The 176,642-nt window shown below is 64.3% G+C and carries 166 protein-coding genes and 2 tRNA genes; 91 read left to right on the forward strand and 77 right to left on the reverse strand.

Translation table 11 applies throughout. From position 1 onward, the window contains the following. Window positions 1-159: 159 nt before the first annotated feature. The 4 genes from ACEN8I_RS09720 to ACEN8I_RS09735 all read right to left on the reverse strand — a co-directional run bounded on the left by ACEN8I_RS09720 (window position 160) and on the right by ACEN8I_RS09735 (window position 4,771). Window positions 160-942: a transporter substrate-binding domain-containing protein gene (locus ACEN8I_RS09720; protein ID WP_413328193.1), complete on the reverse strand. Its 783-nt coding sequence runs from the start codon at window positions 940-942 to the stop codon at window positions 160-162. Window positions 943-1,066: 124 nt separating this feature from the next. Further along, a complete protein-coding gene (locus ACEN8I_RS09725) occupies window positions 1,067-2,749 on the reverse strand; it encodes a phosphoethanolamine transferase (protein WP_413328194.1) in 1,683 nt (560 codons plus the stop codon). A 37-nt stretch (window positions 2,750-2,786) separates the two neighbouring features. Next, a complete protein-coding gene (fghA, locus tag ACEN8I_RS09730; RefSeq protein WP_413328195.1) occupies window positions 2,787-3,659 on the reverse strand; it encodes an S-formylglutathione hydrolase in 873 nt (290 codons plus the stop codon). 5 nt (window positions 3,660-3,664) lie between these two features. Continuing rightward, window positions 3,665-4,771 carry an S-(hydroxymethyl)glutathione dehydrogenase/class III alcohol dehydrogenase gene (locus ACEN8I_RS09735; RefSeq protein WP_413328197.1) on the reverse strand — a complete coding sequence of 369 codons (1,107 nt, stop codon included), beginning with the start codon at window positions 4,769-4,771 and terminating at the stop codon, window positions 3,665-3,667. A 263-nt stretch (window positions 4,772-5,034) separates the two neighbouring features. On the opposite strand from ACEN8I_RS09735, the gene ACEN8I_RS09740 reads away from it, so the two are divergent. Further along, the gene (locus tag ACEN8I_RS09740) at window positions 5,035-6,261 is read left to right on the forward strand and encodes a M48 family metalloprotease (protein ID WP_413328198.1); all 1,227 of its coding nucleotides are present in this window, start codon (window positions 5,035-5,037) and stop codon (window positions 6,259-6,261) included. After that, complete coding sequence (locus ACEN8I_RS09745) at window positions 6,251-11,773, forward strand: AAA domain-containing protein (protein ID WP_413328199.1); 5,523 nt, start codon at window positions 6,251-6,253, stop codon at window positions 11,771-11,773. Before ACEN8I_RS09740 ends, ACEN8I_RS09745 begins: the two co-directional genes overlap by 11 nt. Window positions 11,774-11,891: 118 nt before the next feature. Here the strand turns inward: ACEN8I_RS09745 and ACEN8I_RS09750 are convergent, their stop codons facing one another. The 5 genes from ACEN8I_RS09750 to ACEN8I_RS09770 all read right to left on the reverse strand — a co-directional run bounded on the left by ACEN8I_RS09750 (window position 11,892) and on the right by ACEN8I_RS09770 (window position 18,262). Next, on the reverse strand, window positions 11,892-13,085 hold the full coding sequence (locus ACEN8I_RS09750; RefSeq protein ID WP_413328363.1) for a glycerophosphodiester phosphodiesterase: 1,194 nt from the start codon (window positions 13,083-13,085) through the stop codon (window positions 11,892-11,894). Between the two features lie 193 nt (window positions 13,086-13,278). After that, complete coding sequence (gene dnaJ, locus ACEN8I_RS09755) at window positions 13,279-14,418, reverse strand: molecular chaperone DnaJ (protein ID WP_413328200.1); 1,140 nt, start codon at window positions 14,416-14,418, stop codon at window positions 13,279-13,281. 200 nt (window positions 14,419-14,618) lie between these two features. After that, window positions 14,619-16,562, reverse strand: a complete 1,944-nt coding sequence (gene dnaK, locus ACEN8I_RS09760; RefSeq protein ID WP_413328201.1) for a molecular chaperone DnaK — start codon at window positions 16,560-16,562, stop codon at window positions 14,619-14,621. A 151-nt stretch (window positions 16,563-16,713) separates the two neighbouring features. Continuing rightward, entirely contained in the window at window positions 16,714-17,274 is a 561-nt protein-coding gene (gene grpE, locus ACEN8I_RS09765) for a nucleotide exchange factor GrpE (RefSeq protein WP_413328202.1), read from the reverse strand. A gap of 286 nt (window positions 17,275-17,560) precedes the next feature. After that, a complete protein-coding gene (locus ACEN8I_RS09770) occupies window positions 17,561-18,262 on the reverse strand; it encodes a GntR family transcriptional regulator (RefSeq protein ID WP_413328203.1) in 702 nt (233 codons plus the stop codon). Between the two features lie 158 nt (window positions 18,263-18,420). On the opposite strand from ACEN8I_RS09770, the gene ACEN8I_RS09775 reads away from it, so the two are divergent. Continuing rightward, window positions 18,421-19,455 (forward strand): Bug family tripartite tricarboxylate transporter substrate binding protein, encoded by a 1,035-nt coding sequence (locus tag ACEN8I_RS09775; RefSeq protein ID WP_413328204.1) that lies wholly within the window; start codon window positions 18,421-18,423, stop codon window positions 19,453-19,455. 66 nt (window positions 19,456-19,521) lie between these two features. On the opposite strand, the gene ACEN8I_RS09780 is transcribed toward ACEN8I_RS09775, so the two are convergent. From ACEN8I_RS09780 to ACEN8I_RS09805, 6 genes are all read right to left on the reverse strand, one after another. Further along, window positions 19,522-19,836: a winged helix-turn-helix transcriptional regulator gene (locus tag ACEN8I_RS09780; protein ID WP_413328205.1), complete on the reverse strand. Its 315-nt coding sequence runs from the start codon at window positions 19,834-19,836 to the stop codon at window positions 19,522-19,524. Between the two features lie 146 nt (window positions 19,837-19,982). Continuing rightward, a complete protein-coding gene (locus ACEN8I_RS09785; protein ID WP_413328208.1) occupies window positions 19,983-21,044 on the reverse strand; it encodes a Gfo/Idh/MocA family protein in 1,062 nt (353 codons plus the stop codon). 27 nt (window positions 21,045-21,071) lie between these two features. Then, window positions 21,072-22,064, reverse strand: coding sequence for a Bug family tripartite tricarboxylate transporter substrate binding protein (locus ACEN8I_RS09790; protein WP_413328209.1), 993 nt, complete (start codon window positions 22,062-22,064; stop codon window positions 21,072-21,074). Between the two features lie 80 nt (window positions 22,065-22,144). Next, window positions 22,145-23,134 carry a sialic acid TRAP transporter substrate-binding protein SiaP gene (locus ACEN8I_RS09795; RefSeq protein ID WP_007868596.1) on the reverse strand — a complete coding sequence of 330 codons (990 nt, stop codon included), beginning with the start codon at window positions 23,132-23,134 and terminating at the stop codon, window positions 22,145-22,147. A gap of 163 nt (window positions 23,135-23,297) precedes the next feature. Next, entirely contained in the window at window positions 23,298-24,674 is a 1,377-nt protein-coding gene (gene gudD / locus ACEN8I_RS09800) for a glucarate dehydratase (protein WP_413328210.1), read from the reverse strand. 64 nt (window positions 24,675-24,738) lie between these two features. Continuing rightward, on the reverse strand, window positions 24,739-25,584 hold the full coding sequence (locus ACEN8I_RS09805) for a FadR/GntR family transcriptional regulator (RefSeq protein ID WP_413328211.1): 846 nt from the start codon (window positions 25,582-25,584) through the stop codon (window positions 24,739-24,741). Window positions 25,585-25,738: 154 nt separating this feature from the next. Here ACEN8I_RS09805 and ACEN8I_RS09810 point away from each other — a divergent pair, with 154 nt between their 5' ends. The 14 genes from ACEN8I_RS09810 to ACEN8I_RS09875 all read left to right on the forward strand — a co-directional run bounded on the left by ACEN8I_RS09810 (window position 25,739) and on the right by ACEN8I_RS09875 (window position 40,231). Beyond that, window positions 25,739-26,548: an NAD-dependent epimerase/dehydratase family protein gene (locus ACEN8I_RS09810; RefSeq protein ID WP_413328212.1), complete on the forward strand. Its 810-nt coding sequence runs from the start codon at window positions 25,739-25,741 to the stop codon at window positions 26,546-26,548. A gap of 15 nt (window positions 26,549-26,563) precedes the next feature. After that, window positions 26,564-27,457 (forward strand): SMP-30/gluconolactonase/LRE family protein, encoded by an 894-nt coding sequence (locus tag ACEN8I_RS09815; RefSeq protein ID WP_413328214.1) that lies wholly within the window; start codon window positions 26,564-26,566, stop codon window positions 27,455-27,457. Between the two features lie 63 nt (window positions 27,458-27,520). Further along, on the forward strand, window positions 27,521-28,492 hold the full coding sequence (locus tag ACEN8I_RS09820) for a TRAP transporter substrate-binding protein (RefSeq protein ID WP_413328215.1): 972 nt from the start codon (window positions 27,521-27,523) through the stop codon (window positions 28,490-28,492). A gap of 103 nt (window positions 28,493-28,595) precedes the next feature. Beyond that, window positions 28,596-29,084 carry a TRAP transporter small permease gene (locus ACEN8I_RS09825; protein ID WP_413328364.1) on the forward strand — a complete coding sequence of 163 codons (489 nt, stop codon included), beginning with the start codon at window positions 28,596-28,598 and terminating at the stop codon, window positions 29,082-29,084. Window positions 29,085-29,091: 7 nt separating this feature from the next. Continuing rightward, window positions 29,092-30,390, forward strand: a complete 1,299-nt coding sequence (locus ACEN8I_RS09830; RefSeq protein ID WP_413328216.1) for a TRAP transporter large permease — start codon at window positions 29,092-29,094, stop codon at window positions 30,388-30,390. Between the two features lie 14 nt (window positions 30,391-30,404). Continuing rightward, on the forward strand, window positions 30,405-31,979 hold the full coding sequence (garD, locus tag ACEN8I_RS09835; protein WP_413328217.1) for a galactarate dehydratase: 1,575 nt from the start codon (window positions 30,405-30,407) through the stop codon (window positions 31,977-31,979). A 47-nt stretch (window positions 31,980-32,026) separates the two neighbouring features. Next, window positions 32,027-33,130, forward strand: coding sequence for a lactonase family protein (locus ACEN8I_RS09840; RefSeq protein WP_413328218.1), 1,104 nt, complete (start codon window positions 32,027-32,029; stop codon window positions 33,128-33,130). Between the two features lie 53 nt (window positions 33,131-33,183). Further along, on the forward strand, window positions 33,184-34,176 hold the full coding sequence (locus ACEN8I_RS09845) for a Bug family tripartite tricarboxylate transporter substrate binding protein (RefSeq protein ID WP_413328365.1): 993 nt from the start codon (window positions 33,184-33,186) through the stop codon (window positions 34,174-34,176). Window positions 34,177-34,245: 69 nt separating this feature from the next. Then, complete coding sequence (garL, locus tag ACEN8I_RS09850; protein WP_413328219.1) at window positions 34,246-35,028, forward strand: 2-dehydro-3-deoxyglucarate aldolase; 783 nt, start codon at window positions 34,246-34,248, stop codon at window positions 35,026-35,028. Window positions 35,029-35,082: 54 nt separating this feature from the next. Then, a complete protein-coding gene (gene glxR / locus ACEN8I_RS09855) occupies window positions 35,083-35,973 on the forward strand; it encodes a 2-hydroxy-3-oxopropionate reductase (RefSeq protein WP_413328220.1) in 891 nt (296 codons plus the stop codon). A gap of 105 nt (window positions 35,974-36,078) precedes the next feature. Next, window positions 36,079-37,077: a Bug family tripartite tricarboxylate transporter substrate binding protein gene (locus tag ACEN8I_RS09860; RefSeq protein WP_413328221.1), complete on the forward strand. Its 999-nt coding sequence runs from the start codon at window positions 36,079-36,081 to the stop codon at window positions 37,075-37,077. Between the two features lie 153 nt (window positions 37,078-37,230). After that, the gene (locus ACEN8I_RS09865; RefSeq protein ID WP_413328222.1) at window positions 37,231-38,199 is read left to right on the forward strand and encodes a TRAP transporter substrate-binding protein; all 969 of its coding nucleotides are present in this window, start codon (window positions 37,231-37,233) and stop codon (window positions 38,197-38,199) included. Window positions 38,200-38,219: 20 nt separating this feature from the next. Beyond that, a complete protein-coding gene (locus tag ACEN8I_RS09870; RefSeq protein ID WP_413328223.1) occupies window positions 38,220-39,284 on the forward strand; it encodes an aldose epimerase family protein in 1,065 nt (354 codons plus the stop codon). Window positions 39,285-39,331: 47 nt separating this feature from the next. Next, entirely contained in the window at window positions 39,332-40,231 is a 900-nt protein-coding gene (locus ACEN8I_RS09875) for a dienelactone hydrolase family protein (protein WP_413328224.1), read from the forward strand. Window positions 40,232-40,294: 63 nt separating this feature from the next. Here ACEN8I_RS09875 and rpoD read toward each other — a convergent pair whose 3' ends face one another. Further along, the gene (gene rpoD / locus ACEN8I_RS09880) at window positions 40,295-42,760 is read right to left on the reverse strand and encodes an RNA polymerase sigma factor RpoD (RefSeq protein ID WP_413328225.1); all 2,466 of its coding nucleotides are present in this window, start codon (window positions 42,758-42,760) and stop codon (window positions 40,295-40,297) included. A 391-nt stretch (window positions 42,761-43,151) separates the two neighbouring features. Continuing rightward, entirely contained in the window at window positions 43,152-45,146 is a 1,995-nt protein-coding gene (dnaG, locus tag ACEN8I_RS09885; protein WP_413328226.1) for a DNA primase, read from the reverse strand. A 178-nt stretch (window positions 45,147-45,324) separates the two neighbouring features. Here dnaG and ACEN8I_RS09890 point away from each other — a divergent pair, with 178 nt between their 5' ends. Then, complete coding sequence (locus ACEN8I_RS09890) at window positions 45,325-46,221, forward strand: YihY/virulence factor BrkB family protein (protein WP_413328227.1); 897 nt, start codon at window positions 45,325-45,327, stop codon at window positions 46,219-46,221. An 18-nt stretch (window positions 46,222-46,239) separates the two neighbouring features. Here ACEN8I_RS09890 and ACEN8I_RS09895 read toward each other — a convergent pair whose 3' ends face one another. Then, complete coding sequence (locus ACEN8I_RS09895) at window positions 46,240-48,108, reverse strand: gamma-glutamyltransferase family protein (RefSeq protein WP_413328229.1); 1,869 nt, start codon at window positions 48,106-48,108, stop codon at window positions 46,240-46,242. 106 nt (window positions 48,109-48,214) lie between these two features. On the opposite strand from ACEN8I_RS09895, the gene ACEN8I_RS09900 reads away from it, so the two are divergent. Next, window positions 48,215-49,147, forward strand: a complete 933-nt coding sequence (locus tag ACEN8I_RS09900) for a LysR family transcriptional regulator (RefSeq protein WP_413328230.1) — start codon at window positions 48,215-48,217, stop codon at window positions 49,145-49,147. A gap of 6 nt (window positions 49,148-49,153) precedes the next feature. On the opposite strand, the gene ACEN8I_RS09905 is transcribed toward ACEN8I_RS09900, so the two are convergent. Next, window positions 49,154-49,921, reverse strand: coding sequence for a 3-hydroxyacyl-CoA dehydrogenase (locus ACEN8I_RS09905; RefSeq protein WP_074575022.1), 768 nt, complete (start codon window positions 49,919-49,921; stop codon window positions 49,154-49,156). Between the two features lie 180 nt (window positions 49,922-50,101). After that, the gene (locus ACEN8I_RS09910; RefSeq protein WP_413328231.1) at window positions 50,102-51,145 is read right to left on the reverse strand and encodes an extracellular solute-binding protein; all 1,044 of its coding nucleotides are present in this window, start codon (window positions 51,143-51,145) and stop codon (window positions 50,102-50,104) included. 132 nt (window positions 51,146-51,277) lie between these two features. Here ACEN8I_RS09910 and ACEN8I_RS09915 point away from each other — a divergent pair, with 132 nt between their 5' ends. Continuing rightward, window positions 51,278-52,156, forward strand: coding sequence for a patatin-like phospholipase family protein (locus tag ACEN8I_RS09915; protein ID WP_413328366.1), 879 nt, complete (start codon window positions 51,278-51,280; stop codon window positions 52,154-52,156). Between the two features lie 162 nt (window positions 52,157-52,318). On the opposite strand, the gene ACEN8I_RS09920 is transcribed toward ACEN8I_RS09915, so the two are convergent. After that, complete coding sequence (locus tag ACEN8I_RS09920) at window positions 52,319-52,867, reverse strand: phasin family protein (protein WP_074575166.1); 549 nt, start codon at window positions 52,865-52,867, stop codon at window positions 52,319-52,321. 278 nt (window positions 52,868-53,145) lie between these two features. Between ACEN8I_RS09920 and ACEN8I_RS09925 the strand changes: the two genes are divergently transcribed. From ACEN8I_RS09925 to ACEN8I_RS09985, 13 genes are all read left to right on the forward strand, one after another. Continuing rightward, the gene (locus ACEN8I_RS09925; protein ID WP_413328232.1) at window positions 53,146-54,093 is read left to right on the forward strand and encodes a histone deacetylase; all 948 of its coding nucleotides are present in this window, start codon (window positions 53,146-53,148) and stop codon (window positions 54,091-54,093) included. 61 nt (window positions 54,094-54,154) lie between these two features. Continuing rightward, entirely contained in the window at window positions 54,155-55,114 is a 960-nt protein-coding gene (locus ACEN8I_RS09930) for an NAD(P)H-binding protein (protein WP_413328233.1), read from the forward strand. 6 nt (window positions 55,115-55,120) lie between these two features. Next, window positions 55,121-55,564 carry an acyl-CoA thioesterase gene (locus ACEN8I_RS09935; RefSeq protein ID WP_413328234.1) on the forward strand — a complete coding sequence of 148 codons (444 nt, stop codon included), beginning with the start codon at window positions 55,121-55,123 and terminating at the stop codon, window positions 55,562-55,564. Beyond that, on the forward strand, window positions 55,561-56,307 hold the full coding sequence (locus ACEN8I_RS09940; RefSeq protein WP_413328235.1) for a nitroreductase: 747 nt from the start codon (window positions 55,561-55,563) through the stop codon (window positions 56,305-56,307). Before ACEN8I_RS09935 ends, ACEN8I_RS09940 begins: the two co-directional genes overlap by 4 nt. A gap of 13 nt (window positions 56,308-56,320) precedes the next feature. Then, a complete protein-coding gene (locus tag ACEN8I_RS09945) occupies window positions 56,321-58,201 on the forward strand; it encodes an ABC transporter permease (protein ID WP_413328236.1) in 1,881 nt (626 codons plus the stop codon). Beyond that, window positions 58,201-58,971: an ABC transporter ATP-binding protein gene (locus ACEN8I_RS09950; RefSeq protein WP_413328237.1), complete on the forward strand. Its 771-nt coding sequence runs from the start codon at window positions 58,201-58,203 to the stop codon at window positions 58,969-58,971. The genes ACEN8I_RS09945 and ACEN8I_RS09950 overlap by 1 nt, the downstream gene beginning before the upstream one ends. Then, window positions 58,964-59,620 carry an ABC transporter ATP-binding protein gene (locus tag ACEN8I_RS09955; protein WP_413328238.1) on the forward strand — a complete coding sequence of 219 codons (657 nt, stop codon included), beginning with the start codon at window positions 58,964-58,966 and terminating at the stop codon, window positions 59,618-59,620. Before ACEN8I_RS09950 ends, ACEN8I_RS09955 begins: the two co-directional genes overlap by 8 nt. Window positions 59,621-59,694: 74 nt before the next feature. Then, window positions 59,695-60,051: an FKBP-type peptidyl-prolyl cis-trans isomerase gene (locus ACEN8I_RS09960; RefSeq protein ID WP_007868513.1), complete on the forward strand. Its 357-nt coding sequence runs from the start codon at window positions 59,695-59,697 to the stop codon at window positions 60,049-60,051. Between the two features lie 98 nt (window positions 60,052-60,149). Then, window positions 60,150-61,346 carry a nicotinate phosphoribosyltransferase gene (gene pncB, locus ACEN8I_RS09965; protein WP_413328239.1) on the forward strand — a complete coding sequence of 399 codons (1,197 nt, stop codon included), beginning with the start codon at window positions 60,150-60,152 and terminating at the stop codon, window positions 61,344-61,346. Between the two features lie 36 nt (window positions 61,347-61,382). Continuing rightward, on the forward strand, window positions 61,383-62,675 hold the full coding sequence (locus ACEN8I_RS09970) for a citrate transporter (protein WP_413328240.1): 1,293 nt from the start codon (window positions 61,383-61,385) through the stop codon (window positions 62,673-62,675). A 7-nt stretch (window positions 62,676-62,682) separates the two neighbouring features. Then, window positions 62,683-63,669, forward strand: a complete 987-nt coding sequence (locus ACEN8I_RS09975) for a 2-hydroxyacid dehydrogenase (RefSeq protein ID WP_413328241.1) — start codon at window positions 62,683-62,685, stop codon at window positions 63,667-63,669. Window positions 63,670-63,705: 36 nt separating this feature from the next. Further along, on the forward strand, window positions 63,706-65,061 hold the full coding sequence (rmuC, locus tag ACEN8I_RS09980) for a DNA recombination protein RmuC (RefSeq protein WP_413328367.1): 1,356 nt from the start codon (window positions 63,706-63,708) through the stop codon (window positions 65,059-65,061). 24 nt (window positions 65,062-65,085) lie between these two features. After that, window positions 65,086-66,297, forward strand: coding sequence for an MFS transporter (locus ACEN8I_RS09985; RefSeq protein WP_413328242.1), 1,212 nt, complete (start codon window positions 65,086-65,088; stop codon window positions 66,295-66,297). Here ACEN8I_RS09985 and ACEN8I_RS09990 read toward each other — a convergent pair. The 3 genes from ACEN8I_RS09990 to earP all read right to left on the reverse strand — a co-directional run bounded on the left by ACEN8I_RS09990 (window position 66,275) and on the right by earP (window position 69,052). Further along, entirely contained in the window at window positions 66,275-67,138 is an 864-nt protein-coding gene (locus ACEN8I_RS09990) for a TIGR00730 family Rossman fold protein (RefSeq protein WP_074574999.1), read from the reverse strand. The two genes, ACEN8I_RS09985 and ACEN8I_RS09990, sit on opposite strands and share 23 nt — an antisense overlap. A gap of 108 nt (window positions 67,139-67,246) precedes the next feature. Then, the gene (efp, locus tag ACEN8I_RS09995) at window positions 67,247-67,801 is read right to left on the reverse strand and encodes an elongation factor P (RefSeq protein ID WP_007868500.1); all 555 of its coding nucleotides are present in this window, start codon (window positions 67,799-67,801) and stop codon (window positions 67,247-67,249) included. 117 nt (window positions 67,802-67,918) lie between these two features. Then, on the reverse strand, window positions 67,919-69,052 hold the full coding sequence (gene earP / locus ACEN8I_RS10000) for an elongation factor P maturation arginine rhamnosyltransferase EarP (protein ID WP_413328243.1): 1,134 nt from the start codon (window positions 69,050-69,052) through the stop codon (window positions 67,919-67,921). Between the two features lie 64 nt (window positions 69,053-69,116). On the opposite strand from earP, the gene uvrC reads away from it, so the two are divergent. The 3 genes from uvrC to ACEN8I_RS10015 all read left to right on the forward strand — a co-directional run bounded on the left by uvrC (window position 69,117) and on the right by ACEN8I_RS10015 (window position 72,719). After that, window positions 69,117-71,096: an excinuclease ABC subunit UvrC gene (uvrC, locus tag ACEN8I_RS10005; protein WP_413328244.1), complete on the forward strand. Its 1,980-nt coding sequence runs from the start codon at window positions 69,117-69,119 to the stop codon at window positions 71,094-71,096. Window positions 71,097-71,201: 105 nt separating this feature from the next. Then, entirely contained in the window at window positions 71,202-71,768 is a 567-nt protein-coding gene (gene pgsA / locus ACEN8I_RS10010) for a CDP-diacylglycerol--glycerol-3-phosphate 3-phosphatidyltransferase (RefSeq protein WP_413328245.1), read from the forward strand. Window positions 71,769-71,837: 69 nt separating this feature from the next. Next, window positions 71,838-72,719, forward strand: a complete 882-nt coding sequence (locus ACEN8I_RS10015; RefSeq protein WP_413328246.1) for a DMT family transporter — start codon at window positions 71,838-71,840, stop codon at window positions 72,717-72,719. On the opposite strand, the gene ACEN8I_RS10020 is transcribed toward ACEN8I_RS10015, so the two are convergent. Then, on the reverse strand, window positions 72,661-73,641 hold the full coding sequence (locus ACEN8I_RS10020; RefSeq protein WP_413328247.1) for a LysR family transcriptional regulator: 981 nt from the start codon (window positions 73,639-73,641) through the stop codon (window positions 72,661-72,663). The genes ACEN8I_RS10015 and ACEN8I_RS10020 overlap by 59 nt on opposite strands. 95 nt (window positions 73,642-73,736) lie before the next feature. Here ACEN8I_RS10020 and ACEN8I_RS10025 point away from each other — a divergent pair, with 95 nt between their 5' ends. From ACEN8I_RS10025 to ACEN8I_RS10060, 8 genes are all read left to right on the forward strand, one after another. After that, complete coding sequence (locus ACEN8I_RS10025) at window positions 73,737-74,732, forward strand: Bug family tripartite tricarboxylate transporter substrate binding protein (protein WP_413328248.1); 996 nt, start codon at window positions 73,737-73,739, stop codon at window positions 74,730-74,732. Beyond that, window positions 74,732-75,610: an alpha/beta fold hydrolase gene (locus ACEN8I_RS10030; protein WP_413328249.1), complete on the forward strand. Its 879-nt coding sequence runs from the start codon at window positions 74,732-74,734 to the stop codon at window positions 75,608-75,610. Before ACEN8I_RS10025 ends, ACEN8I_RS10030 begins: the two co-directional genes overlap by 1 nt. 41 nt (window positions 75,611-75,651) lie before the next feature. Then, entirely contained in the window at window positions 75,652-76,758 is a 1,107-nt protein-coding gene (locus ACEN8I_RS10035) for a tartrate dehydrogenase (protein WP_413328250.1), read from the forward strand. 266 nt (window positions 76,759-77,024) lie between these two features. Then, the gene (locus ACEN8I_RS10040) at window positions 77,025-77,297 is read left to right on the forward strand and encodes an HU family DNA-binding protein (protein ID WP_007874140.1); all 273 of its coding nucleotides are present in this window, start codon (window positions 77,025-77,027) and stop codon (window positions 77,295-77,297) included. Window positions 77,298-77,314: 17 nt separating this feature from the next. Further along, window positions 77,315-77,390 (forward strand) — tRNA-Val (locus ACEN8I_RS10045). Window positions 77,391-77,474: 84 nt separating this feature from the next. Beyond that, on the forward strand, window positions 77,475-79,400 hold the full coding sequence (locus ACEN8I_RS10050) for a SurA N-terminal domain-containing protein (protein WP_413328251.1): 1,926 nt from the start codon (window positions 77,475-77,477) through the stop codon (window positions 79,398-79,400). 37 nt (window positions 79,401-79,437) lie between these two features. After that, window positions 79,438-79,513, forward strand: a tRNA-His gene (locus ACEN8I_RS10055). A 254-nt stretch (window positions 79,514-79,767) separates the two neighbouring features. After that, window positions 79,768-80,205, forward strand: a complete 438-nt coding sequence (locus tag ACEN8I_RS10060; RefSeq protein WP_413328252.1) for a surface-adhesin E family protein — start codon at window positions 79,768-79,770, stop codon at window positions 80,203-80,205. 43 nt (window positions 80,206-80,248) lie between these two features. Here ACEN8I_RS10060 and ACEN8I_RS10065 read toward each other — a convergent pair whose 3' ends face one another. After that, window positions 80,249-81,223 carry an NADPH:quinone oxidoreductase family protein gene (locus ACEN8I_RS10065; protein WP_413328253.1) on the reverse strand — a complete coding sequence of 325 codons (975 nt, stop codon included), beginning with the start codon at window positions 81,221-81,223 and terminating at the stop codon, window positions 80,249-80,251. A 159-nt stretch (window positions 81,224-81,382) separates the two neighbouring features. Between ACEN8I_RS10065 and surE the strand changes: the two genes are divergently transcribed. From surE to ACEN8I_RS10080, 3 genes are all read left to right on the forward strand, one after another. Next, entirely contained in the window at window positions 81,383-82,168 is a 786-nt protein-coding gene (surE, locus tag ACEN8I_RS10070; RefSeq protein WP_413328255.1) for a 5'/3'-nucleotidase SurE, read from the forward strand. Window positions 82,169-82,179: 11 nt separating this feature from the next. Then, complete coding sequence (locus ACEN8I_RS10075) at window positions 82,180-83,061, forward strand: protein-L-isoaspartate(D-aspartate) O-methyltransferase (RefSeq protein ID WP_413328256.1); 882 nt, start codon at window positions 82,180-82,182, stop codon at window positions 83,059-83,061. A gap of 201 nt (window positions 83,062-83,262) precedes the next feature. After that, window positions 83,263-84,078: a peptidoglycan DD-metalloendopeptidase family protein gene (locus ACEN8I_RS10080; protein ID WP_413328257.1), complete on the forward strand. Its 816-nt coding sequence runs from the start codon at window positions 83,263-83,265 to the stop codon at window positions 84,076-84,078. A 72-nt stretch (window positions 84,079-84,150) separates the two neighbouring features. On the opposite strand, the gene ACEN8I_RS10085 is transcribed toward ACEN8I_RS10080, so the two are convergent. After that, window positions 84,151-84,561: a VOC family protein gene (locus ACEN8I_RS10085; RefSeq protein ID WP_413328258.1), complete on the reverse strand. Its 411-nt coding sequence runs from the start codon at window positions 84,559-84,561 to the stop codon at window positions 84,151-84,153. 56 nt (window positions 84,562-84,617) lie between these two features. Between ACEN8I_RS10085 and rlmD the strand changes: the two genes are divergently transcribed. Further along, window positions 84,618-86,078: a 23S rRNA (uracil(1939)-C(5))-methyltransferase RlmD gene (gene rlmD, locus ACEN8I_RS10090; RefSeq protein ID WP_413328259.1), complete on the forward strand. Its 1,461-nt coding sequence runs from the start codon at window positions 84,618-84,620 to the stop codon at window positions 86,076-86,078. Window positions 86,079-86,120: 42 nt separating this feature from the next. On the opposite strand, the gene ACEN8I_RS10095 is transcribed toward rlmD, so the two are convergent. Continuing rightward, window positions 86,121-86,810, reverse strand: coding sequence for a Bax inhibitor-1/YccA family protein (locus ACEN8I_RS10095; RefSeq protein WP_413328260.1), 690 nt, complete (start codon window positions 86,808-86,810; stop codon window positions 86,121-86,123). A gap of 189 nt (window positions 86,811-86,999) precedes the next feature. Between ACEN8I_RS10095 and ACEN8I_RS10100 the strand changes: the two genes are divergently transcribed. After that, on the forward strand, window positions 87,000-87,407 hold the full coding sequence (locus ACEN8I_RS10100; RefSeq protein ID WP_413328261.1) for a GlcG/HbpS family heme-binding protein: 408 nt from the start codon (window positions 87,000-87,002) through the stop codon (window positions 87,405-87,407). Between the two features lie 206 nt (window positions 87,408-87,613). On the opposite strand, the gene ACEN8I_RS10105 is transcribed toward ACEN8I_RS10100, so the two are convergent. From ACEN8I_RS10105 to ahpC, 14 genes are all read right to left on the reverse strand, one after another. Next, window positions 87,614-87,826, reverse strand: a complete 213-nt coding sequence (locus ACEN8I_RS10105; RefSeq protein ID WP_413328263.1) for a hemin uptake protein HemP — start codon at window positions 87,824-87,826, stop codon at window positions 87,614-87,616. Window positions 87,827-87,974: 148 nt separating this feature from the next. After that, complete coding sequence (locus ACEN8I_RS10110; RefSeq protein ID WP_413328264.1) at window positions 87,975-88,385, reverse strand: ExbD/TolR family protein; 411 nt, start codon at window positions 88,383-88,385, stop codon at window positions 87,975-87,977. A gap of 64 nt (window positions 88,386-88,449) precedes the next feature. Further along, window positions 88,450-89,163, reverse strand: a complete 714-nt coding sequence (locus ACEN8I_RS10115; RefSeq protein ID WP_413328265.1) for a MotA/TolQ/ExbB proton channel family protein — start codon at window positions 89,161-89,163, stop codon at window positions 88,450-88,452. A gap of 33 nt (window positions 89,164-89,196) precedes the next feature. After that, entirely contained in the window at window positions 89,197-89,889 is a 693-nt protein-coding gene (locus tag ACEN8I_RS10120) for an energy transducer TonB (protein WP_413328266.1), read from the reverse strand. Between the two features lie 134 nt (window positions 89,890-90,023). Then, on the reverse strand, window positions 90,024-90,269 hold the full coding sequence (locus ACEN8I_RS10125) for a bacterioferritin-associated ferredoxin (RefSeq protein WP_413328267.1): 246 nt from the start codon (window positions 90,267-90,269) through the stop codon (window positions 90,024-90,026). Between the two features lie 266 nt (window positions 90,270-90,535). Next, window positions 90,536-91,243: a Fe2+-dependent dioxygenase gene (locus ACEN8I_RS10130; RefSeq protein ID WP_413328268.1), complete on the reverse strand. Its 708-nt coding sequence runs from the start codon at window positions 91,241-91,243 to the stop codon at window positions 90,536-90,538. A 91-nt stretch (window positions 91,244-91,334) separates the two neighbouring features. After that, the gene (locus tag ACEN8I_RS10135) at window positions 91,335-93,509 is read right to left on the reverse strand and encodes a TonB-dependent receptor (RefSeq protein WP_413328269.1); all 2,175 of its coding nucleotides are present in this window, start codon (window positions 93,507-93,509) and stop codon (window positions 91,335-91,337) included. 491 nt (window positions 93,510-94,000) lie between these two features. Continuing rightward, window positions 94,001-94,477 (reverse strand): bacterioferritin, encoded by a 477-nt coding sequence (gene bfr / locus ACEN8I_RS10140; RefSeq protein WP_413328270.1) that lies wholly within the window; start codon window positions 94,475-94,477, stop codon window positions 94,001-94,003. Between the two features lie 133 nt (window positions 94,478-94,610). After that, the gene (locus ACEN8I_RS10145) at window positions 94,611-95,384 is read right to left on the reverse strand and encodes a ferredoxin--NADP reductase (RefSeq protein ID WP_413328271.1); all 774 of its coding nucleotides are present in this window, start codon (window positions 95,382-95,384) and stop codon (window positions 94,611-94,613) included. Between the two features lie 185 nt (window positions 95,385-95,569). Then, window positions 95,570-95,767 (reverse strand): hypothetical protein, encoded by a 198-nt coding sequence (locus ACEN8I_RS10150; RefSeq protein ID WP_413328272.1) that lies wholly within the window; start codon window positions 95,765-95,767, stop codon window positions 95,570-95,572. After that, window positions 95,764-96,936, reverse strand: a complete 1,173-nt coding sequence (locus ACEN8I_RS10155; RefSeq protein ID WP_413328274.1) for a PepSY-associated TM helix domain-containing protein — start codon at window positions 96,934-96,936, stop codon at window positions 95,764-95,766. Before ACEN8I_RS10155 ends, ACEN8I_RS10150 begins: the two co-directional genes overlap by 4 nt. A gap of 18 nt (window positions 96,937-96,954) precedes the next feature. After that, on the reverse strand, window positions 96,955-99,060 hold the full coding sequence (locus ACEN8I_RS10160) for a TonB-dependent siderophore receptor (RefSeq protein ID WP_413328275.1): 2,106 nt from the start codon (window positions 99,058-99,060) through the stop codon (window positions 96,955-96,957). A 332-nt stretch (window positions 99,061-99,392) separates the two neighbouring features. Beyond that, window positions 99,393-100,961 carry an alkyl hydroperoxide reductase subunit F gene (gene ahpF, locus ACEN8I_RS10165; protein ID WP_413328278.1) on the reverse strand — a complete coding sequence of 523 codons (1,569 nt, stop codon included), beginning with the start codon at window positions 100,959-100,961 and terminating at the stop codon, window positions 99,393-99,395. A gap of 118 nt (window positions 100,962-101,079) precedes the next feature. Continuing rightward, window positions 101,080-101,643 carry an alkyl hydroperoxide reductase subunit C gene (ahpC, locus tag ACEN8I_RS10170; RefSeq protein WP_007874200.1) on the reverse strand — a complete coding sequence of 188 codons (564 nt, stop codon included), beginning with the start codon at window positions 101,641-101,643 and terminating at the stop codon, window positions 101,080-101,082. Window positions 101,644-101,994: 351 nt separating this feature from the next. Between ahpC and ACEN8I_RS10175 the strand changes: the two genes are divergently transcribed. Genes ACEN8I_RS10175 through ACEN8I_RS10200 form a run of 6 tightly spaced genes read left to right on the forward strand, consistent with a single transcriptional unit; the run spans window position 101,995 to window position 108,669 of the window. Further along, window positions 101,995-104,253, forward strand: a complete 2,259-nt coding sequence (locus tag ACEN8I_RS10175; protein WP_413328279.1) for a TonB-dependent hemoglobin/transferrin/lactoferrin family receptor — start codon at window positions 101,995-101,997, stop codon at window positions 104,251-104,253. Between the two features lie 38 nt (window positions 104,254-104,291). Continuing rightward, window positions 104,292-104,651: a hypothetical protein gene (locus ACEN8I_RS10180; RefSeq protein ID WP_413328280.1), complete on the forward strand. Its 360-nt coding sequence runs from the start codon at window positions 104,292-104,294 to the stop codon at window positions 104,649-104,651. Continuing rightward, window positions 104,648-105,787: a hemin-degrading factor gene (locus ACEN8I_RS10185; RefSeq protein ID WP_413328282.1), complete on the forward strand. Its 1,140-nt coding sequence runs from the start codon at window positions 104,648-104,650 to the stop codon at window positions 105,785-105,787. Before ACEN8I_RS10180 ends, ACEN8I_RS10185 begins: the two co-directional genes overlap by 4 nt. A gap of 50 nt (window positions 105,788-105,837) precedes the next feature. After that, window positions 105,838-106,764: a heme/hemin ABC transporter substrate-binding protein gene (locus tag ACEN8I_RS10190; RefSeq protein ID WP_413328284.1), complete on the forward strand. Its 927-nt coding sequence runs from the start codon at window positions 105,838-105,840 to the stop codon at window positions 106,762-106,764. Further along, entirely contained in the window at window positions 106,761-107,819 is a 1,059-nt protein-coding gene (locus ACEN8I_RS10195) for a FecCD family ABC transporter permease (protein ID WP_413328285.1), read from the forward strand. The genes ACEN8I_RS10190 and ACEN8I_RS10195 overlap by 4 nt, the downstream gene beginning before the upstream one ends. Before the next feature lie 10 nt (window positions 107,820-107,829). Further along, a complete protein-coding gene (locus ACEN8I_RS10200) occupies window positions 107,830-108,669 on the forward strand; it encodes a heme ABC transporter ATP-binding protein (RefSeq protein ID WP_413328286.1) in 840 nt (279 codons plus the stop codon). An 11-nt stretch (window positions 108,670-108,680) separates the two neighbouring features. Here the strand turns inward: ACEN8I_RS10200 and ACEN8I_RS10205 are convergent, their stop codons facing one another. Beyond that, window positions 108,681-109,466, reverse strand: coding sequence for a TOBE domain-containing protein (locus ACEN8I_RS10205; protein WP_413328287.1), 786 nt, complete (start codon window positions 109,464-109,466; stop codon window positions 108,681-108,683). 118 nt (window positions 109,467-109,584) lie between these two features. On the opposite strand from ACEN8I_RS10205, the gene modA reads away from it, so the two are divergent. The 3 genes from modA to modC are packed head-to-tail and all read left to right on the forward strand — an operon-like array spanning window position 109,585 to window position 112,131. Continuing rightward, window positions 109,585-110,340, forward strand: coding sequence for a molybdate ABC transporter substrate-binding protein (gene modA / locus ACEN8I_RS10210; RefSeq protein WP_413328290.1), 756 nt, complete (start codon window positions 109,585-109,587; stop codon window positions 110,338-110,340). A gap of 13 nt (window positions 110,341-110,353) precedes the next feature. Then, complete coding sequence (gene modB / locus ACEN8I_RS10215; protein WP_413328291.1) at window positions 110,354-111,046, forward strand: molybdate ABC transporter permease subunit; 693 nt, start codon at window positions 110,354-110,356, stop codon at window positions 111,044-111,046. Continuing rightward, window positions 111,043-112,131 (forward strand): molybdenum ABC transporter ATP-binding protein, encoded by a 1,089-nt coding sequence (gene modC / locus ACEN8I_RS10220; RefSeq protein WP_413328292.1) that lies wholly within the window; start codon window positions 111,043-111,045, stop codon window positions 112,129-112,131. The genes modB and modC overlap by 4 nt, the downstream gene beginning before the upstream one ends. On the opposite strand, the gene ACEN8I_RS10225 is transcribed toward modC, so the two are convergent. Continuing rightward, window positions 112,106-112,924: a dienelactone hydrolase family protein gene (locus ACEN8I_RS10225; RefSeq protein ID WP_413328369.1), complete on the reverse strand. Its 819-nt coding sequence runs from the start codon at window positions 112,922-112,924 to the stop codon at window positions 112,106-112,108. The genes modC and ACEN8I_RS10225 overlap by 26 nt on opposite strands. 126 nt (window positions 112,925-113,050) lie before the next feature. On the opposite strand from ACEN8I_RS10225, the gene ACEN8I_RS10230 reads away from it, so the two are divergent. Next, window positions 113,051-114,034, forward strand: a complete 984-nt coding sequence (locus ACEN8I_RS10230) for a GlxA family transcriptional regulator (protein ID WP_413328293.1) — start codon at window positions 113,051-113,053, stop codon at window positions 114,032-114,034. Window positions 114,035-114,142: 108 nt separating this feature from the next. Here ACEN8I_RS10230 and ACEN8I_RS10235 read toward each other — a convergent pair whose 3' ends face one another. After that, on the reverse strand, window positions 114,143-114,964 hold the full coding sequence (locus ACEN8I_RS10235) for a pyruvate, water dikinase regulatory protein (RefSeq protein WP_074574924.1): 822 nt from the start codon (window positions 114,962-114,964) through the stop codon (window positions 114,143-114,145). A gap of 187 nt (window positions 114,965-115,151) precedes the next feature. Between ACEN8I_RS10235 and ppsA the strand changes: the two genes are divergently transcribed. From ppsA to dnaB, 10 genes are all read left to right on the forward strand, one after another. Further along, window positions 115,152-117,551: a phosphoenolpyruvate synthase gene (gene ppsA, locus ACEN8I_RS10240; protein WP_413328295.1), complete on the forward strand. Its 2,400-nt coding sequence runs from the start codon at window positions 115,152-115,154 to the stop codon at window positions 117,549-117,551. 118 nt (window positions 117,552-117,669) lie between these two features. Then, complete coding sequence (locus tag ACEN8I_RS10245) at window positions 117,670-117,966, forward strand: hypothetical protein (RefSeq protein WP_413328296.1); 297 nt, start codon at window positions 117,670-117,672, stop codon at window positions 117,964-117,966. A 2-nt stretch (window positions 117,967-117,968) separates the two neighbouring features. Then, on the forward strand, window positions 117,969-118,592 hold the full coding sequence (locus tag ACEN8I_RS10250) for a tetratricopeptide repeat protein (RefSeq protein WP_413328297.1): 624 nt from the start codon (window positions 117,969-117,971) through the stop codon (window positions 118,590-118,592). Next, window positions 118,579-118,836, forward strand: coding sequence for a DUF4212 domain-containing protein (locus ACEN8I_RS10255; protein ID WP_413328298.1), 258 nt, complete (start codon window positions 118,579-118,581; stop codon window positions 118,834-118,836). Before ACEN8I_RS10250 ends, ACEN8I_RS10255 begins: the two co-directional genes overlap by 14 nt. Continuing rightward, window positions 118,837-120,945, forward strand: a complete 2,109-nt coding sequence (locus ACEN8I_RS10260) for a sodium:solute symporter family protein (RefSeq protein ID WP_413328299.1) — start codon at window positions 118,837-118,839, stop codon at window positions 120,943-120,945. A gap of 274 nt (window positions 120,946-121,219) precedes the next feature. Then, entirely contained in the window at window positions 121,220-121,585 is a 366-nt protein-coding gene (gene rpsF, locus ACEN8I_RS10265) for a 30S ribosomal protein S6 (protein ID WP_007871089.1), read from the forward strand. A 60-nt stretch (window positions 121,586-121,645) separates the two neighbouring features. Further along, the gene (gene priB, locus ACEN8I_RS10270; protein WP_074574910.1) at window positions 121,646-121,954 is read left to right on the forward strand and encodes a primosomal replication protein N; all 309 of its coding nucleotides are present in this window, start codon (window positions 121,646-121,648) and stop codon (window positions 121,952-121,954) included. Window positions 121,955-121,964: 10 nt separating this feature from the next. Beyond that, the gene (gene rpsR / locus ACEN8I_RS10275) at window positions 121,965-122,249 is read left to right on the forward strand and encodes a 30S ribosomal protein S18 (protein ID WP_007871078.1); all 285 of its coding nucleotides are present in this window, start codon (window positions 121,965-121,967) and stop codon (window positions 122,247-122,249) included. A gap of 11 nt (window positions 122,250-122,260) precedes the next feature. After that, window positions 122,261-122,713, forward strand: a complete 453-nt coding sequence (gene rplI, locus ACEN8I_RS10280) for a 50S ribosomal protein L9 (protein ID WP_413328300.1) — start codon at window positions 122,261-122,263, stop codon at window positions 122,711-122,713. A 181-nt stretch (window positions 122,714-122,894) separates the two neighbouring features. After that, a complete protein-coding gene (gene dnaB / locus ACEN8I_RS10285; protein ID WP_074574908.1) occupies window positions 122,895-124,307 on the forward strand; it encodes a replicative DNA helicase in 1,413 nt (470 codons plus the stop codon). Window positions 124,308-124,322: 15 nt separating this feature from the next. Here dnaB and ACEN8I_RS10290 read toward each other — a convergent pair whose 3' ends face one another. Then, window positions 124,323-124,652 carry a hypothetical protein gene (locus ACEN8I_RS10290; RefSeq protein ID WP_413328301.1) on the reverse strand — a complete coding sequence of 110 codons (330 nt, stop codon included), beginning with the start codon at window positions 124,650-124,652 and terminating at the stop codon, window positions 124,323-124,325. A 425-nt stretch (window positions 124,653-125,077) separates the two neighbouring features. On the opposite strand from ACEN8I_RS10290, the gene ACEN8I_RS10295 reads away from it, so the two are divergent. The 3 genes from ACEN8I_RS10295 to ACEN8I_RS10305 all read left to right on the forward strand — a co-directional run bounded on the left by ACEN8I_RS10295 (window position 125,078) and on the right by ACEN8I_RS10305 (window position 127,774). Continuing rightward, complete coding sequence (locus tag ACEN8I_RS10295; protein ID WP_413328302.1) at window positions 125,078-125,272, forward strand: hypothetical protein; 195 nt, start codon at window positions 125,078-125,080, stop codon at window positions 125,270-125,272. 80 nt (window positions 125,273-125,352) lie between these two features. Next, complete coding sequence (locus ACEN8I_RS10300) at window positions 125,353-126,549, forward strand: radical SAM protein (protein ID WP_413328303.1); 1,197 nt, start codon at window positions 125,353-125,355, stop codon at window positions 126,547-126,549. Next, the gene (locus ACEN8I_RS10305) at window positions 126,500-127,774 is read left to right on the forward strand and encodes an aKG-HExxH-type peptide beta-hydroxylase (RefSeq protein ID WP_413328305.1); all 1,275 of its coding nucleotides are present in this window, start codon (window positions 126,500-126,502) and stop codon (window positions 127,772-127,774) included. Before ACEN8I_RS10300 ends, ACEN8I_RS10305 begins: the two co-directional genes overlap by 50 nt. A 51-nt stretch (window positions 127,775-127,825) precedes the next feature. Here ACEN8I_RS10305 and ACEN8I_RS10310 read toward each other — a convergent pair whose 3' ends face one another. Both ACEN8I_RS10310 and ACEN8I_RS10315 read right to left on the reverse strand, forming a co-directional pair. Then, window positions 127,826-128,059, reverse strand: coding sequence for a hypothetical protein (locus ACEN8I_RS10310; protein ID WP_413328306.1), 234 nt, complete (start codon window positions 128,057-128,059; stop codon window positions 127,826-127,828). 75 nt (window positions 128,060-128,134) lie between these two features. Next, window positions 128,135-128,731, reverse strand: a complete 597-nt coding sequence (locus ACEN8I_RS10315) for a 3'-5' exonuclease (RefSeq protein ID WP_413328307.1) — start codon at window positions 128,729-128,731, stop codon at window positions 128,135-128,137. Between the two features lie 104 nt (window positions 128,732-128,835). On the opposite strand from ACEN8I_RS10315, the gene ACEN8I_RS10320 reads away from it, so the two are divergent. Further along, window positions 128,836-129,090 (forward strand): hypothetical protein, encoded by a 255-nt coding sequence (locus tag ACEN8I_RS10320; RefSeq protein ID WP_413328308.1) that lies wholly within the window; start codon window positions 128,836-128,838, stop codon window positions 129,088-129,090. An 18-nt stretch (window positions 129,091-129,108) separates the two neighbouring features. Here the strand turns inward: ACEN8I_RS10320 and ACEN8I_RS10325 are convergent, their stop codons facing one another. The 4 genes from ACEN8I_RS10325 to ACEN8I_RS10340 form a co-directional block, all read right to left on the reverse strand. After that, window positions 129,109-129,834: a site-2 protease family protein gene (locus tag ACEN8I_RS10325; RefSeq protein ID WP_413328310.1), complete on the reverse strand. Its 726-nt coding sequence runs from the start codon at window positions 129,832-129,834 to the stop codon at window positions 129,109-129,111. A 13-nt stretch (window positions 129,835-129,847) separates the two neighbouring features. Beyond that, on the reverse strand, window positions 129,848-130,834 hold the full coding sequence (locus ACEN8I_RS10330) for a DUF2167 domain-containing protein (RefSeq protein WP_413328311.1): 987 nt from the start codon (window positions 130,832-130,834) through the stop codon (window positions 129,848-129,850). Between the two features lie 101 nt (window positions 130,835-130,935). Continuing rightward, window positions 130,936-134,052, reverse strand: a complete 3,117-nt coding sequence (locus ACEN8I_RS10335) for an FAD-binding and (Fe-S)-binding domain-containing protein (RefSeq protein WP_413328313.1) — start codon at window positions 134,050-134,052, stop codon at window positions 130,936-130,938. A gap of 52 nt (window positions 134,053-134,104) precedes the next feature. Further along, window positions 134,105-134,803 (reverse strand): GntR family transcriptional regulator, encoded by a 699-nt coding sequence (locus ACEN8I_RS10340; protein ID WP_413328314.1) that lies wholly within the window; start codon window positions 134,801-134,803, stop codon window positions 134,105-134,107. A gap of 115 nt (window positions 134,804-134,918) precedes the next feature. Between ACEN8I_RS10340 and ACEN8I_RS10345 the strand changes: the two genes are divergently transcribed. From ACEN8I_RS10345 to ACEN8I_RS10355, 3 genes are all read left to right on the forward strand, one after another. Further along, window positions 134,919-136,139 (forward strand): pyridoxal-phosphate-dependent aminotransferase family protein, encoded by a 1,221-nt coding sequence (locus ACEN8I_RS10345; protein WP_413328316.1) that lies wholly within the window; start codon window positions 134,919-134,921, stop codon window positions 136,137-136,139. Window positions 136,140-136,223: 84 nt separating this feature from the next. Next, window positions 136,224-137,201, forward strand: coding sequence for a Bug family tripartite tricarboxylate transporter substrate binding protein (locus ACEN8I_RS10350; protein WP_413328317.1), 978 nt, complete (start codon window positions 136,224-136,226; stop codon window positions 137,199-137,201). 94 nt (window positions 137,202-137,295) lie between these two features. Beyond that, the gene (locus ACEN8I_RS10355; protein ID WP_413328318.1) at window positions 137,296-138,417 is read left to right on the forward strand and encodes an ABC transporter substrate-binding protein; all 1,122 of its coding nucleotides are present in this window, start codon (window positions 137,296-137,298) and stop codon (window positions 138,415-138,417) included. A 12-nt stretch (window positions 138,418-138,429) separates the two neighbouring features. Here ACEN8I_RS10355 and nth read toward each other — a convergent pair whose 3' ends face one another. Then, window positions 138,430-139,074 carry an endonuclease III gene (gene nth, locus ACEN8I_RS10360; RefSeq protein ID WP_413328319.1) on the reverse strand — a complete coding sequence of 215 codons (645 nt, stop codon included), beginning with the start codon at window positions 139,072-139,074 and terminating at the stop codon, window positions 138,430-138,432. A gap of 47 nt (window positions 139,075-139,121) precedes the next feature. Continuing rightward, window positions 139,122-140,141 carry a BLUF domain-containing protein gene (locus tag ACEN8I_RS10365; RefSeq protein WP_413328320.1) on the reverse strand — a complete coding sequence of 340 codons (1,020 nt, stop codon included), beginning with the start codon at window positions 140,139-140,141 and terminating at the stop codon, window positions 139,122-139,124. A gap of 234 nt (window positions 140,142-140,375) precedes the next feature. Between ACEN8I_RS10365 and ACEN8I_RS10370 the strand changes: the two genes are divergently transcribed. Then, window positions 140,376-142,031 carry an alkaline phosphatase family protein gene (locus tag ACEN8I_RS10370; RefSeq protein ID WP_413328321.1) on the forward strand — a complete coding sequence of 552 codons (1,656 nt, stop codon included), beginning with the start codon at window positions 140,376-140,378 and terminating at the stop codon, window positions 142,029-142,031. 26 nt (window positions 142,032-142,057) lie between these two features. Here the strand turns inward: ACEN8I_RS10370 and ACEN8I_RS10375 are convergent, their stop codons facing one another. Then, on the reverse strand, window positions 142,058-143,008 hold the full coding sequence (locus tag ACEN8I_RS10375; RefSeq protein ID WP_413328322.1) for a LysR family transcriptional regulator: 951 nt from the start codon (window positions 143,006-143,008) through the stop codon (window positions 142,058-142,060). A 193-nt stretch (window positions 143,009-143,201) separates the two neighbouring features. On the opposite strand from ACEN8I_RS10375, the gene ACEN8I_RS10380 reads away from it, so the two are divergent. Continuing rightward, complete coding sequence (locus ACEN8I_RS10380; RefSeq protein ID WP_413328323.1) at window positions 143,202-144,611, forward strand: M20 family metallopeptidase; 1,410 nt, start codon at window positions 143,202-143,204, stop codon at window positions 144,609-144,611. 47 nt (window positions 144,612-144,658) lie between these two features. Continuing rightward, entirely contained in the window at window positions 144,659-145,669 is a 1,011-nt protein-coding gene (locus ACEN8I_RS10385) for a Bug family tripartite tricarboxylate transporter substrate binding protein (protein ID WP_413328324.1), read from the forward strand. A gap of 5 nt (window positions 145,670-145,674) precedes the next feature. Here ACEN8I_RS10385 and ACEN8I_RS10390 read toward each other — a convergent pair whose 3' ends face one another. The 6 genes from ACEN8I_RS10390 to ACEN8I_RS10415 all read right to left on the reverse strand — a co-directional run bounded on the left by ACEN8I_RS10390 (window position 145,675) and on the right by ACEN8I_RS10415 (window position 150,055). Further along, on the reverse strand, window positions 145,675-146,655 hold the full coding sequence (locus ACEN8I_RS10390; protein WP_413328325.1) for an AraC family transcriptional regulator: 981 nt from the start codon (window positions 146,653-146,655) through the stop codon (window positions 145,675-145,677). After that, window positions 146,652-147,971 carry a type II toxin-antitoxin system HipA family toxin gene (locus tag ACEN8I_RS10395; RefSeq protein WP_413328327.1) on the reverse strand — a complete coding sequence of 440 codons (1,320 nt, stop codon included), beginning with the start codon at window positions 147,969-147,971 and terminating at the stop codon, window positions 146,652-146,654. Before ACEN8I_RS10395 ends, ACEN8I_RS10390 begins: the two co-directional genes overlap by 4 nt. Before the next feature lie 53 nt (window positions 147,972-148,024). After that, a complete protein-coding gene (locus ACEN8I_RS10400; RefSeq protein WP_007873948.1) occupies window positions 148,025-148,315 on the reverse strand; it encodes a helix-turn-helix domain-containing protein in 291 nt (96 codons plus the stop codon). A gap of 142 nt (window positions 148,316-148,457) precedes the next feature. Next, on the reverse strand, window positions 148,458-148,880 hold the full coding sequence (locus ACEN8I_RS10405; protein WP_413328328.1) for a PaaI family thioesterase: 423 nt from the start codon (window positions 148,878-148,880) through the stop codon (window positions 148,458-148,460). Further along, entirely contained in the window at window positions 148,870-149,400 is a 531-nt protein-coding gene (locus tag ACEN8I_RS10410; protein WP_413328329.1) for an SRPBCC family protein, read from the reverse strand. The genes ACEN8I_RS10405 and ACEN8I_RS10410 overlap by 11 nt, the downstream gene beginning before the upstream one ends. Window positions 149,401-149,458: 58 nt before the next feature. Continuing rightward, complete coding sequence (locus ACEN8I_RS10415) at window positions 149,459-150,055, reverse strand: TetR/AcrR family transcriptional regulator (protein ID WP_413328330.1); 597 nt, start codon at window positions 150,053-150,055, stop codon at window positions 149,459-149,461. A 120-nt stretch (window positions 150,056-150,175) separates the two neighbouring features. Here ACEN8I_RS10415 and ACEN8I_RS10420 point away from each other — a divergent pair, with 120 nt between their 5' ends. The 3 genes from ACEN8I_RS10420 to ACEN8I_RS10430 all read left to right on the forward strand — a co-directional run bounded on the left by ACEN8I_RS10420 (window position 150,176) and on the right by ACEN8I_RS10430 (window position 153,001). Continuing rightward, entirely contained in the window at window positions 150,176-151,366 is a 1,191-nt protein-coding gene (locus ACEN8I_RS10420) for a PLP-dependent aminotransferase family protein (protein ID WP_413328370.1), read from the forward strand. Between the two features lie 484 nt (window positions 151,367-151,850). Next, entirely contained in the window at window positions 151,851-152,423 is a 573-nt protein-coding gene (locus ACEN8I_RS10425) for a hypothetical protein (protein ID WP_413328331.1), read from the forward strand. After that, window positions 152,411-153,001, forward strand: coding sequence for a matrixin family metalloprotease (locus ACEN8I_RS10430; protein ID WP_413328332.1), 591 nt, complete (start codon window positions 152,411-152,413; stop codon window positions 152,999-153,001). Before ACEN8I_RS10425 ends, ACEN8I_RS10430 begins: the two co-directional genes overlap by 13 nt. Before the next feature lie 47 nt (window positions 153,002-153,048). Here the strand turns inward: ACEN8I_RS10430 and ACEN8I_RS10435 are convergent, their stop codons facing one another. After that, a complete protein-coding gene (locus ACEN8I_RS10435; protein ID WP_413328334.1) occupies window positions 153,049-153,495 on the reverse strand; it encodes an SRPBCC family protein in 447 nt (148 codons plus the stop codon). Window positions 153,496-153,616: 121 nt separating this feature from the next. Beyond that, entirely contained in the window at window positions 153,617-154,171 is a 555-nt protein-coding gene (locus tag ACEN8I_RS10440; protein ID WP_413328335.1) for a GNAT family N-acetyltransferase, read from the reverse strand. Window positions 154,172-154,327: 156 nt separating this feature from the next. On the opposite strand from ACEN8I_RS10440, the gene ACEN8I_RS10445 reads away from it, so the two are divergent. Beyond that, window positions 154,328-155,608: an MFS transporter gene (locus ACEN8I_RS10445; protein ID WP_413328336.1), complete on the forward strand. Its 1,281-nt coding sequence runs from the start codon at window positions 154,328-154,330 to the stop codon at window positions 155,606-155,608. Between the two features lie 189 nt (window positions 155,609-155,797). Here ACEN8I_RS10445 and ACEN8I_RS10450 read toward each other — a convergent pair whose 3' ends face one another. The 8 genes from ACEN8I_RS10450 to ACEN8I_RS10485 all read right to left on the reverse strand — a co-directional run bounded on the left by ACEN8I_RS10450 (window position 155,798) and on the right by ACEN8I_RS10485 (window position 162,937). Continuing rightward, window positions 155,798-156,628 carry a DUF4435 domain-containing protein gene (locus ACEN8I_RS10450; protein WP_413328337.1) on the reverse strand — a complete coding sequence of 277 codons (831 nt, stop codon included), beginning with the start codon at window positions 156,626-156,628 and terminating at the stop codon, window positions 155,798-155,800. A 25-nt stretch (window positions 156,629-156,653) separates the two neighbouring features. Then, on the reverse strand, window positions 156,654-158,069 hold the full coding sequence (locus tag ACEN8I_RS10455; RefSeq protein ID WP_413328338.1) for an AAA family ATPase: 1,416 nt from the start codon (window positions 158,067-158,069) through the stop codon (window positions 156,654-156,656). A 168-nt stretch (window positions 158,070-158,237) separates the two neighbouring features. Next, entirely contained in the window at window positions 158,238-159,284 is a 1,047-nt protein-coding gene (locus ACEN8I_RS10460) for a hypothetical protein (RefSeq protein WP_413328339.1), read from the reverse strand. Window positions 159,285-159,570: 286 nt separating this feature from the next. Next, window positions 159,571-160,005 carry a hypothetical protein gene (locus ACEN8I_RS10465; protein WP_413328340.1) on the reverse strand — a complete coding sequence of 145 codons (435 nt, stop codon included), beginning with the start codon at window positions 160,003-160,005 and terminating at the stop codon, window positions 159,571-159,573. Window positions 160,006-160,039: 34 nt separating this feature from the next. Continuing rightward, the gene (locus ACEN8I_RS10470; RefSeq protein WP_413328341.1) at window positions 160,040-161,020 is read right to left on the reverse strand and encodes an OmpA family protein; all 981 of its coding nucleotides are present in this window, start codon (window positions 161,018-161,020) and stop codon (window positions 160,040-160,042) included. After that, window positions 161,017-161,766, reverse strand: coding sequence for a hypothetical protein (locus tag ACEN8I_RS10475; RefSeq protein WP_413328342.1), 750 nt, complete (start codon window positions 161,764-161,766; stop codon window positions 161,017-161,019). The genes ACEN8I_RS10470 and ACEN8I_RS10475 overlap by 4 nt, the downstream gene beginning before the upstream one ends. Before the next feature lie 164 nt (window positions 161,767-161,930). After that, window positions 161,931-162,080, reverse strand: coding sequence for a hypothetical protein (locus ACEN8I_RS10480; protein ID WP_413328343.1), 150 nt, complete (start codon window positions 162,078-162,080; stop codon window positions 161,931-161,933). 92 nt (window positions 162,081-162,172) lie between these two features. Beyond that, entirely contained in the window at window positions 162,173-162,937 is a 765-nt protein-coding gene (locus ACEN8I_RS10485; protein WP_413328344.1) for an SDR family NAD(P)-dependent oxidoreductase, read from the reverse strand. Between the two features lie 156 nt (window positions 162,938-163,093). Between ACEN8I_RS10485 and ACEN8I_RS10490 the strand changes: the two genes are divergently transcribed. Then, a complete protein-coding gene (locus tag ACEN8I_RS10490; RefSeq protein WP_413328345.1) occupies window positions 163,094-163,993 on the forward strand; it encodes an AraC family transcriptional regulator N-terminal domain-containing protein in 900 nt (299 codons plus the stop codon). A gap of 78 nt (window positions 163,994-164,071) precedes the next feature. Here ACEN8I_RS10490 and ACEN8I_RS10495 read toward each other — a convergent pair whose 3' ends face one another. Together ACEN8I_RS10495 and ACEN8I_RS10500 are read right to left on the reverse strand one after the other, a co-directional pair. Beyond that, on the reverse strand, window positions 164,072-165,124 hold the full coding sequence (locus ACEN8I_RS10495) for a lyase (protein ID WP_413328346.1): 1,053 nt from the start codon (window positions 165,122-165,124) through the stop codon (window positions 164,072-164,074). Between the two features lie 118 nt (window positions 165,125-165,242). Beyond that, complete coding sequence (locus ACEN8I_RS10500; protein ID WP_413328347.1) at window positions 165,243-165,452, reverse strand: DUF3606 domain-containing protein; 210 nt, start codon at window positions 165,450-165,452, stop codon at window positions 165,243-165,245. 304 nt (window positions 165,453-165,756) lie between these two features. On the opposite strand from ACEN8I_RS10500, the gene ACEN8I_RS10505 reads away from it, so the two are divergent. Further along, window positions 165,757-168,213 (forward strand): transglycosylase domain-containing protein, encoded by a 2,457-nt coding sequence (locus ACEN8I_RS10505; RefSeq protein WP_413328348.1) that lies wholly within the window; start codon window positions 165,757-165,759, stop codon window positions 168,211-168,213. Between the two features lie 11 nt (window positions 168,214-168,224). On the opposite strand, the gene ACEN8I_RS10510 is transcribed toward ACEN8I_RS10505, so the two are convergent. Together ACEN8I_RS10510 and ACEN8I_RS10515 are read right to left on the reverse strand one after the other, a co-directional pair. Then, on the reverse strand, window positions 168,225-169,352 hold the full coding sequence (locus ACEN8I_RS10510) for an ROK family protein (RefSeq protein WP_413328349.1): 1,128 nt from the start codon (window positions 169,350-169,352) through the stop codon (window positions 168,225-168,227). 231 nt (window positions 169,353-169,583) lie between these two features. After that, a complete protein-coding gene (locus tag ACEN8I_RS10515; protein WP_413328351.1) occupies window positions 169,584-169,802 on the reverse strand; it encodes a CsbD family protein in 219 nt (72 codons plus the stop codon). Between the two features lie 279 nt (window positions 169,803-170,081). Between ACEN8I_RS10515 and ACEN8I_RS10520 the strand changes: the two genes are divergently transcribed. The 3 genes from ACEN8I_RS10520 (at window position 170,082) to ACEN8I_RS10530 (ending at window position 172,511) form a co-directional block, all read left to right on the forward strand. After that, window positions 170,082-170,513, forward strand: coding sequence for a surface-adhesin E family protein (locus tag ACEN8I_RS10520; RefSeq protein ID WP_413328352.1), 432 nt, complete (start codon window positions 170,082-170,084; stop codon window positions 170,511-170,513). A gap of 109 nt (window positions 170,514-170,622) precedes the next feature. Then, window positions 170,623-171,258, forward strand: a complete 636-nt coding sequence (locus ACEN8I_RS10525) for an FHA domain-containing protein (RefSeq protein ID WP_413328353.1) — start codon at window positions 170,623-170,625, stop codon at window positions 171,256-171,258. 107 nt (window positions 171,259-171,365) lie between these two features. Beyond that, window positions 171,366-172,511 (forward strand): hypothetical protein, encoded by a 1,146-nt coding sequence (locus tag ACEN8I_RS10530; protein ID WP_413328355.1) that lies wholly within the window; start codon window positions 171,366-171,368, stop codon window positions 172,509-172,511. On the opposite strand, the gene ACEN8I_RS10535 is transcribed toward ACEN8I_RS10530, so the two are convergent. Further along, window positions 172,504-173,253 carry a DUF2726 domain-containing protein gene (locus ACEN8I_RS10535; protein ID WP_413328356.1) on the reverse strand — a complete coding sequence of 250 codons (750 nt, stop codon included), beginning with the start codon at window positions 173,251-173,253 and terminating at the stop codon, window positions 172,504-172,506. The genes ACEN8I_RS10530 and ACEN8I_RS10535 overlap by 8 nt on opposite strands. A gap of 189 nt (window positions 173,254-173,442) precedes the next feature. On the opposite strand from ACEN8I_RS10535, the gene ACEN8I_RS10540 reads away from it, so the two are divergent. The 3 genes from ACEN8I_RS10540 (at window position 173,443) to ACEN8I_RS10550 (ending at window position 174,589) form a co-directional block, all read left to right on the forward strand. Next, window positions 173,443-173,799 (forward strand): translation initiation factor Sui1, encoded by a 357-nt coding sequence (locus ACEN8I_RS10540; protein ID WP_413328357.1) that lies wholly within the window; start codon window positions 173,443-173,445, stop codon window positions 173,797-173,799. Window positions 173,800-173,817: 18 nt separating this feature from the next. After that, window positions 173,818-174,030 (forward strand): DUF3820 family protein, encoded by a 213-nt coding sequence (locus ACEN8I_RS10545; RefSeq protein WP_413328359.1) that lies wholly within the window; start codon window positions 173,818-173,820, stop codon window positions 174,028-174,030. Between the two features lie 145 nt (window positions 174,031-174,175). Beyond that, the gene (locus ACEN8I_RS10550; protein WP_413328360.1) at window positions 174,176-174,589 is read left to right on the forward strand and encodes a hypothetical protein; all 414 of its coding nucleotides are present in this window, start codon (window positions 174,176-174,178) and stop codon (window positions 174,587-174,589) included. Here ACEN8I_RS10550 and ACEN8I_RS10555 read toward each other — a convergent pair. Continuing rightward, on the reverse strand, window positions 174,586-176,642 hold a 2,057-nt coding region (locus ACEN8I_RS10555; RefSeq protein WP_413328361.1), incomplete at its 5' end, for an FAD-dependent oxidoreductase. The genes ACEN8I_RS10550 and ACEN8I_RS10555 overlap by 4 nt on opposite strands.

Genomic DNA, 176,642 nt, shown 5'->3' on the forward strand with positions numbered 1-176,642 from the left:
GTTGCGGCGCTAGCCCATAGCCGTGCTATGGGCGTCGCACCGCGCCTTGCATCCCATCCCGAGAAGGGGCTTGCGCGGCCCCGTTTAGGCCGTGAACAGGTTCTAAGAGCCGGGGTGTTTCAGGCGCCTGCCAAAGGGCGGCGCGCGGCTGATGGGATGTTACTTCGCGACAGGCGGCTTGCTCACGTCGCGGTCAAACCACTTGGTGGAGATTTTCGCGAAGCTCCCGTCGGCCTGCAGGTCGGCCAGTGCCTTGTCGATGGCGGCCTTGAACTTGGGGTTGTTCTTGACGAAGGGGATGCCGGATTTTTCGAGATCGCCCACGGGCGCACCGGGCTTGAGCGGCAGCTTGGTCTGCTTGACGATGTAGGGGATCAAGAGGCTGTCGTTAAGCGCCGCGTCGATGCGGCCCAGTGCCAGGTCCTGCAAATACTCTTGCGCGCCGGGATAGGTCTTGACGTCTATACCGCCCACCTTCTTGGCGATGTCGGCGTAGTTGGTGCCCTGGCCCAGGCCCAGCTTTTTGCCCTTGAGATCGGCCAGCGATTTGAACTCGCGCTTTTCATCCTTGCGGATGATGAGCTGCGGGGCCGAGATGGTGTAGGGCTCGGAGAAGTCAAAGGTCTCCTTGCGCTTGTCGGTGATGCCGACCTGGTTGATCACCACGTCGTACTTGCCGGCCTGCAGGCCGGCCAGGATGGCGCTCCATTCGCTGGTCGAGAACTCGGCCTTCACGCCCAGCTTTTGCGCCAGGGCATTGGCCAGCTCGACTTCAAAGCCGGCAAGCTGGCCGCCTTCCTTGTAGTTGAACGGAGGATAGGTGCCTTCGAGGGCCACCTTGAGCGTGCCGCGCTGCTTGACGGTGTCGAGCAGGTCGGCGGCGCTGGCGCCGAAAGCGAGTGTCAAAAGGAGTGCGGAGGCGACGGCCTTGCGAATATTCATATTCAACCCTTGCATAAGAGAATTGTTATTGAGATGAAATGTGAATATTAGGCGCATCGCCAGGCGGATGCATGGCGGGCTGTTAAAGCCCTACGTGGCATCCGGTGATGGATTCACCGGGTGCTCAGGGCTTGGCGCAGTGTGCGTAGATGTCGAGCGCGGGCTTGTAGACCGCGGTCTGCACATTCATCAGGCCCAGTACCGAATGGAAGTAGTTGTCGTGGCTGACGGGCACATCGAGTTGCTGCTTGAGGCAGGCCGTCGTCAGCTTGCTGCGCTGCTCGAAGCCGGGCGACAGCCAGGTGATCCAGGGCACGCGCTTTTGCACATCGGGCGCGATGCCGTAGGGCATGCCGTGCAGGTAGAGGTTGTTCTCGCCCAGCGATTCGCCATGGTCGGCCAGGTAGAGCAGGGCGGGCGCGCTGCGCGCTTCCTGTGCCTTGAGCCACTGGATGGAGGAGGCCAGCAGCTTGTCGGTGTAGACGATGCTGTTGTCGTAGGCATTGACGAGGCCTTCCTTGCTGCAGCTTTGCAGCGCGTTGTCGGTGCACTCGGGCAGGAATTTTTTGACGGCCTGCGGCGAGCGTTTGAAATAGGCCGGGCCGTGGCCGCCCATCTGGTGCATCACCACCACTACGCCTTTGGCGCGCCGCTCGGGGGGCAGCGCGGCGATGCGTTCGTCGATGCCGTGCAGCATCACCTCGTCAAAACATTCGCCGCTGTCGCACAGGCCGGGCACCTGGAGCTGCACCGTGTTGACATTAGGCACCCGGTCGCACACGCCCTTGCAGCCCGACTGGTTGTCTATCCAGAGCACGGCCAGGCCCGCGCGCTGCAGCACGTCGAGCAGGCCTTCGTAATTGGCCGGCCGCGAGTCATAGGCCTCGCGCCCGAAGTGGGAGAACATGCAGGGCACGGAGGCGGCCGTGCTGGTGCCGCAGGACCAGGCGTTGCGCTGGCTCGCGACGTTCTCTTTGGCCAGCAGCGGGTTGGTCGGGCGGCCGTAACCGTTGAGCGAGAAGTTGCCGCTGCGCGCCGTCTCGCCCAGTACCAGCAGCAGCAACGGTGGCTTGTTTTGCGCGCTGTAGCTGGCGCCCAGTTTGGCGTCTTCGCCCAGCGGCAACACCACGGACTCATCGCGCTGGAAAGGCTTGGCCGCGATGGAGCCCAGCGCGTAGAAAGAATTGAGCGGGTTGATCAGGTAGCGCACATGGGTGTAGTTGCGCATGACCGAGGCAATGCTCTGGAAAAACAGGAACACCACCAGCACCAGCAGCACGGAGGCGCCGGCCAGCGTGGCAAAGTTGCCCAGCAGCTGCCGTGCGGCACTGGCCCGCCTGACTTTTTGCCGCCACAGCAGCACCAGCGGCAGCACCGCCAGCACCAGCACCGTGGCCAGCAAACGCCAGTTCAGCAGGTCGCGGGTTTCGCGCACGTCGGTCTGCAGGGTGTTGACCATCATGGTCTTGTCGATGACCACGCCGTAGGCCATCATGAAGTAGGCGCCAAAGGCCGCCGAGAGCAGGAACAGGGTAATGGCCGGCTTGAGCGTCCAGCGCCAGGCCAGCAGGCTCAGCAGGGCCGTGGTGGCCAGCGTGATCACCAGCACCAGCGCGATGCTGATGACGGCGGCCTGGCCGCCGCTCAGGCCCGGCAGGCGGGACAGCTCGCGCCACAGCGCGACGTTGCACACGGTGGCGATCCAGATGCTGGCCAGCACCACCAGCCACAGCGGGCGCATGCCGCGAGTGGGTTGATCAGGTGGGCGGGGAAGGGTTCCGGCGTCGGACGGGGCTTGCAGCGGCATAGCGCTGCATTGTATGGGCCGTGGGCTTATGCGGTCCTTAAGCCTGGGCCGTCAAACCCAGTTGCCGCGCATGGTGGTGCAGGTGTTCGGCCATGAAGCTCGCGATGAAGTAATAGCCGTGGTCGTAGCCCGCATGGCGGTGCAGTGCCAGCGGCTGGCCGGCCTTGGCACAGGCGGCTTCAAACAGCTCGGGGTGCAGCTGCTCGGCGAGGAATTTGTCGGCCAGGCCTTGGTCTACGCGAATGCCGCCGGGGTAGGGCGCCGCGGGCATGAGATTCATCAAGGCCGTGGCGTCGTGCTCGGCCCAGGTGGACTCATCGCTGCCGAGATAGCCGGTGAAGGCCTTGCGCCCCCAGGGGCACCGGCTGGGCGCGCAGATGGGCGCAAAGGCCGAGACCGACTTGAACAGGTCCGGATGCCTGAGCGCGAGTGTCAGCGCACCATGGCCGCCCATGGAATGGCCGAAGAGGCCGATGCGCTCCGCGTCCAGCGGCAGGGCGCCGGCCAGCAGCGGCAGCAGCTCCGCCGTGATGTAGCTCTCCATGCGGTAGTGCTGGGACCATGGGGCTTGCGTGGCGTCGAGGTAGAAGCCGGCGCCCACGCCGAAGTCCCAGTTGTCGGTTTCGCCTGGGACCTTGGCGCCGCGCGGGCTGGTGTCGGGCGCGACCAGGGCCAGGCCCAGCTCGGCGGCCAGGCGCTGGGCACCCGCTTTGATCATGAAGGTTTCTTCGTTGCAGGTCAGGCCCGCGAGGTAGACCAGGAAGGGCACCTTGTTGCCGTCCACGGCCTGCGGCGGCAGAAAGACCGAAAAGCGCATGGGCAGGCCGATCTCGCGCGAGCCGTGCTGGTAAAAGCGCTGCAGGCCGCCGAAGCAGCCGTGTTCGCTGAGGAGTTCGAGCTGGCTTGCCATGCCGTTCAGTAAAGAACCACGCTGCGAATGGACTCGCCGCTCTTCATAAGATCAAAGCCCTTGTTGATGTCCTCCAGCGGCATGGTGTGCGTGATCAGGTCGTCGATGTTGATCTTGCCTTCCATATACCAGTCGACGATTTTGGGCACGTCGGTGCGGCCGCGCGCGCCGCCGAAGGCCGAGCCTTCCCATTTGCGGCCGGTCACGAGCTGGAAGGGGCGGGTGCTGATCTCGGCGCCGGCTTCGGCCACGCCGATGATGATGCTGCGGCCCCAGCCCTTGTGGGTGCATTCCAGCGCCTGGCGCATCACCTTGGTGTTGCCTATGCATTCAAAGCTGTAGTCGGCGCCGCCATCGGTCAGCTGCACGATGGCGTCGACGACATTTTCCGTTTCCTTGGGGTTGATGAAGTGCGTCATGCCGAACTTGCGCGCCATCTCCTGCCGCGCGGGGTTGATGTCCACGCCGATGATCTTGTCGGCGCCCACCATCTTCGCGCCCTGGATCACATTGAGGCCTATGCCGCCCAGGCCGAACACCACGACGTTGGCGCCGGCTTCGACCTTGGCGGTGAACAGCACCGCGCCTATGCCGGTGGTCACGCCGCAGCCTATGTAGCAGACCTTGTCGAAGGGCGCATCCTCACGGATCTTGGCCAGCGAGATTTCGGGCGCGACCGTGTAGTTGCTGAAGGTCGAGGTGCCCATGTAGTGGAAGATGGGCTTGCCGTCCAGGCTGAAGCGGCTGGTCGCGTCGGGCATCAGGCCCTTGCCCTGGGTGCCGCGTATCAGCTGACACAAATTGGTCTTGCGCGAGAGGCAGAATTTGCACTGCCGGCATTCCGGTGTGTAGAGCGGGATGACGTGGTCGCCTTTTTTAAGTGTGGTTACGCCGGGGCCGACGTCGACCACGACGCCCGCGCCTTCATGGCCCAGGATGGCCGGGAAGATGCCTTCGGGGTCGGCGCCCGAGAGCGTGTAGTAGTCGGTGTGGCAGATGCCGGTGGCCTTGATCTCGACGAGCACCTCGCCGAACTTCGGGCCTTGCAGGTCCACGGTTTCAATCGTCAGGGGCTGGCCTGATTTCCAGGCGACGGCGGCTTTGGTTTTCATGGGGTGGCCTCTTCTGCTGATGGGGGCGGCGGCGGCTTGCCGCGGACAGGCCACTATAAGCGACGACTCCGGCCGCATCGCCCGTGATCGCCGCGCGTGCTGTGCCATTTTGAGAAAAAAAGCGCGGCCCGGGGGAAATACCGGCTCGCCGGGCCGGGTTTCGATCCGCGCCCGCTGCTTGCCGCGGGATGCCGTCGGTGCCGCAACTCCTGCTGCCACTTCTGCCACACCTTCTGCTGCAATAATAGCCACGGAGGTCAGGGATGCAGCAAGAGAGTTCAATCAATATCTCCCCGGGAGCCGGCGTACTTCTGCCTCTTCCTTATCATGAGGCGGTGGTCGGTTACCTCAAAGAGCGCGAGCAGGAAGTCTGGGCGTGGGCCTGTTCCGCCAGGTCGCGCGAAGAGCATGCCGAAGCGGTCCGCGAAGCATTGCTCAAGCAGGCCTATCGCCTCGACGCCGCCACCTACCCCGACCTGCACCGGGCCGCCAACGCAGCAGCGGCCCGCCTCGGGCTCGACGTGCCGATCACGCTCTACCAGGGCAATGACGGCCAGATCAATGCCAGTCTCTACTTTCTGGTCGGCGAAGCGCACGTGGTGTTCTCCGGACCCTTGCTCGACCGTCTCACGGGCCCCGAGATCGAGGCGGTGCTCGGCCATGAGCTGGCCCACTACAAGCTGTGGACCGAGGCCGGCGGTATTTATCACGCGGCGGACCGCGTTCTCGAGGCAACCGCGGCCCACCCCGGCGCCACGCCCGCGCAACTGCAGACCAACCGCCTGTTCCGGCTATTCACCGAGGCCTATGCCGACCGCGGCTCGGTGGTCGCGAGCGGTTCGGTCGAAGCGTCCGTCGCCGCGCTCGTGAAGTCGGCGACGGGCCTCAGCAATGTGAGCGGTGCGAGCTATCTCGCGCAAGCGGCCGAGGTGGTCGCCAGGGAGCCGGCCGGGTCGTCGCAGGCCAGCCATCCTGAATCCTTCCTGCGCGCCCATGCGCTTGGCCTCTGGGCCAGCGGCGACGCGCAGGCCGAGTCCTGGCTCGACGCCGCGCTGCGCGGCCCGCTGAACCTGGATCAGGCCGACTGGCTGGCCCAGTTGCAGCTCGAGTCGCTCACTCGCCGCGCGCTCGCGGAGATGCTGCGACCGGCCTGGATGCGGAGCGACGCTAACTTGGCCCACGCGCGCAGGTTCTTTCCCGACTTCGAGGCCGGCGGTAAGTCGGATGACACTCTGACGCACGATCTGGCTGCGGCCCCTCGGTGCGCCGACTACCTAAGCGCCTTGCTGATCGACATCGCCGCCAGCGACCGTGCAATGGAGGATGTCGCGCTTGCCTGGGCGCTCGAATTGGGCGACGCCTGGAACGTCGGCGATCAGCTGCAGGCGCGCATGTTGAAAGACCTCAAAATGACCAAGCGGCAATTCAGCAAACTCAAGCAGGGTGCGCGTGCCCTGCTGGACAAGACCGAAAAAAACCATGTCGGATGATCTTTCATTTATCCAGTTGCTCGAGGCGGGGGCCTCGCGCGGCGGACTGCAGACCGAGGACGTTCTCGCGCTCGCGCTGCCGTTGTTTCGAGAGGTCGCCGGCCTTCATGCCAGCGAAAAAACCGCCGATTTAGACGGTCCGCGCGATGTGGTGGTGGATGTTGGCGGCACGCTCGCCCTGCGTGACCCGCATGGCCACGCCGCGCGGGACCACCGCGATGCCGTGGAGAAGGTGCTGGCGCCGGTGTCGTCCGTGCTGCAAGTGGTCGGGGAAAGCCGCGTAACGCAAGATCCGCTTGATTACACCTCCGAGGACCTCCGCGTCGCAGGTGCGCCAACGGCCGAAACGCTGACGCGCCCAGTGTACATGCCAGGTTACCGATGCTGGGAGCAGGTGGTCGGCCATCACGACGCCGTCACCGACATCTTCTGCCTCGGCCAGGTGCTCGCGAGCCTTTCCTGCGACCTCGACTTCACTGACGAGGACGATGTGCGCTCGTTCGCGCGCCACCGGAACAACCTGTTCGAGCTTCAGACCCGGCTGCACCCCGTGGTCGCGAGCATCATTGTCGAGATGACCGAGCTCGACCGGCGGCGGCGGGCCAAGGACCTGGCCTCGCTGATCACCCGTCTGGAGACCTATCGCGAGCAGCCGCAGGATCTGGCGATCGATAGGGTGCTGGCGGGCCAGACCGGAGAGGCGCGCCAGCAGCGCGCCATGCAGGCGCATCTGCGCGACCGTCTGTTCGATCTCTCGCGACGTAACCGCCTGCTGCATTTCCGGCCGACGCAGTCTTCGGTGAACCTCACCGTCGCGAGCGTGCCGCTCGTGGTCGACATGAAGAATATCCGGTTGGACCAACTCTGTGTCTGGACCGGGAAGTTCGCCGCGGCCGTCGGCGGTGGCGACAAGGTGTTGCTGGCCAACTGGCTGCGCTTCGAGGACCAGCCCTATCTGCCGAGCGCGCTCGACCGCATCATGCAGGAAGACCGCCGGGACCGCGCCGAGTACGGTCTTTCGCAGCTTTCGCTGGTGCTCGCTTTCTTTCGCTGGCACAACCTCAAGGAGGCGAAGGACGAGCGCATCGTGTCGCCTCTCCTGCTGTTGCCGGTGGAGCTGACGCGCAAGAAGGGCGTGCGCGATCAGTACGTGCTACAGGCGCAGGCGCCGGGGGCGGAGGTCAACCCGGTGCTGCGCCACCAGCTGCGCACAGTCTATGGGATAGAGTTGCCCGAGACCGTGGATTTGACCGACGAGGCCCTCGCGGCGTTTCATCGTTCGCTGCAGGCCGGTATCGCGGCCAGTGAGCCGGGCGTGCGGCTCAACCTGGTCGACAAGCCGGAGATTGAGCTGATCCACCAGCGCGCGCGCCAGCGGCTCGAGCAGTTCCGCCGCCGGCGCCGCAATGAGCCCGCGCGCGCCGCGACACCGGCCACGCTCGACACGGACTACAGCTATGCCGAGGACGACTTTCGCCCGCTTGGACTCAAACTGTTCCACGAGCGCGTGCGGCCCGCCGCGTTGCCTCTGCGCGATGCGCTGGGCGCCGCGCCGGCCCCGCGCCACCCGAACGTGGCACCCGCAGCGGCCGCGGAGGACGAGCGGACGACCTTTTTGCAGCGCGAGCGCACAGGCAACCCCTACGAATGGGATCTCGACCTCACTTCGGTGACGCTTGGAAACTTCAACTACCGAAAGATGTCGCTGGTGCGCGACTACAACGCACTGGTCGAGGGCGATATCGCCAACGAGGCATTCAAGCGCGTGTTCTCGCTCAAGCCGCGCGCGCTGGAAGACCGGCCCGCCGACCTGATCCCTCTGCCCGACCGATGGACGGTGGTGCCCGCCGACGCGACGCAGATGGCCGCCGTCGCCCTGGCCCGCTCGGGCGAGAGTTACATCATCCAGGGCCCGCCCGGCACCGGTAAATCGCAGACCATCACCAACCTCATCGCCGATCAAGTGGGGCGCGGCAAGCGTGTGCTGTTCGTCTGCGAGAAGCGAGCCGCCATCGACGTGGTGTTCCACCGGCTGCGGCAGCAACGGCTCGACGAGCTGTGCTGCATGATCCACGACTCGCAGACAGACAAAAAGGGCTTCGTGCTCGACCTCAAGCAGACCTACGAGCAGTGGCTCGCCAACGCCGACGCCTCCGAGGAACTGGTGCGGCAGCGTGCGCAGGTCGCGGAACTGGTGCAGGAGGACCTTGCGGCGCTCGAGCGTTTCGACGCCGCGATGCGCTCGGGTGGCGAGCCGGTGGGCCTCTCGGCGCATGGGCTGCTGCGGCGTCTGGTGGCGCTCGCGCCGCACGCGGCGGAACTGCCCGCCGCAGCCGCCGAGGCCTTGCCGGAGTACGCGGCTTGGCAGGTCCACGGCGGACTGGCCTTGCGCATCGGGCAGGTGCTGCAGGAGGTGTTCGGCGTGTCCGCACTGGCAGAGCATGTGTTCGCGCGCCTGAGCGACGAGCTGGTGCGCGCGGAGCAGCCTTTGGGCGCGGTGCTGCGGCTGGTCGACACGGCCGAGCCGATGATCGATGCAGCGTTCGATGCGCTGGCTTCGCTATGGCCCGAGGCGGGAAACCTCGAGTGGACGGAATTAAAGCGGCTGGTGGATTTCGCACGCCGGCTGGCGGCGCTCGGCGACAGCGCGTTTCACGGCCTGCTGGATGCGCGAAGCGATGCGGCAAAGGCCTTCGACGACGAGCGCGCCGGCATTGACGGGTGCGCCCGGCAGCTTGTCCAGGCACAGGCGCTCACGACCCATTGGCGGCGAAAGCTCGCGCCCGCCGACACGGCGCAGGCGCTGGCACAGGCGCGCATGCAGGAAGGATCAGCGATGCGCTGGCTCTCGCCCTCGTGGTGGCGTTTGCGCGGCGTGCTGAACGCGCACTACGACTTCAGCGCACATGCGGTAAAGCCGAAGCTCGCAGGGCTGTTGACGGAGCTCTCGCGGGAGCACGAGGCGGCGGAGCAACTGAACGCCGCGCGTGCCCGCTTCGCCGGGAGCTACGGCACACCCGAAGCCGACATTTATGCCAACGAGCTGCAGGCGCTGCGCGCGGACGTGCAAGCGCATGCGTCGCTGCACAGTTTTTCACAAGCGCTGGCGGCCGCGGGCTCGCGCGTTTCGTCCGAAGGCCTTAGCGACCTGATCGCGAAGATCGACGGACTCGCCTCGGTGCTGGCTTCGTTCCTGCGCGAAATCGACACCGTCCCGCTCGAAGGGCTGGGGGAGCTGGTGCGCGACCTGCGCGAGTGCGCTGACAGCCTGCCGGAAGTCTTGCCGCTGCTGCGCGAATTGACCGATGCTGACCCGGCGTTCGCCGCCGCCTTGCACCTCGTCGCGTTACCGCCTTCGGGCATTGAGTACGTCATCGCGCGTGAAAGCCTCGAGCGGATTTACCGTAAGGAGCGCTGGCTGCCGCGCTTCGACGCCGCCGCGCTCGCGCGCCATGCCGAGCGCATCGGGCTGGGTGAGAAACAGTTGCTGGAACTTAACGCCGACGTGGCCCGGGCGCTTGTGCGCCAGCGATTCCGGGAGAATGTGCGGCGCTCCATGCTCGCGGCCTCGCAGCTCGATGAGAGCGGCAAGCAGTTCAAGAAGTCATACGCCGCGGGCCGTCGCGAACTGGAGCACGAGTTCGGCAAGACGATGCGCTACAAGTCCATTCGCGAGCTGGCGAGCGGCGATACCGGCCGCGTCGTGCGCGACATGAAGCCGATCTGGCTCATGAGCCCCCTGTCGGTGTCCGACACGCTGCCCATGTCAGGTAAGGATTTTGACGTCGTGATCTTCGATGAGGCGAGCCAGATTCCGGTGGAGGAGGCGGTGCCGGCGCTCTACCGGGCACCGCAGGTCGTTATTGTCGGCGACGAGATGCAACTGCCGCCGACGAGTTTCTTCTCTTCGAATCGGAACGAGGAGGACGAGAGTGTGTCGGTGGATGGGGACGAAGGCGAGCGGCTTTCGGTCGTGCTCGACGCGGACAGTCTGCTCAATCAGGGCGCGCGCAACCTGCCCGCGACGCTGCTGGCCTGGCACTACCGCAGCCGTTCGGAGTCACTGATCGGTTTTTCAAATGCGGCGTTTTACGGGGGTAACCTGTACACCATTCCCGACCGGGCCTACGCCGCAGCGGATGAATCGGATGTGGTCGTGCGCGATGCCTCGTCGGCGGAAGCGGCGCAGGCCGGCGCCACCGCGCTGCTTTCGCGGCCGGTCAGCTTTCACCATCTTCCTGATGCCGTGTATGCCGAGCGCTCCAACCTCGACGAAGCCGGCTACATCGCGCGCATGGCGCGCGAGCTGCTCACGCGCGAGGGGCACCCGAGCATCGGAATCGTCGCGTTCTCGGAGGCGCAACAAAGCGAGATCGAGTCCGCGCTCGAAGCCTTGGCAGCCACCGACGCGGAGTTCGCCGCGCGACTCGAAGCGGAGTATGTCCGCGAGGAGGACGACCAGTTCTGCGGCCTTTTCGTGAAGAACCTCGAAAATGTGCAAGGCGACGAGCGCGACATCATCATCCTGAGCATCTGCTATGGGCCGGGCCCGGCACCCGCGCGCAAGATGCTGATGAACTTCGGCCCGATCAATCAACGCGGCGGCGAAAAACGCCTGAACGTGATCTTCAGCCGGGCGCGGCATCACATGGCGGTCGTGACATCGATCCGGCACGAGTCGATCACCAACGACTACAACGACGGCGCCGCCGCACTCAAGCAGTTTCTCCGGTATGCGGAGCATTTGTCCCACGGGCAGGCGCAGCTCGCGCAGAGCGTGCTCGAGGCGATGAACCCGTCGACACGCAGCGCGCTCGGCGGGCGGCACAAGCCGGAGGATGTCGTCGAGCAGCTCGCGCGGGCGCTGCGCGAGCGCGGGCACGTGGTGGATGCGCAGGTGGGGCAATCGCGGTTTCGCTGCGAACTCGCGCTGCGCGACGGGGAGAGCGGGCTGTATCGCCTGGGCGTGCTCGTCGACACAGAGGCGCAATACGGTAGCGGCGACGTTCATGAACGGTATGTCTCGCGGCCCAGGATTCTCCGGTCGTTCAACTGGCACACCGTGCAAATCCTCTCGAAGGACTGGTTCCACCAACCCGAAGCCGTGATCGAACAGATTCAGCGGGCGCTGCGCGACGGGCCGCCCAGTGCGCATTCGGAGCCGGATCTACTGCAACTCACGATGCCGCCGCAGGAGCACACCGAGGGGCTGGCTTCCCTGGCCGAGGCGTCTGTGCTTGCTGAACCGGCGCGAGCTGCCTCGCCGCCACCTTCGATTCCTTCCGGTGGACCGGTGATGCGGCGGTTCGAGCACACGGAAGGCGGCTCGCGCAAGTTCTGGTCGATAGGCCGAAAGGAAATGGAAGTGGTGGTCTGTTATGGCCGCATCGATACCCGGGGCCAGACGCAGATCAAATGCTTCGACACTGAGTCGCGCGCAGAGCGCGAGGTGGAGAAGCTGGTCGCGGAGAAACTGCGCAAGGGCTATACGGATGTGACGGGAACGTCGTGAGGTGTGCCGCCGGCATTTCAGGAGTCCCGGTGTCTGCGGCCCCAGCGGCCCCAAAGAAAAAGCCGCCTGGCCCCCAAAGGGAGCGCAGACGGCTCGTATCGTATGAAAGTGCGCGGGCTTAGCGGCCGGCTTCCTTCAGGTATTGCGTGCGCGCGGCAATCGCGGTGTCGGTGAAGTCGGTGAACACGCCGTCCACGCCGGCGCGGTAGAAGGCCAGGTACTCGGCCTTGGGGTCGCCCTGGTAGTCGGCGGCCAGACGGCGACGCTCATTGCGGAAGGTGAAGGGGTGGACAAACAGGCCCGCCTTGTGCGCATCGGCCACCAGGCTGGTGGCGGGTTGCGAGGTCGAGTCGGCGTCGTTGAGCTTGCCGTCGCCATTGATGTCGACCTGCTTGCCGTCGGCGCCTATGGTGCCCTTGGTGCTGATGATGTAGCGCTTCCAGGGGCCTATGCCGTCGGCGTAGGTCTTGATCTCGGCCAGGCCCGCGGGCGTGACCATGGCGTCGAAGAAGCGCTTGTCGCCGGCCAGGGTCCAGTCATAAGGGCGGTCGCTGGGCAGGGCAAAGGTCACGTTGCCGGTCTTGGGGTCTATGCCGTCGCCGTCTATGAGCTGGATCAGGCGCGTGTTCAAGCCCTTGCTCTTCATGTACTTGAGGCTGCCCGGTTCAAAAGACTGCACGTAGATGGGCGCGGTCTTGCTGTTCCAGCCGGCGGCGTTGATGATGGCGATCAGCTTGTCTTCCATCGGCAGGCCGCGCTCGCGGAAGTAGGTCGGGTTCTTGGTTTCAGGGTAGATCGCGATGGTGCGGCCGGTCTTGATGGACTGGGCCTTGGCCAGGTCCACGACTTCCTGGAAGGTCGGCACCTTGTATTGGCCGTTGAACTGCTGGGGGCGCTCGGCATCGGTCGAGACCGCGCCCAGGGTGCGGATTTCGGCCAGCGTGAAGTCGTCGCTGAACCAGCCGGTCTGGGTCTCGCCGTCGACCTTGATGGTCTTCTTGCGCGCGGCGAATTCGGGGTGTTTGGCCACGTCGGTGCTGATGGCCAGGTTGGGGTCGTGGCGCATCATCAGCACGCCGTCCTTGGTCACGATCAGGTCCATCTCGATCACGTCGGCGCCGAGCTCGATGGCGCGCACATAGGCTTCCAGCGTTTCTTCAGGGATGTAGCCGGAAGCGCCGCGGTGGGCGATGACCAGCGGTGCCTTGCCGTCCAGGGTGGAGAGGCCGGCTTGCGAGGGCGTGCCCGAAGAGGAGCAGGCGGCCAGCAGCACGCTGCTGCAAACGATGGCGAGCAAGCCGCCATGCTTCATGGTCAAGGCCTTGCGGGTCGATACGGTCATTTTATTTTCCTGAGTTAAAAAGGCTGATCCTAGGTGCCCGATGACGACAACCCTGTGACAGGGTGTGCGGCTACATCCAAAAAACAACATCTGTCGCCTTCGCTTCGCGTCCAAAAAAAATGCCGGAACAGGTCCGGCATTCTGGGTCTGAGCATCAAAACGTTCAGGCGCTGAAGAAGCTCTTGAGCTTGTCGGCCCAGCCTTCTTCGCTGGGCGAATGTTTGGCGCCGCCTTTTTTCAGCGACTCGTCGAGCTCCTTGAGCAGCTTGCGCTGGTGCTCGGTGAGCTTGACCGGCGTTTCCACGGTGATGTGGCAGTACAGGTCGCCGGGGTAGCTGGAGCGCACGCCCTTGATGCCCTTGCCGCGCAGGCGGAACTGCTTGGAGGCCTGGGTGCCTTCGGGGATGTCGATGGCGGCCTTGCCCGCCAGGGTCGGCACCTCGATCTCGCCACCCAGTGCGGCCGTGGTGAAGCTGATGGGCACGGCGCAGTGCAGGTCGTCGCCGTCGCGCTCGAAGATGTCGTGCTTCTTCAGGCGGATCTCGATGTAGAGGTCGCCGGGCGGGCCGCCGTTGGTACCGGGCTCACCGTTGCCGGTGGAGCGTATGCGCATGCCGTCGTCGATGCCCGCGGGAATCTTGACTTCCAGCGTCTTGTTGTTCTTGGTCTTGCCCACGCCGTGGCAGGTCACGCAGGGTTCGGGGATCAGCTTGCCGGTGCCCTTGCACTGCGGGCAGGTCTGCTGCACGCTGAAAAAGCCCTGGCGCATCTGCACCACGCCGTGGCCGTGGCAGGTGGTGCAGGTCACCACCTTGGTGCCGGGCTTGGCGCCGCTGCCGTGGCAGGTGTTGCAGTCGTCCCAGCTCGGGATGCGGATCTGCGCTTCCTTGCCGTGAGCCGCTTCCTCAAGCGTGATTTCCATGGCGTAGCTGAGGTCGCCGCCGCGGTAGACCTGGCGCCCGCCGCGTTGCTGGCCGCGCTGGCCGCCGAACACGTCGCCGAAGATGTCGCCGAAGGCTTCGGCAAAACCGCCGAAGCCTTCCGCCCCGGGGCCGCCGCGCATATTCGGGTCCACGCCCGCGTGGCCGTACTGGTCGTAGGCCGCGCGTTTGTTCTCGTCGGAGAGCATCTCGTAGGCCTCTTTGGCCTCCTTGAATTTTTCCTCGGCGACCTTGGATGCATCCCCCTGGTTGCGGTCGGGGTGGTGCTTCATCGCGAGCTTGCGATACGCTTTCTTGATGTCCTCGTCACTGGCGTTCTTGGGAACGCCCAGTACGTCGTAATAGTCTTTTTTGGTGGCCATGGCAGCTCAGGGTCTTCGTTGATCGGGTCGTCGGGTCAGCCGGAAAGCGGGCGGTCAAACTGGGCATTCGCGGGTGGCGGCAGATGCGCAAAAGCGGAAAGCCGGGATTGCTCCTGGTTTCCGCCCTTGTGCGTCCGCCTGTGCCGCCTGCCTTTGCATGCAGTTATCGCGCCAATGCGGGGCTTGTTGCCTTACGGCGCTCAGCCTTTTTTGACTTCCTTGACTTCAGCGTCCACGACATTGTCGTCGGCCGGCTTGGCTTCCGCCTGCGCTGCGCCTGCCGCGCCCGCATCGCCACCGGCTGCCGCCTGCGAAGCCTGCATGTCGGCGTACATCTTTTCGCCGAGCTTCTGGCTGGCTTCCATCAGGGCCGTGTTCTTGGCGTCGATGGCGGCCTTGTCGTCGCCCTTGAGCGCTTCTTCCATGTCCTTGATGGCGGCCTCGATCTTTTCCTTCTCGCCGGCTTCGAGCTTGTCGCCGTATTCGCCCAGCGATTTTTTCACGCTGTGCACCAGGGCTTCAGCGTTGTTTTTCGCGGTCACGAACTCGACCTTCTTCTTGTCTTCTTCGGCGTTCAGTTCGGCGTCTTTCACCATCTGCTGGATTTCAGCTTCGGACAAACCGGAGTTGGCCTTGATGGTGATCTTGTTTTCCTTGCCGGTGCCCTTGTCCTTGGCGCCCACGTGCAGGATGCCGTTGGCGTCGATGTCGAAGGACACTTCGATCTGCGGCGTGCCGCGCGCTGCCGGCGGAATGCCCTCGAGGTTGAACTCGCCCAGCGCCTTGTTGCCCGAGGCGATTTCGCGTTCGCCCTGGAACACCTTGATGGTCACGGCCGGCTGGTTGTCCTCGGCGGTCGAGAAGGTCTGCGCGAACTTGGTCGGGATGGTCGTGTTCTTCTTGATCATCTTGGTCATCACGCCGCCCATGGTTTCAATGCCCAGGGACAGCGGGGTGACGTCGAGCAGCAGCACGTCGGTGCGGTCGCCGGACAGCACCTGGCCTTGAATGGCGGCGCCCACAGCCACGGCTTCGTCGGGGTTCACGTCCTTGCGCGGCTCCTTGCCGAACAGTTCCTTGACCTTTTCCTGCACCTTGGGCATGCGGGTCTGGCCGCCGACCAGGATCACGTCATGGATGTCGGAGGCGCTGACGCCGGCGTCCTTCATGGCCACGCGGCAGGGCGCGATGGTGCGCTCGATCAGCTCGTCGACCAGGCTTTCGAGCTTGGCGCGGGTCAGCTTGACCAGCAGGTGCTTGGGGCCGGTCGCGGGGTCGTGCGCGATGTAGGGAATGTTGACTTCGGTCTGCGGGCTGTTGGACAGCTCGATCTTGGCTTTTTCAGCGGAGTCCTTCAGGCGTTGCAGGGCGACCACGTCCTTGGACAGGTCGATGCCGCTGTCTTTTTTGAACTCGGCCACGATGTAGTCGATGACGCGCTGGTCGAAGTCTTCGCCGCCCAGGAAGGTGTCGCCGTTGGTGGACAGCACTTCGAACTGCTTTTCACCATCGACGTCGGCGATCTCGATGATGGAGATGTCGAAGGTGCCGCCGCCCAGGTCGTACACGGCGATCTTGCGGTCGCCCTTTTCCTGCTTGTCCAGGCCGAAGGCGAGAGCTGCCGCGGTGGGCTCGTTGATGATGCGCTTGACGTCCAGGCCGGCGATGCGGCCGGCGTCCTTGGTGGCCTGGCGCTGCGCGTCGTTGAAGTAGGCGGGCACGGTGATCACGGCGTCGGTGACCGGTTCGCCGAGGTAGTCTTCGGCGGTCTTTTTCATCTTGCGCAGGATGTCGGCGCTGACCTGTTGCGCGGAAATCTTCTTGCCGCGCACTTCCACCCAGGCGTCGCCATTGTCGGCGGCCACGATGGAGTAAGGCATGAGGGAGATGTCCTTCTGGACTTCTTTTTCGGTGAACTTGCGACCGATCAGGCGCTTGACGGCGTACAGCGTGTTCTTGGGGTTGGTCACGGCCTGGCGCTTGGCGGACGCGCCGACCAGCACTTCGCCGTCTTCCTGGTAAGCCACGATGGAAGGGGTGGTGCGCACGCCTTCCGAGTTCTCGATCACGCGGGGCGTGTTGCCCTCCATGATGGACACGCAGCTGTTGGTGGTGCCCAGGTCAATGCCGATGATTCTTCCCATGATATTTACTCCTGCTTTTTTGATTCGTGAAGATTAAAAGTGGTGTGGCCGGGGTTTGTCCCTGGCCGCTGTGAATGACTATGTTGATAACTTGTGGGTAAGTTGATGGGCTTCAAGGGCCTCAACATGTTTTTGCATTCTTGTCGGGTGTTTATTTGGGGGCTGCCACCGTTACCAGCGCGGGGCGCAGTACGCGCTCGGCGATCAGATAGCCTTTTTGCAGCACGCTGACCACGGTGTTGGCTTCCTGGTCGGCCGGCACCATGCTGATGGCCTGGTGCTGGGCGGGGTCGAATTTGGTGCCGGCGGCGGGGTCGATGGCCACGACCTTGTTGCGCTCCAGCGCGCTCTTGAGCTGCTTGAGCGTGGCTTCGGCGCCTTCGCGGATCTGCTCGGGCGTGGCTTCCTTGATGGCCAGGCCGGCTTCCAGGCTGTCGGCCACCGGCAGCAGGCTTTCGGCAAAGCTTTCCAGCGCGAACTTGCGGGCCTTGGCCACGTCCTCATCGGCGCGGCGGCGGGCGTTTTCGGTCTCGGCCTTGGCGCGCAGGTAGCTGTCGGCCAGCTCGGTGTTTTTGGCCTGCAGCGTGGCGACTTCGGCCTGGGCCACGGTCAGCGCGTCAAACTCGTTGGCGGCCTGCGCCGCTTCCAGTTCTTCTGGGCTGGGTTCACCGCTAAGGTTTTGATTTTGTTCGGGTTGTGTGTTTTCAGACATGCGAGGCAACAGGGTTGGTGTTGGTAAGGTTCCCAACTGGGGATGGCAAAGCCCTTTTCAAGACAAGGGCTTCAGTTTTGGCTACGAAATTTTTGGCGGCTTGGGGCAGGGCGGCCGGATTGGCTTATGCGTCCTGGGCGAGAGGCAACTCCCACAGCTGGCGCGGTGTGCCGTGCCGGCCCGGCAGGGCGATCACGGCCGGGCCCACGGCGCAGCCATGGTCAGGATTGTAGAGGCTGCGGCTGCCCTGCCGGCGCCGGGAGGCGGGCGTTGGCGTCAAAAGCGCTCAGGCCGCCGCACGTTTTTGCAGGCGCGCCATGAGTTCGCGCTTGTTGTCCCGGCTGCGGTGGGCGTGCTCGCGCATCAGTGCCTCGGCGCGGGCGCCTTCGCCGGCCAGCAGGGCGGCCAGCACGTCCTCGTGGTCGCTCTGGGCGCGCTGGATGAAGCCGAACTCCAGCAGCGGCAGCGAGCCGTTCAGGCTCAGCGCGCCGGCGCCGGCCATCGGGGTTTTGCTGACGTGCGCGAGGGCCGAAACCAGCGTGCTGTTACCGGCGGCGTCCACCAGCGCGGCGTGAAAGCGTGCATTCATGGGTACCCAGCGTGCCGCGTCAATCACATGGCCGGCGGCTGCGGCCTTCTCCAGCAGCAGCCGGCCCTCGGCTATGCAGGCCTGTAGCTCCGCCTGGGTGTCGGGACTGATGCCGCGCTCGGCCGCCTGCCGCGCCGCCATGCCTTCGAGCACGCCGCGCACATCGACAGCGTTGGCGATTTCGTCCACACTGAACTGGCGCACGCGAAAGCCGCGCGTCGGCAGGCGTTCCAGCAGGCCTTCTTTTTCGAGCTCGCCGAGCGCGATGCGTATGGGCGTGCGCGACACGGCCAGCTGGGCGGAAAGCTCCAGCTCCACCATGCGTTCGCCGGGCGCTGCCTGGCCGCTGAGGATTCTTCGCCTCAATTCGTTGGTGGTGTAGTCGATCTGCGAGGACATGCGGGGATTTTGGTGGAAAAGTTCTTTAGATTATTGCATGCAAAAATACCGGAACTTAGGGTTAACTAGCTATTTGATGACAATATTGCGTGCAATAAAATAAGATCACTAAGAATTTTATGCGCCGTCCCGGTGCCTGCCTATCCCCTGGAGACACGATGAATTTGCCTCTCTGCCGTTTTCCCCATCGCCTGCCGCCGTCGGCTTTTTGGCTTCGCCACCTGCTGCTGACCTATACCGCCGCGATGGCCACGCTGGCCCTGCTGGCGCCTGCCGCCCATGCCCAGTCTGCTACGGCCTATCCCAATAAACCCATCAAGCTGATCGTGCCCTTTCCGGCCGGCGGCGGCGGCGATACGCTGGCGCGTCTGGTGATGCTGCGTGCCGCCAAGGAACTGGGCCAGCCCATCGTGGTGGAAAACCTGGGCGGCGCCGGCGGCAACGTGGGCAGCGCGGCCGCGGCCAAGGCGCCGGCCGACGGCTACACGCTGCTCTACGGCACCAACGGCACGCATGCCATCAACCACGCGATCTACAAGTCGCCGGGTTTCAGCGTGCGCGACTTCGAGCCGGTGAGCCAGCTCACCCGCATCGCGGCCATGGTGGTGGTGCGGCCCACGCTGCAGGTCAACTCCATGGCCGAGCTCACCAAACTGCTCAAGGCCAATCCGGGCAAATACACCTTCGGCTCGGCCGGCAATGGCACGACCTCGCACCTGGCCGGCGAAATCTACAAGTCGCGCGCGGGCCTGGCGGTGGTGCACATTCCCTACCGCGGCGGCGCGCAGGCCATGACCGACCTGATGGGCGGGCAGGTCGACATGATGATCGAGGTGATGCCCAATGCCGCGCCCCAGGCCAAGGGCGGCCGCGTCAAACCGCTGGCGGTGACCACGGCCACGCGCGTCGCGGGCTGGCCCGAGCTGCCCACCATCGCGGAGTCGGGCCTGGCCGGCTTCGACGTGAGCGCATGGGACGCGATTTTTGTGCCCGCCGGAACGCCGCGCCCCATCGTCAACAGGTTGAACGATGCGATCCACAAGGCGCTGGCTGATCCCGAGTTGCGCGCGCAATTGCAGTCGCGTGGCGCCGAGGTCGCGCCCGGCACGCCGGAAGAATTGGCCAAACACATCGCGAGCAGCATGACGCTGTGGGGTGATGCGGTGAAGCGTTCGGGCGCGGCAGTGGACTAGGGTTCGCGCAGCCATCCATAAAAAAAGCGACCTGACGGTCGCTTTTGTTTGTGGAACCGGCGAGGTTCAGGGTTTGGGTTTTTTGGCCTGGCTGAGCACCCATTTGCCGGCGAAGGCCTGCAGGTCGTTCAGGCGCTTGAGCAGGTCGGCGCCCAACGTGGTGACGATGTAGCCGTCGCTGCCATGGCTGATCAGGCCGGCCGCGCGCAATTCCTTGATGCGGGTGTTGAGGGTGTTGGGCGTGATGTTGCCGACGCTGTCCTGCAGCAGGCGAAAGGTCTGGGGATGGCCGTCTTTGAGCGCCCACAACACGCGCAATGCATAGCGTGCTTCCAGCAATTCAAGTAGCTGGCCTACCGCTGCATTTTCTTTGGCGCTCATCAGCTCATCTCCTCGGTCACAATCCGGTCACAGGTGGTCGTTAAGCAAAAAGCTTCTATTGTCGGGGCCAAATATAACGCAATTTCCTGACTGCTACGAGTTTTATAGCTGCACATGCCCGCCACGTCTGGACGACGGCCCCGCAGCTACATCATGGGAAGAATCGCTTGCGAATGCAAGGCCACCGCGACGCCGGATCGTGATGATTCCATGACGGCTTCTATCACTTGTTGCACACCCAGTGCGGAGCGTCCGGTGACGGCGGGCGCCGTGCCGGTTTTCACCGCGCGTATGAAATCCTGCAGCACGGTTTTGTGCGCGGCGTGGTCGAAGGCCATGGGGTCCGCGCCGCCGCCCGAGGCCTGGCGACCGCCCGCGCCCAGCGTCCTGCCGTCCTGGAAAGCGGCCCGCATCTCGCCGCCTTCGAGTGTCGCCGTGCCGCGCGTGAAGTTGAGTTCGATGCGCTCGGGAAAGCCGGGGTAGGCGGCCGTCGTGGCCTGCAGCACCGCCACCGCGCCGCTGTCGTAGTGCAGCAGCGCGGCGGCCGTGTCCTCGCCTTCCATGCGGTGCACGGCACTGGTGCCCGCCATGCCGGTCACGCGTGCCGGCATGCCGATGAAGTCCAGCAGCAGGTCCAGCGTGTGTATGGCCTGCGTGATCAGCACGCCGCCGCCGTCACGCGCCAGCGTGCCGCGCCCAGGCTCGTCGTAGTAACTCTGCGGCCGCCACCAGCGCACGGCTGCGCTGGCGCTTACCAGCTGCCCCAGCTCGCCCGACCTTATCAAGGCGCGCAGCGCCACCGCCGCTTCGCGCAGGCGGTGCTGCAGCATCACGGCCAGTGTGACGCCGGCCTGCTCGCAGCACTCGACCAGCGCGCTGGCGCGGTTCAGGTCTATCTCCAGCGGCTTTTCGACCAGCACGTGTTTGCCCGCGCGCGCGACGCGTTGCACGACCTCGAGGTGCGTGTTGGGCGGCGTCAGCACCAGCACGGCTTCAAGGTCGGCATCTTCGAGGATGTCCTCCAGCCGTGTGGTCTTGCGCGTGCCGGTAGGCACTTGCACACCCGCCAGCCGTTCGGCGCTGCGGCCATAGACGTAAACCAGCTCGGCTTCGCCGGCCAGGTCCTGTAGGCTGTGGAAATGCGGCGCGGACCCCAGGCCCGCGCCTATGACGGCGACGCGCAGCCGCCGGGAGGAAAGTGAGGGCATGGTTTTGTGGGGGCTGGGCCCGGCGCCTCAATCGGCGGTGATGCGGCGAGTCTCTATCAAGGTCTTCCAGCGCGCCCATTCGCGCAGCTGGAAAGCGGTGAACTCTTCGGGCGTGCTGGCGACGACCTCCAGCCCCTGGTCCAGCATGCGTTTTTTGAGTTCAGGGTCCTGCATGGCGGCGACCACCGCATCGCTGAGAGCCTTCTTGGTGGGGGCAGGCAAGCCTTTGGGCGCGGCCATGCCTTGCCACGAATAGACCTCGGCACCCTTCACGCCGGCCTCGGCCAGCGTGGGCACTTCGGGCAGCACGGGCGAGCGCTTGTCGCCTGTGACGGCAATGGCGCGCAGTTTGCCCGCGCGTATATGCGGCAACACGGCATTGACGTTCTGGAACGAGAAGTCGACCTGGTTGCCCAGCAGGTCGTTGACCGCCGGGGCGCCGCCCTTGTAGGGCACGTGCACGCCTTCAGTCTTGGTCTGCTGCCAGAAAAGTTCGGCCGAGAGATGGTCGGACGAACCATTGCCCGAACTTGCGAACGAGACCTTGCCCGGCGTCTTGCGCAGCAGCGCCAGCACATCGTCCAGGCTGCGTTCGGGCCGCGCGGCATTGGCGACCAGCACATTGGGCGCCTGCACCGGCACGCTGATGTAGTCGAAATCCTTGGTGGCGTCATAGGGCACGCCCTTGAGCAGGTGCGGCGCGACCACAAAAGCACCCAGCGAGGACACCAGCAGCGTATAGCCGTCGGCGGGCGCGCGCTTGACCTGGCCGGCGCCTATGGTGCCGGTGGCGCCCGGCCGGTTGTCGACCACAAAGCTGCCGCCCAGCCTGGCCTGCAGCTGCAGCGCGAGTGCGCGCGCCACCATGTCGGTGGAGCCGCCCGCGGGAAAGGGCACGACGATGACCACGGGCTTGGCCGAAGGCCATGCGCCTTGGGCCCAGGCGGGCAGTGCTGAAATTGCCAGCAGGGGCAAAGCGGCACCGGCAAGCGTGGACTGGATAAGGGAACGGCGTTTCATGCTGTCTCCTGAATGCGGGGCGGAAATGAATGCTGGGCGAGTGGGGGAGGGCCGCTTGCACGGCCCTCCCGCCGGCTTGCCTATTTGATGGCCTGGATGCGCTCGTACAGGCTCTTGGGCCAGGGCGCGTCGGCGGCGGTCAGCGAAGGCAGGACGGCGGCCGCGAAAGGCGCGCGGTCCACCTTGTTGACGGTCTTGCCCTTTTTCTCGAACTCGGCGACCAGGCGGTTTTCCGCATCGACGATGTCCTGGCTGGCGCGGCTGGAGGCTTCCCACAGCACCTGGTCGAAGATTTTCTTGTCGGCGTCGCTGAGCTTGGACCAGACCGAGCCCGAGACGGCGGTCACCAGCGATTCTGTGATGTGGCCCGTCAGCGTGATGTACTTCTGCACTTCATAAAACTTCTTGGCCTCTATCGTGGGCAGCGGGTTTTCCTGCGCATCGACGGTGCCGTTCTGCAGCGCCAGGTAGACCTCGGCAAAGGCGATGGGCGTGGGGTTGGCGCCCACTGCCTTGGGGAACATCACGAACAGCGGCGCATCGGGCACACGCAGCTTGAGGCCCTTCATGTCCTCGGGCTTGAAGATGACCTTGTTCGAGGTCATGTGGCGCAGGCCGTAATAGGTGTAGCCCGCGATGTGCTGGCCGCCGGTCTTGCTCGCATAACCCTGGGCCAGTTCCTGGAAGATGGGGCCGTTGCGGAAAGCCTGGAAGTGGTTGTAGTCACGGAACACAAAAGGCGCGGCGGCAATCGACAGCGGCGGGTAGGCGCGGCCGGCAAAGGCGGCACCGGTATAGATGATGTCCACGGTGCCCAGGGTCAGGCCCTGGTTGATCTCGGTTTCCTTGCCCAGCGACGAGGCCGGGAAGACCTCGACCACATAGCGGCCGTTGGTCTTCTTCTTGATTTCATCGGCGGCCCAGACGGCCTGCTTGTGAAAGGACTCGGACGTCTCGTAGACGTGCGCCCATTTGAGTTTGGTCTGGGCGGCCGCGCTGCCCGCGCCCAGCGTGCCGGCCAGGGCCAGCAAGGTCGCGCCCGCTAGGCTGCAGAGGGTTCTGCGTTTCATGTCTTGTCTCCTGATCGTTGTGTGTTGTGAGTGGGGTATCGCTGATGGAAAAAGGCGCCGGGGTATACCGCCCCCTGGCGCCCGACTGGGCTATGTCCACGCCCAATGACAAAAACAAAAAAAGACCTGCGGGAGCCTCTAACTTCCCGCAAGCCTGCCGTCCTTAGCGGACCATGCAGGGCATCTTGTTGTTGAAGGCCCAGCCCGGGATCAGGTATTGCATGGCCACGGCATCGTCGCGCGCGCCCAGGCCGTGCTTGAGGTAGAGCTGGTGGGCTTTTTCCACTTCAACCATGTCCAGTTCCACGCCCAGGCCGGGCTGCTTGGGCACCGCGACTTCGCCATTGACGATTTGCAGCGGCGCCTTGGTCAGGCGCTGGCCGTCCTGCCAGATCCAGTGCGTGTCGATCGCGGTGACCTTGCCCGGCGCGGCGGCGGCCACGTGCGTGAACATGGCCAGCGAAATGTCGAAGTGGTTGTTGGAGTGCGAGCCCCAGGTCAGCCCCCAGGTCTGGCAGACCTGCGCCACACGCACCGAACCCTGCATGGTCCAGAAGTGCGGGTCGGCCAGCGGGATGTCCACCGACTGCAGGTGAATGGTGTGCGAGAGCTCGCGCCAGTCGGTGGCAATCATGTTGGTGGCGGTGGGCAGGCCCGTGGCGCGACGGAACTCCGCCATCACTTCACGGCCCGAGAACACGCCTTCGGCGCCGCAGGGGTCTTCGGCGTAGGCCAGTTCCTTGTGGCGGTCCTTGCAGATGCGGATGGCGTCCTTGAGCAACCAGCCGCCATTCGGGTCCAGCGTGATGCGCGCGTCGGGGAAACGCTCGGACAGCGCGACGATGGCTTCCATCTCTTCCTCGCCGCGCAGCACGCCGCCCTTGAGCTTGAAGTCCTTGAAGCCGTAGCGTTTGTAGGCGGCTTCGGCCAGCGCGACGATGCCCTTGGCATCCATCGCGGCCTCATGGCGCAGGCGCAGCCAGTCGTCCTGCGCATCGGGTGCCGACGCGTAGGCCAGGTCGGTCTTCTTGCGGTCGGCGACGTAAAACAGGTAACCCAGCATGGCCACCGAGTCGCGCTGCTGGCCTTCGCCCAGCAGGGCCGCGACCGGCACACCCAGGAACTGGCCCAGCAGGTCGAGCAGGGCGCTTTCCACGGCGGTCACGGCGTGGATGGCCACGCGCAGGTCAAAGGTCTGGTTACCGCGGCCGCCGCTGTCGCGGTCGGCGAAGGCGGTGCGCAGCGTGTTGAGGATGCGGTTCCAGTCGCCTATCGACTGGCCTTCAATGAGCGGGGCTGCGTCGTTCAGGGTGTTACGTATCTTCTCGCCGCCCGGAACCTCGCCCACGCCGGTGCGGCCGGAGCTGTCGGTCAGGATCAGGATGTTGCGGGTGAAGAAGGGGCCGTGCGCGCCGCTCAGGTTCAGCAGCATGCTGTCCTGGCCGGCCACGGGAATCACCTGCACGCGGGTGATGCGGGGTGTTTGTGAGGCGGCGGGTGGGGAAACGGGAGAGGCTTGGGGGGCTTGGGAAGCGGGCATACCGGGCGTGTTGTAGTGGGTTGATAAAGCTGATTTATCAGTTATCGTACAACTCGCTGATTTTTTATGCAACCAGGTTTGTACCCAGGGGCTGGGTGGCCGGTGTGTCCGCGGGCTCCCCGGGCGGCTGCATGGTGTGCGCATTGTTGCCCCGGCGCAGCCGCTCGCGGCTGTTGGACAGGTGGGTGCGCATGGCGGCGCGCGCCGCCTCGGCGTCCTGGTTGCGGATGGCGTTGTAAATGCTTTCGTGCTCGCTGTTGACGCGTTGCAGGTAGTTGAAGCGGCCCTCGGGCGCGCTGTGCGCCGTGTTCACGCGGGTGCGCGGGATGATCATGGTGCCCAGGTAGGTCATCAGGTCGGCAAAGTGCCGGTTGCCGGTCGAGCGGGCCACTTCCATGTGGAACTGGAAGTCGGGCGGCACCGCGTCGGAGTCCAGGCTGATGGAGTCGTGGAAGGCGCGCAGGGCGGCCTCCATGGCCTTGAGGTTTTCCGGCGTTCGCCTCTGGGCGGCCAGGCCCGCGGCCTCGGTTTCCAGGCTGATGCGCAGCTCCAGCACCGAGATCACGTCGGCCACGGTGGCGAAGTCTTCGGCCGTGATTTTGAAGTTGCCGGCGTTCTGCGGCTGCAGCACAAAAGTGCCTATGCCGTGCCGGGTCTCCACCAGGCCAGAGGCCTGCAGCTTGGACAGCGACTCGCGCACCACGGTGCGGCTGACGTCGAAGCGGGCCATGATTTCGGCTTCGGTGGGCAGTTTCTCGCCGGGCTGAAGGCGGCCCTCGCGGATGCTGCTGGCCAGGCTTTCAACGATCTCGCCCACCAGCCCGCGAGGCCTGCGCACGCGCGGCAGCTCCTCGTGAAAGGCAGGCGTAAGGCCTGCTTCCGGGCGACTAGGGGTTTTCCTTGAGTCCATTAAAAAACCATTGACAAGCTAGGGGGCGAAACCGAGAATTCTTAGTCATCAGACAACCTATGACTGATGCACTTGTAGCTTGACTTTAACAAACTCCGAAAAAAAGTCCAGTGTTTGTCGGCGTTTATCGCGACACCGGACCCGGACGTAAAAAATGACCACCAAAGTTCATGAAAAGCTGTTGTTGACCGGCGCGGCCGGCGGTTTGGGCAAGGCCTTGCGCGAGCGCCTGAAGGCCAATTGCTCGGTGCTGCGCCTGTCGGACGTCCAGCCTTTCGGCGCCGCCGCAGCCGGCGAAGAAGTCGTCCTGGCCGATCTGGCCGATTCCGCCGCGGTGCACACCATGGTCCAGGGCGTGGATGCCATTGTCCATCTGGGCGGCGTGTCGGTGGAGGGGCCTTTCGGTCCCATCCTGCAGGCCAATATCCTGGGCGCCTATAACTTATATGAAGCGGCGCGCAAGAACGGCGTCAAGCGCATCGTCTTTGCCAGCTCCAACCACGTCACCGGCTTTTACCGCCAGGACCAGACCATCAACGCCGATCACCCGCCGCGCCCCGACGGCCTGTACGGCCTGAGCAAGGCCTTCGGCGAAGACCTGTCGCGCCTGTATTTCGACCGCTACGGCATTGAAACCGCCTGCGTGCGCATAGGTTCATCCTTCGCCGAACCCAAGGACCGCCGCATGCTGGCCACCTGGCTGAGCTTTGACGACCTGCACCGCCTGATCACCGCCTGCCTCACCACGCCGGTGCTGGGCCACAGCATCGTGTTCGGCATGTCCGACAACGCCGTGACCTGGTGGGACAACAGCCGCGCCCGCCACATCGGCTATGTGCCCAAGGACAGCTCCGACATCTTCCGCGAGGCTATTTACGCCCGCACGCCCGCGCCCGACCTGAAGGATCCGGTGGCCCAGTACCAGGGCGGCGGCTTTGTCGTGGCAGGCCCTTTCGGCGACTGAGCGGCAGGCACGGGCATGAGCGAATTGCAAGTTGAACTGGTTCTGGACGCGCGCAACGGCGTGGGCGAAAGCCCGGTCTGGGACGCTGCCGAACAGGCGCTGTACTGGGTCGACATCCCGGCGCGCCGGCTGTGCCGCTGGAGCGTGGCCGATGCCGCGCTGACCGAGTGGCTGGCCCCTGAAATGCCTGCCTGCATCGCCCGCCTGGGCAACACGCGGGACTGGATCGCCGGTGCCGAGAGCGGCGTGTTCCGCCTGAGCCCCGGCGCCGGCGGCCAGCTGGGTTTTCAGCGGCTTGCCGGCGTGACCCATGCGCAGGCCGGCATGCGTTTTAACGACGGCCGCTGCGACCGGCAGGGGCGCTTCCTGGCCGGCACCATGCAGATGAACATGGCCGCCGGCGCGCGCGTCGGCAGCATTTACAGCTACCAGGGCGACGGCCTCAAAGTGCTGCTGGAGGGTTTCATCACGCCCAACGGCATGGCCTTCAGCCCCGACGGCCGCACCATGTACTTGTCCGATTCGCATCCGTCGGTGCAGTCGGTCTGGGCCTTCGACTACGACACCGCAACCGGCATGCCGTCGAACCGCCGCCTTTTCATCGACATGAACCCGCTGCCCGGGCGGCCCGACGGCGCGGCCGTCGACGCCGACGGCTGCTACTGGATCTGCGGCAACGACGCGGGCCTGGTTCATCGCTTCACGCCCGCCGGCAAGCTGGACCGCTCGCTGGCCGTTCCCGTGAAGAAGCCCGCCATGTGCGCCTTCGGCGGCGCCGGGCTTGACACCCTGTTCGTGACATCGATACGCCCCGAAGGTGTCGATCTCTCTGACCAGCCGCTGGCCGGTGGTGTGTTCGCGTTGCGCCCCGGCGTGCGCGGGCTGCCCGAAACCGCGTGCCTGTATTAAAAAAAATTCCCGCGACCCTTTTCCCGCTACCTGCTTTCCACCACCAACCTTAGAGGATGAGACATGAAGATTAAAAAAACACTGTTCGCCGTCGCCGCCGCGCTGGCCATGGCGCCGCTGGCCGGCTTCGCCACGGAATTCCGTTCTTCGGATATTCACCCTGACGGCTACCCCACGGTGGAAGCCGTGAAATTCATGGGCGAGCGGCTCAAAGTGCTGACCAACGGCAAGCACAGCATCAAGGTGTTCAACAACAGCGCGCTGGGCAGCGAGAAGGACACGATCGAGCAGACCAAGATCGGCGCCCTGGCGATGACGCGCGTGAACATCGCGCCGATGAACAACATCTGCCCTGAAACGCAGGTGCCGACCATGCCTTTCCTGTTCCGTTCCAAGGAACACATGCGCCACGTGCTTGACGGCCCTATCGGCGAGCAGATCCTGGCTTCGTGCGCACCCCAGGGCTTTATCGGCCTGGCGTACTACGACAGCGGCGCGCGCAATCTGTACACGGTCAAAAAGCCCGTTCGCTCGCTTGCCGACGCGAAAGGCCTGAAAGTGCGCGTCCAGCAGTCGGACCTCTGGGTCTCCTTGCTCGAAGCCATGGGCGCCAACGCGACACCCATGCCCTTTGGCGAGGTCTACACCGCGCTGAAGACGGGCCTGGTTGACGCCGCCGAAAACAACTACCCCTCGTATGAAAGCTCGCGCCATTTTGAAGTGGCCAAGTTTTACTCCATCACCGAGCATTCGATGGCGCCCGAGATGCTGCTGTTCTCCAAGCGCACCTGGGACGGCCTGAGCGCGGATGACCAGAAGGCCATCCGCCAGGCGGCCAAGGAATCGGTGCCCTACATGCGCAAACTGTGGGACGAGCGCGAAGAAAAATCGCTGGCCACCGTCAAGGCTGGTGGCGCCGAGATCATCCAGGTCGACAAGGTGTCTTTCCAGAACGCCATGAAGCCTGTTTATGACAAGTTCATCACCGACGCGGCGCTCAAGGGCCTCGTCAAACGGATCCAGGACACCAAGTAAGCCCTGATCCCGCGCCGGCCCGTTTGCGGCCGGCGCGTTTTACGGCAATTCCTGCCGCTTGGAAAAATTTCACTGGGGCGGCCTTTACCTCCGCACTTTATTTATGTACACAAAAATTTGTCGCCGGCTCGCCCGGACTTGCATGTGGCTGGGCATTTTCGGCCTTGTGGCGGTGATTTGCGCCGTCAGCTGGCAGGTCTTCGGCCGTTATGTCCTGAACAACACCCCCACCTGGGCGGAGAGCCTGGCCTTGCTGCTGGTGCTGTATGTCACGATGCTCGGCACGGCTGTGGGCGTTCGTGATGCCGGCCACATCGGGCTGGAATCTTTTCTGGTTCTCGCACCGGAAAACATTCGCCTGAAGATGGAATACCTGATCCACGCGCTGGTGTTGCTGTTCGGCGCGGCCATGGCCTACAACTGCGCCTCGCTGGCCCAGTCCGTATGGAGCTATCGCTTGCCCACCCTGTGGATTTCCGAGGGATGGCGCTATGTTCCCGCAACCATTGCGGGCGTTCTCATTGTGATGTTCTCCATCGAGCACATCATCGCGCTCGCCAAGGGCGAAGAAGTCGAACCAGCCTGGGGCTAAAAAAATCATGACTATCCCATTGTTGATACTTTGTATTTCCTTCACGCTCTTTCTTTTGCTGGGCGTGCCGGTAGCGTTTTCCATCGGCCTGTCCGCGCTGGCCACGCTGCTGTACGAAGGCCTGCCGCTGGCGGTTGGCTTCCAGCAGATGACCTCGGGCATGGGCATCTTTTCCTTTCTCGCGATTCCGTTTTTCATCTTCGCCGGTGAGCTGATGTTGTACGGCGGCATCGCCGACCGCATCGTCAACCTGGCGCGCAACCTGGTGGGCCATGTGCGCGGCGGCCTGGGCATGTCCAACGTCGTGGCCTGCACGCTGTTCGGCGGCGTTTCCGGCTCCCCTGTTGCGGACGTGTCCGCCATGGGCGCCGTGATGATCCCGATGATGAAAAAAGAGGGCTACCACGCGGACTACGCGGTCAACGTGACCACGCATGCCGCACTGGTGGGCGCCCTGATGCCGACCAGCCACAACCTGATCATTTATTCGCTGGCTGCCGGCGGCAAGGTTTCCATTGCCGCGCTGATCCTGGCAGCCCTGCTGCCCGCTGCCATCCTGACCATCTGCAACCTGGCGGCGGCCTATCTGGTCGCCGTGAAACGCGGTTATCCGGCCGGCAGTTTCCCGGGATGGGAGATTGTCTGGCGTTCGCTCGCCGCGGCACTGCCGGGCCTGATGATCGTCGTGCTGATTCTCGGCGGCATTTTGTCGGGTATCTTCACCGCCACCGAATCGGCCGCCGTTGCGGTGCTGTATGCGCTGGCGCTGACCATCTTCGTCTACCGCACGCTCAAGTGGGAACACTTCATCAAGGCCGCCTCCAAGGCCGTCAAGACCACCGGTGTCATCCTGCTGCTGATCGGTATTTCCAGCACCTTCGGTTACCTCATCAGCCTGTACGGTGTGGCCGAGCTGACGGGCCAGATGCTGTCCCAAATCAGCAGCACGCCCTGGGTGATCTTCCTGTTGATCAACATCATCCTGTTCGTGTTGGGCACCTTCCTGGACATGGCCGCCACCATCCTGCTGTGCACGCCGATTTTCCTGCCGATTGCCCAGCACTACGGTATGAGCTCGGTGCAGTTCGGCATCGTGATGCTGATCAACTGCGCGCTGGGCCTGAACACGCCGCCAGTGGGCACCACCCAGTTCGTGGGTTGCGCCATAGGCGGGGTGTCCGTGGGCACGGTGATGCGCACCATCTGGCCTTTCTACGGCGCGCTGATTTTTGCGCTGGCACTGGTCACGTTTGTTCCGGCCTTCTCCATGTGGCTGCCCAGCCTCTACATGACGGTCGGTCAGTAAGGAAATCGCACGCCATGGCCGCACCGCTTCACATCCGCATGCATCCTCGCGACAACGTCGCGATCGTCGCCAACGACGGCGGCCTGCCCGAGGGCAGCGTTTTTGAGGGCGGCCTGCGGCTGGTGGAGCGTGTGCCCCAGGGCCACAAGGTCGCGCTGGTGGACCTGCCCAAGGGCACGGCGGTGCTACGCTACAACGTGCCCATAGGCTACGCGCTCAAAGACATCCCGGCAGGCAGCTGGGTGCATGAGCGACTGCTGCAGATGCCCGACGCGCGCACGCTGGACAATCTGCCCAAAGCCACGGTGCGGCCCGAGCCGCTGCCGGCGCTGGAAGGCTATACCTTCGAGGGCTTTCGCAACCCGGACGGCTCGGTCGGCAGCCGCAACATCCTGGCCGTCACCACCACGGTGCAGTGCGTGGCCGGCGTGGTGGACTTCGCCGTCCAGCGCATCAAGGCCGAGCTGCTGCCGCGTTTCCCCAATGTCGACGACGTGGTGGGGCTGGAGCACACCTACGGCTGCGGCGTGGCGATTGATGCGCCCGACGCCATCATCCCCATCCGCACCCTGCGCAACATCAGCCTGAACCCGAACTTCGGCGGCGAGGTCATGGTGGTGAGCCTGGGCTGCGAGAAGCTGCAGCCCGAGCGCCTGCTGCCGCCGGGCAGCATACAGATCGTCGACGAGCGTAATGTGGCCGACGTGGGCACCAGCGCCGAAGCCAAGCTGGACGTGGTCTGCCTGCAGTCCGAGAACCATATCGGCTTTATGTCCATGATTGATTCGATCATGGAAACCGCCTTGCTGCACCTGGAGCGGCTCAATGCGCGCAGGCGCGAGACGGTGCCCGCCAGCGAGCTGGTGGTCGGCGTGCAGTGCGGCGGCAGCGACGCGTTTTCCGGCGTAACCGCGAACCCTGCAGTGGGCTTTGCCACCGACCTGCTGGTGCGGGCCGGCGCGACGGTGATGTTCTCCGAGACCACTGAAGTGCGCGACGGCATAGACCAGCTGACCTCGCGGGCCAGCACACCGGAAGTGGCCGAGGCCATGATCCGTGAAATGGCCTGGTACGACGCCTACCTCAAAAAAGGGCAGGTGGATCGCAGCGCCAACACCACGCCGGGCAACAAAAAAGGCGGACTTTCCAACATTGTTGAAAAAGCCATGGGTTCCATTGTGAAATCGGGCAGTGCGCCCATCAGCGGCGTGCTCTCGCCCGGCGAGAAGGTCAAACAAAAAGGCCTGATCTACGCCGCAACGCCCGCCAGCGACTTTATCTGCGGCACGCTGCAGTTGGCCGCGGGCATCAACATCCATGTGTTCACCACAGGCCGCGGCACGCCTTACGGCCTGGCAGAAGTGCCGGTCATCAAGGTGGCCACGCGCAGCGACCTGGCGCGGCGCTGGCACGACCTGATGGACATCAATGCCGGGCGCATCGCCGACGGTGACGCCACGATTGAAGAGGTCGGCTGGGAGCTGTTCCGCTTCATGCTGGACGTGGCCAGCGGGCGCAAAAAAACCTGGGCCGAGCACTGGAAGCTGCACAACGCGCTGGTGCTGTTCAACCCGGCGCCCATCACCTGAGCTTGAACCTGAACCGCATCCACAACACAAACAGAAGGAGACAGACCATGGTCATCATTCCATCCGGCTTGCGCGTGCTGGGCCCGGCCTTTCGGCCGCTGGTAGCGGCATGTTTTGCGCTAGCGGCCGGCGCGGCTTCGGCCGCTACCTGGGTCTATGTGTCAAACGCCGACAGCCAGGAGATCTCGGTGCTCGAGCTGGACCGCGCCCAGGGCACGCTCAAGCCGGTGGAAACCGTGAACGTGGGCGGCACTGTGATGCCCATGGCCGTGAGCCCGGACAAGCGTTTTCTGTATGCGGCACTGCGCTCGCAGCCTTTCCGTGCCGTCAGCTTCGCCATCGACGGCGCCAGCGGCAAGCTTCGCAAGCTGGGCGAGGCGCCCCTGGCCGACAGCATGGCCAACATCGATACCGACCTGACGGGCCGTTGGCTTTTCGCGGCGTCCTATCCCGGCCACAAGATCACCGTCAACGCCATCGACAAAGAGGGGAAGGTAGGCGCCATCCAGCAGCTGATTCCCGGGATCGCCAATGCGCACGCCATCCACGCGGACTCGGCCAACCGCTTTGTGCTGGCCACCAGCCTGGGCAACGACAACGTCTCGAGCTGGCGCTTTGATGCCGCTACCGGCGTGCTCTCCTCCAACGACCCGGCGCTGACCACCAGCGCTGCAAAATCCGGCCCGCGCCATTTTGTCTGGGACAAGACACAACGTTTCGTTTACCTGCTGGACGAACTGGACGCGCAACTCCATGTGTTCGCCTGGGACGGCGCGCGCGGCACGCTCAAGCTGCTGCAGACCCGTACAACGCTGCCGGCCGGCTTCACCGATAAGCCCTGGGCCGCCGACCTGCACCTTACGCCCGACGGCCGCTACCTTTATGCATCGGAGCGCACCTCCAGCACGCTGTCGGCATTTCGTGTCGACGCCGCCACCGGCCTGCTGGAGCCTCTAGGCCAGACGCCCACCGAAAAGACTCCGCGCGGTTTCGCCATCGATGCGCAGGGACGCTACCTGATCGCGGCGGGCCAGGACTCGCACAGCGTGTCGGTGTACGCCATTGATGGCGCGACCGGCGCGCTGGGCGCGCCCAAGCGCCTGCCCGTCGGCAAGAACCCGAACTGGATTGAAATTGTCGAGATGCCCTGAGCGCGTGAATCGCCCGGCAACTTTTATCTGACACACACAAAGGACTCATCATGATGCAACGCCGCACCCTGCTCAATACCGCGCTGGCCGCCATGGCCGGCGGCTTTTCAACGCTTCCCGCATTCGCGCAGGGCAACTGGCCGACCGGCAAGCCCATCACCTACCTCGTGCCCTTCGCCGCGGGCGGCACCACTGACGTGCTGGGCCGGCTGATCGGGCAGAAGCTCGGCACCGCGCTGGGCACCACCATCATCGTCGACAACAAGCCCGGGGCCGGCGGCAGCGTCGGTTCGGAAGTCGGCTCGCGCGCCGCGCCGGACGGCTACACGCTGGTGGGCGGCACGGTCAGCTCGCATGCGATCAATGTGAGCCTCTATCCCAAGATCGGCTACGACCCGATCAAGTCCTTTGTGCCCGTCACGCTGATAGGCACCAACCCGCTGGTGCTGGTGGTCAACCAGGCCAGCCCCTACAAGACCTTGAAGGACGTGATCGAGGCCAGCAAAGGGAAAAGCGGCGGCCTGTCGTCCGCCTCGGCCGGGACCGGCACCTCGCAACACCTTTCGCTGGAGTTGCTGGCCTTTCGCTCCGGCGTGAAGTTCACGCACGTGCCTTACAAGGGCAGCGGCCCCGCCATCCAGGACGTGATAGGCGGGCAGGTCGATATGATGTTCGACACCAGCGTCGTGGCGGCGCCGCATGTGCAAAGCGGCAAGCTGCGCGCGATCGCGGTGACTTCCGCCAGCCGGCTGGCTTCCATGCCGGATGTGCCGACGGTGGCCGAATCCGGCCTGCCGGGCCTGGCCAATTTTGAAGTGCTGTCCTGGCAGGCGATTTTTGCGCCGGCGGGAACGCCCGCTCCCATGGTCGATCGCCTGCACAAGGAAATCGGCCGCATCCTGGCGGAACCCGAGATGCAGGGAAAACTCAAAGGCTTCGGCATGGAGCCGGCCAACATGACGACGGCCCAGATCGCCGCCTTCCAGCGCGCGGAAGTGGCCAAGTGGGCACAGGTCATCAAGGCCGCGAACATCAAGGCCGAATAGAGCTTGCCCGGCGCCCGCTTGCAAACCGCCCGCAAACCGAACCAACAGACATCGTAGAAGCAAACCACCATGACACAAGCAACTCCCTACCAATCCTTTCCCAACAGCTTCAAGCGAGACCTGCTGGCCGGCAAAAAACTGATCGGCTGCTGGTCATCCCTGGCCAACGCCATCACCACCGAGGTGCTGGGCGTGGCCGGTTTCGACTGGATCCTGCTGGACGGCGAGCATTCGCCCAACGACGTGGGCACTTTCATTCCCCAGCTGATGGCGCTCAAGGACAGCCCAAGCGCGCCCTTTGTGCGCCCCACCAGCAACAACGAGGTCGAGATCAAGCGCCTGCTCGATGCCGGCTTCTACAACTTCCTGGTGCCCTTTGTCGAAAGCGCCGATGAAGCGCGGCGCGCGGTGGCCGCCACACGCTACCCGCCGCAGGGCGTGCGCGGCGTGTCGGTTTCGCAGCGCAGCAACCGCTACGGCACTGTGCCCGACTACTTCAAGGGCATCAACGACCAGATTTGCGTCGCGGTGCAGATTGAAAGCAGCGCCGGTGTCGCGGCCGCGCGCGCGATTGCCGAAACAGAGGGTGTGGACTGCATTTTTGTCGGCCCCTCGGACCTGGCCGCCGGCCTGGGCCACCTGGGCAACGCGAGCCATCCCGATGTACAGAAAGCCATCGCCGGCGTGTTCGCCGACGCCAAGGCCTGCGGCAAGCCTACGGGCATCCTCGCGCCGGTGGAAGCCGACGCGCGGCGCTACATGGAGATGGGCGCCACCTTTGTCGCCGTGGGCAGCGACCTCGGCGTGTTCCGCTCCGCCACGCAAGCGCTGCACGACCGTTATCGCACTTAACGCGCCTGAGGGGCGCAGTGTTTTTTTGACTGAATTTTTGACTGGAGTATTTCAATGAGCAAGCTTGGATTTATCGGCCTGGGCATCATGGGCAGCCCTATGGCGGCGCACCTGATCGCGGCGGGGCACGAAGTTTTCATGAACACGCGGGGCAAGGTGCCAGCGGAACTTCTGACCGGTAAGGGCAAGGCCTGCGATTCCATCACCGATGTCGTCAAGCAGGCGGACATCATCTTCCTGATGCTGCCCGATACCCCCGACGTGGCCAAGGTGCTGTTCGGCGAAGGCGGCGTGGCCGGCGCGCTGACCAAGGGCAAGACGGTGGTGGACATGAGTTCCATCTCGCCCATGGACACCAAGGAGTTCGCCCAAAAAATCAACGCCCTGGGCTGCGACTACCTGGACGCACCGGTGTCGGGCGGCGAGGTCGGCGCCAAGGCGGCCAGCCTCACCATCATGGTGGGCGGCTCGCAGGCGGCCTTCGACCTCGTCAAGCCGCTGTTCGAGTTGATGGGCAAAAACATCACGCTGGTGGGCGGCAACGGCGACGGCCAGACCTGCAAGGTGGCCAACCAGATCATCGTGGCGCTGAACATCGCGGCCGTCGGCGAAGCCCTGCTGTTCGCCAGCAAGGCTGGCGCCGACCCGGCCAAGGTGCGCCAGGCGCTGATGGGTGGCTTTGCCTCCTCGCGCATCCTGGAAGTGCATGGCGAGCGCATGATCAAGCGCACCTTCGCGCCGGGTTTCCGCATCGGCCTGCACCAGAAGGATTTGAACCTCGCGCTCAGCGGCGCGCGCACCCTGGGCCTGGCCCTGCCGCAAACGGCGGGCGCCGCCCAGCTGATGCAGGCCTGCGCCGCCAACGGCATGCAGGACCTGGACCATTCCGCACTGGTGCGGGCGCTGGAATTGCTGGGCAACCACGAAGTCGCCAAATCGGCATAAACCGGATAAACCGGATAAACAGGACAGGCGCGTTCGAGGGGCCCGAAAGAGGCTCCCGGCGCGGCGGAGGGCTAACCCCGTTTTGAGAACATTCAGGAGACAGACATGGCGATCAATCGACGAGAACTTATCGCGGCCTCATTGGCCGTGGGGGGGGGGGGGGGGGGGGCGGGGCCCCCCCGCCCCCCCCCCCCCCCCCCCCCCCAGGCCGGATGGCCATCCAAACCGATACGGCTGGTGGTGCCTTATCCACCGGGCGGCTCTTCGGACATCATCGCGCGCGCCATTTCGCAGCCGCTCGCCGAGGCGCTCAAGCAGTCGGTCATCGTGGACAACAAGGCCGGCGCCAACGGCAACCTGGGCGCCGACATCGTGGCCAAGTCAGCGCCCGACGGCTACACGCTGCTGCTCTGCGACACCGGCGCGCTGGCCATCAGCCCCTCGGTCTACCCCAAGCTGGGGTTCGATCCGTCCAAGGACCTGCGCGGCGTCACCATGCTGGCGTATTCACCGCACCTGCTGGTGGTCCATCCCTCGGTGCCCGTGAGCAACCTCAAGGAACTGGTGGCGCTGTCGCACAAGACCGACCTGAACTTCGCGGTGACGGCCATGGGTAGCGCGCCGCACCTGGCCGGCGTGGCGGTCGAGCGTGCCAGCAAGGCCAAGTGGCAGTACATCCCCTACAAGGGCGGCTCCCAGGCCGTCAGCGACACCATCGCGGGGCAAACGCAGATTCTGATGAATGGCATGCTGGCCACCTTGCCGCACGTGCAAAGCGGCAAACTCAAAATCCTGGGCGTTTCCAAGAGCACGCGCATGCCGCTGATCGGCAATGTGCCTACGCTGGCCGAGCAAGGACTGGCCAATTTCGAATCCGGCACCTGGCAAGGCCTGCTGGTGGCCAACGGCACGCCGGCAGCCATCGTCAACCGCCTGAACACCGAACTCATCAAGATCATCCGCAGCCCCGACATACGCGCCAAACTCGCGGGGCAGGGCGCGGAAGTCGTGACCATGACACCGGCGCAGCAGGATGGCTTCTTCAACCAGGAGCGCAGCCGCTGGGCCAAGGTGGTGGTGGAAGGCAACATCAAGCTGGATTGAAAACGGCTTGCGTGAATTAATGGTGATATCGCGCCATATCTTTTGATGAGTGCGAGTCATCCGTGCGAACATCCCCTCAGGGATTGACCACCGAAAAAACACGAGACTGTCCGCCAGAGGCAGCCGTATAGCCTCACATCCAGGAGACAAAAAATGCGTATATCTTTCAAGGGGCTTTTATGCCTCTCCTTCGCGCTGTGCGCGAGCACCGCGATGGCCCAGGCCAAGCTGAGGGCCTGGAACATCCACCCCGACGGCTACCCGGTCTCGGAAGCCATGAAGAGTTTTGTGGAGCAGGTCTCCAAGAGTACCGGCGGCCGCTACAACATTGAGCTTTTTAACAGCGGCACGCTCGGCGACCAGCCCAAGGCGGTGCAAATGCTCAAGAGCGGCGAGATCGACGTGGCCGAGTTCAGCTCGGGCCCCTTGTCGGACGCGGTGCCGGGCATCAAGGTGCTGAACCTGCCTTTCCTCTTCACCGACTCGGCCCATATGTTCCGCCACCTGGACGGCAAGCTGGGCGAGCGCTTTTCCGCCAACCTCAAAGCCGCCGGCTTTGTGGTGCTGGGCTGGTACGACGGCGGCGGCCGTTCGTTTTACTGCGTCAAGCCCGTCAACAACCTGCGCGACCTGGCCGGCATGAACATCCGCGTGCAGCAGTCCGAGGTCTACATCGAGATGGTCAAGCTCATGGACGCCAAGCCGGTGGCCTTGCCCTTCAAGGACGTGCTCGGTGCGCTGGAGCAGGGCAAAGTCGATTGCGCCGAGAACAACCTGCCTTCCTATGAGTCCACGGGGCATTACAAGGTGGCCAAAAACGTCTATGTGACCAACCACGTGATCTCGCCCGAGGCACTGGTGGTGTCGACCAAACTCTGGGACAAGCTCAGCAAGGAAGACAAGGCCGCCTTCGCCGAAGCCGGCGCGAAATCCGCGATCCTGATGCGCGAGCTGTGGAACAAGCGCGTCGCCGCGGCCCTGGAAGCCACGACCAAGCAGGGCTCCCAGTTCGTCAAGGTCAAGGACGTGTCGCCCATGGTCAGGCGCATGGGGCCGCTGTACGGCAAATACATGGCCGACCCGACCACGCGCGAAGAACTGCTGACGATTATTGCCAAGTGAGCAGCCCGGACCCTACTCTTTTGCTCGATCCCGCCCGCTTCGCGCGCGAGATCGACGGCAAGCCCGTCAGGCTGTTCACGCTGCGCAACCAGCGCGGCATGACGGTCTGCGTGACCAACTACGGCGCCAAGATAGAGCAGGTGCTGGTGTCCGACCGCGCGGGACATTTTGACGACGTGGTGCTGGGTTACGACAGCATTGAGGGAGTGGTGGGCGGCGCCCCCTCCGTGGGCGCTTTTGTGGGGCGCTATGCGGGGCGCGTAGAAAACGCGCGTTTCACGCTGGGCGGCATAGAGCACCAGCTGGCGGCCAACAACGGCCCGCACTGCCTGCACGGCGGGCTGCGGGGTTCGCGCTTTCAGGTCTTCGACGCGGTGCAGCATGACGCTTCCAGCGTGGAGATGCGTTATGTGTTTGCCGGCGGCGAAGAAGGCTTTCCCGGCACGCTGGCCTTGCGCGTGCTGTACAGCGTGACGGACACTAACGAACTGGTGCTGAACTACGAAGCCGAGGCGCTGGATGCGCCCACGGTGGCCAACTTCACCACCCATGCTTTCTTCAACCTCGAAGGCGCGCACAGCGAGAGCGCGCTGGGACATGAAGTGATGATCCGCGCGAGCCGCTATTTCGAGATGACTTCCGAACTGATTGCCACGGGCAGGCTGCTGCCTGTGGAGGGCACGCCGTTTGACCTGCGCCAGCCCGTGGCGCTCGATACACGTGTGGGCAAATCGCCAGCCGAGGGCGGGGTCGCCGGCTATGACGACTGCTTCGCGATAGACCGCGACGCGGCCGAGGACGGTGAACTGGCGCTCTGCGCGCGCGTGAGTGCGCCTGCCAGCGGCCGCGTGATGGAGGTCTGGTCGAGCGAGCCCACCATGCAGTTTTACACCGGCATGCTGGCCGGCGAGCCCCTGGCCGGCGGGCCGGGCAAGGGCGGCAGGCGCTATGTGCAGCAGCAAAGCCTGTGCTTTGAGCCGCAGGGTTACCCGAACGCGCCCAACATAGCGGCCTTTCCTTCGGCCCTGCACCTGCCGGGGCAGGCGCGCCAGGGCCGAACGCTGTACCGCTTCAGTACGGCATAAACACGTCGCACGTGTCAGAATGTTCCGGCAACAACAGGGAGCCGGGCATGCGCTGGTTGAAACAGGGATGGGTGATTGGTTTGGTGTGGGCGGCGCAGATCGCCGCCGGGCCTGCCTGGGCGCAGCAGCCGCCCGAGCGTGTGCCGCCGCAGATCGTCAAGCTTCCGCTGCTCATCGACAACAAGCAGGTGGAAGTCGTCACCCACGTCTACAAGCCCGAGGGCGAAGGCCCGTTTCCGCTGGTGATTTTTTCCCATGGGCGGGCCCCTTCGCGTGTCGACAGAGCCAGGCTGGAATACCCGGTGCTGGTGGGGCACGCGAACTATTGGCTGCTCAAGGGGGTGGCCGTGGTGGCCCCGGTGAGGCCCGGTTACGGCGACACCGGCGGGCTGGACCGCGAAGACTCCGGGGCCCGCTGGAGCGGCAAGGTCTGCAGCGGCGATCCCGACTTTGCGCGCCTGGCCAGCCAGGCCGGCAAGACGGTGGTGGCGGTGCACCAGTGGGCGTTGCAGCAACCCTGGGTGCGCAGGGACAGGCTGTTGCTGGAAGGCCAGTCGGTGGGCGGCATGACCACGGTGTCGGTCGCCGCGCTCAACCTGCCGGGCGTGATAGGCGCCGTCAATTTTGCGGGCGGCTCAGGCGGCAACCCTGCAGACTCGCCCGCCAAAAGCTGCGCGCCCGAAAACCTGCGCAGGACTTACGGTGAATTCGGCAAGCTGGTCAAGGTGCCCAGCCTGTGGCTGTACGCCGAGAACGACCAGTACTGGGGGGCAGAAGCGCCCCGCGAGTGGCACGAGGCCTTCAAGGCGGGCGGCAGCGACACGCAGTTCATCCAGACCGGGCCGCTGGCCGGGCACGACGGGCATTCGCTGCTGACCTACGGCGGCAAGATGTGGTCGGTTCCGCTGGACGCCTTTGTGCGCAAGATAGGGCTGACAGCGCCCTGAGATCCTCGCAGGCATAAAAAAGCCCGGCGCCTTGCGGGGCCGGGCTTTTGGGAGAAAGCGCGTTTACAGCGTGTCGATAAAGCTGCGCAGCTTGTCCGAACGCGAAGGGTGCTTGAGCTTGCGCAGCGCCTTGGCTTCGATCTGGCGGATGCGTTCGCGCGTCACGTCGAACTGCTTGCCGACTTCCTCGAGCGTGTGGTCGGTGGACATCTCGATACCGAAGCGCATGCGCAGCACCTTGGCTTCGCGTGGCGTCAGGCTGTCGAGGATGTCTTTCACCACATCGCGCAGGCCGGCCTGCATCGCGGCTTCCAGCGGCGCGGTGTTGGCGCTGTCCTCGATGAAGTCGCCCAGGTGCGAATCGTCGTCGTCGCCGATCGGCGTTTCCATGGAGATGGGCTCCTTGGCGATCTTCATGATCTTGCGGATCTTGTCTTCCGGGATCTCCATCTTGGCGGCCAGGATGCTGGCGTCCGGCTCGAAGCCGAATTCCTGCAAGTGCTGGCGCGACAGGCGGTTCATCTTGTTGATGGTCTCGATCATGTGCACCGGGATGCGGATGGTCCGCGCCTGGTCGGCGATGGAGCGCGTGATCGCCTGGCGAATCCACCAGGTGGCGTAGGTCGAGAACTTGTAGCCGCGGCGGTATTCGAACTTGTCGACGGCCTTCATCAGGCCGATGTTGCCTTCCTGGATCAAATCGAGGAACTGCAGGCCGCGGTTGGTGTACTTCTTGGCGATCGAGATCACCAGGCGCAGGTTGGCCTCGATCATCTCTTTCTTGGCGTCGCGCGAGTTGGACTCGCCTTCGTTCATGCGCTTGTTGATGTCCTTGAGCTGGGCCAGCGGCACCACCACGCGGGCCTGCAGTTCGGCCAGCTTGGTCTGCAGTTCCTGGATGGGCGGCACGTTGCGGGCCATCACCACCGACCAGGGCTTGCCGGCGGCGACTTGTTTTTCAACCCATTTCAGGTTCAGCAGGTTGGGCGGGAAGTCCTTGATGAAGACTTCCTGGGGCATGCCGCACTTCTCGACGATGATGCGGCGCAGCTCGCGCTCCTTCTTGCGCACGTCCAGCACCTGGCCGCGCAGCATGTCGCAGAGCTTTTCAATGGTCTTGGCGGTGAAGCGCACGGTCATCAGCTCGTCGCTCAGGGCTTTTTGCGCCTTCACATAGGTGGGCGTGCCGTAGCCTTCCTTGTCGTAGGTCTTGTGGACCTTCTCGAACAGGGCGGCGATCTTGTCGAAGCGGCTGAGGGCCTCCTTCTTGAGTTCCTCGAGCTTTTTGGTCAGGGCCTTGGAGCCGCCCTTGCCGTCGTCGTCGTCTTCCTCATCGAACTCGTCGAAGTCTTCCTCGGCCACGTAGTCGTCGGCCTCGTTGGGGTTGGAAAAACCGTCGACCACGGTGGAGATGACGATCTTGCCTTCGCGGATTTCCTCGCCCAGGCGCATGATTTCAGCGATGGTGGCGGGGCTTTCCGAGATGGCTTCCATCATCTTCATGAGGCCGCCCTCGATGCGCTTGGCGATCTCGATTTCGCCTTCGCGCGTGAGCAGCTCGACCGTGCCCATTTCACGCATGTACATGCGGACCGGGTCGGTGGTGCGGCCGAATTCGCTGTCGACGGTGGACAGCGCCGCTTCGGCTTCTTCCTCGGCTTCCTCTTCGGTCGCGACGGTTGGGCCGGTGTTGTTCAGCAGCAGGGTCTCGGCGTCGGGGGCCTGCTCGTACACGGCCACACCCATGTCGTTGAGCATGTTGACCACGACTTCCAGCGTTTCGGCGTCGACCAGCTTGTCGGGAAGGTGGTCGGAGATTTCGCCGTGCGTGAGGTAGCCGCGCGTCTTGCCGAGCTTGATCAGGGTCTTCAGGCGCAGGCGGCGCTTGAGCATGTCTTCTTCGGACAGGACGGTTTCGTCCAGGCCGAATTCCTTCATCAAGGCGCGTTCCTTCGCCTTGCTGATCTTCATGCGCAGTGGTTTGACCTTCTCGGTCGTTTCCGCGACGGGTTCGCCGACCAGGTCGTCTTCAATGTCGGAGAGGTCCAGGTCTTCGCCGTCCTTGGGCGCGGCCGTGGCGCTCTTGGGCTTGCGGCCGCGCTTGGCGCCGGTGGTGGCGGCAGGCGCGCTACCGTCGGCCGCCGGGTTCTTGGGCGGGCGGCCGGGTTTCTTTTTCACGGGCACATCGGCGGGGGCGGCGAGAGGCTTGGATTCGGGGCTGGACTTGGTCGGCACGGCAGGAGCTTTCTTCAGGGGCAAATCGGAAATCGCGGATTTCGCGGTTTTCAGGGGGGCTTTGCTCACCAGGGCATTGGGTTTGCTGGGTTTGACAGATATGGTGGTTTTTCCCGGCTTTTCAACCTTGCCGCTCTTGGCGGCAGGCTTGGCTGCTGCTTTGACTGGAGGCTTGCCTGCGGGCCGGGCAGCGGCTTTGGGCGCTGTCTTGGCTTTGGGCTTGGCGGCGGCTTTGGGCTGCGCGCTTTGCGGCTTCTTGGACGTGCTCGGCTTCTTCGGCTTGGCAGTAGGCATGGGACCTCCAGTTGTCGGAAAAATTGTTCTAAATATCTATCGGCTACCAGTAAACAAAAATGCGCCTTGGCGCCTGCGCAAAGCACAGGCACGGTGGCAAGGATTCAGAGTCAGGAACAAGAGAACGGAAAAACAGGCCGGGCAGCGCCAGGAGCGCGTTGCGGTTTATTTTTCCGGGCAAGCTGTTTGGGCGAACATTTGGTGTGCAGTCCTTGCGGAATTCCCTGAGGGAAGTGGCCGTCTCATCTGTGAGTTCCCCGAAGTTTCGGGGTGGCCGGGCCGGAGGTGCTGCTGTCGCGCTTGCCGTCGAAAATCGGATTATACCCTGTTGCCTGTTTTTTGGGCGGTTTTTCACCCGCCAAAACAGCTGTTTTTCGGGCGCCGGGCCGCTCTAGCGGGCCGTGTCGGCCGGGGTTTTGAGGCTGGCCAGCAGTTCCAGGTAGCGCTGGCGGGCGTCCGGGTCGGTGGCGACGCGGGCGGCCAGCTCGCTCATCTCCTGCTGGCGGCGCAGGCGCAGCAGTTGGTCCAGGATGTTTCTAACCTCGGTCCAGTCGCTTTCTATGCCTTCGGGAATCTGAGCGATCTGGGCGGTGGCATGCCTTTCGTAGGCATGACCGCGCAGGCCCTCGCGCAGGGCCGCCCAGGGCTGGGGGCCGTGTTCGTGCAGCTGGCTCTCCAGCCAGACAAACAGCGGGCCGTGGGGCTCGGGCAGTTCGACCAGCAAATGGTGTTCCTCGGTGCTGAGCCTGTCCCAGGTCTGGGCTTCGGTCAGCAGCAGCCTGAGCACCCGGTCTTCACGGCTGGCCGGCAGGATGCGCCCGGCCACGCGGCGCGGCGTGCGGGCGCCGCTGCTGCGCCCGCCAAAGCTGTGCCCTGCCGAGGGCGGCGAAAAATACCCGGAAGGCTCGGAAGCGCTGTAATCGCGCTCTTCGGGGTAGTCCGGCGGGTAGCCGCCGGGGTCGGGCATGTCCGCATGGTGAACCGGGGCCGGCACGGCATCCTGCCTGTGGCCCTTGCCTTGGCCGCGCGGGCCGCCGCTGTTTTTGTTGCCGGACTTGTAGCCGCTGGAGGCCGGCTGCCACAGCTGCAGCAGCTCGCGGCTGTCGATCAGCACCTTGTCGGCGATCTCGGCCAGCAACTGGCGTTTAAGCGCGCCGTCGGGCATCAGGCTCCACAGCGGACGGGCATTGCTGGCCATGTGGGCGCGGCCCTCGGCGGTGTCCAGGTCGCAGCCCTCGGCGGCCGCTTCGAGCAGGAAGCGGCTCAGCGGCACGGCCTTGCTGACGTAGGCGGCAAAGCCTTCCTTGCCGTGCTCGCGGATGTAGCTGTCGGGGTCGTGCTCGGCCGGCAGGAAGAGGAACTTGACGGTGCGCACGTCGGTGGCAAAAGGCAGGGCGGCATCCAGCGCCTTGCGCGCGGCGCGGCGGCCGGCGCTGTCGCCGTCAAAGCTGAAAACCACCGAATCGGTGAAGCGAAACAGCTTTTGCACATGGTCGGCGGTGCAGGCGGTGCCCAGGGTGGCCACCGCGTTAGCAAAGCCCATTTGGGCCAGCGCCACCACGTCCATATAGCCTTCGGTGACCAGGGCGTAGCCGTGCTCGCGCAGGGCGGTACGCGCTTCGAACAGGCCGTAAAGCTCGCGCCCCTTGCTGAAGACCGGGGTTTCGGGTGAATTGAGGTATTTGGGCTTGTCGTCCCCCAGCACGCGGCCGCCAAAGCCTATGCATTCGCCTTTGACGTTACGAATGGGGAACATGACCCGGTCGCGAAAGCGGTCATAACGCTTGGCCTCGCCGGCGGCGTTTTCGTCGCCGGGCTCGCCGGTAATGACCAGGCCGCTTTCGACCAGCAGCGGGTCGTTGTAGTCGGGAAAGACGCTGGCCAGGCTGCGCCAGCCTTCGGGCGCATAGCCCAGGCCGAAGGTCTTGGCGACTTCGCCCGAGACGCCGCGGCCCTTGAAGTAGTCGATGGCGCGCTCGGAGTTGCGCAGGGCCTTGATGTAGGCGATGCCGGCTTTTTCGAGCACGCTGGTGAGCGTGGCCTGCTGTTCGCGCATCTGCGCGGCGCGGGCGCGGTCCTGCGGCGAGACGTCGTCTTCGGGCACCTGCAGGCCGTATTGCTGGGCCAGGTCCTTGACGGCCTCAATGAAGGTCATGCCGGCGTGCTCCATCAGGAAGCTGATGGCATTGCCATTCTTGCCGCAGCCGAAGCAGTGGTAGAACTGCTTGGAGGGGCTGACACTGAAGGAGGGCGATTTTTCGCCATGGAAAGGGCACAGCCCCATGAAATTGGCGCCGCCCTTTTTGAGCTGTACATGGCGGCCCACGATATCCACCACGTCGGCGCGCGCGAGCAGTTCCTGGATGAATGTTTGAGGGATGGCCATGGGGGAGAGGGGAGTCAATTTAGCACACGCGCCCCGGCCGGGGGCCCGCCGGCGCCCATAGCCCTGGAGGGGAATGGGCACTGGGCTGACATGCGTTGGCGGCATCCGGCGGCAGCGGGGCGCCCCGGCGCTTCCCACAATGGACTTTTCCCTGCCGCCCCGGGACCGGGGCCTTCCCATGACGCTTGCCCCCAATCTCGCCTATGTTTTCAGCCATCCCGGCGCCTTCGCGCTTCGGGTGCTCAAGGGTTTTCGCGCCAACCAGGGCTTGCTGCTGGCCGGCGCGGTGGCCTATTACGCGCTGCTGTCGATTGTTCCGCTCCTGATCCTTGTCGCGATCGCGCTGTCGCATGTGATTGACCAGGAGGCCCTGCTGCGGGCGCTGGGCCGCTACATCGGCTGGCTCGCGCCCGGCCAGGGCGGCTTCATCACGGCCGAGCTGGCCAATTTCCTGGCGCACCGGGAGGTACTGGGCTGGGTCCTGCTGGCCACCATGCTGTTTTTCAGTTCGCTGGCTTTCACGGTGCTGGAAAACGCGATGTCGGTGATCTTTCTGCACCGCGTGGCGATTCGCCGCCGCCATCCGCTGGTCTCGGCCATCCTGCCTTATTGCTACATCGTGTTCGTGGGACTGGGCTTGCTGCTGGTGACGCTGGTGTCGGGCGGCCTGCAGGCGCTCGGTGAAAAAAGCCTGGATTTCCTCGGCTGGGAATGGTCGCTCAGCGGGTTTTCCGGCGTGCTGCTGTATCTGCTGGGCCTGGTGGGCGAGGTACTGCTGTTGACCTCGCTGTATATGGTGATGCCGGTGGGCCGCCTGCAATGGCGGCACGCGCTGCTGGGCGGCATCACCGCCGCGCTGCTCTGGGAGCTGACGCGCCACCTGCTCGTGTGGTACTTCTCCACGCTGTCGCAGGTTGGTCTGGTGTACGGCTCCCTCACCACCGCCATCGTGGTGCTGCTGAGCCTGGAAATCGCGGCCGCCTTGCTGCTGCTCGGCGCGCAGGTGATTTCGGAGTACGAACGCCTGGGCTCGGCCCGGCAGGACCAGCCCGCCAAGCCCATGCGGCTGGGTTAGCCGCATGGGCCCAGTTGCTTAGTCGCCCAGGACCAACCCCTCGCGCCGCGGGTCGGCGCCGCCGAAGAAGCCTTCGGGCGTTTTCTGGATGGCCTGCAGGCCGCTGGTCATGGTTTGCTCGCGCACCTCGGCGCCGCGGCTGCGCAGCGCCTCGACGGTGGCCGGCGAGAAGCGCTTTTCTTCCAGGATGCTGGGGCCGTTGAGCGAGCCGAAGTTGGGCAGGTCGATGGCCTGCTGGGCGTTCAAGCCCCAGTTCAGCGTGCCGTAGAGCGTCTTGGCCGTGAAGTGGATGATGAGCGCGCCGCCGGGGCTGCCGCCGCTCATGACGAGCTGGCCCGAGTTCTTGTCGAACACCAGCGTGGGCGCCATGGACGAGCGCGGGCGCTTGCCGGGCTGCACGCGGTTGGCCACGGGTTTGCCTTCGGCGTCCGTTGGGGCGAAGCTGAAGTCGGTGAGCTCGTTGTTGAGCAAAAAGCCGCCGGCCTTGCCAGTGCCGCCGTCGGTCATCAGGCGCGAGCCGAACTGGTCTTCAATCGTCGTGGTCATGGCGATCGCGTTGCCGTAGCCGTCGATGATGCTGATGTGCGAGGTGCCGTACTCGGGCTGGTCTGGCATGGGCGCATGAGCTGTCTTCACCGCACCGGGCACGCCGGGTTTGGCGGTCTTCATGCTGGGGCCTGCGGGCTGTATCAGTTTGGCGCGCTCGCTCAGGTAGGCGGGGGCCAGCAGGCTCATCCAGCTGCCGCCCGGGGGCTGCACGAAATCCGGGTCGCCCAGGTACTGGCCGCGGTCGGCAAAAGCCAGGCGGGACGCCTCGGTGTAGAGGTGCAGCCAGTCGGCCGAAGGCGTGGGCGCAACCGTGCCGGGAACCCCGCCGCTGCCGGTGACCAGGCCCAGGGTGGCGGCCGGCGTGTTGTTCAAGATGCCGAGGATTTGCCCAACGGCGATCGCGCCCGAGCTGGGCGGCGGCATGCCGCACAGGCGGTAGGCCTTGCCGGCGGCGCTGTAATCGGTGCAGATCGGGTCGCGCTTTTTGGGCTGGTAGCCGGCCAGGTCGGCCAGGGCCAGTTTGCCGGGGTTGCTCGCGTGGCCCTGCACCTTGGCGACGATGGCCTGGGCCACCTGGCCTTCGAGCAGCGCGCTCGATCCTTTGGCCGCGATCTGGCGCAGCACCTCGGCCAGGGCCGGGTTGCGCAGGGTCTGGCCCACGTCCACCGGGCTGCCGTCGGGCTTGTAGAAGTAGGCGGCTGCCGTGGCGTCCTTCTTCAGGTGCTGCTCGCCTTTGAGCAGGGTGTTCAGGCGCGGGCTGACCTTGAAGCCGCCTTCGGCTAGCTGGATGGCCGGCGCGAAGAGCTGGGCCCAGGGAAGCCGGCCGTACTGCTTGTGGGCCATCTCCAGCATGCGCACGGTGCCGGGCGTGCCGACGGATCGGCCGCCGACCACGCCGTCGTAAAAGGCCATGGGCTTGCCGTCAGCGCCGATAAAGAGCTTTTCATCGGCCGCCGCGGGCGCGGTTTCACGGCCGTCAAAGGCCTCGACCTTGCCGCCGCTGGCATGCAGCAGGAAGGCGCCGCCGCCTATGCCGCTGGATTGCGGCTCCACCAGCGTGAGCACCATTTGCACGGCAATCGCCGCGTCTACGGCCGAGCCGCCGGCCTTGAGCACCTGGTAACCGGCGTCGGTGGCCAGCGGGTTGGCGGCGGCCACGGCGAACTTCTTCGTGGCCCAGCCCGGCTTGGGCGTGAAGCCCGAAGAACCTTCGGGCTGCATGTACTTGGCGCCGCGCGCGACTTCGTCGGCCGGGACCTGGTAGGTGAAGGAGGAGGGGCTGCTGGCGCAGGCGGCCAGCAGCGCGGTGGCCGCCAGTGCTGGGAAGGCGTGTCTCATGGGATATCCTTGACTGTAGTTTTTGCTTGGGGGGCTGTAGGCCCGCCGGCAAATATAGCCAGCGGCCCCGCGCCCCACAATGGCGTTTCGGAGAAATCACTCTTCCATGGAATTTGACAATCTCGATGCCCTGCGTGTGCTGCTGGCCACCGCGGAAACCGGCAGCCTCACGGGCGCGGGCAAGCGCTGCCGGCTTTCCACGGCCGCCGTCAGCGCGGCGATCAAGCGGCTGGAAACCTCATTGGGCGTGCGCCTGTTCGAGCGCACCACGCGCGCCGTGCGGCCCACGGCTGAGGGCGCGGTCATGGTCGAGCACGCGCGCCGCGCGCTTGAGCTGGTGGCCGAAGGCCAGGCCAAGGTGCGCGCCGGAACCTTCGGCCTCACGGGCAGCATACGCATCACCGCCACGGCCATGCTGGCGCGTGAGATGCTGGCCTACTGGCTGGCGGAATTCGCCGCGCTGCACCCCGGCATTGAGATCGACCTGCAGATCAGCGACGCGCGCGTGGACCTGGTGCGCGAAGGCATAGACGTGGCACTGCGCAACGGGCCGCTGATGGACTCCACCCATTCGGCGCGCCTGCTGGCGCCGGCCCGCCGCATCGCCTGCGCCAGCCCCGATTACCTGGCGCGCCGCGGAACGCCCGTGCAGCCCTGCGAACTCGCGCAGCACGACTGCCTGGTCTGCCATGTGCGCGAGCGGCGGCAGGACCAGTGGCAGTTCGAATTGCAGGGGGAGGCCAGCGCGCCTTTCCAGGTGCGCGTGGCCGGGCCGCTGGCCTGCAACGATGCGTCGATCGCGCTGCAGTGGGCGCTGGAAGGGCGGGGCATCGTCTACCAGTCCGAGATCGACCTCATGGCCTCGCTGGCCGGTGGCAAGCTGGTGCGCCTGTTTGAGGGCCACCTGGGCGAGCCGGCGCCGCTCTATGCGGTGGTGCCGAGCCGGCGCTATGTGCCGGCCCGCGTCAACGAGGTGATAGACAGGCTGTCGGCGCTGCTGACCGAAAGGCTGGCCGCGCTGCATCCGCCCGCGGCCTGAGCCCGCTCAGCGCGGTGCGAGGCGGATCGCGCCGTCCAGGCGAATCACTTCGCCGTTGAGCATGTCGTTTTCAATGATGTGTTTGGCCAGGCGCGCATAGTCCTGCGGCGTGCCCAGGCGCGAGGGGAAGGGAACGCCGGCGGCCAGCGAGTCTTGCACTTCCTGCGGCATGCCGAAGAGCATGGGCGTGCCGAAGATGCCGGGGGCAATCGTCATGTTGCGGATGCCGTTGCGTGCCAGGTCGCGCGCAATCGGCAGGGTCATGCCGACGATGCCGCCCTTGGAAGCGCTGTAGGCGGCCTGGCCGATCTGGCCGTCGTAGGCCGCCACCGAGGCGGTGGAAATCAGCACGCCGCGCTCGCCGGTGGCTTCGGGCTCGTTCTTGCACATGGCGTCGGCTGCCAGGCGGATCATGTTGAAGCTGCCGATGAGGTTGACGGTGATGGTCTTGCTGAACAGGGCCAGGCCGTGCGCGCCGTTCTTGCCCACGGTCTTTTCGGCGGGCGCGATGCCGGCGCAGTTCACCAGGCCCATCAGCTTGCCCATGGCGAGCGCCTTGGCCACCACGGCCTGGCCGTCGGCTTCCTGGCTCACGTCGCACTTGACGAAGGCGGCCTTGTCGGCGCCCAGTTCCTTGGCGATGGCTTCGCCCTTGTCGGCCTGCATGTCGGCAATGACGACCTTGGCGCCATTGGCCACCAGCATGCGTGCCGTGCCTTCACCCAGGCCCGATGCGCCGCCGGTGACGATAAATACTTTGCCTGCGATTTCCATGGTGATTCCTTGAATGAAAGAATGAAGAGTGAGGGTTGTTAAAGCTTTGTGTGAACGCTCGGCCCTGCATAAGCCAGGACGATATGACGTTAACGTAAACGTCAATTATGGCGCATGAAAAAAGCCCGGCGCCTTTTGGCGGCCGGGCTTTCGCAAAAACAAGGCGCTGGGTTTGTGTTTTTACTTGTAGCCGACGCGGTCCAGCATCTGCTGAACCTTGAGTTGGTTGTTGCCCACGGCGCTGATGGGGATGGTTTCGGACTTGAAGCTGCCGTTGCCCGAGGGGCTCATGGCCTTGAGCGCCGGGTTGCTGACGCCCAGGCCCGGCACGGCGGGCCATTCGTTGTTGCCGTTGGCGAAGTATTCCTGTGCGCTCGGGCTGGCCAGGTATTCCATGAATTTGACGGCGTTGGCCGTGTTCTTGGCATTTTTGGCGACCGCCGCGCCGGCGATGTTCACGTGGGTGCCCCAGCTGGACTGGTTGGGAAAGACCACACCGACGCGGTCGGCCACGACTTTATCTTCAGCCGCGTTGGAGCGCATGATGCGCGCCAGGTAATAGGTGTTGGTCAATGCGATGCCGCATTCGCCGCTGGCAACGGCCTTGATCTGGTCGCTGTCGCCGCCCTTGGGGTCGCGCGCCATATTGGCCACCAGGCCCTTGAGCCACTCCTCCGCCTTGGCCTCGCCGAGGTGTTCGGTCACTGCGCCGAACAGCGAGAGGTTGTAGGGATGGGCGCCCGAGCGGGTGCACAGCAGTCCCTTGTTCTTCGGGTCGGCCAGCTTTTCATAGGTATCGACGTCGGCCTTTTTGACCTTGAGCTTGTCGAACACCACCACGCGGGCGCGGGTCGAAAAGCCGAACCAGGTCGTGCCTTCCGCCGTTTCCTTGGCGCGCAGCTTGGCAGGAATGGCGGCCTCGAGGGCCGGCGATTTGATGGGCTTGAACAGGCCGTCCGCATCGCCCTTCCAGAGGCGGGCCGCGTCGACCAGCAAAATCACGTCGGCGGGAGAGGCCGCGCCTTCCGCCTTCAGCCGGGCCAGGATGCCGGCGTCGTCGGCGTCCACACGGTTGACCTTGATGCCGGTCGCCTTGGTGAAATCGCTGTAGAGCTTCTCGTCGGTCTGGTAATGGCGGGCAGAATACAGGTTGACCACCTGCTCCTGGGCTGATGCCAGGCCTGCCAGCAAGAGCAGCGACGAGAGAAGCACTTTTTTGAACATAACTTTCCACTTCCTTACAGGTATTTTTAAAGCCCGGCCATGATAAAGCAAATAAGAATCATTCTTGGCAGAGCCCCTACGCCGGGCAAGCTTTCGCGCGGGCCAGGCAGGCGTGCAGGCGCGTGCATGGCCATGGCCATGCTGCTGCTGGCCGGTTGCGCCGTCATGCCGTCCGGCCCGGGTGCGCCAGTGCCGCCGCCGGCCGAGGCCGCCAGAAAGCCGGTGCGCATAGGGCTGGCGCTGGGCGGCGGGGCCGCGCGCGGTTTTGCCCATGTGGGCGTCATCGCCGTGCTGGAGGAAGCCGGGCTCAAGCCGCAGTTGGTGGTCGGCACCTCGGCCGGCAGCCTGGTGGCGGCGCTCTATGCCAGCGGCAAGACCAGCGCGCAGCTGCAGCAGACCGCGCTGAATATGGAGGAGGTCGCCATCACCGACTGGATGCTGCCCATCTTCGGCCGCGGCATGTTCCGCGGCGACGCGCTGGCCCGTTATGTCAACGACCTGGTCGCCAACCGCACCATGGAGAACATGGCGATTCCGCTGGGCATCGTCGCCACCGACCTCAACAGCGGCCAGGCCGTGCTGTTCCAGCGCGGCGACACCGGCACGGCGGTGCGTGCGTCGAGCGCGGTGCCCGCGGTGTTCCTGCCGGTCAAGATCAACGGCCGCGAGTATGTGGACGGCGGCCTGGTGTCGCCGGTGCCCGTGCGTTTTGCGCGGCAGATGGGCGCCGACATCGTGGTGGCCGTCGACATCTCGAGCCCGCCGGAAGCCAATCCCGCGGGCGACACCCTGCAAATCCTGCTGCAGACCTTTGCCATCATGGGCAAAAGCATCAACCAGTACGAGCTCAAGGATGCCGACGTCGTCGTGCGCCCCTCGCTCACGGGCCTCAAGAGCGCCGACTTCTCGGCGCGGCAGCGCGCCATCGATGCGGGCCGGGCGGCCATGCTGGCGGCGCTGCCGCAGCTCAAGGCCAAACTCGAGGCCGCGGCGGTCACGGCGCAGAAATAGATAGCGCAGGCAAAAAAAGCCCAATCTTGCGATCGGGCTTTAAGGGGTCCGTGAAAATGAATTTCGGAAGGGACCCGAGGAGACAACTGGCTTGAAACCCTGTTCAGTCAAACAGGATTCGCGAAACAGGCTCCATGAACGGTAGCGCGCGAGGCGCTTCGATCAACGCTTTTTGGCGGTGGTCGTCTTGGTGGCGTTCACGGCGGAAGCGGCCACCGTGTTGAAGTTGGCTTCGGCGATGTCGGTGGCTTGCTTGACGGCCTTCTGGACCGACTCGAAAGCGTTGTTGGCTGCGGCGACGGCGCTCTTCAGGACAGCCACGGCGGTTTCGGAACCGGCCGGTGCGTTCTTGGCGGCGTTGTCGACCAGGCCGACAAACTTCTTCTGTGCATCGGCAGCCTGGGTTTCAAAGGTCTTGCCCAGTTCAGCGCCGGCGGCCGAAGCGATGTCATAGAGGTGGCGGCTGTAGGCGGCGGTCTTTTCAGCCAGGGGCTGGACCAGGCCGGCTTGCAGGGCCAGCAGTTCTTGTGCGTCTTTCACGCCCAGCACGGCTTGCGTGTGGTTGGCGCTTTCAGCCAGGGCGGCCTTGGTGGCTTGCACGTTCAGTTCGACCAGTTTCTCAACGCCTTCAAAGGCTTTGTGAGTCAGGCCAAACATGGTTTCGATGTTGGCTTTGTGGGAAGCGAGGACTTGTTCAGCGGTCAGCATAATGAATCTCCAAAATAGGTTTAGGTGAGGGCAATGGTGTTGCTTTGCGCTGAATTGCTGCACTGCAACATAAGTCCAAGTATAGGGACTGTGTGCACCATTGCAAGTATTTTATGTTGCGGTGCACCAATTTAGAGGCCAAGCCCTAGGTAACGCTCTGAAACAGCGCTGAAAAGTACCCAAAAAGGACTACTCGAGATATCTGCATGCACCCATTTTTCTAAGTGTCTGGCTCAAGGCCACAATGGCCTCAGCCCCGAAATCGCAACACGTTCACTATCTTGCAAGCCTTTTACGCCGACAACTTTGTTTTGCCGCTGCCGCCCGGCCATCGCTTTCCCATGGCGAAATACCGCTTGCTGCGTGACCGCCTGGTGAACGAGCGTCCGCGTATCCGCATGACGCAGGCGCCGGCCGCAACAGACGGCGAGCTCGCGCTGGTGCACACGCCGGACTACATAGACGCTATCAGCCATGGAACGCTGCCGGCCGCGGCCCAGCGTGAGATCGGCTTTCCCTGGAGCCCGGGCATGGCCGAACGCGCGCGCCGCTCGGCTGGTGCCACCGTCGCGGCGGCCCGCGTGGCCATGGGCTCTGCGGGCCGGCCAGGGGAGGGCATCGCGGCCAACCTCGCGGGAGGAACGCACCATTCCTATGCGCACAAGGGCGGCGGGTTTTGTGTGTTCAACGATGCGGCTGTGGCCGCCAGGCTGATGCAGGCGGAATGGGCGCGGCAGCACAGGCACGGGCGCAAGCCCCTGCAGGTCGCCATCATCGACCTCGACGTACACCAGGGCAACGGCACGGCCAGCATCTTTGCCAATGACCCTAGCGTCTTCACGCTGTCGCTGCACGGTCAGAAGAACTTTCCCTTCCGCAAGGAAGCCAGCGACCTTGACGTGGACCTGCCCGACGGCTGCGGCGACGCGGCTTACCTGCAGGCGCTTGAGCATGCGCTCGACGAACTCGAACGGCGCTTCGAGCCAGGCCTGGTCCTGTACCTGGCCGGCGCCGACCCTTACGAGGGCGACCGCCTGGGCCGCCTGGCGCTGAGCTTCGACGGTCTGGAGGCGCGCGACCGACGTGTCTTCGACTGGGCCTGGCAGCGCCGCATCCCGCTGGCATTTGCCATGGCGGGCGGCTACGGCGTCAATATCGACGAGACCGTGCAGGTGCAGATGAACACTTACACGCTGGCACTCGAATACTGGGCGCGCTGGAATCCCTAGCATTGCTGCTACATTGCCTCAGATTCGCTTCGGCGACCCCTGGACATAAAAAAGCAAAAACATGCCGCCGAACACCACCGATATTCCCGACCCTGCTGAAAAACCTTCCCTTGCACGCGTCCTCGTCCTCGGCGGCACCGGCTTTATCGGCCGCCATGCCGTGGCGGCACTGCATGCGTCGGGTGGGCAGCTCGCGATAGGCAGCCGCCACCCCGAGCGCCACCGGGCCGCTTATTCTTTTGCCGACATGCGGCTTGCGCGCTTCGAGCGGTTGCTGCAGCCCGATGCCTGGGCCGCGCTGCTCAAGGACGTCGATGTGGTTGTTAATTGCGTGGGCATTCTGCGCCAGCGGCCCGATGAGTCTTACGACCATGTGCACCACCGCGCGCCCGCGGCACTGGCTATCGCCTGTGCCAAGGCGGGCATACGCTTCATACATACCTCGGCCCTGGGTTTGCACGAAGGCGCCAAAAGCCGCTTCCTGTCGAGCAAGCTGCTGGGCGAGCGCGCCATCGCGGCCTCGGGCAGCGACTATGCCATCGTGCGCCCCTCGCTGCTCGATGGCGAGGGAGGCTTTGGCGCGCGCTGGCTGCGCGGCCTGTCGCGCTCACCCGTGCATGGCATTCCGCGCGGCGCGCGCGGCGGCATCGCGGCCATGACGGCCACCGACCTCGGCCTGGCCTTCGCCGCCCTGGCGGCCATGCCGTCCCTGGCCGCCCACCGCGAGGTCGAACTGGGCGGCACCCGCCACTACGGCTATGCGCAATACCTGCGCGAACTGCGCGCCGACTACACCGCCACCCGCGCACTGCAACTGCCACTGCCCAACTGGGCGGCACGGCTGGGCGCGCATGCCTGTGATGTGCTGCATTTCTCGCCGTTTTCTTACGGGCACTGGATCTTGCTGCAGCGGGACAACATCCCTGTGCCGAATCGGTTGCCCGAATTGCTGGGACGCGAGCCCCACGCCATCGGGTTAAAGATGCCCGCGAGCCCGGCGCGGCCCGCGCTGGCAAAATAAGGCCTCATGAGTTCCCCGACACGACCGCAAGCCGAAGCCCGTAGCGCCTACAAAGCTTTCCGCGGCATCGGCACCCGCTGGTCCGATAACGACATCTACGGCCACGTCAACAACGTCGTTTACTACAGCTGGTTCGACACCGCCGTCAACGGTCTGCTCATCGAACGCGGCGCCATCGACATCCACAACGGCGGCGTGATCGGCCTGGTGATAGAGACCCAGTGCAACTACTTCGCACCGCTGGCCTTTCCCGAGCCCGTGGTGGCCGGAATCCGCGTGGCGCATGTGGGCTCGTCCAGCGTGCGCTACGAAGTGGCGCTGTTTCCCGGTGATGAGCGCCAGCTCTGCGCGGCCAGGGGCCATTTCATCCACGTTTACGTCGACCGCGCCACGCGCCGGCCGGCGCCGCTTCCGCCCGAACTGCTTTCCGTCTTGGAGACCCTCAGATGACCCAGGCATTGCCCGTGCTTCCCTATATCACCCCGCGCCAGGCCGGCGATGCGCGCAATGCGGTCGATGAAGCCATCGTGAGCCGCCAGTCGATACGCCAGTTTTTACCCAAGCCGGTGCCGCGCGAAACCCTCTCCCACCTGCTGGAGGTCGCCAGCCGCGCGCCCTCGGGCACCAACACCCAGCCGTGGAAAGCCTATGTGCTGCAGGGCGCGAGCCGCGACGCGCTGGTCGAAAAGGTCTGCCAGGCGCATGACGCGCTGCATGCCAACCCGGCGCTGGCGGCCGAGTACAAAGAGGAATACGACTACTACCCCGAGAAATGGGTGTCGCCCTATATCGACCGGCGCCGTGCAAACGGCTGGGGCCTTTACGGCCTGCTGGGCATCACCAAGGGCGACAAGGACAGGATGCATGCGCAGCACCACCGCAATTTCAAATTCTTCGACGCACCCGTGGGCCTGATGTTCACGCTGGACCGCGTCATGGGCCGCGGCTCGCTGGTGGATTACGGCATGTTCATGCAAAACCTCATGGTGGCCGCGCGCGGCCTGGGCCTGCACACCTGCCCGCAGGCCGCCTGGAACGGTTTCGGAAAAATCATCCTGCCGCACATAGGCGCGGGTCCTGACGAGATGCTGGTGTGCGGCATGTCGCTCGGCTATGCCGATGAGTCGGCGCTGGTTAATACCTTCAGAACGCCGCGCGTGCCGGCCACCGAGTTCACCACCTGGCTGGATTGACTGGGCTGACTGGATGACGTTTTCCCTGGTCCAGCTGTTAGGTGGACTGTCTTACGCCACCACACTGTTCCTGATGGCGGCGGGCCTCACGCTGATCTTCGGCGTGACCCGCATCGTGAATTTCGCACATGGCAGTTTTTTCATGCTGGGCGCGCTGTTCACGGCGCACTGGGTCGCCCATTGGTTTCCGGCCTGGGGCGAAAGCGCGCCGCTGTACTTGCTGGCCATTCTGATGGGAGCGGCCTGCGCGGGCCTGGCTGGCGCCGCGGCCGAGTTTTTGCTGCTCAGGCGCATGAGCAGCGCGCCCGAGTTGTACCAGCTGGTCGCCACCTTCGGCCTGACGCTGGCGATGCACGACGCGATGCAATGGGGCTTCGGCCCTGACGAGGTGTTCGCGCCGCGCTTTCCGGGCCTCAAAGGCTCGGTGCAAATCGGCGATGAATTTTTTCCGGTCTATCAGCTTGCGATGATCGCGCTGGGCCCGCTGGTCTGGCTGGGCCTGCATTTGCTGCTGCGGCGCTCGCGTTTTGGCCAGCGTCTGCGCGCGGCCACGCAGGACCGCTCCATGCTCGCGGCGCTGGGCGTCAACCCGCGCCCGCTGATGCTGGGCGCCGTGGTGCTGGGCTGCGCGCTGGCGGGATTGGCCGGGGCGCTGCAGCTGCCGCGCGAGCCCGCCCACCTGCAGATGGACATGAACGTGATCGTGGAGACCTTTGTGGTGGTGGTCACCGGCGGGCTGGGCAGCATAGGCGGCGCTTTTGTGGCGGCGCTGCTGATAGGGCTGGTCCACGCCTTCGGCATCAACGTGTTTCCGCAGGCTACGCTGGTCATCGTGTTCCTGACCATGGCCGTGGTGCTGGTGTTCCGGCCCCAGGGGCTCAACGGCAAGGCGGTCTCGGCGCTGGAGGCCGGCAGCGGCGTGCGCGAGGCGGCCCAGAAGTTCCGCGGCCTGGGCGTGGGCGCGGCCGGGTCTTCGGCCGTCGCTGTATCTTTTGTGCTGATGGCCGGCTTGGCCTGGGCGGGCGGGCCTTACTGGCAGGCGCTGGCGGGCGATGCGCTGATTCTCATGATTTTCGGCATCAGTTTGCAATCGATGATGGCGCTGGGCGGCCTGGTCAGCTTCGGCCATGCCGCTTTTTTTGCGCTGGGCGCTTATGGCGCGGCGCTCTCGCACAGCCTCTGGGGCGCCTCGCTCCCGCTGGCGCTGGCGGCCGGTTGTGGCACGGCCCTGGCGGTGGCCGCGGTGTTCGGCGCGGCGGTGGTGCGCAGCAGCGGCGTGTACCTGGCCATGCTGTCGCTGGCGCTCGCGCAGGTCATCTGGGCCGGCGCCACGCAGTGGGTGGAACTCACCGGCGGCGACAATGGCCTGATAGGCCTCACGCTGGTCGGCGAGGAAGGCCGGCCGGTGTTTTACGCGCTGCTGGTGGGGCTGGCGCTGGTGGCCGTGGCGGCGCTGCGCTTTCTGGCGCGCTCAGTCCTGGGGGCGGCGCTGCAGGCCTTGCGCGACGCGCCTTTGCGCGCCTCGGCCTCGGGGCTGGCGGTGAACTGGCTTAAATACCGGATTTTTGTGGAGAGTGCCGTGCTCGCGGGCCTGGCCGGCGGCCTGTTTGCCGCGCACAAGGGTGCGGTGTTTCCTTCGCTCGCGTCCGTGTCCACCTCCGTCGATGCCTTGCTGGTGGTTTTGCTCGGCGGTGTGCACCAGCTCTGGGGCGCGGTCACGGGCAGCATTGTTCTGAGCTATGCCGGGGCTGAGTTGGGCCGCGAGGTCACTTACTGGCGCGGCCTGCTGGGTGTCTTCATCATGCTGATCATGGTGGCTTCGCCCTCGGGGCTGCTGGGCTTGCTGCCGCGCCTAGTTGGCGCCTGGCGGCGCAGCCTTGGAGGGAGCGCCTGATGCTGCAGGTCCGGCAACTCGTCAAACATTTCGGCGGCCTGCGTGCCGTGGACGGCGTGAGTTTTGAGGTGGGGCTGGGCCAGTGTGTCGCCCTGATAGGCCCCAACGGCGCCGGCAAGTCCACCACCTTTGCCTGTATCGCGGGCCAGTACCCGCTCACGGGCGGTGACATCGCCTGGAACGGCCAGGCGCTGCAGGGGCTCAGCCCGCAGGCGCGGCTGCGGCTGGGGGTGGCGCGCAGCTTCCAGGTGGCCCAGGTGTTTGAAGCGCTCACGGTGCTGCAAAACGTGCAACTGGCAATTCAGGCGCGCCTGGGCTTGCGGGCGATCTCCGCCTTCAGGAGCCTGGACGGCCAGGCGCGCGAGCCGGCCCTGGCGCTGCTGGAACAAACCGGCCTGCAGGCCTTGGCCGGGCAGGATGCGCTGAGCCTGCCCTATGGCGCGAAGAAGCGGCTTGAACTGGCCGTGGCGCTGGCGGCGCGGCCGCAGCTATTGCTGCTGGACGAGCCGGCCGCCGGCCTGGCCGGGCCCGAGCGCGCCGAACTGATGCAGCTCGTCAAGCGCCTGGCGGGGCAGGGCATGGCCGTGCTTTACACCGAACACAATATGGACGCCGTGGCCGGTGTGGCCGACCGTGTGCTGGTGCTGATTGAAGGCCGGTTGGCCGCGCAGGGTTCGTTTGACGAGATTTCGCGCGACGCCGTGGTGCGCAGCCGCTACCTGGGCCAGGCCGGCGGCGAGGCCGGCAGCGGAGGAGGGGGCCATGCTTGAGGTCGACAAACTCAATGCCTTCTACGGCCCGGCCCAGGCCTTGTTCGAGGTGTCGCTGAAAGTGGCGCCTGGTGAGCTGGTGGTGCTGCAGGGGTTGAACGGCGCCGGCAAGTCCACGCTGCTCAAGTCCGTGATGGGCCTGGAAGTGCGCACCGAAGGCCACGTCCGCTACCGCGATCCGGCGGGCCCTGAGGGCACGGGCCTGGCGGCGATTGAGCACTGGGCCACCCACCGCCGGGCCCAGGCCGGTCTGGGTTATGTCGCCGAAGACCGCCGGCTGTTCACCGAACTCACGGTGCGCGAGAACCTGCGCATCGCGGCGGGCCGCGACCTGCAGGCTCAGGAGGCCAGGGCGCTAGATCTTTTCCCCGCGCTCAAGGCCATGCTGGGGCGCCGCGCCGACCAGATGAGCGGCGGCGAGCAGCAGATGCTGGCGATTGCCCGCACGCTGATGACCGGCCCGCGCATCCTGCTGCTTGACGAGCCTTGCGAGGGCATTGCCCCCGTGCTGGTGGAAGCGATTCGCGACGCGCTGCTGGCGCTGCGCGGACAAGGCCTGGGCTTGCTGGTGGCCGAGCAGAACCAGCTGCTGGCCGCCCGCGCTGACAGGCTGGTTTTGCTGGTTGCGGGTAAAGTCAGGGGTTCGTGAAGAAAGACCCGCTTCTTTCCCGTTTTTCTCTTTTCCCTCCTCTTTTTAATCCTCCCTTCCTTCAAAGGACCCCCATGAGCAACATCACCACCACCGCCTCCGGCCTGCAGTACGAAGACACCGTGCTGGGCACCGGCGCTATCGCCAAGGCCGGCCAGAACGTCAAGGTCCACTACACCGGCTGGCTTTACAACGACGGTGTGCAGGGTGCCAAGTTCGACTCCAGCAAGGACCGCGGCCAGCCTTTCGAGTTCTCGCTGGGCGCTGGCCAGGTCATCCGCGGCTGGGACGAGGGCGTGCAGGGCATGTCGGTGGGCGGCACGCGCCGCCTGATCATTCCGGCCGCGCTGGGCTACGGCGCGCGCGGCGCCGGCGGCGTGATTCCGCCGAATGCGACCCTGCTGTTCGAAGTGGATTTCCTCGGTACCTGAGCCGGTGCGTTGGATGCCCGCCGGCATGGTTTGCTGCGGGTTTGTTCACCTGATTAACCGCCAAGGCGCCCCGGCGCCGCGGCCCTCAAGCGTTCTCCATGATCATCACCAGTTTGCTCGACACTGACTTGTACAAGTTCACCATGATGCAGGTGGTCTTGCACCAGTTTCCGGGCGCCGAGGTGGAGTACCGCTTCAAGTGCCGCAATGCCGGCGCGCCGGGCATAGGCGACCTTGCGCCCTATGTGACCGAGATACGCGAGGAAATCCGCGGCCTGTGCAACCTGCGGTTCCAGGATGCCGAGCTGGCCTACCTCAAGGCCATGCGCTTCATCAAGAGCGACTTTGTCGACTTCCTCGGCATCTTCCGGCTCAATGAAAAATACGTGAGCGTAACGGCGCTGCCCTCGGGCGAGATCGAGGTGTCCATCAAGGGCCCCTGGCTGCACACCATCCTGTTCGAGATTCCGGTGCTGGCCATCATCAACGAGGTCTACTTCCGCAACACGCAGAAAAAAGCCGACTTCGCCGAAGGCCGCAGGCGGCTGGATACCAAGATTGGAGAGTTGCAGGCCGAAGGCCTGGGCGCGCTCAAGATCGCCGATTACGGCACACGCCGCCGCTTCGGCAAGGCCTGGCACGAGGAAGTGCTGCGCACGCTGGCCGGGCGCCTTGGCACGGGGATGCAGGGGCAGTTCGCCGGCACCAGCAACGTGCTGTTCGCGATGAAGCTGGGCCTGACGCCGCTGGGCACCATGGCGCACGAATACCTGCAGGCCTGCCAGGCGCTGGGGCCGCGGCTGCGCGACAGCCAGGTGTTCGCTTTTGAATCGTGGGCCAAGGAATACCGCGGCGACCTCGGTATCGCGCTGTCCGATGTCTACGGCATGAGCGCCTTTCTGCGCGACTTCGACATGTACTTCTGCAAGCTGTTCGACGGCGCGCGCCATGACAGCGGAGACCCCTTCCAGTGGGGCGAGCGCATGCTCGCGCATTACACGAAGAACCGCGTCGACCCCAAAACCAAGACGCTGATCTTCAGCGACGGCCTCACGGTGCCGCGCACCATAGAGCTGTACCACCAGTTCAAGGGCCGCTGCCAGCTGGCCTTCGGCATAGGCACCAACCTGACCAACGACCTCGGTTACGAGCCGCTGCAGATCGTCATCAAGATGATCCGCTGCAACGGCCAGCCGGTGGCCAAACTGTCGGACACTCCTTCCAAGAACATGTGCGATGACGAAAAATACCTGGCCTACCTGCGCCAGGTGTTTGAAATCGCCTCACCGGCATAATCGACCGCTTACTTATCTTTTATCCGAAACCAGCGCGTGGCTATTGCAGGTATCCCCCTTGATTTTGTATTGTTCGGCCTGACGCTGCTCGGTGTGGCGCTGTTGCACCGGCACACGCTCAAGGTGGCGCTGACGGGCCTGGCGGTGATCACGCTCTACAAGCTTGCGCTGGGCGATTTTTCCGGTACGCCCGGCCTGGGTGGCCTGCTGCAATTGCTGGCCCACGAGTGGGTGACGCTGGCCAACCTGCTGGGCCTGCTGCTGGGTTTCGCGCTGCTGTCCGACCACTTCGAAAAAAGCGGTATTCCGGCGCTGTTGCCGCGCTACCTGCCCGACGACTGGAAGGGCGGCTTCGTGATGCTGCTGCTGGTTTTTGTGCTCTCCAGCTTTCTCGACAACATCGCGGCGGCCATGATAGGCGGCACCATGGCGTCCGTGCTCTACCGCAAGCGCGTGCACATCGGCTTCCTGGCCGCCATCGTGGCCGCCAGCAACGCGGGCGGCTCGGGCAGCGTGGTGGGCGACACCACCACCACCATGATGTGGATTGCCGGCGTCTCGCCGGGCCAGGTGTTCGAATCCTATGCGGGCGCTGTGGTGGCGCTGGCCATCTTCGGCGTGGTCGCCGCGCGCCAGCAGCATGCGTTCCAGCCCATCATGAAGGACGCCGCGCCTGGCGCGCAACTGCACTGGGCGCGCCTGGGCATCGTCGCCATCATCCTGCTGTCGGCGGTGGCCGCCAATGTGTACTTCAACCTGCGCGACCCCGGGGTGCTGGAGCGGCTTCCGGTAATAGGCATCGCCGTCTGGGTGGCGATCGCGCTGACCACGCCCTGGCGGCGTTCCAACTGGGCCCTGCTGCCCGAGGCCGCGCGCGGCAGCGTCTTCCTGCTGTCGCTGGTGCTGTGCGCCTCCATGATGCCGGTGCAGCACCTGCCGGGCGCCAGTTGGCAAACCGCTTTCGGCCTGGGCTTCGTGAGCGCGGTGTTCGACAACATCCCGCTCACGGCGCTGGCCCTGCACCAGGGCGGCTACGACTGGGGTTTTCTGGCCTATGCCGTCGGCTTTGGCGGCAGCATGCTGTGGTTCGGCTCCTCGGCCGGCGTGGCGCTGGCCAATATGTACCCCGAGGCCAGGTCCGTCGTCGCCTGGCTCAAGGGCGGCTGGCATGTGGCGCTGGGCTATGTGGTCGGTTTCTTCGTGCTGCTGGCCGTGCTGGGCTGGCACCCCGATGCGCCCCGGGTCCGGCAAGCTGCGGGCAATTCACCTGTTACATCGGCTGCTTATTCTTCTGCCGAATCGCTAGCATCGACTTTCACCTCACCCTGAAACCATCATGAGCAAACCCAAAATCTTGGTCGCGCGCGCCGTGTTCCCCGAGGTCATCGCCCGCCTGGAGCAGCATTTCGAAGTCGAGTCCAACCAGGTCGACGAGACCTGGTCCAAGGCCCAGCTGACCGAGCGCCTCAAGGGCAAGGACGGCGCCTTCACCACCGGAAGCGACAAAATTGATGCGGAGGTGCTGGCCGCCTGCCCGGGACTGAAAATCTGCGCCAACATGGCCGTGGGCTACAACAACTTCGACATCGACGCGATGACGGCGGCCGGTGTGCTGGCCACCAACGCACCCGACGTGCTGACCGAAACCACGGCCGACTTCGGCTTTGCGCTGCTGATGGCCACCGCCCGCCGCGTCACCGAGAGCGAGCATTACCTGCGTGCCGGCAAATGGACCAAATGGAGCTACGACATGTTCGCCGGCTCCGACATCCACGGCGCCACGCTGGGCATCCTGGGCATGGGCCGCATAGGGCAGGGCATTGCCAAACGCGGCGCCCATGGCTTCGGCATGAAGGTGATTTACCACAACCGTTCGCGTCTGGACGCGGCGCTGGAAGCCGAATGCAAGGCCAGCTACGTCGGCAAGGAAGAGCTGCTCAGGACAGCCGACCACCTGGTGTTGGTCCTGCCTTACTCTCCAGCCTCTCATCACACCATAGGCGCCGCGGAGCTGGCCTTGATGAAGCCAACCGCTAACCTGATCAACATCGCACGCGGCGGCATCGTGGACGATGCCGCGCTGGCCGCGGCCCTGCGTGACAAGCGCATCGCGGCCGCCGGGCTGGACGTATTCGAAGGCGAGCCCAAGGTACACCCGGACTTGCTGACCGTGCCCAATGTGGTGTTGACTCCCCATATCGCCAGCGCCACCATTCCCACGCGCATGGCCATGGCGAGCCTCGCCGCCGACAACCTGATCGCGTTTTTCAGCGGCAAGAAGCCGCTGACCCCGCTCAATCCTGCGGTACTGGCCGGCCAATAAGCAGGAAGAAGACGGTAAGCGGACAATGAACTCATGATGGAAACCTGGCTGATCATCGCCTTGGCTGTGGCCAACCTGCTCTTGCTGGTGTGGCTGCTGTTGCGCAAGCCGGCGGAACCTTCGGATACGGGCCGCGCAGAGTTGCTCACAAACATCGCGGCCGGCCACGACAAGCTGGAGCGCGAGTTGCGCCGAGAGATCGGCGACAACGCGCGCAGCGGCCGCGAGGAACTGGCGAAAATTTTCGCCACCTTCCAGCAAACCCTGGTGCAGCAAAGCGCCGAAGCCACCCGCACGCAGAACACCCAGATCGACGCGTTCGCGCAGCAACTCACCTTGCTGCAAAAAACGCTCTCCGACACCCTGAGCACGCAGCTGCAATCGGTCAGCGAGTCGAATGCCAGGCGCATGGGTGAAGTGCGTGAGACGCTGGAAAAGCAGCTCGCGCAGTTGCAGCAGACCAATTCCGCCAAGCTCGACGAGATGCGCAAGACGGTTGACGAAAAGCTGCAGACCACGCTGGAAACCCGCCTGGGCGAAAGCTTCAAGCAAGTGGCCGACCGGCTGGAGCAGGTGCACAAGGGCCTGGGCGAGATGCAGACGCTGGCGCAGGGCGTGGGCGACCTCAAGCATTTGCTGACCAATGTGAAGACGCGCGGCATCTTCGGCGAGGCGCAGCTCTCGGCCCTGCTGGAGCAGGTGTTCACCGTCGATCAGTATGCGGCCCAGGTCATCACGCGCCGCGGCGGCAAGAACCCGGTCGACTTTGCCATCAAGCTGCCGGGCCGCTCCGATTCGGGTGAGCCCTTGTGGCTGCCGATCGACGCGAAATTCCCGAACGAGGATTACGAACGCCTGCTGGACGCGCAGCAGCGCGCCGACGTGCTGGGCGCGGAAATCGCCGGCAAGGCGCTGGAGGCGCGCATACGCCTGGAGGCCAAGGCTATCTCTGACAAATACATAGACCCGCCTTACACCACCGACTTCGCCATCCTGTTTCTGCCGACCGAGGGCCTGTATGCCGAAGTACTGCGCCGCCCGGGCCTGATGGAATTCCTGCAGCGCGACCACCGTGTCACGCTGGCCGGCCCGACCACGCTGCTGGCCATGCTCAACTCCCTGCAAATGGGTTTTCGCACGCTGGCGCTGGAAAAACGCTCCAGCGAAGTCTGGCAGGTGCTGGGTGCGGTGAAGACCGAGTTCGGCAAGTTCGGCGACGTGCTGGCCAAGGTCAAGTCCCAGACCGAGACCGTGCTCAACACGCTGAGCAGCGCCGAGCAGCGCAGCCGCGTCATGGGCAAAGCCCTGCGCAATGTCGAAGCGCTGCCCGAAATCGAATCCGCCCGCCTGCTTCCATTGGACCCCCTTGATAAAGACCTGGACAACCCCTGATGCACCGCGCATGAGCCGCGCCGCATGACGCCTGAACTCGCTCGCCTGATCCTGGCGCAGATCTGCCTGCATGCCTGCATGGCCGGCACACGCATGGCGGCGCCCCTGCTGGCGCTGCGCGAAGGCTACAGCCCCGCGGCGGTCGGTGTGCTGCTTGCGCTGTTTGCCCTGACGCAGGTTTTCCTGGCGCTGCCGGCCGGCCGCTTTGCCGACCGGCACGGCCTGCGGCGCCCCATACGCTACAGCGTGTTTGCCGCTGTGCTGGGGGCCGGGGCGGCAGTGGCGTTTCCGGTGTTCCCGGTGCTGTGCCTGGCGGCGCTGCTCACGGGCGGCGCCACCGGCGCGGCGGTGATTTCGCTGCAGCGCCATGTCGGGCGCGCGGCGGTCGGCGCGCTGGAGCTGCGCCAGGTGTTCAGCTGGCTTGCCATAGGCCCGGCGGTGTCCAATTTCATCGGGCCGTTTTCGGCCGGCCTGCTGATCGACCATGTGGGCGCCGTGCCCGGCAGCACCTCGGGCTACCGCGCGGCGTTTTTGTTGATGGCGATACTGCCGCTGGCCTGCTGGTTCCTGGTGCGCAAGACGCGCGAGCTGCCGCCGGTGATCGCCGCCAGCGGCGGCCCGCAGCCCAGGGCCTGGGACTTGCTGCGCCAGGCCACTTTCCGCCGCCTGATGTTGGTGAACTGGTTTTTGTCGTCCTGCTGGGACGTCCATACCTTTGTGGTGCCCGTGCTCGGTTTTGAGCGCGGCATCAGCGCCTCGGTCATAGGCACTATCCTGGGTTCGTTCGCGGTGGCCGCGGCGCTGATCCGCATGGTGATGCCGATGGTGGCCGCCCACCTGCGCGAGTGGAAGGTGCTGGCGGTTTCCATGCTGGTGACGGCGCTGCTGTTCGGCATCTACCCGCTGATGCACTCGGCGATCGGCATGGGCCTGTGCTCCATCCTGCTGGGCCTGGCGCTGGGCATGGTGCAGCCCATGGTCATGAGCATGCTGCACCAGATCACGCCGGAGGCGCGCCACGGCGAGGCGCTGGGCTTGCGGCTGATGGCCATCAATGCGTCCAGCGTGGTCATGCCCATGCTGTTCGGCTCAGCCGGCGCGCTGATCGGGATCGCCGGCGTGTTCTGGACCACCGGCGCGATGGTGGGCGCGGGATCGCGCGCGGCCTGGCTGCTGAAGGACAGCATGCCGGCCCACGGCGGGCATGGCGACATTAAAGACGGTAAAAGTCCTTGATCAGGTCCCAGGCGACCTGCGGGTCGTCCACGTACTGGAACAGCTTGAGGTCGTTCGCTGAGATCACGCCTTCTTCCACCAGCATCTCGGTGTTGAGCAGGCGCTTCCAGTAGCTGCTGCCGAACAGGATGATGGGCACCGGCTTGGCCTTGCGGGTCTGCACCAGGGTGATGACCTCGAACAGCTCGTCCAGCGTGCCGAAGCCGCCCGGAAACACCACCAGGGCCTTGGCGCGCATCATGAAATGCATTTTGCGCAGCGCGAAGTAGTGGAACTTGAAGGAAAGTTCGGGCGGCACGTAGGGGTTGGCCGCTTCCTCCATGGGCAGCACGATGGCCAGGCCCACGCTGAGGCCGCCGGCCTCGTGCGCGCCGCGGTTGGCCGCCTGCATGATGCCCGGGCCGCCGCCGGTGCAAATGAAGAGCTTGGTTTCCGGCGGCTTGTCACTGCTGTATTGCGCCACCAGCTTGCCGAACGCGCGGGCGCTTTCGTAGTAATGGGCGTTGCGCGCCAGCTTTTTCGCGCGGTCTATCACCTCAGGGTCGCCGCCGGCCTCGGCCTCGGCCACCATCAGGGCGGAATCCTCTTCGCTGCGAAAGCGGGCGCTGCCGAAAACCACCACGGTGTTTTCAATGCCGTGGGCCTGCTGTTCCAGGTCCGGCTTGAGCAGTTCCAGCTGAAAGCGTATGCCGCGGGTTTCACGCCGCAGCAGGAATTCCGGGTCGGCAAAGGCCAGGCGGGAGGCATCGGCTTCGAGCGGGTTGCCCTCGCTGGCGTGGGCCTGCAGTGCTGCCCAGGCGTTGGCCAGGCGGCTGACGGATAGATCCTGTTTTTGTTCCATGCGCTTATTGTCAACGATCAGGGAGGGCGGCTTCTTTTTGCGGCACTGCTGCAGGTCGCACAAAGCAAAAAGGCTCCCTGAGGAGCCTTTTTTGTGCAGAGCGGGGGTTTACACGCGTTTGCGGTATTCGCCGGTGCGGGTGTCAATTTCGACCACGTCGCCCTGGGCCACGAAGATGGGCACGCCGATTTCAAAGCCGGTGGCGATCTTGGCGGGTTTCAGGACCTTGCCGGAGGTGTCGCCCTTGACGGCGGGTTCAGTCCAGGTGATTTCCCGCTGCACGCTGGTGGGCAGTTCCACCGAGATGGCCTTGCCGTCATAGAACACGACTTCCAGTTCCATGCCGTCCTGCAGGTAGTTGAGCGAGTCGCCCATGTTTTCGGCTTCGACTTCGTACTGGTTGTACTCAGAGTCCATGCAGACGTACAGCGGGTCGGCGAAGTAGGAGTAGGTGCAGTCCTTCTTGTCGAGGACGATCTGGTCCATCTTGTCGTCGGCCTTGAACACGACTTCGGTGTTGAAGTTGGCGACCAGGCTTTTGAGCTTCATGCGCACGGTGGCGGAATTGCGCCCACCGCGGCTGTATTCGGTCTTGAGCACCACCATCGGGTCCTTGCCGTGCATGATGACGTTGCCGGCGCGGATTTCTTGAGCGATTTTCATAGCAGTTTCACTGAGGTAGGCCGCTAAACGCTTGCACCGGTGTGCAGGTTCCGCGGCGGGTTGTGCAGGACGCCAAGACCTGGTTGGTCTTCGGGCCGGTCTGCAAAGCCCATGATTTTAACGTTTTTTTGCCACAAAGCCGAGCAGCCGGGTCGCCAGGTCGTCCTGGGCCGCCAGCCGGGTGCGGCCCGCCCGGGTAACGGCCTGCCAGGCGGGCAGGTCGGCGAGCGGGGGCAGCGGGCCGTCGGCGACACCTTGGGGCGCCTCCCGGTGGTTCCAGGCAGCATGAAATGCGCGCAGGGAGGGCGGCGCCTGCAGCCAGTCCAGAAAGGCCTGGAGCTTGTCCAGGTGGGCGTCGTCATGCTGGGGATAAATCTGCCAGACAAAAGGCCGGCCGGCCCAGAGAGCGCGCACCACGGAGTCCTCGCCGCGCACCAAATTCAGGTCGCAGGCCCAGAGCAGGCGGTCAAACTCCGTCTGCGCCAGCAAGGGCAGGTAGGAAATCGAAAGCTGCGTGTCCCCAGTTAGATCAGGGTTATCGCCAACAAGGGCCCGTACCGCGGCGGCGGCGCGCCCGGCGGCCACCAGCAGGCGCACCGGCCGGCCTTGCAGGCCCTGCCGCGCGAATTGCGCAAGCAGGCTTCGCAGCGCCGGGGGTTCATAACAGAACAGGGATACCAGCGTTTGTCCCTCGCCGGGGATTCCATGGGCTTGAAGCCACTTGGCGCGGTCAAACTGCGCTTGCCGTTCCAGCAAACCGGGCTCTCGCAGCAGCCCGCCGGTATTTTCGGTGAAGCCGGGGTAGAAAAACCACTTGGTCCAGCCGGCCGCCGGGCCCTCCTGCACGGGCGAGGGCAGGGCGTGGCTACGTTCCACATAGTCCTCGGCGGACAGGTATTCGAGGTTGATCCAGACGGGCTTGAGGCCGCTTGCCTGTGCGGCATCGGCGCAGGCGGCCAAAAATTCGGGTGCTATTTCACAGCCGAAGGCTTCGATCAGCACATCGGTCGGCTGTTGTGCAAGCCCGGCGGCCTGCAGGTCCAGCGGCCCGCCATCCTGCGGCCAGGGCAGCACACGAACCCCCTCGCATCCGGCCGGCGCCATCCAGCGCAGGGCCGAGGCATCGTCCACCCACAGCCGCACCGTGTGGCCCCGCGAGGCCAGGTCGGCGGCCAGGCGCCAGCAAATGCCAATGTCCCCGAAGTTGTCGATGACTTTGCAAAAAATGTCCCAAACGCGCGCGGTAGCCATGGCCGGTATTGTGATGCAGCCGACACTGCCGCCTCAAAGCGCCGCTACACGGCAAAATAGGGAAATGCCTGAACATCCTCCCGTTGAAAAGCCAAGCTCCGGACATGCGCCCGAGCTGCTGGCCGAAGTGGCCGCGCTGCCTGCCTTGCCCGGTGTCTACCGCTACTTCGATGCCGAGGGCGGCGTGCTTTACGTCGGCAAGGCGCGCAACCTCAAGAAGCGGGTCTCCAACTACTTTCAGAAGAACCACGGCGGCACGCGCATAGGCCATATGGTGACCAAGATCGCCCGCATGGAGACCACGGTGGTGCGCTCCGAGGCGGAAGCGCTGCTGCTGGAAAACAACCTGATCAAGACGCTCAACCCGAAATACAACATCCTGTTTCGGGACGACAAGAGCTACCCTTACCTCAAGCTCACCGGCGCGCGCCCGCCCGTGGAGGGCGAGGCACCGGCGGCCGCGGTGTTCCCGCGCATTGCCTACTACCGCGGCGCGGTCGAGAAGAAGCACCGCTACTTCGGGCCTTACCCGAGTGCCTGGGCGGTCAAGGACACCATCTTGCTGCTGCAAAAGGTGTTCAGGTTGCGCACTTGCGAAGACACGGTGTTTAACAACCGCACGCGGCCCTGCCTGCTGTATCAGATCAAGCGCTGCTCGGCGCCCTGCGTGGGCCATGTGTCGCCCGAGCAGTACGCGCTGGACACCGCCAACGCCGAACGTTTCCTGCAGGGCCAGGCCCAGGACATCCTGACCGAACTCGAGAAAAAAATGCTGGCCCATGCCGACAGGCTGGAGTTCGAGCAGGCCGCCGAACTGCGCAACCAGATGTCGGCGCTGTCCAAGGTACTGCACCAGCAGTCCATGGAAATCGGCGGCGACAAGGACGTCGACATCCTGGCGGTGAAAGTGCAGGGCGGCAAGGCCTGCGTCAACCTCGCCATGGTGCGCGGCGGCCGCCACCTGGGCGACAGAGCCTACTTTCCGAGCCATGTCGAGAACGCGACCGACGTCGCGGCGCTCGATGCCGAGGCCGGCACCGAGACCGGGCAGGCCGCGCCGGCTTCGGTGCCTGCGGCCAAGCCGCTGGAGGCCCTGGTGCTGGAAGCCTTTATCGCGCAGCACTACATCGACGTGCCGGTTCCGCCCACCCTGGTTTGCAGCGAGCCTGTGGACAAGGAACTGATGGAGGCCTTGAGCGCCCAGACCGGCACCAAGGTCACGGCTATCCACCAGCCGCGCGAGCAGCGCCGCATCTGGCTGGAGATGGCGCAGAAAAACGCCGGCCTGCAACTGGCCCGGCTACTGGCCGAGCAGGGCTCGCAACAGGCGCGCACGCGCGCGCTGGCCGAGGCGCTCGATTTGCCGCTGGACAACCTGGACACGCTGCGCATCGAGTGCTTCGACATTTCGCACACGGCCGGCGAATCGACGCAGGCCTCCTGCGTGGTGTTCCAGGAGCACAAGATGGTCAACAGCGAATACCGCCGCTACAACATCGAGGGCATCACGCCCGGCGACGACTATGCCGCCATGCGCCAGGTGCTCACGCGCCGTTACACCCGCCTGGCCGAAGCCGCGCGCAACGGCGAAGCCAAGCTGCCCGACCTGGTGCTGGTCGACGGCGGCAAGGGGCAGGTGTCTATGGCGCGCGAGGTGTTCGAGGAACTGGGCCTGGACCTGGGGTTGATCGCCGGCGTGGAAAAAGGCGAGGGCCGCAAGGTCGGCCTGGAAGAACTGGTGTTTGCCGACGGGCGCGACAAGGTCTATTTGGGGCGGGATTCGGCCGCGCTGATGCTGATCGCGCAGATCCGCGACGAGGCCCACCGTTTTGCCATCACCGGCATGCGCGCCAAGCGAGCCAAGGTCCGGGTGGGCGGCAGCAAGCTGGAAGACATCGCCGGCATAGGCCCCAAGCGGCGCGCCAGCCTGCTGCAGCGCTTTGGCGGCATCCGCGGCATTGCCTCGGCCAGTGCGGAAGATATCGCCACAGTGGACGGCATTTCCAGGGACCTGGCCGAGGAAATCTACCGCGCGCTGCATTGATGCGCCATTGAACGCCAGACGTATTTGAGCAACGGAACCCACCGTTTTGGTGCGCTTTGACCCGGTGTCCGGCGGGCTTGGTGCGGCTCATGCCAAAATCGGGGCATGTTTCTGACCATCCCCACGCTGATGACCTGGACCCGCATTGTTGCGATTCCGCTGATCGTGGGGGTGTTCTATCTGAACCTGGCGCCTGCCGAGCGCAACCTGATCGCCACCGTGATGTTTGTGGTGTTCGCCGCGACCGACTGGCTGGACGGCTTTCTGGCGCGCAAGCTGAACCAGACCTCCTCCTTCGGCGCCTTCCTGGATCCGGTGGCCGATAAATTCCTGGTCTGCGCCTCTTTGCTGGTGCTGGTGCACCTGCAGCGCGCCGATGTGTTCGTGGCCCTCATCATCATTGGCCGCGAAATCGCGATCTCGGCACTGCGCGAATGGATGGCCCTGATAGGGGCGACCAAAAGCGTGGCCGTGCACATGCTGGGCAAGGTCAAGACCACGGTCCAGATGATCGCCATCCCCTTTTTGCTGTTCGACGGTGTGCTCTTCGGCGTGATCAATACGCATGTCTGGGGCACCTGGCTGATCTGGATCTCCGCCATCCTCACGGTCTGGTCCATGATTTATTACCTGCAAAAAGCCATCCCGGAAATCCGCGCGCGCGCCAAATAGCCTCGCCGTCCCCTAAAGCTGCCCTCCTTGCGTTCTGCCTCTTCTTCCCCGGGTGCCTTGATTCGGGCCATGCCCGCCGTGTTTGTCGTCATCTGGAGCACCGGCTTCATCGTCGCCAAATACGGCCTGCCTTACGCTCCGCCGTTGACCTTTCTGGCCATACGCTATTTCCTGTCCATTGTTTGTTTCCTGGCCTGGATAGTCCTGGCCCGGGCCGCCTGGCCCAGGACGCGCGCGCAGTGGGGCCACCTGGCGGTCACAGGTTTGCTGATGCATGCGGGCTACCTGGGTGGCATCTGGAGCGCGATGAAGGCCGGCATGGGTTCGGGTCTGACGGCGCTCATCGTCGGGCTTCAGCCGGTGCTGACGGCGTTGTGGGTGTCGTGGATGTCGTCGGGCGATGCCGGCAACGCGCAAGCCCGGGTCAGCCCGCGCCAGTGGGCCGGCCTGGCATTCGGGCTGGGTGGCTTGCTGCTGGTGGTATCGCGCAAATTCGGGGTCGGCCAGGAAGTCAGCGCGCTAACGCTGGCCTGCACTGTGTTCGCCCTGTTTTGCATCACGGCCGGCACGCTCTACCAAAAGCGCTTTGTCCAGCCGACCGATGTGCGCACGGCCAATGCCATCCAGCTGGCGGCGGCCCTGGTGGTAACGCTGCCGCTGGCCCTGTTCGAAACCGAGGCAATCAACTGGAACGTTCATTTTCTGGGCGCCATGGCCTGGTCGGTGCTGGCGCTGACGCTGGGCGGCAGTTCGCTGCTTTACCTGCTGATCCAGCGTGGTGCGGCAACTGCGGTGACCAGCCTGCTCTACCTCGTGCCGCCCACCACGGCCCTGATGGCCTGGGCGCTGTTTGGCGAGTCCATCACCACGGCCACCATCCTGGGCACGGCGCTCACGGCGCTGGGCGTGAGCCTCGTGGTGCGGGCCGCGAAGCCGACGACGGCCGCGTAGTTTTCCAGGGCGTGTCCTGGAATTGCGCGGCCAGGTGGTCTATCAGCAGGCGTATGCGCCGGGGCTGGTCGGTGCGATAGGGAGCCAGCCAATGGATGTCGGCGTCGGGCATCGAATATGCCGGCAAAACGCGTACCAACTGGCCTGAGGCCAGCTGCGGTGCGATGTCCCACAGGCTGCGCAGCATGATGCCGCGGCCTTCCAGGCACCAGTCGCGCACCAGTTCGCCTGAATTGCTGGCCAGGGGGCCGTGGACGCGCACGCGAGCAGGCACCTTGTCGCGCTCCCGGTGCAGGGACCAGACATCAAAGCGCCGCCCCGCGGTGTTGCCGTTTTCGCGCACGATCAGGCAGGCGTGGTCCTGCAAGGCTTCCAGGCTGGCCGGTGCGCCGTGCTGCTTGATGTAACGCGGCGAGGCCACCAGCACGCGCTGGTTGCGCGCGAGCCGCCGGGACACCCATTGCGCCGCCTGCCGGCCCTCGACCGACCAGAGCCAGATCGCGCCGTCAAACCCTTCAAGCGCCAGATCGGGCAATTGCTCGGTGAGTTGCAGCTGGATTTCGACGCGCGGGTAACGCTCCTGAAAACCGGAAAGCGCAGGCCCCAGCCACAGGCGCCCAAACCCGAAAGTCGCGACGAGGCGGATCAGTCCCGTGGGCTCCGCCTTGCGCTCCTGCAATTCTGATTCGAGCGACGTGAATCCCTGCAGCAGGACCCGCGCGCGTTCGCACACGGTTTCTCCCTCGGCCGTGGGGCTGACCCGGCGCGTCGTGCGCTGGAAGAGGCGCTGTCCCAGCGTGGCTTCCAGGGCAGCGAGCCGTTTGGTCACGACCGGTGGCGCTACATCGAGGGCCAGCGCGGCGGCACTCAGGCTGCCGCCGTCGCGCACGGCCAAAACCAGTTCGAGGTCGCTGCGATCCATTCATGCCTTAAAAGAAATAATTGATTGCCAGATTATTGCTTGAATCAAGACGATCCGCTAGCCAGAATGAGTCCCACAACAAACAGGAGACTCGCATGCCATCCATTGATCTTCATCACAAGCTGCGCCGCTCCTTGTTGTGCCGCGCCGCCTGGTTTGCCTTGGCGTGCGTCGCCGCCCCAGCCTGGAGCCAGGGCTTTCCTGACAAACCCATCCGCCTGGTGGTGCCCTATGCGCCGGGCGGGAGTGCCGACATCGCGGCCCGGCTGATCTCCGACGAATGGGGCAAACGCCTGGGGCAGCCGGTGGTGGTGGACAACCGGGCCGGCGCCTCCGGCAACCTCGGCATGGATGCCGTCGCCAAGTCGCGAGCGGATGGCTACACGCTGTCGCTCAATACGGTGTCGCAGGCGATCAATCCGTCGCTGTTTGCGCGGCTGCCCTTTGACACGCTGAAAGACCTGAAAGCGGTTGGCACTGTGGCCACGTCGCAGCATGTACTGGTGGTTAACAACCAGGTGCCCGCCAAGACCGTTCGCGAGCTGGTGGCGCTTGCCAAAGCCCGGCCCGGAAAACTGTCATTCGGCTCGGCGGGCACCGGGAGCACTTTTCATATGGCGGCCGAATTGTTCAAGGCCGAGTCGAATACCTTTATTCTTCACGTTCCCTACCGTGGCGGCGGGCCGGCCCTGGTCGATACCATCTCCGGGCAGGTGGACATGAGCTTTCCCGTGCTTTCCGCCGCGCAGCAGCATGTGGTGGGCGGCAAGCTGAGGGCGCTGGCGGTGACAGGACCCAGGCGCTCGCCCATGCTGCCGGAGGTGCCGACCATGGCTGAGGCCGGGCTGGCGAACTACGTGTTTGAAACATGGTTTGTGGTGAGCGCGCCTGCGGCCGTCGCGCAGGACACGCTTGGCAAGCTCAACCAGTCCCTGAACGAGACGCTGAACGCGCCCGAGGTCCGGGCGCGCCTGGCGCGTGAGGGTTTTGATGCATGGCCTCAAACGCCGGGGCAGTCCGACGCCTTGATCCGGTCAGAATACCAACGCTGGAACAAGCTGGTGGCACAAAAAGGAATCAAGGCCGATTGATGTTTGAAGGATTTTCACCGCGCGATATAGAAGGGCCGGCAGGCAGGCTGCGCACCTTGCAGGGCGGCAGCGGCGCACCCTTGCTGCTGCTGCACGGCCACCCGCAAACCCATGTGATGTGGCACGCGGTGGCCGGTGAGCTGGCCAAGGCATTTACCGTGGTCATGATGGACTTGCGCGGCTATGGGGATTCGGCACGGGTCGCGAGCGACGCGGATCATCAGGCCTATTCGAAACGCGCGATGGCGCAGGACGCCATGGCCGTCATGAAGGCCTGCGGGTTTTCGCGCTTCCAGGTGCTGGCCCATGACCGCGGCGCGCGCGTGGCGCATCGCCTGGCGGCCGACCACCGGGATGCGGTGGAGCGCCTGATGCTGCTGGACATCGCGCCCACACTTGCCATGTATGACAACACCTCGGATACCTTTGCGCGCGCCTATTGGCACTGGTTTTTCCTGATCCAGCCGCCGCCCTTGCCGGAAGCGCTGATAGCCTCCGACCCCGTGCGCTACGTGCGCAGCGTGATGGGCAAGCGCCATGCCGGCCTGGCCGCATTCACGCCGGCCGCGCTGGCCGAGTACGAGCGCTGCGCGCAAATCCCCGGCACCGCCGCCAGCATCTGCGAAGACTACCGCGCCTCCGCCGGCATCGACCTGGTGCATGACCGCGCCGACGTCGCGGCCGGCTGGCGGCTGGCGCAACCCTTGCGCGTATTGTGGGGCGAGCATGGCGCGGTGGGCCAATGCTTCAAGGTGCTCGATCTCTGGCGCGAGCGAGCGCACGATGTGTCGGGCCTGGCCCTGCCTTGCGGCCACTACATCGCGGAAGAAGCGCCAGCGCTGCTGCTGGCCGAAGCGCTGAAATTTTTCAAACCCTGAACAAGCAAACCCAAGATCCCCTGAAAACCCAAAGGAACACCATGAGCAAGCACACCGGAAAAAAGAGAATCGCTGTCATCGCGGGCGACGGCATCGGCAAGGAAGTCATGCCAGAAGGCGTGCGCGTGCTGGAGGCCGCAGCCGTCAAGTACGGCATTGACCTGCAGTTCGACCATTTCGATTTTTCAAGCTGGGACTATTTCGAGAAGCACGGCAAGATGCTTCCCGATAACTGGAAGGACCAGATTGGCGGCCACGACGCGATCTACTTCGGCGCGGTGGGCTGGCCCGAGAAAATCGCCGACCATGTCTCGCTGTGGGGCTCGCTGCTGCTGTTCAGGCGCGAGTTCGACCAATACATCAACCTGCGGCCGGCGCGCCTGATGCCCGGCATCATCGCGCCCGTGGTGCGGCGCGACGGCAGCCCGCGCCAGCCCGGCGAGATCGACTTTTACATCGTTCGCGAAAACACCGAGGGTGAATATTCGAGCATAGGCGGAAAAGCCTTTCCAGGAACCGACCGCGAGTTCGTGCTGCAGGAGTCGGTGTTCACCCGCATCGGCGTCGATCGCGTTCTGAAATTCGCGTTCGAGCTGGCGCAATCGCGGCCCAAGAAACACCTGACGAGTGCAACAAAATCCAACGGGATTTCGATTTCCATGCCTTACTGGGATGAGCGCGTGGCCGAGATGGCGAAAAGCTATCCGGCCATCCAACTGGATAAATTCCATATCGACATCCTGACCGCACATTTTGTGCAGCGCCCGGATTTCTTCGACGTGGTGGTGGCCAGCAACCTGTTCGGCGACATCCTGAGCGACCTGGGGCCGGCGTGCACCGGCACCATCGGCATCGCGCCCAGCGCCAATCTCAACCCCGAACGAAAATTTCCCTCGCTGTTCGAGCCGGTGCATGGTTCGGCGCCTGACATTGCGGGGCGCAACATCGCCAATCCCATAGGGCAAATTTGGTGCGGTGCAATGATGCTGGAGTTCCTCGGGCACAAGGAAGCGCACGACGGCATCCTCGCCGCGATTGAAAAAGTGTTGAGTCCCGAAAGTGGTGCGCCGCGCACGCCCGACCTGGGCGGAAAGGCCGGAACGGCCGATGTCGGCAAGGCTGTTGCAGAGGCATTGGCCGGATCGTAAATTCGTTGGAAAGCCGCGTTTTGTCAAGCATGAAAATTACACACCATGCTTACGATTAAGTCGTGAAAGGGCTGAAAAAACGTCTAGAATCCGCCTCCGCACGTTGTAAAAACTTGCTGCTGTATTGACAGGTTAGAAGTCCATGGCTCTAATTGGAAGCAGCAGAAAACCTGCACAAGCCGCTCCCGCTGACGCTACACCACAGTGTCCCGGGAGATATTTTTTAGAGACAACCAGATTAACTTTTTATCAACGAGGGGCTCCTTGTGAACAAGACCGAACTGATCGAGCACATTGCCAAACATGCTGACATTTCCAAAGCTGCCGCCACGCGCGCGCTGGAATCCACGATTGGCGCTGTGAAAACAACCCTGAAAAAAGGAGGCTCCGTGTCTCTGGTGGGTTTTGGCACTTTCGCGGTGGGCAAACGCGCTGCGCGCACCGGCCGTAATCCACGGACCGGCGATGCGATTAAAATCAAGGCAGCCAAGGTTCCAAAGTTCCGTCCGGGCAAAGCGCTCAAGGATGCTTTGAACTGACAAGAACGTTTGACGTGGGGTGCTTAGCTCAGTTGGTAGAGCAGCGCCCTTACACGGCGTAGGTCGGCGGTTCGAGCCCGTCAGCACCCACCACCCACGAGAAAAAGGCGAACGAGGTTCGCCTTTTTTGTTGGTGGCCCCGGTTTTGTCCGTTAGCAGTCGTACAGGAAATTCGAGATGTTTGATTTCGTTCGCAAGCACACCAAAATTGTCATGGTGCTGCTGTTTTTGCTGATTCTTCCGTCCTTCGTGCTATTGGGCCTTGATGGCTATAACAAGTCCAAGGACCAGACCGCAAAGGTGGCCCGGGTGGACGGCAAGGACATCATGCAGTCGGAATGGGATCGTGCGCACCAGCGTGAAATGGACCAACTCCGCAACTCCATGCCCAACCTGGACCCCAAGCTGCTCGACTCACCCGAGGCGCGCTACGCGTCCCTGGAGCGGCTGGTACGCGAACGCGTTGTGGCTGCGGCGGCCGAGAAGTTCAAGCTCACCACGAGCAACGAGCGCCTGGCGCGCGAGCTGCAGCAAAGCCCCGAAATCGCCTCCCTGCGCCGCCCGGATGGCAGCCTCGACATGGAGCGCTATCGCCAGCTGCTGGCAGCCCAGGGCATGAGCCCAGAGATGTTCGAAGCCAATGTGCGCACCGACCTGTCGAACCGCCAGGTGCTGGCGGGTCTGGGCGCCAGCGGTTTTGCTTCCAGTTCGGCCGCCGACATTTCGCTGAACGCCTACTTTGAAAAGCGTGAAATCCAGCTGGCCCGCTTCAATGCCGCCGACTTCGTCGCCAAGCTGAATCCGACGGACGCCGACCTGGAGCAGTATTACAAGGCCAACGAAAAACTCTTCCAGGCGCCTGAGCAGGCCAGCATTGAATATGTACTGCTGGACATGGATGGCGTGGGCAAAGGCATCGCCGTCAACCCGGGCGACCTGAAAACCTATTACGAGCAGAATCTTCCTCGCTTTGAGGGCGAGCGGCGAGCCAGCCACATCCTGATCGCATCACCGAAGTCCGCCCCCGCGGCCGACCGCGAAAAAGCCAAGGCGAAAGCGCAGGAACTGCTGGCCCTGGTCAAAAAATCCCCTGACACCTTCGCCGACGTGGCGCGCAAGAATTCTCAGGACCCCGGCTCGGCGGTCAAGGGCGGCGACCTGGACTTTTTCGCGCGCGGCTCCATGGTCAAGCCTTTTGAGGATGCCGTTTTTTCCATGAAAAAAGGCGAGATCAGCGACGTCGTCGAGTCCGAATTTGGTTACCACATCATCAAGCTGACGGACGTCAAGCAACGCAGCTTTGAAGAGCTGCGCCCGGAACTTGAGGCCGCCATGAAAAAGCAGGAAGCCCAGAAGAAGTTCGCTGAATCGGCCGATATCTTTACCAACGCTGTGTATGAGCAGGCCGAGAGCCTTAAGCCGGCGGCAGACAAGCTGAAGCTGGAGATCAAGTCGGCGGCCAATGTGACGCGCCAGCCCCAGGTTGGCGCGACCGGCGTGTTGGCGAACGCTAAATTCCTCAATGCCCTGTTTGCCCCGGACGCGATCGAGAAAAAACGCAACACCGAAGCCGTTGAAGTGGGGCCGAACCAGTTGGCCTCGGGTCGCATCGTGCAATACGCCCCCGCGCACACCCGCCCCTTGGCCGAAGTCAAGGACACCGTGCGCCAGCGCTGGCTGGCCCAGCGCGCTGCGGAAGAAGCTCGCAAGGAAGGCGTGGCCAAGCTGGCCGCATGGAAGGCCGCTCCCGCATCGGCAACGGGCTTGGCTGCGCCGGTCGTGGTGTCTCGCGAACAGACGCAAAAGCTGCCCGTCCCGGTGATCGATGCCGCGCTGCGCGCCGATGTCAGCACCCTGCCGGCTTTTGCGGGCGTCGACCTGGGAAGCCAGGGCTACGCCATCGTCAAGGTCGAGAAGGTGGTTCCCCGCGACGCGCCGGTTGAAGCCGCCGCCAAACAGCAGCGCGACCAGTATGCGCAGTGGTGGACGTCGGCTGAAAGCCTGGCGTATTACAACAGCCTGAAAGACCGTTTCAAGGCGGAAATCCTCGTTCCCAAGCCTGTCCCGGCCAAGGCAAATGCGGAAGAAGTTGTGACCCAATAAAGAAGCGGCAGCTTTGCCGCTATAATGCAGGGCTCCGGTGGCTGTAGCTCAGTTGGTAGAGTCCAGGATTGTGATTCCTGTTGTCGTGGGTTCGAGCCCCATCAGCCACCCCAGTATCTGAAATCCCGCGTGCCATTTGGTACGCGGGATTTTTTCCTTGGGCTTGCCGCGGTCACAATTCGAAACGCGGATCCCGACTGTGTGCGGCAAGATACAGATGCTGGCAGCTGTTTCAAGCTGTGTGCCCGCCACTTCAGCCCCTCCCGCCCGGTTTTCTCACAATTTCCGGAGAGCCGTCTTTCAGGACAGGAACGCCTTGCTTCAGACATTGGATCATTTCGCCTCGGCCAGACAGTGCTTGATCTGCTTGCCGGCCGTTTTTCTGGCTGCGGCGCTGGGGTCGGCCGGCGTGCATGCTGCGGCCGATACCTGGCTGACCATCACCGGTGATCCCGCCAATTCCGCGAGCCACTACGTCCAGGTCAACGTGGCTGCCATCGAAGTCAAGGATGACCTGCGGCTCATTCCGGTGCGCATCAACCGTGCGACTCAGTGGGCCCCCGCCGGCGAGGCCCTCCAGTTCCGTTCGGTGGTGACCGAGGTGCAGATCGACTGCACCCAGCAGATCGCCCGTTATGTGAAGGCGGCTTTTTATGCCCAGCCGGATTTTCGCGGAGAGCCTTTCCGGATCACCACCTATGCCGGGGACGATATACGCCCGATGATCTTCAAGGACAGTGACGACGATCCCAATGCGCGCATCGTCAAGGCTGCCTGCAGCGTCGGGAACGTGACCAACAACTAGCCAGGGGCTGTACCTCTGCGGGACTGCCGCACTTTCGGAAAGGTCAGTTGACCATCACCAGCTTGCCCTTGACGCCGCGCGAACCCATGTGGGCATAGGCGGCCTTGAGCTCGGCCATGGGCATGGTGCGGTCTATCACCGGCTTGATCTTGCCCTGTGCGTACCATCCCGCCAATTCGGCCATCATGGCGGCATTGGCCTTGGGCTCGCGTTTGGCAAAGTCGCCCCAGAACACGCCCACGATGGAGGCGCCCTTGAGCAGCGTCAGGTTCAGCGGCAGGGCGGGAATGGGGCCTGAGGCGAAGCCTACGACCAAATACCGGCCGCGCCAGGCGATGGAGCGAAAGGCCGGCTCGGCGAAGTCGCCGCCCACGGGGTCATAAATCACGTCCGGTCCCTTGCCTTCGGTCAGTGCCTTGATTTCGTCGCGCAAATTTTTGGTGCTGTAGTTGATGGTGGCATCCGCGCCTATGGAGGTGCAGAGCGCGCATTTTTCGTCGGTGGAGGCGGCTGCGATCACGCGTGCGCCGGCTGCCTTGGCGATCTGGATCGCGGCGGTGCCCACGCCGCCCGCGGCGCCCAGCACCAGCACGGTTTCACCTGCCTTGAGCTGTGCGCGGTCCATCAGCGCATGCCAGGAGGTGGCGTAAATCATGATGAAGGCTGCGGCGTCCACATAAGAAAAGCCCGGGGGCAGCGGCATGCACAGGGCTGCCGGCGCGATGGTGTGCGTGCCGAAGCCGCCGGTGCCCGAGAGGCAGGCCACGTTTTGCCCGACTTGGAGGTGCTTGACGCCTTCCCCCACGGCCTGGACGATGCCGGCGTACTCGGAGCCCGGTACAAAGGGCAGAGGCGGCTTCATCTGGTATTTGTTCTGCACGATCAGCAGGTCGGGGAAGTTCAGGCTGGCCGCCTTGATTTCAATCAGGACTTCGCCGGCTTTGGGTTGCGGTGTGGGCAGCTCTTTCCAGGTCAGGGCGTCTACGCCGGTGGGATTTTCACAAAGCCAGGCTTGCATGAGATGTCTCCGATGAGGTGAGGGTCTGAAGGCGGCGGCACGCTTGAAGGAGCGGAAAACGCGGAGGGCGGCGCCTTGACTGCATCATAGGCAAAGCAGGGGCGCCCGCCAGTCCCAAAGAGGTCCGGGCTGTCACGGCCGTGACCGTAAAATCACCCCATGAAAATTCTCATCTGCAACGACGACGGTTACCAGGCTTCCGGCATCATCGCCCTCTACGAAGCGCTTAAAACCGTTGCGGATGTCGAGGTGGTAGCGCCCGAGCAGAACAACAGCGCCAAATCCAACGCGCTGACCCTGCACTCGCCGATGTATGTGCAGACGGCGGCCAACGGTTTTCGCTACATCAACGGCACGCCCGCCGACTGCGTCCACATCGCGCTGACCGGCCTGCTGGGCTACCGGCCCGACCTGGTGGTGTCCGGCATCAACAATGGTGCCAACATGGGCGACGACACGATTTACTCCGGCACGGTGGGCGCGGCCATGGAGGGCTACCTGTTCGGCATCCCGTCCATTGCCTTTTCGCAGACTGAAAAGGGCTGGGCCCATATCGATGTCGCGGCCAGGCGCGCGGCTGAGCTGGTGCGGCAACTGATCCCCTCGCTGGAAAATGTGACCGAAGGCACGGAGCCCACGGTGCCGCCATGGCTGCTGAACGTGAATATTCCCAACTTGCCCGATAACGAAATCCGCGGCATGAAAGTCTGCCGCCTGGGGCGCCGCCACGCGGCCGAGCGCGTCATTATGCAGACCAGTCCGCGCGGCGAAACCATGTACTGGATAGGCGGCGCTGGCCCCGCGAAGGAAGCCGGTGAGGGCACCGACTTCTACGCGACCAGCCAGAAGTTTGTCTCCATCACGCCGCTGCAGGTAGACCTGACCGACCACGAGCGCCTGCCTTATTGGGCCCAGACCGCCGCCCGGTTGAGCGAGACGCGCTGAAGGCCTGACGTATGAAATCCAGCCTCAAGCCGCCTTTCAATCCCGTGGTTGCCAAGCCCGCTTCCAAGGCAGCGGAAGCCACGCCGCGCCCGTCCTTTCCGGTGCGCCTGAAACCCGATGCCGGTGTCCCATCGGCAACCCGATTGGGCGCGGCCAGTGCCCGTCCCGCGGTGCCTGCGGGCGCCAACGTGGCGAGGAAGGCCGCACCCAGCGTCTCTCCCGCGCGGCCGGGCGGTGTCGGCCTGGACTCGCAGGCTGTGCGCGCGCGCATGGTGGCCAAGCTCGCGGCGCAGGGCGTCAGCGACACGCAGGTACTGGCCGCCATGGGCCTGGTGGAGCGGCACCGCTTTGTCGACTCCGCGCTTGTCAACCAGGCCTACGAAGACACCAGCCTGCCGATAGGCCTGGGCCAGACCATCTCCAAGCCCAATGTGGTGGCCCGCATGCTTGAGTTGCTGCGCCACGGGGCGGGGGGTGGTGCGGGAAAATTAGGCCGGGTGCTGGAGATCGGCACCGGCTGCGGCTACCAGGCCGCAGTGCTCAGCCACCTGGCCACGGAGGTCTACAGCATAGAGCGGCTGCGCGGCCTGCATGACAAAGCCAGGGAGAACCTGCGGACTTTACGCCTGCCCAATCTGCACCTGCTCTTTGGGGATGGCATGATGGGCTATGCCAAAGGCGCGCCTTATGCGGCCATCATTGCGGCAGCGGGCGGTGAGGCCATCCCCGCGGCCTGGATAGACCAGCTGGCCGTGGGTGGCCGCCTGGTGGCGCCCATGCAAACCGCCGGCGGCGCGCAAGCACTGGTGGTGCTGGACAAAACCCCCCAGGGCGTGCGGCAGACCTTGCTGGAAGCCGTTCACTTTGTGCCTTTAAAATCGGGGACAAGCTAAGGCCGAGGCGTCCATAGAGGCGCAGGCCGGCATCATGAAGAAATAAGTCCGATAAACCAGACGCGCCCTTCGGGCCTTGTGGCTCAGGCAAGTCAGCCAAGATTGAAGACGAAAGAAACAATGAATCAAACCGTAAGGTCGAACAGGATAGCCACTCTGCCTGCCATCCGCTCCGTGCCTGGCAGGCTGGGCCTGTCTTGCATGCTTGCAGCCGTGCTGCTCATGGCAGGTTGTGCTTCTCGTTCCCCCACCAACGCGCCGGTGGAAGACCGTGGAACCTTCGGGGCGCGCCCAACACCGGGCGCTGTGGATCCCGGCAGTGTCAAGCAACTGCCCGGCTTTGAGAACGCCGGCAAGCCCGGTTACTACACGGTTAAGCCCGGCGACACCATGATCCGCATCGGCCTGGAGAACGGCCAGAACTGGCGCGACATCGTGCGCTGGAACAACCTTGAAAACCCCAACATCATTGAAGTGGGACAGGTGCTGCGCGTCGTGCCGCCGACCAATGAGAATCCCCTGGTCGTGACCCGTCCGGTGTCGCCGGGTTCGGCCCCTGCGTCGAGCACGGCACCGGCGCAGGCCGCCAGCGCCGCCAAACCCGCATCCGCGCCTGCCAATGCCAGCCCGGCACCGACAGGTGGTGATGAAGACATCGCCTGGATCTGGCCAGCGCAGGGCCCCATGGTGGCGGGCTTTGACGAAGCCAAAAACAAGGGCCTCGATATTTCCGGCAAGGCTGGCGATGCGGTCGTGGCCTCCGCCGACGGGCGTGTGGTGTACGCGGGCGCCGGCTTGCGCGGCTACGGCAACCTGGTCATCCTCAAGCACAACAACACTTTCCTCACGGCCTATGCGCACAACCAGACGCTGTTGGTGAAGGAAGACCAGAACGTCAAGAAGGGCCAGAAGATCGCCGAAATGGGCAACAGCGACGCGGATCGCGTGAAACTGCATTTTGAGATTCGCCGCCAGGGCAAACCGGTGGACCCGGCCAAATACCTGCCCGCCAAATAAACGCGCCCCATTCAGGCAAAAGGAGCCAGGCGGCTGCCCGGCTCCTTTTTCTTTGCCCGCCTTTTGGGCTCCTCAGCGAGGACTCACGATCTCGTCGTAGCCGCGGCCCCTGAACTCCAACAGCTCCAGCCCGTGGCCGAAAGGGTCGGCCAGCCCGGCGATGCGCCCCCAGGCACGGTCAGCCACCGGCATCTCCAGCACCGCGCCGTAGCGCTGCAGCTGTGCCACGGCGACATCGATGTCTTCCACCACAAAATCCAGGTGAACCGGCGTCCAGTGCCGGTTGTAATTGCGCACGCCTTCGCTGCCGCTGACGGGCCTGGTACCCGGCGCGTTGAAGAGCAGGTCTATGGGGCTGCCAGCGCCCAGGATTTCCACAAAATCGCTCTTGAAGCGGCGGCCAACCCACAGCCCCAGTCCCTGGGTGTAGAACGCTACGGCGCGCTCCATGTCATCAACGTCGATGCAGATGCGAACTTCCATGCCTCATTCCTTTGGATGCTCCGGAAAATGGTACCGCAGCCTGAGACAATTGGCGCATGACAGAAGAAAGCCCTATTGCCAAGCCCACCGCTGCTGCGGACTATCCGCCTGACCTGCTGGAGGTCGAGTCGCTCGACATCGACGCCCAGGGCATCGCCCACAGGGCCGACGGCAAGGTGGTGTTCATCGAGGGTGCATTGCCTTTCGAGCAGGTGACGGCCAATGTCTACCGCAAGAAGAACAGCTTTGAAAAAGCCGTGGTGATGGCCATCCACCGCGAATCGTCCCAGCGCGTGCGCCCGGCCTGCCCGCACTTCGGTATGCACACCGGCGCCTGCGGCGGCTGCAAGATGCAGCACCTGCACGCGGGCGCGCAGGTGGCCGTGAAGCAGCGAGTGCTGGAGGACAACCTCCGCCACATCGGCAAGCTTAGGGCGGACAACCTGCTGCGCCCGATTGAAGGTCCGGCCTGGGGCTACCGTTATCGCGCGCGGCTGTCGGTGCGCTATGTGCGCAAAAAAGGAACAGTGCTGGTAGGTTTCCATGAGCGCAAAAGCAGCTACGTGGCCGACATGGTCGAATGCCACGTGCTGCCCCGCCATGTCAGCGACATGCTGGTGCCGCTGCGTGAGCTGATTGGCGGCATGGACGCGAAAGAAGCCCTGCCGCAGATCGAGCTGGCCTGCGGCGACAACGTCACCGCCATGGTGCTGCGCCATATGGAACCGCTCAGCGCGGGCGACCTGGCACGCTTGCGCGCCTTTGCCGCCGCCCGCCCGGGCCTGCAGTGGTGGCTGCAGCCCGGCGGGCTGGAGACGGTGATGCTGCTGGACGATGCGACGCAGCAACTGAGCTACGGCCTGCCCGAATTCGGCATCACCATGCCTTTCAAGCCGACCGACTTCACCCAGGTCAATCCGGAGATCAACCAGGCGCTGGTGTCGCGCGCCCTGCGCCTGCTGGCCGTGCGGCCGGATGAGCGGGTGATTGACTGGTTTTGCGGCCTGGGCAACTTCACGCTGCCGCTGGCGACACGGGCCCGGGAGGTGCTGGGCATCGAGGGCAGCGAAGTGTTGGTGGCCCGGTCCCGTGAAAACTTTGAAAGAAACCGGGCAGCGTCTGCCGTGCGCCGGGCGTTGGCCCCGACCCGGTTTGTGGCGCGCAACCTGTTTGAAATGACCCCGGCCATGCTGGTCAAGGATGGTGCCGCCGACAAATGGCTGGTGGACCCGCCGCGCGAAGGGGCGTTCGAGTTGTTCAAGTCCCTGGCCGCCCTGGAGCAGCAGATTGCGAGCGGCGTTCCCTGTGACGACGGCGAGCACCAGCAAAGCCTGGCCCTGGACGGCTGGGCGCCGCCCAGGCGCATCGTTTACGTGAGCTGCAACCCGGCCACCCTGGCGCGCGATGCGGGTGTTCTGGTGGCTGGTGGCGCCTGGCGCTGCACGGCGGCCGGCGTGGTCAACATGTTTCCGCACACGGCGCATGTGGAGTCCATTGCGGTGTTCGAGCGGGCATAAAAAAAGGAGCCCAGGAGGCTCCTTTTTTCGGGGCGGGAGTTTTTAGTCGCTGTCGCCGCCGAAGATTCCCAGCAGGGCCAGCAGGCTCTGGAAGATATTGAACAGGTCCAGGTAAATGGCCAGGGTGGCGCTGATGTAGTTGGTTTCGCCGCCGTCGATCACCTGTTTCAGGTCATACAGCAAATAGGCGCTGAACACCGCGATGGCCAGGGTGCTGATCACCGCCATCAGCATGGTGGAGCCGACAAACACGTTGATGACGGCCGCCACCAGGATGACCAGGGCGCCGGCAAAAAGCCATTTGCTCATGCCGCTCAGGTCCCGCTTGATGACGGTGGCGAGGCTGGCCATCACGAACATCACGCCGGCCGTGCCGGCAAAAGCCGTCATCACCAGCGAGGAGCCATTGCTGAAGCCCAGCACCATGGCAATCAGGCGAGAGAGCATCAGGCCCATGAAGAAGGTAAAGCCCAGCAGCACGGGCACCCCGGCCGCCGAGTTCTTGGTCTTCTCAATGGCAAAGATAAAACCGAATGCACCACCCAGGAACACAATCAGGCCCAATCCGCCTGTCAACGAACGGGTGATGCCGGTCGCCACGCCCAGCCACGCGCCCAGCACGGTGGGCAACAGGCTCAGGGCCAGCAACCAATAGGTGTTGCGCAGGACCTTGTTGCGTTGCTCGACGCTTGTGGCAACGCCATAGTCGAGGGTTTGAACATTGTCAGTCATGAGAGTCGTCTCCAGGGCGCCAGCAAATGCGGGCAAGATTATTTTAGGGTGCATTGCCGTTTTTCCAGTCCGCACTCCCTACTTTTTGTAAGGGTTCTATAAGCTAATTTGGCAGCAATGGGTCCGAAGGACGGCCTCGAATTTGCGTATGCTCGGTATCTTTGCCATCAACGGAAAATCCTGAAAACCATGAAATCAAAAGCAGTGCTTGAATTCGCAGACGTTAAAACCATCGCCGCGGCCGCCGAGGCTGAAGCCCTCAAGAACAACTGGGCCGTGACCATCGCCATCGTTGACGACGGCGGCCATCTGCTGCACCTGCAGCGCCTGGACGGTGCGCCGCCGATTTCCTCGCACCTTGCGCCCGCCAAGGCCAACACCGCCGCCATGGGCCGCCGTGACAGCAAGATTTACGAAGACGTCATCAACGGCGGCCGCATGTCTTTCCTGTCGGCACCTTACCTTCAGGGGATGCTGGAAGGCGGCGTGCCGATCATGAAGGACGGCCAATGCATCGGTGCTGTGGGCGTGAGCGGCGTGAAGTCCAGCGAAGACGCGCAGATCGCGCGCGCAGGCATGGCCGCCATCGGCCTCTAGAACCCGCTTGCTGCGGGCATGAAAAAAGCCGACCTGGTGGTCGGCTTTTTTTGTTGGCGTTAGCCAAGAGCATCAGGAAAAAAAGCCTGGCTAAACAACTCCAGGGAGTCTATGGCTGGCTAAAAACGACCTTGGGAGCTTGGTAGCCCCGGATCGCCCCACGATGAAACTCTTGATGAAAAACTGTGCTGAAACCCGCGTAGACCTTATTTGGTCAAGATCAGTTTGCCAAGGCGTGTGGCTTGGAGCCGGTAGGTGGCGCCGTTGTGGTTGATTTCCACGGCCTTTTGTCCGCGCAGGATTTCCGTGCTGCTGACCGTGGCCGCAGGACTGCCCTGGCCGCCCGAAGCGGTCTCTGTGTGCACGGGGGCGCGGGCAGGAAGGCTCAAGGTGTTGGAGGGGGGCAATGCGATGGACATGGTTTAAACCTGTTTGGGTTTCGTTGAGTTAATGATAACCATTCTCATTTGAAAGTCAAGCGAGTTTGGCCTGCGAAGTGTTTTCTTTTTGTGTCAAAGGAAAAGGCCTGCCGCGAGGTTCAGGGCGGTGGGCCTTGATCGGTTTTGATCAGTTCTTGGGTTCGGTGATAAAGCCGATTTTGCGCAGGCCGGCTTGTTGCGCGGCCGCCATGGCCTGCGCCACGCGTTCATAGCGAACCGATTTGTCGCCACGGATGTGCAACTCGGGTTGCGGGTTCTGGGCTGCCGCGGTCTTGAGCTGGGTGGCCAGCTGTTCATCGGTGATCTTGGTTTCGTTGAGAAAATAGCTGCCTTCGGCGTCCACGCTCAGGCGCACCGTTTCAGGCTTGATGTTCTGCGCTTCGTTGGAGGCGCGCGGCAGGTCGATGTTGACGGAGTGTTTCATCACGGGGACCGTGATGATGAAAATGATGAGCAGTACCAGCATGATGTCCACCATGGGCGTCATGTTGATCTCGTTCATCACGTCGTCGCTGTCGTCTTGGGTTCCAAAGGCCATGATGCTTCCCGGTCGCTAAATAGGGGGGGGCCGCGTTTCAGGTCGCGGGGGGTTGGATGGTTGCTCAGGCCTTTTTCATGGCCACGACGTTGGCCTGGCCGCCGGCGCTCACGCGGGCGCCGGTTACGAAATAGGCATGCAGGTCGTGCGCGAAGCGGTTGAGCTTTTGCAGCACGCCCTTGTTGCCGCGCACCAGCGCGTTGTAGCCCAGCACAGCGGGAATGGCCACGGCCAGACCCAGGGCCGTCATGATCAGTGATTCGCCGATGGGGCCGGCCACCTTGTCGATGGTCGCCTGGCCGGCAGCGCCTATGGACAGCAACGCATGGTAGATGCCCCACACGGTGCCGAACAGGCCGACGAAGGGCGCGGTCGAGCCGACGGAAGCCAGGATGGCCAAGCCGGACTGCAGCTTGCCGGTGAATTCGTCAATGGTATTGCGCAGTGTGCGCGTGACCCAGTCGCTCACGTCCAAAGCGTCATGCAGGTGTGCCTTGGTGTTGCGGTGATGCAGAGTGGCTTCGCGGCCTTCCAGGGCCAGCTGGCGGAAGGGATTGGTCGGGTCGCCGCCGAGCTTGGTGAGGCCGGCCGCGAAGTCCTCGCTATGCCAGAAGTCTTCCGCCGAACGGGCGATCTTTTTGTACTTGATGAGGTCCAGCGACTTGATGATGATGACCATCCACGAGGCCAGCGACATCGCCAATAGCAGCACCGCCACTGATTTGGTGACGATATCGCCCTGGCTCCAGACGTTGGCAAGGCCGAATTGGGAATTCATGAATCAATACTCCAAGGTTCAAAAAGATTTCGCTCAGTCTTTTAATGTCCAGTTGATGGGGACATTGAAGGGCATGGCTTCGGGAACGCCGTTTCGCTTGCCGGGTACATAGCGCCAGCTCATCACGGCGTCGTAGGCGGCCTTGTCTAGGCGGGAAAAGCCGCTCGATGTAACGAGTTCGGCGCGCTGGGGCTTTCCGTCGGCACCAATCCATACCTTGTAAGTCACCTTGCCATGTTCACCGAAGCGCTTGCTCAGGGGGGGATAGATCGGCGTCGGGTTCTGCAGATAGTCGGCGTCGCTGGAAGGCAATTGCACAACTGGGGGGCCCGGCGGCGCTGCGGGTGCGACGGCCACGGGCGCGGGCGCGGGCGGCAGCGGCGGCGTGACCACGCCCGTCGGGGCATTCGGGGAGGGCGCCGGATCGGGAATGGCCAGGGGTTGCGGCGCTGGTTGCACGGGGGTTTTTGCGACGGGCTTTTTCTGTACCGCCGGTGTGGGCGGCGTAGGGGGCACGGGCTCCACCTTGGGAGCGGGCGGGTTGATGAATTGCGTCAGGATTTCCGCGGGTACCACGATTTCCGCTGCGCGCATCAGCAAGCCGCTTTGCAGTGCCCAGATGAAGCCGATGTGCAGACCGACCACGACCAGGGCGATCACGGCATTTCGACTCAGAGGCCGGCGCGGCGCAGGGGCGCGCGGGGCGGTGGAGAAAGTGGCGGTCATCGGGAAATGGTGGGTAGGCGAAGGGCCGCGAACGTGTCGCGGTCCGGTTCTATCGGTGTTTGAGCAGAATCAGCGGCGGAAAATCCACCACGTGGAAACTATTACCAGAAGCAAGCTTGCAGGAAGCCCCGCAATCAGGCTTGAGGTGAGTGTTGCAAGATGTTCCATGGGCTGCCTTCCTGCGCGTGGGCGGCGAGCTTGATGTTGGCAGTCGGGCAACTGGTGCTGCATTGCGCCACCACGTCGCGGGCGCAGCCTTCGCATTGGCCGCACTGGGTGGCGACGCCGAGTTCGAACTGGATTTCGTCAAAGCCCAGGCCCGCGCGGGCATGGCGGGCAATTTCGCGGTCGGAGATACGGCGGCAGACGCAAACAATCATGGAGGGGGGTTGGCTGGGGATTGATTCAATCGGTCTCTCGATTATAAATGCGAATCTGTCGCATTTGCAATCTTGTGAGGCTTAATTTCGGCGCCAAGCCGTTCCCGACCTCCAAGCAAGCATCAATAGTCCAGCTTGAAAAACTCCCTGACCCAAGACCGGCGAGCAATGGATGCTATAAATTTTGTAGTGTTGAGCGGGGCGCGCAGTTGAATTCCTGGCCCCCAAAGACCCCTCGCAAGAGGGGTGATGCCCCGGGAAGCGCCTTAGACCTCAGCCCACATGCGCAGCAGGTTGTGATAGCAGCCGGTTAACCGCACCACCTCCGGGCTCTCGGCGGAGCCCTGGGCCGCGCGTTCCAGGTCTTTATGGCGCAGCGAGGTAATGGCCATGTCCATCTCGTACAGAAGCCGGCGCTGGGCATCGGAGCGGACCATGCTTTCGATCCAGAAAAAGCAGGCCAGCCGTTCGCCGCGCGTGACCGGCTCCACGCGGTGCACGGAGGTGCCCGGGTACATGACCAGGTCGCCGGCCTCGAATTTGATGCGCTGCTCGCCGTAGGTGTCCTGCACCACCAGCTCACCGCCGTCGTAGCTGGCCGGATCGCTCAGGAACAGCGTGCAGGAAATGTCGGTGCGCACATGACGCGCCGTGGCCGCATGCGTGCGCACGGCATTGTCGATGTGGTTGCCGAAGTTGTTGGCGTCGCCACCGTAGCGGTTGAACAGCGGCGGGTAGACCGATTTGGGCAGCGCCCCGGTGACGAACATGGGGTTGCGGGCCAAGGCCACCGACACGATGTGGCGCGCCTGCTGGGCGGCCGGCAATTCTTCGGGCAGTTGCAGGTTGTTCTTGACGGTGCCGCTCTGGCTGCCGGCGGTGATGCGGCCGTCGGCCCAGTCGGCACCCAGGATCAGCTCGCGGACCTGTGCGAGTTCGCCGGGCTGGAGGGCTTGGTGAATACGAAGCAGCATGGAGGAATCTCCGGAAAGATCGCTGAAATGAAAAAGGCACCCGGAGTATCCCCCAGGTGCCCGAGACCTCGAAAAAACTCTCTTCTTCGAATCAGAACTTGCTGGTCAGCGTCACGCGCACGCTGCGCGCGTCGCCGGGCGCGGCAAAGCCGCGGTACAGCGTGTTGTAGTAGACCTTGTCGAAGATATTGTCGATGTTGAGCTTGACGGTGTTGCCTTCGCTGATGCGGTATTCCACCAGCGCGTCGGCCTTGACGTAGCCTGGCGCGCGGTTGAAGGTGGTGACGCTGTTGGCCGGCTTGTTGGTGCTGACGGCTGTGAAGCCGCCGCCGATACGCCACTTGTCGCCTATGCGGTAGGTGGTGAACAGGTTGGCCTGGCGGCTTGGGCTCAGGCCGGGGTTTTGGCCGACCTCGGCAAGGCCCGCGGCATTGGAGCCCGATTTATCGATCTTTGCCTTCAGGAAACCGATGCCCGCAAAAACGTCCCACTGCGGCGTGATACGGCCGGCAACCTCGAACTCGAGGGCGTCGGTATGGCGCTTGCCGGACAGCAGGTAGGAGTTGGTGTTGGTGTCCAGGTCGGTGTTGCGCTCGTTGTACTTCTCGGTGCGAGCCAGCGCGGCGCGCAGCGACAGGTCGCCGCCGTAGAGCTCCCACTTGGCGCCGATTTCCATATTGCGGCTGCTTTCGGGAGCGGTGTTGGCCGATTGCGGATCGAACTGGTACAGGTCGCCCGAGGTGTTGAAGGACGTGCCGTAGGCCGCGTAGTAGCTGACCTCTTCGGTCGGCTGGTACATCACGCCCAGGCGCTTGCTCAGCAGGCTGTCGGACCGGGACAGCGGCGTGTTGTTGGGCGCGGTGCCGCCGGGGCGCTGGTAGTCGGCCTTGAAGTTGTCGATGCGCAGGCCTGCGACCAGTTTCCAGTAAGGCGTGAGGTCGATCGTGTCCTGCATGTACAGGCCCAGCGTCGTCGCCTTGAATTGCGTTTCCAGCCTCTGCGTGAGGTTGCCGCCTATGCCGTTGCTGATGGGGTTGCCGACGACGGTGGAGGGCTTGGCGGGGCCGCCTGCCGCCACCGCGAGGAAGGGGTAGCTGGAGCGGTCGGAGTTTTCCACCGCGTATTCGGCGCCTATCAGCAGGCTGTTCTTGCGGCCGAACCACTGGGTGGTGGTGAGGTAGTCGGTTTGCAGGAAGGTGTGGTGCTCATTGCCCGCCTTGGCATTGCCGGCGCTGCTGGCGCCACGGCTCACCACCGTGTTGGCGCTCAGATTGGCCAGCGTGGTACCCGCGGCGAAGCTGGCCTGCGTGGCGCGCAGCGTGCGCGAATAGTAGCCGTCGCGCACGGTGGTTTTCAGGCTGCTGCCGTCGGCCCAGCGGTGGGTGTGGCTTAGAGTGACGGCATCGGCCTTGTCGTTCTGGAAGTCGGTGTTCAGGCCGTACCAGTATTTGTTGGTGGGGCCGGGCGCCGGGCGGTCGTTGAACCACGCAAAACCCCAGTCGGGCTTGTCATTGTAATGCAGGTGGTAGTAGCTGATTTCAAATTCGTTGGCCGTGCCGATGCCGAAGCGGTAGTCCAGCGCCAGGCCGCGGCGGTGGGTGGTCGCGCTGGCGTTTTCGCCGCGACCGTCGCCGTCGGTGGCCATGGCGTTGATGCGCAAGGCCGCATCGTCGTCCAGCTTGAAGTTGAAGTCGCCCTGGTAGCGCTGGTAGCCCTTGGTGCCGACGGTGGCATTCACCTCGTGTTCGGTGATCAGGCGAGCCTGTTTGCTGACCTGGTTGATCACGCCGCCGGTGGAGCCGCGGCCGAACAGCATGGAGGCCGCGCCGCGCAGGACTTCCACGCGCTCGGTGTTGAAGTTGTCGCGGTTGTACTGCGCGATGTCGCGCATGCCGTCCAGGTAAATGTCGCCCGCCGCGCTGAAGCCGCGCAGTCGGATGTTGTCGCCGACGCGGCCGCCTTCGCCGGCTTCAAACGTGATGCCGATGACGTTTTCCAGGGCGCTCTTGAAGCTGTCCTTGCCCTGGTCGTGCATCAGCTTTTCATTGACGACCGTCAGCGACTGCGGGATGTCCTTGGCCGCCACGGGCATCTTGCCGACGCTGGTGATGCCGCTCTGGTAGGTCTGGTTCTCGCGCTCACGCGTGCCCGTGACCGTCACGGGGGCCAGGGTTTTGCCCTCGGCCTGCGTGGAAGTCGTGGTACTTGCGGCGGCGGGCGCCGGTGCGGCGCTTTGCGCCCATCCGGACACCGAGACAGCCAGCATCAGTGCGCCGAGCGGCAGCAGGGCTTTGTCGGAAGATGAGGCAGAAGCCGCTGACGCGGCGAGAGGGGCGAAGCTGCTGGTACCAGCATTGCGGTTTTTTTTATTGCGCGCAGTTTTTGCAGCGCGAGCGGACGGGTGTGCCAAGGTGGCCTCCAAGCAAGGTCCGGCCTATGGCAGGCGGACCGGGTTCAGGAAAAAAGCTTGGCTGGCCCGAAATCACCGAAAAGGGATGCGAGTTGGCTGGCTCGAAAAATTTGCTTGAAGTTTATCCTAAATGATAATGATTCGTAATATCTTGTTTCTTAATGATGAAGAACCAAATGTCGCAAGGCTTTTTTTGTGGCAAAAATGCGAAACAGGGGGTCAAAGTCCATTTCAAGGCGGGAGCCGCGCGGGAATGAGATGGGCGGCAAAAGCTGCCGAAACGACAACGGGGCCCAAAGGCCCCGTATTTTGTTGATGCACCGGAGATGCGGGATTGCCGCAAACGCTTAGCTGATTTCGCCCATCTGGCTTTGCAGGTAGTTCTGTATGCCAACCTTGGCGACCAGCTCGATCTGGGTTTCCAGGAAGTCGATGTGCTCTTCGGTGTCGTCCAGGATTTCCTGCAGCAGGTCGCGCGAGACGTAGTCGCGCACGATCTCGCAGTGGGCGATGCCATCCTTGATCGTCGCCTGTGCCCCGGTTTCGGCTTGCAGGTCGCAGTTGAGTGCTTCCAGCACGTCCTCGCCGATCATCAGCTTGCCCAGGTCCTGCAGGTTGGGCAGGCCGTCAAGCATGAAGATGCGGTCCATCAGCTTGTCGGCGTGTTTCATTTCGCCGATGGATTCCTCGTATTCCTTCTTGGCCAGCTTGTCCAGGCCCCAGTGCTTGTACATGCGGTAGTGCAGAAAGTACTGGTTGATGGCCGTCAGTTCATTCTTGAGCTGCGCCTGCAGATGAGCGATGACTTGTGCGTCGCCTTTCATGGAATTCCTTATCGTTGTAGTTCGGATCGCCCATTGTCACTGGCCGTAGCCCGCAACTCAAGCATTCCCCCTGCTGGCGCGGTCTGTTTGCGTTTGATTGTGAGAACCGTTCGTATTGCTGCGGGACCGGCGCTCAGCGTTCGGCGAAGGCGCGCTCCACCACGAAGTGGCCGGCGTGCTGCATATTGCCTTCTTCCAGGCCCTGGGCTTCCAGCATGGCCTTGATGTCGCGCAGCATGTCGGGGCTGCCGCACAGCATCAGGCGGTCGTTGTCCGCCGAGATCGCCGGCAAGCCGAGGTCGCTGTAAATCTTGCCCGACTGCATGAGCTCAGTGATGCGGCCCTCGTTACGAAAGCGCTCGCGCGTCACGGTCGGGTAATACATCAGCCGGCCACGCACCAGTTCGCCCAGGAACTCATGCTCGTGCAACTCATGCTCGATCAGCCCGCGGTAGGCCAGCTCGGCGCTTGTGCGGCAGCCATGCACCAGCACCACGCGCTCAAAGCGCTCGTAGGTGTCGGGGTCCTTGATCAGCGAGAGGAAGGGCGCCAGGCCGGTGCCGGTCGCCAGCAGCCACAGCGTCTTGCCGGGCAACAGGTTTTGCAGCAGCAGCGTGCCGGTAGGCTTGCGGCCCACCAGGATGTCGTCGCCGGGCTTGAGGTGCTGCAGCCGCGAGGTCAGCGGGCCGTTGGCCACCTTGATGCTGAAAAACTCCAGCTGGTCTTCATGGTTGGCGCTGGCCACGCTGTAGGCGCGCATCAGCGGTTTGCCATCGACAGGCAGGCCGATCATCGTGAACTGGCCATTGACGAAACGAAAGCCGGGGTCGCGTGTGGCGGTGAAGCTAAAGAGCGTATCGGTCCAGTGGTGGACGGAAATAATGCGTTCGGTGTTAAAAGCGCTCATGAGAAAAAGGAAGAAGGAAAGAATGAAAAGTAGTATGGGCAATGCAAGAGGGCAGGAGGCCCGCCGCGCACTCCTTCAGTTCAGCCTTCAGATCGTGCGTGAGCAGCATCGTATTTTATCGCCTGCGCGAAACTGTCGTTCGCGGCCGCTGCGACGCCATGCCGGCGCCAAATTCTCGCTGTTGCTCAGCGCCCGGCCGGCTTGCGTGGCATCCATGCGCACCAGACCATCACGGCCACCGGCAGACCCAGGCTCAACCAGGCCCACCAGTCGCCCCATCCATCGGAAACCAGCGCAGTCAGCAGGCCACTGGCGCTGAGCAGGCCCAGCACCAGGGGCCAGCGCCACAGGTGCCAGAAAGCGGAGTTTGCAGGTGCACTCATGCGGCACCATCCGGGGCGTTGTGGGGTAGGGCATGCGAGTCTCGCGCAGTGCCGGCCGAGGCGGGTTGCTTTGTGGCTGCCGCTGGGTTGCGGCGCTTGATCCACAAATAGAGGCCGCTGCCCAGCACGACGATGGTGGCGATGTCCAGCAGCGCCCAGAGAATTTGCATGGGCATGCCGCCGTAGTCGCCGAAGTGCAGCGGCTGCGATACCAGCAGGGCGGTGAGGTACCAGGGCAGCGGTGGGCTGGCGGTAATCGCATTGGTACCCGCATCCACCAGCACCGGCTTGAGCAGGCGTGAATTGAAAGGCTCGTTGCCGCGCAGGAACACCGTGTAATGGTGCGGGCTGGAAAACGTTGTGCCCGGAAAGGCAATGAAAGCCATCCTCATGTTGGGGGTGAGCGCGGTGGCCGACAATGCCGCCTGCTGCACCGAGGCCAGGCGAGCCGGCGGCTTTTGCCCCTGGTAAGGCGCCAGCAGCGCGCTGAGCTGGTCGTACTGCCAGTACTTGATCACCAGATCGGCCCAGGTGTTGATCATCCCGGTGGCGCCCACGGTGAAGGCCCACACCAAAGTCACGATGCCCAGCAGGTTGTGCAGGTCCAGCCACCTGGCGCGTGGCCGGCTTTTCCGCACGGCGCCGAATTCCAGCTTGCGCATGAAGGGCGCGTACAACACCACACCCGAAACAATCGCCAGCAGCAGCAAGAGGCCCATCAAGCCCAGGAACAGCTTGCCGGGCAGCCCGGCGAACAGGTCCACGTGCAGCTTGAACATGACGTACATAAAACCTTCGTCGAACTTCGGCTGCGCCAGCACCGCGGCGCTGCGCGCATCGACGGCGACCGTCTTGTTGCCGACCTCGGAGATCGGCGTGTCACCCAGCGTGACGTACCAGAAGCGGTCGTCGTCGATCTCATGCGAAGCGAACATGGGCACCTTGCCCGGATGCAAGGCCTGCGCCACCTGCATCACCTTGTCCAGGCTGGCGCGTGGTGTTTCCTTGGGCAGGTCGGGCGCTTCCACTTCGGTACCCAGCAAATGGCCGATCTCATGGTGAAAAATCAAAGGCAGCCCGGTCAGGCACAGCAGCAGCATGAAGACCGTGCAGACCAGGCTGCTCCACTTGTGGATCCAGGTCCAGGTTTTCACTTTACGGCTGTTCATCGCGATGCTCCTTCGTGTCTAAAAACGATAGGTCGCGCTGGCCACCACGTTGCGTCGAGCGCCATACCAGCAGTCACCGCGCGCCAGGCAGGTGCTGAAGTAGGTCTTGTCGGTCGCGTTGTTGATGTTGACGGCATAGCGCCAGTCCCCGGTGTCGTAGGCGAACATCAGGTCCAGCAAGGCGGCGCTGGGGATGTGCGGGCCGTTGCCGCCACCTTGCCGGTCGTTGAAGGCGCCCATCCAGCGCACGCCGGCGCCGGCCGAGAAGCCGTTCACACCGGCGATGGAGAATCGGTATTTGGCCCAGGCACTGGCCTGGTGCTTGGGCAGGCCTTCGAGCTGCTTGTCCAGTTCGGTGTAGTTGTAGTGCGCGACCAGTTCCAGGTTGGGCGTGAGCGGGCCCTTGACCTCCAGCTCCAGTCCCTTGGTACGCGTGGCGCCGACCTGGGTATAGGTGTCGGGCATCGGCGAGGCGATCTGGTTTTTTTCGCGCAGGTCGTAGAGCGCAGCGCTGAAGGCCAGCGCGCGGCCCGCCGGTTCGTATTTCAGGCCCAACTCCCATTGCTCGCCGCGCAGTGGCTTGAATACCTGGCCTTTGATGGCGGCTTGGGGCGTGAACGATTCGCTGTAACTCACATAGGGCGACCAGCCCGAGGGGAAAGCGTACATCAGGCCCAGGCGTTTGGTCGTGGCCTTGCTCTCTTCCTCGGCACTGCCGTCGGCCCCCGCGACGGCCTTGTCATGGCGCAGGCCAGCCGTGACGATCCAGTGGCCCCACTTCATCTGGTCCTGCACATACAGGCCGGTCTGGCGCTGGGTGGTGCGCGGCAGTGCGGTGCGGTCAGGAACCAGCAGGTTGCCGTAGACCGGTGCGTAGGCGTCTATCTCGCTGACCGTCGCGCCCGACCAGACGTTCTCGCGGTGGCGCGCGAAGTCCGCGCCGAGCAGCAGCGTATGCTGCACGGCGCCGGTGCTGAAATGGCCTTCGGCGTGGGTGTCCAGCGCGGTGATGCGGTTGCGTGTCAGCGAACTGTCGTTGATGCGGCCCAGCCGCCGTTTGGCCACCGGGTCTGATCCCCAACTACCCGGTGCCGTGAAGAAATCACCATAGTGGTAGCGGTTGTCGTTCTCGTTGCGCGAGATGCGGAAGTTCTGGCGCACCGTCCAACCGTCGTTGAACTTGTGCTCGAACAGCCAGCCGAAAGTCTTGCGCTCGGAGTTGTAGTAGTCGCCGGGCTCCCCGATGAAACGGTTGGTGGGCAGGCGGCCGTTGGGATTGGGCAGCAGCGTGCCCTCCCACGGGAAGAATTGCGAGGTCGAGCCGCTTTTGTCTTTCTGCCACAGCACCTGCAAGGTCAGCGAGGTCGCGGCGCTGGGCCGCCAGGTCAGCGAAGGCGCGACCAGGCTGCGGTCGTCCGGCACGAAGTCCACTTGTGTGTCCGAACTGCGCTTGAGCGCGACCAGGCGATACAGCCACTCACCGTCCTGCGTGAGCGGGCCGGTCAGGTCGACCTGGAGTTGCTTGCGGCCATAGCTGCCGTACTGCACACCGATCTCGCGCTGGGTCTCTGCCTGCGGCCTCTTGCTGACCATGTTGATCACGCCGGCGGCCGTGCCCGCGCCGAACAGCATGCCTGAGGGCCCGCGCAGGACTTCCAGCCGCTCCAGCGTGTAAGGGTCGGCGCGGGTGCGGCTGGTGTAGTAACCGTAGGCTTCGCGCAGGCCGTCGAGGTAGTTGTCGGGGGTGCTGCCGCGCACCCGCACCGAGTCGGTACGCGAGTCCAGCCCATAGGCATCGGAGCGCACGCCGGCGGCGTAGCCCAGCGCATCCTGCAGGTTGTTGGCGCCCTGGTCGCTGATCTGCTGGCTGGTCACCACGGTGACGGCTTGCGGCGTTTCGGACAGTAGTGTGTCGGTTTTGGTTGCGGTGGAGGCCCTTTTGGCGCGATAGCCTGTTACCGGGCCGGTGGCGGTTTCTTTTTCGGACTCGGCGCTCACCTGCACTTCGCGCAGGGTGGTTTCGGCAGGGGCCTGGGCATAGGCGCCCTGGAGCGTGGCGGCCAGGGAAAGAATGGTGAACGGGGCCAGGCAGCGTGTGGCGCGCGGCAAGTGCAAGCTGGGCAAGTCAAAACTCCGGGAGGAACGCCAGGAAATTGGCGTGCGCACGACGGCCCGATGCGCCACGGCGGGTGGCGGAAATTCAGGAGCCACGTGGGCAGGTTGTTGGCTTGCTGCGCCCGGTAGCGCGAGAGGCTGCTGGGATGTCTGGCTAGCGGAAGAGAAAAAGGGGAAAAGGAAAAAGGGCGCTGCAGACTATAGCATAAATGAGAGTAATTCTCATCTGAAAGACGCCAGAGTTCGTCCGGTTTTTGGCGGGTTTTCCGTCTCGTGACACAAAAAAGCCGCCCGGCCGGGGCGGCTTTTTACATTCAGCGCTTCGTCGCGCCGAGGGCTTATTACGCGGCGATGGGGCTGCGGATCAGGTAGTCGAAGGCGCTGAGGGCGGCCTTCGCGCCTTCGCCGGCCGCGATGATGATCTGCTTGAAGGGCACCGTCGTCACGTCGCCGGCCGCGAACACGCCGGGCACCGAGGTCTGACCCTTGGCGTCGACGATGATTTCGCCGTGCTTGGACAGCTCGACCGTTCCCTTGAGCCAGTCGGTGTTGGGCACCAGGCCGATCTGGATGAACACGCCTTCGAGCGCCACGGTTTTCAGCTCGCCGCTGGCACGGTCTTTGTAGACCAGGCCGTTGACCTTCTGGTCGCCGGTGATTTCAGTGGTCTGCGCGTTGGTGATCACCGTGACGTTCGCCAGGCTGTTCAGCTTGCGCTGCAGCACGGCATCGGCGCGCAGTGCGGTGTCGAACTCGATCAGCGTCACATGGCCGACGATGCCGGCCAGGTCGATGGCCGCCTCGACGCCTGAGTTGCCGCCGCCTATGACCGCCACGCGCTTGCCCTTGAACAGCGGGCCGTCGCAGTGCGGGCAGTAGGCCACGCCCTTGTTCTTGAACTCGTGCTCGCCGGGCACGTTGATGTTGCGCCAGCGCGCGCCGGTCGAAATGACAATGGACTTGCTCTTGAGTGAAGCGCCGTTTTCAAGCTGGACCTCGATCAGGTTTTTGTCCGGACCGCTGTTCGGGATCAAGGCCTTGGCACGCTGCAGGTTCATGATATCCACGTCGTAATTGCGCACGTGCTCTTCCAGCGCATGGGCGAATTTGGGCCCTTCGGTTTCCTTGATGGAAATGAAGTTCTCGATGCCCATGGTGTCCAGCACCTGGCCGCCGAAGCGCTCAGAGGCCACGCCGGTGCGTATGCCTTTGCGCGCGGCGTACACCGCCGCAGCGGCACCGGCCGGGCCGCCGCCGACGATCAGCACGTCGAAAGCCTCCTTGCCGTCTATCTTTTTGGCTTCACGTTCCACACCGCTGGTGTCGATCTTGGCGAGGATTTCTTCCAGGCTCATGCGGCCGTTTCCGAACATGGTGCCGTTGAGGAAGACTGTGGGCACGCCCATGATCTCGCGCTCCTTCACTTCCTCCTGGAAGGTGCCGCCCTCGATCATCGTGGTTCTGATGCGCGGGTTCTGCACCGCCATCAAATTCAGTGCCTGGACCACGTCGGGGCAGTTGTGGCAGGTCAGCGAGACATACACCTCGAAGTCAAAATCGCCATCGAGTGCGCGGATCTGGTCCAGCACGGCTTGCTCGACCTTGGGAGGGTAGCCACCGACCTGCAGCAGCGCCAGGATCAGCGAGGTGAATTCATGGCCCATCGGCAGGCCGGCAAAACGCGGGCCGTGGTTCTCGCTGGGGCGGTTGATCGAGAACGAGGGCTTGCGGTGATTGTCGTCGCGGCTCTCGGTCAGCTTGACCAGGGGCGATGCTTCGGCGACGTCCTTGAGCAGCGACAGCACTTCGCCGGAGGCCTCGCTGTCGTCGAGCGAGGCAACGATTTCGATCGGTTGCGTGGCGCGTTCGAGGTAGCTTTTCAGTTGGGCTTTGGTGGCGTCGTCGAGCATGGGGGACTCACTTTCAATGGCAAAACAATGGCAAAACGGGATCAAAAGGGAACAAAAAAGCCCGGGACGGCACACACGTGCCGGGCCCCCGGGCCTTGTCAGGAGGGCGGCAGGGCGCTTAGATCTTGCCGACCAGGTCGATGGACGGGGCGATGGTCTTGGCGCCTTCGTTCCACTTTGCGGGGCAAACCTGGCCGGGGTGGGCTGCCGTGTATTGGGCTGCTTTCAGCTTGCGCAGGGTTTCCTTGACGTCGCGTGCGATCTCGTTGGAGTGCACTTCGGCGGTCTTGATGACGCCTTCAGGGTTGATCACGAAGGTGCCGCGCAGTGCAAGGCCTTCTTCGGGGATGAACACGTCAAAGGCTTTGGTCAGCGTATGGGTGGGGTCGCCCACCAGTGGGAACTTGGCCTTGCCGACTGCGGGCGAGGTTTCGTGCCAGACCTTGTGCGAGAAGTGGGTGTCGGTGGTGACGATGTAGACCTCTGCGCCGGCCTTCTGGAATTCGGCGTAGTTGTCGGCGGCATCTTCGACTTCCGTGGGGCAGTTGAAAGTGAATGCAGCCGGCATGAAGATCAGGACCGACCATTTGCCCTTCAGCGATTCGTCGGAAACGTCGATGAACTTGCCATTGAGGAAGGCTTGGGTTTTGAAGGGCTGGACTTGGGTATTGATCAGGGACATCTAGATGGATTCCTATAGGTGATGAAAAAAGGCTAAAACTTGCCGGCGAATCGATAGTATATAGCTTTTAATTGTTCGTTAGCGATTGGTATTGACTATTAAGTGGATAGGCGCGATGCAGCCTGTCCGATTGCCATCCTCGTCGCTCCCTGTGACTTCATGGTGACCCATGACAGAGTGGGAGGCGCACCAGAGCGGATGTTTCCCTGATTTATTTTGCATCCAAATGTTGCGAATGAGAACAATTCGCATATACTCTGATCTTTCCAGAGCCAGCCACAAGTGACCGGAGCCGTCAGGCTCATTCGCGTTGCCGCAGCAAGCCCTCCAAACCTCTTACTTTGGGCTTGCATGACTTCCCTCTATCCTTCCTCCCGCTTCGCGCTGCGCGAAATCTCCCTGTTGACCGCCCTGGCCTGTGGCGGCTTTGCTGCGCAGGCGCAGGCGCAGACGGCCTCGCCGGCCACGAGCACCGCGGTGCAAGTCGCCGCCCTGAAAGAAGTCGTCGTCAGCGGCTCGCGCGGCGAGCAGTCGGTCGACGACATCCCGCAAACCATAGACGTGATCAATGCCGCCGACATCGAGCAGGGGCAGATCAGGGACATCCGCGATGCGGCCAAGAACATTCCCAACGTCTCCGTGCGCCGCGCGCCCGCGCGTTTCGGCCTGGCGCAGGGCGACACCGGCCGCGAGGGCAATGCCGGTTTCAATATCCGCGGCCTCGACGGCAATCGCGTGCTGATGATGGTGGATGGCATACGCATTCCGCGCAGCTACGCCTTCAGTCCCAATTCCTTCGGGCGCGACAGCGTCTCCATAGACCTCATCAAGCGCATTGAAGTCGTCAAGGGCCCGGCTTCCGCGCTGTATGGCTCCGACGGCATTGCCGGCCTGGTCAACTTCATCACCTACGAACCGGACGATTATCTGAAGGACGGCAAATCGCTGGGCGGCCGCGCGTCCATCAGCTACAGCGGCGACAACAACGAGAGCGCCGCCAGCGGCACGATTGCCGGCCGTGTCAACGAAACGCTGGCCTGGCAGCTGAACGTGGCCACCAGCAGCGGCAAGGAGCTGGAAAACCGCGGCGACAACAGCGGCACCGGCTTCACCCGGACGGTACCTAACCCACAGAGTGACAAGACCAATTCCCTGCTGGGCAAGGTCGTGCTGACGCCGACCGCTTCGCAAAAACACGTCATCACCTTCGAGCACGTCGACAAGAAGAGCGACTACAACCTGCTGACCGCGCGCTCGGCCACGGTGCTGGACTCCTATTCGACCGGCAAGATGGACCGCGACCGGCTGACATGGGATGCCAAGTACAAGGTGGACACCAGGCTGGCCGACAACATCCAAACGGTGCTCAGCTACCAGGATGCGAAGTCCAGCGACTACACCTACGAGCGCCGCACGGCACTGCCGCAGGAGCGCGTGCGCGACACGAGCTACAGCGAACGCACGCTGCAGGCCAGCATCCAGGCCGACAAGACGATCCGCACGGGCGCCAACTCAGCGCAGAAGATCACCTACGGCCTGGACCACACCAGCGCCAAAATCGAAAACCTGCAGACCGGCCTGGTGCCGCCCGCCGGCGAGACATTCCCGCTCAAACGCTTTCCCGACACCACGGAAACCGCCACCGCCGTCTACGTGCAGGATGAATTCATCCTGGGCGACTGGAGCGTGACGCCGGGCGTGCGCGCCGACAGCTTCAAGATAGACGCGGCGCAGGCCGGCTTCCCGGTGCCTGCGGTGTCCATGTCGGGCTCGGCCGTGTCGCCCAAGGTCGGCGTCATCTACCGCGCCACGCCGCAGTGGAGTTTCTTCGGCAACTACGCCAGCGGTTTCCGCGCACCGAATGCGGGGCAGGTGAACGGCTTCTTCCAGAACCTGGCCGGCGGCTACCGCACCGTGCCCAATCCCAACCTCAAGCCCGAAAAGAGCCGCAACGTCGAATTTGGCGTTCGCGCGCGGCTGGACCAGCTGAGTTTCGACACCGCTGTGTTTTATGGCCGCTTCAAGGACCTGATCCAGGACGGTGCCATCGTGAGCGGTGCTTTTGGCAACCCCGCGAATCCCGCCGTGATCCAGTCGATCAACATCGACAACGCCACCATCAGCGGTTTTGAAATCAAGGGCGACATGAACTGGGGCAAGTTCGGCGACGGCAAGCTCAGCACGCCGTTCTCCTACGGCTACACCCGCGGCACCGTGAAGAACACCGGCAAGCCGCTGGACACCATAGACCCGGCCAAGCTCAGCGTAGGCCTGAAGTATGAGACCCCGTCCTGGGATGTGCGCCTGGACGCGAATCACCATTCGGCCAAGAAGTTTGACGACATCAGCGCGCAGACCATTGCCGCCTCGCCGCCCGCGGTGCCGGTGGCGACCACCCAGTTCGCCGTGCCGTCCGCGACCACGCTGGACCTGACCGGCCAGTGGCGCTTCAGCAAGACTTTGCGCCTGAACGCCGGCCTGATCAATCTGACGAACAAGAAGTACTGGAACTGGTCGGATGTCCGCGGCGTGGCGGCCAACTCCTCCTTCCGCGACGCCTACAGCCAGCCGGGCCGTTATTTCAACGTCTCGCTCGTCGCCGATTTCTGATACCAACCTGAACCTTTTACAAGCCAGAAGGAAAGCGCATGAGCCAGTTTCCCGACCATGGTGCCAATGATGGCGACACCACTGCAGCCGACGTGCAGGGCCTGCCCCCGGCGCAAGCCCTGCTGGCCGGGACGCTGGCGCTGATGACCGGCCATGCCCAGGCCTGCTGCGAAGGGCAGCGCGCCTTGCTGGCCCAAAAAATCATCGACAACCTCCTCATGCTGTCGCGCCACGCCGGTACGCCGCCGAATTTCAGGGCCATTGCCGCCAACCTGCATCCCTTGTGGATGCGGCTCTCGCAGCCCGGCCCCGATCAGCCACAGCAGGGGCTCTTGCCTGCGGACACTTCTGATACCCACCGCGTGCTTTGGCACACAACCCCGGAGACCCTTCAATGAGCGCAGTCCTTCAAATCCAGACGCAGCCAGGCGCCGCAAGCCAGGCCGATGCCGGCACTGCTCCCCTGAACCACGCCGCCCTGCGCGAGCGCTTCGCCGCCGCGCGCAGCAGCGGCAAGCGCGCCAAGGACGCCGCAGAGAGCCTAGGCGTCACCGAAGGCCAGGCCGTGGCCGCTCATGCGGGTACGCACGACTTCTCGCTGAAGGCCATGCCGCTCAAAGGCCCCTGGGTCGAGATCCTGCAGGCGCTGGAGCTGTGCGGGCCGGTCATGGCGCTCACGCGCAACGAGGCCACCGTGCATGAAAAAACCGGTGTCTACCGCAACATCAGCGCGCAGGGCCATATGGGCCTGGCCCTGGGCGAAGACATCGATCTGCGCATTTTCTTCAGCCGCTGGCATGCCGGCTTTTACGTTTTTGAGCCGGCAAATGATCCCAAGAACCCGGCCTCGGAAAGCCTGCAGTTTTTTGATGCGCACGGCGTGGCCGTGCACAAGGTGTTCGCCCGTCCTGAGACTGACCGCGAAGCCTTCAGGGATGTTGCCAACCAGTTCAGCGACGCCGGCCAGGCCTGCACCTTCACGCCCGCCGTGCCCAAAGAGGCTCCCAAGCCCGACGCGGAAATCGACGCCGCCGCATTAGCCCAAGGTTGGAGCCAGATGAAGGACACGCACGAGTTTTTCGGCCTGATCGGCAAGGCCGGCGCTGAGCGCCAGCAGGCCTTTCGCCTGGTCGAAGGCCGCTTCGCACAGAGGGCCGACCTGGGCATTGTGCGCAAGCTGCTCGATGAAGCCTCCATGGACGGCACACCCATCATGGTGTTTGTCGGTAGCCCGGGCTGCATCCAGATCCACACCGGGCCGGTCAAGCGCATTGAACCCATGGCCACCCCGGCAGCGCAATGGATCAACGTGCTGGACGCAGGCTTTAACCTGCACCTGCGCGAAGACAGGGTCAAGAGCGCCTGGATTGTCGAGAAGCCCACGACCGAAGGCCTGGTCACCTCGGTGGAAGTCTTCGACGGCGCGGGCGAGCTGATGGCGATGTTCTTCGGCGCGCGCAAGCCCGGTGTTCCCGAACTGCAGGGCTGGCGCGACATCGTGGCACGCCTGCCCAGGCTCAAGGAAGCTGCCTGAGCGATCCATGACAGCGCTTTTTCGCAGCATTTCCCCACGCAAGGGCTCCCATGAAAACACCTCCACTCCCACTCCGCCGGCGAGACGCCTTGCGGTATTTTTCACTGCCGGTGGTTTCCGCCGTCTCCAGCGTTTGCGGCCTGCCTGCGACTGCTGCGCAGGCCCAGGCGCCGGTGAAGATGCCGCGCATCGTCTCGGTGAGCGGCGCGACCACGGAAATCGTCTACGCGCTGGGCGCTGAAAAGCAACTCGTCGGCACCGACACCACCAGCCTTTATCCGGCTGCGGCCTTGCAGACACCCAAGGTCGGCTATATGCGCCAGCTGTCGGCCGAAGGCCTGCTCTCGCTTAAGCCCGACGCGGTGATAGGCACGACCGAAGCCGGCCCCCAAGTGGTGATGGACCAGATCCGCAACGCCGGCGTCAAGGTGGAACTGGTGGAGGCCGACCATAGCTGGGCCGAAGTGCAGCGCAAGGTCGCCGCGGTAGGGCGGGCCACGGCCCGCGTGGCGCAGGCCGCCGCGCTGCAGGCCAAACTCGATGCCCAATGGGCCGAGGTGCTGGCGGCCGTCGCCCGCAAAGGCGGTCGCAAACCGCGCGCCATCTTTATTCTTTCGCATTCGGGTTCGCCGCAGGTGGCGGGCGAGAAAACCGCTGCGCACGCCATGCTGAATTACGCGGGCCTGGACAATGCCCTCATCAGCATTGGCGGCTCCGCCAATTTCGCCGGATACCGCGCCATGACACCCGAAGCGGTGGTCACCGCCGCGCCCGACGTGATCGTCACCACCACGCAAGGTGTCGAAGCTGTCGGCGGCCTGGAGAAATTCTGGCAACGACCCGGCTTGGAGCTGACGCCCGCCTACAAACGCCGTGCGCTGGTCGCGCTTGACGCGCTCTACCTGATTGGCTTCGGGCCACGCCTGCCGCAGGCCGTGGCCGAGTTGCACCAGGCTGGGTTGAAGGCCGTCGCATGAAGGCCCTCCAGCACGGCGACCACAGGCGCTTGCCCGCGTCGCTGGTGCTGGGCGCGGGCGTGCTGCTGCTGGCCCTGAGCTTTATCGCCGGCAGCGCGCGCGGCGCTTATGCCATCAGCCCGCTGCAACTTTGGAACGTGCTGCTCGACATGCTGGCTGGTAGCACCCAGCCCACGCCTGAGCACCTGGTCTTCATGAACATACGCCTGCCGCGCTTGCTGCTGGGCGTGGCGGCCGGCGCGGCGCTGGGTCTGTCCGGGGCGCTGATGCAGGGCCTGTTTCGCAATCCGCTGGCCGACCCCGGCCTCATTGGCGTCAGCAGCGGCGCGGCATTGGCCGCCGGCATGACGATCGTGCTCGGCAGCCTGTGGTTCCCCGAGATGCCGCGCACGCTGGGCAGCTGGACGCTGGTGGCGGCGGCTTTCGCGGGCAGCCTGCTGGTCACCATGCTGGTGTATGCACTGTCGCAACAGGACGGCGCGACGCGGGTCGGCCTGATGCTGCTCGCGGGCGTCGCCATCAATGCTCTAGCCGGCGCCGGCCTGGGCTACCTGACTTTCCTGGCCACCGACGAGCAACTGCGCAACATCCAGTTCTGGTTGCTGGGCAGCCTGGGCGGCGCGCGCTGGAGCGCGGTGGCCTTGGTGTTGTCGGTGGTGACGGCGGCCGTGGGTTTGGGCATTGCGCTGGCCAGGCCGCTCAATGCCATCGCGTTGGGCGAGGCCCAGGCGGCGCTGCTGGGCGTGCCGGTGGAACGCGTCAAGCGCCTTGCGGTGCTGCTGACGGCACTGGCGGTAGGCGCCGTCACGGCCACCACCGGCATCATCGGTTTCATCGGCCTGGTGGCGCCGCACTGCGTGCGCCTGGTGGCCGGGCCTGACCACCGCATCGTGCTGCCGGGCTCGGCGCTGCTGGGCGCGGCCCTGGTGTTGGCGGCGGACAGCGTGGCGCGCACCATGGTCAAACCTGCCGAGCTGCCGCTGGGGGTGCTGACGGCTTTTGTCGGCGTGCCGTTCTTTTTACTGCTGCTGCGGCACTTCCGCAGCCGGATTTGAGAGCCTGTTCATGAACGCGCGCAACCAGATTGATTTTTTGCCGCTGGCCGGCATGCTTGAGGTGGCCAGCGTGGGCGTTGAGGTGCCGGGCCGTTCGCTGCTACAGGCGGTTTCCGCGCAATTCATCGCGGGCCAAGTCACGGCCGTGCTGGGGCCCAACGGCGCGGGCAAGTCCACCTTGATGTCGCTGCTGACCGGCCAGCGCCAGCCTTCGGGCGGCCATGTCTGCCTGGCCGGCAAGGCCCTGTCCGCCCATGCCCCCGCGGAGCTGGCCCGCATGCGCGCCTGCGTGGCGCAGGAAACCCAGGTCGCGTTCGAGTTCACCGTGCGCGAAGTGGTGGAGCTGGGCCGTTATCCGCACCGCCGCCATTTGGGCCGGAGCGAAGCCGATGTAGTGCTGCAGGCGATGCAGGCCACCGCGGTCGAGCACTTGCAGCACCGCGTGCTCAACACGCTCTCGGGCGGCGAAAAAGCGCGTGTCCACCTGGCGCGCGCACTGGCACAGGTGTGGGAGCCCCTGGCGGGCCAGTCCACACGCTGGCTGTTGTTGGATGAACCCACCGCCGCACTCGACCTCCAGCACCAGCACCGCATGCTGCAACTTGTGCGCGCCTGGGCCATCGCCCAGGGTGTCGGTGTGGTGGCCGTGCTGCACGACCTGAACCTGGCACTGCGCTACAGCGACCGCTGTGTGGTGCTGCAGGGCGGGCAGGTGGTGGGCAGCGGCGCCACCGCCGAGGTGCTCACGCCGCTTTGCATTGAAAAAGTCTGGGGCGTGGTAGCGCACCCGGTGGCGCCGCAGGGCGGGGCGCGGGCGCCGCGCCAGTATCTTTTTGAGGCGCCTGTCTAGCAGCTCGGAGGCTAGACCGACAAGGCAATCACGACGGCCGACTCGTCGATCTGCGCCTGCACAAGGCTTTGGGTTTTCAGCCCGCTGCCCGGCGCCGCAAAACCCACCAACTGCAAGCCGGCGTCAAGCTGCAGCGACACCTCGTCGCCGCCGGCGCCGCGGCTGATCCGCACGGCCTGGCCCTTCAGGCTTTGCAGGCCTGGCGGTGTGGGGCTTTGCGCGCTGACCACCACCGCCGTGGCCTTGCACAGCGCCAGCACGGCCTGTCCTTTTTTCAGGCCGAGCAACTCTGCACTGGCCTTGGTGATGCGCGAGACCAGCGTGGCGCCGCCAGCCAGCCTCAAATGCACATGCGCCACCTGACCCCGCAGTGCCAGCTTGTCGACTTCGCAAGGCAACTGGTTGCGCATGCTGGTGCGCACGCCCATGTTGGAGAGCGTGGGCAGCGCGCGCGGCAGCAGCAACTCATTGGACTTGAAACCGGCCAGCACCTGGCTGCGGGTTTCATTCAAAAGGCCGGCCACGGCCAGCAATTTCTGCCCCGCCGGCGTTAGCGTCGCACCGCCGCCGCCCGAGCCGCCCACGGCGCGCTCCACCAGCGCCACGCCGGCCAGGTTGGTCAGGATGTCTATGGCCTGCCAGGCGGCCTTATAGCTGACTTCGGCCTCGCGTGCCGCCTGCGAGATCGAGCCGCTTTCGCCGACCAGGCGCAGGATTTCGATGCGCTTGTCGGCCGGCTCGTGGCCCAGGGCGCTGGCGAAGGAGGGGGCGGTGGATGGGGCTGCGGGTTTTTTCATGGAAGGCCCAAGGGCAGGCTGCGCTATTCTAAAATAGAATAGCGCTTGGGTGGTGGGCCAAGCGCTGCCAAGCTGGCCTGTCCCAATCCCCTCCATCTTTCACCTTCGGAGTCCCCAGATGCCCAAAATCGTGTTGCGCTGGTTGTCGGTGCTGTGCCTCGCACTGGCCTCGGCCGCTGCGCTGGCCGAGGAAATCCAGGTCGCGGTCGCGGCCAACTTCACCGCGCCCATGAAACTGATCGCCGCGGACTTTGAAAAAGACACCGGCCACAAGGCGGTGCTGACCTTTGGCGCCACCGGCAAGTTCTACGCGCAGATCAGCAACGGCGCGCCCTTCGAAGTGTTCCTCGCGGCCGACGATGAAACCCCCGCGAGGCTTGAGAAAGAGGGTACCGCCGTGAACGGAAGCCGCTTCAGCTATGCCACCGGCAAGCTGGTGCTCTGGTCGGCGCAGCCTGGCTTGGTCGACGCGCAGGGCGAGGTCCTGAAAAAGGGAGACTTTAAAAAAATCGCCATTGCCGCGCCCAGGCTCGCGCCCTATGGCGCAGCGGCCGTTGAAACCATGAACAAGCTGGGTCTGCAGGCCGCGCTGGAGCCCAAGCTGGTGCAGGGCGAAAGCATAGGCCAGGCCTTCAGCTTTGTCTCCACTGGCAATGCCGAACTCGGCTTTATCGCGCTCTCGCAGGTCTATGAAGGCGGCAAAGTCAAGTCCGGCTCGGCCTGGGTTGTTCCTGAAAATCTGCACAGCCCCATCCGCCAGGATGCGGTGTTGCTGGCCAGGGCCAAGGACAGCAAAGCCGCGGCGCAGCTGATGGCCTATCTCAAGACCGACAAGGCCAAGGCAGTGATACGCGCCTTTGGCTACGAGCCCTGAAGCGCGGCTGAACATGTTGGACTCAGCAGGCATGCAGGCACTCGCGTTGACCTTGCGGCTGGCGGCGACCACCACCGTGGTGTTGCTGCTGGCCGGAACGCCGCTGGCCTGGTGGCTGGCGCGCACCCGTTCCTGGCTCAAGGGGCCGGTGGGCGCGCTGGTGGCCTTGCCGCTGGTCTTGCCGCCGGTGGTGCTGGGTTTTTACCTGCTGGTACTCATGGGCCCGAATGGCCCGGTGGGCCAGCTTACGCAATCGCTGGGTTGGGGGCTGCTGCCTTTCAGCTTTGCCGGCCTGGTGGTCGGCTCGGTGCTGTATTCCATGCCCTTTGTGGTCCAGCCGCTGCAAAACGCTTTTGAAGCCCTGGGTGAGCGGCCGCTGGAGGCCGCCGCCACACTGCGGGCCTCGCCGCTGGACACCTTCTTCAGCGTGGTGCTGCCTTTGGCGCGACCCGCCTACCTGACCGCCGCGGTCATGGGCTTCGCGCACACGGTCGGCGAGTTCGGCATCGTGCTCATGATGGGCGGCAACATCCCCGGCAAGACGCGTGTGATGTCGGTGCAGATCTACGATCATGTAGAGGCGCTCGAATACAGCCAGGCGCACTGGCTGGCCGGTGGCCTGCTGGTGTTTTCCTTCCTGGTGCTGCTGGCGCTCTACACCTTGAATACCCTGCAGCCGGGACGGCGCAAAGGGCAAGGCGCATGAAGCCCGAGGGCGGTGGCATCACCGCATCTTTCCGCCGCGCATTCACCGGCTTTTCGCTCGATGTGTCGCTGGCCGTGCCGGGGCGCGGCGTGACGGCCGTCTTCGGCCCTTCGGGCTCCGGCAAAACCAGCCTGCTGCGCAGCATTGCCGGGCTGGAGCGCGCGGGCAGCGGCTACCTCGCCGTCAATGGCGAGGTCTGGCAGGACGATGCCGCCGGCATCTTTTTGCCGGTGCACCGGCGCCCGCTGGGTTATGTGTTCCAGGAGGCCAGCCTGTTTGAGCACCTGGACGTGGCCCGCAACCTGGACTTCGGCCTGCGCCGTGTGCCGCCGGCGCAGCGTCGTGTCTCGCTCGAACAAGCCATAGCACTGCTGGGCCTGCAGCCGCTGATGCAGCGCATGCCCGGCACGCTTTCGGGCGGCGAGCGACAGCGCGTGGCGATCGCCCGGGCGCTGGCCACCAGCCCGCGCCTGTTGTTGATGGACGAGCCCCTGGCCTCGCTGGACCTCGCCCGCAAGGCCGAAATCCTGCCTTACCTGGAGCGCCTGCATGACGAACTCGACATGCCCGTGCTCTACGTCAGCCATGCGCCCGACGAGGTCGCCCGGCTGGCCGACCACCTGGTGCTGCTGGACGCCGGCCGGGTCACGGCCTCGGGCCCCACGCGTGAACTGATGACGCGGCTGGATTTGCCGCTGGCGCATGGCGACGCTGCCGCCGCGGTGCTGGACGCCGTGGTCAGCGCCGTCGAGCCCGACTGGCACATGAGCCATGCCGAGTTTCCCGGTGGCCGCATCAGCCTGCTCAATCCCACGCTGCAGGTCGGCCAGCGCGTGCGCGTGCGCATCCAGGCGCGCGACGTGAGCCTGACCCTGTGGCGCCAGGAAGGCACCAGCGTACAAAACATTTTTCCGGTCACCGTGGCAGGCTTTTCAGCAGACAGCCCAGGCCAGGTGATGGTGAAGCTGGATGCCGGCGGCAGTATCTTGCTGGCCCGTATCACCGGGAAATCGGCCGACGCCTTGCAACTGCAACCAGGCGCCCAGGTCTATGCACAGGTCAAGGGTGTGGCCGTGCTGGGTTGAGGCGCGCCGCAAAGAAAGCCAGGATCTCGTCGCGCGCCGCCAGCGTGGGCTGGCCCGCCTCATCGACCAGGTGGGCCGTCACCACGCTGTGTGGCGTGGGCACATGCCGGGCAAAGAAGGGCGGCACCTCGGTATTGGCGGCGCTGTCCGGCAGCACCCGGCCCACAAAACGCTCGCCCAGGGCCTCGGCATAGGCCGCAAAGCGCTGGGCCCGGCAAAATTTGTCGCCTTCGAATCGGTAGGCCAGCACGGTGAGCTTTTCCTGGTCAAGCCGCCGGCGCACCGCCTGGATGTCGGCGGGCGAGATCTCCAGCCCGCCCGGGTCGTTGAGCGGCAGCGAGGGCTGCGACAGCACAGGCGCCAGCACCGCGGGCTCCAGCATCATCGACAGCGCGAAGTTGCCGGTCCAGCACATGCCGATGGCGCCCACGCCGGGCCCGCCGCATTCCCGGTGCGCCAGCCTGGCCAGCGCCATCAGCCACTGCGTCACCGGGCTGGTCTCATTGGCGCGCAGCGCGCGGAACTCGGCGCTGACGCAGGCGCGCTGGAAAACGGCCGCGCCTTCGTCGGCGCCAGACACCGCGCCGTCGCGGCCGAACAGCGAGGGCATGTAAACGGTGAAACCCGCATCGCGCACCCAGCGGCTGAAACGTGCGACCTGCGGGCTGATGCCCGGCATCTCGGTCATGACGATCACGGCAGGGCCCGAGCCGGCCACGTAGACTTTTTTGGCCACGCCGTCCAGCGTGATGGCGCGGGCGGTGAAATCTTCGAGTGCATCGTCCTCATTCATGCTGCGCTGCGCGGGGGAGGGGGAGTGGGCCACGGTCGTGCTTTCAGGGTGGAAAGCCTGCATTGGACGCGGCCGGCGGCTAAACTGCGAGTGTCTGTTTAGACATCTTTAAGGCTTTTTCAGTCAATGACCGATTTCACCGTCCTGGTGCTGCCCGGGTCTTTCGCGGCCAGCGTGGCTGTCACGCTCGACGTGCTGCAGGCGGCGGCCACACTGGCGCCGCGCCTGAAGCTGGCGCGGCCCAACTGGCGCGTGCTGTCGCCCTCCGGCGGCGCTGTGCCCCTGAGCAGCGGCATGCGCCTGGACACCGCGGCCCTGCCCAGGCGCCAGCGCGCCGACACCTCGACCTGGATCATCCCGGGACTGGGCCTGGACAACGCCCAGGCGGTCACGGCCGGGCTGGCGGGCGCGGATGCACAGCGCGCCATCCAGGCCATCACCGCACACGCGGCGCGGGGCGGCCGTGTCGCGGCCTCCTGCTCGGCGGTGTTTTTGCTGCAAGCGGCCGGCCTGCTGGCCGGGCGCCGCGTCACGACGTCCTGGTGGATGGCGGCGGAGCTGCGCCGCCTGGAGCCGCGCTGCAACGTGGATGCCGACCGCATGGTCTGCGCCGACGGCCCCGTGAGCACGGCGGGCGCCGCCTTCGCGCAGACCGACTTGATGCTTCACCTGTTGCGCACGCGTTTCGGCGCGGGGCTGGCCGACGCGGTGGGGCGCATCCTGCTGATAGACGGGCGGCAGGCGCAGGCACCGTTTGTGCTGCCGGCCATGCTGTCCAACGGCAACGAACTCGTGGCCCGGCTGATGGCGCGCATCGAATCGGCACTGCCGCAGCCACCCAGCGTCGAGGCACTCGCCGGCGAATTCGCGATGTCGCAGCGAACCCTGTCGCGCCGTGTGCGCGAGGCCACGGGCCGGAGCACGCTGGCGCTGGTGCAAAGCGTGCGGCTCAACCGCGCCCGCATGCTGATCGAGTCCAGCCGCATGAGCATAGAACAGGTGGCCGGGCAGGTGGGCTATGAGGACGCCACGGCCCTGCGGCGGCTGATGCGCAAGTCGGCGGGTGCCAATCCCAGCCGCTATCGCAGGACACAGGCCGGTTCGCCGTAAGTAGCAGCGGGTTTCATTTCGGCCTGTGCGCTGCAGGAGCTGCGTATCGACGCTGCCCGCTGCCTGGACGCGTGAACCGGTCAGGGGCCGGCCGACTACCCGCCCGGTTCAGTATTCCAGCCGTTCCGGCCGGATTTCCTGCAGGATGGTGGTCGAAATCTCTTCGATCGACTTGGTGGTGGTCGAGAGCCAGCGTATGCCTTCGCGCCGCATCATGGCCTCGGCCTCGTGGATTTCGTCGCGGCAGTTCTCCAGGCTCGCGTATTTCGAGTTGGGCCGGCGTTCGTTGCGAATCTGGCTCAGGCGCTCCGGCGCGATGGTCAGGCCGAAGATCTTCTTGCGGTGCGGCACCAGCGCTGGCGGCAGCTGGCGGCGCTCGAAATCTTCGGGAATCAGCGGGTAATTGGAAGCCTTGAGGCCGTACTGCATGGCCAGGTAGAGCGAGGTCGGCGTCTTGCCGCTGCGGCTCACGCCCACCAGGATCACGTCCGAGTTCTCCAGGTCGCGGTTGCTCTGGCCGTCGTCGTGCGCCAGCGAAAAATTGATGGCCTCGATGCGGTCGTCGTATTCCTTGCTCTTGGAGGCATCTGAAAACCGGCCCACCCGGTGATTGGACTTGATGCCCAGCTCGCCCTCCAGCGGCGCGACGAACATGCCGAACATGTCCAGCAGCATGCCGTTGCAATGGGTTTTGATGACGGCCAGGATTTCCATGTTGACCAGCGTGGTGAAGACGATGGGGCGCTTGCCCTCGACTTCGGCCGTATGGTTGATCTGCCGTATCGCCTGGTGGGCCTTGTCCACGCTGTCGATAAAGGGCAGGCGGACATGGCGCGGCTTGAACTCGAACTGCGCCAGGATGGCGTTACCAAAGGTTTCCGCAGTGATGCCGGTGCCGTCGGAGATGAAAAACACGGTGCGTTGGGACATGGTGAGTATTTGGCTGATTGAAAGCTGGGTGAAAGCCTGACGCGGCGCATCCGGCGGCGGGCCCCTACAATTGGGCCAATTATCCAGTTTGTCACGCCATGCCCCGCCACAACCCCCTAGAACAACAACAAGGTTGCCTGCCGCGCATGGCGAATTCCCCGGTTTTTAAACCTCCCGGAGTATTTTCATGTCCAAGCTGTTTGAGGCGACCGCCCTGGTCGTACCGTTTGAAAACCTGAGGATGACAGACGTCGAGGCCGTTGGCGGCAAGAACGCCAGCCTCGGCGAGATGATCTCGCAACTGCCCACCGGCCCCGAGGGCGTGCGGGTGCCCACCGGATTCGCCACCACGGCCCACGCTTTCCGCGTGTTCCTGGCCCATGACGGGCTGGACAAAAAAATCAACGGCGTGCTGGACGCGCTCAACACCGACGACGTGCGGGCCCTGGCCGACGCCGGCGCCAAGATCCGCGCGCTGGTCGAAGCCCAGCCTTTCCCGGCCGACCTCGAAAAAGCCGTGCGCGACAGTTTTGCCGTGCTGAGCGCGGGCAACGCCCAGGCCAGTTTTGCGGTGCGCTCCTCGGCCACGGCCGAGGATTTGCCCGACGCGTCGTTTGCCGGCCAGCAGGAAACCTTTTTGAACGTGGTCGGCATCGAGGACGTGCTGCACAAAATGAAAGAGGTGTTCGCCTCGCTCTACAACGACCGCGCCATCAGCTACCGCGTGCACCAGGGTTTTGCGCATTCCGACGTGGCGCTGTCCGCCGGCATTCAGCGCATGGTGCGCAGCGACAAGGGTGCGGCCGGCGTGATGTTCACCATAGACACCGAAAGCGGCTTTGAGGACGTGGTTTTCATCACCTCCAGCTACGGCCTGGGCGAAACCGTGGTGCAGGGCGCCGTCAATCCCGACGAGTTCTACGTGCACAAGCCCATGCTCAAAGCCGGCAAGCGCGCCGTGATCCGCCGCAACCTGGGCTCCAAGCTGCTGCAGATGGAGTTCGCCACGCCGGAAGAAAAAAAAGCCGGCGGCAAGCTGGTCAAGACCACCGATGTGCCGACCGAGCTGCGCAACCGCTATTCGTTGACCGATGACGACGTCGAGCAGCTGGCTCGTTATGCGCTCATCATCGAGGCGCATTACGGCCGCCCCATGGACATCGAGTGGGGCAAGGACGGCACCGACGGCCTGCTCTACATCCTGCAGGCCCGTCCCGAGACGGTGAAGAGCCAGGCCAAGGGCAAGGCCGAGCAGCGCTACAAGCTCAAAGGCACCGGCACGGTATTGGCCGAGGGCAGGGCGATCGGCCAGAAAATCGGCACCGGCCCGGTCCGCATCGTGCACGACATCAAGGACATGGACCAGGTGCAGGCCGGCGACATCCTCGTCACCGACATGACCGACCCGAACTGGGAGCCGGTGATGAAGCGCGCCAGCGCCATCGTCACCAACCGCGGCGGGCGCACCTGCCACGCGGCCATCATCGCGCGTGAGCTGGGCATTCCGGCCGTGGTCGGCTGCGGCGACGCGACCGAGACGCTCAAGGACGGCATGTTGGTGACGGTGAGCTGCGCCGAAGGCGACACCGGCAACATCTATGATGGCCTGCTCGAAACCGAGGTGACCGAGGTGCAGCGCGGCACCATGCCGCCCATCAACCTCAAGATCATGATGAACGTGGGCAACCCGCAGCTGGCCTTTGACTTCTGCCAGATGCCCAACCACGGCGTGGGCCTGGCGCGGCTGGAGTTCATCATCAACAACAACATCGGCGTGCATCCCAAGGCCATCCTGGAGTACCCCAACATTGACGCCGACCTGAAAAAGGCTGTGGAAAGCGTGGCCCGCGGCCATGCCTCGCCGCGTGCTTTTTATGTCGACAAGGTGGCTGAAGGCATCGCCACCATAGGCGCGGCCTTCTGGCCCAAGCCGGTGATCGTGCGCCTGTCGGACTTCAAGTCCAACGAGTACCGCAAGCTGATAGGCGGCTCGCGCTACGAGCCCGAGGAAGAAAATCCCATGTTGGGTTTCCGCGGCGCGGCGCGCTACCTGAGCCCCGACTTCGCCGAGGCCTTCGCGATGGAATGCGAGGCGCTCAAGCGCGTGCGCAACGACATGGGCCTGACCAATGTCGAGGTCATGGTGCCCTTTGTGCGCACCCTGGGCCAGGCCAAGGCCGTGACCGAGCTGCTGGCCAAACACGGCCTCAAGCGCGGCGAGCAGGGCCTGAAGATCATCATGATGTGCGAGGTGCCCAGCAATGCGGTGCTGGCCGACCAGTTCCTTGAGTACTTCGACGGCTTCTCCATAGGCTCCAACGACCTGACCCAGCTCACGCTGGGCCTGGACCGCGACTCCGGCCTGGACATCCTGGCCAAGGACTTTGACGAGCGCGACCCGGCGGTCAAGGCGCTGCTGAGCCAGGCCATCGCCGCCTGCAAGCGCGCCAACAAATATGTCGGCATCTGCGGCCAGGGCCCCAGCGACCATCCCGACTTCGCCCTGTGGCTCAAGGAGCAGGGCATAGGTTCGATCTCGCTGAACCCCGACACGGTGATGGACACCTGGAAACAGTTGGCCGGCTGAGCCAGACCCGCCGTACCCACCGAGGGAAAACCCCTGGTGGCCGGCGCCCCCGCGGTAAGCAATTGGCAATTCCTCCGATGACAATCGGAGGCACTGCCTTTCCTGTCTGCCATCAGCCATGCTTGCCGTCGCCACCACCGCCAAACTGCTAGCTGAAATTGCGCTGTTCGCGCTGGCCGGCCAATGGGTGTTGGGGATGCTGGCTGGTGCCGGACGCGGCGGCAACCCGTTCTACCGCCTGCTGGAACTGCTGGGCCGGCCCTGGGTGAGGGCGGCGCGCTGGATTACGCCGCCCGTGGTGCTGGAGCGCCACCTGCCCTTGGTGGCCTTCCTCGTGCTGGCGCTGGTCTGGCTTGCGGCGGCCATCACAAAAGTCCGCATCTGCCTGGAAATCGGGATAGCGCTGTGCAAATGAATATGAGCCTGCCGCTTGCACCCGCCCTGCAGTACCACTTCCTGAAAGCGCAGGCCTTGCTGCTGCTAGCCGCCGGCAAGCGCGCCGCCGCCTTGCCGAGGTTCGCGCGGATGCTGCGCCTGCGGCCGGCCGATCCTTACGCCCTGGCCAGCCGTGGCCATGTGCAGGCGCAGTTGCAGCTCACGCAGGAGGCCATTGACAGCCTGCGGCAACTGACCGCCGCCTGGCCGCGGCAGGCTGCGGGCTGGTTCAACCTGGGCTATGTGCTGCAGCAAGCCGGGCACCATGAAGAGGCCGGCGCCGCTTTCGAACGCGCGCTTGCGCTGGACCCGCGCCTGGATCGGGTCTGGTACGGCCTGGCGCTGGTGCGTATCCACCAGCAGCGCTGGCAGGAGGCCGCTGAGGCGCTGGAGCGTAACACTGCGCTGCAGCCGCTGGGGCCCTATGGCTGGTACCGGCTCGCGCAGGTCTGGCTGGCGCTGGGCGAGCCAGGCAAGGCGCGCAAGGTCATCGCCCACCTGCGCCGTTTTGAGCCCCGCGTGGCCGCGCAGCTGGAGCGAGAAAACGCCGAGGCGCTACAGGCGGGCAGGGCGTCCGCGAGCGAGGCAGGCCATGCAGCCCGCTGACAGCCATCGCCGCTATTGGCGCAAGACCCTCGTTGTAACGGCCGTGCTGCTGCTGGTCTGGTTCAGCGTGACTTTCGGCGTGAGCTACTTTGCGCGCGCGCTGAGCTTCCGTTTTTTTGGCTGGCCTTTCAGCTTCTGGGTGGGCGCGCAGGGCGCCTTGCTGGTGTACTGCCTGATCATCGGCTTTTATGCCTGGTACATGAACCGGCTCGACATCGAGCACGACGTGGCGGACGGGGACTAGATGGCCGGCTTCTTCGGTTCACGTGAGGGGGTCATGCTGTCCAGCCAGCAGTTCAAGGCGCAGCTCAACCGCGTCTACCGCTGGTACACCGTGGGCCTGGTGGTGTTCGTGCTCATCCTGGCCGGCCTGGAGCGCATGGGCCTGCCGCGCCTGTGGATAGGCACGGCCTTTTTGCTGGCCACCATAGGCCTGTACGCGGGCATTGGCATCATGAGCCGCACCACCGACGCGGGCGAATACTATGTGGCGGGCCGGCGCGTGCCGGCGGTCTACAACGGCATGGCCACCGGCGCCGACTGGATGTCGGCCGCCTCCTTCATCGGCCTGGCCGGCACGCTTTACCTCACCGGCTACAGCGGTCTGGCCTTCATCATGGGATGGACCGGTGGCTATTGCCTGGTGGCGCTGGTGCTGGCACCTTACCTGCGCAAGTTCGGCCAGTTCACCATTCCCGACTTCCTGGGGGAGCGCTATGGCAAGCTGCCTCGCGTCCTTGGTGTGGGGGCCGCCATCCTGTGCTCCTTCACCTACCTGGTCGCGCAGATTTACGGGGTGGGCCTGATCACTTCCTACCTGACCGGCATCGCCTTCGAACTGGGCATTTTCCTGGGTCTGGGCGGCATCCTGGTGTGTTCCTTCCTGGGCGGCATGCGCGCCGTGACCTGGACGCAGGTGGCCCAGTACATCATCCTGGTGGTGGCCTACCTCATTCCGGTGGTGTGGCTGTCGGTCAAGCAGACCGGTGTCCCGGTACCACAGCTGGTTTACGGCCTCCAGTTGGAAAAAGTCAGCGCCAAGGAAAAAGAGCTGGCCTCGGACCCCAAGGAACTGCAGGTGCGAGAGCTGTTCAGGCAGCGGTCCGAGGCGCTGTCCGGCAAGCTGGCCCACCCGGCCGAGGCGCTGGCCGCCGACAAGCTGGCCGCCGCCAAACGCATGGAACAACTCAAGGGAGGCAACGCCTCGGTGGCTGAAATCACCTCGGCGGCCAAGACCCTGGCCGCTATGCCCCGGGACGAGGCGGCGGCCGTCAAGGCCTGGACGGCCGCCAAAGCCGCGGCCGAGGTCAAGACTCAGCCGCTCAACGGCATGCCCGCCCATGCGGCACAGTTCTCGGGCGATCCCGAGGGCACACCCCGGGAGCAGGAGGCCTACGACACCTCGCGCCGCAACTTCCTGGCCCTGGTGTTCTGCCTCATGGTGGGCACGGCCGCCTTGCCGCACATCCTGATGCGTTACTACACCGTGCCCAGCGTGCGCGAGGCGCGGCAGTCGGTCACCTGGTCGCTGTTTTTCATCTTTTTGCTGTATTTCACGGCGCCGGCCCTGGCCGTGCTGGTGAAGTACGAAGTCTTCACCGTACTGGTCGGCACGCGCTTTGACCAGCTGCCGTCCTGGGTCGGCGCCTGGAGCCGGGTGGACGGCAGCCTGCTGTCGGTGGCCGACATCAACCGCGACAACATCCTGCAGCTCAATGAAATGACCATAGGCGGCGACATCATCGTGCTGCTCACGCCCGAGCTGGCGGGCCTGCCCTATGTGATCTCGGGCCTGGTGGCGGCCGGCGGGCTGGCCGCCGCGCTGTCGACCGCAGACGGCCTGCTGCTGACGATCGCCAATGCGTTAGGCCACGACCTCTATTACAAGATGATCGACCCCAACGCCTCCACCGTGAGCCGGGTCACGGTGTCCAAGATCTTGCTGCTTATCGTGGCCTTGCTGGCGGCCTATGTGGCGGCGCAAAAGCCGGCGGACATCCTGTTCCTGGTATCGGCGGCGTTTTCCTTCGCCGCCGCCTCCTTTTTCCCGGCGCTCAGCCTGGGAATCTTCTGGAAGCGTGCCAACGGCATAGGCGCCGTCCTTGGCATGGTGTCTGGCCTGGGCGTGACGTCTTACTACATGTTCACCAACCAGCCCTGGCTGCGCGCCACTTTCGGCATCAGCTCGCCGGTCCAGCTGTGGTGGGGCATAGACCCGATTTCGGCCGGGCTGTTCGGCGTGCCCGTGGGTTTTGCGGTGATGGTGCTGGTGAGCCTCCTTACCCCGGCGCCCAGCCAGAAGATCCAGGAGCTGGTCGAATACATCCGCTACCCGGACCTAAAACGGCTCTGAAACCCTGTCAGATCGGCCAATTAGGGGGGCTTTTTGGCGGTTTCAGGGCCTTTTCCCCCAAAAAATGCGCCAAACCGGAGCCCATCTCTTTACCAGCATGAGCCGCGGGACTGGCTTTGCCAGACCGCAGGCGGGCGGCCCCCTCGGGGGGGCAGGGAGCTACACGCAGTGAGCGACCGTGGGGGCCAACAGCCAACGTGCTATACTCCTGGGCTTCGCCTTGCTGCACCCTTAACGACGCTGGGGCAGCTTTAATCAACCACAAGGAGAGTTTATGCGTCACTATGAGATCGTCTTGCTGATCCACCCGGATCAAAGCGAGCAAGTCCCAGCCATGCTGGAACGTTACAAGGGCATGATTACCGCCGGCGGCGGAAAAGTGCACCGTGTTGAAGACTGGGGCCGCCGCCAGCTGGTGTACCTGATCCAGAAGCTCGCGAAAGCCCACTACCTCTGCATCAACATCGAAGCCAGCCAGGCCGTGATGGAAGAAATCGAACACGCGTTCAAGTTCAACGATGCCGTGCTGCGCCACCTGACCGTGGTCAAGAAAAAGGCCGAAACCGGCCCATCCCTCATGATGCGCAACGTCGAGAGGGAAGAAGCCCGTAAAGCCCAACAGCAGGAGTATGCGGCTTAATTGCCACCATGCTGTTGAACGCCTCGCTGCCGCGCAGCTGCCATTGAGCAAAAGCCCGCAGTGAACCACGTTGAACTGACCGCTTGTATCGCCGAGGCAAGTCCTCTTCGCTACACGCCCGCTGGAATCCCCGCCGCCAATTTCGTCCTCGAACACGAGTCCGAAGTCGTCGAAGCCGGGGTCACCAGACAGGTCAAATTGACGGTCAGGGCAGTTGCCTTCGGAGCGCTGGCTGAGCAATCAGCCAAGTCCCCCTTAGGCCAGCCCTTCAGGTTCACCGGTTTCCTCATCAATGCGCGCACCAGCAAAGGTGTTGTTTTCCATATTCAAGCTCTGCACAAGGTAGAGCAAGTACCGAACCCCATTTAAGGAGTCCATCATGGCCGGACCAAAACGTTTCAACAAAGACAAGCGCCCCAAGCGCAATACCCAATCCCTGCTGTTCAAGCGCAAGCGTTTTTGCCGCTTCACAGCCGCTGGCGTTGAAGAAATCGACTACAAGGACATCGACACCCTGCGTGATTTCGTTGCCGAAAACGGAAAAATCATCCCCGCACGCCTGACCGGCACGCGCGCGATTTTCCAGCGCCAGATCAACACCGCCGTCAAGCGCGCTCGCTTCCTCGCGATGCTGCCTTACAGCGACCAGCACCGTACCCTGTAAGGAGCACGACCATGCAAATCATTCTGCTCGACAAAGTCGTGAACCTCGGTAACCTCGGCGAAATCGTCAAGGTCAAAGACGGCTATGCACGCAACTTCCTGATCCCTTCGGGCCGCGCACGCCGCGCCACGGAAGCCAACAAGGCCGAATTCGAAGCCAAGCGCGTCGAACTTGAAAAGGCTGCGGCCGCCAAGCTGGCCGAAATGCAAGCCCAGGGCGAAAAGCTGAGCGGCACCACCGTCAAGCTCACGCAAAAAGCCGGTGTGGACGGCCGCCTGTTCGGCTCCGTCACCAACCACGACATCTCTGCTGAACTGACCAAGCAGGGCTTCCCTGTCGTCAAGTCGCAGATCCGCATGCCCAACGGCCCGCTGAAGATCGTTGGCGACCACGCCGTGACCGTGGCTCTGCACACCGATGTGGCTGTGGACATCACCGTGACCGTGTACGGCGAAACCGCTTAAGCGCTTTTTCCCTTCACGAAAAAAGCCGCTCGCCGAGCGGCTTTTTTCATGGCCGGCCGTATCGCCCGACTGTGCACACCTTCCCGGTCCATTTCCACCCGATTTCCCCCGGTTATCCACAGCCTTATCCCGCGGTGTTTTGCGCCCACGGCGTACCATTCACCCTCTCTCAAGGAAACCCATGTCCGCCGTACTTTCCACCTATGACGATCCCGGCTACAGCCCCGACCGCCAGATCGCCCAGCTGCGCATTCCGCCGCATTCCATCGAGGGTGAATCCAGCGTCCTGGGCGGCCTGTTGCTCGACAACGGTGCCTGGGACCGGGTGGGCGACCTGCTGGTCGACGAGGACTTCTACCGCTCCGAGCACAAGCTGATCTTCGCCGCCGTGGGCGCGCTCATCAACGCGAACAAGCCGGCAGACATCATCACGGTCTATGAATACCTGCAGAACCAGGGCAAGGCCGACGAGGTAGGCGGCCTGAGCTACCTCAATTCGCTCGCGCAATACGTACCCAGCGCGGCCAACATCCGCCGCTACGCCGAGATCGTGCGCGAGCGCTCCATCCTGCGCAAGCTGGTGTCGGCCTCCGACGAAATTGCCACCAACGCCTTCAACCCGCAGGGCAAGGACGTCGCGACCATCCTCGACGAGGCTGAGCAGAAGATCTTCAAGATCGGCGAGCAGGGCTCGCGCATGAAGGAAGGCTTCCAGAGCATGGACACGCTGGTCGTGAGCCTGCTGGATCGCGTGACCGAGATGGCCGAGAACCCGCAGGACGTGACCGGCGTGCCCACGGGCTTCAGGGACTTTGACCATATGACGTCCGGCCTCCAGGCCGGCGACCTGATCGTCCTGGCGGCGCGCCCCTCCATGGGCAAGACAGCGCTGGCCATCAACATTGCCGAACACGTCGCGCTCAACGAGGGCCTGCCGGTGGCGGTGTTTTCCATGGAAATGGGCGCGTCCCAGCTCGCCGTGCGTATCGTTGGCTCCATAGGCCGCATCGACCAGACCCATTTGCGCACCGGCGCCCTGACCGACGAAGAGTGGCCGCGCCTGACCGAGGCCATCGAAAAGCTGCGCACCGTCTCACTGCACATCGACGAAACGCCGGGCCTGACCGTGAGCGAGTTGCGCGCCAATGCGCGGCGCCTGGCCCGACAGTGCGGCAAGCTGGGCCTGATCGTGGTCGACTACCTGCAGCTCATGAGCGTCTCCGGCGGCATGGCTGAAGAAAACCGCGCCACCGCCGTCGGCGAAATCTCGCGCGGCCTGAAGATGCTGGCCAAGGAACTGCAGTGCCCGGTCATTGCCCTGTCGCAGCTCAGCCGCGGCGTCGAGTCGCGCACCGACAAGCGCCCCATGATGAGCGACCTGCGCGAGTCCGGCGCCATCGAGCAGGACGCCGACATCATCATGTTCATCTACCGCGACGAGTACTACACCAAGGAGGCTTGCAAAGAGCCCGGTGTGGCAGAGGTCATCATCAGCAAGCAGCGTAACGGCCCCACGGGCACGGTGAAGCTTGCATTTATCAACCGCATCACCAAGTTTGAGAGCCTGGCGCACGGCGCGTCAGGAGACTTCTAGCCATCACCAGCAGGCTCAAGGCGCAAAATCCGCTTCAGCGGGCGTGCGCCTTTTTTTGCGTATGACCGTCACTGGTCCCGCGACATTCGCCGCTACCGGGGTTTGCACGGGCCTGGTTGCGAACAAGTGCTCAGCGCTGCAGATAGCGGCCTCGACATCACCCCGGTTCAGTCGCTGGATCACCGATCCATTGACCTGCAGATAGCCGCCGTCGCGCGCGATGGCCAGAAAGCCAAACTCCATCCCTCGGTGCACGGTTCCGATCACGCGATAGGAGTCCACCGGCGGAATGGCCCAAGGTGCTCTCAGGATTTTGTGCAGGCGGACTGTCAGGCGTTCATCCATACGGTTTTCTCCCTTGTTCTTGTATCGGGTGGCATTGGGCTCGTGGGTCGCCGCGGCCGAGGTCGGCATGCGGCGCCGCGAATCGATGATGTTTGTTGGTGACGCCTTCTTGCATCGTTGTCTCCCTCCTTGAAAACTTCGTTGACAGCTTGTTGAACTCTTTTGACGACCTTGAAAAGGTATGCGAGTTCGCCAGGGAAGTTCGCGCGAATTGTCTGTGCGCGGTACATCTTTGTCGGATTTCCTGAATCCGGCGCTCCTAGCCCTGTTCTTTGCCGCCAAGACTGGCTAGCATCCGCCGGGACGGCAAGGGTGATCCGCGTGCGTCCTGAAGCAAGGCTTGTTTCGTCCGGTCGTTTCGCTGGCATCCGAACCGTCGCTTGAAGTGGAAGTTTTCAACCAACTAACCTGCAAGGAAAAAACCTATGCCTACCACCTCGAATAGCGCGGAAGCCCACACCTTGTCGCGCAACCTGACGTCTAATTTCAAAGGGGACGTGAACTCGCTCAACCAGAAGGTTGTCGAAGGCCGCATTCTGGAAACCGCCATCGCCCAGCTCGCGGGCCGCCCCGGTTTCAATCCGGCCGCGATCAGCATCGTGTTCGGCCTGAAGTGGTAACTGCCGGCTAGCCGCCGCGGGGTGCGCGGATATTTTCTGCGTGCCCCGTCGCGGCCACGGTCCCTGACTTGCCCGCCCTCATGTTTCGTTCGGCCATCGTCAAGCTGACAGCGGTGTGCGACATCGATTGCAGCTACTGCTACATGTTCAACCAGGTGGACCGCACTTTTGAGCGCATGCCTGCGCGCATGGCGTTGCCAACAGCCTTATGCCTGCTGGACCGCATCTGTGACTACCACCCGCGGGGTGAGTCCGAAGCCTTCTCCATCGTCCTCCATGGCGGCGAACCCATGCTCTGGCCCGATGCCAGTTTTGCCGAACTGCTTGTGCAGATTGCGCGGCGCCGAGAGCTAGGCTGGAATCTCGACGTCGCGATACAGACCAACCTGGTGCAGCCTATCGCGCCGCGACTGCTTGCCCTTTTTCGCGAACATCGCGTGTCGCTGGGCGTCAGCCTGGACGGTCCGCGCGAGCTGAACGATGCCGCGCGTGTGGACAAGCGGGGCCGCGGCACCTATGAGCGCGTCATGGCCAACGTCGAGCGCATGCTGGCCGACGGAGACGGCGGTTTGATCGGCGGCTTTCTGGCGGTGGCCAACCCTTCGCTGCCGCCGGCGGAGTTCCTCGCCTGGGTATGCAGCCTGCCGGTTTCCAGGGTCGACGTGTTGTGGCCCATCGAATTCAACTGGCGCCACCCTCCGTGGCCGCTGGGGGCGTCGCGCGCTTATGCCGCCGCGCCGCGCTACGGCACCTGGTATGCCGAACTGTTCCGCGCCTGGTGGGCGCTGGACGATCCGGGCGTCACCATCAGGCTCTTCAACAACCTGCTTCACGTCGCTTTGGGAGGGCAGGGCCACATCGACGCCCTGGTGAACGACAGCTACAACATGTTCGTCGTCAATACCGACGGCAGCTACGAATACCCCGACTACCTGCGCGTGGCCGGCGACGGCTCGGCCTGCACACCCTTTCACATCAGTACGGATGGCATTGCCGCGCTGGCCGCGGATCCCTTGTTCGCGCGACTTCTCAAGCTGCGCGACGAGCTTCCGGCGAAGTGCACCGGCTGCCGCCACCGCCTGATCTGCGGCGGTGGTTTCCTGCCCGGCCGCAGCGATGCGAAAGACGGCATCGCGCAGCGCGAGTCCGTGCTGTGCGCGGACCAAATGCATTTTTTCGACGCCGCGCTCGGCCTTATCGAATCTTCACTTCAACAGCGAGGTGCCCATGTCCACAGTGATCCGGCAAATACCACCGTCGCAGGCCTTCAAGCCTGAATTGCAGTGCGCCGATTTCGTCGAACTGGCCTTGATGCCGGATGCCGTGATCACGGCCGAACTGGTCAGCGCCTCCGCTTCCGACCGCCTGGACGATTTCCGGGTCCTGGCCGACATCGTGCGGGCTTCGCCGTCCATGGCCGCGTACCGTGAACGCTGGCAACAGGCAGCACTCGACCTGGAGGCGCTGTTGCCGCATGAGCGCATCGCCATTGGTTCATCGCCGTTGTGCCGCCGCTGGCTGCACGCGACGGGGCGCGCGCTCATTGCGGGCGCGCCGCTGGAGGTCTTCGAACCCTTGCTCGCATCGGTCGCCAATTACATACCGGGCTTTTTGGAAGTGGCGCCGCGCGGCAGGGTGCTGATGTCACGCGGCGGCCATATCGAAACCTGGGATTGCGCCAGCGGCATCAAGCTGCCCGCCGGTTATGGCGACGGAGCCTGGCAATGCCGGCGCAAGGGCGCATGGATCCACTTGAGTCCCTTGCCCGCAAGCGGCCAGACACTCAGTTCCTGCCTTGTGGCGCCGGATGCGGTGCTGCCGCGATCCCATATCGTGGTCCGCAACGACTTGCCGGGCTTGCGCGTGTCGCTTGATGAGACTCGCACACCAGAGCGCGGCAGCGCCGTGCGCGAGAAGGAAACCGACGCGCGCCAATGCTCTTACCCGCAGGGCCGCCATCGCCCCATCGTGGAGGCGGCGCAAGCCCTGCTATCGGCCTGGCCCGAGGAGTATAAAGACTGGCGCCGCACGATGCGTGTCGTGGTGCCGCGCCTGCCGCCAGCCGGGTGGCAGATGGAGGGTTTCACGATTTCCTCCATGCAGGGGGCCGCGTGGATCCACCCATCCAATACCTTGCGCACCCTGGAAAGCCTGGTCCATGAGCACAGCCACGTGAAGTTGCGCTATGTCGAAGAAGCCGTTCCGTTGCTGCAATCCGTTCAGACCGATGCGCGTTTTCCGGTCGGTTGGCGCACGGACCTTCGGCCCATTGTTGGTATTTTCGAGGGTGTGTACGTGCATCTGCACTGTGTCATGGCGCTGGTTCGCTACCTGCAGGATACCGGCCTTGATGCCGCGACGCGGCACGACGCCGCGATCCGCCTCGACGAATTACGCGTGCAGGCGCGCGAGGGATTTGAGATCCTGAGCCGGCACGGGCACTTCACCAAGGCCGGCCAGGGCTTTCTGCGCTGGGCCGAGTCCACCCTGCGCGACTATTGAACCGCCGCTCCAGGGTGGGTACAGAGGAAAAGTATCCGGGAGAGCGCCGCCTCAGCGCACGCACTCAAAGCCGTACTGGCCTTCAGCCGGCTTGGTGATCAGGCGCGCATGCCGGCCACCGCGCTTCTGGCATTCGGTTTCAGCGATCTCGGATGCATCCGGCAACTGCGATGGGCGGCCTTTGACGACGATCAGCTTTTCGCTGGTACTCAGAAGTTCGGCCGCGCAGCCGGAGAGCAGGGCACAGACCATCAGCAGTGAAGACAACAAATAGGTTTTTTTCATGAGAATTTCCTTAATGGGATTAATGTAAAGGCTGCGGCGACCCGGCATCGCTGATACCTCGCCGCATGGGCTGTGTCAGCCCAACCCCAGCGCCTGGTACACCCGAAGCGCCCCATAGGCGTCATTGGCCGCGTAAATAATTTGCGCCTCCGTGAGCCTTTCGTTGGCCCAATTGGAGGTCGCCGCTTTTTTGGACTTGAGAAAGCGCTTGTTGAACATCACGGCCACGGCGCCGCGCACGCCCATATCCTTGCGGTAGCCGCGCTCGCGGAACACCACGTTGAGGTCCAGCACGCCCTGCAGGTCCGTGCCCAGCTTGCGGATGATGCGGCGCTGGTCGTCGCCCAGGCCGAAGCCGGCCTTGATCACGGCGGGTGAGCTCAGCACCAGGCCCACAGCGCGCCGGCATTCGGCGTCTTCGAGCTGGAAGATCCAGGCCTTGTGAAGGGTCGCGAGCTGCACGATGTGCGGCCCATCCGAGGCCTCGTTCTTGGCAAAGGTGGGTTTGGACTCGGTGTCAAAGCCCAGCACGGTGGCACCGGTCAGGTCCGTGAGCGCCTGGGCTGCCCGCCCGGCTGTGGACACGACTTCGATCTGGTCCAGGCCCAGCCGCTCGAAGGGCTCGAGCAGCGCGATTTCTTCTTTGCCGGGGGTGGGATGGCGCTCGGTCATAGGTATCCATGCGAAAAGGCGGTTAAAAAAACAGGAATCTGCAGGGCTAGAGCTTACAGTCGGGGTAGGGCGCCATTCCGGGCAACCCGCTTCCTGACTCCACCATGGCCGCACAAAGCATCACCACCGAGCATTACAAGCTCTTTCCGTCGCCGCGCAACCGGCACCGCACGATTTTTCTGCACCAGGTGTTTGTGCCGCACTCCTACATGCTGATCGACATGGAAAGCTACCAGCTCAAAGGCAAATACAGCCTGTTCGGGGCTTGCCGGCTGGCCGACATGCGCATGGGCCAGCTGGTCACGCTGGAGCTGGCCGAGGACGAGGCCAGCTTCAACGCCCAGTTCGTGCCAGACTGATCCATCCGCCACCCGGGCCTAGCGCACAGCGCCCGCGCCGCGCAGCATTTCATGCACATCGTGCGTCATCACAGCCAGGAAGCCCGCCAGCGCCAGGTAATAAAACCCATATTCGAAACGCGTGGCCGCGCTGACCGCGTAGTAGGTCTGGGCCTCCTCGCTGTCCGATTTGTAGCGTATGGCCTTGAGCAGCTGCGGCGCGGCCAGCAGCGCCATCAGGATCAGCATGGGGCTGGGCCGCCAGAAGAACAGCGCCACCAGCACCGGCACCCCCAGCAGCCAGATGCGCGGCGACAGCACCGCGGTAATGCGCCCGCCGTCAAAAGGCGACAGCGGGATCAGGTTGAAGAGGTTCAGGAAGAAACCGGAGTAGGCGATCGCGAGCAGCAAATTGCTGTTCTGGTCGCGCGCCAGGAAGTAGCAGGCCAGCGCGCCTATCGTGCCCAGCAGCGGGCCGCCCAGGCCCACATAGGCCTCGGTTTCCGCGTCGTGCGGCATGTCCTTGAGCTCGACCCAGGCGCCCACAAAGGGGATAAAGGTGGGCGCGCCCACATTGAGGCCGCGCTGGCGGGCGGCGATGTAGTGGCCCATCTCATGCACGAACAGCAGCAGCACAAAGCCCACCGCATAACGCCAGCCGAAGAGCAGCGCATAGGCGAACACCGACACCAGCATGCTGCCGCCTGTCAGCAGCAGCTTGCCGAACTTGGCGCCCGTGAAAAGCAGCAACAGGAGCTTGGCCATGTCGCCTCACCGCTCAGGCTTTGGGTGGCGCGGGCGGCACGTCGGTTGCGCCGCCGCCGAACGCTGCGGGCACAGTGTCCTGCTCGGCCCGGCTGACCGCCGGCATGGGCGCAGGCGCAGGGGCCGGCTTGCGCTTGAAGTACTTCACGAACACCGTGCCCAAGCCCGCCAGGGCCAGGACGATCACTTTCGCGAACTTGGCGAAAAACAGCGCGATCACCGCGAAGAAACCCAGTTTTTTCGCGGCCACGCCCAGCACCAGCGCGGCCAGGCCGTATTCAGCCACCTTGTCGGTCTTGGAGTTGAAGTCGGCGTATCGCTTGCCCTCGTCGTATTGCAGGGCCGCCAGCAGCTCCGCCGCCGCGGGCTTGTCCTTGGGCAGGTCGTCCAGCGCCGTGACCAGGTTCATGCTGAAGTAACCTTCGCGGCCCAGTGCATAGGTGTTGTAGTTCACGCCCTGCGCGGCGCCGGAGGGCGCGCCCCGGTCCTTGCTGGACATGGCCCAGACCAGGCGGTGGGTGGCGGCGCTGTAGGCCGGCTTTTCAGCCCAGCCCACGATCTCGATTTCAGGGAAGCCCATTTTTTTGCGCTCGGCGTTCGAGGCCTCGGTGCCTTCGCGGTAGCTTTTGAGCAGCTCGTCCGCGTTCCAGTCCTTGGCGTCGTCGTCCTTCACATAGCCGGCCGCCTCGAAGCGCACCGTCATGAACCAGCGGTCGCCCGTGGCCGGAAACACCAGGCCCTGCAGTCGTGAGTCGGTGCCGGGGTTGCCCATGGCCTTGAGCAGCTTGCCCGCCTGGGGCTGCGGCACAAAGATGCGGCCGGCGGGCAGCTTGAGCACGGCCTGGCTTGCCAATGCGATGTCCTGAGGCCCTTCCTTGGCGGCGGCGCGGCCCTCGGCCCAGATTTTCTCGGACTCTTCTTTCGACAGGGTCTGCGCCATGACGGCGGTGCACGAGAGACAAACAGCCAGCGCGCAGATGCGCATCCACAAACGGTTCATGAAAGCTCTCCTTGTTGGAATAATTTGCGGGCTATTCTTACATGCTCCTGTGTGACGGCCGGAAAGCGGCCCCCCCAAGCGCCCGGGCCGCGCCGGCCGCCTCAGTTCTGCAGCTGCCGCGCCAGCAGCACCGCCACATGGATGGCTTCGCGTTGCGCGCCGTCCTTGATCTGGTGGCGGCAGCTGGTGCCGTCGGCCACCACGATGGCATCTGGCTGCTTGCGTACTGCTGGCAGCAGGCTCAATTCGGCCATCTGCATGGAGACCTCGTAGTGGCCGGCTTCGTAGCCGAAGCTGCCGGCCATGCCGCAGCAGCTGGATTCGATCAGCTCGGGCTTGGCGCCCGGGATCAGCCTCAGCACGTCCAGGATGGGGCCCACCGCGCCAAAGGCCTTCTGGTGGCAATGGCCATGCAAAAGAATGGGTTGGGCCGAAGGCTTCAGCCTGCCCTTGAGCATCTCGAGCTTGCCGCCCGCTGCCTCGCGCGCCAGGAATTCTTCGAGCAGCAACGCATGGCGGCTGATGGTCTGCGCCGCCTCGCCCAGGCCCATCACCAGCATCTCGTCTCGCAGCGTCAGCAGGCAGGAGGGTTCCAGGCCGACGATGGCGATGCCGCGCTCCGCGAAGGGCAGCAGGGCGCCTACCACCTCGCGCGCCTTGGCCTTGGCCTTGTCGACCATGCCGCCCGCCAGGTAAGTACGGCCGCAGCACAGGCTCTTGCCGTCGGGCGTGGTCTTGGCGGCCACGTGCACGGTGTAGCCGGCAGCCTGCAGCACCGTAAGCGCGGCCACTGCGTTTTCCGATTCGAAGTAGCCGTTGAAGGTGTCGACAAACAGCACCACGGGTTTGGTGGCGGCCAGCACCTCCTCGCGGCTCGCGGTGTGGATGCGGCCCTGCGGCGCCGCGCCGGCTTCAGCCTGTGCGCCCAGCCGCCTCCAAAAGGTGTTGCTGCGCCATTGCGGCAGCGTGCGGCGCGCCGACAGGCCCAGCAGCTTTTCGCTCCAGGTCGCCAGGCCCGGCACCTTGTCGCGCAGGTTGAGCAGCGGCGCGAAGCGGCTGGCCCAGTGCGCATAGTCGGGCAGGTGGGCGACCAGCCGGTCTTTCAGCGTGTAGCCGTGTTTGGCCTTGTAGTGGTGCAAAAACTCCACCTTCATCTTGGCCATGTCCACGCCGGTGGGGCAGTCGCGCTTGCAACCCTTGCAGCCCACGCACAAGTCCATGGCTTCCTGCACGGCCTCGCTGGTGAAGGCATCTTCTGCTTTCAAGCCATCCAGCTGGCCCGACAGCGCCAGGCGCAAGGTGTTGGCGCGTCCGCGCGTCAAATGTTTTTCGTCGCGTGTCGCGCGGTAGCTGGGGCACATGGTGCCGGCATCAAATTTTCTGCAGTGGCCGTTGTTGTTGCACATCTCCACGGCCTTGGCAAAACCCTGGGCCGGGTCGCCGCCCGTGCCCGGCTCGCTGGTCTGCTCGGTCACCGGGTCGTTCTGCACGTTCCAGGCGCTCCAGTCCAGCGCCGTCTTGATAGGTATGACCTTGTAGCTGGGCGGAAAGCGCATCAACCGCGTGTCGTCCATCTTCGGCGGGTTGATGATGCGGCCCGGGCTCAGCAGGTTGATCGGGTCCAGGTAGTTCTTGATCTGCGCAAAAGCCTCGTTGATTTTGGGGCCGAACTGCCACTCAATCCACTCGCCGCGGCACAGGCCGTCGCCATGCTCTCCGCTGTAGGCGCCCTTGTAGTGGCGCACCAGGGCCGAGGCCTCTTCGGCGATCGCGCGCATCTTGGCGCCGCCCTCGCGCCGCATGTCCAGGATGGGGCGCACGTGCAGCGTGCCGACGGACGCATGGGCATACCAGGTGCCCTTGCTGCCGTATTTGCGGAAGACCTGCGTCAGGGCGTCGGTGTATTCGGCCAGGTGCTCCAGCGGCACGGCGCAGTCCTCGATAAAGCTGACCGGCTTGCCGTCGCCCTTGAGGCTCATCATGATGTTCAGGCCCGCCTTGCGCACCTCCCACAGATTTTTCTGCGGCGCGTCGTCCATCATCTCGACCACCGATCCGGGCAGGCCCAGGTCGCCCATGAGCTCGACCAGCTGGCGCATCTTGGGCGACAGCTCGGCCTTGGAGTTGCCCGAGAACTCCACCAGCAAAATCGCTTCGGGCTGGCCGATGAGGGCGGTGCGCACCGTGGGCGCGAAGGCCGGGTTCTGCAGCGAGAGCTCTATCATGGTGCGGTCCACCAGCTCGACCGCGCTCAGCGTGCCGTCGCCGCCCAGCTTCACGATGTGCTGGGCCGTGTCCATGGCCTTGTAGAAGGTCGGGAAGTTCACCACGCCCAGCACCTTGGTGCGCGGCAGCTCAGCCAGCCGCAGCGTGAGCGATTTTGTCAGCCCCAGCGTGCCTTCGCTGCCCACCAGCAGGTGGGCCAGGTTCACCGAGCCGTCCTGGGTATAGGGCTTCTCGTTCTGGTTGTTGAAGATGTCCAGGTTGTAGCCGGCCACGCGGCGCAGCACCTTGGGCCAGTGCGCCTCAAGCTCGGGCCGCAGCCGGTCGGACAGCGCCTTGACGTAGTCGCCCAGTTCGCGCGCGCCGCCGCCGGCCTTGTCATAGCGGCCGAGCTCCAGCAGGCTGCCGTCGGAGCGCCAGGCGCTGGCGCCCAGCACGTTGTGCACCATGTTGCCGTAGGCAATGCTGCGGCTGCCGCAGGAGTTGTTGCCCGCCATGCCGCCCAGCGTGGCCTGCGCGCTGGTGGACACGTCCACCGGGTACCACAGGCCGTGCTGCTTGAGCGAGGCGTTCAGGTGGTCCAGCACGATGCCGGGCTGGACTTCGGCCGTGCGCTCGCCCGGGTCCACGGCCAGGATGTTGCGCAGGTGTTTGGCATGGTCTATCACCAGGCCCGCGCCCACCGTCTGCCCGCACTGGCTGGTGCCGCCGCCGCGCGGGACGATGGGCACTTGCAGGTCGCGGCAGATGTCCAGCGCGGTCTTCACGTCGGCATCGGTGCGCGGCACAAACACCCCCACGGGCGTGACCTGGTAGATGGACGCGTCGGTGGCATAGCGTCCGCGGTCCGCCGGCGAGAACAGCACCTCGCCCTGGGTTTCGGCGGCCAGGCGCGCGGCCAGCCGGCCGGCGACTTCATTGCTGACGCGGGCCACGTCGTCATAAGCCTGGGCCGCGGCCTCGCGGCTGATCTTGAGGGGGAGGGGAGCGTTCATCGCGGCTTTTCGCCTTTGGGTGGGGGACTGTGATGGAAGAGCCGGGCCGGGCTCAGGCCTTGGCGCCGCTCTTGCTGTTCGTGGCATTGATGGCGCGCAGCTGCTGCACCACCACGTCGCGCTTGCTGGTCAGGTGGCGCAGCAATACGTTGCGCATGGCCGCGCCGTCGCGCTTTTGCAGGGCTTCAATCATCAGTTCGTGTTCCTTCACGGCCGCTTTCCATTTCTCCTCGTCCTGGTTGGAGCGAAAGCGCAGCGCCTGCAGCCGCGCATTGACCTGCGCATAGGTGCTGGCCAGTACCGGGTTCTTGGCCGCCGCGTTGATGGCGCTGTGGATGGCGGCATTGAGCCGGTAGTAGTTGGGCAGGTCGCGGCGCGTATAGGCGGCCAGCATCTCGAAGTGCATGGCCTTGATTTCCGCCAGCTCGGCCTCGGTGATGCGTTCGGCGGCCAGTTCGCCCGACTGCGCTTCCAGCCCCGCCATCACCTCGAAGGTGTTGAGTACGTCGGCCTCCGTCAGCTCCACCGCGATCGCGCCGCGGTTCGGCAGCAGCTCCACCAGGCCCTCGGCGGCCAGCATCTTGATGGCCTCGCGCAGCGGCGTGCGCGAGACGTTGAGCACTTCGCTGAGTTCGCGCTCATTGAGCTTGGCGCCGGGCTGGATGCGGTTTTCCACCAGCATCTGGCGCAGCCGGTGCGCCACCTGTTCATGCAGGGCGGCGCGCGGGATGGGGATGATTTCGGCAGCCATGGACAAATTTTGTATGCAAAATTTACCCCTGTCAAATCAATATGTAGTCCTTTGATGGCTTGACAAATGAATTTTGTATGCAAAAAATAAGGACTTACTTCAGGAGCAGACCGCCATGTTGACGCTTGACTTTCATCCCACGGGACGTCATTTTTTGCAGATTCCCGGCCCTTCGCCGGTGCCGGACCGCATCCTGCGGGCCATGAGTCTGCCCACCATAGACCACCGCGGCCCTGAATTCGCGGCGCTGGGCCTGAAAGTCCTGGCCGACATTAAAAAGATCTTCCAGACCAAACAACCCGTCATCATTTACCCGGCTTCGGGCACCGGCGCCTGGGAAGCGGCTCTCTCCAACACCCTGAGCCCCGGCGACCACGTGCTGATGTACGAAACCGGCCATTTCGCCGCGCTGTGGCAAAAGCTTGCCGCGCGCCTGGGTCTGAAGACCGAGGTCATCAGCTATCCCGGCGCCGAGGTCTGGCGCCACGGCGTGCAGGCCGCCCTGATTGAAGAGCGCCTGAAGGCCGACACCCAGCACAGCATCAAGGCCGTCTGCGTGGTGCACAACGAAACCTCCACCGGCGTGACCAGCAACATCGCCGCCGTGCGCAAGGCGATCGACGCGGCCAAACATCCGGCGCTGCTGCTGGTCGACACCATCTCGGGCCTGGCCTCGGCCGACTACCGCCACGACGAGTGGGGCGTGGACGTCACCATCAGCGGCTCGCAAAAAGGCCTGATGCTGCCGCCCGGCATCAGCTTCAACGCCGTTTCCGCCAAGGCCCTCGAAGCCAGCAAGAAGGCCACCTTGCCCAAGGCCTTCTGGGCCTGGGACGAAATCATCGAGATGAACAAGACCGGCTATTGGCCGTCCACCCCCAACACCAACCTGCTGTACGCCCTCAGCGAAGCCTGCGACATGCTGCTCGAGCACGGCCTGGAAGCCGTGTTCGCGCGCCACCAGCGCTGGGCGACCGGCGTGCGCGCGGCGGTCAAGGCCTGGGGCCTGCAGATTCAGTGCGCCGACCCGGCCGTGTACTCGCCGGTGCTGACCGGCGTGATGACGCCCGAAGGCGTGGACGCCGACGCGGTGCGCAAAATCATTTATGAACGCTTCGACTGCTCGCTGGGCACCGGCTTGGGCAAGGTCAAGGGCAAGATGTTCCGCATAGGCCACCTGGGCGACTGCAACGACCTCACACTGATGGCCGCGCTTGCCGGCTGTGAAATGGGCTTGAAACTTGCGGGTGTCAAGCTCGCGGGTTCGGGCGTGCAGGCCGCCATGGATCATTTCTCCAGCCATGCGGCCGTGGTGCCGCAGCGCAAGGCGGCCTGAGAGCCGTCACCGCCATCACCGTTATCTGCCTCAAAACTGTCACTTCGCTTCGTTCTACTTCTACGACTGAATCAGAGAGAAACCATGCAACGCAGAACTTTTATCAGTGCGACGGCGGCCACGGCCGCCCTGGTGGCGTCACCCATGCTCAAGGCGCAGACCCTGCCGTCCGGCCCGGTCCGCATCATCGTGGGTTTCCCGCCCGGCGGCGGCACCGACGCGTTGGCGCGCGTGGTGGGGCAAAAGCTCTCCACCATGTGGAACACCTCGGTGGTGATTGAAAACAAGGGCGGCGCCGCCGGCGTCATCGCGGCCGACTACGTGGCCAAGCAGCCCGCAGACGGCAACACCCTGCTCATGGCCCACATCAACAGCCACGCGCTGGCGCCGGCGCTGGGCCTCAAGCTGGGCTACAACCCCGAGCGCGACTACGTGCCCATCAGCATGGTCGGCGTCACGCCCAATATGCTGATCTGCAACGCCGACCAGCCCGCCAAGACCGTCAAGGACCTGGTCGCGCTGTGCAAGGCCAAGCCGGGCCAGATCAGCTTCGCCTCGGCCGGCGGCGGTTCGGCCCAGCATTTCGCGCTGGAGATGTTCAAGCTGCAGGCGAAGATTTTCGCGCTGCACATTCCCTATCGCGGCTCGGGCCCGGCCCTGGTCGACCTGATAGGCGGGCAGGTCAACTATTGCTTCGAGACCATGACCTCGGCCACGCCGCATGTCAAAAGCGGCAAGGCCATCGCGCTGGCGCAAACGCGGCTCAAGCGCGCCAAGGGCCATCCCAACGTACCCACCATGGCTGAATCCGGCTTTCCCGGTTTCGAGGCCACCGTGTGGTACGGCCTCATGGGCCCGTCCAAAATGCCGCACGCCATGGTGCAGCGCATGAACGAGGACGTCAACAAGGTGCTGGCCATGCCCGACGTGCAGGAAAAAATGGACCAGTACGGCGCCGAGGACGGCGGCGGCAGCATCGAAAAATTTGCGGCCTTCATCAAGATGGAGCAAAAGAAATGGGCGCAGGTGGCTGAACAAGCCAAGGTCAAGGTTGACGCCTGACACCCACTGCGCGCCTGGGTGAGACCGGCCTGGTGCCGGTTTTTTTTATCAATAACAAACAAGTTTTTTATCAGCAGAGGTTAGGGATCGTTTCATGACAGTTGTGAATTTTTCAAGGGCCGGCCGCGTGCTGGCCGTTTTTTTTCTGTGCGCCGCCAGCGTGGGCGCTTCGGCCGACATCATCCTGGGCCATTCGGGCGACCTTTCGGGCACCAGCGCCGCGCTCACCACCGACTATGTGCGCGGCATGAATGCCTACTTTGACGACGTCAACAAAAAGGGCGGCATACGCGGCGAGAAGATCAGGCTCGTGAGCGTGGACGACGGCTTCAACCCCGACAAGACCGCCGAGAACACCAAGGCGCTGATCGAGCAGAACGCCGTGGCGCTGGTCGGCTTTCGCGGCACCGCCAACATGCTCAAGATTGTGCCCATCGTGCAGGCGGCAGGCATTGCCCAGATCGGCAACACCAGCGGCGCCAAGTCGCTGCGCGACCCCCATGTGCCCAATGTGTTCCATGTGCGCGCCAGCACCACCGACGAGATCGAGGCGGCCGTCAACCACGCCTGGACCATAGGCATCAACAAGATCGCCGTCGCCTACCAGGACGACGCCTTCGGCAAGGAAGGCCTGGACGCGCTCATTGCCGCCATGCAAAAACGCGGCGCTGCGCCCGCCGCCGTGGCCCCGGTGCCGCGCGGCACGGTGGACGTGGCCAAGGCGGTGGACGTGGTCGCCGCCGCCCAGCCACAGGCTGTGATGCTGATCGCCCAGGCCAAGCCCAACGCCGCCTTTATCAAGGCCTACAAGGCCAAGGGCGTGAGCGCGCAGTTCATGGTGCTCAGCGTCTCCTCGGGCCTGCACGCCGAACTGAAAGAGCCGGCCGCCGGCACCATCGTCTCGCAGGTCGTGCCTTACCCCTTCACCGAACTCGGCAACGCCGTCGTGAAGGAATACCAGACCGTGATCCTGGGAACCGCCGACAAGAAGTTCAGCTACAACAGCATGGAAGGTTTCCTCAACGCCAAGCTGGTGGTGCGCGCGCTGCAGAAAACCCCGGCGCCCATCACGCGCGCCAAGCTCATCAGCACGCTGGAGACCTTCACCAATGAGGACCTGGGCGGCTTCGCACTGACCTACAGCAAGCAGAGCAACCTGGGTTCTCGCTTTGTCAATTTGACGATGATCCGCGCCGACGGCACGTTCGCCCGTTAAGGGAAGTTCCCGTCAAGCCGCAGGCGGCGGCGTCTTCGGTTCGAAGTCGCACCAGGGCGCCACCGCGCACTGCCAGCACAGCGGCTTGCGCGCCAGGCACACATAGCGCCCGTGCAGGATCAACCAGTGGTGCGCGTCCACCAGGTACTCGGTAGGCACGCGCTTGAGCAGGTTCATCTCGACTTCCAGCGGGTTCTTGCCGGGTGCCAGGCCCGTGCGGTTGCTCACGCGAAAGATGTGCGTGTCCACCGCCATCACCGCCTCGCCGAAGGCCGAGTTGAGCACCACATTGGCCGTCTTGCGGCCCACGCCGGGCAGGGCCTCCAGCGCCTCGCGCGTGCGCGGCACCTGGCCGCCATGCTGCTTCACCAATATCTCGCAGGTCGCCAGCAGGTTTTTGGCCTTGGTGCGGTACAGCCCTATGGTGCGTATATACGACTCCAGGCCTTCCAGCCCTAAGTCGAGGATGGCCTGCGGCGTGTTGGCCACCGGGTAGAGCTTGCGCGTGGCCTTGTTCACGCTCACGTCGGTCGCCTGCGCGCTCAGCAGCACGGCGGCCAGCAGCTCGAACACACTGGTGTATTCGAGCTCGGTCACCGGCATGGGGTTGGCGGCCTTGAGCGTGGCGAAGAACGGGGCGATGGCTTCTTTTTTCATGTCCCGCAGTGTATCGGGGTGTTCCGGCCTGCGCCGGCCGGTGCTGTTCAGGCCGCCATGCGCGGCACGTCCCACACCGAGCTGGGCGGCTCGCCGGCGTGCTGGAGCTGCTGCTGCACGGCCTGCCAGATCGCATTGCAGTCGTCTGGCCTGGCCATGCCGGCCGCCGTGTATGCCAGGTGGGCTTCAGCGGCCATGGCCTGCATGCGCTGGTGCGTTTCGGCATTGGGCGCGATGCCCAGCAAGGCCGGCGTGACCGGCAGGCCCTCGCAGGCCGCGGCCATGCGGCCCATCAGCGCATCGTCGAATTTGGGCGCGCCGGAAAACAGCATCACAAAGTACGGCCAGTCGGGCAGGAAGGCACGGCGCAGGCCGTGGGTCAGGCCGTTGCGCGCCACGGCGATCATGCGGCAGGGATGGCCACTCTCCATGAACTCCACGTACTCGCTGCTGCCGTCCATGTCCTGCTCGCCCGCGAAACGCCGCTTGGCCACCGTCCCGCCGGTGCGTTGCGCCAGCCAGCCGACCATGCCGAAGGCCTCGTTGCCGCCGGCCGAGCAGATGCCGACACGGTGGAAGGCCTCGGGGTCGGCCAGGCCCTGGGCTTGCGGCAGCTGCATGGGCGCCGACAGCCGCCGCAGCACGGAGGAGGGCGAATACTGGATGCCTTTTTCGAACTGGTCTCGCAGCGCCATCACGCGGCGGCCGAACTGCACGGCCGACTCGGTGGCCTGCGACATCACCATGGACCAGGGCGTGGGCAGTATGCGCCGGCCCCGGCTGATGTGCAGGGTATGCGGCGAGTGGTGGCGCGGATCGCCGGCCAGCCGCAGCAGCAGGGCGCGCAGCTGGGGCGACGGGCCCTCCGCCCAGTGGACGAACCAGCCGCTCTGGTAATGCAGGATGGCGTGTATGCCATCCGCGGCGTTGTGCGGCAGGGAGTGCGCGCGTATGTCCTCCATCTGCGCGTAGATGCCTTCCTTGACGTGGCAGATGCTGGCCGTCACCACACGCTCGACTTCCACTTGTCCAGGAGGCGCGGCATAGGGCGCAATGCTGTTCACCATGGGGCCATCCTGCCCGATAAGCAAAAACCCCGTCAATCCCTGCCCTTAAAAGGTGCGAGTTAATAGTGGCAAAAATGCCTCTTGAAAAGGATCGCAACACTTTCTTGCAACTCGGTACGGGTGACGTGGTGCATGACGCGCGCCGCTGCGGTGGCGCGCCGTGCCAATGGCGATTCGTGCGGCACGGGTCATTACGGGGGTGATGCCGGCCCGAACTGCTTTAGCATCGCAGCCATGAAAGCTCACACTCTTTTACGACTGCTGGCCGCCTCATTGGCCGCCGCATTGTTCGCCAGCTGTACCGCTGCGCCAGGCACTGTGGCCGGCGCCGCGCCGCGCCCCAAACTGGTGGTCTTCCTGGTCGTCGACGGCCTGCCGCAGCGCCAGGTGCTGGACTATCGCGACCAGCTCGCGCCCGACGGCTTCGCGCGCTTCCTGGACCGCGGCGCCTGGTTCGCGAATGCGCATTACGGCCACGCCTTCACCGTCACCGCGGCCGGCCATGCCACCATGCTCACCGGCGCCTACCCGCATCGCACCGGCATCATAGGCAACGACTGGCGCGACCCCGTGACCGCCGAGCCCGTCTACTGCACCGGCGACACCTCGGCCACCTACATCGGCCACCCTACCAATGCCCTCGATGGCACCAGCCCGAAAAACCTCAAGGCCGAAACCGTGGGCGACGTGCTGCGCCGCGTCGACAGCCGCTCCAAGGTCATAGGCATTTCGGGCAAGGACCGCGGCGCCATCCTGCCGGCCGGCAAGACCGGCATTGCCTATATGTATATGGGCGCCACCGGGCAGTTCGCCTCCAGCACCCACTACATGGCCGCGCACCCGGCCTGGGTCGACCGCTACAACGCCGGCAAGCCGGCCGACCGCTACTTCAAGGCCGAGTGGAAGGCCTTGCTGCCCGAGGCCGCGTACGCTCGCTCGCTACCCGACCAGCAGCCCTGGTACGGCCCCGCGGGCGGCGGCCTGCCGGCGATGTTCGGGGCGAAGGAGGACAGCGCGCCCGGCCCGCGCTTTTACGGCTCGCTGCTGCGCGGCCCCTTTGTCGATGCGATGTCGCTGGAGTTCGCGCGCGCGGCGATTGCCGGCGAGCAACTGGGCCAGGACGACATTCCCGACATCCTGTCGGTGAGCCTTTCGGGCCACGACTATGTGAACCACGCCTTCAGCGCCGAGTCGCGCCTCTCGCACGACCACCTGCTGCAGCTGGACCGTTTGCTGCAGGCCTTCTTCCAGGACCTGGACGCGCGCGTCGGCAAGGACAACTACATCGCCGTGCTCACCGCCGACCACGGCTTCATGCCCGCGCCCGAATACAACGCCAGCCAGGGCCGCGAGTCCGGCCGCGTCAACAGCAGCCAGCTGCTGGGCCGCGTCAATGCCGGGCTCGAAAAACGTTTTGGCCCCGGCAAATGGGCCGCGGGTTTTTCGGGCTCCAGCGTGCTGCTCGACAAACAGCTCATCGCGCAAAAGCAGGCCAATGCCGACGCCCTGGCCGAGGAAACCCGCGCGCTGTTGATGGCCGAGCCCGGTTTTGCCGCGGCCTACACACGCCGTGAAATGCAAAGCGGCAGCCGCGCCGGTGCGCCGTTCTTTGACCAGATCCGCAAATCCTGGCACCCGGATGTTTCGGGCGATGTGCAGTACTCGCTCAAGCCCGGCTGGATGTTCGGCAACACGGTCGCCACGCACGGCTCGCCGCACCCGTACGACACGCAGGTGCCCATCCTGATGTACGGCCCGGCCTGGGTCAAACCCGGCCGCATTGACGCGCGCGTAGAGGTGGTGGACATCGCGCCCACGCTGTCACGCGTGCTGCGCATCGCGCCGCCTTCGTCGGCCGAAGGCAAGCTCCTGCCCTTGCCGGGGCTGTAGAAAAAAGAAGCGGAAGAGCAGGGCGCTCAGCCGTTTTTTTTCGCACTGCGCCTGCGCGCCGGCGCCATGCCGTTGCCCGACTCGCGAACGGCGGCGATCAACTGCGCGGTGAAGTCCAGCACCAGCGGCGCCAGCGTCTGCCCCTCCAGCGACAGCACCTGCAACACACGCTGGCGCAGTTCCGGCTCGGCAAAAGGCACGGCCACCAGCTGGCCCTGGCGTATCAGGTGCGCGGCCGTGAGGTAGCCCGACAGCATGATGTCGTCGCCGCGCGTGCTAGGCAGCAGCGCCGACGAAAAATTGCTGACCACCGAGGCCTGGTACTGCAGGCCCTGGACGCTGGCCACCATGTCAAAGAGCTGGCGCCCCGTCATGCCCTTGGCGCTGATGCCCAGCGGGTATTTCACGACGTCCGCCACCGTCACCGCGCGGGCCCGTGCCAGCGGGTGCGTGGGCAGCATCAGCGCGTAGATGGGCGCGGTGGCCGCATGCCGCACCGTCATGCCTTTTTCCGGCGCCATGGTGTACTTGAGCGCCACATCGGTTTCACCCTGCAGCAGCAGGCGGCTGACGCTTTCGGGTGAACCCACGCTGAGCTCGATCAGCGCCTCGGGGTGGCTGCGCCTGAAGCCCGTCATCACCTCCGGCATGAAACCCGTCGCGAAACCCTCGGTGCAGGCCACGCGCACGCGCCGCGCGCTATAGCCGGCCAGGCCGCGCACCTGTTCCATCACGCGTTCGGCGTCGTCGCTGCCCGCGCGCGCATAGGCCATCAGGCGCTCACCCGCATCCGTGGGCACCATGCCGCGCGCCCTGCGCTCGAACAGCGCGCAGCCCAGCTGGTCTTCCAGCTTGCCGACCTGGCGGCTCACGGCCGAGGCCGCCACATGCAGTTGCGCCGCAGCCTGGCTGACCGAGCCGGTGCGCGCCACCTCGAGGAAGTAGCGGATCTGCGTGCTGAAAAAAGTGGTTTTCATGCGGGGGCGGGTGGGAATGGAGGGGCGCTTGAATTTGTACTTTGCCAAAAAGGCAAAGCCCTGTTGCGATATCTCTCATTGTAGTAAGTCCCGATTCTTCCTACATTTGGTTTCAAGACGCGTTCATGACACGTTCATGACGCATTCATCACTGAGATCACGACCGCGCGCCCTTTTTTTTAAACGATGAAACATGCTGAGATCCGACTGCCTTGATGCCGCCACGGCCTGGTTTGACGAAGGCCATTTTTTCGACGTCCTGCAAAGGCGCGTTGCCCTGCGCACCGAAAGCGACAACGGCAAACCCAACCCCGCGCTGGGTGACTACCTGCGCGGCGAGATGACGGACTCCCTGCGCGCGCTCGGCTTTGCCTGCAGCGTCCTGCCCAATCCCGTCGAGGGCGCCGGCCCTTTCCTGGTCGCGCGGCGCGTGGAAGATGCGGCGCTGCCTACCGTGCTGACCTACGGCCACGGCGACGTGGTCAGCGGCCAGGAAGGGCGTTGGCGCGAAGGGCTGCAGCCCTGGGAGCTGGTGCGCGAAGGCGAGCGCTGGTACGGCCGCGGCACCGCCGACAACAAGGGCCAGCACACCGTCAACCTGGCCGCGCTGGCCAGCGTGATCAAGGCGCGCGGCGGCCGCCTGGGCTACAACGTCACGCTGCTGCTCGAGATGGGCGAGGAAGCCGCCTCGCCCGGCCTGCATGCCTTTTGCGAAAGCCATCGCGCGCAACTCAAGGCCGATTTGCTGATCGCTTGCGACGGCCCGCGCGTGCATGCCGACAAGCCCACGCTGTTCCTGGGCTCGCGCGGCGCGATCAATTTCAGCCTGCGCCTGCGCGCGCGCGACAAGGCCTACCACTCGGGCAACTGGGGCGGGGCCCTGCTGAACCCGGCCACCGTGCTGGCCAGCGCTGTGGCCTCGCTGGTCGATGCGCGGGGCCGCATACTGGTGCCGGCCCTCAAGCCGCGCGCGCTGCCCCTGTTGGTGCGCCGCGCGTTGGCCAATGTAGATATCGGCGGCGGCGAGGACGACCCGCTGCCCGATGCTCACTGGGGCGAACCCGGCCTCAGCACGGCCGAACGCCTGATCGGCTGGAACACCCTCGAAGTGCTGGCGCTGGGTGCCGGCTCGCCGCAGCGCCCCGTCAATGCGATTCCCGGCGAGGCCGTGGCCCATTGCCAGCTGCGCTTTGTGGTTGGCACGCCTTACCAGGACCTTGCCGCCATCCTGCGCAAGCACCTGGACCGCTATGGCTTCAACCGCGTCGAGGTGGAGATCACGCTCACCGGCGCGGCCACGCGCCTGGACCTGGACCACCCCTGGGTGGGCTGGGCGCAGCGCTCCATCGGGCTGAGCAGCGGCAAGCCGGTCGTCACCTTGCCCAACCTGGCCGGCTCACTGCCCAATGATGTCTTCGCGGACCTGCTGGGCCTGCCCACCTTGTGGGTGCCGCATTCCTATCCGGCCTGCGCCCAGCACGCGCCCGACGAACACCTGCTGGCGCCCGTCGCCCGCGAAGGCCTGCGCATCATGGCCGGCCTCTATTGGGACCTCGGCGAGCCCGCCGGCTTGCCCTGGCATGCCGCGCGGGCCGCCGCCTGAGTTGTTTTTGTCCTGATTGCACCCTCGCTCACTCACTGGAGTTGCCCATGCCTTCCCCCATGTCTTTTGCTGCACGCCGGTCCCTGTTTCAGGCGACCCTGCTGGTCGCCGCCTGTTCTGCCCTCGTGTTTCCCGGCGTGTCGCAGGCGCAGGCACAAGCCTGGCCCGCCAGGCCGATCAAGCTGGTCGTTCCTTTCCCGCCGGGCGGCGGCACCGACGTGGCGGCCCGCATCATCGGCGAGCGGCTCAGCGCCCGCCTGGGCCAGCCCGTGATCATCGACAACAAGCCCGGCGCTTCCACCGCCATCGGCGTGGTCATGGTCAGCGCGGCCGAGCCCGACGGCTACACCTTGCTGTTCTCCGGCTCCAGCAGCTACACCGTCAACCCCGCGGTGCGCAGCAAGCTGGGCTACGACCCCTTCAAGCAGCTCTCGCCCATTGCCATGGTCGCGCGCACGCCGCTGGTGCTGGTGACTGCAAGCACCGGTCCCTACAAAACCCTCAAGGACGTGCTGGCCAAAGCCAAGGCCGCTCCGGGCACGCTGACCTATGCCACCTTTGGTGCCGGCTCGGCGCCGCACCTGGCCGGCGAGCTGCTGGCCAGTGCCACGGGCGTGAAGTTTTCCGCCATCCCCTACAAAGGCAGCGCCGAGGCCGACATCGGCGTGGTGCGCGCGGACGTCAGCATGGGCATAGACACCCTGGCGGCCGTCAACCCCCTGGTGCAATCGGGCAAGCTGCGCGCCCTGGCCGTCATCAGCGAAAAGCGTTCCCCGCAGATGCCCACCGTGCCCGCGTATGGCGAACTGCAGCTGTCGCCGGCCTTGCTGGACGGCTGGTATGCGGTCGCCGCGCCTGCCGGCATTTCACCGGCCGTGCGCGACCAGCTGCTGCAGGCCGTGACGGCCGTGATGGCCGACCCCGCGGTGGGCAAGAAGCTGCAGCAGCAGTCCCTGGAGCCGGCCTTCCTGGGTCCGCAGGCGCTGCGCGATGTGATGGATTCGGAGATCGCGCGTTATCGCGCCCTGGTGGTGCGCGCCAATATCCGCGTCGATTAATCGCGCTACAGGGCTTTGACGGGCACGCAGAGCCAGCAGCTGAAGTTTCCGGTTTTCGGGTCCATCACGAAATCTTCTTCATACAGTTCCAGCGCCGGTTTGTTGTCCGGCTGGTAACCGCTTTGCGGCAGCCACTCGGCGAACATGTGCGTCCAGGCTTCGTGCACCTCGTTGCCCGGTTTGCCGGTGAAGCGGCCGCAGGCATAGCGCCCACCGCCAAAGTTCTGCACACCGATTTCGCCCTGGGGCTTGAAGGACTCGTCCACTTCTATGCAGGCGTCGTAGCGGCATTTGTCGGCCGGCGTGATCTCGGGGTTGTCCTGGCTGATGCCGTACATCTTGGGGCGCGGGTTCATGTAGCCGTTCCGGCCGCACCAGGCGACAAAGCGTTGCCACAGCTGCGCCACGCCGTCGCCGTAAGGCCCGGTGTTGCGCATATAGGCCAGGCGCATGGGGGGAAGGGTTTTGAGTTCAACGTGCATGGCAAGGGTTCTTTCGGATGAAGGTACCGGCCCGGCGGGCCAGAGGGTTCTATCTTTAAACAACGCCATGATGGAGTCTTGATTCGGCTTGTGATTGCCTTGATGAATCTTGCTAAGTTCAATCTGCCGGCGCGTCGCCCACTCGCGCCAGCCCCCGCGCCGCCACGCCGTGGGCGTTGTGCCGAAGTGGGCGCGAAAGGCACGGCTGAAGACTTCCGCTGAAGCAAAGCCCGTGTCGAGTGCTATCTGCAGCGCGGTCTGCGGCGTAAAAATCAGGCGCTGGGCGGCGGCCTCCAGCCGCAGCCGGCGCACGCAGTCGGCCAGGGTTTCGCCCGTCACTGCCTGAAACACGCGGTGAAAGTGCCAGGGCGAAAAGTGCGCTACGTCAGCCAGGGCCTGCAAGTCCAGCGTGCTGTCCAGGTTGGCGCTGATGTGGTCCACCACGCGGTTGATGCGGGCGATGTAGGCACTGCGGGCCGCGGGATCAAGGCCGGGCTCTGTCATGGCAGTTCGTCCACGAATTTTTCGGCCTGCGCCAGCATGCCGCGACGTATGGCGGCGAACACCGGCTTGGGAAAATCCGGCGGCAGCTGTTCGGCCACGCGCTCCAGCGCGTGCGGCACTTGCAGCACCAGCGCCACCATCTGGTCGAAGGCTCCGGGCACGCCGCTTTGCCGCGCCAGCGCCTCCCAGTGGCGCGTGCGGATTTCGTGCAGGTGGTAGTGCGTATTCTTGTTGCGCAGGGCCATGGCCAGTTTTGCGCGGCGCGAGCTGACCTGGTTGGGGCCATTGCCGATGATGGGCCAGGCCGACAGCACGTCATACAGCGGCGTCATGTGAAAGCCGCCGCCGCGCTCCAGGAAAATCGAGAAATTCTTGGCATGGCCGTCGGTGGCCGCCATGATCCAGAAGGCCAGCTGCACCCGCACAAATTGCAATATGTCGGCGCTGGCACGGCTACCCCCACCCAGCAAGTCCAGGCCCGCGCGCAGGCCGGGGCCTCCGTCGCTTTCATACTTGAGGTCGCCGGGTGTTCCCGTCGCCTGGCAGAAATCCTCCTGCGGCAGGCGGGCTATCCATGTGCCGGCGTCCATCCAGCGCCTGTCAAAGCGCTCCACGATCAGCACTTTGCGTTCACCGAAGCGGCCCATTTCCGTGGGCGCGACCTCGAATCCCAGCTCGCCCAGCAGGGTCGCGCAGAGCCATTCGTTTTCCACCGAGTCCGTCATGTCGGCTCGCATATTGCCCACCAGGCCCAGCGGCAGCTTGAAGATGTGTGTGGTGGGTGTGGAGCCCGAGGGCAGGTGCCAGCGTTGGCCTACGCGCAGCAGCGCTGTTTTTTCCTGGGCACCGGCAATGGAAATCCTGAAATCATCCGCGAGCGAGGCGCCTTCCGCGCCATCGCCTGTCACCTCGCCCAGCAGCGCCTCCACCTGGCTGTCGCTCAGCGGCGTGCTGTCGATGCGGTCGTGCGGCGGTGGTTGCAGGCCTTGCGGCATCAGCTGCAGCGCGCCCACGCAGTCCCGGCCCACGGCGGCCAGCAGGTCGGCCGCGCGGATGGAAGAGGTCCCAAAGCGCCGCCGCAGCCGTTCGCGGATGCGGCCGCTGTCGGGCAGCAGGTTGTCGAAGTAGTGCTCCACCTTGGCGCCCATCACGTCGCCGCCGCCGGCCGGCATGGGCAGCGAGACCGAAAGCGGCCGCGCATTGGGCGAGCGCGACCAGTTCTCGTCATAACGAAAGCCCGGTGTGCCGGTCCGTGTCCAGAACCACAAGCCCACATGCTGGCCGTTCATCCACACATCAAGATCGGCGAATGCCATGGGCCACCTTTTGAAACTGTCTCGTCATGATTTTTTCAAGCGTTTTCCCCCGGCTACCAATCTGCCGTGGGGCTGTTCGCGGTGGGGGCGGGTGGTGCGTCGGTCTCGGCATAGCGCCGCAAGTCTGCCAGCAGCACTCGCGCATCCAGCGCATGCAACACCTGAAGCAACTGGTCGAGGCTTACCGCGCCGGGGTTTTTTTCAATATCGGCCATGCGGACTTGTTTGACGCCTATGCGCTGACCCAACGCGGTCTGCGTCAGCCCGCGTGCTTTTCGCAGCGATTTCAAATGCACTGACAGCTGTGCTGATGTCTGAACGGGAAAGGTTTGAAGCGTGCTCATTAATACCACCTTTGAGTGATATTTGCACAATATCGTTTTTATACAATATTGTCAATATATCGTTCAAGGGCGATCAAATGGCCCGGCTTGTACTGTCCCGCCGGCATCGCGTTTTGCGAGGCCTGGGGTCTGTTAACAGTCCCTAGGCCGCCTTGCGAATCGTGCCCTGCGCCGCGGCGCACAGCGTGCGCTCCTCACCGCGCAGCACAAAAATATCGCAGCGGCAAACGGCCTGCGTCTTGCCGCTGCCCACCACCGTGGCCACCGCCAGCAGGCGTTCGGCATCCCTGGCCGGCCGCAGGTAGTTGATCTTGAACTCGGCCGTCACCGAATCACCCAGCACCGAACCGCCGGCAAAGGTCAGTGCGTTGTCCGCGAGATAAGACAGCACACCGCCGTGCACAAAGCCATGCTGCTGCAGCAAGCCGGGCACCACCGGCACCGACAGCTCCGCGCCGCCGGGCGTAAAGGCGTCGAGCCGCGCGGCCAGCAGCGCGCTGAAAGGCTGCCGGCTCAATACCTCGCGGCCGAAGCGCAGCAGCTCATCCGGTTGCTCAGCGGGCATGCCGGCTCCCCGCAAAAGGCGGTGCCGGCCGGCGGCGGCCGCCCGATGCCAGCCAGCGCAGCAGCCGTACACCCGCCGTCCGCGCTACAGGCCGGGGCTCAATGCCCAGCGATACCTGGGTCTGCGACAGCACGTCCTCCACGCACACGTCGTGCAGCGGCCTTATGACCAACAGCCAGTAGAGCAGCGCAGCGCCGCGCGTTCGCATCTCGATGCGATGCTCGAGCACGCAATGCGCGGGCGTAGCGTCCAATACCTCAAAGCCGTGCCAGCCATCAAACCCCTTGGGCCTGGTGAACCGGAAACGCACCGACTGGCCCGGTGTGTAGGCCTCCACCGTATAGCGTATCGGGCCATGGCCGCCGATGGCGCCTACGGCCAGCGGCCTGTCGAACTTCATGCGCGGCCAGTCCCACCCCGGCCATAGCGCATCCGCCGGAGAACCCAGCGAGTCAATCAGCGTACCCACGCGTTCGGGGCTCGCATGCAGCAGGCGTTGGTGAACGTTTACGACTTTCATACGGACACTCCTTGTTGAATTTCTCTGGGGTTCTTGGGGTGGGGTTCCCGGGTATCGGTCAGGCCGCCACGGCCATCCAGGCGCCGTGTTCCAGCGCGGCCCTCAGCTTGGGCGCGACGGCTGGCACAGGCTGGCTGACCCAGCGCTGCGTCAGCGAAAACGCCGGCGAGAACACCAGCGCCATCCACACATGAAACGGCATAGGCCGCAACTCGCCGGCTTCCATACGCTGTTCCATCCAGGCTTTTAGCGCACCAAAGGCCTGCTCGTTGGCGGTGCTGGTCTCGGCACCGTCCGTCATGTCGCCGCCGCGGCGCAGCGCGTGCAGCAGCCGCGCCTGGTCCGGGTGCTGCAGTACCCACTGGATGTAGGCGCGCACCAGGCCCTTCACGCCGGCCTGGGCCGAGGCCTTGCCGGCAATCGGCTGCATCAGCGCCGCATGGAAGTCGCGCAGCATGTGGGCATACAGCGCATCGGCCAGCAGCGCCTTGGTCGGGAAGTGGTGGTACAGGCTGCCGTTGCTCACGCCGGCCTCCTGGCGCACCATGTCCATGGAGGCGGCCGTGAAGCCCTGGGCCAGGAACACTTTGGTGGCGGCTTCGAGCAGGCGATCGCGAGTGGATGCAGTGGAGGACGGGGTAGCGGTGGAGCTCATGACTAGAGTATTACTCTAGACCAACACTCTGTCAACCACCGCTCGCCCGGCCCGGCTGCGGGCAGGCCGCGCCCAAATTGGCGACAATGCAGCCCAGAAAGCGAGAAACCGAACATGCCCCTGCACTTTGCCGACCGCCTCAACAACGTTGAAACCTCCGCCATCCGCGAACTCTTCAAACTGCTGGGCAAGCCCGGCATCGTCAGTTTTGCCGGCGGCTTTCCCGACCCCGCCATGTTCGACGTGGCCGGCATCCAGGAGGCCAGCAACAAGGCCTTGAGCGAAGAGCCCGGCGGCGCGCTGCAATACGGCGCCACCGAAGGCTACGGCCCGCTGCGCGAACAGCTCAGCGCCTTCATGGCCACCAAGGGCGCCAAAGACGTCGCCCCCGAGAACCTCATCGTCACCACCGGTAGCCAGCAGGCGCTTGATTTGCTCGGCAAGACCATGATCTCGCCCGGCGACAAGGTCATCGTCGAAGGCCCGACCTTCCTCGCCACCATCCAGTGCTTTCGCCTCTATGGCGCCGAACTCATCAGCGCGCCCATCGACGCCCACGGCGTCAAGACCGACGAGCTCGAAAAACTCATCGCCCAGCACAAGCCCAAGTTTGTCTACCTGATCCCCACCTTCGGCAACCCCAGCGGCGCGCTGCTGAGCCTGGAGCGCCGCAAGCAGGTGCTCGAAATGGCCGTCAAGCACCAGACCCTCATCGTCGAGGACGATCCTTATGGTGACCTCTACTTCGGCGAGGCACCGCCGCCTTCGCTGCTGGCGCTCAGCCCCACGGTGCCCGGCAGCCGCGAGCTGCTTGCGCATTGCGGCTCCCTCAGCAAGGTGCTGAGCCCAGGCCTGCGCGTGGGCTGGATGGTCGCCCCCGCCGAGCTGCTGGCCAAGGCCACCATGTGCAAGCAGTTCAGCGACGCGCACACCAGCACCTTCGCCCAGGCCACCGCCGCCCAATACCTCAAGGCCGGCCGCATGCCCGACACCCTCAAGCGCGTGCGCAAGGTGTATGGCGAACGCGCCACCGCCATGGGCAATGCCCTGAAACGCGAACTCGGCGACGCGATTGAATTCACCCAGCCGCAAGGCGGTTTGTTTTTCTGGGCCCGCCTCACGGGCGCGGGCGGCAAAAGCAAGGACGCCGGCGAGTTCGCCAAGAAGGCGATTGAACAGCTCGTGGCCTTTGTGCCCGGCGCGCCTTTCTACGCGGCCAACCCCGACCTCGCCACGCTGCGGCTGAGCTTTGCAACGGCGGATGTGGCGAAGATTGAAGAGGGTGTGGGGCGGTTGGGGAAGGCGCTTTGAGGTCGCGCGCGCGGGCACCTTCTCTCATTGGCATTGGCCTGCTCTCGGCGATGCTGACCGTCCACGCCACATCACACGCGCAGGAGGCTTCGGCCGCGGCGCCCGAGCTCGCACGAGGGCAGGTGATTTTTTACGCGCCCGATGACACGGACCGCGCAGTCAATATACCCATAGCTGTTGGCATGCCCAATGGTGGTGTCCAACACGGCGCTATCACCCGCTACACCAAAACCACGCCCTATTCGAAGCCACCTGCGTGCGGAACGCCGGGCCCTTTGACCTTATCGCTGGAGCAGGGCTGGTACCGCTGGGAGGTGCCCGGCCACCGCTGCATGCCTTCGCTGGTTTCCGAAGGGGGCGCCGTCAAGGTCCAGGCCGGGGCCTGTGTGCAGATCGATCTCGCGAGAATCTGGGGATGCGATTTACCACGCACTAAGGGGGCTGTCAGGTGACACGCCGAAACTCTGCAATTGCTTTGGGGTTCATGCTTACAGGCGTCCTGGCCATGCAGCCCGCCGCAGCCGTCACCATGCTGGGCAGCGATTTTGACAGCCTGTGCGCCAAGGCCGAGGCGGCAGTCCATGCCACAGTGGTACGGCAGGAGTTGCTGCCGCCGCAAGGCAATATCACTGCGCCACGCATGTGCTATGAGTTGAAAGTGATTTCGCAGCTCGACACCAAGCCGGCCCTCGCTGCCGATGCCCGAATCTGCTATCTGGGCGATGTGGTCTCCCCGGTCAAAACCGTGGTGGCCGGCATCCGTTACCCGGTGGTGGGAGAGACCGGCGTGTTCCTGATTAAGTCGCTGAACAACAACGCCGTCGTGTCACCGCTGCAAGGCTACAACCAGGGGCAGTTTGTGGTCCGTAAAGTCGCCGGCCGTGACGCGGTGTTTACCGCCAGAGGCAAGGCCGTCTGCGGCTTTGACGCCACCCTGCGCTCCGGCTCGCTCGATGGCGAGATCGCGGACGGGTTGGTGACGGAAGTGGCTAAACAGCGCTGCCAGCCCATGCCGCTTACCACCTTTGCTGAAAAAATCCGCCAATGCCGTCGCTGAAATTCTGCTGCCGCCTGGCGATTCTTGTCCTGGCCTGCCTTGCCTTTCCCGCAGCCCTCTATGCTTACCGGCTGGAGCCCTATCGCTGGGACGTCTCCACGCTACCCACCATCGTTCGCATCTACTTCCGTTTCGATCCCCCGGCCTATAACGGTGCTTTCTTCAAGGCCATGAACCAGTGGAATGCCGTCAACAAGGCGGTGGAATTAAGGCCCGGCGACCATGGCGGCGTTGGGACGGTGTGCTCTCCCGAATCCAATTCAGCGACTTTCGACTACAGGGTTTGCGGCACCCAGTGGGATGAGTCGGTGCTCGCCATCACTGTGGTCAACTACCAGAATGGCTCGGCACAACACGGCACCGTGATTTTCAACTCCAACCTCAATTTCGAGGTTTACACAGGGCCTGCACGTCCCGGCGTTTTCGACATGGGCCGTGTCGCCCTGCACGAACTCGGGCATTTCCTGGGCCTAGACCACGAAACGGCAGCCCAGGCCATCATGCAGCCACGGATCAGCGACCTCGACACGCTCAAGCCTGACGACATCAACGGCATCCGTGCCCGCTACAGCAAGTAATCGCGCACGGCGAACGCGCCTTCACCGTGGGGAAGGCGTCCCAAGCCTTACTCGTTGATCTCCACCTCCACCAGCTTGCCCAGCAGCACCAGCGACTGCTGCCAGCCCACATAACACTGGTCCGCGGGGATCACCGCGGGAATGCCTTCCTGCACCACCTGCATGTCCACGCCGGCGGAGACTTTGGCCAGCGTGATGGTGGTGGTCATCTCGCCCGGCAGGTTGGGGTCGTCGAAGCTGGCGGTGTAGCGGATGCGCTCGCCGGGCTTGAGTTCCAGGTAGGTGCCGCCGAAGGAATGGCTGTGGCCGTTCGTGTGGTTGGTGAATGACATTTTGTATTTGCCGCCGACCTTGGCGTCCATTTCATGCACGGTGCCGGTAAAGCCGTTGGGCGGCAGCCATTTGCTCATGGCGGCGGGGCTCAGGAAGGCGCGGTACACCCGGTCAGGGGTGGATTGCAGAACGCGGTGAAGCTTGACGGTATTGGTAGTCATGGCGTGTTTCCTTGGTTAATGACAGATAGAAAAAGAGAGAGAAAGAGCGAAGGCGGGGGCCGCCCTCTACCTGTACGACGAACGGGCCACGGCGGGATCGACATGGTTTTTTAGGAAATTGTCATTTTTTTGGTGCGCCGCGCCTGCACACCATCAGCAAGGCCGTCCCGTCCGGCGTCTGCACTTCGCCCACCGCGCGAAACCCGGCTTTTTCATAACAGCGTATCGCACGCGCATTGCGCGGGTCGGGGTCAGTCTGGATGTGGGTGACTTGCGGGTCGGCCAACAGCCGGGCCACAAAGGCCTTCACCATCGCCGTGCCCAGGCCGCGGCCCAGCTGCGCGGGGTCGGCAATCGACTGGTCTATGCCGCGCACGCCGGGGTCGGTTTCGTTTTCCCACCAGCCGTCGCCGGAACCCTTGGCCACATAGGACTGGATGTAGGCAAAGGGAACACCGTCCAGCAATGCGATATGCGGCTGCACCTGGCTGGGGTCCTTGATCCATGCGCCGTATTCAGCCTCAACCTCCGCCAGCGTAGGCGCTTCGCCCCACCACTCGGTCCAGTGCGGGCGCGCCAGCCAGCCGTGCAGCAGGGGCAGGTCGGCCGCTTGCAAGGGCCTGAAGTTGATATTCACGGCCGTGGCGGTCTGCGGTGCGCGTAGGGCGCTGTCCATGGTGTCTCCCGGGGTGGGTTTTCAATCGACCTGCCATTTTGCACAGGGGGCAGGGCGCCATGCCCCTTGCCCATACGTTTCGCGGGTGTTTGCCTACAATCCGATACAGCGTGGGTGTGTCGCCTGCGGCACCTTGACTTGGGCCTGTTCACCTTCATGACTTCCGCCGCCGCGCACAGCGCCATTCGCGCCTCCTCTTCGCCGATCTCTCCCGCCACCCGCCGTTCCATCCTGCTGCTGTCGTGCGCCACTTTCTCGAGCATGGTGGCCCAGCGCATTTGCGACGCCATGCTGCCCGAGCTCTCGCGCGTGTTCGCCGTTAGCCTGGCCCAGGCGGCGCAAGTGGTGTCGGTGTTTGCCGTGACCTACGGCATCTCGCAACTGTTTTACGGCCCGCTGGGCGACAGGCTGGGCAAGTTCCGCATCGTGACCTTTGCCGCGCTGGGCTGCAGCGTGGGCAGCGCGGTCGCCGTGTTCGCGGGCAGCCTCGATATGCTGCTGCTGGCCCGCATCATGATGGCCCTGGGCGCCGCCGCGCTGATCCCGCTGGCCATGGCCTGGATAGGCGACACCGTGCCGGCCCACGAGCTGCAGGAAATGCTCACCCGCACCGGCCTGGGCAGCACCCTGGGCATTGTCTGCGGCCAGCTGCTGGGCGGGCTGCTGACCGATGCGCTCGGCTGGCGCTGGGCGTTTGCGTTTTTGGTGCTGCTGTTTGGCGCTGTGGGCACGTTGCTGTGGGGCGATTTGCGCCGGCAGCAGGCATTACCAAAAGCAGTGGCCGAGGCAGGGGCGACTCCAGCACACGGAGCACCCGGAGCACCCGCGGCGCGCCCGCATTTCTTGAAGCAGGCTTTGCTGATCGCCAGCCGCCCCTGGCCGCGCACCATCCTGTTGCTGGCGGTGATTGAAGGCGCCATGGGTTTTGGCGTGCTGGCCATGTGGGCCTCGCACTTGCACCATGCTTTGGGTTTGTCGCTCTCGGCCGCGGGCGCCATCGTCGCGCTCTTCGGCCTGGGCGGCGTGGGCTATATGGCCGCCGGCCGCGCGCTGATCCCGCGCCTGGGCCAACACGGCCTGGTGTTATTGGGTGGCGGGCTGCTCGGCATCAGCGCGCTGGTGGTGGCCTACATCCCGCACTGGGGCCCGGCCATCCCGGCCAGCCTGGTGGGCGGCTTTGGCTTCTTTATGTTCCACAACGTCATGCAGGCCAACGCCACCCAAATGGCGCCAGAGGCGCGCGGCACGGCGGTTTCGCTGTTTGCCTCTTTCCTGTTCCTGGGCCAGTCCCTGGGCGTGGTGCTGGCCGCGGCCTTGATTGGCCGTATAGGAAGCAGCGCTGTGGTGGCACTGGGGGGCGGGGTGATGGCAGTGGAGGGGGCTTATTTTGCTTGGGTGTTGAGGCGAAGAAATAGCGCACTGAAATTTGTCAACTAGCCTGAACGGACAATGGGCAGAATCGGAGGACTATGCAGACGCGGCCTCGATCAAGCTGAAGGGCATTGGGATATTTATTTCTGCTTGCTCGAGAAGGAGGTCACCGCTTTCTCCCAGTTATTGGGCGGTGAACGGCTACTGGAACTTACTCTAGTCATGGAGACTTTCAGCTTCTTAATACTTGCTCTTCTATAAGTGTCGTTCCGTCGCCGCTCTTCGAATCGCGTCCTTAAATTCTGTATGACGCTCAAGCTCACAACTCTTAGAGATACGATAAAAGAGACTTTCATTTCCGGCCGATAGGCGAAGGCCTTTGGATCCGATCCATCGCTTTAATAATGGGAACAAATATTCTCTAGCGGCGATTACATCGAGAAAAAATTCTTTGCTATCGATTGAAGTGTTCACCATTTTTATCGCAGCATCTACTGTTCTTTTGGGGTGATTTGCGTATAGGTACGCGATTCGTTCTGCGCAGAATTCAAAAATTTTCTGAGGGTCGAGGTTTTTGCTTGCTGTTGTAAATCTATCTACCCCTATCTTTACGGTCGGAAGACCGGGCGAGAGCGTGTTCGAAACCCCGAACGTAGAGAAGAGATCTCTAAGTGGCTCCATGTCATTTACCCAGGAACCAAAATCCAATCGCGCTCTAATTTCCTCGGCAGCCAACCTAGGATTTTCGTCTTCTAGTATTTCTAGAAGCGCCGCTTCGCAAATGAAGTAGTTCTCTAAGTGATAGACGCGATGGGTAAAGAGCCTCTTGATCTCGAGTTTTTGGGGATCGTTGATTAGGCCAAGATCACCGTCAATTAGATAGATGCGATTTCTTCCACCAACTACGGTATCTGCAGTACATGCCGCGATGACACGTTGCCTATCTCCAAGCGGAAAAACATCTGTGACTTTTACGCTTTCTGGAAGCATTCTTCCGATAACTGAGACGTACACGGCTTTGGCGTATTGAGCCGTATCTTCAACGAAAACATCAAGGTCGTTCCACTTCACGAAAAAAGCGTACATCGCTCGCTTCGCTTTGATAGGCCACTCAAGCACGAACGTTCCCCGGTAGCCGCGTTGCCTTATCAAGGTATACGCACCTATTGTCTCTGTCGACAACGATCGCGGGCGAGTGCGTTGCCAAAATGAATTGATTTCCGGGGCTAGCTTCAAGTATGGAATTTACAAATATTTCTTGCCACTTTAGATGTAAAGAAATTTCTGGCTCGTCAACAACAAATATGCCAGCTCTGTTTATTTCTCGATTGATTGCTAAATGACCAAAAATTACAACCAGTTGACGTTCTCCCGAGGAGAGAATGTCGAGAGTTTTAGGTGTGTCGTCGGCGATGTTTACGTATAGCCAACCTACTTCATCGATCGAGAGTTCTTTGCCACTGTCAAAGAGAAAGCGATTCACCAATGTGGTGAACTGGGTTATTGGGCCCCACAGCTTTTCAATATCTCGGTTATATCTTTCGGATGCTTCAATAAGCTTTAGCACTCGATCTACCACCGGTTTGTTTAAGGCCAGCTCCAAGAGGCCATCATTCAAATATGCCGACCTATCGTTGCTTAAGCTGCTGTCTCTTTGGCCCAATGCGCTGATGTGGTCAAAAAATTTGTCAACCAGGGGTTTGAATTTTATGTCTGCCAAGCCAGCCCCTCTAAGTGCCGATTCAACATGACTACGTTTTTCAATAATAGTTTTAATAAATCTAGCGTCTTGTCGGACTGATCGCATAAAGCTAGCGCTCGGCTGGTATTCGAAGGCATCAAGAAGAATTTGCTCTCGAAGCTGAGCCGCAAATTTTTCTTGCTCGACGCGTCGCTTTCGAAAAATCTCCTGGATAACAATCTGAACATCCATGAGGCTGGAGCCAAGCATTCCTGTCATGGATGGCATTCGCCTTCTTACAGACTCCACAATCATGTCCCTGCGACGTGCAGCAATACCTGACATGTTTCCTGCCATTTCAGCTTGCCAGAAATGCATCGCTACGTTCCGCCTTTCCAATCCGAGAAAGAGCGGGGTGTCGATGGTTTTCCCTAGGAACACCAGTACCGGATTGCTCGATTCACGCGTGGCAATGGCTGCATACACGCTTGAAATGGAGTCTTTCGCCACTCCTTCGCGGGTCATTGCCGCAGCAAAGTCCGGTGCATCGTATTGAAGGATGCCGTGTTGACCCAAGTGCGGTATCTTGATTTGCGTCCTCCCATTACGGACGGAAGATTCAATTCGAATCTCTTTTCCATTGAGGTCAAGTCGGAGAATGGCCGACTGATGAGGTATGCGATCAAGTTGCTCGAGAGACGGAGTCAACAGCGCCTCAATTAGGCGAATAGCGGTTGTTTTTCCGCTACCGTTGATTCCGACTAGGAAGCTTAGACCTTTATAGAACTTCAATGAGAAATTCAGATAGCCAAAACCGCCTTTGACGCTTAGTGAGTTGATTTTCATTGCTCTCTTCCTCCTGGGTTCGCAGTTCTCTGGTTCCCAAAGTTAGCTTCTTTCTGGAAACCGGTGCATCGTCCTCGTTACTAGTGTTGATAAGTATGGGTACGGCTTTAGGCTTTGTCATCCCCTATTCGGCGGTCGTGAGTGCTCGGCTTGGGAGCTGTGTCTCATTTATCCGCGATGGGGTTCCATCCGCTCTAAACCTGTCTGCAACGAAGAAGCTAACGGCGCCTTTGGCGGCTCCAGTCTTTGTATCGGCTTAAACCCCGCCGCCGGAGAAAAATTCATTTGATGAAGAAAGTTCTTCATCGCGTCGGAAGGATCGATGGCGTGATAGCTAAGCTTCTCTATCGTCGATCGGGGGGCCAGATAGGAAAGAATTGCGGATTGCTTCAGATGTCCGGTTGCGCTATCGACAAGATCATCAACAGCATTGATCTGAACGGCATCTACGGGGATTAGCGCCAATATTTCCCTGGTGACTCGCAGCGATGCACTGCACACATGGTCCTGATAGAGGCGGTTGTATTCGCCCTTGGGGATAGCTTTGACGCTTGCGCGGCCAGACGCCAAAAGCTTTGGGCGCTCTTTGGGGATTACCTCTTCGCCGTGCACGCTCAGGTCTATGACGACCAAGTCGGGGTTTTCTATCTGTATGAGGAGGTTTTCACCAAGGAGCCCGACGGCGTGTAGAGGCTCATAGAGTTTGATGGCTTCCAGCATGGCCGCCGGATCTTTGGCCAGTATGCGTTTTGCAAACTCGACTTGGTCCTTGTGGTCGGCAAGGTCTTCCTCGAATTTGGTCGACTCCTCACGAAATCGCTGCTGGTCTTCTGACTTCGCTGCGGACAAGGCATCAGAAAGTTTTTTCAACTTCTTTTCCGTGTTCCCAAACAGCTTGTCCAGCCAGGATGGCTTGTAGCTATCCAGACGGGACTGAGCGGCAGCCTCAGACTTCTGGCTCAATTGAGGTTGGACGGGCGCTAGGGCTGCCGCTTGTGAGTGCCAATTGATGGATGGTGAGCAGGAGCGATGAAGCGTAATCAGCCTCTCAACATACTCCTCGAAGTCCTTGACGGCTTCGGCCGCTTGTTCCCGAGCTTCCAGCTTCTCTGAGAGTGCGATCTCCTTGGCACGCTGTCTGGCCCTGCGATTTGAGTTTCGTTCTGCCTCCCTGGAAATTGCTCCCAAGGTTCGTAGCGTTCCGCGCCAACCCATGTCTCTCTCCTTCGCCTCCGATTGAGGTGTAAGGACATGTTAGCGGTCTAGATCGTTCAGAGCATCCTCTACTTGAAGGGCGATACGAACTATTTCGAAGGAATTCGACCCTCACCCCGTCCTAATCACCGTCACAAACTCCGTCCCACTCTCAGGCAACCACACCTCCCTGGGGCCTTCCCAGGATTTGCCGCACCGCGGCATTGACGCGGGGCAGGGGGATCACGTCAAACCTCCCGCTGCCCGGGTCAAAACGCAGCATCGGGGCGAATACCTGACATCTCAATCAAAGCCCAACACCCCGAGAGGCAAACTCCACAACTGCGGGATCACGAAGAAGAATAGCCTGCGCCAACTCGCGCGCCAGGGTGCTGACGGCATAGTGTTGTGCCTCGGCGGCGGAGTATTTGTTGCCAAGTTCGGCCCCCCAGACGGCGTCGGAGTCCACCAGCACGAACTCGGGGACCGGCTGGGAAAAAGAGGCATGAAAGGCAATGATGTGCCGGTTTTGCCATGTGGTGCCCGTACCCCATTCACCCAAGGTGATTTGCAAATCCAGCCCGCGCTGCCGGTCGCCCTCAAACCAGCGGGCGAGGTAGGTGGCCAGTGGAGTGCCCGCTTTGTAGATGTCACCGTGCGAAACGCAGACGGGCTCCGTGCAGCCCTCGAAGTCGTCGATGATGTCGCTGCCCAGTTCGGTGAATGTCAGGTCTTCAGTCATGCGTCCAAGACTATCACCGCCGGCCCGTCCGGGTCTATTGCTCTACCAATTCCACCCGCCGGTTTTTCGCGCGGCCGGCTTCGGCGCTGTTGCTGGCCACCGGCGCGAAGCTGGCGACGCCGCGCGCGGTCATGCGCTTGGGATCTACCTGGTTCTCCTGCACGAGTGCGGCGACCACGGCGTCGGCGCGCTGCTGGGACAGGGCCAGGTTGGCGGGCACGCCGCCCTGGTTGTCGGTGTGGCCGACGATGTGCACTTTCAGCGCGGGGTGTGCCTTCAGCAGCTTGGCCATCTCGGCCAGTTGCGGCCTGGACTCGGGCTTGAGCACTGCCTTGCCGGTGTCGAAGTAGATGCCGTATAGAGCCACCTTGCCGTCGGCGCCCAGTGCTTTCTGCAGCGCGTCGCCGTTGACGACGACCTTGTCGCCTTCCATGGCGGCAGGCTCGACGACGAGCTGCACGACGGCCGGTGCGCCCCAGATGGAATTGGGCTCGGCAACGAATACCAGGATATAGCTGTCCTGCCCGTTGCGGCTGGCCTTGGCGCTGAGGAAGCGCACGTCGCGGTCTATGGAGCCCGCCGGGTCCACGCCCTTGGCCTGCCATTTGCGCGGCGAGACGACCTCGTTGGCAAAGCGCTCCTTGATGCCGGATTTGTCGCAGGCGCTCATCTCGCAGCTGTACAGCACGGTGAAGCCGGGCCTGGCCAGTGCGGCCTGGTAGTTGCGGAAGACCTCCAGCGCGCTGCGCTCCCTGGGGGCGATGTAGAAGTAGGCGTTGACGCGGCCTTCGACCACAGGCGACTTGTCGGGTGCCTGCTGCGCCGTGGGCACCTTGACCGCGGCGAAGCCCTCCTGGGCTGCGTTTTGCAGCACGGCGCCGGCATAGCGCGACACCAGAGGGTGGTCGCTTGCGCCGCGCCACTCGGTCGGGGCCTTCTGCGCCTGCGCGACGGGTGCCGATGCCAATGCAGCCGCCAGTACGGCGATGCCGGCGAATCGGGTGAACGCGATCATGGGCGGGCCCCGCAGGCGCCGGCGATGCGCGTCCAGCGCTCGGTCAGGCGCGTGGTCGTTGACATAGCACCGCCGCCGCCCTGGGCCGCCTTCAGCGCGGCCAGTTGTTCGCGTGCCGCGGCGGCTTCCTGCGGCGGGCCCTTGCGAATGGTTTCCTCGATCTGCGCATAGACGGGGGCCATGGCCGACGCCGTGTCCTGGGCGGTGGGCAGAGCGGCCAGTTCGGCTTTGGCGCGTGCGGCCTCGGCGGGCGACATGCCGCGTTGCGCCAGGGCCAGTGCGGCGGCGGGATCATTGCCGCCCGCGCCTGCTGAACTGGTGAAAGTCATCTGCCTTTCCCAGGTCTGCGGGGCGAGCTGCTTCCATTGCTCCTGCATGCGGCCGGCCTTGCATTCGGCCTGAAGGGAGGCACCGCCGCTGGAGGGCCACCAGCGCGCATCGCAGCGGCCTGGAAGATTGGCCGGCGCTGCGGCCGGTGATGTCACGCACCAGGTCACCGGGCCGTTGCCGGCATAGGTCTGCTGGCTGCCCGGGTTGCCGGGCGGCCCGGCGTGGGCTGTGACGGTGCGGCGCCCGGTGGCGCCGTCCCAGCGCTCGATGCGCTCCGTGGCGGTGGGCCCGCTACCGCTGCGTACGCTGGCTTCGCCATCAATGCGGTATTCGCCAGGGGGCGGCGCCGCGTGGGCAAGCGACGCGCCCAGCGCAGAAAAGAACAGCAGGGCCATGGAGGCCGTGGGTACCTTCATCGTTTGCGGTCTCGCGTGAAAAAGATGCGGCCGAGTCTAGCAAGAAGGCGCGCGATTTTTTTGCGGCTAAAAGTACTCTCGCGTAAGTGTTTGTCAGCGTGCGAGCGGCCTGGTCGGTCTGGTCGGCCTGGTCGGTATGTGAGTACATGAACGCTTCAATAGCCTCACCCCGTCCTGATCACCGTCACAAACTCCGTCCCACTCTCAGGCAACCACACCTCGCCGGGCCGGCCCAGGATCTGCCGCACCGCGGCATTGGCGCGGGGCAGGGGGATGACGTCAAACTTCTCGCTGCCGGGGTCAAAACGCAGCATGGCGTTGTTGCTCCACTCCGAGGCCTAGACGATGTCTTTGCTATCGACGTGGAGCCCATAGGCATGCGGGTCTGCGGTACCAGCGAGCCCCCTCAAATCCCCTGGCCCCCGGATACCTCAATCCGCTGCGCATTCACCCAGCGGTTGTCTTCGGTCAACAAGCTCGCGATCATGGGGCCAATGTCGTCGGGCAAGCCGGCGCGGCCCAGCGCAGTGATGCCGGCGAAGATTTTGTTGATCTCGGGGTTGTCGCGCACGGCGCCGCCGCCGAAGTCGGTTTCTATCGCGCCCGGCGCCACCGTGTTGACGGCGATGCCGCGTGCGCCGAGTTCCTTGGCCATGTAGCGGGTCAGCACTTCCACTGCGCCCTTGACCGCCGCGTAGGCGGCGTAGCCGGGGTAGGAGGTTCTTGTCAGGCCTGAGGACAGGTTGACGATGCGGCCGCCGTCGGCAATCAGGGGCAGCAGGGTTTGGGTCAGAAAGTAGACGCCCTTGAAGTGCACGTTGACGAGGCCGTCGAATTGCGCTTCGGTCGTGTCGCCTATCAGGGCGTAGTCACCGTGGCCGGCGTTGTTGACGAGGTGGTCGAAGGTGCCCCGCTGCCAGCTGCCTTGCAGCGCGGCACGCAGGCGGTCGGCGAAGGGCGCGAAGGTGGCGACCTTGCCGGTATCCAGCTGCAGGGCCACAGCCTTGCGGCCCATGGCCTGGATTTCGGCGACGACGGCTTGTGCGTCTTCGGCCCGGCTCTGGTAAGTGAGGACGACGTCGCCGCCGCGGCGGGCGATGCTGAGGGCGGTGTTGCGGCCCAGGCCGCGGCTGGCGCCGGTGATCAGGGTGATTTTGGTGGTGTTGCTCATGATCGGGTTTCTTGTTTGCAGGCTTGGTGAATGAGGATTCCAGTGTCCGGCGGGCGGGCCGGCGCGGGTTGCCGGAAATTCGGTGCTTCTTGCCTGATCCTCCAAATTTCGGCGCCGGGCTCGCGGCAACTGACCGCCAGCGGTTAGGCTTGCGGCATGAGCACGCTCCCTTTTCTTCTGGAGGTTGTCGGCCGTTATGCTAAAGCCCATGCCGACAAGGCGGGTCTGGCGCAGACGGCCATCCCCGGTCTCAGCCTGGTGCGCGCGACTTCGCCCAGCGGCCTGGTCCATGCCATATCGCAGCCGCTGGTCTGCCTCTTGTTGCAGGGCAGCAAGCAGGTGGCCATGGGCACACAATCCTTCGCGTTCAGCGCGGGTGAAACCCTGCTGATCACGGCGGACGTGCCGACGGTCAACCAGATCACGCGCGCAAGCCTCGCCCAGCCTTACCTCTCGCTGGTGCTGGAACTGGACCTGGCGGTGATCGCGGACCTGGTGCTGCAGATGAAGGACGGGCCCGCGCCCGACGCTGCGACTGTGCGGGTGGGCGCGACCGAAGCCGAGGTGGCCGAGGCGGCGTTGCGATTGATGCAGCTGCTCGATCGCCCGGCGGCCTTGCCGGTGCTGCAGGCGCAGCTGGTGCGCGAGATGCACTACTGGCTGCTGGCGGGCCGGCTGGGCGCCGCGATACGGCGACTGGGCTGGCCTGACGGCCATGCGCAGCGTGTGGCGCGCGCGGTATCTGTGCTGCGGGCGGATTTTGCGCGGCCTTTGCCGGTAGAGCGGCTCGCGGGCGTGGCGGGCATGAGCCCGTCTTCATTTCACCAGCACTTTCGCAGCGTGACCTCGCTGTCGCCGCTGCAGTTCCAGAAGCAATTGCGGCTGATCGAGGCGCGGCGTTTGATGCTGTCGGAAGGGTTGAGCGCGAGCAGCGCGGCGTTTGCGGTGGGCTATGAAAGCGTGCCGCAGTTCACGAGGGAGTACGGCCGCATGTTCGGCTTGCCGCCGGTGCGGGAAACGGGCGCGACGCGAAGCCGGGCGGCGGCGAGAGCCTGAGGATCGTCGTCATGCGCAGCTCGCTTGGGGCTTGCCCTTGCGGGGCACTGTCGGGCACTGTCGGGTGCTGCCGGATGTTCACCCCGTCCTGATCACCGTCACAAACTCCGTCCCACTCTCAGGCAGCCAGACCTCCCCAGGCCGGCCCAGAATCTGCCGCACCGCGGCATTGGCGCGGGGCAGGGGAATGACGTCAAACTTCTCGCTGGCCGGGTCAAAACGCAGCATGGCGTTGTTGCTCCACTCCGAGGCCCAGACGATGTCTTTGTTGTCGACATAGACCGCATAGACATGCGGGTCGGCGCCTGGGGCTTTCCAGGTTTTCCAGCTGTTGGCGCCTGTGCCCAGGGCCGGGTCGTGCACCGATAGGTTGCCGCTGCTCCATTCCGAGACCCAGATGCGACCTTTGCTGTCTGACCAGACTCTTCTTGCGCCCTGGCGCGGCGTGGGCGGCTCGACGATGCGGGATTCGCCGGTCTTGGTATCCATGTGGGCGATAAACGATCCAGCTAAGGAGCACCACCAGATATCGCCCTTGGGTGTAGCGCAGATGCCGTAGGGGCCGCGGCCGCGCGGGGAGTCCTTGACGGTGACGGTGCCTGCGCGTAAGTCGACCTTGCCGACATAGCCGCTCTGGCCGGTGAACCACAAATTGCCCTCGCCGTCGAAGGCGCAGGTGTTGAGGTTGGCGTACGGTGTGCCGGCGGGCAGGGGGAAGACTTTGACCTGGCGCGAAGGCCAGGCGACGCGGGCAATGGCGTTTTGCCCGCCGTCGGTGAGCCAGGCCGCGCCGTCGGGGCCGGCGATGACGCCGTGGGGTGATGAGCCGCCGCCCAAGGCAATCAGTTCGGTCTTGCCGCTGCGCGGGTCAAACCAGCCGAGGTGGCCGCTGCGCTGGGCCGAGAACCAGACGCCGCCGTCGGGCGCGGGCGCGATGTCGTGGATGCCGGTGGCGGAGCGGGTGCCTAGCGGCCAGGATTGCAATCGCTGTGTATGCGCCGTTGCGCTGGGCGCCTGGGCTTGCGTGCCGCGCGGCGAAAGCAGGGCGGCGCCCAGGGCCGGCAGGGCCGCGAGCGTGCTGCGGCGCTTGAGGTCGAAGGTAAAGGCGAGCTGTTGCTGCTGCATTGCCATGGCAATACCTCCTGCCGCGCAGGGCATTGTGGCCGCTGCGCGGAACATGGTGGACGGGTTTGAACCGGGCGAACCCGGGTGGGTGCTCAGCCCATTGTGGCGGCAACAGCGGCGGCCATCAATGGGGCTTGTCCCTGTCCTCTGCGGAGGCTGCGTTGCCCTGGAGGTATTTCTCGACCTTGCTGGCCTTGTCGCCGACGGCGGCGATGGCGCGCCTGAGCTGTTCGCGATCGGCGTGCAGCTTTTGTTCCCACGCGGCGGCGGCCTGGGGGTTGTGGAGGTTGATGCGGTCGGCTTGCACGACGGGCTGGTGTGAGAGAAAACTCATGGATGGAGGTCTCCTTGGCGCCTGTGTGGCATCTGTGTGGCATCTATCCGGCATCTATCTGGCATCTATCTGGCATCTATCTGGCGTATGGATGCTTTGGGCGCCTGTATGTCTATAGAACTACCTTAGCGTGATGCCGGCCCGCCATTTGTAGGCCGGTGCCGACATTTGAGAGCGGCAAGTGCCCCTGGTGGTGCCGGAAAACAGGTGTTTCTTCCGGCTTTGCCGGCCCTTCGCTCGTCTTGTTCCGCCGCGCCGCCGTCCTACAAAAGGGGTTTACAGCGCCCCAGTAAACTTGCAGGCAATGAAGAACCCCTTCCAGACCCTTTTCCAGGCACCCCTGGGCCCGCGCCTGCGCGCATTCGCGGCGACGATTCCCGACCGGCTGCGCCACCCCACCTGGCGCGGCGTGGCCCTTGGCCTGGCCGCGATCCCGGCCATGCTGGTGCTGTACACGGTGCTGCTGATCCCTTTCACGCCCAGCATCAGCGACCTGCTCAAGGCCAAGACGGCCAAGCCTTCGGTGCTGATGTCGGTGGACGGCCAGGAGCTGGCGAGCTTCCAGCGCGCGAACCGCGACTGGGTCAAGCTCGATGCGATTTCGCCGAATGTGGTGGCCGCGCTGATCGCGACCGAGGACCACCGCTTTTACGACCACCACGGCATGGACTTCCGGCGCACGGTGTCCTCGGTGCTGCTGACGCTCACGGGCCGCAAGCAGGGCGGCTCGACGCTGACGCAGCAGCTGGCGCGCAATATGTACCCCGAGGAAATCGGCCGCTCGGCCACGCTGACGCGCAAGCTCAAGGAGGCGATCACGGCCTTCAAGATCGAGGCGGTCTACAGCAAGGACGAGATCCTCGAGAGTTACCTGAACACCGTGCCTTTCCTCTACAACGCCTACGGCATAGAGATGGCGGCGCGCACCTATTTCGATAAATCGGCCAGCGAGCTGGACGTGCTGCAAAGCGCGACGCTGGTGGGCATGCTCAAAGGCGCGAGTTATTACAACCCGGTGGTCAACCCCGACCGCGCGCTGCAGCGCCGCAACACCGTGCTGATGCAGATGGTCAAGCACGGCAAACTGCCCGAAGACAAACTCGCGGCGCTCAAGAAGAAGCCGCTGAAGATCGACTTTGAGCGCCTGGACCCGGAACTCGGCGAGATGCCGCACCTGGCGCAGCAGCTGCGCCGCTGGCTGATTGAATGGGCGGACCGCAACGACTACAACATCTATGCCGACGGCCTGGTGGTGCGCACCACGATTGATTCGCGCCTGCAGGCCATGGCCAACAAGGCACTGGTGACGCAGGGCGAGCGGCTGCAGAAAATCGTCGCGGGCGACTGGCGCTTCAACTCGGGCTGGAAGGCCAAAAGCGGCGCGCAGCGCGAGCTGGCCCTGGCCTTTGTGCGCGATACCCCCGAGTACAAGGCCGCGCGCGCCGCGGGGCAGACCGACGAGCAGGCGACCAAGACCCTGATGGCCGACGCCGGTTTCATGCAGACGCTCAAGGACGAGAAGACGCGGCTGCAGGCCGGCTTTATGGCGCTGGACCCGACGAACGGCCAGGTGCGGGCCTGGGTGGGCAGCCGGGATTTTTCGGACGACCAGTTCGACCATGTGCAGCAGGCGCGCCGCCAGCCGGGCTCGACCTTCAAGCCCTTTGTGTACGGCGCGGCTTTTGAGGACGGCGCCCGGCAGAGCGATGGTTTTATCGACGGCGTGGTGGAAATCCCGCTGGGCAACGGCGCCTTCTGGCGGCCCACCGACGGCGGCGGGCCCAGCGGCGAGTTCATGAGCCTGCGCCAGGGTTTGATGTTCTCCAAGAACACGATTACCGCGCAGGTGATGCAGGTGGTGGGCCCGGCCCATGTGGCCAAGCTGGCCAAGGCCATGGGCGTGCGGCAAAGCAAGCTGGAAGAAGTACCGTCGCTCGCGCTGGGCACCAGCCCGGTGACGCTCAAGGAAATGGTCACGGCCTACGGCACGCTGGCCAATGACGGGCGCTATATCGAGCCCATCATCGTTACGCGCGTGGAAGACCGCAACGGCAAGGTGCTGGAACAGTTCGAAGCCAAGGCGCCGGAGGCGGTGATGTCGACCACGGTGGCGCAGACGCTGCTGGACGTGATGCGCGGCGTGATCGACCAGGGCACGGGCGCGGCGATACGCAGCCGCTACGGCCTGCGCGCCGACCTGGCCGGCAAGACCGGCACCACGCAGGGCAATACCGACGGCTGGTTTGTGATGATGCACCCGCAGCTGGTGGCGGGCGCCTGGGTGGGCTTTAACGACAACCGGGTGACCATGGGCGACAGCTGGGGCCAGGGCGCGCGCAGCGCGCTGCCCATCGTGGGCGAGTTTTTCCAGCAGGCGATCAAGGCCAAGGTGGTGGACGCCGAGCAGCGCTTTCCGGCGCCGCAGGGCGGCGGCGTGACGGACCAGGAGCAGCAGCGCGTGGAAGCCCTGCTCAACGGCGCCGAGCCGCCGCAGGAAGGCCAGCCGGGCGAGCTGCCGGCCGGCGTGGGCATGGCGGGGGCGTCAACAGGCGGGCAAGGCGGCGCACCGCGCTGGCAGCCCGCGCCCGTGATCAAGTACGTGACCATACAGGCGCCGGCAGAAAACCAGCCGCCGGCCGTGCAGGGTGGGGATTCGGGCGGCATGCCCGGTGTGGTGCTGCAGCCGCCGGCGCCGGTGGCGGCCGAGAAGCTGCCGGTGTTTCCGGGTGTGGTGGTCGGGCCGCCGATCGCGCCGCGTTAGGTTTTCCAGCCTCAGCGTTTTTTGGCCGCTCGCTTTCGGGGTGCAGCGGGCGCGGCCTTATTCACAAAACTCGCATTCCCCAGCCCCGTGCCCACCGTGAGCACGGCCCAGCGGTTGACGCCCTGCATAAAGGGCAGCTCCGACAACCCCTGCACCACCGCGTCGTTGTGCAGCCGCACCTGGATGTCGCGGCCATTCAGCGGCGGCAGGTGTTCGGCCAGGTGCTGCGCGAGGTTGAAGCGCGGGCTTTCCCAGTTGCCGGGCAGGTTTTGCGCGCCGGCGGCGATGGAGCCGTCTTCGCTGATCATGCCGGGGCAGGCCACGCCGACAAAGGGCGCGAGCCTGAGCTTTCTGGCGCCGGCTTGCTTGATGAGTTTTTTGAGCATGGCGGCGATGCCTTGCACCAGGTCTTCGCGGCGGGTGGCGTCGTTGTCGCCGGCATGGCCCCACTTGCGCAGGGCGCTGACCTTGACTTCGGTGAGGTCCGGCGCCTTGCGCGCGCGGGGGCGCACGATGCCGCAGCGCACATTGGTGCCACCTATGTCGACAGCCAGGAAACCGTCGTAGCCGGACAGCACCTCGGGCGGCGCCAGGTGCACCCAGCCTATCAGCCCGCCTTCGTCGGGGTGGTGGCGCAAGGTCATGAGGTGCACGCGGCTGCCGCGCTGGTAGAGCAGCTCGGCGGTGCGGTCTATGGCGAGTTCGCCGACCAGGCTTTGCCGGAAGCCGCCGCCGACCACGATGCGCCGCACGCCCTTCCATGAAGGATGGGCGAGGAAACGCCGCACCACGCGGGCCAGCTGCCAGGCATAGTCTTCGGAGGCCGCGGCGATAATGGCCGCGGCCTTGCCGTTGCGCCTGAGCAGTTCGTCAAGCCGCTTCTTGCTGATCTTTGCCGTGGGCTTGCGGCCCAGCGGGTCCAGGCCGCTGATGTGGCGATACAGCGTGCGCCAGGTGTCCAGCATCTCGCTGTAGGCGGTGCGGCTGACGCTGTCGCCCGCAAAACCTTCACCGTCGTGCAGCTGCAGGCTGTAGCCTTCGATGGTGACGGCGGGTTGCCGCAAGCCGCCGTGCCTGAGATCCTCGGGCAGGGACGGGGCGGGAGTTTGACGAGGCTGGGCTTTTGCGTGCGGGCTCACGAGGCCATGATGGCGCAGCGCGAAGCGGCGCGGCCGGCGGCGAAGGCGCTTGTGGCCGTCAGCGAATATCCCGACATCCCGACACGCCTTGGCCTTGCGGATGGTGCAGATGGTGCAGATGGTGCAGATGGTGCTGGGGCTAAAGTGGCGCGCACAGAAAATCGGCCGGATGAACCGGCCGATCTGTGGTGGCGCGCTAAGGCGCGGGGGTTGTGAAACCCCGGTTAAGGTTTAAGGCTTGAGCGGGTCGCGCTCCAGGTCCTTCTTCACTTCCTTGGCGGTGTCCTTGATGTCTTCCTTCACATCGCCATAGGCCTTCTGGGCCTTGCCTTCAAACTCGCGGGCATGGCCCTTGGCCTGCTGCTCGGCGTTGCCGACCATCTTGCCGGTGTGCTCCTGCACTTCGCCGGCGACTTCCTTGATCTTGCCTTTGACCTGGTCTTTGTTCATGGGATTTACCTTTCGGGTGGTTGGGAGGGAACATGGAAAAATTCCATGCCTTCAAGTTAAGGGCTGGCCGGGGCGCTGCGCGAAGGGAGGGGGCGCGGTCTGGTGTCGGCTGCGGACTACAACAAGGTGTTGCAGCCATGCCAATGCGCGTGCAACGCTATGTCATTTCATGTGACAAGCCGCACCGCCGCCCGTTAGACTGGATCGAGTGCGACATTGTGCAAATGCTGCAAGAGGGCGAAACATTCTTAGGTTTCACAGCATCACTGAAGAACCGCCATGAAAAAGAACATGCTGTTTTGGGGCTTGCTGGGAGGCGCCTCCGTGCTGCACGCGCAGGCCGCGTGGTTCACCGTGCTTGGCGACCCGCAGGACCCGGCGCTCAACACCATAGAGGTCGATCCGGTCCCGGTGAGTGTGCAGGGCGAAACGCGCACCATGAAAATACGTGTAAGCCGCTCCCTGCCGCGCACCAGCTGGGACGGTGTGCCTTACCGCTCCTACACCTCCACCGTGCAGTTCGACTGCGCGCACAAAACCGCGCGCTACCTCTCGCTGGACTTCTACAAGGAGCCGCTGTGGCAGGGCGAGCCGCACCAGACCTCGACCTACCCCGAGGGCGTGGTCAGGCACATGGCGTTTCGCGACGTGACGCCCAACCCGACGCTGCGGCTGATACGCGCTGCCTGCCGCCCGGCGGAGAAAAACTAGCGGCGCAGCCGCCCTTGTGCCTTCTCTGGGGCGGCGCTACGATGGGGATGCCTCCACGTTGGGAGTGGCGGCGATACCTCCGGAAGACCCAGAAGAAAGGCTTCTCCTCATGCCGCAACTTATTGCATCGGTCGAAGGCGTCGAAATCAAGCATGTCTACCTGAAGAACGACCGCACGACGCTGGGCCGCCGGCCGTACAACGACATCGTGTTCGACAACCTGGTGGTCAGCGGCGAGCACTGCGTGTTTGAACTCAAGGGCATCGCCGACGTCTACCTGCGCGACCTGGGCAGTACCAACGGCACCTACCTCAACGGCCACATGGTCAAGGCGCGCGAGCTGCTGCACGACAACGACGTCATCAACATCGGCCACTTCAAGATCCAGTACCTGGCGAGGTCCGAGCACGACGAGCCCGCCGAGAGCCAGGAAACCACGGCGATGTCGCTGGACGCGATAGGGCTGCCCGGCACCGCGGGGGCGCGGCAGGCCAGCCTGAAAGTGCTGTCGGGCTCGTCGGCGGGGCTGGAAGTGCCGGTGGTCAAGGCGGTCACCACTTTCGGCCAGCCGGGCGTGGCGGTGGTGTCGATCTCGCACCGGCGTGACGGCTATTACGTGGCCCATATGGACGGGGACACGCCGTCCACCCTCAACGGCAAGGCCATAGGCCCCAAGGCCACACCGCTGTCACACAGTGATGTGCTGAACCTGGCGGGAACCGAGATGGAGTTTTTGCTGAAGTAAGACTGACTCTGTCTCCCAGGGGGAGAGGGGACTGAGAGGGCACGCCGCCGCCTGGGGCACACTTGGGCCCCATCCATAACAACATCAGCGGCGAGGGCGCACCCATCATGACCAGACGCGAATGGCAATTGGCCATCCCCATTTTGATCGGCCTTGCGCTGTGCGTGGCGGCCTTTGTGCATGGCCAGAACATGGCCAACCCGGAGGGGGGCATGGTGGCGCTGCGGGTGTTCAAGGCGCCGCAGGGTGAGCGCGTCGCCGTCGTTGCCAACAATGCCTTGCATGTGCTTGATGCCCAGGGGCGCCGCATCGCGCGCCAGGACCTGAAGGCGCTGGGCTTGGGCGAAAGCCCCGGCGACATGGACTGGACGGTGGATGCCCGGCAGCGGGTCGAGGCCTGGTTCTTTGACGGCGCCACCGTGCCCCGCGTGCTGCGTTGCGCCTGGAGCGATGCGCAGGCGCAACTGGTGGACTGCCGCACGGCAATGCAAGGCCCGCAGCTCAAGAACAATGCACTGTCCCTGACCGTGCACCTGGCCGTGGACCGCACGGGTGAGCGCGTCTTCATCGCCGATGCCAAGGGGACCCGCGTACAGTCGTTTGACCTGGACGGCAAGGCCTTGGGCAGCAGCGACCCACAGGTGGTGCCGCTGTTCTTCCCCAACCGCCTGCGCTATCTGGGCAATGACACTCTGGTGGTGGCTGACAATGATCACCGCCGGCTGGTCTGGCTGCGCGTCGCCGCCGGCCAGCCGACCGAGCTGTTGCGCAGCCTGGGCTCGGCCGCGCACGACCAGGCCCGCCAGGGCCGCGGCAAGGTCACCGACGTGGCCCTGGGCCCGGACGGCACGCTGTGGATGCTGGCCGTGAAGCAGGGTCAGAAAGATGGCGACGTGCTGGTGTTTGACGCCCAGCGGCGGCCCGTGGCGCGCGCGGCATTGGCCGATGATTCCGACCCCCTGCTGATCGACGCGCTGGGCAGCACCGCGCTGGTCGGCGACTACAGCTTTATCAGGCTGAACCGCGTCGACGCGCAAGGCCGCGACCTCGGTGAGTTTGGCGATGCCGCTTTCCGTGGCGAACTGCAGGCCGTGCAACAGCGGGTGCTGTCCGGCGCGCGATGGAAAACCGGCGCAATGGCCATGGGTGGCATGATCATCGCGGCCGGCCTGATGCTGGGCCTGCTGTTTGGCCAGAAACCCCAACGGCCGGGGCAGCTTGATGACCGCCCAGACCCGCAAGAACCTAGATGATGGAACTGCTCGGGTTGGTACTGGAGTAATTGATAGGCCTGCGCTGCGGGCCTTCGCCGGCCAGGCGCAGCGCGAAGGCGCGGGCCAGGGCTTGCAGCTTGAGGGTGGACTTCAAATGCAGCGGCGTCATGCCGGCCTTGGTGAGGTCCGAGGCATTGCTGGACACGCGCGAGAGCTGCGGCTGTTCGAGCTTGGCGCGAGCGGGGCGGCGGGCGCGTTCGCTGGAGGCGAGTTTTGCGGCTTCGCTGGTGGTGGTGCCCAGGAATTTTTCGCGCAGCAGCGCGGCGCTGGGCCGGCGCTGGCTTTCAACAATCCAGTAGGGAAGGCCGGCACGGGCCAGCAGCTCGCGCTTGAAGCCATGGTTGCGGCCGGTGACCTCGCCGCGGCCCAGCACGTCGATGCAGCCCAGCACCGTGCCTTTCTGGTCGGCCAGGGCGCAGGAAAAGTTCACCGTGCTCAGCAGCGCCTGCCAGTGGGCGTCGCCGCCGCGCTGGTTGGGTTCGATAAAACCGGTGAAGGGGACTTTGGGCAGGATGCGGTGCTCGGGGAACACCTCCTCCAGCCAGCGCCAGACCTGGAGCTCGTCGCGGCTGGTCAGGGGCTTGGCGCGCAAGGCATGGTTGCGCGCCACTTTCTTGCGGGTGGCCACCACATGGGACAACCAGCGTTCATAAGCCAGGGCGCCGAGGGCCACGCTGCCGAGGAAGAGGAAAAACCCGATCAGAAAACTGCTGCCCGTCATGTTCGCGCCCTGAAATCGCCCGGAGGTTGTGCTGGAGAAGAAGGGCGTAGCGCCATCCCGGCCCTGTTTATAAGGGATATCAGGTACATTTTTGGTTTTCTGTGAACTACTTCACAATTTTTTACGAACGATCGTTCTAAAACCCGGCTCGCCGCCCGGTTGCCCTCCCACGTTCATCTTTCCTCTTTCATGAAACAAACTCCCGCAGGCGGCCTGGTGTATTCCACCGAGGCTGGAAGAATGTGCCCGGCCTGCCGCCGGCCGGTGGCGGCCTGTAGCTGCAAGCAGGCGGCGGCGCCCGCGGCGGGCGGCCCGGTGCGCGTGAGCCGCGAAAGCAAGGGCCGTGGCGGCAAGACGGTGACCGTGGTCAAAGGGCTGCCGCTGGACGCCGTGGCCCTGGCGCTGCTGGGCAAGCAGCTGCGCACGGCCTGCGGATCTGGCGGCACGGCCAAGGACGGCGTGATCGAGGTCCAGGGCGACCACTGCGACACCGTGATGGCGGCGCTGCAGAAGCAAGGCTATGCGCCCAAGCGGGCCGGCGGCTAGGCCTCTCTATTTGTATCCATGAACCCAGAAGACCTGTTGCTGCTGGTGACCCGCGAAATGCCTTTCGGCAAGCACAAGGGCACACTGATCGCCGACCTGCCGGGCAATTACCTGAACTGGTTTGCCCGTGAAGGTTTTCCCAAAGGGGAAATCGGCCGCTTGCTGGCGCTGATGCAGGAAATCGACCACAACGGCCTGAAGCCCCTGCTGGATCCGCTGCGCCGGCGCTGAATGTGGGGCGCCGGCCCGCCGCCTCCTACATTTGCAGTATTGCCCCCCAGTGCATTACTGCGCAGAATCCTTGCACTCGCGTTGGCCGGCATCGTGCCGGCCCAGGCCGCACCCCGCGCCGCAACGCCCGCACGAGGTGACCCGAATGGAATACGAACTGCCCCTGGAAACCAAGGCCAGGAAAATGATGGCAAGGTTCCGCACCCACGAGTGGCTGGGTCTGGCCGCGGGCTTCCTGATTTTTGCCGCCGCCGATCTGCTGCGCGCCTGGTGGGTGCCGCAGCTTCCGGTGTGGATGGTGCGCGGCTGGTTTTTCCCCGTCATCGTGCTGGCCTCGGTGACCGCGCTTTACCTGTCGGTGTCCATGCACAAGGCGCTCAAGCAGCACAGCGCCGTTGACCCACAGCGGCGGCGCGAGATGTGCCTGCTGTTCCTGCTGGGCTCGCAGGACCAGCAGGGCCTGAGGCTCATGAAACGCATCGCCATGGCGGCCAATGTGCATGCGCTGAGTTTTGGCATGGCGCTGGGGCTGCTGCTGTTCAGCCTGGCCCGGGTTTAAAGCGCCGCTGCGACCCTCGTCCCCTGGTTGATCGCCCGCTTGGCGTCCAGTTCGCCGGCCTCGTGCGCGCCGCCTATCAAGTGGGTCTTGACGCCGGCCGCGCGCAGCGGCTCCAGCAGATCGCGCAGTGGCTCCTGGCCGGCGCACAGCACGATGTTGTCGACGGCGAGCACGGTGCCGTCCGTGCGCTTTTCGCCGAAGGTGATGAACAGGCCCAAATCTGAACCCTGCTCGCCTATGCGTTCGTAGTTGACGCCCGAGAGCATTTCCACATCCTTCATCTTGAGCGCGGCGCGGTGTATCCAGCCGGTGGTCTTGCCCAGGCCGGCGCCCAGCTTGCCGGGCTTGCGCTGCAGCAGCGTGACCTGGCGTGCCGGCGGCGCCACCTGCGGGCGCACCACGCCGCCGCGCACTTCGCCGGGATCGGCCACGCCCCATTCGGCCAGCCAGGCCGGCAAGTCGAGCGCGGTGGAGTGGCCTGCGGGCGTGACCAGGAACTCGGCCACGTCAAAACCGATGCCGCCCGCGCCTATCAGGGCCACGCGCTTTCCCACGGGCTGGCGGCCCAGCAGCACGTCGATGTAGCTGAGCACCCTGGGATGCTCCTGGCCCGGGATGCGCGGGTTGCGCGGCGTGACGCCGGTGGCGAGTATGACTTCGTCGAACTTCCCGGCGACCAGGTCCTGGGCGCCGACGCGGGTGTTCAGGTGCAGGCGCACGCCGGTGCCGCTGATGCGCTGGCCGAAGTAGCGCAGGGTTTCCTCGAACTCTTCCTTGCCGGGTACACGCTTGGCCAGGTTGAACTGCCCGCCTATCCTGTCGGCCGCGTCATACAGGTCCACGCTGTGGCCGCGCAGGGCCAGTGTGGTGGCGGCGGCCAGGCCCGCCGGGCCCGCGCCTATGACGGCGATGCGTTTTTTGGCGGGCGCGATCTTGATGATGAGTTCGGTCTCATGGCCGGCGCGCGGGTTGACCAGGCAGCTCGCGAGCTGGGCCTTGAAGGCGTGGTCCAGGCAGGCCTGGTTGCAGGCGATGCAGGTGTTGATCTCATCGCGGCGGCCCTGGGCGGCCTTGTTGACGAATTCCGGGTCGGCCAGGAAGGGGCGGGCCATGCTGACCATGTCGGCGCAGCCATCGGCCAGCACCTGCTCGGCGACTTCGGGCATGTTCAGGCGGTTGCTGGTGACCAGTGGGATGGTCAGGCCCGCGGCGCGCAGGTCGGTGCGCAGCTTTTTGGTGACCCAGGTGAAGGCGCCGCGCGGCACCGAGGTGGCAATCGTCGGCACGCGGGCTTCGTGCCAGCCTATGCCGCTATTGATGAGGGTGGCGCCGGCGGCCTCCACGGCCTTGGCCAGCAGCACGACTTCCTCCCAGCTGCTGCCGCCGGGGATCAGGTCGATCATGGAGAGGCGGTAGATGATGATGAAGTCGCGCCCCACGGCTTCGCGCGTGCGGCGCACGATCTCCACGGCCAGGCGCATGCGGTTGGCGTAGCTGCCGCCCCAGTCGTCGGTGCGCTGGTTGGTGTGGGTGACGAGGAACTGGTTGATGAAATAGCCTTCGCTGCCCATGATCTCGACGCCGTCGTAGCCGGCCTCGCGCGCCAGCAGCGCGCAGCGTATGAAGGCGCGTATCTGCCGCTCTATGCCGCCGGCGCTGAGTTCGCGCGGGGCGAAGGGGGAGATCGGGCTCTGGATGCGCGAGGGCGCGACGCACAGCGGGTGGTAGCCGTAGCGGCCGGTGTGCAGGATTTGCAGCGCGATCTTGCCGCCCTCGGCATGCACGGCATCGGTGACCTGTTTGTGGCGGCGCGCCGCGCCCGAGCTGGCCAGCATGCCGGCGAAGGGTTTGGTCCAGCCGGCGATGTTGGGCGCGAAGCCACCGGTGACCATCAGGCCCACGCCACCGCGCGCGCGTTCGGCGAAGTAGGCGGCCATGGCGGGGAAATGCTTGCGCCCGTCTTCCAGGCCGGTGTGCATGCTGCCCATGAGCACGCGGTTTTTCAGCGTGGTGAAACCCAGGTCCAGCGGGGCGAGCAGGTGGGGATAGGGGG

It is taken from the genome of Polaromonas sp. CT11-55, assembly GCF_047303325.1.
Taxonomy (GTDB): domain Bacteria; phylum Pseudomonadota; class Gammaproteobacteria; order Burkholderiales; family Burkholderiaceae_C; genus Polaromonas.

Coding starts and splice junctions, on each gene's coding strand:
- ACEN8I_RS09720 (WP_413328193.1), bottom strand. CDS start 942: ATGAATATTCGCAAGGCCGTCGCCTCCGCACTCCTTTTGACACTCGCT.
- ACEN8I_RS09725 (WP_413328194.1), bottom strand. CDS start 2,749: ATGCCGCTGCAAGCCCCGTCCGACGCCGGAACCCTTCCCCGCCCACCT.
- fghA (WP_413328195.1), bottom strand. CDS start 3,659: ATGGCAAGCCAGCTCGAACTCCTCAGCGAACACGGCTGCTTCGGCGGC.
- ACEN8I_RS09735 (WP_413328197.1), bottom strand. CDS start 4,771: ATGAAAACCAAAGCCGCCGTCGCCTGGAAATCAGGCCAGCCCCTGACG.
- ACEN8I_RS09740 (WP_413328198.1), top strand. CDS start 5,035: ATGCAGCAAGAGAGTTCAATCAATATCTCCCCGGGAGCCGGCGTACTT.
- ACEN8I_RS09745 (WP_413328199.1), top strand. CDS start 6,251: ATGTCGGATGATCTTTCATTTATCCAGTTGCTCGAGGCGGGGGCCTCG.
- ACEN8I_RS09750 (WP_413328363.1), bottom strand. CDS start 13,085: ATGAAGCATGGCGGCTTGCTCGCCATCGTTTGCAGCAGCGTGCTGCTG.
- dnaJ (WP_413328200.1), bottom strand. CDS start 14,418: ATGGCCACCAAAAAAGACTATTACGACGTACTGGGCGTTCCCAAGAAC.
- dnaK (WP_413328201.1), bottom strand. CDS start 16,562: ATGGGAAGAATCATCGGCATTGACCTGGGCACCACCAACAGCTGCGTG.
- grpE (WP_413328202.1), bottom strand. CDS start 17,274: ATGTCTGAAAACACACAACCCGAACAAAATCAAAACCTTAGCGGTGAA.
- ACEN8I_RS09770 (WP_413328203.1), bottom strand. CDS start 18,262: ATGTCCTCGCAGATCGACTACACCACCAACGAATTGAGGCGAAGAATC.
- ACEN8I_RS09775 (WP_413328204.1), top strand. CDS start 18,421: ATGAATTTGCCTCTCTGCCGTTTTCCCCATCGCCTGCCGCCGTCGGCT.
- ACEN8I_RS09780 (WP_413328205.1), bottom strand. CDS start 19,836: ATGAGCGCCAAAGAAAATGCAGCGGTAGGCCAGCTACTTGAATTGCTG.
- ACEN8I_RS09785 (WP_413328208.1), bottom strand. CDS start 21,044: ATGCCCTCACTTTCCTCCCGGCGGCTGCGCGTCGCCGTCATAGGCGCG.
- ACEN8I_RS09790 (WP_413328209.1), bottom strand. CDS start 22,064: ATGAAACGCCGTTCCCTTATCCAGTCCACGCTTGCCGGTGCCGCTTTG.
- ACEN8I_RS09795 (WP_007868596.1), bottom strand. CDS start 23,134: ATGAAACGCAGAACCCTCTGCAGCCTAGCGGGCGCGACCTTGCTGGCC.
- gudD (WP_413328210.1), bottom strand. CDS start 24,674: ATGCCCGCTTCCCAAGCCCCCCAAGCCTCTCCCGTTTCCCCACCCGCC.
- ACEN8I_RS09805 (WP_413328211.1), bottom strand. CDS start 25,584: ATGGACTCAAGGAAAACCCCTAGTCGCCCGGAAGCAGGCCTTACGCCT.
- ACEN8I_RS09810 (WP_413328212.1), top strand. CDS start 25,739: ATGACCACCAAAGTTCATGAAAAGCTGTTGTTGACCGGCGCGGCCGGC.
- ACEN8I_RS09815 (WP_413328214.1), top strand. CDS start 26,564: ATGAGCGAATTGCAAGTTGAACTGGTTCTGGACGCGCGCAACGGCGTG.
- ACEN8I_RS09820 (WP_413328215.1), top strand. CDS start 27,521: ATGAAGATTAAAAAAACACTGTTCGCCGTCGCCGCCGCGCTGGCCATG.
- ACEN8I_RS09825 (WP_413328364.1), top strand. CDS start 28,596: ATGTACACAAAAATTTGTCGCCGGCTCGCCCGGACTTGCATGTGGCTG.
- ACEN8I_RS09830 (WP_413328216.1), top strand. CDS start 29,092: ATGACTATCCCATTGTTGATACTTTGTATTTCCTTCACGCTCTTTCTT.
- garD (WP_413328217.1), top strand. CDS start 30,405: ATGGCCGCACCGCTTCACATCCGCATGCATCCTCGCGACAACGTCGCG.
- ACEN8I_RS09840 (WP_413328218.1), top strand. CDS start 32,027: ATGGTCATCATTCCATCCGGCTTGCGCGTGCTGGGCCCGGCCTTTCGG.
- ACEN8I_RS09845 (WP_413328365.1), top strand. CDS start 33,184: ATGCAACGCCGCACCCTGCTCAATACCGCGCTGGCCGCCATGGCCGGC.
- garL (WP_413328219.1), top strand. CDS start 34,246: ATGACACAAGCAACTCCCTACCAATCCTTTCCCAACAGCTTCAAGCGA.
- glxR (WP_413328220.1), top strand. CDS start 35,083: ATGAGCAAGCTTGGATTTATCGGCCTGGGCATCATGGGCAGCCCTATG.
- ACEN8I_RS09860 (WP_413328221.1), top strand. CDS start 36,079: ATGGCGATCAATCGACGAGAACTTATCGCGGCCTCATTGGCCGTGGGG.
- ACEN8I_RS09865 (WP_413328222.1), top strand. CDS start 37,231: ATGCGTATATCTTTCAAGGGGCTTTTATGCCTCTCCTTCGCGCTGTGC.
- ACEN8I_RS09875 (WP_413328224.1), top strand. CDS start 39,332: ATGCGCTGGTTGAAACAGGGATGGGTGATTGGTTTGGTGTGGGCGGCG.
- rpoD (WP_413328225.1), bottom strand. CDS start 42,760: ATGCCTACTGCCAAGCCGAAGAAGCCGAGCACGTCCAAGAAGCCGCAA.
- dnaG (WP_413328226.1), bottom strand. CDS start 45,146: ATGGCCATCCCTCAAACATTCATCCAGGAACTGCTCGCGCGCGCCGAC.
- ACEN8I_RS09890 (WP_413328227.1), top strand. CDS start 45,325: ATGACGCTTGCCCCCAATCTCGCCTATGTTTTCAGCCATCCCGGCGCC.
- ACEN8I_RS09895 (WP_413328229.1), bottom strand. CDS start 48,108: ATGAGACACGCCTTCCCAGCACTGGCGGCCACCGCGCTGCTGGCCGCC.
- ACEN8I_RS09900 (WP_413328230.1), top strand. CDS start 48,215: ATGGAATTTGACAATCTCGATGCCCTGCGTGTGCTGCTGGCCACCGCG.
- ACEN8I_RS09905 (WP_074575022.1), bottom strand. CDS start 49,921: ATGGAAATCGCAGGCAAAGTATTTATCGTCACCGGCGGCGCATCGGGC.
- ACEN8I_RS09910 (WP_413328231.1), bottom strand. CDS start 51,145: ATGTTCAAAAAAGTGCTTCTCTCGTCGCTGCTCTTGCTGGCAGGCCTG.
- ACEN8I_RS09915 (WP_413328366.1), top strand. CDS start 51,278: ATGGCCATGCTGCTGCTGGCCGGTTGCGCCGTCATGCCGTCCGGCCCG.
- ACEN8I_RS09930 (WP_413328233.1), top strand. CDS start 54,155: ATGCCGCCGAACACCACCGATATTCCCGACCCTGCTGAAAAACCTTCC.
- ACEN8I_RS09935 (WP_413328234.1), top strand. CDS start 55,121: ATGAGTTCCCCGACACGACCGCAAGCCGAAGCCCGTAGCGCCTACAAA.
- ACEN8I_RS09940 (WP_413328235.1), top strand. CDS start 55,561: ATGACCCAGGCATTGCCCGTGCTTCCCTATATCACCCCGCGCCAGGCC.
- ACEN8I_RS09945 (WP_413328236.1), top strand. CDS start 56,321: ATGACGTTTTCCCTGGTCCAGCTGTTAGGTGGACTGTCTTACGCCACC.
- ACEN8I_RS09950 (WP_413328237.1), top strand. CDS start 58,201: ATGCTGCAGGTCCGGCAACTCGTCAAACATTTCGGCGGCCTGCGTGCC.
- ACEN8I_RS09955 (WP_413328238.1), top strand. CDS start 58,964: ATGCTTGAGGTCGACAAACTCAATGCCTTCTACGGCCCGGCCCAGGCC.
- ACEN8I_RS09960 (WP_007868513.1), top strand. CDS start 59,695: ATGAGCAACATCACCACCACCGCCTCCGGCCTGCAGTACGAAGACACC.
- pncB (WP_413328239.1), top strand. CDS start 60,150: ATGATCATCACCAGTTTGCTCGACACTGACTTGTACAAGTTCACCATG.
- ACEN8I_RS09975 (WP_413328241.1), top strand. CDS start 62,683: ATGAGCAAACCCAAAATCTTGGTCGCGCGCGCCGTGTTCCCCGAGGTC.
- rmuC (WP_413328367.1), top strand. CDS start 63,706: ATGGAAACCTGGCTGATCATCGCCTTGGCTGTGGCCAACCTGCTCTTG.
- ACEN8I_RS09985 (WP_413328242.1), top strand. CDS start 65,086: ATGACGCCTGAACTCGCTCGCCTGATCCTGGCGCAGATCTGCCTGCAT.
- ACEN8I_RS09990 (WP_074574999.1), bottom strand. CDS start 67,138: ATGGAACAAAAACAGGATCTATCCGTCAGCCGCCTGGCCAACGCCTGG.
- efp (WP_007868500.1), bottom strand. CDS start 67,801: ATGAAAATCGCTCAAGAAATCCGCGCCGGCAACGTCATCATGCACGGC.
- earP (WP_413328243.1), bottom strand. CDS start 69,052: ATGGCTACCGCGCGCGTTTGGGACATTTTTTGCAAAGTCATCGACAAC.
- uvrC (WP_413328244.1), top strand. CDS start 69,117: ATGCCTGAACATCCTCCCGTTGAAAAGCCAAGCTCCGGACATGCGCCC.
- pgsA (WP_413328245.1), top strand. CDS start 71,202: ATGTTTCTGACCATCCCCACGCTGATGACCTGGACCCGCATTGTTGCG.
- ACEN8I_RS10015 (WP_413328246.1), top strand. CDS start 71,838: ATGCCCGCCGTGTTTGTCGTCATCTGGAGCACCGGCTTCATCGTCGCC.
- ACEN8I_RS10020 (WP_413328247.1), bottom strand. CDS start 73,641: ATGGATCGCAGCGACCTCGAACTGGTTTTGGCCGTGCGCGACGGCGGC.
- ACEN8I_RS10025 (WP_413328248.1), top strand. CDS start 73,737: ATGCCATCCATTGATCTTCATCACAAGCTGCGCCGCTCCTTGTTGTGC.
- ACEN8I_RS10030 (WP_413328249.1), top strand. CDS start 74,732: ATGTTTGAAGGATTTTCACCGCGCGATATAGAAGGGCCGGCAGGCAGG.
- ACEN8I_RS10035 (WP_413328250.1), top strand. CDS start 75,652: ATGAGCAAGCACACCGGAAAAAAGAGAATCGCTGTCATCGCGGGCGAC.
- ACEN8I_RS10050 (WP_413328251.1), top strand. CDS start 77,475: ATGTTTGATTTCGTTCGCAAGCACACCAAAATTGTCATGGTGCTGCTG.
- ACEN8I_RS10065 (WP_413328253.1), bottom strand. CDS start 81,223: ATGCAAGCCTGGCTTTGTGAAAATCCCACCGGCGTAGACGCCCTGACC.
- surE (WP_413328255.1), top strand. CDS start 81,383: ATGAAAATTCTCATCTGCAACGACGACGGTTACCAGGCTTCCGGCATC.
- ACEN8I_RS10075 (WP_413328256.1), top strand. CDS start 82,180: ATGAAATCCAGCCTCAAGCCGCCTTTCAATCCCGTGGTTGCCAAGCCC.
- ACEN8I_RS10080 (WP_413328257.1), top strand. CDS start 83,263: ATGCTTGCAGCCGTGCTGCTCATGGCAGGTTGTGCTTCTCGTTCCCCC.
- ACEN8I_RS10085 (WP_413328258.1), bottom strand. CDS start 84,561: ATGGAAGTTCGCATCTGCATCGACGTTGATGACATGGAGCGCGCCGTA.
- rlmD (WP_413328259.1), top strand. CDS start 84,618: ATGACAGAAGAAAGCCCTATTGCCAAGCCCACCGCTGCTGCGGACTAT.
- ACEN8I_RS10095 (WP_413328260.1), bottom strand. CDS start 86,810: ATGACTGACAATGTTCAAACCCTCGACTATGGCGTTGCCACAAGCGTC.
- ACEN8I_RS10100 (WP_413328261.1), top strand. CDS start 87,000: ATGAAATCAAAAGCAGTGCTTGAATTCGCAGACGTTAAAACCATCGCC.
- ACEN8I_RS10105 (WP_413328263.1), bottom strand. CDS start 87,826: ATGTCCATCGCATTGCCCCCCTCCAACACCTTGAGCCTTCCTGCCCGC.
- ACEN8I_RS10110 (WP_413328264.1), bottom strand. CDS start 88,385: ATGGCCTTTGGAACCCAAGACGACAGCGACGACGTGATGAACGAGATC.
- ACEN8I_RS10115 (WP_413328265.1), bottom strand. CDS start 89,163: ATGAATTCCCAATTCGGCCTTGCCAACGTCTGGAGCCAGGGCGATATC.
- ACEN8I_RS10120 (WP_413328266.1), bottom strand. CDS start 89,889: ATGACCGCCACTTTCTCCACCGCCCCGCGCGCCCCTGCGCCGCGCCGG.
- ACEN8I_RS10125 (WP_413328267.1), bottom strand. CDS start 90,269: ATGATTGTTTGCGTCTGCCGCCGTATCTCCGACCGCGAAATTGCCCGC.
- ACEN8I_RS10130 (WP_413328268.1), bottom strand. CDS start 91,243: ATGCTGCTTCGTATTCACCAAGCCCTCCAGCCCGGCGAACTCGCACAG.
- ACEN8I_RS10135 (WP_413328269.1), bottom strand. CDS start 93,509: ATGCTGGCTGTCTCGGTGTCCGGATGGGCGCAAAGCGCCGCACCGGCG.
- bfr (WP_413328270.1), bottom strand. CDS start 94,477: ATGAAAGGCGACGCACAAGTCATCGCTCATCTGCAGGCGCAGCTCAAG.
- ACEN8I_RS10145 (WP_413328271.1), bottom strand. CDS start 95,384: ATGAGCGCTTTTAACACCGAACGCATTATTTCCGTCCACCACTGGACC.
- ACEN8I_RS10150 (WP_413328272.1), bottom strand. CDS start 95,767: ATGAGTGCACCTGCAAACTCCGCTTTCTGGCACCTGTGGCGCTGGCCC.
- ACEN8I_RS10155 (WP_413328274.1), bottom strand. CDS start 96,936: ATGAACAGCCGTAAAGTGAAAACCTGGACCTGGATCCACAAGTGGAGC.
- ahpF (WP_413328278.1), bottom strand. CDS start 100,961: ATGCTCGACGACGCCACCAAAGCCCAACTGAAAAGCTACCTCGAACGC.
- ahpC (WP_007874200.1), bottom strand. CDS start 101,643: ATGTCCCTGATCAATACCCAAGTCCAGCCCTTCAAAACCCAAGCCTTC.
- ACEN8I_RS10175 (WP_413328279.1), top strand. CDS start 101,995: ATGACTTCCCTCTATCCTTCCTCCCGCTTCGCGCTGCGCGAAATCTCC.
- ACEN8I_RS10180 (WP_413328280.1), top strand. CDS start 104,292: ATGAGCCAGTTTCCCGACCATGGTGCCAATGATGGCGACACCACTGCA.
- ACEN8I_RS10185 (WP_413328282.1), top strand. CDS start 104,648: ATGAGCGCAGTCCTTCAAATCCAGACGCAGCCAGGCGCCGCAAGCCAG.
- ACEN8I_RS10190 (WP_413328284.1), top strand. CDS start 105,838: ATGAAAACACCTCCACTCCCACTCCGCCGGCGAGACGCCTTGCGGTAT.
- ACEN8I_RS10195 (WP_413328285.1), top strand. CDS start 106,761: ATGAAGGCCCTCCAGCACGGCGACCACAGGCGCTTGCCCGCGTCGCTG.
- ACEN8I_RS10200 (WP_413328286.1), top strand. CDS start 107,830: ATGAACGCGCGCAACCAGATTGATTTTTTGCCGCTGGCCGGCATGCTT.
- ACEN8I_RS10205 (WP_413328287.1), bottom strand. CDS start 109,466: ATGAAAAAACCCGCAGCCCCATCCACCGCCCCCTCCTTCGCCAGCGCC.
- modA (WP_413328290.1), top strand. CDS start 109,585: ATGCCCAAAATCGTGTTGCGCTGGTTGTCGGTGCTGTGCCTCGCACTG.
- modB (WP_413328291.1), top strand. CDS start 110,354: ATGTTGGACTCAGCAGGCATGCAGGCACTCGCGTTGACCTTGCGGCTG.
- modC (WP_413328292.1), top strand. CDS start 111,043: ATGAAGCCCGAGGGCGGTGGCATCACCGCATCTTTCCGCCGCGCATTC.
- ACEN8I_RS10225 (WP_413328369.1), bottom strand. CDS start 112,924: ATGAATGAGGACGATGCACTCGAAGATTTCACCGCCCGCGCCATCACG.
- ACEN8I_RS10230 (WP_413328293.1), top strand. CDS start 113,051: ATGACCGATTTCACCGTCCTGGTGCTGCCCGGGTCTTTCGCGGCCAGC.
- ACEN8I_RS10235 (WP_074574924.1), bottom strand. CDS start 114,964: ATGTCCCAACGCACCGTGTTTTTCATCTCCGACGGCACCGGCATCACT.
- ppsA (WP_413328295.1), top strand. CDS start 115,152: ATGTCCAAGCTGTTTGAGGCGACCGCCCTGGTCGTACCGTTTGAAAAC.
- ACEN8I_RS10245 (WP_413328296.1), top strand. CDS start 117,670: ATGCTTGCCGTCGCCACCACCGCCAAACTGCTAGCTGAAATTGCGCTG.
- ACEN8I_RS10250 (WP_413328297.1), top strand. CDS start 117,969: ATGAGCCTGCCGCTTGCACCCGCCCTGCAGTACCACTTCCTGAAAGCG.
- ACEN8I_RS10255 (WP_413328298.1), top strand. CDS start 118,579: ATGCAGCCCGCTGACAGCCATCGCCGCTATTGGCGCAAGACCCTCGTT.
- ACEN8I_RS10260 (WP_413328299.1), top strand. CDS start 118,837: ATGGCCGGCTTCTTCGGTTCACGTGAGGGGGTCATGCTGTCCAGCCAG.
- rpsF (WP_007871089.1), top strand. CDS start 121,220: ATGCGTCACTATGAGATCGTCTTGCTGATCCACCCGGATCAAAGCGAG.
- rpsR (WP_007871078.1), top strand. CDS start 121,965: ATGGCCGGACCAAAACGTTTCAACAAAGACAAGCGCCCCAAGCGCAAT.
- rplI (WP_413328300.1), top strand. CDS start 122,261: ATGCAAATCATTCTGCTCGACAAAGTCGTGAACCTCGGTAACCTCGGC.
- dnaB (WP_074574908.1), top strand. CDS start 122,895: ATGTCCGCCGTACTTTCCACCTATGACGATCCCGGCTACAGCCCCGAC.
- ACEN8I_RS10290 (WP_413328301.1), bottom strand. CDS start 124,652: ATGGATGAACGCCTGACAGTCCGCCTGCACAAAATCCTGAGAGCACCT.
- ACEN8I_RS10295 (WP_413328302.1), top strand. CDS start 125,078: ATGCCTACCACCTCGAATAGCGCGGAAGCCCACACCTTGTCGCGCAAC.
- ACEN8I_RS10300 (WP_413328303.1), top strand. CDS start 125,353: ATGTTTCGTTCGGCCATCGTCAAGCTGACAGCGGTGTGCGACATCGAT.
- ACEN8I_RS10305 (WP_413328305.1), top strand. CDS start 126,500: ATGTCCACAGTGATCCGGCAAATACCACCGTCGCAGGCCTTCAAGCCT.
- ACEN8I_RS10310 (WP_413328306.1), bottom strand. CDS start 128,059: ATGAAAAAAACCTATTTGTTGTCTTCACTGCTGATGGTCTGTGCCCTG.
- ACEN8I_RS10315 (WP_413328307.1), bottom strand. CDS start 128,731: ATGACCGAGCGCCATCCCACCCCCGGCAAAGAAGAAATCGCGCTGCTC.
- ACEN8I_RS10320 (WP_413328308.1), top strand. CDS start 128,836: ATGGCCGCACAAAGCATCACCACCGAGCATTACAAGCTCTTTCCGTCG.
- ACEN8I_RS10325 (WP_413328310.1), bottom strand. CDS start 129,834: ATGGCCAAGCTCCTGTTGCTGCTTTTCACGGGCGCCAAGTTCGGCAAG.
- ACEN8I_RS10330 (WP_413328311.1), bottom strand. CDS start 130,834: ATGAACCGTTTGTGGATGCGCATCTGCGCGCTGGCTGTTTGTCTCTCG.
- ACEN8I_RS10335 (WP_413328313.1), bottom strand. CDS start 134,052: ATGAACGCTCCCCTCCCCCTCAAGATCAGCCGCGAGGCCGCGGCCCAG.
- ACEN8I_RS10340 (WP_413328314.1), bottom strand. CDS start 134,803: ATGGCTGCCGAAATCATCCCCATCCCGCGCGCCGCCCTGCATGAACAG.
- ACEN8I_RS10345 (WP_413328316.1), top strand. CDS start 134,919: ATGTTGACGCTTGACTTTCATCCCACGGGACGTCATTTTTTGCAGATT.
- ACEN8I_RS10350 (WP_413328317.1), top strand. CDS start 136,224: ATGCAACGCAGAACTTTTATCAGTGCGACGGCGGCCACGGCCGCCCTG.
- ACEN8I_RS10355 (WP_413328318.1), top strand. CDS start 137,296: ATGACAGTTGTGAATTTTTCAAGGGCCGGCCGCGTGCTGGCCGTTTTT.
- nth (WP_413328319.1), bottom strand. CDS start 139,074: ATGAAAAAAGAAGCCATCGCCCCGTTCTTCGCCACGCTCAAGGCCGCC.
- ACEN8I_RS10365 (WP_413328320.1), bottom strand. CDS start 140,141: ATGGTGAACAGCATTGCGCCCTATGCCGCGCCTCCTGGACAAGTGGAA.
- ACEN8I_RS10370 (WP_413328321.1), top strand. CDS start 140,376: ATGAAAGCTCACACTCTTTTACGACTGCTGGCCGCCTCATTGGCCGCC.
- ACEN8I_RS10375 (WP_413328322.1), bottom strand. CDS start 143,008: ATGAAAACCACTTTTTTCAGCACGCAGATCCGCTACTTCCTCGAGGTG.
- ACEN8I_RS10380 (WP_413328323.1), top strand. CDS start 143,202: ATGCTGAGATCCGACTGCCTTGATGCCGCCACGGCCTGGTTTGACGAA.
- ACEN8I_RS10385 (WP_413328324.1), top strand. CDS start 144,659: ATGCCTTCCCCCATGTCTTTTGCTGCACGCCGGTCCCTGTTTCAGGCG.
- ACEN8I_RS10390 (WP_413328325.1), bottom strand. CDS start 146,655: ATGACAGAGCCCGGCCTTGATCCCGCGGCCCGCAGTGCCTACATCGCC.
- ACEN8I_RS10395 (WP_413328327.1), bottom strand. CDS start 147,971: ATGGCATTCGCCGATCTTGATGTGTGGATGAACGGCCAGCATGTGGGC.
- ACEN8I_RS10400 (WP_007873948.1), bottom strand. CDS start 148,315: ATGAGCACGCTTCAAACCTTTCCCGTTCAGACATCAGCACAGCTGTCA.
- ACEN8I_RS10405 (WP_413328328.1), bottom strand. CDS start 148,880: ATGCCCGCTGAGCAACCGGATGAGCTGCTGCGCTTCGGCCGCGAGGTA.
- ACEN8I_RS10410 (WP_413328329.1), bottom strand. CDS start 149,400: ATGAAAGTCGTAAACGTTCACCAACGCCTGCTGCATGCGAGCCCCGAA.
- ACEN8I_RS10415 (WP_413328330.1), bottom strand. CDS start 150,055: ATGAGCTCCACCGCTACCCCGTCCTCCACTGCATCCACTCGCGATCGC.
- ACEN8I_RS10425 (WP_413328331.1), top strand. CDS start 151,851: ATGCTTACAGGCGTCCTGGCCATGCAGCCCGCCGCAGCCGTCACCATG.
- ACEN8I_RS10430 (WP_413328332.1), top strand. CDS start 152,411: ATGCCGTCGCTGAAATTCTGCTGCCGCCTGGCGATTCTTGTCCTGGCC.
- ACEN8I_RS10435 (WP_413328334.1), bottom strand. CDS start 153,495: ATGACTACCAATACCGTCAAGCTTCACCGCGTTCTGCAATCCACCCCT.
- ACEN8I_RS10440 (WP_413328335.1), bottom strand. CDS start 154,171: ATGGACAGCGCCCTACGCGCACCGCAGACCGCCACGGCCGTGAATATC.
- ACEN8I_RS10445 (WP_413328336.1), top strand. CDS start 154,328: ATGACTTCCGCCGCCGCGCACAGCGCCATTCGCGCCTCCTCTTCGCCG.
- ACEN8I_RS10450 (WP_413328337.1), bottom strand. CDS start 156,628: ATGTACGCTTTTTTCGTGAAGTGGAACGACCTTGATGTTTTCGTTGAA.
- ACEN8I_RS10455 (WP_413328338.1), bottom strand. CDS start 158,069: ATGAAAATCAACTCACTAAGCGTCAAAGGCGGTTTTGGCTATCTGAAT.
- ACEN8I_RS10460 (WP_413328339.1), bottom strand. CDS start 159,284: ATGGGTTGGCGCGGAACGCTACGAACCTTGGGAGCAATTTCCAGGGAG.
- ACEN8I_RS10465 (WP_413328340.1), bottom strand. CDS start 160,005: ATGACTGAAGACCTGACATTCACCGAACTGGGCAGCGACATCATCGAC.
- ACEN8I_RS10470 (WP_413328341.1), bottom strand. CDS start 161,020: ATGATCGCGTTCACCCGATTCGCCGGCATCGCCGTACTGGCGGCTGCA.
- ACEN8I_RS10475 (WP_413328342.1), bottom strand. CDS start 161,766: ATGAAGGTACCCACGGCCTCCATGGCCCTGCTGTTCTTTTCTGCGCTG.
- ACEN8I_RS10480 (WP_413328343.1), bottom strand. CDS start 162,080: ATGCTGCGTTTTGACCCCGGCAGCGAGAAGTTTGACGTCATCCCCCTG.
- ACEN8I_RS10485 (WP_413328344.1), bottom strand. CDS start 162,937: ATGAGCAACACCACCAAAATCACCCTGATCACCGGCGCCAGCCGCGGC.
- ACEN8I_RS10490 (WP_413328345.1), top strand. CDS start 163,094: ATGAGCACGCTCCCTTTTCTTCTGGAGGTTGTCGGCCGTTATGCTAAA.
- ACEN8I_RS10495 (WP_413328346.1), bottom strand. CDS start 165,124: ATGGCAATGCAGCAGCAACAGCTCGCCTTTACCTTCGACCTCAAGCGC.
- ACEN8I_RS10500 (WP_413328347.1), bottom strand. CDS start 165,452: ATGAGTTTTCTCTCACACCAGCCCGTCGTGCAAGCCGACCGCATCAAC.
- ACEN8I_RS10505 (WP_413328348.1), top strand. CDS start 165,757: ATGAAGAACCCCTTCCAGACCCTTTTCCAGGCACCCCTGGGCCCGCGC.
- ACEN8I_RS10515 (WP_413328351.1), bottom strand. CDS start 169,802: ATGAACAAAGACCAGGTCAAAGGCAAGATCAAGGAAGTCGCCGGCGAA.
- ACEN8I_RS10520 (WP_413328352.1), top strand. CDS start 170,082: ATGAAAAAGAACATGCTGTTTTGGGGCTTGCTGGGAGGCGCCTCCGTG.
- ACEN8I_RS10525 (WP_413328353.1), top strand. CDS start 170,623: ATGCCGCAACTTATTGCATCGGTCGAAGGCGTCGAAATCAAGCATGTC.
- ACEN8I_RS10530 (WP_413328355.1), top strand. CDS start 171,366: ATGACCAGACGCGAATGGCAATTGGCCATCCCCATTTTGATCGGCCTT.
- ACEN8I_RS10535 (WP_413328356.1), bottom strand. CDS start 173,253: ATGACGGGCAGCAGTTTTCTGATCGGGTTTTTCCTCTTCCTCGGCAGC.
- ACEN8I_RS10540 (WP_413328357.1), top strand. CDS start 173,443: ATGAAACAAACTCCCGCAGGCGGCCTGGTGTATTCCACCGAGGCTGGA.
- ACEN8I_RS10545 (WP_413328359.1), top strand. CDS start 173,818: ATGAACCCAGAAGACCTGTTGCTGCTGGTGACCCGCGAAATGCCTTTC.
- ACEN8I_RS10550 (WP_413328360.1), top strand. CDS start 174,176: ATGGAATACGAACTGCCCCTGGAAACCAAGGCCAGGAAAATGATGGCA.